General features: G+C 37.0%; 214 protein-coding genes, 1 other RNA gene and 4 pseudogenes (1 of these 219 only partly in view). 53 read left to right on the top strand and 166 right to left on the bottom strand.

Features of this window, described 5'->3' with window-relative positions; genetic code table 11:
- Positions 1-640: 640 nt before the first annotated feature.
- The gene (locus tag ACXAG7_RS01220) at positions 641-955 is read left to right on the top strand and encodes a DUF6787 family protein (protein WP_408043693.1); all 315 of its coding nucleotides are present in this window, start codon (positions 641-643) and stop codon (positions 953-955) included.
- An 11-nt stretch (positions 956-966) separates the two neighbouring features.
- Here the strand turns inward: ACXAG7_RS01220 and ACXAG7_RS01225 are convergent, their stop codons facing one another.
- The 7 genes from ACXAG7_RS01225 to ACXAG7_RS01255 all read right to left on the bottom strand — a co-directional run bounded on the left by ACXAG7_RS01225 (position 967) and on the right by ACXAG7_RS01255 (position 13,701).
- Positions 967-1,812: a mechanosensitive ion channel family protein gene (locus ACXAG7_RS01225; RefSeq protein WP_408043694.1), complete on the bottom strand. Its 846-nt coding sequence runs from the start codon at positions 1,810-1,812 to the stop codon at positions 967-969.
- 306 nt (positions 1,813-2,118) lie between these two features.
- Positions 2,119-5,016: a DUF6493 family protein gene (locus ACXAG7_RS01230; RefSeq protein ID WP_476665671.1), complete on the bottom strand. Its 2,898-nt coding sequence runs from the start codon at positions 5,014-5,016 to the stop codon at positions 2,119-2,121.
- A 2-nt stretch (positions 5,017-5,018) separates the two neighbouring features.
- Entirely contained in the window at positions 5,019-6,365 is a 1,347-nt protein-coding gene (locus ACXAG7_RS01235) for an SWIM zinc finger family protein (RefSeq protein WP_476665672.1), read from the bottom strand.
- A gap of 334 nt (positions 6,366-6,699) precedes the next feature.
- Positions 6,700-9,399: a DNA gyrase/topoisomerase IV subunit A gene (locus ACXAG7_RS01240; protein WP_476665673.1), complete on the bottom strand. Its 2,700-nt coding sequence runs from the start codon at positions 9,397-9,399 to the stop codon at positions 6,700-6,702.
- A 25-nt stretch (positions 9,400-9,424) separates the two neighbouring features.
- On the bottom strand, positions 9,425-10,840 hold the full coding sequence (locus ACXAG7_RS01245; protein ID WP_476665674.1) for a glycine-rich domain-containing protein: 1,416 nt from the start codon (positions 10,838-10,840) through the stop codon (positions 9,425-9,427).
- A gap of 29 nt (positions 10,841-10,869) precedes the next feature.
- Positions 10,870-12,726 (bottom strand): DNA topoisomerase IV subunit B, encoded by a 1,857-nt coding sequence (locus ACXAG7_RS01250; protein ID WP_476665675.1) that lies wholly within the window; start codon positions 12,724-12,726, stop codon positions 10,870-10,872.
- Between the two features lie 159 nt (positions 12,727-12,885).
- Entirely contained in the window at positions 12,886-13,701 is an 816-nt protein-coding gene (locus tag ACXAG7_RS01255; protein WP_476665676.1) for a hypothetical protein, read from the bottom strand.
- Positions 13,702-14,446: 745 nt separating this feature from the next.
- Here ACXAG7_RS01255 and ACXAG7_RS01260 point away from each other — a divergent pair.
- From ACXAG7_RS01260 to ACXAG7_RS01270, 3 genes are all read left to right on the top strand, one after another.
- Positions 14,447-15,265 (top strand): LytTR family transcriptional regulator DNA-binding domain-containing protein, encoded by an 819-nt coding sequence (locus ACXAG7_RS01260; RefSeq protein WP_476665677.1) that lies wholly within the window; start codon positions 14,447-14,449, stop codon positions 15,263-15,265.
- Between the two features lie 86 nt (positions 15,266-15,351).
- Positions 15,352-16,017 (top strand): hypothetical protein, encoded by a 666-nt coding sequence (locus ACXAG7_RS01265; RefSeq protein ID WP_476665678.1) that lies wholly within the window; start codon positions 15,352-15,354, stop codon positions 16,015-16,017.
- A 10-nt stretch (positions 16,018-16,027) separates the two neighbouring features.
- The gene (locus ACXAG7_RS01270; protein WP_476665679.1) at positions 16,028-17,086 is read left to right on the top strand and encodes a tetratricopeptide repeat protein; all 1,059 of its coding nucleotides are present in this window, start codon (positions 16,028-16,030) and stop codon (positions 17,084-17,086) included.
- 158 nt (positions 17,087-17,244) lie between these two features.
- On the opposite strand, the gene ACXAG7_RS01275 is transcribed toward ACXAG7_RS01270, so the two are convergent.
- The 26 genes and pseudogenes from ACXAG7_RS01275 to ACXAG7_RS01400 form a co-directional block, all read right to left on the bottom strand.
- Positions 17,245-17,757, bottom strand: a complete 513-nt coding sequence (locus ACXAG7_RS01275; protein ID WP_476665680.1) for a hypothetical protein — start codon at positions 17,755-17,757, stop codon at positions 17,245-17,247.
- 52 nt (positions 17,758-17,809) lie between these two features.
- On the bottom strand, positions 17,810-18,379 hold the full coding sequence (locus tag ACXAG7_RS01280) for a hypothetical protein (RefSeq protein WP_476665681.1): 570 nt from the start codon (positions 18,377-18,379) through the stop codon (positions 17,810-17,812).
- 416 nt (positions 18,380-18,795) lie between these two features.
- Positions 18,796-19,227 carry a hypothetical protein gene (locus ACXAG7_RS01285; RefSeq protein ID WP_476665682.1) on the bottom strand — a complete coding sequence of 144 codons (432 nt, stop codon included), beginning with the start codon at positions 19,225-19,227 and terminating at the stop codon, positions 18,796-18,798.
- Between the two features lie 1,091 nt (positions 19,228-20,318).
- A complete protein-coding gene (locus tag ACXAG7_RS01290; RefSeq protein WP_476665683.1) occupies positions 20,319-20,753 on the bottom strand; it encodes a hypothetical protein in 435 nt (144 codons plus the stop codon).
- Positions 20,754-21,461: 708 nt separating this feature from the next.
- Positions 21,462-21,824: a hypothetical protein gene (locus ACXAG7_RS01295; RefSeq protein WP_476665684.1), complete on the bottom strand. Its 363-nt coding sequence runs from the start codon at positions 21,822-21,824 to the stop codon at positions 21,462-21,464.
- Positions 21,825-22,172: 348 nt separating this feature from the next.
- The gene (locus ACXAG7_RS01300) at positions 22,173-22,745 is read right to left on the bottom strand and encodes a hypothetical protein (protein WP_476665685.1); all 573 of its coding nucleotides are present in this window, start codon (positions 22,743-22,745) and stop codon (positions 22,173-22,175) included.
- Positions 22,746-22,856: 111 nt separating this feature from the next.
- On the bottom strand, positions 22,857-23,342 hold the full coding sequence (locus ACXAG7_RS01305; RefSeq protein ID WP_476665686.1) for a hypothetical protein: 486 nt from the start codon (positions 23,340-23,342) through the stop codon (positions 22,857-22,859).
- A gap of 129 nt (positions 23,343-23,471) precedes the next feature.
- A complete protein-coding gene (locus ACXAG7_RS01310) occupies positions 23,472-23,687 on the bottom strand; it encodes a hypothetical protein (RefSeq protein WP_476665687.1) in 216 nt (71 codons plus the stop codon).
- Positions 23,688-24,016: 329 nt separating this feature from the next.
- A complete protein-coding gene (locus ACXAG7_RS01315) occupies positions 24,017-24,436 on the bottom strand; it encodes a hypothetical protein (protein WP_476665688.1) in 420 nt (139 codons plus the stop codon).
- The gene (locus ACXAG7_RS01320; protein ID WP_476665966.1) at positions 24,399-25,172 is read right to left on the bottom strand and encodes an RHS repeat domain-containing protein; all 774 of its coding nucleotides are present in this window, start codon (positions 25,170-25,172) and stop codon (positions 24,399-24,401) included. Before ACXAG7_RS01320 ends, ACXAG7_RS01315 begins: the two co-directional genes overlap by 38 nt.
- Before the next feature lie 159 nt (positions 25,173-25,331).
- Positions 25,332-26,033 (bottom strand): hypothetical protein, encoded by a 702-nt coding sequence (locus tag ACXAG7_RS01325; protein ID WP_476665689.1) that lies wholly within the window; start codon positions 26,031-26,033, stop codon positions 25,332-25,334.
- A gap of 578 nt (positions 26,034-26,611) precedes the next feature.
- Positions 26,612-27,010: a hypothetical protein gene (locus tag ACXAG7_RS01330; protein WP_476665690.1), complete on the bottom strand. Its 399-nt coding sequence runs from the start codon at positions 27,008-27,010 to the stop codon at positions 26,612-26,614.
- A gap of 11 nt (positions 27,011-27,021) precedes the next feature.
- Positions 27,022-27,234 (bottom strand): hypothetical protein, encoded by a 213-nt coding sequence (locus ACXAG7_RS01335; RefSeq protein WP_476665691.1) that lies wholly within the window; start codon positions 27,232-27,234, stop codon positions 27,022-27,024.
- 10 nt (positions 27,235-27,244) lie between these two features.
- Positions 27,245-27,550 (bottom strand): Hint domain-containing protein, encoded by a 306-nt coding sequence (locus ACXAG7_RS01340; protein WP_476665692.1) that lies wholly within the window; start codon positions 27,548-27,550, stop codon positions 27,245-27,247.
- Positions 27,551-27,733: 183 nt separating this feature from the next.
- A pseudogene (locus ACXAG7_RS01345) lies at positions 27,734-28,447 on the bottom strand (RHS repeat-associated core domain-containing protein); the annotation flags it as partial.
- Between the two features lie 659 nt (positions 28,448-29,106).
- Positions 29,107-29,496, bottom strand: coding sequence for a hypothetical protein (locus tag ACXAG7_RS01350; protein WP_476665693.1), 390 nt, complete (start codon positions 29,494-29,496; stop codon positions 29,107-29,109).
- A 4-nt stretch (positions 29,497-29,500) separates the two neighbouring features.
- On the bottom strand, positions 29,501-30,484 hold the full coding sequence (locus ACXAG7_RS01355) for an RHS repeat-associated core domain-containing protein (protein WP_476665694.1): 984 nt from the start codon (positions 30,482-30,484) through the stop codon (positions 29,501-29,503).
- Positions 30,474-31,247, bottom strand: coding sequence for a hypothetical protein (locus tag ACXAG7_RS01360; protein ID WP_476665695.1), 774 nt, complete (start codon positions 31,245-31,247; stop codon positions 30,474-30,476). The genes ACXAG7_RS01355 and ACXAG7_RS01360 overlap by 11 nt, the downstream gene beginning before the upstream one ends.
- A 562-nt stretch (positions 31,248-31,809) precedes the next feature.
- A pseudogene (locus ACXAG7_RS01365) lies at positions 31,810-32,085 on the bottom strand (RHS repeat-associated core domain-containing protein); the annotation flags it as partial.
- A 720-nt stretch (positions 32,086-32,805) separates the two neighbouring features.
- Positions 32,806-33,189 carry a hypothetical protein gene (locus ACXAG7_RS01370; RefSeq protein ID WP_476665696.1) on the bottom strand — a complete coding sequence of 128 codons (384 nt, stop codon included), beginning with the start codon at positions 33,187-33,189 and terminating at the stop codon, positions 32,806-32,808.
- 4 nt (positions 33,190-33,193) lie between these two features.
- The gene (locus ACXAG7_RS01375; RefSeq protein ID WP_476665697.1) at positions 33,194-33,535 is read right to left on the bottom strand and encodes a hypothetical protein; all 342 of its coding nucleotides are present in this window, start codon (positions 33,533-33,535) and stop codon (positions 33,194-33,196) included.
- 211 nt (positions 33,536-33,746) lie between these two features.
- On the bottom strand, positions 33,747-34,028 hold the full coding sequence (locus ACXAG7_RS01380; protein ID WP_476665698.1) for an RHS repeat domain-containing protein: 282 nt from the start codon (positions 34,026-34,028) through the stop codon (positions 33,747-33,749).
- A gap of 202 nt (positions 34,029-34,230) precedes the next feature.
- Positions 34,231-34,749, bottom strand: a complete 519-nt coding sequence (locus ACXAG7_RS01385) for a hypothetical protein (RefSeq protein ID WP_476665699.1) — start codon at positions 34,747-34,749, stop codon at positions 34,231-34,233.
- A complete protein-coding gene (locus ACXAG7_RS01390; protein ID WP_476665967.1) occupies positions 34,727-35,770 on the bottom strand; it encodes an RHS repeat-associated core domain-containing protein in 1,044 nt (347 codons plus the stop codon). The genes ACXAG7_RS01385 and ACXAG7_RS01390 overlap by 23 nt, the downstream gene beginning before the upstream one ends.
- Positions 35,677-36,174 (bottom strand): hypothetical protein, encoded by a 498-nt coding sequence (locus ACXAG7_RS01395; RefSeq protein ID WP_476665700.1) that lies wholly within the window; start codon positions 36,172-36,174, stop codon positions 35,677-35,679. Before ACXAG7_RS01395 ends, ACXAG7_RS01390 begins: the two co-directional genes overlap by 94 nt.
- A gap of 457 nt (positions 36,175-36,631) precedes the next feature.
- Positions 36,632-36,922 (bottom strand): hypothetical protein, encoded by a 291-nt coding sequence (locus tag ACXAG7_RS01400; RefSeq protein ID WP_476665701.1) that lies wholly within the window; start codon positions 36,920-36,922, stop codon positions 36,632-36,634.
- 57 nt (positions 36,923-36,979) lie between these two features.
- Here ACXAG7_RS01400 and ACXAG7_RS01405 point away from each other — a divergent pair, with 57 nt between their 5' ends.
- Entirely contained in the window at positions 36,980-37,192 is a 213-nt protein-coding gene (locus ACXAG7_RS01405; RefSeq protein WP_476665702.1) for a helix-turn-helix domain-containing protein, read from the top strand.
- 42 nt (positions 37,193-37,234) lie between these two features.
- Here the strand turns inward: ACXAG7_RS01405 and ACXAG7_RS01410 are convergent, their stop codons facing one another.
- The 12 genes and pseudogenes from ACXAG7_RS01410 to ACXAG7_RS01465 all read right to left on the bottom strand — a co-directional run bounded on the left by ACXAG7_RS01410 (position 37,235) and on the right by ACXAG7_RS01465 (position 53,947).
- Positions 37,235-37,699, bottom strand: a complete 465-nt coding sequence (locus ACXAG7_RS01410; RefSeq protein WP_476665703.1) for a hypothetical protein — start codon at positions 37,697-37,699, stop codon at positions 37,235-37,237.
- Positions 37,700-37,701: 2 nt separating this feature from the next.
- Positions 37,702-38,697 (bottom strand): annotated as a pseudogene (locus ACXAG7_RS01415) (RHS repeat-associated core domain-containing protein); the annotation flags it as partial.
- 97 nt (positions 38,698-38,794) lie between these two features.
- Positions 38,795-39,094, bottom strand: a complete 300-nt coding sequence (locus ACXAG7_RS01420) for a hypothetical protein (RefSeq protein ID WP_476665704.1) — start codon at positions 39,092-39,094, stop codon at positions 38,795-38,797.
- A gap of 267 nt (positions 39,095-39,361) precedes the next feature.
- Positions 39,362-39,751 (bottom strand): hypothetical protein, encoded by a 390-nt coding sequence (locus ACXAG7_RS01425; protein WP_476665705.1) that lies wholly within the window; start codon positions 39,749-39,751, stop codon positions 39,362-39,364.
- A complete protein-coding gene (locus ACXAG7_RS01430) occupies positions 39,744-40,370 on the bottom strand; it encodes an SMI1/KNR4 family protein (RefSeq protein ID WP_476665706.1) in 627 nt (208 codons plus the stop codon). Before ACXAG7_RS01430 ends, ACXAG7_RS01425 begins: the two co-directional genes overlap by 8 nt.
- Before the next feature lie 5 nt (positions 40,371-40,375).
- Positions 40,376-44,917 carry a DUF6443 domain-containing protein gene (locus ACXAG7_RS01435; RefSeq protein WP_476665707.1) on the bottom strand — a complete coding sequence of 1,514 codons (4,542 nt, stop codon included), beginning with the start codon at positions 44,915-44,917 and terminating at the stop codon, positions 40,376-40,378.
- A 6-nt stretch (positions 44,918-44,923) separates the two neighbouring features.
- Complete coding sequence (locus ACXAG7_RS01440) at positions 44,924-48,385, bottom strand: hypothetical protein (protein WP_476665708.1); 3,462 nt, start codon at positions 48,383-48,385, stop codon at positions 44,924-44,926.
- 789 nt (positions 48,386-49,174) lie between these two features.
- Positions 49,175-50,248 (bottom strand): type I restriction endonuclease, encoded by a 1,074-nt coding sequence (locus tag ACXAG7_RS01445; RefSeq protein ID WP_476665709.1) that lies wholly within the window; start codon positions 50,246-50,248, stop codon positions 49,175-49,177.
- 80 nt (positions 50,249-50,328) lie between these two features.
- Entirely contained in the window at positions 50,329-50,883 is a 555-nt protein-coding gene (locus tag ACXAG7_RS01450; protein WP_476665710.1) for a hypothetical protein, read from the bottom strand.
- A gap of 68 nt (positions 50,884-50,951) precedes the next feature.
- On the bottom strand, positions 50,952-51,617 hold the full coding sequence (locus ACXAG7_RS01455; protein ID WP_476665711.1) for a DNA-binding response regulator: 666 nt from the start codon (positions 51,615-51,617) through the stop codon (positions 50,952-50,954).
- Between the two features lie 2 nt (positions 51,618-51,619).
- Positions 51,620-53,467, bottom strand: coding sequence for a sensor histidine kinase (locus ACXAG7_RS01460; RefSeq protein ID WP_408043750.1), 1,848 nt, complete (start codon positions 53,465-53,467; stop codon positions 51,620-51,622).
- A 48-nt stretch (positions 53,468-53,515) separates the two neighbouring features.
- Positions 53,516-53,947, bottom strand: coding sequence for a hypothetical protein (locus ACXAG7_RS01465; protein ID WP_408043751.1), 432 nt, complete (start codon positions 53,945-53,947; stop codon positions 53,516-53,518).
- A gap of 381 nt (positions 53,948-54,328) precedes the next feature.
- Here ACXAG7_RS01465 and ACXAG7_RS01470 point away from each other — a divergent pair, with 381 nt between their 5' ends.
- Together ACXAG7_RS01470 and ACXAG7_RS01475 are read left to right on the top strand one after the other, a co-directional pair.
- Positions 54,329-54,979 (top strand): hypothetical protein, encoded by a 651-nt coding sequence (locus ACXAG7_RS01470; protein ID WP_476665712.1) that lies wholly within the window; start codon positions 54,329-54,331, stop codon positions 54,977-54,979.
- Positions 54,980-55,314: 335 nt separating this feature from the next.
- Complete coding sequence (locus tag ACXAG7_RS01475; RefSeq protein ID WP_408043753.1) at positions 55,315-55,893, top strand: helix-turn-helix domain-containing protein; 579 nt, start codon at positions 55,315-55,317, stop codon at positions 55,891-55,893.
- A 31-nt stretch (positions 55,894-55,924) separates the two neighbouring features.
- Here the strand turns inward: ACXAG7_RS01475 and ACXAG7_RS01480 are convergent, their stop codons facing one another.
- From ACXAG7_RS01480 to ACXAG7_RS01500, 5 genes are all read right to left on the bottom strand, one after another.
- Positions 55,925-57,742 carry a hemopexin repeat-containing protein gene (locus ACXAG7_RS01480; protein ID WP_476665713.1) on the bottom strand — a complete coding sequence of 606 codons (1,818 nt, stop codon included), beginning with the start codon at positions 57,740-57,742 and terminating at the stop codon, positions 55,925-55,927.
- A 505-nt stretch (positions 57,743-58,247) separates the two neighbouring features.
- Entirely contained in the window at positions 58,248-58,928 is a 681-nt protein-coding gene (locus ACXAG7_RS01485; protein WP_408043755.1) for a phosphonatase-like hydrolase, read from the bottom strand.
- Positions 58,912-60,087 (bottom strand): TIGR03364 family FAD-dependent oxidoreductase, encoded by a 1,176-nt coding sequence (locus tag ACXAG7_RS01490; RefSeq protein ID WP_476665714.1) that lies wholly within the window; start codon positions 60,085-60,087, stop codon positions 58,912-58,914. The genes ACXAG7_RS01485 and ACXAG7_RS01490 overlap by 17 nt, the downstream gene beginning before the upstream one ends.
- A complete protein-coding gene (locus tag ACXAG7_RS01495; RefSeq protein ID WP_476665715.1) occupies positions 60,077-61,339 on the bottom strand; it encodes a DUF5690 family protein in 1,263 nt (420 codons plus the stop codon). Before ACXAG7_RS01495 ends, ACXAG7_RS01490 begins: the two co-directional genes overlap by 11 nt.
- A gap of 78 nt (positions 61,340-61,417) precedes the next feature.
- Positions 61,418-64,258 carry a TonB-dependent receptor gene (locus tag ACXAG7_RS01500; protein WP_476665716.1) on the bottom strand — a complete coding sequence of 947 codons (2,841 nt, stop codon included), beginning with the start codon at positions 64,256-64,258 and terminating at the stop codon, positions 61,418-61,420.
- A 181-nt stretch (positions 64,259-64,439) separates the two neighbouring features.
- Here ACXAG7_RS01500 and ACXAG7_RS01505 point away from each other — a divergent pair, with 181 nt between their 5' ends.
- Both ACXAG7_RS01505 and ACXAG7_RS01510 read left to right on the top strand, forming a co-directional pair.
- The gene (locus tag ACXAG7_RS01505) at positions 64,440-65,579 is read left to right on the top strand and encodes a helix-turn-helix domain-containing protein (protein ID WP_476665717.1); all 1,140 of its coding nucleotides are present in this window, start codon (positions 64,440-64,442) and stop codon (positions 65,577-65,579) included.
- Positions 65,580-65,755: 176 nt separating this feature from the next.
- Positions 65,756-65,932 carry a hypothetical protein gene (locus tag ACXAG7_RS01510; RefSeq protein ID WP_476665718.1) on the top strand — a complete coding sequence of 59 codons (177 nt, stop codon included), beginning with the start codon at positions 65,756-65,758 and terminating at the stop codon, positions 65,930-65,932.
- Between the two features lie 224 nt (positions 65,933-66,156).
- Here the strand turns inward: ACXAG7_RS01510 and ACXAG7_RS01515 are convergent, their stop codons facing one another.
- The 44 genes from ACXAG7_RS01515 to ACXAG7_RS01730 all read right to left on the bottom strand — a co-directional run bounded on the left by ACXAG7_RS01515 (position 66,157) and on the right by ACXAG7_RS01730 (position 110,473).
- On the bottom strand, positions 66,157-66,753 hold the full coding sequence (locus ACXAG7_RS01515; protein ID WP_476665719.1) for a TetR/AcrR family transcriptional regulator: 597 nt from the start codon (positions 66,751-66,753) through the stop codon (positions 66,157-66,159).
- The gene (locus tag ACXAG7_RS01520) at positions 66,743-68,056 is read right to left on the bottom strand and encodes a TolC family protein (protein WP_476665720.1); all 1,314 of its coding nucleotides are present in this window, start codon (positions 68,054-68,056) and stop codon (positions 66,743-66,745) included. Before ACXAG7_RS01520 ends, ACXAG7_RS01515 begins: the two co-directional genes overlap by 11 nt.
- Positions 68,057-68,061: 5 nt before the next feature.
- The gene (locus ACXAG7_RS01525) at positions 68,062-71,172 is read right to left on the bottom strand and encodes an efflux RND transporter permease subunit (RefSeq protein ID WP_476665721.1); all 3,111 of its coding nucleotides are present in this window, start codon (positions 71,170-71,172) and stop codon (positions 68,062-68,064) included.
- Positions 71,172-72,227 carry an efflux RND transporter periplasmic adaptor subunit gene (locus ACXAG7_RS01530; RefSeq protein WP_476665722.1) on the bottom strand — a complete coding sequence of 352 codons (1,056 nt, stop codon included), beginning with the start codon at positions 72,225-72,227 and terminating at the stop codon, positions 71,172-71,174. The genes ACXAG7_RS01525 and ACXAG7_RS01530 overlap by 1 nt, the downstream gene beginning before the upstream one ends.
- A 348-nt stretch (positions 72,228-72,575) precedes the next feature.
- Positions 72,576-73,157 (bottom strand): TetR/AcrR family transcriptional regulator, encoded by a 582-nt coding sequence (locus tag ACXAG7_RS01535; protein WP_476665723.1) that lies wholly within the window; start codon positions 73,155-73,157, stop codon positions 72,576-72,578.
- Positions 73,158-73,792: 635 nt separating this feature from the next.
- Complete coding sequence (locus tag ACXAG7_RS01540; protein WP_476665724.1) at positions 73,793-74,635, bottom strand: crotonase/enoyl-CoA hydratase family protein; 843 nt, start codon at positions 74,633-74,635, stop codon at positions 73,793-73,795.
- Between the two features lie 17 nt (positions 74,636-74,652).
- Positions 74,653-75,696, bottom strand: a complete 1,044-nt coding sequence (locus ACXAG7_RS01545) for an alpha/beta hydrolase (protein WP_476665725.1) — start codon at positions 75,694-75,696, stop codon at positions 74,653-74,655.
- Between the two features lie 2 nt (positions 75,697-75,698).
- On the bottom strand, positions 75,699-76,823 hold the full coding sequence (locus ACXAG7_RS01550) for a heparan-alpha-glucosaminide N-acetyltransferase domain-containing protein (RefSeq protein ID WP_476665726.1): 1,125 nt from the start codon (positions 76,821-76,823) through the stop codon (positions 75,699-75,701).
- Between the two features lie 6 nt (positions 76,824-76,829).
- On the bottom strand, positions 76,830-77,411 hold the full coding sequence (locus ACXAG7_RS01555) for a nitroreductase family protein (RefSeq protein ID WP_476665727.1): 582 nt from the start codon (positions 77,409-77,411) through the stop codon (positions 76,830-76,832).
- The gene (locus ACXAG7_RS01560) at positions 77,408-79,231 is read right to left on the bottom strand and encodes an IucA/IucC family protein (RefSeq protein WP_476665728.1); all 1,824 of its coding nucleotides are present in this window, start codon (positions 79,229-79,231) and stop codon (positions 77,408-77,410) included. The genes ACXAG7_RS01555 and ACXAG7_RS01560 overlap by 4 nt, the downstream gene beginning before the upstream one ends.
- Positions 79,228-79,815, bottom strand: a complete 588-nt coding sequence (locus tag ACXAG7_RS01565) for a GNAT family N-acetyltransferase (RefSeq protein WP_476665729.1) — start codon at positions 79,813-79,815, stop codon at positions 79,228-79,230. The genes ACXAG7_RS01560 and ACXAG7_RS01565 overlap by 4 nt, the downstream gene beginning before the upstream one ends.
- Positions 79,815-82,241, bottom strand: coding sequence for a GNAT family N-acetyltransferase (locus tag ACXAG7_RS01570; RefSeq protein ID WP_476665730.1), 2,427 nt, complete (start codon positions 82,239-82,241; stop codon positions 79,815-79,817). The genes ACXAG7_RS01565 and ACXAG7_RS01570 overlap by 1 nt, the downstream gene beginning before the upstream one ends.
- Before the next feature lies 1 nt (position 82,242).
- Positions 82,243-83,415 (bottom strand): MFS transporter, encoded by a 1,173-nt coding sequence (locus tag ACXAG7_RS01575; RefSeq protein ID WP_408043768.1) that lies wholly within the window; start codon positions 83,413-83,415, stop codon positions 82,243-82,245.
- Positions 83,415-84,743 (bottom strand): lysine N(6)-hydroxylase/L-ornithine N(5)-oxygenase family protein, encoded by a 1,329-nt coding sequence (locus tag ACXAG7_RS01580; RefSeq protein WP_476665731.1) that lies wholly within the window; start codon positions 84,741-84,743, stop codon positions 83,415-83,417. The genes ACXAG7_RS01575 and ACXAG7_RS01580 overlap by 1 nt, the downstream gene beginning before the upstream one ends.
- A 55-nt stretch (positions 84,744-84,798) precedes the next feature.
- Positions 84,799-86,337, bottom strand: a complete 1,539-nt coding sequence (locus tag ACXAG7_RS01585; RefSeq protein ID WP_476665732.1) for a pyridoxal phosphate-dependent decarboxylase family protein — start codon at positions 86,335-86,337, stop codon at positions 84,799-84,801.
- Between the two features lie 93 nt (positions 86,338-86,430).
- A complete protein-coding gene (locus ACXAG7_RS01590) occupies positions 86,431-87,723 on the bottom strand; it encodes a cryptochrome/photolyase family protein (protein WP_476665733.1) in 1,293 nt (430 codons plus the stop codon).
- Positions 87,713-88,198 carry an SRPBCC family protein gene (locus ACXAG7_RS01595; RefSeq protein WP_408043772.1) on the bottom strand — a complete coding sequence of 162 codons (486 nt, stop codon included), beginning with the start codon at positions 88,196-88,198 and terminating at the stop codon, positions 87,713-87,715. Before ACXAG7_RS01595 ends, ACXAG7_RS01590 begins: the two co-directional genes overlap by 11 nt.
- Positions 88,195-88,596, bottom strand: coding sequence for a DUF2452 domain-containing protein (locus ACXAG7_RS01600; protein WP_408043773.1), 402 nt, complete (start codon positions 88,594-88,596; stop codon positions 88,195-88,197). The genes ACXAG7_RS01595 and ACXAG7_RS01600 overlap by 4 nt, the downstream gene beginning before the upstream one ends.
- On the bottom strand, positions 88,589-89,113 hold the full coding sequence (locus ACXAG7_RS01605; RefSeq protein ID WP_408044634.1) for a glutathione peroxidase: 525 nt from the start codon (positions 89,111-89,113) through the stop codon (positions 88,589-88,591). Before ACXAG7_RS01605 ends, ACXAG7_RS01600 begins: the two co-directional genes overlap by 8 nt.
- A gap of 31 nt (positions 89,114-89,144) precedes the next feature.
- Positions 89,145-89,675, bottom strand: coding sequence for a CIA30 family protein (locus ACXAG7_RS01610; protein WP_476665734.1), 531 nt, complete (start codon positions 89,673-89,675; stop codon positions 89,145-89,147).
- A gap of 3 nt (positions 89,676-89,678) precedes the next feature.
- A complete protein-coding gene (locus ACXAG7_RS01615; protein ID WP_476665735.1) occupies positions 89,679-90,356 on the bottom strand; it encodes an SDR family NAD(P)-dependent oxidoreductase in 678 nt (225 codons plus the stop codon).
- Between the two features lie 25 nt (positions 90,357-90,381).
- Positions 90,382-90,606, bottom strand: a complete 225-nt coding sequence (locus ACXAG7_RS01620; protein ID WP_476665736.1) for a hypothetical protein — start codon at positions 90,604-90,606, stop codon at positions 90,382-90,384.
- Positions 90,603-91,304, bottom strand: a complete 702-nt coding sequence (gene folE / locus ACXAG7_RS01625; RefSeq protein ID WP_476665737.1) for a GTP cyclohydrolase I FolE — start codon at positions 91,302-91,304, stop codon at positions 90,603-90,605. Before folE ends, ACXAG7_RS01620 begins: the two co-directional genes overlap by 4 nt.
- The gene (locus tag ACXAG7_RS01630) at positions 91,264-91,683 is read right to left on the bottom strand and encodes a 6-pyruvoyl trahydropterin synthase family protein (protein WP_408043777.1); all 420 of its coding nucleotides are present in this window, start codon (positions 91,681-91,683) and stop codon (positions 91,264-91,266) included. Before ACXAG7_RS01630 ends, folE begins: the two co-directional genes overlap by 41 nt.
- Positions 91,683-91,967, bottom strand: coding sequence for a TIGR03643 family protein (locus ACXAG7_RS01635; RefSeq protein ID WP_408043778.1), 285 nt, complete (start codon positions 91,965-91,967; stop codon positions 91,683-91,685). The genes ACXAG7_RS01630 and ACXAG7_RS01635 overlap by 1 nt, the downstream gene beginning before the upstream one ends.
- On the bottom strand, positions 91,930-92,367 hold the full coding sequence (locus ACXAG7_RS01640; RefSeq protein ID WP_408043779.1) for a hypothetical protein: 438 nt from the start codon (positions 92,365-92,367) through the stop codon (positions 91,930-91,932). The genes ACXAG7_RS01635 and ACXAG7_RS01640 overlap by 38 nt, the downstream gene beginning before the upstream one ends.
- Before the next feature lie 5 nt (positions 92,368-92,372).
- The gene (locus tag ACXAG7_RS01645) at positions 92,373-93,845 is read right to left on the bottom strand and encodes a cryptochrome/deoxyribodipyrimidine photo-lyase family protein (protein WP_476665738.1); all 1,473 of its coding nucleotides are present in this window, start codon (positions 93,843-93,845) and stop codon (positions 92,373-92,375) included.
- Between the two features lie 162 nt (positions 93,846-94,007).
- Positions 94,008-95,537 (bottom strand): cryptochrome/photolyase family protein, encoded by a 1,530-nt coding sequence (locus ACXAG7_RS01650; RefSeq protein WP_476665739.1) that lies wholly within the window; start codon positions 95,535-95,537, stop codon positions 94,008-94,010.
- A gap of 14 nt (positions 95,538-95,551) precedes the next feature.
- Entirely contained in the window at positions 95,552-96,850 is a 1,299-nt protein-coding gene (locus ACXAG7_RS01655) for a DASH family cryptochrome (protein ID WP_476665740.1), read from the bottom strand.
- Positions 96,820-96,969 (bottom strand): DUF2256 domain-containing protein, encoded by a 150-nt coding sequence (locus ACXAG7_RS01660; protein ID WP_408043783.1) that lies wholly within the window; start codon positions 96,967-96,969, stop codon positions 96,820-96,822. The genes ACXAG7_RS01655 and ACXAG7_RS01660 overlap by 31 nt, the downstream gene beginning before the upstream one ends.
- 3 nt (positions 96,970-96,972) lie before the next feature.
- Positions 96,973-98,397 (bottom strand): SDR family oxidoreductase, encoded by a 1,425-nt coding sequence (locus tag ACXAG7_RS01665; RefSeq protein WP_408043784.1) that lies wholly within the window; start codon positions 98,395-98,397, stop codon positions 96,973-96,975.
- 10 nt (positions 98,398-98,407) lie between these two features.
- Positions 98,408-99,034 (bottom strand): flavin reductase family protein, encoded by a 627-nt coding sequence (locus ACXAG7_RS01670; RefSeq protein WP_408043785.1) that lies wholly within the window; start codon positions 99,032-99,034, stop codon positions 98,408-98,410.
- Entirely contained in the window at positions 99,035-100,345 is a 1,311-nt protein-coding gene (locus ACXAG7_RS01675) for an ABC1 kinase family protein (RefSeq protein ID WP_408043786.1), read from the bottom strand.
- Positions 100,342-100,998, bottom strand: a complete 657-nt coding sequence (locus ACXAG7_RS01680; RefSeq protein ID WP_408043787.1) for a TetR family transcriptional regulator C-terminal domain-containing protein — start codon at positions 100,996-100,998, stop codon at positions 100,342-100,344. The genes ACXAG7_RS01675 and ACXAG7_RS01680 overlap by 4 nt, the downstream gene beginning before the upstream one ends.
- Before the next feature lie 10 nt (positions 100,999-101,008).
- Positions 101,009-101,488, bottom strand: coding sequence for a TspO/MBR family protein (locus tag ACXAG7_RS01685; protein ID WP_408043788.1), 480 nt, complete (start codon positions 101,486-101,488; stop codon positions 101,009-101,011).
- The gene (locus ACXAG7_RS01690; protein WP_476665741.1) at positions 101,460-102,176 is read right to left on the bottom strand and encodes a lycopene cyclase domain-containing protein; all 717 of its coding nucleotides are present in this window, start codon (positions 102,174-102,176) and stop codon (positions 101,460-101,462) included. Before ACXAG7_RS01690 ends, ACXAG7_RS01685 begins: the two co-directional genes overlap by 29 nt.
- Complete coding sequence (locus ACXAG7_RS01695) at positions 102,173-102,628, bottom strand: sterol desaturase family protein (protein WP_408043790.1); 456 nt, start codon at positions 102,626-102,628, stop codon at positions 102,173-102,175. The genes ACXAG7_RS01690 and ACXAG7_RS01695 overlap by 4 nt, the downstream gene beginning before the upstream one ends.
- Positions 102,625-103,059: a hypothetical protein gene (locus ACXAG7_RS01700; RefSeq protein WP_408043791.1), complete on the bottom strand. Its 435-nt coding sequence runs from the start codon at positions 103,057-103,059 to the stop codon at positions 102,625-102,627. Before ACXAG7_RS01700 ends, ACXAG7_RS01695 begins: the two co-directional genes overlap by 4 nt.
- The gene (locus ACXAG7_RS01705; protein WP_408043792.1) at positions 103,059-103,901 is read right to left on the bottom strand and encodes a phytoene/squalene synthase family protein; all 843 of its coding nucleotides are present in this window, start codon (positions 103,899-103,901) and stop codon (positions 103,059-103,061) included. Before ACXAG7_RS01705 ends, ACXAG7_RS01700 begins: the two co-directional genes overlap by 1 nt.
- Positions 103,902-103,903: 2 nt before the next feature.
- A complete protein-coding gene (locus tag ACXAG7_RS01710; RefSeq protein WP_476665742.1) occupies positions 103,904-105,376 on the bottom strand; it encodes a phytoene desaturase family protein in 1,473 nt (490 codons plus the stop codon).
- A 97-nt stretch (positions 105,377-105,473) separates the two neighbouring features.
- Positions 105,474-106,367: a MerR family transcriptional regulator gene (locus ACXAG7_RS01715; RefSeq protein WP_476665743.1), complete on the bottom strand. Its 894-nt coding sequence runs from the start codon at positions 106,365-106,367 to the stop codon at positions 105,474-105,476.
- 49 nt (positions 106,368-106,416) lie between these two features.
- Positions 106,417-108,984 carry a TonB-dependent receptor gene (locus tag ACXAG7_RS01720; RefSeq protein ID WP_476665744.1) on the bottom strand — a complete coding sequence of 856 codons (2,568 nt, stop codon included), beginning with the start codon at positions 108,982-108,984 and terminating at the stop codon, positions 106,417-106,419.
- A complete protein-coding gene (locus tag ACXAG7_RS01725; RefSeq protein WP_476665745.1) occupies positions 108,985-109,914 on the bottom strand; it encodes a FecR family protein in 930 nt (309 codons plus the stop codon).
- 43 nt (positions 109,915-109,957) lie between these two features.
- Positions 109,958-110,473 (bottom strand): RNA polymerase sigma factor, encoded by a 516-nt coding sequence (locus tag ACXAG7_RS01730; protein ID WP_408043797.1) that lies wholly within the window; start codon positions 110,471-110,473, stop codon positions 109,958-109,960.
- Positions 110,474-110,665: 192 nt separating this feature from the next.
- On the opposite strand from ACXAG7_RS01730, the gene ACXAG7_RS01735 reads away from it, so the two are divergent.
- Together ACXAG7_RS01735 and ACXAG7_RS01740 are read left to right on the top strand one after the other, a co-directional pair.
- Positions 110,666-111,871 carry a multidrug effflux MFS transporter gene (locus tag ACXAG7_RS01735; RefSeq protein WP_476665746.1) on the top strand — a complete coding sequence of 402 codons (1,206 nt, stop codon included), beginning with the start codon at positions 110,666-110,668 and terminating at the stop codon, positions 111,869-111,871.
- A gap of 4 nt (positions 111,872-111,875) precedes the next feature.
- Entirely contained in the window at positions 111,876-112,580 is a 705-nt protein-coding gene (locus tag ACXAG7_RS01740) for a pseudouridine synthase (protein ID WP_476665747.1), read from the top strand.
- Between the two features lie 175 nt (positions 112,581-112,755).
- On the opposite strand, the gene ACXAG7_RS01745 is transcribed toward ACXAG7_RS01740, so the two are convergent.
- The 12 genes from ACXAG7_RS01745 to ribD all read right to left on the bottom strand — a co-directional run bounded on the left by ACXAG7_RS01745 (position 112,756) and on the right by ribD (position 125,160).
- Positions 112,756-113,235: an Lrp/AsnC family transcriptional regulator gene (locus tag ACXAG7_RS01745; protein WP_408043800.1), complete on the bottom strand. Its 480-nt coding sequence runs from the start codon at positions 113,233-113,235 to the stop codon at positions 112,756-112,758.
- An 80-nt stretch (positions 113,236-113,315) separates the two neighbouring features.
- The gene (locus ACXAG7_RS01750) at positions 113,316-114,368 is read right to left on the bottom strand and encodes a M14 family zinc carboxypeptidase (protein ID WP_476665748.1); all 1,053 of its coding nucleotides are present in this window, start codon (positions 114,366-114,368) and stop codon (positions 113,316-113,318) included.
- A 3-nt stretch (positions 114,369-114,371) separates the two neighbouring features.
- Positions 114,372-115,838, bottom strand: coding sequence for an aminotransferase class V-fold PLP-dependent enzyme (locus tag ACXAG7_RS01755; protein ID WP_476665749.1), 1,467 nt, complete (start codon positions 115,836-115,838; stop codon positions 114,372-114,374).
- 138 nt (positions 115,839-115,976) lie between these two features.
- Positions 115,977-117,368: a phosphoglucosamine mutase gene (glmM, locus tag ACXAG7_RS01760; protein ID WP_408043803.1), complete on the bottom strand. Its 1,392-nt coding sequence runs from the start codon at positions 117,366-117,368 to the stop codon at positions 115,977-115,979.
- Positions 117,369-117,503: 135 nt separating this feature from the next.
- A complete protein-coding gene (locus tag ACXAG7_RS01765; protein WP_476665750.1) occupies positions 117,504-118,880 on the bottom strand; it encodes a M43 family zinc metalloprotease in 1,377 nt (458 codons plus the stop codon).
- 255 nt (positions 118,881-119,135) lie between these two features.
- Positions 119,136-120,905 (bottom strand): 30S ribosomal protein S1, encoded by a 1,770-nt coding sequence (gene rpsA, locus ACXAG7_RS01770; RefSeq protein WP_408043805.1) that lies wholly within the window; start codon positions 120,903-120,905, stop codon positions 119,136-119,138.
- A 185-nt stretch (positions 120,906-121,090) separates the two neighbouring features.
- Complete coding sequence (locus ACXAG7_RS01775; protein ID WP_408043806.1) at positions 121,091-121,483, bottom strand: pYEATS domain-containing protein; 393 nt, start codon at positions 121,481-121,483, stop codon at positions 121,091-121,093.
- 4 nt (positions 121,484-121,487) lie between these two features.
- Positions 121,488-122,012, bottom strand: coding sequence for a hypothetical protein (locus tag ACXAG7_RS01780; protein ID WP_408043807.1), 525 nt, complete (start codon positions 122,010-122,012; stop codon positions 121,488-121,490).
- 38 nt (positions 122,013-122,050) lie between these two features.
- Positions 122,051-122,659: an IMPACT family protein gene (locus ACXAG7_RS01785; RefSeq protein ID WP_476665751.1), complete on the bottom strand. Its 609-nt coding sequence runs from the start codon at positions 122,657-122,659 to the stop codon at positions 122,051-122,053.
- A 2-nt stretch (positions 122,660-122,661) separates the two neighbouring features.
- Positions 122,662-123,528, bottom strand: a complete 867-nt coding sequence (locus tag ACXAG7_RS01790; RefSeq protein WP_476665752.1) for an EamA family transporter — start codon at positions 123,526-123,528, stop codon at positions 122,662-122,664.
- 5 nt (positions 123,529-123,533) lie between these two features.
- On the bottom strand, positions 123,534-124,139 hold the full coding sequence (locus ACXAG7_RS01795; protein WP_476665753.1) for an HAD family hydrolase: 606 nt from the start codon (positions 124,137-124,139) through the stop codon (positions 123,534-123,536).
- Positions 124,132-125,160: a bifunctional diaminohydroxyphosphoribosylaminopyrimidine deaminase/5-amino-6-(5-phosphoribosylamino)uracil reductase RibD gene (gene ribD / locus ACXAG7_RS01800; protein WP_476665754.1), complete on the bottom strand. Its 1,029-nt coding sequence runs from the start codon at positions 125,158-125,160 to the stop codon at positions 124,132-124,134. The genes ACXAG7_RS01795 and ribD overlap by 8 nt, the downstream gene beginning before the upstream one ends.
- A gap of 101 nt (positions 125,161-125,261) precedes the next feature.
- On the opposite strand from ribD, the gene ACXAG7_RS01805 reads away from it, so the two are divergent.
- Both ACXAG7_RS01805 and prmC read left to right on the top strand, forming a co-directional pair.
- The gene (locus ACXAG7_RS01805) at positions 125,262-125,756 is read left to right on the top strand and encodes a GNAT family N-acetyltransferase (protein ID WP_408043812.1); all 495 of its coding nucleotides are present in this window, start codon (positions 125,262-125,264) and stop codon (positions 125,754-125,756) included.
- A gap of 87 nt (positions 125,757-125,843) precedes the next feature.
- Complete coding sequence (gene prmC / locus ACXAG7_RS01810) at positions 125,844-126,704, top strand: peptide chain release factor N(5)-glutamine methyltransferase (RefSeq protein ID WP_476665755.1); 861 nt, start codon at positions 125,844-125,846, stop codon at positions 126,702-126,704.
- Here the strand turns inward: prmC and ACXAG7_RS01815 are convergent.
- The gene (locus ACXAG7_RS01815; protein WP_476665756.1) at positions 126,701-128,176 is read right to left on the bottom strand and encodes an aminotransferase-like domain-containing protein; all 1,476 of its coding nucleotides are present in this window, start codon (positions 128,174-128,176) and stop codon (positions 126,701-126,703) included. The genes prmC and ACXAG7_RS01815 overlap by 4 nt on opposite strands.
- Positions 128,177-128,254: 78 nt before the next feature.
- On the opposite strand from ACXAG7_RS01815, the gene ACXAG7_RS01820 reads away from it, so the two are divergent.
- From ACXAG7_RS01820 to ACXAG7_RS01835, 4 genes are read left to right on the top strand one after another with little or no spacing between them, the layout of a single operon-like run.
- Positions 128,255-128,779, top strand: coding sequence for a DinB family protein (locus ACXAG7_RS01820; RefSeq protein WP_476665757.1), 525 nt, complete (start codon positions 128,255-128,257; stop codon positions 128,777-128,779).
- Complete coding sequence (locus ACXAG7_RS01825) at positions 128,773-129,063, top strand: DUF1272 domain-containing protein (protein ID WP_408043816.1); 291 nt, start codon at positions 128,773-128,775, stop codon at positions 129,061-129,063. The genes ACXAG7_RS01820 and ACXAG7_RS01825 overlap by 7 nt, the downstream gene beginning before the upstream one ends.
- 3 nt (positions 129,064-129,066) lie before the next feature.
- Complete coding sequence (locus ACXAG7_RS01830) at positions 129,067-129,597, top strand: GNAT family N-acetyltransferase (RefSeq protein WP_476665758.1); 531 nt, start codon at positions 129,067-129,069, stop codon at positions 129,595-129,597.
- A gap of 11 nt (positions 129,598-129,608) precedes the next feature.
- On the top strand, positions 129,609-130,271 hold the full coding sequence (locus ACXAG7_RS01835; protein WP_476665759.1) for a pyridoxamine 5'-phosphate oxidase family protein: 663 nt from the start codon (positions 129,609-129,611) through the stop codon (positions 130,269-130,271).
- 134 nt (positions 130,272-130,405) lie between these two features.
- Here ACXAG7_RS01835 and ACXAG7_RS01840 read toward each other — a convergent pair whose 3' ends face one another.
- Positions 130,406-130,921: an SHOCT domain-containing protein gene (locus ACXAG7_RS01840; RefSeq protein ID WP_476665760.1), complete on the bottom strand. Its 516-nt coding sequence runs from the start codon at positions 130,919-130,921 to the stop codon at positions 130,406-130,408.
- A 274-nt stretch (positions 130,922-131,195) separates the two neighbouring features.
- Between ACXAG7_RS01840 and ACXAG7_RS01845 the strand changes: the two genes are divergently transcribed.
- Positions 131,196-131,882, top strand: a complete 687-nt coding sequence (locus ACXAG7_RS01845) for a hypothetical protein (protein WP_476665761.1) — start codon at positions 131,196-131,198, stop codon at positions 131,880-131,882.
- Positions 131,883-131,938: 56 nt separating this feature from the next.
- Here the strand turns inward: ACXAG7_RS01845 and ACXAG7_RS01850 are convergent, their stop codons facing one another.
- Entirely contained in the window at positions 131,939-133,270 is a 1,332-nt protein-coding gene (locus ACXAG7_RS01850; protein WP_476665762.1) for a pepsin/retropepsin-like aspartic protease family protein, read from the bottom strand.
- Positions 133,271-133,423: 153 nt separating this feature from the next.
- On the opposite strand from ACXAG7_RS01850, the gene ACXAG7_RS01855 reads away from it, so the two are divergent.
- Together ACXAG7_RS01855 and murB are read left to right on the top strand one after the other, a co-directional pair.
- A complete protein-coding gene (locus tag ACXAG7_RS01855; protein ID WP_476665763.1) occupies positions 133,424-134,614 on the top strand; it encodes a pyridoxal phosphate-dependent aminotransferase in 1,191 nt (396 codons plus the stop codon).
- A 4-nt stretch (positions 134,615-134,618) separates the two neighbouring features.
- Positions 134,619-135,629: a UDP-N-acetylmuramate dehydrogenase gene (murB, locus tag ACXAG7_RS01860; RefSeq protein ID WP_476665764.1), complete on the top strand. Its 1,011-nt coding sequence runs from the start codon at positions 134,619-134,621 to the stop codon at positions 135,627-135,629.
- A 161-nt stretch (positions 135,630-135,790) separates the two neighbouring features.
- Here the strand turns inward: murB and ACXAG7_RS01865 are convergent, their stop codons facing one another.
- Genes ACXAG7_RS01865 through ACXAG7_RS01880 form a run of 4 tightly spaced genes read right to left on the bottom strand, consistent with a single transcriptional unit; the run spans position 135,791 to position 139,107 of the window.
- The gene (locus tag ACXAG7_RS01865) at positions 135,791-136,456 is read right to left on the bottom strand and encodes an SCO family protein (RefSeq protein ID WP_476665765.1); all 666 of its coding nucleotides are present in this window, start codon (positions 136,454-136,456) and stop codon (positions 135,791-135,793) included.
- Complete coding sequence (locus ACXAG7_RS01870) at positions 136,440-137,009, bottom strand: toxin-antitoxin system YwqK family antitoxin (RefSeq protein ID WP_476665766.1); 570 nt, start codon at positions 137,007-137,009, stop codon at positions 136,440-136,442. The genes ACXAG7_RS01865 and ACXAG7_RS01870 overlap by 17 nt, the downstream gene beginning before the upstream one ends.
- A gap of 3 nt (positions 137,010-137,012) precedes the next feature.
- Positions 137,013-137,786 (bottom strand): YHYH protein, encoded by a 774-nt coding sequence (locus ACXAG7_RS01875; RefSeq protein WP_408043826.1) that lies wholly within the window; start codon positions 137,784-137,786, stop codon positions 137,013-137,015.
- A gap of 4 nt (positions 137,787-137,790) precedes the next feature.
- Positions 137,791-139,107 carry a sulfatase-like hydrolase/transferase gene (locus ACXAG7_RS01880; RefSeq protein ID WP_476665767.1) on the bottom strand — a complete coding sequence of 439 codons (1,317 nt, stop codon included), beginning with the start codon at positions 139,105-139,107 and terminating at the stop codon, positions 137,791-137,793.
- A gap of 174 nt (positions 139,108-139,281) precedes the next feature.
- On the opposite strand from ACXAG7_RS01880, the gene ACXAG7_RS01885 reads away from it, so the two are divergent.
- The 5 genes from ACXAG7_RS01885 (at position 139,282) to lipA (ending at position 143,388) form a co-directional block, all read left to right on the top strand.
- Positions 139,282-139,485 carry a membrane or secreted protein gene (locus ACXAG7_RS01885; RefSeq protein WP_408043828.1) on the top strand — a complete coding sequence of 68 codons (204 nt, stop codon included), beginning with the start codon at positions 139,282-139,284 and terminating at the stop codon, positions 139,483-139,485.
- A gap of 15 nt (positions 139,486-139,500) precedes the next feature.
- Positions 139,501-140,589 carry a glycosyltransferase gene (locus ACXAG7_RS01890; protein ID WP_476665768.1) on the top strand — a complete coding sequence of 363 codons (1,089 nt, stop codon included), beginning with the start codon at positions 139,501-139,503 and terminating at the stop codon, positions 140,587-140,589.
- Positions 140,580-141,140, top strand: a complete 561-nt coding sequence (locus ACXAG7_RS01895) for an RNA polymerase sigma factor (RefSeq protein WP_476665769.1) — start codon at positions 140,580-140,582, stop codon at positions 141,138-141,140. Before ACXAG7_RS01890 ends, ACXAG7_RS01895 begins: the two co-directional genes overlap by 10 nt.
- An 83-nt stretch (positions 141,141-141,223) precedes the next feature.
- Complete coding sequence (locus tag ACXAG7_RS01900; RefSeq protein WP_476665770.1) at positions 141,224-142,438, top strand: Nramp family divalent metal transporter; 1,215 nt, start codon at positions 141,224-141,226, stop codon at positions 142,436-142,438.
- A gap of 80 nt (positions 142,439-142,518) precedes the next feature.
- Positions 142,519-143,388, top strand: coding sequence for a lipoyl synthase (gene lipA / locus ACXAG7_RS01905; protein ID WP_408043832.1), 870 nt, complete (start codon positions 142,519-142,521; stop codon positions 143,386-143,388).
- 1,253 nt (positions 143,389-144,641) lie between these two features.
- Here lipA and ACXAG7_RS01910 read toward each other — a convergent pair.
- Positions 144,642-146,000, bottom strand: a complete 1,359-nt coding sequence (locus ACXAG7_RS01910; protein WP_408043833.1) for a pyridoxal-phosphate dependent enzyme — start codon at positions 145,998-146,000, stop codon at positions 144,642-144,644.
- Between the two features lie 42 nt (positions 146,001-146,042).
- A complete protein-coding gene (locus ACXAG7_RS01915) occupies positions 146,043-147,278 on the bottom strand; it encodes an ABC transporter permease (protein WP_408043834.1) in 1,236 nt (411 codons plus the stop codon).
- A 5-nt stretch (positions 147,279-147,283) separates the two neighbouring features.
- Between ACXAG7_RS01915 and ACXAG7_RS01920 the strand changes: the two genes are divergently transcribed.
- Positions 147,284-148,522 carry an exo-beta-N-acetylmuramidase NamZ family protein gene (locus ACXAG7_RS01920; protein ID WP_476665771.1) on the top strand — a complete coding sequence of 413 codons (1,239 nt, stop codon included), beginning with the start codon at positions 147,284-147,286 and terminating at the stop codon, positions 148,520-148,522.
- Positions 148,523-148,561: 39 nt separating this feature from the next.
- Here the strand turns inward: ACXAG7_RS01920 and ACXAG7_RS01925 are convergent, their stop codons facing one another.
- From ACXAG7_RS01925 to ACXAG7_RS01955, 7 genes are all read right to left on the bottom strand, one after another.
- Positions 148,562-149,419 carry a DUF4249 domain-containing protein gene (locus ACXAG7_RS01925; RefSeq protein WP_476665772.1) on the bottom strand — a complete coding sequence of 286 codons (858 nt, stop codon included), beginning with the start codon at positions 149,417-149,419 and terminating at the stop codon, positions 148,562-148,564.
- 4 nt (positions 149,420-149,423) lie between these two features.
- Entirely contained in the window at positions 149,424-151,763 is a 2,340-nt protein-coding gene (locus ACXAG7_RS01930) for a TonB-dependent receptor (RefSeq protein ID WP_476665773.1), read from the bottom strand.
- A gap of 119 nt (positions 151,764-151,882) precedes the next feature.
- A complete protein-coding gene (locus ACXAG7_RS01935) occupies positions 151,883-152,986 on the bottom strand; it encodes a helix-turn-helix domain-containing protein (protein ID WP_476665774.1) in 1,104 nt (367 codons plus the stop codon).
- A 43-nt stretch (positions 152,987-153,029) separates the two neighbouring features.
- Entirely contained in the window at positions 153,030-153,764 is a 735-nt protein-coding gene (locus ACXAG7_RS01940) for a DUF6503 family protein (RefSeq protein WP_476665775.1), read from the bottom strand.
- Positions 153,765-153,973: 209 nt separating this feature from the next.
- On the bottom strand, positions 153,974-154,987 hold the full coding sequence (locus ACXAG7_RS01945; RefSeq protein ID WP_476665776.1) for a CARDB domain-containing protein: 1,014 nt from the start codon (positions 154,985-154,987) through the stop codon (positions 153,974-153,976).
- Between the two features lie 532 nt (positions 154,988-155,519).
- On the bottom strand, positions 155,520-157,298 hold the full coding sequence (locus tag ACXAG7_RS01950; RefSeq protein WP_476665777.1) for a cytochrome-c peroxidase: 1,779 nt from the start codon (positions 157,296-157,298) through the stop codon (positions 155,520-155,522).
- Positions 157,299-157,303: 5 nt separating this feature from the next.
- On the bottom strand, positions 157,304-158,818 hold the full coding sequence (locus ACXAG7_RS01955; RefSeq protein ID WP_408043842.1) for a PhoX family protein: 1,515 nt from the start codon (positions 158,816-158,818) through the stop codon (positions 157,304-157,306).
- Between the two features lie 1,744 nt (positions 158,819-160,562).
- On the opposite strand from ACXAG7_RS01955, the gene ACXAG7_RS01960 reads away from it, so the two are divergent.
- The 3 genes from ACXAG7_RS01960 (at position 160,563) to ACXAG7_RS01970 (ending at position 163,501) form a co-directional block, all read left to right on the top strand.
- Complete coding sequence (locus tag ACXAG7_RS01960) at positions 160,563-160,772, top strand: hypothetical protein (protein WP_408043843.1); 210 nt, start codon at positions 160,563-160,565, stop codon at positions 160,770-160,772.
- Positions 160,773-160,833: 61 nt separating this feature from the next.
- Positions 160,834-162,828, top strand: coding sequence for a tetratricopeptide repeat-containing sensor histidine kinase (locus tag ACXAG7_RS01965; RefSeq protein WP_476665778.1), 1,995 nt, complete (start codon positions 160,834-160,836; stop codon positions 162,826-162,828).
- Entirely contained in the window at positions 162,818-163,501 is a 684-nt protein-coding gene (locus ACXAG7_RS01970; RefSeq protein WP_408043845.1) for a response regulator, read from the top strand. The genes ACXAG7_RS01965 and ACXAG7_RS01970 overlap by 11 nt, the downstream gene beginning before the upstream one ends.
- Positions 163,502-163,578: 77 nt before the next feature.
- Here ACXAG7_RS01970 and ACXAG7_RS01975 read toward each other — a convergent pair whose 3' ends face one another.
- The 5 genes from ACXAG7_RS01975 to ACXAG7_RS01995 form a co-directional block, all read right to left on the bottom strand.
- Entirely contained in the window at positions 163,579-164,052 is a 474-nt protein-coding gene (locus ACXAG7_RS01975) for an outer membrane beta-barrel protein (RefSeq protein ID WP_408043846.1), read from the bottom strand.
- Between the two features lie 321 nt (positions 164,053-164,373).
- Positions 164,374-164,901, bottom strand: coding sequence for a porin family protein (locus ACXAG7_RS01980; protein WP_408043847.1), 528 nt, complete (start codon positions 164,899-164,901; stop codon positions 164,374-164,376).
- Positions 164,902-165,259: 358 nt separating this feature from the next.
- Positions 165,260-165,787, bottom strand: a complete 528-nt coding sequence (locus tag ACXAG7_RS01985) for a porin family protein (protein ID WP_408043848.1) — start codon at positions 165,785-165,787, stop codon at positions 165,260-165,262.
- A gap of 268 nt (positions 165,788-166,055) precedes the next feature.
- Positions 166,056-166,550, bottom strand: coding sequence for a hypothetical protein (locus tag ACXAG7_RS01990; protein WP_476665779.1), 495 nt, complete (start codon positions 166,548-166,550; stop codon positions 166,056-166,058).
- A gap of 271 nt (positions 166,551-166,821) precedes the next feature.
- Positions 166,822-167,352: a DUF3575 domain-containing protein gene (locus ACXAG7_RS01995; protein WP_476665780.1), complete on the bottom strand. Its 531-nt coding sequence runs from the start codon at positions 167,350-167,352 to the stop codon at positions 166,822-166,824.
- A 350-nt stretch (positions 167,353-167,702) separates the two neighbouring features.
- Here ACXAG7_RS01995 and ACXAG7_RS02000 point away from each other — a divergent pair, with 350 nt between their 5' ends.
- Positions 167,703-168,035 (top strand): hypothetical protein, encoded by a 333-nt coding sequence (locus tag ACXAG7_RS02000; RefSeq protein WP_476665781.1) that lies wholly within the window; start codon positions 167,703-167,705, stop codon positions 168,033-168,035.
- 197 nt (positions 168,036-168,232) lie between these two features.
- Here ACXAG7_RS02000 and ACXAG7_RS02005 read toward each other — a convergent pair whose 3' ends face one another.
- The 14 genes from ACXAG7_RS02005 to ACXAG7_RS02070 form a co-directional block, all read right to left on the bottom strand.
- Complete coding sequence (locus ACXAG7_RS02005; RefSeq protein WP_476665782.1) at positions 168,233-168,481, bottom strand: hypothetical protein; 249 nt, start codon at positions 168,479-168,481, stop codon at positions 168,233-168,235.
- A gap of 1,639 nt (positions 168,482-170,120) precedes the next feature.
- A complete protein-coding gene (locus ACXAG7_RS02010; protein WP_476665783.1) occupies positions 170,121-170,558 on the bottom strand; it encodes a hypothetical protein in 438 nt (145 codons plus the stop codon).
- Between the two features lie 335 nt (positions 170,559-170,893).
- Positions 170,894-171,685 carry a hypothetical protein gene (locus ACXAG7_RS02015; protein WP_476665784.1) on the bottom strand — a complete coding sequence of 264 codons (792 nt, stop codon included), beginning with the start codon at positions 171,683-171,685 and terminating at the stop codon, positions 170,894-170,896.
- Positions 171,686-172,337: 652 nt separating this feature from the next.
- Positions 172,338-172,610, bottom strand: coding sequence for a hypothetical protein (locus ACXAG7_RS02020; RefSeq protein WP_476665785.1), 273 nt, complete (start codon positions 172,608-172,610; stop codon positions 172,338-172,340).
- Between the two features lie 430 nt (positions 172,611-173,040).
- Positions 173,041-173,232: a hypothetical protein gene (locus ACXAG7_RS02025; RefSeq protein WP_476665786.1), complete on the bottom strand. Its 192-nt coding sequence runs from the start codon at positions 173,230-173,232 to the stop codon at positions 173,041-173,043.
- Positions 173,233-173,387: 155 nt separating this feature from the next.
- Positions 173,388-173,792, bottom strand: coding sequence for a hypothetical protein (locus tag ACXAG7_RS02030; protein ID WP_476665787.1), 405 nt, complete (start codon positions 173,790-173,792; stop codon positions 173,388-173,390).
- A 93-nt stretch (positions 173,793-173,885) separates the two neighbouring features.
- Positions 173,886-174,266 (bottom strand): hypothetical protein, encoded by a 381-nt coding sequence (locus ACXAG7_RS02035; RefSeq protein ID WP_476665788.1) that lies wholly within the window; start codon positions 174,264-174,266, stop codon positions 173,886-173,888.
- A 145-nt stretch (positions 174,267-174,411) separates the two neighbouring features.
- On the bottom strand, positions 174,412-175,494 hold the full coding sequence (locus ACXAG7_RS02040; protein WP_476665789.1) for an AbiH family protein: 1,083 nt from the start codon (positions 175,492-175,494) through the stop codon (positions 174,412-174,414).
- A gap of 364 nt (positions 175,495-175,858) precedes the next feature.
- Positions 175,859-176,065: a KTSC domain-containing protein gene (locus ACXAG7_RS02045; protein ID WP_476665790.1), complete on the bottom strand. Its 207-nt coding sequence runs from the start codon at positions 176,063-176,065 to the stop codon at positions 175,859-175,861.
- Between the two features lie 9 nt (positions 176,066-176,074).
- On the bottom strand, positions 176,075-177,862 hold the full coding sequence (locus tag ACXAG7_RS02050) for an ATP-binding protein (RefSeq protein WP_476665791.1): 1,788 nt from the start codon (positions 177,860-177,862) through the stop codon (positions 176,075-176,077).
- Entirely contained in the window at positions 177,862-179,067 is a 1,206-nt protein-coding gene (locus tag ACXAG7_RS02055) for an SIR2 family protein (protein ID WP_476665792.1), read from the bottom strand. The genes ACXAG7_RS02050 and ACXAG7_RS02055 overlap by 1 nt, the downstream gene beginning before the upstream one ends.
- A gap of 375 nt (positions 179,068-179,442) precedes the next feature.
- A complete protein-coding gene (locus tag ACXAG7_RS02060; RefSeq protein WP_476665793.1) occupies positions 179,443-182,505 on the bottom strand; it encodes an NACHT domain-containing protein in 3,063 nt (1,020 codons plus the stop codon).
- A gap of 749 nt (positions 182,506-183,254) precedes the next feature.
- Positions 183,255-183,515, bottom strand: a complete 261-nt coding sequence (locus ACXAG7_RS02065) for a hypothetical protein (protein ID WP_476665794.1) — start codon at positions 183,513-183,515, stop codon at positions 183,255-183,257.
- 97 nt (positions 183,516-183,612) lie between these two features.
- Positions 183,613-184,305, bottom strand: a complete 693-nt coding sequence (locus ACXAG7_RS02070; RefSeq protein WP_476665795.1) for a CPBP family intramembrane glutamic endopeptidase — start codon at positions 184,303-184,305, stop codon at positions 183,613-183,615.
- A 366-nt stretch (positions 184,306-184,671) separates the two neighbouring features.
- On the opposite strand from ACXAG7_RS02070, the gene ACXAG7_RS02075 reads away from it, so the two are divergent.
- From ACXAG7_RS02075 to ACXAG7_RS02095, 5 genes are all read left to right on the top strand, one after another.
- On the top strand, positions 184,672-185,427 hold the full coding sequence (locus ACXAG7_RS02075) for an isocitrate lyase/PEP mutase family protein (RefSeq protein WP_476665796.1): 756 nt from the start codon (positions 184,672-184,674) through the stop codon (positions 185,425-185,427).
- Complete coding sequence (locus tag ACXAG7_RS02080; RefSeq protein ID WP_476665797.1) at positions 185,427-186,485, top strand: bifunctional transcriptional activator/DNA repair enzyme AdaA; 1,059 nt, start codon at positions 185,427-185,429, stop codon at positions 186,483-186,485. Before ACXAG7_RS02075 ends, ACXAG7_RS02080 begins: the two co-directional genes overlap by 1 nt.
- 135 nt (positions 186,486-186,620) lie before the next feature.
- Positions 186,621-187,019, top strand: a complete 399-nt coding sequence (locus ACXAG7_RS02085) for a hypothetical protein (RefSeq protein ID WP_408043869.1) — start codon at positions 186,621-186,623, stop codon at positions 187,017-187,019.
- A gap of 441 nt (positions 187,020-187,460) precedes the next feature.
- Positions 187,461-188,066 carry a hypothetical protein gene (locus ACXAG7_RS02090; protein WP_476665798.1) on the top strand — a complete coding sequence of 202 codons (606 nt, stop codon included), beginning with the start codon at positions 187,461-187,463 and terminating at the stop codon, positions 188,064-188,066.
- 143 nt (positions 188,067-188,209) lie between these two features.
- Positions 188,210-188,464 (top strand): hypothetical protein, encoded by a 255-nt coding sequence (locus ACXAG7_RS02095; protein WP_476665799.1) that lies wholly within the window; start codon positions 188,210-188,212, stop codon positions 188,462-188,464.
- A gap of 220 nt (positions 188,465-188,684) precedes the next feature.
- On the opposite strand, the pseudogene ACXAG7_RS02100 reads toward ACXAG7_RS02095, so the two are convergent.
- From ACXAG7_RS02100 to ACXAG7_RS02115, 4 genes and pseudogenes are all read right to left on the bottom strand, one after another.
- Positions 188,685-188,995, bottom strand: a pseudogene (locus ACXAG7_RS02100) (TPM domain-containing protein).
- Between the two features lie 162 nt (positions 188,996-189,157).
- Positions 189,158-189,988, bottom strand: coding sequence for a DUF1963 domain-containing protein (locus ACXAG7_RS02105; protein WP_476665800.1), 831 nt, complete (start codon positions 189,986-189,988; stop codon positions 189,158-189,160).
- Between the two features lie 373 nt (positions 189,989-190,361).
- Complete coding sequence (locus tag ACXAG7_RS02110) at positions 190,362-191,114, bottom strand: hypothetical protein (RefSeq protein WP_476665801.1); 753 nt, start codon at positions 191,112-191,114, stop codon at positions 190,362-190,364.
- Between the two features lie 200 nt (positions 191,115-191,314).
- Positions 191,315-191,845: a DUF3575 domain-containing protein gene (locus tag ACXAG7_RS02115; protein WP_408043875.1), complete on the bottom strand. Its 531-nt coding sequence runs from the start codon at positions 191,843-191,845 to the stop codon at positions 191,315-191,317.
- 99 nt (positions 191,846-191,944) lie between these two features.
- Here ACXAG7_RS02115 and ACXAG7_RS02120 point away from each other — a divergent pair, with 99 nt between their 5' ends.
- The gene (locus ACXAG7_RS02120; RefSeq protein ID WP_408043876.1) at positions 191,945-192,874 is read left to right on the top strand and encodes a site-specific tyrosine recombinase; all 930 of its coding nucleotides are present in this window, start codon (positions 191,945-191,947) and stop codon (positions 192,872-192,874) included.
- Positions 192,875-192,957: 83 nt separating this feature from the next.
- Here the strand turns inward: ACXAG7_RS02120 and ffs are convergent.
- Positions 192,958-193,056, bottom strand: an RNA gene (gene ffs / locus ACXAG7_RS02125) — signal recognition particle sRNA small type.
- Between the two features lie 180 nt (positions 193,057-193,236).
- Between ffs and ACXAG7_RS02130 the strand changes: the two genes are divergently transcribed.
- The 5 genes from ACXAG7_RS02130 to ACXAG7_RS02150 all read left to right on the top strand — a co-directional run bounded on the left by ACXAG7_RS02130 (position 193,237) and on the right by ACXAG7_RS02150 (position 199,305).
- Positions 193,237-193,764 (top strand): DUF4199 domain-containing protein, encoded by a 528-nt coding sequence (locus ACXAG7_RS02130; protein ID WP_408043877.1) that lies wholly within the window; start codon positions 193,237-193,239, stop codon positions 193,762-193,764.
- A 77-nt stretch (positions 193,765-193,841) separates the two neighbouring features.
- A complete protein-coding gene (locus ACXAG7_RS02135) occupies positions 193,842-194,798 on the top strand; it encodes a glycosyltransferase family 2 protein (RefSeq protein ID WP_408043878.1) in 957 nt (318 codons plus the stop codon).
- A gap of 34 nt (positions 194,799-194,832) precedes the next feature.
- Positions 194,833-196,539 (top strand): phospho-sugar mutase, encoded by a 1,707-nt coding sequence (locus ACXAG7_RS02140; protein ID WP_408043879.1) that lies wholly within the window; start codon positions 194,833-194,835, stop codon positions 196,537-196,539.
- Positions 196,526-198,358: an ABC transporter ATP-binding protein gene (locus tag ACXAG7_RS02145; RefSeq protein WP_476665802.1), complete on the top strand. Its 1,833-nt coding sequence runs from the start codon at positions 196,526-196,528 to the stop codon at positions 198,356-198,358. The genes ACXAG7_RS02140 and ACXAG7_RS02145 overlap by 14 nt, the downstream gene beginning before the upstream one ends.
- Before the next feature lie 2 nt (positions 198,359-198,360).
- Positions 198,361-199,305: a glycosyl transferase family 90 gene (locus tag ACXAG7_RS02150; protein WP_476665803.1), complete on the top strand. Its 945-nt coding sequence runs from the start codon at positions 198,361-198,363 to the stop codon at positions 199,303-199,305.
- 19 nt (positions 199,306-199,324) lie between these two features.
- Here ACXAG7_RS02150 and ACXAG7_RS02155 read toward each other — a convergent pair whose 3' ends face one another.
- The 6 genes from ACXAG7_RS02155 to ACXAG7_RS02180 are packed head-to-tail and all read right to left on the bottom strand — an operon-like array spanning position 199,325 to position 206,024.
- Positions 199,325-200,755 (bottom strand): CCA tRNA nucleotidyltransferase, encoded by a 1,431-nt coding sequence (locus ACXAG7_RS02155; RefSeq protein ID WP_476665804.1) that lies wholly within the window; start codon positions 200,753-200,755, stop codon positions 199,325-199,327.
- Positions 200,756-200,758: 3 nt separating this feature from the next.
- The gene (locus ACXAG7_RS02160) at positions 200,759-201,316 is read right to left on the bottom strand and encodes an L-threonylcarbamoyladenylate synthase (RefSeq protein ID WP_408043883.1); all 558 of its coding nucleotides are present in this window, start codon (positions 201,314-201,316) and stop codon (positions 200,759-200,761) included.
- Entirely contained in the window at positions 201,316-202,428 is a 1,113-nt protein-coding gene (glf, locus tag ACXAG7_RS02165; protein ID WP_476665805.1) for a UDP-galactopyranose mutase, read from the bottom strand. Before glf ends, ACXAG7_RS02160 begins: the two co-directional genes overlap by 1 nt.
- Entirely contained in the window at positions 202,421-203,707 is a 1,287-nt protein-coding gene (locus tag ACXAG7_RS02170) for a glycosyltransferase family 4 protein (RefSeq protein WP_476665806.1), read from the bottom strand. Before ACXAG7_RS02170 ends, glf begins: the two co-directional genes overlap by 8 nt.
- Positions 203,708-203,757: 50 nt before the next feature.
- Positions 203,758-205,014, bottom strand: coding sequence for a glycosyltransferase (locus ACXAG7_RS02175; RefSeq protein ID WP_476665807.1), 1,257 nt, complete (start codon positions 205,012-205,014; stop codon positions 203,758-203,760).
- Positions 205,011-206,024 carry a glycosyltransferase family 2 protein gene (locus ACXAG7_RS02180; RefSeq protein WP_476665808.1) on the bottom strand — a complete coding sequence of 338 codons (1,014 nt, stop codon included), beginning with the start codon at positions 206,022-206,024 and terminating at the stop codon, positions 205,011-205,013. The genes ACXAG7_RS02175 and ACXAG7_RS02180 overlap by 4 nt, the downstream gene beginning before the upstream one ends.
- 112 nt (positions 206,025-206,136) lie before the next feature.
- Here ACXAG7_RS02180 and ACXAG7_RS02185 point away from each other — a divergent pair, with 112 nt between their 5' ends.
- Both ACXAG7_RS02185 and ACXAG7_RS02190 read left to right on the top strand, forming a co-directional pair.
- Positions 206,137-207,279 (top strand): glycosyltransferase, encoded by a 1,143-nt coding sequence (locus tag ACXAG7_RS02185; protein ID WP_408043888.1) that lies wholly within the window; start codon positions 206,137-206,139, stop codon positions 207,277-207,279.
- Positions 207,280-207,281: 2 nt separating this feature from the next.
- Positions 207,282-208,493 carry a glycosyltransferase family 4 protein gene (locus ACXAG7_RS02190; protein ID WP_476665809.1) on the top strand — a complete coding sequence of 404 codons (1,212 nt, stop codon included), beginning with the start codon at positions 207,282-207,284 and terminating at the stop codon, positions 208,491-208,493.
- Between the two features lie 2 nt (positions 208,494-208,495).
- Here ACXAG7_RS02190 and ACXAG7_RS02195 read toward each other — a convergent pair whose 3' ends face one another.
- The 4 genes from ACXAG7_RS02195 to ACXAG7_RS02210 form a co-directional block, all read right to left on the bottom strand.
- On the bottom strand, positions 208,496-209,554 hold the full coding sequence (locus ACXAG7_RS02195; RefSeq protein WP_476665810.1) for a glycosyltransferase family 4 protein: 1,059 nt from the start codon (positions 209,552-209,554) through the stop codon (positions 208,496-208,498).
- Positions 209,538-210,650, bottom strand: coding sequence for a glycosyltransferase family 4 protein (locus ACXAG7_RS02200; RefSeq protein WP_476665811.1), 1,113 nt, complete (start codon positions 210,648-210,650; stop codon positions 209,538-209,540). Before ACXAG7_RS02200 ends, ACXAG7_RS02195 begins: the two co-directional genes overlap by 17 nt.
- Positions 210,634-211,392 carry a glycosyltransferase family 2 protein gene (locus ACXAG7_RS02205; protein ID WP_408043892.1) on the bottom strand — a complete coding sequence of 253 codons (759 nt, stop codon included), beginning with the start codon at positions 211,390-211,392 and terminating at the stop codon, positions 210,634-210,636. Before ACXAG7_RS02205 ends, ACXAG7_RS02200 begins: the two co-directional genes overlap by 17 nt.
- Before the next feature lie 77 nt (positions 211,393-211,469).
- A complete protein-coding gene (locus tag ACXAG7_RS02210) occupies positions 211,470-212,285 on the bottom strand; it encodes a 2,3,4,5-tetrahydropyridine-2,6-dicarboxylate N-succinyltransferase (RefSeq protein ID WP_408043893.1) in 816 nt (271 codons plus the stop codon).
- A 118-nt stretch (positions 212,286-212,403) separates the two neighbouring features.
- Here ACXAG7_RS02210 and ruvX point away from each other — a divergent pair, with 118 nt between their 5' ends.
- The 4 genes from ruvX to mazG are packed head-to-tail and all read left to right on the top strand — an operon-like array spanning position 212,404 to position 214,701.
- Positions 212,404-212,814 carry a Holliday junction resolvase RuvX gene (gene ruvX / locus ACXAG7_RS02215; protein WP_476665968.1) on the top strand — a complete coding sequence of 137 codons (411 nt, stop codon included), beginning with the start codon at positions 212,404-212,406 and terminating at the stop codon, positions 212,812-212,814.
- 55 nt (positions 212,815-212,869) lie between these two features.
- On the top strand, positions 212,870-213,457 hold the full coding sequence (gene def, locus ACXAG7_RS02220) for a peptide deformylase (protein WP_408043895.1): 588 nt from the start codon (positions 212,870-212,872) through the stop codon (positions 213,455-213,457).
- 32 nt (positions 213,458-213,489) lie between these two features.
- The gene (locus tag ACXAG7_RS02225; protein WP_408043896.1) at positions 213,490-213,912 is read left to right on the top strand and encodes a DUF5606 family protein; all 423 of its coding nucleotides are present in this window, start codon (positions 213,490-213,492) and stop codon (positions 213,910-213,912) included.
- A gap of 9 nt (positions 213,913-213,921) precedes the next feature.
- Positions 213,922-214,701, top strand: a complete 780-nt coding sequence (mazG, locus tag ACXAG7_RS02230; RefSeq protein WP_476665812.1) for a nucleoside triphosphate pyrophosphohydrolase — start codon at positions 213,922-213,924, stop codon at positions 214,699-214,701.
- A 43-nt stretch (positions 214,702-214,744) separates the two neighbouring features.
- Here the strand turns inward: mazG and ACXAG7_RS02235 are convergent, their stop codons facing one another.
- The 3 genes from ACXAG7_RS02235 to ACXAG7_RS02245 are packed head-to-tail and all read right to left on the bottom strand — an operon-like array spanning position 214,745 to position 218,016.
- A complete protein-coding gene (locus ACXAG7_RS02235; RefSeq protein WP_476665813.1) occupies positions 214,745-216,295 on the bottom strand; it encodes a bifunctional metallophosphatase/5'-nucleotidase in 1,551 nt (516 codons plus the stop codon).
- Positions 216,296-216,351: 56 nt separating this feature from the next.
- A complete protein-coding gene (locus ACXAG7_RS02240; protein WP_408043899.1) occupies positions 216,352-217,155 on the bottom strand; it encodes a hypothetical protein in 804 nt (267 codons plus the stop codon).
- Positions 217,156-217,158: 3 nt separating this feature from the next.
- Positions 217,159-218,016 carry a hydroxymethylglutaryl-CoA lyase gene (locus ACXAG7_RS02245; protein WP_408043900.1) on the bottom strand — a complete coding sequence of 286 codons (858 nt, stop codon included), beginning with the start codon at positions 218,014-218,016 and terminating at the stop codon, positions 217,159-217,161.
- A 182-nt stretch (positions 218,017-218,198) separates the two neighbouring features.
- On the opposite strand from ACXAG7_RS02245, the gene ACXAG7_RS02250 reads away from it, so the two are divergent.
- The 5 genes from ACXAG7_RS02250 to lysA all read left to right on the top strand — a co-directional run bounded on the left by ACXAG7_RS02250 (position 218,199) and on the right by lysA (position 222,459).
- Positions 218,199-218,759, top strand: coding sequence for an RNA polymerase sigma factor (locus tag ACXAG7_RS02250; protein ID WP_408043901.1), 561 nt, complete (start codon positions 218,199-218,201; stop codon positions 218,757-218,759).
- Positions 218,749-219,282 carry a hypothetical protein gene (locus tag ACXAG7_RS02255; protein WP_476665814.1) on the top strand — a complete coding sequence of 178 codons (534 nt, stop codon included), beginning with the start codon at positions 218,749-218,751 and terminating at the stop codon, positions 219,280-219,282. The genes ACXAG7_RS02250 and ACXAG7_RS02255 overlap by 11 nt, the downstream gene beginning before the upstream one ends.
- The gene (locus tag ACXAG7_RS02260) at positions 219,269-220,357 is read left to right on the top strand and encodes a hypothetical protein (protein WP_476665815.1); all 1,089 of its coding nucleotides are present in this window, start codon (positions 219,269-219,271) and stop codon (positions 220,355-220,357) included. The genes ACXAG7_RS02255 and ACXAG7_RS02260 overlap by 14 nt, the downstream gene beginning before the upstream one ends.
- Positions 220,358-220,376: 19 nt before the next feature.
- On the top strand, positions 220,377-221,108 hold the full coding sequence (locus ACXAG7_RS02265) for a head GIN domain-containing protein (protein WP_476665816.1): 732 nt from the start codon (positions 220,377-220,379) through the stop codon (positions 221,106-221,108).
- 142 nt (positions 221,109-221,250) lie between these two features.
- Complete coding sequence (lysA, locus tag ACXAG7_RS02270; protein WP_408043905.1) at positions 221,251-222,459, top strand: diaminopimelate decarboxylase; 1,209 nt, start codon at positions 221,251-221,253, stop codon at positions 222,457-222,459.
- Positions 222,460-222,670: 211 nt separating this feature from the next.
- On the opposite strand, the gene rplI is transcribed toward lysA, so the two are convergent.
- Genes rplI through rpsF form a run of 3 tightly spaced genes read right to left on the bottom strand, consistent with a single transcriptional unit; the run spans position 222,671 to position 223,777 of the window.
- Entirely contained in the window at positions 222,671-223,120 is a 450-nt protein-coding gene (rplI, locus tag ACXAG7_RS02275) for a 50S ribosomal protein L9 (RefSeq protein ID WP_408043906.1), read from the bottom strand.
- 15 nt (positions 223,121-223,135) lie between these two features.
- Positions 223,136-223,432 (bottom strand): 30S ribosomal protein S18, encoded by a 297-nt coding sequence (rpsR, locus tag ACXAG7_RS02280; protein ID WP_408043907.1) that lies wholly within the window; start codon positions 223,430-223,432, stop codon positions 223,136-223,138.
- A 3-nt stretch (positions 223,433-223,435) separates the two neighbouring features.
- Entirely contained in the window at positions 223,436-223,777 is a 342-nt protein-coding gene (gene rpsF, locus ACXAG7_RS02285) for a 30S ribosomal protein S6 (protein ID WP_408043908.1), read from the bottom strand.
- Between the two features lie 226 nt (positions 223,778-224,003).
- Here rpsF and ACXAG7_RS02290 point away from each other — a divergent pair, with 226 nt between their 5' ends.
- Positions 224,004-224,900, top strand: coding sequence for a sterol desaturase family protein (locus ACXAG7_RS02290; protein WP_476665817.1), 897 nt, complete (start codon positions 224,004-224,006; stop codon positions 224,898-224,900).
- Positions 224,901-224,931: 31 nt separating this feature from the next.
- Here ACXAG7_RS02290 and ACXAG7_RS02295 read toward each other — a convergent pair whose 3' ends face one another.
- The 4 genes from ACXAG7_RS02295 to ACXAG7_RS02310 all read right to left on the bottom strand — a co-directional run.
- A complete protein-coding gene (locus tag ACXAG7_RS02295; RefSeq protein WP_408043910.1) occupies positions 224,932-225,762 on the bottom strand; it encodes a prohibitin family protein in 831 nt (276 codons plus the stop codon).
- Positions 225,763-225,803: 41 nt separating this feature from the next.
- Positions 225,804-226,700 carry a cation diffusion facilitator family transporter gene (locus tag ACXAG7_RS02300; RefSeq protein ID WP_476665818.1) on the bottom strand — a complete coding sequence of 299 codons (897 nt, stop codon included), beginning with the start codon at positions 226,698-226,700 and terminating at the stop codon, positions 225,804-225,806.
- 75 nt (positions 226,701-226,775) lie between these two features.
- Positions 226,776-227,972: an efflux RND transporter periplasmic adaptor subunit gene (locus tag ACXAG7_RS02305; protein ID WP_476665819.1), complete on the bottom strand. Its 1,197-nt coding sequence runs from the start codon at positions 227,970-227,972 to the stop codon at positions 226,776-226,778.
- 1 nt (position 227,973) lies between these two features.
- Positions 227,974-230,686: the 3' portion of a CusA/CzcA family heavy metal efflux RND transporter gene (locus tag ACXAG7_RS02310; protein ID WP_476665820.1), read on the bottom strand. It continues 1,595 nt past the right edge of the window; only the last 2,713 of its 4,308 coding nucleotides appear in the window; the start codon falls outside the window, past its right edge — the gene reads right to left on this strand; its stop codon occupies positions 227,974-227,976.

Consider the following 230,686-nt stretch of genomic DNA (forward strand, 5'->3'; position numbering starts at 1 on the left):
ACCCTAATTTTAAGGGCGACAACAACTGTGCTCGCCCAAAACTTCAGCTCCCTCAATCGCTCAAAACAACATGTATTATTTTTTACTTATCTTTGCTCGTCTTCTATTGAAAACAGCAGTAAACACTGCTAATACACAGAAGTACAAGCAATAACAATTCGTCAAGTTTGCCGTTAAACTAATACTTTAACTAACATTAAATTAAAACTTCAATTAAAAGATCACTAAATACTGGTTTTTAGGTAGTTAAGCAACATAAAGCAAACATATTACAAAACCTGCAAAATTACAAAACACCCGTTAACCTCCTGAAAACAGGCGTGTTTTAACCTTTTTCACAACGACCACAGCTAAAACGAAACAACGGCGTGTTTTTTTACATTCGCAGCTGTAATAATTGTTTTTAAGGCCTCGCTATACAGGTTCACTACAAGGGAATGCTACAGTAATAACTACCGCACCTACTTATAGAAACCTCATTAAGAAAATAGAGTTTTGCTTATCAAAAGAGAAAAAATTAAATCTTTACTCTTTGTAATGTTCGCTGCTTTTCATCGACCACTTGTCTATAATTAATTTAGATAGTCAAGTTTGCACACTGGAGTTTGCTTGCCTACCGAGATTTCAATACATTTGCGGCATGGAAAAACTGAAGGAGCGTTGGGGAATTACCAACAACAGAGATATCATAGCTATTTTGTTAGTATTTTCGTTAAACGGATCATTTGCGGCTTATATTGCAAAACCTTTGACGGCTGCGTTGGGGCTATCAGTAGCATCTGTGGGACCATGGGTGTACTATCCGCTACGCATACTTTTGATCTTCCCTATCTACCAAACAACACTGCCTATGTTAGGTTGGTTATTTGGTCAGTTTAACTTTTTCTGGGCCTTCGAAAAGAAGTTTTTAAGTCGTATAGGGCTTGGATTCTTGTTTAAAAACAAAGAGCAATAGGACACCTCTTTTTAGTCCAGGCGATGCACTTTTGTGATCGGAATAGGTAGTTCTACTCCATCGTTGATAAATCGTTTGTGTACCGCCTCTTTAATCGCACATTTCGTTCTAAATTCTGAAAAAGGTTCATTCAGCCACACGTAGGCACGCATGTGTATATGGTCGGGATGTACATCGATGACGCGTACGTCAATTGGATGCACCGAAGCCAACACTTGGTCAGGAGTTCTGTTGTCTATGACGGTAGGATGTTTTACAGCCTCTTCTTGAATAATACGCCTGGCTAAGTCAATATTGGCGCGCAGACCAATTTTAAAGTTGTTAAAACTCAATACATGAGAATCTTCGATGGTATGATTTAGTACGGAATCGGTACTAATAACCGAGTTAGGAATAATCAATCGCTTGTTTTCAAAGTTATTGATAACTGTATGACGCAGGGTAATGTCTTCTACGATCCCAACGCGAGCATCATCGAGCTTGATATAGTCACCAACGCGAAAAGGTCTAAAAATAACGATAAAGGCCCCTGCGATCAAATTAGAGAGTGCAGCCTGGGCTGCAAAACCGATGATTGCTGCTAAAATACCCGCTCCAGAAAATATTAAGGTTGCCTTACTTCGAAACACAGGAACGGTCAGCACAATATAGATGATTCCAAAAATCCCAATAAAAAATTTTACCGAATTTCTAAAAAACTGAATACTGGTTCGCCCGTATTGGTCTTGCTTGCGGTAACGAATGAGCAACACAATCACATAGCGGATAATGCGCGATATCAACCACGCAACAAATACGATAAAACAAATATACCCGATAATCCCTATAGCGGAATTGAGATTAAAATACTGTGCCATAGTTTCCCTATTTAGACGCTACAAAATTATTCTAAAGTCAATACATTCACAAATCAAAAGCAGCGAACCTAGCAAAATGTTCTCATCTTCTCGGTCTCAGACAGCTTAAATTTGCCAGTCACACGTACACCAGTCAAGGTAGTCTTTAAAAAGCCCTATCCTGTTTAGCACTACTAAAACACTGATTTTTGACGCTGCTTTTAACGCCCTAATTACTTGGTATAAAACTCTCATTGTAACTCATTTCGGCAAGAACAGTATCAACAGAAGACTTGTATAGAAATACGAACTCAGCAATGCACATACCTATAGGAGCTCGATGATTTTATTCAGCGACTTATTTTCCTTCCAACTGACCAATTTATCTCTTAAGGGTACAGAAAATTCTCTATTTGGGAAACTCCTTTGAAGTTCCATAAAGATTTCTAATAATTTTTTAGTCCCGCGGATAGGCTCTTTCGCCATGGTACAAATCACTGCACTCAAAACATCGTACAAGCACTCGTTGTGCTGTTTTGACACATTGAAAAGGCTCGCCGTGATTAGATCTGTAAACCTCTTTAGCGGAGCGTATTCTTCACGTTCCAATTTCCCTATGGCTTCGCCTATGAGTTGATTGTTAAAACGATGCTCACTGTTTGCTTTTATCCAAATCTCAGCCGCCAGGTCTCTTGCCACTTTTTCACTGCATAAAAAGCCTGTAGCAAGAAATAAATAGGTGATTTCACCAACATCTTTTCGATACCAAATTTCGTGGAGACCTTTTAGAAAATTGATCATATTTTTTTTACCGCTCTCCTCATAAAAAGTGGAGTATTTTAAGTTGGTATGAATCATATGCCCCAAAAGCACATTCGGATTATTAGGAGAAAGATATAAAAACCTGAGTTCATCATTGGGTTGGATTACAGTGTAATACTCATGTTTCTTAAATTTTAAATACCGATACATCCCTTCAACTTCCTTTTTTTCCTTTCCGCTGAAATACCTTTTTATTTTTAAAACTTCCGATGGTTTTTCTTGATGCGAATTAGGAAAACCTTCTAATCTGAGCTCTTTTACTCGTCTCTTCTTTTTCACTAATTTTTGTAGTTTATGATCGTAGTCCTGATACCATTCATCTCGCTGATTACAATTCCATTCATACGCCCCTAATTCTGTTTGTAAAGAATTGGCAAACCCATCTTGAAAATACTCTAATTCACTATCGATATTTCTACTCAACACACTTTGAATCCATAATTCTGGTTTCGATACTTCTGCCTCTTGAATTGGTAAATATCCATAGTGATAGCGGAATACCTGTTGTATCTCGGAATTGACAATCCTGTCGATATGGTTATTTAACTGCGCTGACTTTTCCCCTGAGGGAAGCCTACCTATAGCTATCTGAAAATCAAACAGATCTATTTCTTGTCCTAACTGTTCATAAGCTAGTAATCGTTCGATCAAGACTGTAGGGTCTAACCAGCACGGAAAATGGGTTGGAGTCGATAACAAACTCAGATCAAGTTGCTCTGTAATAAAATATTTTGAACGAATGAACAATGCTCGATATATCACATAGATGTAATCTGGCACCGATTGGTTTTCAATTTCCTGCAAGCTATTTTTATAATAACTCGCATAAAACCGCTCTTTTTGCAGCTCTTTTATTTTCTTATTCTTAATCCTGTTTAAATTCTCAAAGGCCACAGGGTATTTTTTTATGAGGATATTGGCGAAATCATTGAGAAAAGAAGCTGCTCCGAATTCTAAATAACCTACTTGTGCATTCGATACTTGACTAGTAATAAATTCAAAAGAGCGTTTAAATACGGGTTCTAGTTTACGCACATTGGTTTCGTCAAGTAGTAAACTGAGTTTAGGCGCATAATGTAACAATAAATCAATATGGTAGCTTTCATTATTGTTCATAGACTGGCTCACAAAAAAAATTAAATCGTCTAATGAGCTATATTGCGGTAGTTCATTATCTTCAGATAACCTCCTACTGTTTCCTTCAAAAAACACTTCTTCAAGAGTTTCGGGGACAATACTATATTCCGATAGTACAGTCTTTGAAGAATGAAATAGATTGCCAGAATACAACTGGAGTACGTCTAATAAGCTTTGATTGTTTGCCGTTCCGTACTTTTGGATAATTTTAGCCGTTCTCAATTGAATTTTCTCATCAAAAAACAGCAAGGCCTCGGCACTTTTTATACTTACTAAATCAGCGGAATTCGGGTGGATTTTAGCTATTTTATCCAAGATTATCAAAGTTGCATTTACCACAGATTTCGTTTCGGTATTCAGTAAAATCGAACAGCTATCCAAAAAGGCATCTAATTGGAACTGTTTGTGGTTCACTATTGTTTTAATATATTTTAATACTGTATTGACAACTTTTGAATGAGGTGAATACAAGGCAGAAAAAAGCTCACTTTGGAACTCAACAATCTCTGCTTCAGTTGGTGAAAGCCTTATAAGTAAGTTGTAAAACCATCCACTTAGGTTTTTATTGAAACCCTTTGTTGCTGTATTAATAGTTTTAATCAAGACTTTTTTCCTGTCCAATTCGCCATCATCAACCAGCTTACAAATTGTATCAATCCAGATAGCATTCCCATCCGAATAATTTTCAATACCGTTGAATTCGTAAACATTATGTACTATGGTTTCTTCTTCAAATAGTAACCAAATGTGCTTTTGCAGGGTTATAGGATACTTTAATAACTGTTCTGGCTTGTAATACAGTACCCTCTTATTCGCTTTAACCCAAACTGCATCGATCATCGCTTTCGGTAAAAGTTCTCGAATTAATGAATCAGAAGGTTGTAGTAAACCGGCGCTGTAAAGGCGCATTGCTTTTAAATACGTCAAACTCCAAGGTGGGTCTTCGTTAATGACCTCACTGTACCATTTGGGTATATACCAGGGAATGATATTTTCTAAATAAGTGTCACTAATAGCCAGATTACTTATGTCATAAACCGTTTTTTTAACATCAGTTTTAGAAAGACAAACAAAGCAAGCCATTTCTAACAAAGCTATTTTTTTATCTGAAATTCGTTCTTCAAAAGACTTAAATTCAGCAATTTTCTTGTACATCCTTTTTAAAAAAGGGCCTAATTCTCTTCTTTCCGCAACCGTCAATTTCTTTAAAAAAGGGATAATTTCCCGTTCTTGCATTACGAGGTTTTCGAGTTCTTTTGATAGCATAATTATTCGTTTTTTACTTTCTTCTTTACTGCTAAAATGTGCTTACACGCTCCGCGTTCTCCCTGATTTCTACTAAACCATGCACAGGTACATTTCTGAAAATCATCGTTCAACACCACGTAATGGAATACACCACTACCGGCTACTCTCGCTTCAATTTTGGTGGCTGAATGTACTAATATGGTAACCTTCCCTTCCTCCAACAGTTTTTCTGCTCCCTTTAGTCTCGGATTTAACGACAATATCCTTTCTAGCTTAAAGGGAAGTCGACGATAAAAGAAGCCGTTTTTTTCCAAATCGTAGCCCAGTAACCCCATAGCAGAAAGCTTGGTGGCCAACTTATCAATTTTGGTGATCGCTATAGGTTCTTCAAAAGACAATAATGTCGGATTAAATTCTTGATTGGTATAAGCACAGGTATCAAATGCGCGAATCAAAGCATCTGGCAGGTCTTCTATTAATTCTTCAAGCGCAGCCCCTTCACCGGAAAACCCCCTCCAATAATCTCTGGAAATGGAAAAGACAAAATTCAATTCGGTAAACCCCAAAATAAATGTTACCGATTGCATGTTCTTATGCGGATAAATTTTTAACCAAGTAATCAAGGGAAGTAAGGGCTGTAGCAATCTCAGTCGGTGAATCCCTCCAATACAAATAGCCCTTGTCGATTTTATCGGACTAAACAGGTATTTTCGACCTCTATTTATGAGAAAATAATCCGTTTTCACCTTCCCGTTAGGGATGGTTTTAAAAAGTTGAATTGCTTGTATTCTTGTTAAGGTAACCCCATAATCAGATTCTGAAAAATACTGCTGTACAGTTGTCAGTCCCTTAATCCATTTACTGGGCAGCGGGACTTTTCTCTCCGTGAAACTCGCACCGTCTTTATGAAAGCCTACTTCTTGCTGGCCTACAGAGAGTATCAACTCATCATTTTTTTTGATTTTACCGAGTTCAGCTATTAACGGCGTATTAAAATCGACATTGGTGGTTCCGCTTTCTATAAATTCACCATCCTGCCCATTTTCTAAAACATCGACTCTTGCATACACGCCAGCACAATGCGAAAATCCTTCAAATCTAAGCTGCTCATTTCCGGCAGTTACAATGGGATCTTTTAACAGCGCCAATTGGAATGCTGATAGATTGAAACTGGATTGTACAATATTCGATAGGGTAATTAAACACCGCGACAACTCAAATGGATGCTTTAAGCTACCCCAATAAAAACAGGGAGCACTTCCCTTTTCTACTTCACTGAATTTTGATAATAGTAAGTTTTCAGCTCCTTTTTCTTTTGTTAAACTCGATTTAGCAGCATATTTATAGCTCAACGTTTCTTTAGTCATTACAAGTATCGTTTTACCAGTATAAAGCCTGCGGTACACGGAGAATCTCTCGTATTCAAGCCCTACACCCTTCTCTTTCATATTTTTCAACTGCGGAAAATTGACACCCGTCAAATGCAACAGTCCTCTGTAACAAATATAACAGTTATACATTGATTTTTGAGCATGCAGCCCGCACTACAAGCCCCTTTTAGTTCACACTAATTATGCCTTTCAACTGAGACTATTAAAAAACCGCATAAACGAATTGCTTATGCGGTTATTATAAATTTTAACAAAGAAGTTCCTTGTAAAAATAGACTTCGGTATGCGTATAAACTCGGCCGATGCTCAGTTAATCAAACAAGGCGGTTTGTGATTCGTCATCGTCTATTTGTTTTTTCTTTTTTAAGGCATTTGCCAAAGCTTTTTGCTTTTTAAGCTCGAGCAAGGCTTCGTAATCATTGATATCTACATCCTCTATTTTTGGCACTTTCGGAACTACTTTTTCTTCATTTACTTCAATGTCTTCTACCTTTTCTTCAGGCTCTTCAAACGGTAGTGGCTCTAATAAGTTTACCGTCCTAATCTTATCCGTGGTGAGCTGATTTCCGAGTGCTTTGATCCCTTTTACTGAAATGAACTCTTCAAAATTCACCTCTATTTTCTCCAAGCTTCGCTTCGAAAATATAACTTCAGCCATAGGGCGATAGTCCGTGGCTATGATTTCTAACTTGGTTTTTTCGTGATCGGACACGAAAATTTCCTCCTTATCAGCGGCTTCTATTAAAAAGCGTTTTACGTAGTACCTTTCTTTATTACCATCGAAATAAATAGCCGAAATTGGTTTTTGAGGCTTCCATTTTTCCAAGACGATCATATCGTTATCAAAATGCATGGTTAAATCAGGAGTTACCGCTTTGATTTTACCACTTTGCGTAGCAATTAGCAGCTTATCTTCTGCCTTGAATTCACCTAACAACTCTCCTCTATCATCGACATTTAAACGACGTACTGTATCATCAAACCAAATCTTTCTCGGTTTCAAGGTAGAAACTCCTGCTGATTTGAATTCAATTTTTTTAATGGCGTATTTCGTCACTTGGTTTCCACGAGCACTTCTACTCTTGATGGCCAAGTCCGCAAAATCAATGTCCCATTTTAACTTCTTGATACTTCCTAAGGCACGTAATAAAATGGTAATTACTTCCGCTTCTCCATTCGGATTGGCAGTAAAATAAAGGACTTTAGATCCTTTACTACCATTGGTCAAATCGTATTCTTTATCACGAGTAATACTCGTTACATTAAAGCGCTTCATATAACTTGGACCTCTTGTTCCGTCCTTATAAATCATATTATACACTGTACGCTTGTCTTTTTTCTTGAAAATTGCGATGTGTATGATGCCTTTCCCTACAAAAGTTTTTGAGGCTACTTTGGTGACCATCATTGAACCGTCTTCTCTAAAGACAATCACATCGTCAATATCGGCACAATCGGTAATGTATTCGTCCTTTTTAAGTGAGGTTCCGATAAATCCTTCTTCTCTGTTCACATAGAGTTTTGAATTTCTCATCACCACTTTAGTCGCTACGATATCGTCAAAAATGCGAATCTCTGTCAAACGTGGTTTCTCTTTACCGTATTTCTTTTTGAGTTCTTTAAAATAGTCAATAGCGAACTCAATTAGATGATCTAAATGATGCTTTACTTCGGCAATTTGCTCTTCTAAACTATCGATAAACTGCTTGGCTTTATCGATATCAAACTTTGAAATTTTCTTGATTCTAATTTCCGTTAAACGCAAGATATCTTCTTGAGTCACTTCGCGTTTTAGGTGCCCGATATGTGGCTTCAATCCTTCATCAATAGCTTCAATTACTCCTTCCCAGGTAGCTACCTCTTCAATATCACGGTAAATTCTGTTTTCGATAAAGATGCGTTCCAGAGAAGCGAAATGCCATTGTTCTTCTAACTCAAACAACTTGATTTCCAATTCTTTTCTAAGCAACTCCACCGTAAAATCTGTCGATTTTTTTAACACTTCAGACACCCCTATAAATACAGGTTTGTTATCTTCGATGATACAACAAAGTGGGGATATCGAATTTTCACAATTAGTAAAGGCATACAGCGCATCGATGGTCTTGTCAGGAGACACATTTGGAGGTAAATGCACTAAAATTTCCACATTAGCCGCAGTATTATCTTCAATGCGTTTGATTTTGATTTTACCTTTGTCATTCGCCTTTAAAATACTATCGATCAAAGAGCTCGTCGTAGTACCAAAAGGGATTTCAGTAATCACCAAGGTCTTTTTGTCAAGCTGTGATATTTTAGCTCGAACCCTTACTTTACCTCCTCTTTTCCCATCATTATAATTGGTAAAGTCGGCAATACCTCCGGTAAGGAAATCCGGAACAATACTAAAACTTCTGCCCTTTAAATACTTTACAGAGGCATCGATCAATTCATTAAAATTGTGTGGTAAGATTTTTGTCGAAAGTCCTACTGCAATTCCTTCCGCACCTTGAGCGAGTAGGAGTGGAAATTTCACAGGTAAATTAACAGGCTCTTTCTTTCTACCGTCATAAGATTGCTGCCATTCCGTTGTTTTGGGATTAAAAACGACATCCAAGGCAAACTTAGACAATCGCGCTTCAATATAACGCGATGCTGCCGCTCGGTCACCAGTAAGTATGTTACCCCAGTTCCCCTGCATATCAATCAGAAGTTCCTTTTGTCCCATTTGCACCATGGCATCAGCAATCGAAGCATCACCGTGCGGGTGATACTGCATGGTATGCCCTACTATGTTTGCCACCTTGTTGTAACGACCATCATCCAAATCTTTCATAGAATGCATAATTCGTCGTTGTACAGGTTTAAAACCATCTTCGATAGAAGGAACGGCACGTTCCAAAATCACATAAGACGCGTAATCCAAGAACCATTCTTTATACATTCCGGTAACCTTGGTTATGGTCTCATTGTTTTCGATGGGTTGGTTTAACTCCTCGTCGTTTTCGTAGGTATTGTTTTCGTCGCTCATAAATTAAATATCGATACGTAAAAAATTAATCTCCTCCACAACCACCACAGGAACTACACGAGCTGCATGAACTGCATGAACTGCATGAACTGCATGAACTACTACATCCCGTAGAACTGTCGTCGTGGTGTGTTGAATTATTTCTCTTATCATTTCCATAAAGCAAAGCTCCCAAACCACTTCCTATTACTAAAGAAGTGAATACTTCTGGGTAACTAATTTTATCTCGGTGTGCTAATTTATCTAAAAAACCTGTCGTATTATAGGAATTAGCTACAACTTTTCTGTATATATTTCTTCTTTTTTGAAACCAAAAATAATGGAGTAGGAACCCCAAAACTACTGAAATAAACAAGGCAAACATTATTAACTTCGTAATGGGTTTTCCTCTTGTTATTCCTAGGTATCCTCGTGCTATTAGCAGGGAATACAATAGGGTCACTCCGGTAAAACAGAGTAACTTGGCCTGCGTATACTCCACGGTATTCAGGATTACCTTACTTAATTTTTCTTCTAGTCGCTTTAGTGCCAACAGCATGGGCTTTCCTATCAAAACCCGATAATTTGCTGAAAAAACACTTAAACTAGCTGTTTTAAAATGATTAACTATCAGATTTTCATACTTATTGTCTGATAATTTGAACTCGTCAATATGTATTTCCCGTCCATTTTCGTCAATTTTCAAACGATTGCTTTCAATCAACTCATGAATGGCATTCAAAAGCATGGCATCCGATTTCACCATCATTACAATTTGCTCCTCTTTTGAAAGCCTGACCAGGTATTTGTTTTCTAAAACTTTATTCACTGTTTCCTTTTCAGCTATGCTGCAGGCCCATACAATAATTCCGATAATCAGTGCTGCAGTTCCTGTGAGCATCCACAAGAAATTAGGATTGTCTATTGAAACCAATAGTTCTTTCCAAAGTACAACTAACAAAAACAGCATTACTAAAGCCGCTAACGTCAAATCGAGATCATTGATTTTAGTCAACCAGTTGGGGGTGCCCTCGTCTAGTGATATCAACTCCTCGAACGATTTGTTATTCCAAATCTCCGCAACTTGTTCTTTAAAATATCGTTTATACAACACAGCCGTTTGATCTGAGGCAGCTTTTAGGCTCGTCTGCTGACCAGGTTTCCCCGTTGCTGGCATGTGTTTTATTTTTTTTCCGAGTACCGTACAAAACTCCTCATAGGCATCAGAAAAAGTCAAATGCTGGTGCCACACTTTGTCAATGGTTGCCGAAGGCGAAACCATCTGATTCGAAACTGTAGCAAGGAACATAAATTTTTTATATTCTAGAATGGCATCGGCAGTAAATTGCTCTGTCCATTGTTGTTCATCAGCCAGTTTGGTTGAAAAACAGTAGTCCTCTTCAGGACTATCGAATTGATACTCTTCTATTTTTTTCCATAGCGTACCTTCTTCAAGGTTCATAGCTCCTATTTTTTTCAATTGTTCAATACCTATTGCTCATCAATCAAATCCAACTCTACTTTTAGATTGTTGATGATGAATTTTTGACGATCTGGGGTATTTTTCCCCATGTAAAATTGCAACATTTGATCAATAGGCATTTGTTTATCTAGCATCACCGGGTCTAAGCGAATATCATCACCGATAAAGTGAACAAACTCGTTAGGAGAAATCTCACCAAGTCCCTTAAATCGGGTAATTTCCGGTTTCCCTTTTAGTTTTTTAATCGCTTTTTGTTTTTCATCTTCTGAATAACAATAAATTGTCTCCTTTTTGTTACGTACCCTGAATAATGGGGTTTCTAAAATATAGAGGTGCCCTTCTTTAATAACTTCTGGGAAAAATTGTAAGAAAAAAGTAATCAACAGCAATCGAATGTGCATACCGTCAACATCGGCATCCGTTGCAATCACAATATTGTTATAGCGCAGGCCTTCCATACCGTCTTCGATGTTTAGCGCTGCTTGCAGGAGGTTAAATTCTTCGTTCTCATAAACGATTTTCTTGGTCAGTCCATAAGAATTCAGCGGTTTTCCTTTTAAACTAAAAACTGCTTGTGTATTAACATTTCTCGACTTGGTAATCGATCCACTCGCGGAATCACCCTCCGTAATAAATAACGTCGTATCGAGGTAGCCTTCTTTTTTTGTATCTGCAAAATGGATGCGGCAATCCCTCAATTTTTTGTTGTGTAAATTCGCTTTTTTAGCGCGATCACGTGCCAGTTTTCGAATTCCTGACAGCTCTTTACGCTCTTTTTCCGCTTGCAAGATTTTCTTTTGCAAGACCTCTGCAATTTCTGTGTTTCTATGCAGGTAGTTGTCGAGCTTATTTTTTACGAAATCATTGATGTAGGTACGTACCGTAGGCAGCTCCCCTCCCATTTCTGTAGACCCCAGTTTGGTTTTGGTCTGACTTTCAAAAACGGGTTCCATCACTTTGATCGAAATCGCTCCAACAATAGACTTACGCACATCTGAAGCATCGAAATTTTTATTGTAGAATTCGCGTACTGTGCGCACCACCGCTTCTCGGAAAGCCGCTAAATGCGTTCCTCCTTGCGTTGTGTTTTGTCCGTTTACAAACGAATGATACTCCTCTGAGTATTGGGTTTTACTATGCGTCAATGCAATTTCTATATCGTCTCCTCTCAGGTGAATGATAGGATACAACATATCATCAACATTGTTATTATCTTCTAATAGATCTTTTAGACCATTTTCTGAATAGAACTTCTCTCCGTTAAAAACTATGGTTAGTCCTGGATTTAGGTAAACGTAATTCTTAAGGAGTTTTTCTATGTATTCTGGGCGGTATTTGTAGTTTTTAAAGATGGTTTCATCTGCAATAAACGTCACCTTGGTCCCTCTTCTTCTCGAAGTTTCATCCAACACCTCTTGATGCGTGAGGTTTCCTTTTTCAAACTCTGCACTCGCTGACTTTCCATCTCTGTTTGATTCGACCCTAAAATAGGTCGAAAGAGCGTTGACCGCTTTGGTACCCACCCCATTCAATCCGACCGACTTTTTAAAGGCTTTTGAATCGTATTTACCTCCAGTGTTCATTTTTGACACCACATCAACAACTTTTCCTAAAGGAATACCACGTCCGTAGTCACGCACGATAACTTTATTCCCCTGAACGGACACTTCAATTGTTTTCCCGCCCCCCATGACGAATTCATCAATGGAGTTATCTAAAACCTCTTTGACTAAGATATAAATACCATCATCAGGAGACGAACCATCTCCCAATTTACCGATATACATACCAGGACGCATTCGGATATGCTCTTTCCAATCGAGCGATCGTATATTATCTTCGGTGTATTGTGTTTCTTGTGCCATAAAAAGTATAGAAGTTCTTGAATGAACCGCTAATATACTATTTAGTAGTAGTATATAGCAAGTGCAAAAGCATATTTTAATTAACAACAAAGCGCCAGTGCTACTGAAAACACTGACGCTGAGGACTTAGAGTCTGATTGGTATTTTAAAGTTTATCCTTTATTCAGACCAATACGTTAGGGTAATGTAAATATAACCATCTGCTTGAACCATTGAATTTGACAAGCTAACTACCTTACTACCTGTACCGTCGAAGTAACCGTCCATACCGTCAAAACGGTAGGTACCTGCTGGTAAGGCTTTAAATTCGTTAACAGGATCTCCTTGTCGCTCTCCCGTTTGGTAAAATTTGTTCGATTTCGTGTCTGTAGCACCGTATCCTCGAATGGTATTCGCTGGAACTGATTGTCCTGAACGCTCATCAACTAACAAAATTCGAACTTTAAAAATTTCTGGAACAGCTTTCAAATTTTCAGCCTCGTCAAAAGCTTCTTCGCTGTATTGGATGATCATTTCCAACTGCCCTTTCAAAGCAGCACTCACAGTTTGAGCCGTTTGCTTGTCGTTGTTTTGAATCGCCGTAACCAACGCTGTTACCTTGCGCTTTGATTGGTAACTAGCACTCTCAATTTCTTGAATGAAGTCTTCCGCATTCGAAACGTCTAGGTTCCCATTAAATCCTTCTGCTTTGTACAAGGCATCGTATTGAGCTTGCGCCAATTGATCTATCGCTTGCAATTGACCGTTGATAGCAGTTTTGAATCCATTGGTATTGGGCGTTGGATTGTTGGTCACGAAGTACGCGACTAACAAGGTTTTCAACGTTTGTTTAGCCTCTCCTACCTTTACTTCGGTAGCTTTCGCTTTGCTTTGCATTTCAGAAAGGGCCGCATCCGTAGTTTGCTGCGCAAAAGCAGTGATGTTCACGCTTAAAAATAGTGCCAAAGCACCTAATACTTGAGTAGTTTTTTTCATAAGTAATAATTGTTTGATTTTACTAGTTGTAAATCTCTTAGTTTTACCCATGAAGAGCAGTTATACTATGTTTATAGTTGTATTATTAAATTTTTAAGAACTTTCTAAATATTTTCATTAAAAAAGTTAAATATCGGCATGTTTTCACTGATACTTTACAAAATCTCTTAACTTTTTTTTAATGATAAAGTAATTACGGCACAGCATCAATAGCGTTTAGTTAAAAAATCTAACAAAAATCTCCATCCTAGGTTTCGATGTGTAAGTATACCGCTCGTACCTACATTGGTGAATCGCTCTCATTTTAAATAGCCTTGTAATTTTCAATCCAACTTTAGGAGCTTCGAGATTTATTTGCTCAGAATGACCATTGGAGGATGCGTAGCATTAATCTTTTACCAGGAATGGAACAATAAACGATAGCTACCATTCTTATGCAGCGCACACTTTTTGCTGCAAGGTTAGCAACGTAGAGCTATGAGTATTAACAGGCTAAAAACAGTTTTTTATTTTTTTACTTCTGATTACACGAATCTTAAACACGTCCTTAAATTTTAGATGAAATTGGTTCGTAATACTTTGAATTAGTCAAAAAATAGATTAATTTTATGATCATTTGTATCCTCATCAATCCAAAGTGATTACGTTCAAAGACCTCATTATTCACAGGATTTATTATACATTTCACAGCTTTCACATTTGTAATTTGGTCTTCTAACCTTTTACTGTTTAACACTATACCATCATGAATTCTCTTTTAGTCCTCGGCAACTCTCTGCCTCATGTAAAAACTAGAAAACAACGATTTAGAATAGCGTTAATGTTTGGAGTCTTTGTATTCGTCTTCCTCTGGATTTTCCAGCCATTTGGTCTTGCCGAAATACAATTCAATAAAATTCCAATTATAGCTGGTTTCGCATTCATTACCATTGTTGTAACGGTTGTTTTCACTAGCTTTCGTATTCGAAGTAAACACCCGAGAAGTATTGCGGACCTCATAAAAACCTCTTTTTATATTACAGGAGTTATCTCCTTTCTTAATTGGCTATATTCATATACTCTCCAATGCGATAGTATTAAGCATTCTATCTTAGTATACCTGCTCGACTCTTTAGCAATAGGCTTATTTCCTGTAGTATTTCTTGTATTCTACCTATGGATGCAAGCTACAAAACCAAATACCTTCAATAAAACTACTGAGAACACATCCACTTTGAACGCAAGTATTTCAGTCAAAGTTTCGAAAGATGAATCACTAAGCCTAACTGTCAATAAAATTATTTGTGCTAAATCAAGTGGCAACTACCTAGAAATTTATTCTGAAAATGGAAAATCTTACATCAAACATCTCATTCGATATCCTTTATATAAATTCTATAATGACCTTGAAAACAACGATTTTTTTTTCCATTGCCATAAGTCTTATATTATTAATTCCAAACACCTTATCAAGCTAAGAGGAAATGCCAAGCAAAAGGAGGTTCTATTAGAATTGCTTGATTTTTGGATTCCGATTTCACGTTCTTTTGACACTACCAAACTCAATTTCCCATACAATAAATAGACCATTCGTCACATTGGAGCCCCAAACATAACAAAGTATCAAAGGATAGCATTCTTCTGTGTAATATTGCTCAAAACACCACACAGATGATACAATATCAACTACTTGTACTCTCCTTGTTATTTAGTTTTAGTGAGTTGTCAACTGGACAAAATTCGCATAGTAAAGTGACACCAAAACTAAACTCTTCCCTCACTGCTTTTGGAAGTCTGGGAGTTACTTCTATCAGTTTACCGTCATACTCTTCCTACAATTCTGATCACACTTCTTCCGTTAAAACTGTAAAGACCATAGGTGCGGGCAGCTATTTTGAAAGTAAAAACTGGTTTATCACTTGTCAATTCTCAATAGCCATAGGCAAATTCACTGCTAGTGATTACCAGTTTAATTTACATGGATTTTCAAGTGAGCTTGGATTGGGATACCAAGTTTACAGTACAAATAAAATCAGTATCACTCCAGCCTTGGGACTAAGGCTATTTCACTGGCAAAAAAACTCTTATTACCCTGATAGTAAAGAGGTCCTAAATGCACAAATCTACACACAACAAAAACTCTTGATGAATGTAGCAAATTGGTTCTTATATAAACTGAATAAATACATTTCAGCTGGATTTATCATCGGATACAATTTCGACTTAGAAAAAGACAAATCTTGGAACCAATTGGGATCCTCATTTTCAGAAAAACAAAAGACACGACAATCAGGGATTTATGGGACACTACTTATAGGACTCAAAATCCCTTTATAATATTTACCCTATGAAACCACATACCTATTTTATACTTTTATTAGCATTATTGAGCTGTAAAGGTACTCGACACGCTTCCATAAATTCACTTCGTAAGGAAGGGGAAATAAAAAACAAAAATTTACCACGGCAGGCTAACGCTTATTTTTGGAAATACTTTCACGCGGGAAATTACAAGCGTATCGATACAATTATATCCCTTCTAAATCGAGCTCACCGTGAATTTCCCAATGATATAGAAACCATCAATCATCTTGGCTTTACTCATATTTGGGCACTGAGTGAACGTGCTAGGCTAGAAAAAATCCCTGTATCTATTAAACAACATGCCGAAAAAGCACTTAATTATTTTAAACTATCCTATGCTATAAATCCGGATGACCCTAGGATTCTTGGCTTTTTAGCTGATTCTAAAATGATAGTCGGCAATATAAAAAACAATCAAAAGCTTCAACGTGAAGGCTACTTTACAGGTAAAAAAGCCATTCGTCAGTGGAAAAGCTTTAACTACTTTACCATTGGCTACCCTTTATCAAAACTACCTAGAACAACTTGGCAATATAAAAAGGCCTTACAATGGCAATGGAAAACACTACAAAAGTGTTACCAAAAGAAAATCGACACAACCCAACCTTATGATTTCCTGTGCTTACCTTTAGGAAAAATGGTTTCCTCCAGAAGACAGCGTGCTTGCAGAAATTCTTGGATTGCTCCTCATAATATAGAGGGGTTTTATTTAAATTTAGGCGATATGCTTGTAAAAAACCAACAGTGGAAGAAGGCTATTGAAATCTATCGTATTCCTCAACAATTACCATCCTATTCGAGATGGCCATTTCGTGAGGTACTAGAAAAACGCATCATCAATGCACAGAAAAATACTAGAAACTTTATAATTAAGACCATCGATAGCAGTACTAATAACACAGAAACCACACTGCTAATCAATACAAAAATATCCTGCGTTGTCTGTCATCAACACAGTAAGAAGGACTCAATTAATTACGCTGAATTCAACTGGAATCGCTTTAAGCATTATTCTAATTTATCTCCCTACAAAAAATACTGAAACACTTAATAAGTAGTTATAATTCTAGCCGGTATCTCTTTCACTCCGATTTTTATAAGAATAAAATCCAAGTGTCAGGCAATTCGAGTTATTTTTTTAAGTAAATTTAGACGAAGGCCTATCCGTTGCAATTGTTGATTGCCTTACCTAGTAATTTTTTAGTTTTCAAACTTCACATAGATGGTTTCTTTATCGAGATCAGACCATTTAATTTTTAGCGTGTCATTTTTTGTAGAGATAATTATTCCTGTTTGAACAAAATCATCAGAAAAAATCGTGATGCTATTCTTGTCCAAAATATAGGGCATGGCTCCGTCTCCGTCATAGTCTACAATAAAGAATGATTCTGAGTTCAACCAAAAATCTGCATGAGGTTCGTTTGGGTATTGCGTCCAAATTCCAAAGGCTTCAGTAGTATCAATTTCTAAATTTTTAATGATCGTTTTCTCAGGTCGTTTTATATTTTCAATTTCTGGATATTCTGAGTTATATTTCGAAATTATCAACTGTTCTTTTTTGTTAGGATAAGTTCCTTCAATACCCGCCTCGAGAGTATCAGTTATCAATACTAACCTCATTTCTGTATCCATTTCTTCATCATGTTTTTCGTTTTTACACGAAATACTGATTAACATCAGCAATAATATCGATATGTACTTCCTTTTTTTCATTACGGTATACTGCGTTTAATACAAGTTACACTTACAAACCATTGACATCACTTTAAGACTCCCAATGTCTTTCTATATAGAAAAAATCGTCCATATATTCAGCTATTATTGACCAAGTTGCCCCAACTGGATGTCTTGATTCTTTCAACTCTTCAATCATCCAACATTCAGCCACGCCCTCTGGTATTTTTAAGTTGGCTTTATGTATCTGTTCGAATTCTTCCCAGTTATCTTCTTCCCTATCGATTTCCTTCAAAGCCGATTTAACCTCTTCATCCAACAAGTGTTTTTCGACACTCTCAATTTTAAGATGCGAAATCCATTCTGAAATATTAACTCGATCTATCCATTCTAACTCACCCACATATCCAGAACTTACATTATTCTCCGAGTTTAGAATACTCCAATAAAAATGTTCCAGCGAATCAAAATCCACCTTTTCACCAACCACAAATCTTACATAACTCACCTGCCAAGTCATTCCTATTTCATCACAGGTGAATTTCCCATTTGTTTTTTTAGTAACTATTATATTTTTTAATTCAGTTTTGTTCATTTGAATTTGGCTATCCTTGTTTACAAACACATAAAAAAGCTTAATCATGCCTAGCATAGCATTCAAGCATAATGTGTTTTTACTTTTCTTTCTGCAACTTTAGTTCTTTTTATTAGATTTTTTGAGAAAATTCTACAATTAAGCAGTTCTAACTAGGGAAGCTTACATACATAATATTGTAAGCTCGATAGATATAGTCTAATTGAAAACGTCGATTACACCATTTACAATAAAATCTTTGTTTATTATGACGTAATCCTCTTTTTATACATTCAATAGAATTTCAATGAATAGCTTTTTAAGTACCAATTTACTACATTAAGGGATAAGAAACCTAAGTTTTATAGGTTCTAACAGAATTTTAGGATTTCAATGAACATAAAATACTGTCCTAAAAGAACAGTATCATTTTTTTTATTTTTCTGATTTTCAAATTTAAAAACTCGCATTTCACTTGAAATGCTAATTTGCCTCATTACCTTTTAATGACAGCATTTTTCATTATATTCGATATAACCATCTTCAACTGAAACTCTGAACATCCCATATCGATTTGACTCAAAGTTACCAGTAACTATCAATCTAAAACAATTCGTAGAACAATTCGGCAAGGTTGATTTTTCTTTAATTAATTTATTATTGTATTTCAAATTAATATTTTTATTTAAATAAAAATTTTTCGATTTATTTTCAAAAGAAATCACACTATCTATACAGTAATTCGGAAAATCATCACCGTTTGCATATCCTGTATATTTAAGCCTTAATTTTACTTTATCTTCTCCTTGGAACCTCATTTTTTCATATGTATTATTATTTTCTATAAATAATTTACCTGTGTAAATTAAAGCCCCCAAAAACAATATCAATATGAAAGTTATAAATCTATTTCCATAGTTTTTCATTTGCTCCATTGTATTTATCTCCTTGTTTTCTCTTTTTTGCTAAATATAAGTTAATTGTTCTTGCTGTTATACGTCTGCTTAGTTCTAAATAACAAATTCCAATTACCTCACCGCTCTTTATTTATTTTGGTATTCGATGAATCTCCTTCATCGATTTCTTCCACAATCACGGTAGAAGCAGCTAGAATACCATCGTTATATGATACTCTTTGCCAACCAGCCAGCTGACTCGTTCGCTAAAAAGGGATACCATACCTTTTATTAACGCTCCGCCCTCAAAGTGGTCTTTGTATTCGTATACATAATCAAAGACATCACTGCTTGTTATCACATAGCCATAAGGATATTTAAAAAACTTTAAATACTCTAATTCTAAGCTGTCCGATTTAATGGGAGGAGATCACAAAATAATACGTACCAATTCAGGACATTACCGAGCTATCGTGTTTATAATTTTTATAGATAAAAAGCAATCCTATTACCACCAACTTTACTCCATATAATATGATTCCTATTTTTGTTATTACTAACTCTAACTCTGGATACATCTTATATAGAAAACAAATTAAGAATACAATGCAAAGACTTAATAAAACAAATGCTCCTCTCTTTATAGTAATTGTTTCTTTATTTATAACTTTAACTGATAGAAGTCCATTTAAAATAGTAAAGGCTATAAACACCACAGATAGAAAAAATGTTTCTTCTGATTGAATTCTCAAAAGGCAAAATATTAGTATTACATTAAATATTTGTGATAGTATCTTCATAAGTTCTTTCTTAATTCACTCTAATTTTTATATCGAAAGGCAATATTTTAGGAGTCTCAATAAAATTTTAGATGATTCCCATGTCTATCCTCCATTTTTGACATTAAAGAATCACCTCTTAATAGGTTCAGTACCATTTACTACCTTCTTTAACTTCATTTCTGCTGCATCATAGGTTTTCATTTTGCAATTTTTCATCTAAAATAAAAAAACTATTTCAATTTCTAAAACTAGCTTATCCCTATTAAAAACCCTGAGATAATTCTTCTTTCCTTTTACCAAACAATGCAATCGTACGTGAGCGACGTACAGGATAGATTACTTTACAACCTACTTATCGATAAGTACTATTTTTTCTCCATTTGGATATTTTATTCCTAAAAATTTGTCATTTCTCTCAGTATGAAAAAAGAAGTACTTGCTATTATTTGCATACCATTTTTTCCATTTGAATAAACTTTCCTTAGTTATTTCATACGAATTCCCAAAAGTCCCTAAAGCCGTTATCTTAGTTTCTATCTTTGATAAGATTACAATATTTTCAACAACCCCGTAATTGACATAGTTCTTGCCGTCTAATTTTCTTTTTAATTGTCTCCCTAGAAAATTAATTTGATTTAATACTTCTGCAGATGCGTTAATATTATTGTCAAGAGGCTTATATACCAACTCCGAATATTCGTTATTTTGAACCTTTCTAACATAACAATTAGAAGAACTCATTCCAATTATCATTATTACTGCAATAAATCTTATTTTTCTCACAATTTATTCAATTTTGTCTATTTTCTATTTTTATTTATTATCACAGCTTTACCTTTAGCTCTATTAACTGCAATTATAGCCCCTTTCGGATCAATAGCCTTTCCACTTTCTTTTCAAAATATACTTGAACCTTTTTATGAGCTAGTAAATGACCAGCATTTTCATTGCTTGCATCTCCATAACCCGGGGAATTTTCAGCTCAAATAAATACTGCTATAGTTTCATGCAAGGCTACTGTACCAGATTCTCAATCAGAAATATTATCTATCTACTCCGCTTGATCTGGGTAAACAGTACTGATTTTCTAATTGCTAACAGTACCCGAATTCGTAAGGAGATCAACGGAGATTAAAATCACAAAATTAAGCAGTTCTAATTTGGGAAGCTTACAATTACTCTTTATTACTTATTCGCGCGCTATCAGGGATAAGTTTTCTGATTACGATAAGGAGGTATTAAAACGCATTGAAGATATTAAACGTTTAAATGAAGACACTAAAAGTAAATTGTTCTTTTTAATTGATAACGTAATACAAAACTTTCAAGCTAAACAAGCGTTTTCTTAAAAACAACAAAACCACAACATCGCTGCTGTGGCTTTATATATTTTTAAAATTTAACTTCTATTTGCTTACTCATAACCACCACTAGAAAGGATTCGTGCGGTAGCGTTGCTCCGGCATTCTATCCTCCATCGGGGCTATCGGGTTAAAGACCATCATCATCCAAAATTATCTTTACTTCACTTGACAATACATAGTCCATATCTTCTTCTGAAGATGAGTTTAATTTATTATCTGGGTCTAAACTTAAATAATAATCTTCTCCTTTCTTAAAAAACTTAAAAGACTCAATATTATAAAACTCAAACATTTGATTATGATAAAAATTATACTCCTTGACATTAACGAATAATAATACAAGGGATTTATATTCACTTTTCTTCGAAAAATTAGAGAATTTTATCGAAATATTTAAAATCCATTTCTCATCTTTAAAAATTTTGATTTCATCAACTAGAGTATTTAAAAGTGAGTTATCTCCTATTAATATTTCATGTGGTTGTTTCATAATTTAATCATTCCCGTTATTTTCTATATTAAAATCACGTATCGACTTCCCTTTTTTAGGAGGCCTCCCTGCATTCTTGTCCCTCTTCCTGTTGGATTATGAAGGTTGAGTTTATAATCATACAATATGATTATTTTGTTCATTCTTAAGCGCATCATTGCAAATTATCATTTTTTTTGTTCTATCAGAAATAAAAGAACCAACCTCTGATTTTCCTCCCTTCCTTGTTCAACTTCCTAGTTCATCACCTCCATAAGCTAAAATCCCATACACGTCAAAGCTATTTTACTGTAATGCCCACTTTGTAAACAAGTTAATAAGCAATATAATAATGTGTTTTTAAAATTATTACTGACTAACGGGTTTTCCTTCCCAATCAATTATGTTAGGTGTATGTATTTCATGCCAACGTTTAATAAATGAATCTATATTTTCCATATCCTTTCTTATTAAGCGACTTAATTTTAATACTTCTTTACTAAAGGAAGTCTTATTATTAAACTTACCTAGTTTATGTTCTGGAAAAAATAGTATATAAAATAATGGTGGTCCTTTATAATCATCACTGCGTAATCGCATTTCTGTATGGTTATTAGGAGATATCCCTAATTTAATTCCTTCATACTTATTTAAATTAGATAAAGCATCTAATCTAGGGGTTAATTCAAAAATGTTTAAATTGATTTGTATCCTTCGTTCGTTTTTCAATATATAAACTTGTATTCTTTCTAAAAATCTTTCTTTTTTTAATCTAGAATATTGATGAATATAACCTTGAATTCCTGTATCATATTGACCGTGCCAAGAGGTTTTAAAAGGGTCTAATTCAAAAGTATTCTTTTCAAGTGCAGGTATTCCTTCTTCAACGAAGATGGCATTTCTAATTTCTAATAACTGTTTGTTCGTTTTACTATAAAACATAAGCATTAATCATTATCAGGCTTGTTAATTTGTGGAGTAATGCCTGCTCCCGTGCCCCCTGTTAACGTCTTTGCAGCAGTGCCCAACTGTTGACTCGTTGTTCTATCTATTCTATAAAGGATAAAATTCATCCTTCCATTCTTTTCCGTCTACACTCGTTTTTATCATTAAAGCATTCCTTTTTTCACTTACTCCTTCTTCATTTTCAACATTTATGATGACATCAATACCAATACCCGCAAAAACTACCTTATTCTTAATTATTTGAGTAAATATTTCTTTTTCTAAAACATCTATAACTTTATCAGAAGACAAATGCTCGATATCATCATAAACTCCAATAGGAACAATTTCTCCATTGGATTTAACCACAGTTCCATAAGGAAAGAATTCTCCTGCATCTTCAATAAACGCAATAGCTTGCTCGATCATTAATTCTTTTAGTTTTCGTTCTTCTTTCATCACCTTATTATTAATTTTACTTATCTCATAATTAGATTTTTCTGTAACATCATCCTCAGAAAACTCCTGTCCTTGAAATTGTTTATAATTATTCTTACTACCTATGACATTACCATTATATCCTTTTTGAAGCATTCCATATGGGTGATAATTTCTCTCATGTTGAATTTCTATACTTGGAGTAATTATACCATCGATATTAGCATCGTTTTATGATACTCTTTGCCAACCAGCCCGCTGGCTCGTTCGCTAAAAAGGGATACCCTATTTTATTAATGCTCCGTCATCAAAATGATCCTTGTATTGGTATACATCGTCAAAGGCGCCACTGCTTGTTTTTACATAACCCTCTGGGTGGTTAAAGAAGGCTGAACTTTCCGATACTCCACGACCCGAAACCCTGTTGTAAATATAATTCCCGGCGTATTCCGTGGTTATCGAACTCGATAAACTTCCGGTTACTGTCTTGGCTAACTTCACCCCAGTAGTTTCCTAGCTGTATGTATATGAACTTATGTAGCCATACTTGACCTATATCCAAACCTAGTAAAATTACAGTAAACACACAATAAACTAAAGTCGTAAACAACAATAAGATGAACCTAAGTCCATCTTATTGCTTGTTTTAATTATTAATCTATTGCTCTTTCTCACTCCTACTCGACCGCACAATACAATCATGTGGGAGCAAGGTATTAATTTATTTTTGCCCCTATTACTTAACCATACGAAAGGAGTTAATTTATTCGGATTTTATTTCGTATGGAAACGGAGTTAACTTCATCAATTAATCTACATCACTAAATAGCCTAATCTAAAATAAATGCTTTAAATTGTTGTGTTATTTTAATTTTTTCGGCACCTGCAAAAATTAAAATGTTATACCCATTTTTCTTAAATAATACTGTATCTAAGCTTATTGATCTTTTTGTATTTAATTCCTTTTCTATTTCAGCAAAAAACTTTAAACTAAGTTTTAACTCAGAAGCATCAACAACCATTATCCCATTAACTAAATCTATTCCAAGACTTTTATTCGTCTTTATTTTTGTGTTATCAAAATACAAAGAATCATTTAAAATCAAAGTGCATCTATCATCTTCATAAAGAGAGGAAAAACCTATACTAAAAGGCTCTCTTTTATATTTTAATGTCTTGCATGATATAAAGATTAAAAACAGCAATGTCAATTTAATTAGACCTTTGTTTTCCTGAATTAAGTTTACCATTTGAAAATTTGTGTAAAATTGTTTGTATTTGTTGATAAGTAACTTTATATCCAGCCACAGATTTGCCAGCTGAATTCATTGCCATAGATTGATGCATTAAATTACCAGGTAACACATTATTACCATATTCTTTACTTGTAGCCATTTTCATAGCCTGATTCTTAAAATAATTATTCATTTCTATTGCGCCTCCCCCATTTTTTGCTGAGTAAAAAGCAAAATTATAAGCTGTTTTGTTATAAATTCTTTCATTACTAGTCCCTATATGATAATCAAGTCCTGCCGAATGCCCAATTTCATGTGCTGCTGTCCTAGAAGTAAAAGTTCTATCTAGGTATACAAAATTATGACCAGATTCTGCAAAACCTAGAGCTTTGGTATTGGGGTTATTATGATTGGCACTTGGTATTTTACTGACATTATTAACAATTCTAAAAACATGATCATCATAAGTAAAAGTAATATCTTTACCATCAGGATCCATTAAAACTACGGGTGAATTAGCTACAAACTTATAAGGTGGTAATCCATAAAATTTATCAGCTAAAGGGTCTAAATTCATCCACCTACCTATAGCAGCATCATAATTTATAGCTCCGAAGTCATGCCACTCGAGTCCTAACTCTTCATTTAATTTCCTGCCGTTAAATCCAAACTTCTGCGCGATACTGTTTCCTTGAGGGGGAGTAATATTACGGTATCCTTTATATTTTAGCCCAAAAGGACAGCTAGCTATCTACAATTTTTTCCACTTTTAAATATTTTCAACCCCCTTTCTAAAATTTTAATAGCTATTTCAATGAACATAAGAGTCAGTAGTTTGGACCTTCACTAACTACTGACTCTTAAATATTTACAACCATTTTTTTTTAATGACCTATTTTACTGCATTACTCTAATCTTTTATTTTGATTTCTTCTAACGATATTTTTAATGGTAAATATTCCACATTTCTATTCCCTCTAATTATTATCCCATCAACCGTTTGTTCTATATCTTTATAAATTTCTAAAAAATATTCTACACCACTTTGAGTTTTATCAATCTCTTTTTTAAAAAAAATATCTCCGTTGTTTTCTAAAGTAAAACTAGAAAACATTTTGTCTTCCTTAAAATTTACCCAAACAGATGCCTTCATATTCTGATTAAATAATACTACATCCTTGCTCACCATCCTATAATCAGCATTTAACCCCATTTCAATCCCCTTATTATAAGCATAATCACTTGCTAATAAAAGTTGTTTGTTTTTTAAAAAAATAGATACTTCTTGTAAAATTTCATAAGCTCTCTTCCAAAGAAATTTACTTTGATCCTTCTTATTTAATTTATTAAATGACTCCAAGTCAAAAACATCATCATAAGTTAACTGCTTATCATAAAAATAGACAAAAAACTTCTCGGCCTGAGGATGCAATTTATAGGTTTTCTCTGTTCTGAAGAATAAGTTAATAAATTGAATCTTCTTTCCTATATATTTTTCACTAAGTAATCTATTCAAAAGAACACTTAGTGAAAAAAATCTCTCATTTAACTGTAACAGTTTATTATCTCCGTCATTAAACCAAAACAAAGTTCTTTCTATAGTATTTTTCATTTTCTATTTAGGGTTTTATTGGTAATCCTGTATTAAAATCAATAGTGTAAGGTATTTTCATTCCTGGTAAAGAATACTGACCTATAGAATTAAAATGTAAACCCCTCAAATACCTTTCCATTATATGTACCTTGCCTTTATACATTACTGAAGAATATTTTCCATAAGCTCCAGGTCCTGCTGTCCTCAATAATTGATTTTATCTAATCAAACCTGCATCACTTACTCCAAATTTATGAAGTTCACCAAACCTATTATAAATAGTACAAGTCCTATAAGATGCTAATGATCCTGAAGAAGTTGTAAATATAGTTCCCGGCGTATTCCGTGGTTACCGGACTCGATACACTTCCAGTTACTGTCTTGGCTAACTTCACCCCAGTAGTATCCTAGCTGTATGTATAAGAACTTGTGTAGCCTTACTTGACCTATATCCAAACCTAGTTAAATTACAGTAAACACACAATAAACTATTGTACTTTTGAGAAAATTCTACAAGTAAGCAGTTCTAACTGGGGGAAGCTTACACAATAAAAACTGCCCGATTTCTCGAGCAGTTTTTATTGTGTATAACTAAATTATACTCTCCAATAATCTCTCAATCCTATATTAGGTGAATTTGTCATATCTACAACTAAAACCCATGTTTGATCTCGTGAATCTCTTACCCTATAAATACTCAACATTATATCTTTCCAAATTCCATCTTCTTGATAAGAGGGACTTATAGGCTTGTTTTCTCTTAAATCATTTACAAAATTTTCATAATCCTTGAAATAAATGGAAAAAAAACCTATTTCTTTATATGAGTCTAAATCTAAATTTTTTAATTCACTAATATTCATAGTTACTCCTTTAATAATTCCCTTATTAATTTTCTTTTCCTTTTTTTTGTATCGTTTCTGATGAGTTTCTATACTGGGCAAGATCAATTTATCTATAAATTTAACTATCTTTATTTTTAGTTCTTTTAACATAATTATTAACTCTATTTAGATTTTTTAGTTAAGTTCAATAAATTACTATTATCTATTACGATAACTCCATTTTTTGTTATCAAGAAATTGCTTAGTTCAGTTTTAAGATTAAAAACTTCTAGTTCTTTATGATTTTCTTTAATAGTAATTACTTCAATAAAATTTAGATTTCCGTTATCTCCCTCACTAGCTAAAAAATCACCCTTCTTTATATTATTAGACATTACATATCCACTATCTCGAGTTAAAATATGATGACCATAAGTTACGTTTATTTCTGTCCCATTTTTTAATGATAAAATAATTACTAACCATATTTTTACTAACTTCTAATACTTTATTTTTAACAAAAGTATTTTCTGTATTATCATAAGACAATACTACATCTCCTTTTTGTATTGCCTCTATATTTTTAAACTCATTGCAATCTATAACGACTTCATTTCCAAACCCAAAACATACGTTCCCATAACAGTTTCTCATACTATTATCAAGTCCAGAAAAGTTAACATTTTCACTATTCTCAATAGCTATTTCCATACCACTTCTTCCTAAAACACCTCCGAAAACACCTCCAACAAAAGCTCCGATTCCTACAGCTACAGGATGAGGGAAAACACTCGCAACGCCTCCACCAACTATTTCTGCTCCTAGCCATGCTCCTCCCCAAGCAGATGCCTCTACTACAGCTTGTTGACCTCTGTTGTCTGCATGATAAATATTTTACCCTGAAATACCTAATCCAAATATACCTGCAGTTAATGATAATCCACCTGCTGTATTCCAACCCAAATTTGTTTTAAAAAATCGAGTAGGTGATTTTACAGCACCTTCAGGGACTATTAATCTTGAAACTGGATATTTAAGATTTAACAACCTTCTCCATACAGGTGAAGATAATCTCCTAGCCATTACTTTATACGTATATCTACTATCCATTCCCAACTGCCAATTACTTTTATTAGTAGAATAGTATAAATATTTTAAGTTATAAGAAGCTATCGCATACCATGTACGAACTCCACCATTATATGCACTCATTAATCCTCCATTAGCAAAGTTAGGATTAATTCCAGAACTATTTCCATGTAAAGCATCTTGCAAAGCTAAGGCGCTAGTAAAGCCATTCTCAGGATCTGTACCACCATCATTATTTTCAATCTCTTCAGGACTCATATAACCTGTTTTATTTCCATTTCCATCAAATGTGGTCATACCAGGTTTTGCGTTATCAAATAATTTTTGCCAATCTACAGGTTCACTGTCAGCTCCACTAGGATCTGACCAGTAGATAGGGTTATTATCAAAGGCATTATAAGGCGATAATCCATGATGTGTAACAGGGTCAATAGTAGTCCAGCGTGCGAGAGCTGGATCATAACTTCTTACATCCATCTCGTATAAATCAAGCCCTAATGCTTCTTCTAGCTCAATTCCGTTGTACCCAAACTTCTATGCGACACTATTTCCTAAAGAAGAAACATTCCCATTATACACTTTATGTTTTAAGCCGAAAGGATAGGAATTACTTTGCCTCACCGCTCTTTACTTATTTTGGTATTCGGTGAATTCCCTTTGTCGATTTATTGTATAACCTGGGTAGAAACACTTACAATACCATCGTTTTATGATACTCTTTGCCAATCCGCCAGCTGGCTCGTTCGCTAAAAAGGGATACCATACCTTTTATCAACACTCCGCCCTCAAAATGATCTTTGTTCTGATATACATAATTTAAACTTCCACTATCATTACTTACATAGCCCTCTGGGTGGTTAAAGAACTTTAAATACTCTAATTCTAAGCTGTCCGATTCAATGGGAGGAGGTCAAGGTTAAATAACGCTAACCAAATTCCACAAAGAGAACGTGGTAGTATATTGCTTGCCGTAGATGCTTTCTTACGTGATTACAACGATAAAAAAGCGTACTCTTAAAAATAAAAAAGCCATAACATTTCTGCTGTGGCTTTATCTTTATTATTTTTAAACTGTACTACTCGCCATTGCAAATGGCTTTTATAATACCGTTTCTTATTTAAATTGCCTGTAACTAATTGCCATTACGCTTAAGCTAAATGTCAATTTGCAGAGGGTTTTATAATAATATTGGTTTTGTAAAATAAGTATGAAAAGAATAATCCTTTTTATCAAAACAGCTTATTACTGTCCAATTAACCAAACCTAAATAGAAAAAGTTTTCCTTCAAATATGCTTCGCCATCTAATGTTTTTAACTCTATGGAATGTTTTCCAATACTAAAATCATCTTTATAAACATACATATTTAAGTCATAATATTCTTTTATATTTAAAGTGTCTTTTAGTTTGCCATCTATGAATAAATTAACTTCATTTAAATCTATTTGACTCTTCTGACTACTTATATATATAGTGGTGTTTTCTCTATATTTTAAATGAAAAAAAACAACCCAAGTGATAAAACAAACAACCAGTAACAATAATATTTTTTTTAATTTGCTCTTCATTTGATTATTTTGATTTTGATAGTTTTTTATAATAATCAGTTTTGTTAACTTTTTTATTACGACCGCTTGTATTCGTTAATTTAAAAATACTCTTACCCCTATAAATACCAAAATTTGGCAAACCATTAACATCATAATTTAATCCTAAGTTTATGCCTGATTTCCTCTTTTTTAGAATAGTATTATAATTAGCAGGCGTAACCTCATTTCCTCCTCCACCTTCTCTCATTAAATAACTTCCATTAGCTATAGATCTCTTATAGTGCTCTAAACCAAATAAATGACCCAACTCATGAGTAGTTGTATATTCCCCTTGATCTCCAAAATTAGTATCATACCAACCAGTAAAATAATCTGCATCTACAACAGCTACTTTACCTCCTAATTGATTTGACAAACCATGGGCAATATGATTACTACCAGGTTCGGCTAAAACAATCAAATGATCTTCTTCTTTTACTTCTTCCATAGATTTAGCCTCAGAAAAATTAAATGTTGCATTAATTTTCGCTCCTCCAACATTACCAGAAAAAGCCTTTTCAAAATGAGATTTCATTTCTCCTATTGCATGCTTCATATTAACGTTGTTATCTGAAAAATTAATAACCTTTCCTGTTATATTAATATCTACACTAGTAATTGTTGCATTACCATTTTTGTCTCGTATAATATTACCATCTTTATCTTTTTTGTAATTAACTGTAATATCTATTTGTTTTCCATCAGGATCGTATGCAACCTCAGGCATATTAGCAACATAGGTGTATGGGGATAAATTCGTATACTTTTCCGCAAGTGGATCAATATTCATCCACCTACCTAAAGAAGCATCATAATTTCTTGCTCTAAAGTCATACCATTGGATTCCTGACCTCCTCCTACTCAACCACACGATACAATCGTGCGGGAGTGGGGAGCGCTTTTCTTCTATTTGAACTGAAAATGAAGCACATCCGAGCAGTTTGGAAGTGAGTTTTTTATCGAACATACCCTTCTTTTAAAAATAACGTATCAGAAATACCACTAGATGTAATTAAGAAATTCTTCATTTCTGGTGAATAAATTTCTTTTTCCAAAAGAATATTATTTCCTTCACCCAATTTAAATTTCCCTATTATTTCTTTTTTATTACCACATAATGAATAAACAGTTACAATACTCCCCTCTAAGATTCTAACAATCGTACTCCAATCTTTTAACAAAACTACACTCTTACTTTCAATTGAAAAAAGAGTATCGAAGTTATCATCTGACAAGTTTACATAATGCTCTATTAAAGCATTATAGGCTGTTCCATTATGCATTCTTTGTCTAATAATTAACATTTTTTTCTTATCCAAGTCAATTAGAGATATCAATTCTCCATCTAATAATTTGTTTTTAAACCCAGATTCATTTTCTTCTAACCATTTAATATTAATTTTTTTATTTAATATTTTAATTGTTTTTACGCTTTTTTTGAAAGTATGAAGCTCTATAATTCCATTATCTCCATAACATTTATAAAAGAAAACATCTGTTTTATTATTCAATTTCAAAAGGAATAATTTATGTTTATTAATATTGTCAACACCATATTCAGAATTTATTTGTTTTATTGTATGTAATATATCTTCCGGTATAAGTAGTACTGTTTTTTTGGAATTATTAAAACTTAAACTATCCTTATCTAACATATAAATAGTTTTCTCTCTGTTTTGTGAATTACATGAAAACACAACAATAAAAAGTAATAAACTTATATATTTCATATATCTATTTTTTCTTTAGGTGTTATTTCGTAAAAATTATATAAATCTCTCCTTTTGGTGCATCTCCTCTTCCAGAATTGTAAAATGATCCGTAGGATACTACTGCCTTTCGATTCCAATATTTAGTGGAAATACCAGTATGTTTAGCATCTGGAGAATCTGCTGAAAAGAAAAACTTAACATTTTCATTACCAGAAACTGCTTCAGAAGCCTATGGCAAATTCTCTTTTAAACCATAGGTTACTAAACTTTTCTCTATGTTATCACTAGCTTTAGGATCATCTGTATGGGCTGAATCATTACAATTTTCATAAATATAATCAATATCAGCTATAGCTTGTAGAAGATTTTGAGTTTTTTAAGCACTCCAATTAGCTGGATTATATAAATAGGACGCTGATGGTTTCTCTAGATTTTCTAATGGATATATTCCAGAGGTTTCTCCCCAAGAAACTCTGCTTACAGTATTAATAATTTTACTATTGGCTGTTGTATAGTTTTAAAGTTTATTTTTTAAAGGCTCGACTGGTGGTGATACAGGTTCCGTATTTTGATGATTTGGCTATTGATTAAAAGTGACCCCTTCAAGACCATCAAGCTCTATTTTCCAAATTGGACTAATATGAGCCAATTGATCAGTAGATATTGTATAAAAATCTTCACTCATTGGATTAGCCCCAAAGAACCTAGCTATTTCAGGCATATAATTTCTATATCTAAAAGTTAACCAATTTAATCCTAATTCTTCATTACTTTCTTGACCTAAGTAATTCCACTTCTGAGCAACACTATTACCTAAAGAAGAAACATTCCCATTATACCCTTTATGTTTCAAGCCAAATGGATAATAATTAGATTACCTCACCGTTCTTAACTTATTTTGGTATTCGGTGAATCTCCTTCGTCGATTTCCTATATAATTTCCGTACTTGGAGTAATTATACCATCACTGTTATTATCGATATATGATACTCTTTTGCCAACCCGCCAGCTGGCTCGTTCGCTAAAAAGGTATACCATACCTTTTATTAACGCTCCGCCCTCAAAGTGGTCTTTGTATTCGTATACATAATCAAAGGCATGACTGCTTGTTATCACATAGCCCTTCTGGGTGGTTAAAGAATGCTAAACTCACGGATGCTCCACGACCCGAAACCTTATTGTAAATGAGTTCCCGGCGTATACCTTGGTTACCGGACTCGATACACTTCCGGTTACTATCTTGGCGAACGTTACTCTAGTGGCATCGCAGCTGTATGTATAAGAACTTGTTTAGCCTTACTTGACCTATATCCAAACCTAGTAAAATTACAGCAATCACCCAATAAACTAAAGTCCTAAACAACAATAAGATGAACCTAAGTCCATCTTATTGCTTGTTTTAATTATTTAATTTACTACTAAGAATTATCCTCTACAGTAGTATTTGCTTTTTTTTCCAAAAAGCATCAGTTTAATACTTTATCACTATTGTATTTTATAATTACTATACAATCCATTTAAATGAGGTGGATAAAACTTTAAATTTACTCTTTTCCCTTTATATTTTTCAGAAAAATTATCCTTGTAAGTTATCAGTTCTATAAACATCAAAATCACTTTTTTCTTTACTCCATATCAGTTCATCTCCAATATAAAGTTCTTCTGTCTCTAGAAATCCTATAGTATAATTTACTTTTTTTAACTTAAAAGTATATTGTTGACCTATTTTAATATTGACTGCATTCTCATTCTTACGATTCTTCCTATTTGTCTTCCGATTTACTTGATCAACCCATAATAGATACTTCTTTCCCTTTCCATTAAAACAACTTATCAAATGATGTTTCCCTATATTATCAATACTTTGAATCTTTAAAACTTCAATATCCTGATTGCTTTTATCCTGTCCATAAATATTGGCTACAACAAACAAAAGCAGTAATAAAACTTTTTTTTTCATTTATCTAATTTTTACTTCCTATTTTCTTTGTTTTTACAGTAAATAACTCTCTACTTTTTCCTTCTCTATTAGTTATAGTACGAGTTAATTTTTTTCCATTCCGAGAAACTGACGACTGTATAATTACTCCTGCTGTATTACTATTTGGCTCAATTGCATTGGCTGAATTAAGAGCACCAATATATGCAATTGGGTCGGCAATTGCCTCACCCGCATTGGAACTATCTTTCGCTCCTATGTAGGCTTCTAAAACGGCGTATTTAGTTACTGTTCCTTCTTTTCGACCAGACACATCATCTATAACGGCAGCACCTCTATAGCTAACCACCTGGTTTTCATAAATCAAACCTCCATCTTTTGTGTTCCCCAGAAAAGCGCTTCCATTGAAAGGTTGTAATCCCTTACTTGTTTGAACTAAGTTCTTGCGTGTAGCATCTATTTTAACTATTACACTACTATCAGTTGTAGCTTTAACAAAAACATCCGCATCACTACTTTCTTTACACTAGCCCCCTATTTATAACTACTTTTACTTTACCACTAGTCATTGATAAGGTCTATTGACCATCAAATTTTGCCTGTAATTGTTCAAAAACTTCTTGAGACAATTTCCCATTGATAATAACATCATCAGGCTCTATCCCATCAAGGTCAATAAATCTCAGTGGATTTTTGAATGCATAGTAATAAGAACTATGTCTGCACATCTGCTCAGCAAGTGTGACTAGATTCATCCACCTACCTAAAGCGGCATCATAATTACGAGCTTCAACATCAATCCACCCAAGACCTAATTCATCTTGATGTTCTTTACCTGTAAATCCAAATTTCTGAGCCATTGAGTTTCCATGAGAAGAAATTATGCTATTGTAGCCTTTATGTTTCAATCCAAAAGGAAAATCAACTACTTACAATTTTATCCGCTTTTAAATATTTTTAACCCTTTTCTAAAATTTTAAAAGCTATTTCAATGAACTTAAAAATCAGTAGTTCGTATTTTTACCAACTACTGATTTTAACATTATCTATTTCATCAAAAAATTAATCTGATATATTATTAGACATAACTTCCAGAAACTTTACATTTTTTTCATCTGGATTTTCCGAACATTTTTCTCCCTCACAAATATAATTCCCTTTCTTGTAATTTTCTTTAATTTCATTCACAACTAAATTCAAAAATAGTCTATTGTTTTTTAAATTTTTATCGTTATAAATAAATGAAGAATTAGGGAGATAAGACATATATACACTGTCTTTTTTTGTTGTGATAATTTTTATTCTCAAACCATTTCGAGAACTCATTTTAGTATTTATTGTATCTAATAATTCATAAAGTTCATTCTCAAAATTTAAATTATCAACATCAATTTTAAGTCCATATTTTTCATACTCTTTTTCAAAAGTTAACAAAGACATATTATATGTAGTCATACGATTTGGAATACATAAAATTTTTGTTTTTATTGAGTCTTGCTTTTTATTAACACATGAACAACTCAAAATGAAAAGGAAGAACAAAATAAGGTTGTAATTATTATTTTTTATAAGGATTTGCATTTTTGTGAGTTTTTACTTTTTTACCTGCTGTTTGAATTCTTTTTAAAAGTTTTTTTGTATCATCAATCCAATCTACACGACCATCTAATGATTTGATTGTTCTTTTTAAATTTTTAATAGTTGATGGAACATCCATTTCAGTACTTCCAGGACTTATCGTCTTAATTGCTGTAGCATCGTCGTAGAAATCCCTAGTAGAATTACCTTTTTTTAAATCTCCCAGTTGCTTTGCCATTTTAGACTCTGCTTTAACTGCTATTGTTTCATCTAATGTAACATCAGGATCATTTGGATCAGGTTTTTGCTGAGCTTCATAATCTTTTGAAGTTTGATGTCTCAAAACATGATCTCCTTCATGTTCTAAATCTGTATAAGAAGAAAAGGTTCCTTTAGATGTTATAGTTCCTCCATTTGGATCCCAATTAATACTAGCTTCATTTACTTCATAAGCAGTCTCTTGATTACCTGTTGCCTTTATAACCCCTATTTTTTTATCTTTATTTTGAACTAAGTCTGTAAAAGATCCTCCTCCAGCTTCAAGCATAGTATTATAAGCAGTTATAGTTTGTTGCACAAACTCATTATCTGGGGCATCCGTAGCATCTCCACAAAAAGTATAGGATTGACCTTCTCCATAGTGTATATTCACACAGTCTCCATTTACATCAACATAATAGACTGGATTATTTAGTGTATAATGATAAGGTGTATTTGACATATAAATTTCTGCAAATCGATCTATATTCATAAATCTACCTAATGAAGGATCAAAACTCCTTGCGCCATATTCCAACCAATCTAAACCTAAAAATTCTTCAAACTCTTTTCCGTTATATCCAAATTTCTGCGCAGTACTGTTTCCTAGAGAGTTAACGATATTATTGTATCCTTTGTGTTTGAGTCCAAAGGAATAGTAATTCGATTCTTCTATAATTTCACTTTGTGTAATATCCCCGTCATTATTAGTGTTGTATAAGAGAGTCTTACATTTCCAAGATGATCTTTGTATTGATATACATATTTATAAATCCCTTCATTAAGTTGTATTTTTCCTGTATGAACTTTTACATATCCCTCTGCATGGTTTAAGAATTGTAACGTATTATTCTCATAGATAAAATTACCCGCATAGTCTGTAATTATTCCACTCACTATTTTTCTAAGTTTAACTCCAGCAGCATCGTAAACATAATCAATATTTTTTCCTCCAATAACTACATGTGTAGGTAAGTTTAAATGATTATAGTTAATATTAGTAACAATACCTTCTTTATTAAGGTCTGTTTTCATATTCCCATTAGCATCATAGGTATATTCTGTGTAAGCATTATTACTGTCTTTAAAACCATAAGTTTTATTTCCCGTATCTAATACTTTCTTTAATTGATTACTATTATCATAATATGTATAATGTAAAATATCCATATTTCCATAATTGGAACTATTCTGCCATCCATTTCTATTAAGTGTTAGGATGTTTCCGTTTTTGTCGTAGGTAATTCCAGAGACATTATAATTTGAGTTTGTAGCCCCTGTAGCACTTGAGATTCGGTTTAAAGCATCATAACTGTATGTATAAGAACGTGTTTGGCCGTACTTGACCTATATCCAAACCTAGTAAAATTATAATAAACTATAGTCCTAAACAACAAAAAGATGCAACGAAGTACATCTCTTTGTTTGTTTTAAATATTAAATTATTTTGTTACTCAACCACACCTACTCGACCACACAATACAATTATGTGGGAGCATGAGTAGATTCTTCATCGGTCATTTCTCCAGACTTATCCTGAAAAGACAATTTATATTTTATAATTCCTTCAAAATTGCTCTGAGTTGTTATTGTGTTCACAAAAAACAAAACAGTAATGTATACATATTTAATTTTCATAAATCATTTCTAATACATCTGATTGTACATCTTGCAATAATGTTCCTGATAAAACACTCTTATGAGCATTGTTTCCTAACCATATTTTTCTTTTGTAGTGAGGAAAACATATTTTAGAATTACCTTTTATATACTTTGTTAAACCTTTGTAAAAACCTTTCAATTCTTTGGTTGCAGAAACTAAACGAGTTCCATCAGCTGTATAAGAAGAGCTGTAATAACTTATATTGCTATAACCTAACATATCGTTATCTTTTTGATTCAATTTAGCTGTGTGCATAAAATGAATAATAGGCCCTCCATATTTTTGTCTTATGTAATAAAATCCTTTGGTTAGATGAAGCCATCTATTGAAGCTGCTGCTAAAATGGCTGAACTTTTAAACGTTTCCCTTGATTGGCTTGTGGGTCATACCGATTTGGAACTCGATAAAAAAATGATTGAGCGCATACAGGAAGTTACCAAGATGAAGCCCAAGGATAAAGAACACGTTTTTGCTATGCTTGATGCCTTTATCAAGCAGACTAAACTGCAAAACGTGCTGCAATAAAAAACCACTCCGTAGAGTGGTTTGCATTTTTATATACGGGGACTACAAGTCCGTGCTATCGAGGTAATTTTTAAACTCTAGTAAATTATCTACTTTTGATTTTGGTATGACTTTAAATAAATTGTTATCAACTTTAAATGGTGACCATAAAGAATTTGATATTATAAAATTATCAGGCAATTTTAAATATATATTATTAGCCTTAACTTCTATATCATTTATTTTTTCATCATCGTTGTTATTCAAATCAAACCCTCCAAAATAAAATGATGGAGAGTTTATTTTTAAATTTTTAATTACGCAATTATTAATAGACAAAAATGTTATATCCTCGCATACCAAATACGCTCTATCAATATATTTTAATTTTTCTTCCAAATTCAACTCACTATGTTCGCTAATACCTAAATTAAAATACGCTATTATTAAGCTAGTTTCATCTCTATATATAACTTTAAAATAGGATTCAAATGAATCTAATTCTTCAATTTTCTCACGTACTATCATAGTTAATTTCTTTCCAAAATAATTTCATTGATTTGACCTGTCACAGGCTTCCCATCTGTTCTTGTATATCCTTTATTTTCAACGTTAATAGTTTTACTTTTTACATTGTAACCGTTAAGTCCATCAGCTTTTCCATTAAAAATTTTATTAAAAAATTTATTGGACATAGTACCTCTAACAATAATTTTTCCTCCTGACTGCATAGAATTTGTAACTTCTTTCAGAAAAGACGCTTGTGGATTATTTACAACTATTTCAGAGACAGTACCTTTCCCAAAGTGTTTTCCAAAGTTTGCTACATCATCAACTATACCTGTCTCCGCTACTTTATCAAAATTAGTATAACCTTTTGTACCATTTTTACCTCCCATTAAATCTACTTTACTCCCAGTACTTGTCGTAGATAATTTGGATTTACCAACTTGTCTAGTCATAACCAAAGCAGTTACTATAACTGCTGTTTTACCAATAGCTTTGGGATCACCATCCGCAGCTGCTTTAACAGTTTCAACAGCAGACTTCGCTCCACTTGTTTCATATACTTGATTCACATACTCCTTTGCCGCTGCTCCAGCTCCTCCGCTTTCATATGCGCTTATTACTTTTTTAATTGATTTTTTAGCATTTTTAACACTTTGGAAACTACTTGTAAATACCCCCGATATCATATTTGTGCCAGCTTCCCATGCTCCTTTGCGATATTCATTAGCCCAATTAATAAGCTTTTCACAACACATTTCTACCTGATTACCATCTGGATCTACGAACAAGATTGGGTTATTAAGAGTATAATTATAAACAGATTGATTATAATATTTCTCAGCTAAAGCGTCAGGTGTAAACAATTTACCCAAGGTAGGATCATACATCCTAGCTCCATAATCATACATGTTCAACCCTAAACTTTGGTCAAATTCCTTACCATTATACTTCCACTTCTGCGCAACACTATTCCCTAGAGAGTTTGTTACACTATTATACCCTTTATGCTTTAAACCAAAGGGATAGTAATTAAATTACCTCACCGTTCTTAACTTATTTTGGTATTCGGTGAATCGCCTTCGTCGATTTCTTCCACAATCTCGGTAGAGGCACTTACAATACCATCGTTATTAGCATCGGTATATGATACTCTTTGCCAACCCGCCAGCTGGCTCGTTCGCTAAAAAGGTATACCATACCTTTTATTAACGCTCCGCCCTCAAAATGATCTTTATATTGGTATACATAGTCAAAGGTACCATTGCTTGTTTTTACATAAGCCTCTGGGTCGTTAAAGAACGCTAAGCTTACCGAAACTCCACGACCCGAAACCTTGTTGTAAATATAGTTCCCGGCGTATTCCGTAGTTACCGGACTCGATACACTTCCAGTTACTGTCTTGGCTAACTTCACCCCAGTAGTATCCTAGCAGTATGTATAAGAACGTGTTTAGCCATACTTGACCTATATTCAAACCTAGTAAAATTACAGTAAACACACAATAAACTAAAGTCCTAAACAACAAAAAGATGAACCTAAGTCCATCTTCTTGCCACTTTTAATTATTAATTTGTTGCTATTACTCAATCCTACTCAATTAAACGATACAATCATACGGGAACGGGGGATTCACCTTAGATCATAGAAAAAACCACAACAAATTTGTTATGAATTTCCTAATTATTTTTTACATAAAACTCCGTTTATTTTTTCATTATCGGGAGCGCCTTTTATCTTTGATGTGTAATTAAAACAATTATTGTCAACATTTACCACTTGTACTACGACACCTCCCTTTTTATTAACCTCTTTTTGAAATTCGGTTAATTCCATTTTGGAATCATCATACCTTAAAATATATGTACAATCATTAAGCCATTCTATTTTAGAATATCTCTTTACACCTTCACTATCTATTTCTATCTGAGAATTGTGATCCCTAATAATTGTATAAGGTTTTGTGTTTTCTGAGTCGCTTGGAACTATAAAATGTCCTTTTTTGAAATCATTACACTTTAAGCTACTACATGAGCTCAGGAAACTTAAAAATAAAAAGCTATACTTAATCATTATCCTTAGTGACAATTTTAATTTTAGTTCCATCAGGCACATTATATACTTGTTTTGCTATTGAAGAATTATAAGTTATATTTTTTTTAAAATCTTTAAGATATAAATTATTTAACTTATATTCTCCTCCAATTATAAAAGGTTGTTTAGCCGAAAGTCTTTTTCCCTTTGTAAGTGATTTATTATCATTTTGACTTAATTCAGCAGCAAGTGTAACCCCTGTTAAATAATCTAAATCCTCGTATAACAACTTAATAAAGTCTTTAAAATTTTCAGCTAAACATTCAATCTCTGCCGTTTCAATAGTAAATAAATAAACCTTATTATTTAAGAAGGCAAATGGATTCCCAAAAACATCTTCAGCAAAAAACTTCATCCCTTTAACTATTTCTTGATAACTTTCATGGAAAAAATTATCCATAAATCTCAGGTCATGAAAATCAAATTTTTCAGAAATACCGTAAATATGAAAAGAATTATTATAAAAATAACCTCCGTTTACTATTTCTAAAAAATCTAAGAAATATTTATCTTGGATGTCTAATTTATGGAAATCCGTACTTTTTTCTAAAGCATTAAACTCTAAATTTCTATTTTTTAACAATTGGTCATAAACCATATTATTTATTTATTTATTTCAGGTTTGTTTTTTGTTACTATTCTAACTTTTGTACCATCAGGAACTTTTCTAAGCTGATGCCCTATAACTGAACCCGCTCCTCTATTATCAGAACTAGTAACGTGTTTTACACTAGCTTTTTCTCCAGTATTAATAACAGCAGGAGGTGCCTCATCTCTATCCTTTCCTTTTTTTTTCTCTACTCCTTTAAGGTTTTCTCTTCTTCTTTTAGACTTTCCAGCTCTATCAACCAACCCTTCCATTTTTTTTCCCGATTCCGCAGCTTCATCAATATGCAATGCTGATTCAGGGTGCTTTTTATGGTCAACAGCTATTTCCAAAACATCATCAACCTTTTTTGAGCTTTTTCCAAATAACTTCGTTACCCACCTAACAATAACACCGCCTACCTTTGTAGCTAAAAACCCAGCTAAAACAACATCTTCTGGACCAGGTAGAACTAATGAAAGTCCTGCTAAAGCACCTTGCGCTTCTGCGTTGCTCTCCGCCATAAACTGCTCTTTAGTCATTTTTCCTTTAAGAACAGCTTTTTCTCTTCTTGTTTGCCTTAAGTCAAAACTTGTTATTTCAAGACCTTCTAATTCTATACCTAAACCAAGTTTGTTTTCTGCAAAAGCATATGTAGAATTATAAACATAATCTTCAGCTAGTGGGTCTATTTGCCAAAACCTTCCAATTGCAGGATCACCTATACGATATCTCCATTCATGAACATCCAACCCTAAATCACCTGTAAACTCTTGATCCTGAAAGGTTTCTATATTATACTTTCTTCCAATTACATTACTATTATAACCTTTATGCTCTAATCCAAAAGGATAGAAATTTCTTTCTTGTAGAATTTCAGAATTTGGTGTAATTATTCCATCATTATTCTTATCAGAATAAGATACTCTTACATTATTCCATATATCTGTATGTTGGTATATATATTCAAAACCACCATTACCGTTTGGCTCTAAGTAACCTTCTGTATGATTAAACGACTGTAAAACTCCGTTCTTATAAATGTAATCATTACTGTAATCTGTTATAGTAACCGAACCATTATCATTGGTAAATTTTCTCAGTTTTGTACCATCTGCCGTATATGTATAATTTATCTTTCTAGTATTGGAGTTATTAAACTTAATCTCCGTAGGCATGTTCAGATGATTATATTTGACTCTGGATATCTGCTTGTTAGCATCCGACAGTAAGTTACCATTGGCATCGTATCCAAAATCATCATTTGAATGAGAACCATCCTTAAATCCATAATGAGTATTTCCGCTATCCGACACTTTTTTGAGCTTATTTCCACTATCGTAGGTATAAACTAGGTTGTCCATCACACCAAAGCTCGTAGCATTGGTATTTAAATGTCCTCGTCTGATAAGATTTAAAATATTACCATTTTTATCATACTGAATACCTGATAGGTTGTAATTCGAGGTGTTGCCCCCGGTAGCGCTTAACAGTCTGTTCAAGGCGTCATAGCTGTATGTATAAGAACGTGTTTGGCCATCATTAGCCGTTTGCCAGCTCGTTTGTGCTATGTTTCCGTTGTACAAACGCTTGCTCACATCACTGTGCTCGTTATAGGCTATTCCAAAGTTAAATAAATCATTGTCAACAGCCGCATCTTGATTGATATTTTTTAACCATCCGCGAATGTTGTAGTTATAGTCTACCTTTTGTAATCCTTGGTTGTTGTTTACGATGATAACATCCCGGATTGCAGCACCTACCGTATACATCGCTACATCTCCAAAGAGCTTCCCTATAGATGGACGAACCGAGGTGTAAAAAACTTCGTTGTTTTTTTTGTAGTACACCACTGAACCTACTCGCTCCACACGGATCACATCACCCTTTTTAAAGGATCCAAAACCTCCTACATAATGTCCTCCTTCGTAGATAAACAGTCCTTTATTCCACGACAAATAAGCCGCATACTGAATAGACGTATAGTCAACATTAGAGTTCAGGTTACTCAGCCCCACCATCAACGGATGATTCGTAGTTTCCGCCTGAAATTCTACATAACCGTCACCTTGAATACTTCCTTTGGTTAACAAAGCACTGTTCCAACCCGTGGTTGTATTGGTTTTGGTGAGCAATTCTGTACCCGATATGCCCGAACTAAATTGATAACCTTCCGCAGTACCGTTTCCTGTAAGTTTACTAGCTAATTGCCCCAATGCATCGTAGTGATTACGAACAATTCGTTCTGGATATTGGTTGTTTATTTTTTGAGTCTGACTCACCAATCGGTCTGCGTGGTCGTATTCAAATCGATCGATTGTAACAATGGCACTTTGCCCCGTTTTTCGATGCGTGGTTTTAGTTTCCAATACCTTTCCCGTAAAGTCATCCAGCTTGCTCTCCACCACATCGGTAGTTCCTAAATAGTCATTCTTGCTGTAAACGTATATAGGACGTGCCTTGTAATCGTAGTAGGTTACCGTTGTAGTCCAATGATTAGTCCCCAGCACGCGTACCTTACTTACGGTTGCTAAACCACGTGTTGTGCTAGTGGATACTACCCCATAGCTCGTAGTAATGCTCGTGCTCAAACCTACTGGTAAATCTACATAGGTATCGTAATAATTTATCGTTAACAAGCCACTTAAATCATTGGTAGGAAGTCCATTCTTTGTATAATAAATTTTTGTTCCTCCAAAAGTAAAATACGAAGTGGTTCTTTGCTCTGTATCAGCATATGCTGCACTACTTGCATAACCTTGCATGGCTTCTCGACTTTGAAAATTTTCACCAAGTCCGGTATATACTACTCTTCCTAAATCATCGTATTTGGTATATAGCCACGTATCATTCTTTCCTCCTGCATGTTCCTTACGACTGTTGGCATCCAGGGTCATTACAGGTAAATCTCTTTTGTTGTATACGATGTACTCCCATCCTTTTCCCGGTATTTTCTTTTCTACCAGTCGGTTTCTTTGATCGTACTTGTATTGATAGCCCAAAGCATCTAGTTTACTAATAATCGTTGCTATCGTAGCTGTGCTAGCCTCCATTTTTGGAGCCAAAACATAGGTCAAATTTCCAAAATCATCGTATACGTAATAAGTGTCGTGAGCTAGTTGGTTGTTATAGGTTCTTTTTAATAGTACTTGCCCCTGCTTGTTTTTAAACTCCTCAGTAGTATGATTTACCCCATCTGACGGTTTCCAGTTTTCATCTTTGGTTAGCGTTTTGTACAACTGCTTAGCCAAATAGTTTCCGTTGTTCGCCGTAGCTCGGTGTAAAGTCGGCGTATAGGTGTTGTTTGCCATACTCAAACTCACGTAATACTGAGCCACTTCACTGCCATGATTGGTGTCGTATTCAAACTTGATAGTATGACTGTTGTTCGTATAGCCCTTTGCTGAGTAGCTAGTCCCCTTTTTCCAGTCTTTTCCAGGTGCTGCCTGTTCGTATACACGTCCTAAAGGTGAGGCTTCTACCACTTTTTCACTGTAGGCATTGACCTCTGGTAATTCTACTCCTGAAAAATCAGTAGGGTATTTTGCTTGGTAATAGCTATTGATCTCCGTAGCCATAGCTCCCGTTTGAAGCTGCCCAGCAGTTTCCTTGGCCAAGGGTAAGTATTCTTTTAATTGTCGTCCATAAACATCGTATTCACTGTGGGTTACAATATCTTTAGGAGTTACTTTTCCTTTTATCAAGGTTTTCTGACGTACCAACTCGTCCAAACGCAATTCGCTACCGTCAACTACCTGAAACATCGGGTTCCAAAAGTATTGGCGCGTATTGATATCCGTGCAGTAGTAAAGGTAACTGCGAACCCTTGTTTGACTCGCTGTTCCCCATTTGTATTCCACACCATTGGCCACCTTTTTACCTTCCATATCGTAGAGTCCACTTATTCCGGTGTCGCTTCCGGTATAACCTTCAGGATGCACCAAACCAACTATCAAATACCAGGTATCTATTTTAGGAAGTTTAGAAGCCCAGAAATACGGATTTACATTGGCCGTACCGTCCAAATTGTTCACATTTTGGATGCCGTGATACGAAGATCCATTGTTTAATTGCCCCGTTTTTTTTATCCAAATCGTATAACGGTAACTTTTGCTTCGGTCAATTTCAAAATATCGACTGTTCCACCCTCCATCGGCTCCCGAAGTAGCGTCGGGCTTACATTGCCAGAGTAAATCTGATCCTCCAAAAGGGGTGGTTCCGTAAACAATACTATTTTCTGAAGACTCTCCATTTTGATAGTAAAATTCAGTAGAACCAACATTGTTCACTTTCCAGTCCATAGGCAAGGCGTTGTACACGCGTTCTTCTCCCCCAGCAAACATGGCTATTTGCTGCGTTGGTCGTCCTAATCCATCAATGTACTGTACCGTTGTACTTACGCGTTCTCGGTCAGTTCCTGAAACAGCACTAGTTGTCGGTTTTTTATAGGTTTTGCTCAGAATGTAATTCTCTGAGGTGGTCTGAGCCTGTGTAGTACTGCTACACAAGGCCAATAGCGCAGCACCAGCACTCGCTAGTTTTGTTAAAATACGTTTCATAGCGGCTTAGTTATTTTTATAGTGATAGCTGTTTTCTTTTAAGATGTTTCCATGCATGTCCTTGACAAACTTTAAGCGGTTAAAGGCATCATAATCATAGTACACGGTTTGACCGCGGTTGTCACTAATACTTGTTACCCCCACAGAAGGATCATAGGTATAAAATGTCATCGTAGCCTTTTGAAGTGCTGGTAGGTTGCGCAAATTTTGAAAACTTTGACGTAACAATCCTTCTTTTCCATTGAATGCTGTGACTACTCCTTGCGCATTGCGAGTATCCATGGTGCGATCAAAATCGGCATCCGCAGCCTGCTGGATGGCCGTGATATAATTCGCTGGAATAGCACTTAATCGCACATTTTCTATTTTCGCTACCGGAAATTTTTGCTGGTATCCCCAAATATATACTACGTGAGTCCCGTTCGTTTTACTCACTTCTGTAGGATTTCCTTTACTGTCATAGTGATGGTATTCTATGCGGTTTTCCGTAGTTTGAGTACCTTTAGATGCCTTGATAATTTTAGGTAAAATTATCCCACTAGTAGTAAATATAGTTTCTTGTTCACTGAGCTTTTGACCGTCTTGATAACTCACCGTTTTGATTGGGATAATTCGGTTTTGCCCCCCTAAAGGACTGCTCTTTTCTGGATAGGTCATTTCCGTTTTTAATATATTCCCTTTGCTATTGGTTACCTCAGTACGTTTTACTTGATAATTTTTAGCGTAGTCGTAAAAATAATTTGAGGTATTCGCTAGGTAATTTGTACTTCCCAAATCAGGGACTTCTCCAAAGTAGTTATATTCGGTAGTATACTTTAGGTGTAAGGTTCCGCCTGTAAGGTAGTAAATTCGATAACCGTTAACAGAAGTCGCCGGATTTACCACACTTCCTCCTGTGCGCCCTTGACGCATAAATAACGGTAGCTTGTATAAGGTAGTACTGTGCACTTTTTGAACAGTCGCATCGTTTTGCTCCCAACGATAAAACTTTTCTCGAGGATGATGTACAAACGGGTCTATATCAACCGTTGTAAAGCCAGGTAAATTGTAATCACGAGTATAGGTTTGATCACTGTAGGCGTATTTGTTATACACTCGTTTTACCAGATTATAACTGTCGTCTGCTTTGCGTTGGTACATACGAGTTTCAATATTTTTCCCGCGTAACCACTCATTATCCGTTGGTGGATGGTAGGGAAATTGATGATTGCGCTCTGCACCATCTGGGGTCACCGTAAAATCGTATTCCGTTTTACCTAGGTTATCAGCTTTGGTTCCTTGATACTCCGTTACGCGCGCGTAACCAATAGCATTGGACTGAAACATTCCATAACTACTATTTGAACTAAAATAATGAGTTAATACACGAGCTCCTCCCAATTCACTTGCTTCGGAATTCACAAAACTAGGGAGGGCATTAATCACTCCACTGGTGGCATTGGCACCAAATTCATAGCTAAATTCTTTGTGTATTTGCGTAGCTCCGTCCACTTTTGTGATACGCTTAATACGTTTTCCTCCAGCGTACATGGCCGTTGGCACCATATATTCGTACCACAATTCAATTTGAAAATCATAAGCATCGCTACGATGTAAGTTGGCATCAACTCCCGATATAACTTTAGGATGTACCGTTAAAGTAGCTGTTCGACTTCCGCCAGTATTAAAAAATTGCTCACTACCAACAGCCACCGTTGCTCCATTTACCGTAAAGTTAAACATACAATCGGGGATGTTGGTTACCCCTGGTTGCTGAAAATGCTTACAAAAAATTCGATAATACACTTTGGTATTGTCCGGTAAGGGCACTGTTAAGGGTGCATAGCCCGAAGCCGTAGTATAACTAAAATCTTTTTTGGTATAACTGCGCTTGGTTTGATCTTGACTCAGTGGATTTACCGCCGGAATCACAACTTCACTATTGCGCAAATATTCGGGAGGCAACCCTATGTTGTCTTCATAGGTCAACAATGTTTTTCCTCCGGTAGGCTGCTTAATTTCTTTCAGCAGTCCGGCTTCTGATTTCAACGGGTCTACCCGCCTATTAGGTTTATAGGTACCGTAGTCAAACATGCGTAAAAAAGGACCATTGTTGGCACCGTTAAAATATCCCCAGTAGTCTTGAGAAGTTGAGTACCTACTCGGCAGTACCAGTGGGTTGTACGTAAACTCGTACCCCGGTAGCTTTTGCCCTATACTATTGAACTCTTCCACCTTGCTTAAAAACATGCGCTTATAGGACTTCCCAAACATCGCTTGATTTGTAAAATACGGCAGTATATTACTCGTTGCACTGCTCGTGGTATAGTAGTGCGTAAGTTTATAGGTTTTTACCAAGGTATTGTCATTGATATTATTTGGATCTTTGATACGGTGAATTTCTATGGCATCCAACGCATAACCGTTATAATCGTCACGAGCTTGAGCACTACGTTTAAATACAACCTTTCCTTGTGAGTGCCTTATTTCTGTGAGGCGGTACTCGTGTGAAGCAACCGCTGAAAATTTAGTATAAATACCATCAATAGTATTCATTCCGGCAGCGCCATTGCTTACGCCATTTGTCGTATGAGCATCATAGGCTTTACGGTACCTGTTAAAACTATCCTTTTCGTAATAAAAACTTACAGTTTCACCGTATATTGTCGTTATATCCATCAGCTTCCAACTGCTGTAATTAATTTCGCTACCCGACGGCGGATCGTTTACAGTTCGGTTTAAATAAATCGACTTTCCGCTAGCGTACTCGTAATCATTACCTGTGCGCAAACCGTCTTTTGATTTTCCAAAATAATACGTATTTCCAGCAGTATCTACGATGCGAAACCCTACAATTTTAGAATTTTCGTAGACCGTTTCTACTTTTACATCTCCAAAACTCTGAATCACGGGTTTTCCTGTATTGTAGTCCAATACAAACTTACCACTCACCGATCCTGCGTTGAATGTAAACTGATCGGGATAAAAATCGTAACCCGCATCTAACTCTTCTGCAGAACTTTGCTGCGCTCTGATGGTTTGACTATGGGCATAGCCCGCAAAATGCGCTTTGTTTTTTAAATAGGTATTCCCTGCTGCAGAATCGTCGGCTTTTCCACGAATTTGTCGTGATACGATACCTCCGTAATTCAATGACCATCCAGTACCTACACTCGATGCCACTTCGGCAACCTTTACACCACGAGCGTGATAACTCAACGAAATAGGAATCTGTACTCCCTTTTCCTGTACCGTGTAAATAGGGACAGAAACATTGGGCAAGCCCGTATAATGCGAAACGGGAACTTCAATAAATTTTGATAAACCAGCAGCCTCAGGAGCTGGAGGAACTACATTGGGTAATGATAATTGACTGGAACTCGATCCCGATCCGGAACCGCTACCCAATCCACCATCTACCCCTGTCAATTGACCTAAGGTCATTTGTGAGCACAGCAAAGCCGCTACGCTCAAAAGTAAATTTTTCATAAGTGCAGTAGATTAATTTAGCAATTAATTAATAAACAATTTTAATGTTCTAATCCACCATAAAGGTAATTGGTATTTTTTTATTTCAAAGCTTTTTTTAAGTTATTCATAGCAGATATCCAGCAATCCCTCATCATTACTGACAATTCCTTAAAATCCCCAACACACGAATAACTGCGCTGTAGTTATCAATTGCCAACCTTGTAACAACACAAAATAAGAAACGGCCACCCTTCTTAGTTATCTGAAAAAACTATCTAGTGGGAGGAGCTCACGTTTCACAACTTTGAATAGCAATAAGGAAATCTTGAACCAAAGCTTCTCAGAAATTCCATTTATCGCCTTACACGTATTGGAAGACATTAGAACAGACAGGGATAAAAAAACCTCCGTTTTATACGGAGGTTTTTTTACTTTTTCATTTTCTTTTCCCACTTGCATAAGGTCCGTCCATATTTCTTGGCCTTAGCTAAAGAAGTCTTTTTCACCGTAGCTTTGCATCGTACAAGTCCTCGGCAAGACTTTTTTAAATGATACTTTTTACTCGAGGTACTTGTACAAACATATACCTCTTCAGCTTCTTCACCTGTAAATGCGCTCAGTAAAAAGACCATTGAACTTATGAATACTATATTTTTCATCTATTTTTCCCTTAATTAATTTTTACGCGATACAATTTAGATCGCTCCCCTACTTTGTTGCTAGCGTTACATCCAATTGCCTAGCTCTCCGTGCTTGGTTTGCCTCGGTTCAGTCAATACTAATTTGGCATAACTGCTGTGATTTCTTTTAACTGACAGGAACTTCCTTCCCTTCTTCATAGTACGCAACTGTTTTCAGTATTTCAGTATCGTAATCGTAGATTGCCTCTAAATTTTCCAGAACGTATTTGGTCTCTTTCTTAGAAGCATCAAATACTCCTAAATACTTCTTCTTCCCGTTAAAATGCAATCGACAAATGGGCTTTCTATTATTATCATCGAGCAATACCCCAAAATAAGACTGGGTATCTCGATACGCAATTCTCGAAACTGGAATTCTTTTTCGCAAGATGGCAACCAATATGCGAAACCCTTCCAACTCTTCTTCTGTAGTCACAATTTTAGACTCGCTAATTTCTTCTTTAACACTGGCTTCTTCCCTGCTATTCTCCTCGCTATTCAAAGCGTTTTGCAAACGTTCATTCACACGATCACTAATAAACTGATGCAATGATTTCGTTACCAACGAACGAAACTGTTCTAGCACCTTCTCTGTTTGCCTACCCGAATACACTCGTGAAGTAAAAAAGCGAATAAAATCATTTTCAGGATTCGCTAACTGCTGATCAAAAACTTTTCTAATCTCCTTAACATACTTTAGAGAGCTGGCATTGGTAACAATTTTATCGATGTCAAAAGTCGTTTTATGGAATTTTTGAATTTCTGCGATTACAGCGTCTTTCAAATTTGTGATGCTAAATTCGAGAAATGGCTTCTCGTCCATTTTGTTAGATGCGTCGAGATCTGTGTAAAACTTATACTCTATACCATTAGTTAAAAGGGCAAATTTTGATTTCGAGACATGAAAATATCGAAACAATTGTGAATTGTGTGTTGTCAAATCTTCTCTCCAGTGTTTGCATTCAATAATAAGTATGGGTTGCTTATCTTTAATAATGGCATAATCTACTTTCTCTCCCTTTTTTAATCCCAAATCAGCTGTATACTCTGGAATTACTTCAGTAGGATTAAAAATATCGTATCCCAAGGCATTGATAAAAGGCAGTACAAAGGCAGTCTTGGTAGCCTCTTCCGTCTCTATCTGATCTTTTAAACTTTTAATTTTACTCGCTAGTTCTTTTAGTTGGTTAGTTAATTCCACTTTTTCCTATTTTTGTTAATACAACCCCAAAACTAATAGAACTGAAAAGCAATCATTTACGGATATCCATAATTTAAAAATTAATTCGAAAGATATACTGAAGAATGATGAATAAAACCCGTGTTATTAGATGATTCAACCAGCACTTTTATCCACTCACCATGCGTAGCGAGCAATCTCAACGTAGCACCTTGGGGTACCGTTTCAGTCTTTTTGGCATCAAATGCCGGATTGAGAAAAATTCCAGCAGACAATTTTCGAACAATTAATACTTTTAGGTAATCAGGTTCCTCCAGTAGTTTGCTATCGTGAGCAGGAGCGATACTCAGTTGTGCAGAAGATGTATTATCAAGCCTGGCAGCCTTAGAACTGCGAGAATATCTCTGGGTATAGGTAGTTTGCTTGTTATTTCTATTTCGCTCACAAACCCCACAAGCTCCTCCATTGTTACAATACTTGCAATACCTACAATTTTTACAAGCCTTGCAATTTACGGCCCCAACACAGCGAGCTCTTTTTTGATCTAAACATCCATAGACTACAGGATAATCTTTTGCCTCCTCATCACTTGACAGGTGCATTGCCAGCAGCAACGGGATGACACAACATAAAAGGAAAAAATACGGGTACTTCATTGTTTTTAGACAAACTTACTTTGAAATCTGAGTAAAAAACTACGGAAATCCGTAGTACTTTGGAATAATTAAATCAATCCAAAGTCTTTAGTCACCGCAACCAACTGCGTTGGATTATTCGCATTAAAATATTCTTTTAATAATTTTAATCGTTTTTCGATAGAACTGCGACTGCTTGGCTTTACTCCCTTTTTTCTCAAGGCATCGCTAATTTCTTGTTGGTCCATACCGCCCGCCAGTCCTTTTAATAAAAACACGTCGTACTCCGTAATTTCTAAAGATTCTTTTTCTTTTAAAACCCCATTTAATTTAGGTGAAATAAAAAAATGACCGGCATACACCTCACTAATAGCCTTTCTGAGTTCTTTTTGACCATGTATAGACTTCCATACATAGGCATTAACCGATAATTGCTTGCACAAATGTCGTAATCTATAGGGTTTGTCTTCTATAGAAAACACAATAACCTTCAACGATGGTTGCAGTGCTCGCAAGGCTGCTATCAATTCTTCACCTTCACTTATTTTTTGTGGGTTTGGATTTTCAATAAACGACAAATCACTAATTAACAAATCAAAAGGCTCCTTGTCCAATAATGCTTTTTTAAATTTCAAAAAAGCTTCATCACAGTATTGAGCGTACTCAACTACTTGAATTTGCAATCCCTCCAAAGCCATTCGGATTCCACTTGACATATAATCGGTGTCTTCTGCTATCAGTACTTTACGAAACATAACTAATTATTTAAATGAAACATTGCAGTAAAACCTTTGTTTACCTCTGTATCAAATTTAATGGAACCTCCGATTGCTTTAATACGGGAATCCATATTTTCAAGACCATTTTTCAATTTTAACGCTGATCGCCCTATACCATTGTCTTTGTACCTGACCGCTAACTGCTGATTTTTTGATTCAAAAGCAAACACCACCAAACTCGCTTCACTGTGTTTTTTCATATTGACTAAAAGCTCCTGGCATATTCGGTAGAGAACAATCTGTTTTTCGGTGCTTAATTTTCCAATCCCTATCCCTGAAAGGCCCTTGTAAATCACACGGCAATCTTCGTTTGAAAAATCCTTAAACAAGTCTATTAAATAGACTTCAAATTGTTCTCCCGTCACTACCGGATTGTACTCGTGAGAAATATTTCTCGTCTGTGAATAAATATTTTCTAGGTCTCTTATTAGAATCTCTTGTGAAGCTTGACCGCTAACCACACGTGTTAAAGCTCTGTATACGTCGTTGGCCAATTCATCGTGGATTTTTTTCGCTAAGCGGGTTTCTGTCTTATATACTTCAATAATTTTCTCCTTTTTGGTTTTGGCGCGTTCATAAAAATAATAGAAACTAAAGCACAGCAGTGTAAACAGCCCGAAGAATGCCCATACTTGCTTTTCTGAATTTTCTCGCTCAATTATCAGCGCTTGCTCGGCATTCGCCGATTTCTGACGTGCTAATTTAGATTCTGACACCAATCGTTTCTTTTTTTCCCTATCCGCGTCATAGGTTTTACTCAAAACCCATGATTGCTGTTGTTTTAATCTACTGGTCATTTGCTTGCGCAACGTTTCACGCTTCTCGTACAAGGTTTTTAGTCGATATGGCGAATCTTCGGCGAGAATTAACCAATGATAAGCGTCAATTTCATACATCTCGTTATTGATTTTAGAGGCCAGGACCTCCATTTTGAGGGCGTATTTTTTAAGTTTTCTTTTGTCATTCTTCAGGTAGTAGGCACACATTTTCGCGTAGTTCGATATCAGTGCCTTATTCCTATTTTCTCTTTCAAACACCTGCGCTGCCTGCTCTAGTTCGGGAATAATATTTTTACCTGTTAATGTAAAGGTCACAAACGCCGAGTTTTGCAAAATCCTCGCTCTTAAACTGTTGGTTATTTTACGATCTTTTGATAGGTTTTTCACTAATTTAAAAATACTGTCTGCCCTCTTCAAATGATCACTATCAAATTCATTGACCGCCATGTTATTAAGGTAACGGCACTTTTTTTCCAAATCATTCGTTCCTTTAAAAGCATTAGCATACCAGTTAATAGCATCGCTTACCCTTCCTCGTTCATTCAAATTAATTGCCACGGTATTTCTTAACTGAACCACATAATTTTGAAATCCGTTATCTTCCGCAATCGCGAGTCCTTTTATGGCAAGCGTATCGCTTAATTGATAGAGTCCGAGGTCCGAATTGATCACTGCTCTATTTCGCAAAGCACGGACTTGCTTTTTGTACAACCCGTATTTTTCTGCCAGCTCAGTTGCTATTGTATAATAATGATAGGCACTGTCCTTTTTATTCAGAAGATTATTGTAAATATACCCTATCCGATAATAGTCTACTTCGGTACTACTAGGATTGAAAGGCTCTATGGTTACTAGCTTTTTTGCCAAGCGCAACGATTTCGTCAAGGCACCAGTTTTTCTATAAAACAGTACTTCGTTCTTTACGGAAGCTCTCAAGGTATCCACTACAAATTTTTGGGGGTCTAACATCGTTTGGGCACGAGTCGACAGTACCATCATCAATGTTAAACACAAAAAAAAGGAGGATGAATTTCTTTTTTCTTTCATCCTCCTAATATATTACAATTGACAAGTAATTGTACGATACTTTATTACCTATTTACCTACCTCAATCGCTTCACTATCTGGATCTTCATCCGGATCGTGATCATTATCCCCTCCGGTATTGGTTGTTGTTGGTTTTTTAGGTGTAACACCTTCCTCATCTGGATCTTCATCGGGGTCGTGATCATTATCTCCTCCCGTATCTTCACTAGTCGTTGTAGTTGACAGTCCACGACTTTCATCTGGATCTTCATCTGGGTCATGGTCGTTATCTCCTCCCGTATCTTCAGCAGTTGTTGTTGCTGATTGCCCACGACCTTCATCTGGATCTTCATCTGGGTCATGGTCATTATCTCCTCCGGTGTCTTCGGCTGTGGATTCTATGGTGTTTTCCTCTGTTTTTAAATTTTCTGACAAGTCGCTACAAGCGATAAAAGAATGATTGGCAACTACTAATATGAATATTATAAAAAAACGTTTCATAATAAAATTCTATTTAAAAATTGATACTAATTATCCTGTCCGAGTACTTTACTCAGAGACAGCTCATACCTGATTTGGCATGCAATTTTTAAAAGAGGCGCGCTTCTCTTTTTTAGGGAAGTGAGTATTTTTAACTCTAAAAAGGACTACTTCCCAGTTTCCAATTCATTGTTAAAAACACTGTAAAAAATTTAATTTGAGTAAGCTGTTATTTTTGAATACTCATTAAATTCTGAGGCAAATATTGAAAGGTTTTTCCGTTGACACCCAAGAAAATATTGGAAAATAAATGGAAAAGATTTTTTCCATTTTACGGATATCCATCACGGCATTTTCCATGCATTTTCTACTTTTGAAAACCCTAATAATCAACAACTAAAGATGAAAAAAGAAGAAATAAGGAAATTACTAGTCAAAGTGTTCAATACCCTTGAAAAAGACTCAGGTATGGAATCGATAAACAGTCGGGCAACTTATTTTAATGAGGAAGTTATGACTTCTGAAAAATACCGTGAATACAAGAACGCCAAAATGTCTTCTCGAACGCTTATTAACTACTATAATAAGTACGTAAAAGACAAGAATAACAATGCTGGAATTCCTAGTAATGAGCTTCTCGAAATTATGAAAGATTATTCCGGGTATGTTCCAACCCGTACGAATAAACCCCTCGTGATTTCCGCATTAGGGGTAGCAGTAGCAGGAATTATCGTCCTAATATTGGAATTCTACCCGTTCAGTTCGCCCTGCGTAGTTTGGGATACGGATCGGTTCGTATATGTGAATTGCTCCCATGAAGGAGCCTTAAATATCGAAGTTAATCACATAATAGTTGATAATTTTAGAAAGGTTACGCTGACTCCCGATTCCGAATTTTTTATACAGGGTAAAGCACAATACTGGTATGGTAAAAACGCTTCCGGTGAAATTGAGTTTTTTACTGAAATGGGCGTACATCCTGAGACTCTAAAAAAGTTGAAGCCTATTACCAAATATGTAATAAATGAACAAAAACTCTTTAAATGGGATTAAATCACCTCCCTAATGACATGGAGGTGATTTTCAAAACTAAAACAAAAATTATGATAAGCTGAAAGGTCAGCTAAATAGATTTTGCTTGTTCTTTTTCTCTTCTATTCACGGTAACCTTTCCCCTGAGTCAAAAATCATATTCTTTTTCGGATGTTGAGAACGACAATTGCTAAAATGGAGTTTTGAATTGCTGAATCCCGGTTAAAATTTCTAAGCAACTCTTGTTTCCGCTAAGTTAATTTTTAACAATGTAAACCAAAACTGTTAGGATTCTCAATTCCGTACTACCATACTAGTTTTTTTACCTACCTTAGTATTCGAATAAGATAAATATCATGAATGACTTTTTGATCGGCATTGGAAAAAGAATCAAAGAAATTCGAAAAAAACAACAAATAACGATAAGTAAACTCGCCAGTGACGCCGGTGTAAGTAATGGGTTAATTTCCCGTATTGAAAACGGTAGAACCATTCCTTCTCTCCCCGTATTTTTAGAGCTTATTTCCGCTTTAGAAATCGATGCAAGTACTTTTTTTGAAGGCGTAGAAAAAAAGACAGGTAGCAAGTACCTATTGATTCGCCGTGAAGAGCAACAGGTTCTAGAAAAAGAAATGGAAGCCAAGGGCTTTACCTATTACCAAATTTTTGGAAAGAGTTTAAATGCAGTTGGGTTTGAGGCCGTGCTCTTAAACGTAGCCCCCAATTCCAAACGAGAAAAAGTTATTACAGACGCCTGGGAGTTTAAATACGTACTAAAAGGGAGCTGTACCTATATTATAGAGGACACCCGTGTTGAAGTTAACGAAGGGGATTCTTTGTATTTTAACGGCCGTCTGCCTCACGTACCTGTCAATCAAGGATCCAAAGACTGCCTGATGCTCGTGTTGTATTTTTACGCTGATACCAATGCATAAAAAAAGCTACCCGAAGGTAGCTCCATTGAAATTATAGTCCTGGCCAAGTACTTCCATTCACAGGTAATGGATACCCGCTTACCGCCTTGTCAGTAATTTTATTGTATTTGATATAGGTTTTATCATTTAAGAAGAAATAACAATACGTAGTATTCCAATCCACAGCTGCTGAAATTTTCTGAGCATAAGCTCCTAAACCAGGCCAAGAACTGTTTGTAATGGGTTTGGGATACCCCGTATCTACGCGATCACTACTAATGCTATAGCGTAGGTAGCTCCCGTCATTTAAAAAGAAATAGGCTTTCGAGTTATTCCAATTAATCGCTGCAATTATTTTGTCTTTATAAGCTGCTAAACCGGGCCAATTACCATTCGTAATTGCTACAGGATAACCTGAATCTACCTTGTCAGCATTCATATCGTAACGCAAGTACCTCCCGTCATTTAAAAAGAAATATGCCTTGTGATTATGCCATTTAAACGCTGCAGATAGGTTGTTTGCATAAGCTCCTAAGCCCGGCCAAGCACTGTTGTTCGTCGGCTTCGGGTATCCGCTATCCGCTTTGTCAGCTAATTTGTTATAACGAACATAAGACGCGTCGTCTTTAAAAAAGTACGCCCTGTTATTTAGGGTGTCATTCCAATCTAAACAAGCTATGATATTGGCATTATTAGTGCTCACTGAGGCAGTTTGTCCGTTGTAAACAACAGTGTAGTTGTTAACTCCTTTCGGTTGTGTAGTATCGGTATACTCTTGGGCTGAGGCAGCCGTAGTAGCTAAGAACTGTCCATTTCTATAAATACTAACACTTCCTCCTCCATTGGCATTCCAGTACAGGGTATTTGCATTCTTCATCATCAATGCCAACACTCCTGCATTTCCCACCAAAGAACTCGATGTTAATTGCCAATCTTTACGGATAGGAACACCTAAATACGTGAGTGCTGTAGGTATCAATGCCGTTTGTGGAATAGCCCCGTAAACACCGCCGAATCCTTGGTTTGGAACAGTATTTACGAAAGTTGTAAAGGCTGCGTTACCCGCCTGATTCATACCGATAAAAATGACTTTCTCCGAGGTGGTTTGACTTCCGTGATTGTAGCCACTCGACTCTCTTCCGTGATCTGTCGTAACCAATACCAACCAATCTTCATTTTTGGTATTCATACGCTGTTCCACAGCGGTCATAATAGTACCAAAACGACTATCAGCCCTGCGGATAGCTGCATCATAGCTGGCACCAAAACCACTGGAATGTCCAACGACATCTACCTCGTCTAAGTGAACAAAGAGAAAGTCAGGATTGTGATTGGTCAATTCACTGACGGCACGTTGTACGGCAGTATCGTCATTTCCACCTTTGTACGGATAGTCGATATCAGACAAATCAATTCTTAAAAAGTCATGAATTGGCGCCCAAGTGGCAACACTTGCTGTTTCGAGATTTCGATTGTGCTGTTTGATGTATTTGAACACACTAGGTACTTTAGACGTATGAGAGGTACTGTTATCAGGCACTCCGTGCTGATCTATCCACACACCTGTTAGAATGGTTGTCCACCCAGGACCACTCTTTGTTTTTTGTTCCGAACGCGTTCCGGAAATACCTCCAGAAAAGCCTTTTTTAATGTTTAGCTTGTCCAAATTTGGCGTTGCTGTACCATTGATTTTTTCAAACTGCAGTCCGTCTATACCTACCAATAACACTTTCTTTTTTTTATCTGATTTCCCCGCTGTTTTACGCTGAGATTTCGGATTAGTATCGTCGGAGTCAAAATCGTTTTGACAACTTAGAAGCGCCATTAAAAAGAGGCATACGAACATGGGAATAAAGGGTCGTTTTTTCATAATATAATTTACTATAAGTTAATTTATTAATCAAAAATATACTAATAGTAAAAACAAATAGCACTAAATCACATTGTTAAAACAAGCTTAAACTCCCTAACATTAAATAGATACTACGGACACCTATTTTTTACAATTAATTAAAAAACAACAAATTGCTCCTTACACAAGCAACCAAAATAGCTTATTAAACTCTCCTATTCCTTGCTTAGAAGTGACTATAAACAGTTATACATTGGCTTATTGAACTATTCTTTAACAAAAGTGTCTTAGCGACGAGAGATTGGATGATACACAAAGGATTCTTTTCAAAATTGTGCGGACAATCTCAACACTTCTCCTGCCAATTCGTTGGTTGTTACAATTGGCAGCTCATGAAATTTCCGGAGTGCATTGGGAAGTTTAAAGAATACATCGGTTCCGAGCAGTGACAATTTAGACAGGCTATTCAAGCAACGCTGCACTGCAAGGTCCCGATGTGGATTTTCAATGAAGAATTTGGAGCTTAAGAAGCAAAAAGCGCTGGTAAATCGATTAGTGAATCAATGATAAAATCAGGAGCTACACTTTCCAATTGGGCTGTTGTTTGGGCGCCCGAAAGCACACCGACAGTCACGCCACAGCGTGCGTTTTTACCTTCTTCAATATCAATAGCCGAATCTCCCGCCTTTAACACTTGTGCTGGGTCTTCTACTAGCAAGGTCTTCATGGCAAGTTCTATCATCTCCGGATGAGGACGGCTTTGAACTACATCGCTGGCAGTCACCAACAAATCGTATTCACGTCCTTGCTCCCATTGTAACTTCTGAAGTAACGATTGAGCGATACTCCCACTGTATCCAGTATTCAGTACCACTTTAATTCCAGCGGCTCTCAGTTTTGGCAATAGTAGATCAACTCCCGTAACAGGCTCCACAGCCAAGGAATTATAGGCCTTGGTTAGGGCACTTTTAAAATATTCAAAAATTACCGCAGCACGGTCTATTTTATCAGGAGCTACTTGTTCCAAGACATCTTTGATGGCTTGCAACTTTTCTTTTCCAGCACCCAGCCTTAACACGGTTGCTAATGCGACATCGATTCCGTGTGCTTCAATTGCCTTGTGCAAGGTTTTATATACTACGTTTTGTTCATTTACTGTTGTTCCCGCCATATCGAAAACAACCATTTTAATAGGTCCTAACATGTGTTAAATTAAATAATTCAGATATATTTTTTTGTGCAAATCCGGCACTTCCTGTCATGCCTTTCCCTCCAATACCGGTTACAATATGTATGTTGTCGTCCACATTGTACTGAAACACATCTTGTGTTTTGCATTGGCTGTAAAACCCTGCCCAACGCTGCTCAATAGCATAGGTAGGTAAATCGAAGATCTTTTTAGCTTCCGCAATCATAAAAGCATCTATTTCTTCCTTTAAATCATAGCCTAACTCGGCACTGTGCTCAGCGCTAGCATACTCGTGTGAATCACCGATAATAACAGATCCGTCTACGGCCTGCTTAAAGAGTATATGAACACCAAATTCACGCTCAAAAGTATCCGTAGGTTCGTTTTGCTTGATTGCCTCCCAAGACGGACACTCTTCAAACGCTTCATATCGGCGAATCGTTAACCCCGTTAGGATAGATCCTTTCAATTCGTAATTAGCCTGAGGCTTGGTTTTCATCATCTGTAATTTAGATACGATTAAGTCACTTTCACGGTACAGTTTTGGAAAGAGTAATTGAAAATCACTACCGTTACAGATAATTACCTTTGCTGCCTTAAAAACAGCTCCTGTCGCTGTCGTAACCACCGTTGATGCTCCCGAACTCTGTACGTCGAGCACCGCCGTATTAAAAAACAGGTCAGCTTGCATTTGAGTTCGCATGTATTCGTGTAAGCGATGAATCATTACAGTAGGTTCAACCGTTACCTCTTGCGGAAAAAACAGTCCTCCTTTTACATACGAAGACTTGAGTCCTGGATATTTCTCCAAGCAGCTCGCTTTTGTCAATAGCTCTGATTCGTAATCATTTGAGCGATTTATTTGATAAAGTTCTTCTAACAAGGTCAGTTCTTCCTCATCAGAGGCCAGGTATACGGTACCATTTTGCCGAATTGATATGTCAAATTCAGCTTGGATGTTTTTGTAAAGTGCCAAACTCTCTCTTCCAAAGTTTTGCCATTTCTGATTCATTCCTGAAGGAACTACCTGTCCAAAATTTCGGACGGTAGCACTTTGAGGTCTGGCATCTTTCTCGATCAAAGCAACTTTTAAGCCGCGTTGCAATGCGTGATAGGCATGAAAAGTACCTAGTACGCCTCCTCCTACTACCAATAAATCATAATTATTGTTCATAAATCAATTGTTTTATATTTTCTGTTTTTTTCTTCTTTCTTCTAAAGGAATACATACAATACACGGTGATTCCGAGACCTGCAAAACCGAGTACGTACAGCGCTTCAACGAAAAAACGCAACCAAGTCAACTCTGCTCTTCCAAAATTTTTGTAAAATAAAATGGCGATGCTTCCCAAGTAACCAAAGGCATCTGCGATATAAATAAGAAACCCTACATTCCCTTTAATTTTAAACGTTGCAATCATTCTGTCAAAAAAGATTCCGTTAAACGGTACGTAAGCGGCGTACAAGCCCAGACCAGAAATAATCATCCAAACCACCGGACTCAGCCAGCCCAACTGAAATAAATAAGTAGAGACTACAATGGCTGCACAGCCCACTAACAGTACAAAATGATAATACATAAAGGCTTGATAGTTTTTCACGACAGTTCCGATATAACCAAAAATAGCCAGGACAACCAAGGCAATCGGAATTTCTGAAATACTGTAAATCGTAGCCTCCTGATAGCCTAAACTATCCCACAATTCGCGGGCAAAATTGTCTCTAAAATCTCGTACTGCCGTCAGTAAGGTATAAAAGCACACAATTAAGATTAGCGGTCCTGCAAATCGTTCAAATAATGAACTACGCTCTTTAGCTGTCATCGGTAAACGAAGTGTTTTTTGATAGGTGTCTTCCGCATCCGGAGCTGGTAGTTTTTCGAGCAACCACGCACAACCGACCAGCGGTAAAATAAAGAGGGCTCCCGTAGTTACAGGCATCCAAAATTCTGACACTCCTAGATGATCCATGGTCCATTTCCCTACCGACTTCACGATGCCCGATGAAATGATAAAGCTTGAGGATAAAATGACTCCCAGTAACTCAGAGGCACGTCGTCCTTCTAAATACGAAAACACGATTCCCCATATCATTCCTAATGGCAAACCGTTTAAAAAGAGGCAGAATATATTGTAAGGAGCCGGAATGACAGCAAATCCTAATAAGGCTGCCTCAGCAAATCCGATAAAACCAACAAGATACCACAAACGCCTGTGTGAAGGCATTTCTGATATGATCTTGATTCCTGCAAATTTTGACAAGGTATATCCCAAAATCTGCGCGATAATCAGCCAAATCTTATAATCTACTCCCCAAAAGTCTAAATCGCTATACGAGGCCACTGCAAAGGGTTTCCTGAATGCGTACATGCAAAAATAGGTCCCAAAAGAGGCCAACGAGGCTCGAAGTATAAATCGTAAATTCATATAATTTTTTAGTGAATTAAGCCCTCTATTGCAGAGGGCTCAACTCGATTAAACAGCATTGAATAGTCAATGAAAAATCTAGTTTATGGAGAACTTAACTCCAATATTTCCTTTAATACCGTAGTACTCTACTTGTTTTGGTCGATCTTGTGTTTTACCGTAATGGTAAATCAATGGATTGTTGAGTATATTATTGATATCTGTATACAAGGTCCAATTTTTTCCTATCTGATACGAAGCGGAAAAGTCGAGAGTATTGTATTTTCCATAATACACATCATCAATATCGCGCTCTCCAAAACCTATGGCATAACTTCCTTTATGATTGAAAGCAATACGAGCATTGATTCCTTCCTTCTCAAAAAATAGCTGCGCATTGAAAAGCGTTCCTGCCTGATACGGTGTCGATACTTTACGCCCACTAGGTTTTGTCATCTCAGAATCCATAAAAGTTGCATTTAATTGGGTACCGAAGTACTGCCAAAACCCTGGTAAAAAGTCAAATCGTTTGTTTACACCCAATTCAATTCCTCCAATCCACGCGTCAGCGCCATTCACTGGAGTACTGAACTCAACACCAGCAATACCATTGTAGGTTCCTTGATAGGTATCGTTAAATACAGGGTCGGTAATTGACTTGTAAAAAACACCCGCATTAACTACACCAACATTCTCAAAATAGTATTCTCCTAAGAGATCGAAATTCCAAGAAAAGGTAGGGTTTAAATTTGGATTACCACCTTTGAATTCATTGTCAAAAGAGATAAAAGTTCCCGACGGCGAGATATCACCAAAATTTGGTCTTGAGAAACTTCTGGTAGCCGCGAAGCGAAGGTTCATGTCTTTTACCGGCGAGTACTTGACGTGCAACATGGGTAAAACTGCCCAGTACGATTTGGTGTTTGCCACATTTTTTAATACGTTATTTTCAACTACATAGCCAGCGACTTTCGTTTCCGTTTTAGTAGTTCTTATCCCTGATAACACCGTCCATTGTGGTGAAGCGACCAAGGTACCCATTGCGTAAAAAGACAAATGGGTTTCATCGACATTAAAATTTCTCCCCAAACCACTATTAAATTGCAATGCAGAAGAGTCACCTGGCAATACCGATAAGTTCCCTTGATTATTTTTCCAAAATTCCTTCATTCCATCAGTTGAAAGTACCGGACCAAATGAGTTTTGGATATTCGATCCCATTTCTTGTAAAAAGTCTGCGCGACCAGGCTGTTCCATAAGTTGAGAACCATAAGCTGCCAAAGTAGGTGCGGCGGTTGCCCCTGACCATCCGTAATACAAATCTTCAAAAGTAGCTCTCCTATCTTTATCTCTAAACTTAGTCCCTACTTTTAGTTTAAAAGCATCGTTTACTCGGTATTCGTAATTTAGGGCAGCGACAATATTATCGCGTTCTTTAATTGATATTTTGTACAACTCAAGATCTGCAAAGGTCATATTAGCCGCCGACATTTTGAACGATGGATTGCTGAAAAATCCAAACAAAGCATCCGTATTACTGTAATCTAACAAACCTCCGTCAGCCTTCCAATAAGCTCTATCATCACCAGCTCCACCCGCCGATTTTGGTCTGTTATCTAAATAGTTTGGATTAATCCCCACGTTGTTTTGGTTGAACTTGAGTACGTAGTAACTCTTATTGTTAGCATCGGGGATATCACCATAGCGAAACTCGTTGTGGTAAGTAGCCATGCTCCAATCAATTTGGCCATGCTTCATTTTATGCACCCCTCCTAACTCACCTCCGATCATCTCAGTGATTAACTCGTTATAAATATTCTGAAGCTCTACACGTGCTGTATTGGTGGCACTGCTGAACTTATCAAAACGAACGCGGTGCTTGTAATGTGTTTCTGTATCAGATAGGGTTCCGTACACTCCTCGAAAATACATTTTGTGTTCCGTTGTAAAATTATACTCCATCGCTGCATTCAATCCAGTAGTGATACGCACTCCGTTATAATCTCTGAGCTCCATTCTAAAAACTCCTTCATCTCCTTTTCTTCTGGCTTCAAAATTGTCGGTTCCCCAATTTCTGTTCCAGTACGAACCGTTGAGGATAAAACCAAATTTACCATCTGCACTTTTATCTCCGTAGGTAAGCGAGGCATTATACACGGGTTTTCCTGATTTATCATTATATCCGCCACCTATATTTACGTTGAACAGTTGCTTGGTAGGTGACGTTTGCGTGATAAAATTCACCCCTCCACCAATACCGTCTGCCTCCATGTCAGGAGTATACGCTTTTGCTGCTTGTACATAGGAAATCAGTTCTGAAGGAAAAAAATCAAAGGCCGTAGCACGTGAGGTAGTTTCCTCTTCAGCGGTTGGAATACGGTTTCCGTTGATGGTCGTTGATGACCAAAATGGCGGCAATCCACGTACCGAAACAAATCGTCCTTCTCCCTGATCTCTTTCAATAGACACCCCTTGAATTCTCTGAACGGTTTCTGCAGCATTTCTGTCTGGTAATTTCCCAATTCCATCCGCCGCAATAACGTTTAATATACTCATAGATTTCTTTTGAATACTCAGCGCTCTCGCCTCGCTGTTTTTACGAGAACTGGACACTAAGACCTCATCTAACTTTTGTGAAGCTTGTTCTAAAAGTAACAACCCTAAGTTATTTTTTCCTTCCTTAACAATCACCTCTACTGTCTTGGTTTTAAAACCGATGTAAGATATTTGTACGCTTATTTTACCTTTGGTCACATTCGTAATTGTGAAGTTTCCGTCGAAATCAGTGGTTGTACCTAATGTTGAATTCGTAATCATTACGGTTGCTTCTGGTAACGGAAAGCTTCCGTCGCTAACCACTCCTGAAATGGAGGACTGTCCATAAAAACACCAACACAAAAGATTGGTTAGTAGTAGCAGTAAAAGTTTTTTGGTAGTCATTTTGTTTCTTTTTTACAATAGTTAAAATTCTCTTCACAAATCAATACATTTTTTACTATTTGTAAATATTTTTCAAGTTAAGAAAACTTTTAGACTAAGCTACTTTTTTGTAACCTGAATGTTAACAAGATGAATTTGACGTAAACAAACCCCAAAAACACGCTATTAAACACCAAACAGCATGAGATTCCCTATTTTCATACCATTAGCCATCTTGTGCTTTAGCAGACCTACAAAGTATAAAGCCGATTATTTGTTTACTAATAGTAAAAAAACCTATTCCTATCCCGTGGGAATAGTTGTGAAAATAAAGTCGCGTTTTTCTTTCTTATTTAGACTTATTAAATTTAATTTTGTAGAGTCGTTATACCAAACAATGCAAAACAACAACCCTACCCTTCAATCGCTGTTTGACGAAGCAAGTTCTTCTTTAAACTGTGGCTTAGTATCAAAAAAGCACGCCTTAAAATCGGCTTTAGGCACTGGCTATTTAGTCAGTCATTCTTTTGATGGTCTGCACTTAGAATATTTTCAAGGAAGTTTTAATGAAAACACCCGAGTGGCCAAGAGCAGTAATATCAATGCACTGGAAATATCCTTTTTGGTTCAGGGCGAAAAAATTGTGCAGTGTACCAAAAAAGAGATGGTACAATCGGAACAAGAAGGAATTTTGTACTTCTCAAATAACTTAAAAGGAACCATACAGTATTACAAGGACCTGCCCTATCGAGAATTAACAGTGCGTTTCTATTACGAGTTTATTAAGAAGCATCAACTTATTACGCTATTTCCGAAATTGAAAAAGTACACAGCTGCCAATGATAATTGCATTAACTTCAGTACCTCTTTCTGCCCGAGAACACAGGAAATACTGACAGATTTATTTACCAATGAATACGAAGGACTCTTAAAACGCCTGTTTTTAGAATCGCGTGTTTTGGAATTGGTCAGCTTACAATTGCAGCAAAATCCGAACAAACAGGCTCCGCAATCGTTAGTAAAAAAGATGTATACCGTAAAAAACCTCATCGCCAAAAGTTTGGGAGAACAGTTATCCGTAAAAGAACTGTCAAAGCGGGTCTTATTGAATGATACCGTGTTGAAAAAGGAATTTAAACGTGTATTTGAAGTTACCATTTCGGAATACTCCCAAAACTTGCGTATGGAAAAGGCCAAAGAATTACTATTGCATACCACCAAACCCATATATGAGGTATCTGATTTGGTTGGCTATAAAAATCCAACCCATTTTTCGGCCGCCTTTAAGCGTTTTGAACATTTGACTCCAAAACAGTTTAGAAGTACCTATTGCAAGGTATAAGCTGGCAGCTTCCCCCAAGGGTTGCCTAGTGTTCCAATACTTCTCCTTAACAATGATTTCTATAGACGCCTCGCTCTATAGCACTTTTCTGCTATGGCATACAGTTAGCAAAAATTAGTATGGAAACCGCAAATTCCTTATCTTTTCACCTTGAAAATTGCTTAACTCATCATGACATGAAAAAATATTATACACTCGCGATAACCTTCGTATTCCTATTTGGAATTGGCTACCTGTTTCTATTTGACAGTAAGATCAATTCAAGTCTTTATAACGCATTCATTTGTACTGCGGCTGCGCATTTAGGAACTCTGATAAAAAAGTACTACCAAGGTAGGTATCAAGAAAATTAGGCCCTGCTATTTTTTTTTCAAAGAAATTTTTAGTTGAGTCATAAGTGTATATTAGTGCTTTTATAAATTCGTATAACACAATCATATTCTCTTGTCCTCTATCCGAAGCAATTGACTCCTATAACTTGTGACAGCGCAATCCCCTTAAAAGCGTTTATTTTTGATTTAATTCTCAGATCTGAATACATCTCGTTTCTCTGCAACGAAACCCAGTCTGGTGTTTTTTATAAATCGCCATGCTCTTCAATGTAAGTTAATCCTAGTGCGTAAAATGGAACTATTACCTTTTCGAACTTGTTTTTGCTTGCCTCATTTAAACTCCCAGAGAGTATAGAAAAGATCGAGTTTACATAGGCGAACATGAGTACTTTTAATGTATCGGATCTTTCCTTATGAATCTTATTTATTATAAAATTTATGAATTTGGCCCTGCTAGTTTTGAATGCTTTAAGGTATTTGTCATGTCCAAGTAAATCCTGATAGCATTCTGATGATATTCTCAAGGAGTTTATATAATATAACTTGATTAATACCTCCCACTTTTCTTTTTTGGAACACGTCACTTCAAAAGCAGCTATTGAATCAAAATATAAACCATCAAAAAAATTATGAATGCAAACAAGGATCAATTGATCCTTGCTTGTAAATTCATTATAAATTGTTTTTTTGGACATGCGGGCTATTCTCGAGAGATCTTCCATTCGAACCCTAACTATACCTTTAGCCAAAAACTCTTTTGTAGCGATTGGAATTAATCGGATTTGATTCGGACTAAACTCATCGCTCTTTACGTGTTTAAGAACTTCTGTTTTAGTTATCATTTAACTCAGGAATAACAATTTGACCAGTATTATATAGGTACAATATTTCCGAATTTTCATACGTCGCAAAGGCGCTTATCAATTCCATATGAGACCGTATATGTATACGCTGAGCATCTAAGAGTTCGGTGAGGCCAGCTAGTCCACTCTCATATCTATCCCTAGTAGATTTAAGATTCACCTTAGCGAGCTTCAATGTCTCCTTAGCAATCATTATTCTTTTACGACTGTCTGTAAGCTCGTACCAGCTATTCATAATACCTATTTTTAACTGATCGCTAACTTTTCCCAACGTATTGGTAGCAATTTCTTCATTGAGCTCTCGTTGTTTAGTTTTGTGCTTTTCAGATCCCCACCAAGCAGAAATCGGAATCTTTACTGTTGCAAATGCAAAAGGGACAAAATTGCTTTTTATAGTTCCGTCAAAACTTCCATACTGTAAAGCATTCACCCCTAGAGCTATGGTTGGTAACTGATTGGATTTTTCCATTCGTGTTAATAATTTGGAAGCATCAACAGATTTTTGCAACAGTTGATAATTCCTATTTTTAGCTAATGCAGAATGGGGCCTGGGAAACTCAAACTTCGGAACTTTTGTCAAATCAAATGTATCGTTAGCCACCATTGTAGAATCATAACTTATCCCTGTATACAGGGCAAAATCTAGTAGGGCAACTTTTCGTAAATTACGTAACCTACTCTTTTGTAATTTTAATTGACTCGACTCTACCTTTACGGTAAACAATTCATTTTTGGCTATTAAACCAGAGCTAAGCATATCCTCCTGCTGTTTTAGCAAACCGTTGAGATACTTTTCATTAGCCTCCAGAACTTTGTGCTGCTCTTGAATTTGAATTAATTGCCAAAACTTTTGTGTTGTTATTAGCACTACAGAGTCTTTAGCTTGTCGGTATCTAATTTTGCTTACCTCGAGTTGAATATCCGCTAACAATTTACCTGTCTTTCGTTTTCCACCTGTATACAATGCTTCCGTAAGTGAAACTCCTGCAGTATATAAATTATCAACACGCAAGTTGCCTGTAAAGCTACTCGGAATGAGTTCATCAAAGCCAAACACACCTGTTCCTGTAGCTTCAATTTTGGGTAAATACGATGCCAAAAGCTCCTTCTTAGCACTTAAGGCTTGTTTTTCACGAAGTTTACCATTTTTAATATCATAACTGTATTGAAGTGCAGCAATTTTACTCGCTTCTAAATTTATTTTGGTTTCTTGTCCTTGCAGTTTATACCCGCCAGTTATCACAAGCAGTATAAACAAATATCTATTTACATTAATTTGCATGGTGTTCATATTTTTTGATTCTCATAGGTCACACTCGAAGTATTGTCTTCTTTTCTAAAAAACAACCAATAGAGTACGGGGAGTACGTATAAGGTTAATATCATAGACATCATTAAGCCAAATGCAATTACAGTTCCTAAAGGCCCCCAAAGACTGGACCTACTAAGTATCATCGGAATGACTCCGACTGCTGCAGCCGAGGAAGTTAAAAATATAGGACGCATTCTTCTTTCTGCCGCCAGAATAGCGGCCTCTTTGTAACTTAAATTTTGTTCGACTCGTATTTCGTTAGCAAAATCAATGAGGATAATTCCATTTCTTACAACAATGCCGCAAAGTGCTAATATTCCCAAAAAAGATGTGAAACCAAATGGATAATCTAATAACCACAGTCCAAGAGAGGCTCCGAAAATACTCAAAGGCATTGTTGAAAAGCTTAAAAGAGCTGGTTTAAATTCTTTGAAATGCCATAGTAAAATCAGGAATATACTTATGATACTGGTAAATAATGATAATCCCATAGGAATCAAATTTTCTCCCTGTAGTTCAAATTCCCCTCCATAACCAATTTGTAACGACTCTGGAATTTCTAAGGTCTCGATTTTTGTCTTTAACTTTCCAAGTACATTGTTTGCAATGGCTCCTTTTTCAATATCCACGAGTACTGTTAAACACCGAACACCATTACGTCTTACAATTTGTCCCTCATTCCATGCTTGCTTTATGTCCACTAATTGTCTTAAAGGGATTGCCCTACCTTGAATAGGTGACAACAGCATTAACTCATTTAAATCAGAAATACTCGCAGTTTTTGTACTTGGAGTTTTAATTTTAATGTTTATCGGATAGTCACCGTCCCATAATTGCGTAGTATTAATACCTTCCATATTCATAGCAATCATATTGGAAATATCGGAACGACTTAATCCTAACCTCGCAGCAACCTCAGCTCTAATATCTAACTGAATAGTACTCTGCATATCATTGTAGTCGGTGCGACACCATGTAGCCTCTGGAGTCGTTCTTGCAAGGTCAATAATTTCCGCTCCTAATTTTTTTAATTTGGCGATATCCGAACCAAAAATTCGAACTTCCACAGGTGCTGGTTTTGCAACCATATCCAGTTGCTTAATTCTTACATAGGCATTAGGGTCTATATCGGTATATTTTTTATCATACTCCTGTAAAATTTCCTCTGTCGCTTTATCTGAACTCGTATTTACAAGAATTTGAGCATAATTTGTAGCTGGCAAATTCGGAGCATAAACTGTATGAAACCTCGGTGAACTTTCACCGATAAAACTGGTGTAATTAACAATACGATTATCTTTTTTTAACAGCTCCTCCACACGCTTAACCACAGCCTCCGTCTTGTTTAGGTTGCTCCCCTGTGCCAATGATATTTCTATGGCAAACTGATTGCGATCTACTTTTGGAAATAGCTCTTGTGGTACATAAACTCCCATTATAATGACTCCTAATACCACAGAGATCAATCCTGAAACTATAGTAATTTTGTAGTGTTTAACTGCTATGTTGACCGTACGGTTAAAAAAGTCCTGAATGCTATCTAAAAATGTTTTCTTCGTATTTTGATGTTCTGTGCTATGTATTCCCTTCTTTATGAAAACAGTATTGATATAAGGTATTATTAGTACTGAAATAATGAGAGATAAAAACAGCGCAATAGTAATGGTCCATGGAAAGGCACTAATAAAATCGGACGACATGCCTCGAAGGAAGAAAATTAACGGTATAAAGGTTGCTGATATAGCTAGTGTTGCGGTAAACACTGAAGGAAAGAGCTCTATCGCACTATTTTTAGCCGCTTCCCAAACCGTTTGACCGTGATCGAGCTTTTCCACATGATTGTCAATAACCACAATGGGATCGTCAACAACAATACCTAAAACTACGATTAACGCCGCCAGAGTAACAGTATTCAACTCCAAACCAAACATGTACATCAGTGCTAATGTTGAAAGCATGGTAATAGGAATAGTAGCACCAGCAACCGACGCAATTCTGAAAGGGAGTAATAACACGGTTACCAAAATTACACCTATTAAAGCATAGCCAAATTCTTTGAGAAAATGTCCTATGGAATGAGCTACAACTTTCGGTTGGTCCGCGAGTTTTGTTAGTCTAATATCGGCAGGTAATTCCGCTGCTATTTTCTGTAAATAGCTATCTATCGTTGCTCCAAATTGTACTATATTATTACCTGCCATCATTTCCATGGTAATAATCATACATTTTGATCCATTGGTTGTTATGAATGAGTTAGGTGTTGCGTACTCACGTTTTATGCTAGCAATATCTTTAAGATATACAGCTTGACCCTTTGCCCCCACTTTTATGATTTGTTTGGCAAGATCACTCTCATTTGTAAAGTATGAACTAAGATGAATGGGTCTATCAATAATCTTACCGTCTAACGTTCCGGAAAATCCTGTAGCGCCGTGCTGTTGTAGGCTTTGCATGATCATGGCAGGAGAAATACCATACTGAATAAGTTTATTGTTGTCTACATAAATGCCTATTTGTTCAGCCAAACCTCCTGCATGACTTATTTTTGCCATTTCTGGTATCGTACGTAGTTTATCTTCTATATCTTTTACATGTTCCTCTAAATCTTTATAGGACCTACTATCTGACTCAACGGTAAGAATCATCGCCGCCGTATTACCAAAATCACTATTGACAATAAACCCCTGCACCTCTTTTGGCAAATTCATCTGCTGAAAAATAGGGAGTTCATTCTTAAATTTACTCCAGAATTGTTTCGTTGCATTCAATCCGATGTGTTCCGAAATCTCTACAAACAGAAACATTACACCGTCCCTTGAATAGGAGTATGTTTTTGATTTGTCAATTTCGTTATAGTTAAAAAGAAACTCTTCAACTTTAGATGTTAATTGCGTTTCTACCTGTTCGGAGTTAGCTCCCGGGTAAAACCCAACAACTACACCTTGCCTAATGGTAAACTCAGGGAATTCATTACGAGGCATATTAAAGAACCCTAAGATTCCGATGAGTACAAGTATAAAAACTAAGGCCAATGGAAATGCCTTGTTTTTCATTGCCCATTCTATTACTGAATTATTGGTTTTCATTAATCTATAATTTGTATAGGTGTCTGATTTGTTAATTTGTGATAACCCGAAGTAATTAGTTGGTCTCCTGCATTCAGACCCGAAAGAACTTCAATTCCATGGTCAGAAAGCCTCCCTACTTGAACTTGAATTTTCATAGCTCTAGTTCTTGCTTTATTGGAAACATATACGAACGTGCGGCCCTTTTCATCAGGAATAACAGTTTCTACCGGAATGATGAAGTTCTTAGTTTCACTAGCTTTACTTCCTTGTAAGGAAACCCTACATATCATACCGGGTTTTATCGCTAGAGCTTCATTGTCTATCTTTACTTTTACCTTGTACGCTGGCATACCAGTATTTGATTGTACCGAAATTTCATCAATGTTCCCCAAAAATTGTCTATTCGCTAATGCTTTTATAGAAACGAATGCCGAATCTCCTATTTTATAATTATTTACCTCAACATCTGGTAATGGCGTCACAGCCTTCACTTTGTCTATTTTTAATAAACTGACTACAGGTACTCCAGGGCTTGCCAAATCGCCAGCTTCAAGCATTTTTTTTCCAATATATCCACTTATCGGGGCATATATCTTTGTATGCTTTAGATTCTGGTAGATGGCTGCTGCGGCAGCTTTTGCTTGGTCGTATCGCGAACGGGCTTCAATCAACCGAATTTCTGCAATACTTCCTTTATCATATACTGCTTTAATACGTTGGTAATTCTCCTTGGCCAAAACAGCTTGCGCCTTTTGTACCTCATATTGTCGTAAGTACACCGTCTGATCTATTTCGGCTATAAGCGCTCCTTTTTTCACATAGGTACCCATATCGTATTTGATACTTTTCAATGTACCACTCACCTGAAAACTTAAATTGATACTTTTCTCCGGTGTAATAACACCACTATAGCTAATTTGGTCTGCTACAGAAGATCGTCGTTTTAGCGAAGTTGTTTTAACTTTTATTGGTTTTACCTCCTTGGTCTGCGCCTTATTCACACAACTAATAGCTGTGAACAGAGATAAGCCTACAATAAAAAAGCTACTTTTAATTGATTTACATTTACACATAATACATTTTTTGTGTTTTTGTCGATATTTATCTAAAAAAATATTCTAGTTATTCTTACAATAGGTTTACACTACTATTAAAAAATTCTACTAGAATCTATCCATCACTAAAAAGAGTAATCCTCGACTTAAACCACTATTTCCAGTAACAATAATTTTTGATTACCGCATACTTTATTTCTTTAGTTAGAAACTGCTACTACCCTGAAACATCAGCAATGCTATGTTCCAAATTGGCCTCTATATCACTTCCAAAATTTAAACACAATACATTTTTTGTGTTTTTGTCGATAATTGACTCAAAAAAAATAACTGAGAAGTTATCTTTTATGAAAATGAGTACGCAACCTATCTAAGCCCCTTAACCATTAGATTTATAAGCCAATCTAATCGTTTATCTAAATTTGATATATTGCCAAAAAAAAGCATTTCTCTACTTATACTACTCATTCCAGTCACAATTGTTAATGATAGTAATTTCATATCATTCGCATCAATTGGAGCTATCTCCTCCTTGTCAATTGCCCATTCTAGCATTTTCTTTGTGTGCTTAGTTTCCAGATCTAGTAAATGACGGTCTACTTTTAACATCAACGCTTGGTCATTTCTGATGTCTTCGTAGAGGTGAATGTACTCCTTAGAGACCAATATCATTTCCTTGATTTTTGACCTGTGAAAGCTCGTTAAATTTTCGGACAAGGACTGATTAGCTCCGATAAATTCTAGACTCACTTCTAATACTCTTAGTGATTCTTGAATGGCTACTTGTTCGAAAACTTCTTGTTTATTTTTGAAATAATGGTACAGTGTACTTCTTCCTTTCTGAGCAACTTTTGAAATATCACTCATCGTCACCTTTTTATATCCGTATTTTTTGAATACAGATTTAGACGACTCTATGATGTGCTGAATTATTTCTTCTTCCTTCAATATTAAAAACATTTTCGACAAAAATACAAAAAATGTCTAAACATAAAAATACTATCTCTTTTTTGTTTAAAATAGTTGAATTGACAGCAAGTAACGTATTCATTTTCGCATCCATAACAGCTCGAATATAAGAATTAACTCAAGCTAACTCGTTACATACGTAAAACTCTATCCCTAACTTGTATTTTTCTATTTATTTATCAAGACTATAGAGTCCTCTTTAAATGTATCAGCAATTCGACAGTGTGCTGCTTTTACTTTGAATACCACGAGTCAACCTATGACTTCTAGGACTCCAGAAGCTGAATCAGTTAAGTTCTCTTTTCTATAGTTGTCCCTAACTGTTCTCTGGTTATTTCAATAAGCTCTTGTCGAATACCGTGTAAACAAGCCTCACTATTTAGAGTTACTTTTATGAAATGCTGCTATTGAAAGTACGGTAAGGCTGCATAAAGAAAGGAATGCAGCTCACTATCTTGTGAAGATTGAGGGGGGCCGCTAAAAAAAGTTCAAGTTTGTTTTTACACCCCATCAAATCCAGTAATGAAGGGTGGATTTGATGGCGTATAAAAACGCAACAGATTTAAAGAGTTCAGCTTCAGCTGAAGTCATTTAAAACTAGTAACGTAAGGCTCTTATTGCAGCGTATAGCCTTTTATCCCCATGCGACGTTGCTGGGCGTTGATAATGAGTTCCATTCTACGCAAATCGGCCTGTTCCATTTGCATGCAGCTATCCACCCAGATATTGGTAATGTCTAACAGTTCACTCTTCTGCAAAGGAAATACGCGTTTAATACTTTTGTAATGTGCCGATTGAAAGTTGAAGTTACTGCGGTTTTCTTCGATGTATTGTACTACTGAAGACAAGGTGTTTTCCGAAGCAATCACCCGATCAATTAAGCCTTTTTTACCGAGTTCTTCAGCCCCATACACACTTCCGCTGTACAGAATTTCCATCGCTGCATTGATGTTTAATTTACGGCATAGAAAACTGTAGGCCCCCATACCGGGAAACAGATTAAACTTATTTTCAGGCAGGCAAAACTGTGCTTGTGCATCTGCGATGATAACATCGTGAGCCATAACACACTCAAAACCTCCACCATAGGCCTTTCCTTCAACAGTTGCGATGGTAATTGCCGGCAGGTCAAATGAACAGTACATATTGTAAATCGCATCGATACACAAATGAGCATACTCTTCTAACTTTGCCCTATCTCTGTTTAAGATACTGCCATAAAAATAGGGTAAATCTCCTCCTAGATTATAAATTCCATCACAGTCCGAACCGGAAACAATGTATTTTAATGGGTAATTTTCATCTGCGAACATCACTTTTAAGTCTTCCGAAAAACGTTTGAATTCTCGCAATTTATCAATGGAGAAATTCGGAATTCCTTCTGACTTTATTTTCCAGAGCACCAATTCGTGCTCTGGAAAATAGTTCACATCAAAATTTTTATACGGTTTTAGCATTTTATTATAGTTGTTGTTTATTTTTTTTCGGGGGATTGCTCCAGGAAGCAACAAATTTGCGCTACAGCGGCTCGTGCTTCTGGAGTCTCTTTTAAAGGGTTCAAGACAATAAAATCATGAATGACACCACTGTATCGCGTGGCTACTACAGGAACGCCCGCCTTTCGCAAATGTTTGGCATACGCCTCGCCTTCATCGCGTAGCACGTCAAATTCAGCGGTAATAACCAGAGCTCTTGGCAAGCCTTTAAGGGTCGGCAAATCTGCCTTTAAAGGACACACCGTCGGTAAACTTCTCGTCGCTTTGTCTGGAGCGTATTGCTCCCAAAACCACTGCATGGTAGCACGAGATAAATAATGTCCTTTGGAATACAATTGATATGATTGTGTCTGCAAATTATCACTGGTTACGGGATATAAAAGTAACTGTCCTTGTAATGTCAGTTCAGGATCTTTTTTCACGGTAATAGCCACCGCCGTTGCCATGTTTCCTCCAGCGCTATCGCCCCCTACGAATACGCGTTTCTTATCCAACCCGTAGGAACGTCCTTTTTGATAAATCCATCGAAGGACAGTAACACCTTCCTCATTCGCTTTTGGGTAACTTGCTTCAGGTGCTCTTGAATAATCAACGAATACCACCGCAACTTTTGCTTTCCTTGCAATAGTACTCAGCAATCGCTTATGGGTTTTAAAACTGTTAAACACCCATCCTCCACCGTGAAAATAAACCAACACAGGAAGTTTTTTTCGGCGTAGCTTTTTGGGTTTAATCACAACTATCTTTGCGGAGTCTTTTTGATAAACCGCAGTAGTATGCTCATAATGGAGTTCGTGTTCGTAGGCCGTATTTTCCTCAAACTGCATATCTTCCATCGCCTTGCGACCAATAGCTAAGGGCAATTCGTGAATCGGAGGCCCTTGATACGCGTGGATTGCTTCAAGAAAAGCCTGATAATCTGGACTCACTCCATAGCTTCCGGCTAATTTCGACTGTGACCAACTAACTGTTACTTGTGTACATACCGTTACACAAAGTAGTAATAGTCTCAATTTCCTCATGCTTATGCCGTTGCTCTTTTTAACGATTTCCTTTCCGCTCGCTTTTGTTTCCATTGGGCAACAAGTGCATTACGTACCCATAAAACTCCAAAACTAAGCACGGTATACGCTACCATAGTTACGAGTAACTGTACTTGGCTATCAACTAATGAATATCCGAAAATCAAAACACCCCAATAGATGATGACCCACTGAATGAAATAGAAATTAGTTACATTTCTACTAGCATAGGCAATGATATTGTACAATTTTTGAGGTACGAATTTTACTATCTTGTGCCCAGCCCAAATGAGGAGTAAATTAATTCCCATTAAAATGATGGATCCTCCTGGCCCTAAATGGTAATAATCACCAAAATGGTAAGGTTTATCGTAGATACAAAGTCCCAGACCCAAGGCGATAAATGCAATTCCAAAAGGCAACATTTTTCCGATCATAAAACGTACATCGTTCCCTTTTTCACGGTACCACATACCGAAGAACAATCCGATTAAAATAAAGGACATCCACGGGAAAACTGGGAAATACACGTTGTAGTTTTTCCCCCATAACAAATCACAGAGGTAATCTACCACTGGAATTCCCGGACGGAATCCAGCGATTTCCTTCGCTAGTAGTACTATTAGAAAAGTAAATACTAAAGCTGCGTATTTGTTTTTTATAAATTTTATAATGAGCCCCATGATGATGAGTGAAATTCCTGCCAATTGTAGAATATCACCGAGTAATCCGTAAAAAACGTAGTTTTCAGAGGCTCCTGGAGTCAGACCGTTGGCCTGAACAAAACTATCCGGAAATCCTCCAAAAAATGCCATGGGAACTACAAACCTCATCAAATTAAGTGAGTAACCCGTTATCAATACTCGAAGACCACGAAGAAAAATTGTCGACATGGTCATTTTACCTGAGAAAACAAAAGACATTCCCATTACTACCAAGAACATCGGTGTTCCCTTTTCGAGTATTTGAATGACTTTTCCTAGTGGTGTAGCCTCCCAGGTGGCTACTGTTGAGTACACGATCATAACGTGCACAGGTATCATTAACAATACACTGATTCCTCTTACGAAATCGATTGTTTTAATGCGTTTAGATTTTGTTTTAGTTGTTTTTTGTATCGCTTCCATTTTTTGTTATCGTTTATGTCTACTTAACTTTTTACTTAATGGTTTTCTTTTTCTATTCACAGTAGGTAGTTTCTCTTTTAGATGTCCTAAATAAAAGAGTCCAAGACATTTTTCATTTTCGCTTAGTGACAGAGCTTCCTTCAAATACGCTAAGGTCGCTGCCCCCGTATCCCAGTAGCCTCCTAAGCCCAAGGCCGTGGTGGTTAACCACATATTTTGTACCGCGCACGATACCGCTGCTACCTCTTCCCATTCCGGCAATTGCGCACGCTTACCTGGTTCCATAATAATGGCGATCAGCGTTCCTTTTAAAGGATAGGTTTTCGTTTCTTCATACCGCTCAGTTGGATATTCTTCCTCGCTGTAAATCTTTCGGTAGTATTCCGCCATATAGCTCCCTAATTCCGCAGCATGTGCTCCTTCGAGTAACACAAATTTCCAAGGCTGAGTCATTTTGTGGGTCGGCGCCCAAAGACCACTGCTCACCACTTGATAGACCAAGGTCTCCGCTACTGGTTGCTCTGTAAAGTCAAAGGCGTAATGAGTACGCCTTTGCTTTATGATTGTTTCTAATTGTGCTGCTATCATACGGTAGTTGTTTCTAGCTGAGTTTTCAACGATTCCTTATTCGAAAAACCAGCTATAGGGTTCTGCAATACACCGTCGAGTTTCAAACTTTCAATTGGGTCTGCCAGGTTCAGCATTTGCTTGGTATTCGCTAATTGCAGTTTGTTTAAACAACAGCGATCAAAGGTCGGAACAAACATGTCGTAACGATCAAATTTCGCTTGTAGTTCTGGATAACTCGCTTGGTAATCGTGTATACATTCCGCCACCAACTTCCAAAAGTCACGCTCTTCAAAATCAATGCGCGTCGCTAAAATTGGAGGAATAAATCGGAAAATACAGTCAAATACATCCGTGAATATCGAGAGTAATTTCATACGGTCAGAAGTCTTGGTAAACAAACGGTCGGCATGCTCTGGCAGGTGCATTTCTTCGTTAAATACAATTACTTCCTCTGTGATATCCTTCATTAATACATACTGAGGAATAGCGTTCTCTAAGACCAATAATAAGTTCTCTCCATGCGGCATAAACACCAATTCATAGTGATAAAAACAGTGGATTAACGGACTCAAATACGCTTTTAGGTATTGTTGTATCCAAGCTTTAGCTCCTATCCCAGATTGTTTTATATACTCCACTAAAAGCGAATTTCCGGCAGCGTCTAAGTGCAATAAAGAAGCCATGGTAACGGGCGTTTGTCCGGTACCAATTTTCATATAAGGACTTTCCCTCCACAAAGCCGACAGCATTTTATTATGTGGATTTGTTTTTCCTAAGGCTTCGTAATACCTGTTTTGAAATCCGATGGTTGCCACCTCTCCCAACATGGTAAACCCGTTGTTTTGTAGGTACGAATCGTTTCCGAGCAATCCGTCTATCCAAGTGGTAATATGCGGGGTACTTTGCATATAATAAGGTGAAAGTCCACGAACAAAGCCCATGTTTAATATCGATAGCGCCGTTTTGGTATAGAGCTTTTCGGGATGTGTTTTATTGTACAGCGTACGGATAGACTGCTGCGCAGAAAACTCGTCGTTGCTCTTCCCTAAAAACACCAAGTGTCGCCCAGCAATATCCTCAGCAAAAACATGCACTAATTTATTGTTCCATTGCCATGGATGCACTGGCATAAACAGATAGTCTTGTACATCTAGCTCAAGATCGATTAGTACTTTTTCAAATTCCGTCACTTTTTCTGAGCCCAATTCGCTGCGCATCAACTCGGCGTAATCGTAGCCTTCCATGGCGGTATAAGTGGCGGCTGACTTATGCCCTGCTACCCAATAAATTTGAAAAGGAGTATCTGCCTCTGGTGCGTATTTGTGATAATCGTCTAGGGTGAACCCGATACGCCCATTATTGGCAACAAAACAAGGATGTCCTTCCGCCATCGCATGTTCTACCTCCTGGAAAGTAGCGGTACTCAAAGCTTTGGCATCTAAGGTCTCATTGGTTAACTTAAACGCTGTACTCATTAAAGTACTGGTAATTTCCTCTAAATAAGTCGCTAGAAATCTGTCAGGAATACCTAAGGTCTCCTGGAATTCTACAATGAACTCCAAGGCCTTCATGGCAACTTCCTTCCCTTCCGCTAATTTTATCAAACTCAATTCATCGATATGCCAATGCTCCAAACCAAAGAGTATCGCTTTGAATTGGTAGGTGTATTTTCCGTCTGCTGTAGTCAGCTCGTATCGATTCCAGCCCTCGTCTAGGGTTTCTACCACTGTAGGTTTTAAAATACATTCGTGTGCAAATTCGCTGCAGGCTTTTTTAATCAACAATCGATTGGCACGCTTCCATACAGTTGGATTTAAATGTGCTATTAATGCTTTCATAAGGTCGATCGGTTTTCTGAGGCTAAACGGTAGTTTTCACGGGTACAAATTGCCAAAGCCGCTACTTTGTTCGACAATTGGATTTCTCCTTGATATACAAACCCCGCTTTTTTATTTAGCACGTGAATTTTTTCGTTGTTTACATCGGGTTCAACTACCACGCGTTCTACGTAAGGCAAACTAAAAAAGTAATCCATGATGGTCGCAAAAATGTGCCAAGTAAACTGAGGAATCCTCTTCTGGGCAGGTGCTACCAAAATGTGCATCCCGTAATCATTGAGCTGTGCCGCGTAATGGGCAGCAATGATATCTTCTGAAGCTTTGTAGCGTTCCATCAAAAATACGGGTTCGTCATTGAGTGTACCAATATAGGTGTGATGATGAGGATTGTTCTCAATTTCTTCGTACGAAGCCAAAAACTCTTCTCTCGTCGACTCTAACATTCCCCAATATTTAGCATACGGCTGTGTTACCCAACCGTGAACCGTTGCCACATCCCTTTTCAAATCAATTGGACGCAACTTTAGTTCACCAACACCAGGAATGTCTTTTTTATATAATAAATGTTCAATAGATGTTTCCATTAAGCCTCTTGTAAATTTGGTTCTTGTTTGAATACTGCTAGTGGATTTTTAAGCTCTCCTGCGAATTGTAGTAATGCAACAGGGTCGTCTAAATCGATCATTTGCTTGTGGTTATTGAGTTGTAACCTGTTAAGACACGACAGTTTAAACGTTTCTGCAAACAGATCGTAGCGCTCAAACTTATCAGCTAATTCCGGATAACGCTGTTGGTATTCCTGAATATTTTCGGCTACCAATTTCCAGAATTCAGCTTCTCCAAATTCCATTTGACCTTCCAAAATCGGGGTCATGTATCGGAAGAAACCATCAAACATATCAGTAAATATTGAAAGTAATTTCACATCTTCAGGAACCGGAGCATACATGCGCTCTAGCTCTTTCGGCAATGCTACATCAGGATTTAAAATCACCGCTTCTTCAGTAATATCTTTGAGAAGTGCATACACTGGAACATTCTCTTCAAGAACTAAGATGATGTTTTCTCCATGCGGCATGAATACGAGATCGTATTTGTAAAAACAATGTACCAATGGGCTTAAATAAGCCTTTAAATAGGCACGCAACCAATTCTCAGTACTCATTCCTGAACTTTTAATATAGGCCGGTAACAAGGCATTGCCTTCGTGATCAATGTGCAATAAAGCCGCCATGGTAATTGGCTTTTGCCCTTCTTTTACTGCGGCATAAGGACTCTCCCTCCACAGTGATGCCAACATTTTGTTGTAATCGTTGTGAGGTCCAAACTCTTTGAAATACGGATTTACATAACTCACTGAACCTATTTCACTGAGCATTCTAAATCCATTTTCCTGAATATAGGCGTCGTTATAAAGTAAATTTTCCAGCCATACTGCCATTTTAGGCGCAGTTCCGAGATAATACAACGGCAAGCCTCTCATGAATCCCATGTTGAGAATTGACAAAGCTGATTTTGTATAAAATTTACTTGGATTGGTGATATTGAATAAAGTTCTAATCGACTGTTGTGCCAAATATTGATCTGGTCCATAGCCTAAGCACACCAAATCACCTTGTGCGATTTCCGGTGCGAATACCATGGCCAATTTATTAAACCATTGCCAAGGATGAATAGGTAAAAACAAATAGTCTTCTGGTTGATGACCTTTGTCTTTAAGTACTTGATTGAATTGCGCAATTGTCGCATCGTCGAGCTCCTGACGAATCAAGGTTTCATAAGGTAAACTCTCTATGGCTGCATAAACGGCCTTCGACTTATGACCGGCGAGCCACATTAACGAAAATGAGTTTCCTGCTTCCGGGGCATATGATCTGTAATCACTACTGTCAAAACCGATGCGTCCGTTGTTGGCTACAAAACCAGGATGTCCTTCCGTCATCGACTGCTCTACGGTTTGAAAATCTGCCTCTGCTAAATCTTTCGCTATCGGATTTCCTTTGAGCATTTTAAATGCACTTCCGTAAAGTGTACTGATAATCTCTTCTAAATACACGGGCATTTTAGCGGTATCAATTCCTAAAATCCCTCTAAATTCTTTTATAAACTCTACGGCATCTACGGTCTTATCTTCACCATTTACAGTCTTTTTTAAGCTGCTCTCCGCTATCATTAATTGATTTAACGACAGGTGTTTTGCCTTAAAAGCATATACTATGTCATGCTGATCAGCAGTCAGTTGATACGATTTCCATCCGCCCTCTAATTCTTCTGTAATAGCGGGTGTGATGATTCGTTCATGTGCAAATTCTGTGATGGCTTTTTTCACCAATAATAAATTTGCTTGCTTCCACGCTTCAGGCGTTAAATGTTGTATGGATTGTTGTGGTGATACCACATTGTCTAAAGTATTCATGGCACTTCGTTTTGAGGGTGTAAATAGTTGAATGTGTTTCTGATATTCACTGCGTGTTAAAAACGCTAATTGGGCTGTTTTATGTGGTAATTCTACTACCTTATCCAAGCCAAAACCTATGCGTTGACACAGGGCAAACATCTTTTTATTGCGTATATCTGGTTCTACCAGTATGCGCTGAATAGCAGTATTGGAAAAAACAAAATCCATAATACTCCTAAACATATACCAAGTAAAATGGGGAATTTTAGGGGACGCTGGTGGTGCTACGATAATATGCACTCCTCCATCGGTAGGCAGTGCATCGTAATAATCTGCGATGAGGTCGGTGGTCGGAACATAGCGTTCTAAAACAAATGCAATAGTTCCCTTATACTCGCCTACAAACACATCGTAATCTTCGGGTTCCATCAGTTTTGTGTATTCCTTAACCACGTCGTCTAAGCTGCTTTGCTGCATGCCCCAAAACACTGCATAATCGCGATTCACCCAATCGTGTAAGACTTTACTGTCCGACGCTATACTAAAGGGACGAATGACGATTTCTCCAAAATCTTGATACCTCGTTTTAAAAACTTGCTGTTCTGTACTCATATTAATTGGATTTCGCTAGTTTCTTAGTAAAAGGATTCCACTTAAAGAGGATTGCGTAGAGTACTATAGTCAATACGAATCCGATTAGGGCTATGTAAAATGGAACTATAAGCCCCCATTGATCTACAATGATTCCAACGTTCAATGAGGCTATCAGTACTCCTAAATTTTGGAAGAAGTGCACTTTACTGTAATCTACCGAATAAGATTCTGGCGTGCTCATTTCAAAGAGTAAAATATCAAACTTGACAACTCCTTGGAAAATCGCCCATCCGTAAATAATTCGACCGGCAACTACGGCTACTTCATTAGGAATTCCCTGCAGACTCAGTCCGATGAGCCCTATAAGTAAGGCATTGATGATACCCTGGTACCCTTCTGATTTTATTTTTGTATTGATGTATAAGGCGATCAAAGCTACGAAGCCTGGAATGGCATAAATAGTTCCGGAAATGAACTTAGAATCGAAGACCGAAATACTCTCCCAATACCTTGAAAAAAACGGGCGAATTAAAAAATCGCTGAAATATAAAATAAAGGTCAAAAGCCCAATTTTCAGAATAAAACTATTGGAAGACAAGGGTCTTTTTTCCGCAGTTTCATCTGAAGTAATCAATGCTGTTTCGTACTTTTTACTTTTCAACAAATAGGCACTCATTCCCATCTGAATAAAATCGCCTAGCGCCATAATTAAAAAGATGCTACTCGGCTTGATAAAATCAACGGTCAATCCGCCTAAAACTGCCCCTAGTATACCGCCTAAATGAACGACAACCGATAGAATACCAATGGTGGTTGCGTGTTCTTCTTTCTTAATAATCTTAAGAATATAGGGGTATACTAGTAAATAGCTCCCTTTAAACAATACCATTACTAAAGAGACAATCCAGAATGAAATATAAGAGCTAGTTTGAAAGCAGTACAATGCCAAAATACCTGCAATGGCCTGAGTATAAATCAGTATCTTTAACTCAGCAACCTTTTTTGACACGTAGGCCCAAAAAGGAAAGGCTATCATCACCATAAAGCAAATGGCAGCAAAATAATAGCCAACGAGTTTCGGATTTGTTACCCCAAACCGCAGCTCAAAGAACTGCGGATAGAATGGATGCAACAAATAATCACTTACAACCGCGATAAAGGTCATAAGAATTAGAAATGATTTTAACTTCATTATATCAAGGCTTTTGCAGGCTGGGTAATTTCTTCTTCTGAGTTTACTTGAAATTGTTGAAAAGCGATGCGTTTTTCTACCTTGTAATACTCTTTCCCTGTTAATTCTTTGATGATGTAGGAATTTCTATAGCAAGCCATTCCTAAGTCAGGACTCACAAAACCATGAGTGTACAATTCCACATTTTGAACAAAAATGTCTGCGTGGTCAGCATCAATGGTATAGTTTCTACCTACGTCGTACCTTCCTTTTTCATCCCAAACAATGCGGTTTTTAATTCCTTCGATAAAGGCAGGCATCTTGTAGTGATACCCCGTAGACAACACCAATCCTTCTGTTGCCTTTTGGTAATATTTATCTTCTTCTACCTGATGTAATTTTAACTGAATTTCATCGCCTTCTACCACCGATTCGATCAATTCCGAATTGGTACGTAACGACACCTTTAATGGTTCCTCAGCAAAGGAACGCTTCATGTACAATACATCGTGAATTTCATTAATCAAATCTTGGTTAATCCCTTTGTACAAGTGCTTTTGATTGGCTATTAAATCATCTCTTTTTTCTGCTGGTAACTCGTAAAAGTAGTCAACGTACTCAGGAGAGGTCATTTCTAAGGTCAGTTTAGAATACTCTAATGGGAAAAACCTAGGAGAGCGTGTAATCCAGTTGAGTTCGTAGCCTTTGCTGTCGATATCTAACAATAAATCGTGGAAGATTTCGGCCGCACTTTGTCCACTACCCAATACGGTAATCGATTTGTTCTTTTGAAGTTCTTCCTTGTGATTTAAGTAGGCAGACGAGTGAATAGCTCTTCCTTTTAAGTTCTTTGCTGCTGCAGGCACATAAGGCTGGGTTCCTGTACCTAATACTAATTTTTTAGTCTGATACTCCTTTGTTTCTCCTGATTTTGTATGTACTGTAAATACGGTGTAAATTCCTGATTGCTCGTCAAATTCAACATTTACTACTTCGGTTTGGAAATGTACATTGGAAAGTTTGTTAATAGCCCATTGACAATACTTATTATACTCGTTTCTCAACAACAAGAAGTTCTCACGGATGTAAAATGAATACAATAAACCTTGTTCTTTGCTGTAGTTTAAAAAGCTAAATGGATTGGTCGGATCCGCCAACGTTACCAAGTCTGCCATAAATGGGATTTGTAAAGTGGTATGCTGTAACATCATCCCCGGATGCCAGTCAAACGAATCCGCTTTATCCAAAAATTCTCCATTTAATTCCTCTATAGGTGCCGTTAAACAGGCCAATCCTAAATTAAAAGGTCCTACTCCAATGGCTATAAAATCCGCTATTTGATTTTTCATTTCTAATATTATATTACGTGTTCTGATTATTTGTTGCTAATACGCACGCACTGAATTACAGTGTTGCATCCGTAAGCGTATTCGCGAAATTGTTTTTTGTATATGCAGTTCCAGCCGCTTCTATTAAGTCCAGAATTTCCACTAAGTTCTCCAAGGTGTTTTTCGGATTCAGCAAGGTGAATTTTAAATAAATTTCTCCGTTAAACTTAGTACTAGCAACAGAAGCCAAACCTCCTCTATACAAAGTATTCTTGATGTGCATATTGAGGTTATCTAATTCGTTAGCGCCGTCGATTCCTTGAGGTTTATAACGGAATACTACCGTGCTCAACGCAGGTTCGTGGATAGTTTCAAATACTTCTTTTTTCTGTTGGAGGTATTGGTACACCTCATTGGCCATAAAGTGCACTTTTTCCAAGTAGCCTGCAATGGTTTTTGCTCCTAAGGTTTTTAGGGTTACCCATACTTTTAAGGCGTCAAAACGTCGTGTCGTTTGAATGGATTTTTCTATCAAATTCGGACGTTCAGTATCTTTATCTTCAAAAGCGTTCAGGTAATCTGCGTAGTAGGATACGTATTGAAAGTGCTGTTTATTACTCACCAAAAAGGCACTACAACTCACTGGCTGGAAAAATGATTTATGGAAATCAATAGTGATAGAATCTACGTAAGTACAAGCTTCAAAATACTTTTTGTGCGTTTCTGTCAATACGTAACACCCTCCATAAGCACCGTCCATATGTACCCATATATCGTGTTCTTTAGCAATAATAGCGATGGTTTCTAATGGATCGAAACTACCAAAGTCTGTGGTACCTAAGGTAGCAACCACCGCTATTGGAATATTGCCTTGTTGTTTCTCTTTTTCGATGGCCAAAACGAGCTCTTTGGCATCCATGCGCATTTCTTTGTCCGTCTTTACTGGCACTACTGAGTCGTAGCCCATTCCTAATAAAGCTGCGTTCTTTTTTACGCTAAAATGTGCTTTATCAGAACAAAAAATACGGAAACGACTCACCTCATCAGACCAACCGTTTTGTTTTAGGTTGAGTCCGAAATGCTGATAGGCATAATTATCTCTAGCCATGAGTAAAGCCATAAAATTCGACTGAGTTCCACCACTAGTGAACACACCATCGGCACGTGATGGCAAGCGGAATTCCTTGCAAATCCACTGAATTACCTCTTGCTCAATAAAAGTAGCTGATGTGCTCTGGTCCCAAGTTTCCACGGCCGTGTTGATCGCAGTCGCAATACTCTCTGCTGCAATGGCAGGAATTGCTACAGGACAGTTTAAATGGGCCACGTATCTCGGATGGTGAAAGCCTATGGTATTTTTAATGTATAAGTCATTTAAAAACCCTAATACTTCCGTAAAGGAAGCTGGCTCTGAATTCTCGAGAGATGCTTGTAGTTTGTGAGAACGAATCTCCTCAATATCATCTCCTTTGTAAAAGCTGTCTTTTGAAAAGAACGCTTGTAGTACTTTGTGTATTTCCGCAGTGTACGCTTCTAATTTTTGGTACGATTCATCATGCAATAACTGATCTTCCAATGATGGATCAACGAGTGCGGGGATTTCGTCTAATATCATTTATTTTTATTTAGTCTTAATAATATGACTACAAAATTAATCCCCACAGTCAGGAATAAATGACGAAATCGTGCTAAAAAAAGACGCGCAGAATTACTGCACGTCTTTATAGGTTTTTAAGGCTCGTTCCCGAGCAAATTTATGGTCTACTATTGGCTGAGGATAGGTCAATTCCTCCACATCAGGGACCCATTTTTTAATATAAGCCCGTTGCTTATCAAACTTTTTTACTTGTTCTGTCGGATTAAATATTCGGAAGTACGGAACCGCATCACAACCTGTGCTCGCCGCCCATTGCCAGTTACCATTATTGGCTGACAGGTCGTAATCGAGTAGTTTACTGGCAAAGTAGGCTTCGCCCCAACGCCAATCTATAAGTAAGTGTTTACAGAGAAAACTCGCTGTGATCATGCGCACCCGATTGTGCATGTATCCGGTTGCATTCAATTCACGCATACCAGCATCTACAATAGGATATCCGGTGGTACCGTTACACCAGTGCTCGAATTCCTCTTCGTTATTACGCCAAGCAACGCGTTCGTACTTCGATTTAAAACAGCGTTTTTCTACTTGCGGAAAATTAAAGAGAATCTGCATAAAAAACTCTCTCCATATCAATTCACTCAAATAGGTCGCATTCGTTTTCAAAGCCAATGAAACCATGGCTCTTACACTAATGGTTCCAAATCGCAAATGCGGGGATACATAGGATGTTTTATCCATCCACGGAAAATCACGTATCGCATCGTAGTCTTCTAAATGATTAAATGCGACAGGTTTTACCGCAATACTGCTTCTGACAAAGCCTAGATGGGCCATTGGAGGAAACTCAACGTTACAAGGTAGTAGAGCATCCAGCAATTCTTTGGAAGGCCGGACCTTAAGCGCTTCTTGTGGGCTAAACTGTTTGAGCCATTGGTTTTTAAACGGCGTAAAAACGGTGTAGGGTGTTCCATCTTTTTTCACGACCTCTTTTTTTTCAAAAATCACTTGGTCTTTGAAAGTGTGAAAGGGTATCTTTTTGGTGGCTAATAGCGTTGCTACCGCATCGTCGCGTTCTGTTGCATAAGGTTCGTAGTCACGGTTGGTATACACCTGGGCGACATCGTACTCCGCTAACAATTGCTGCCAAACATCCAGAGGATTTCCCTGGTATATTTTAAGTCCACCTCCCGTCGTTTGAAATTCCTCGTGTATCGCCTTTAGGCTATCGTAAATAAAAGAAATTCTAGCATCGTCTGTAGGGAGCTTCTCAGTGATCTGAGTATCAAAAATAAAAATAGGTACAACCTTGTTCCCTGATTTTAAAGCGGCATGCAAGCCTGTATTGTCGTGAACTCTAAGATCTCTTCTAAACCAAAAAACGGAGCATTTGTTATTTTCCATTAAACATTTTTTCTAGGGTTGCATAGCGATATGAAAATATCGTTTTCAATTGTTTTTTTATAAAGAGTTTCTGTGCCAACTTCCCCAAGATTCCCATGGGAATTTTGTAGGATATTTTGTCTTTCATCAAGGTGGTTCCATCCGCTAACTCGTAAAACCAATGTTCATGATGCCACATGCTATACGGGCCAAATCGCTGCTCATCAATAAAAAACTCTTCGTCTTGTACCTGAGTAATTTCAGTAACCCAATTTTGCTTAATTCCTGGTAATATTCCTACTTTGTAGGTGATGATTTGACCGGCATACGCCGATTTATCAACTGATGAGGTTATTTGAAACCCCATGTGTTCGGGGGTAATTTTTTGTAAGTTTTGTGGGACGCTAAAAAAACTCCACGCTTCTTTTAATGAAATATTCAATACCTGCTCTGTATACAGTGTGTAAATTCCAGAATGTGCTTTAAATTCAATCATTTTCTATCTATTTTTTTCCAAATTTTATCACTGTTTAGCTGAAAGCTCCCGACGAAGGTAAACGTACACTCCTCGGGGGCTAGCAACGATAAAAAATACGTTTCCTGCTTGCTGTACAAATGGTAAACATGTCCAACTATCGGCTCAAAATTAAATTTAGCGTTGTAAATGAGTTGGTTGTACTGGTACTCCTGCATTAAAGCTTGGTACTGTTCCTTAATCTCATCGAAAGTTGCCTTGAACTGACTGTTGGCACTGTGAATATTGGTTTTTTTCCAATTTACAGTATCCGGCTGTTCAATTACAGGTGCTGCTAAATTAGAAGCATACGGCTTTACAAAAGCATCGTAACGCTGCTCCTCTTCATTGTATACAACGTAATCCGGTTTTTTACTCACTGTCTAAAATTTTGGTAATCTTTGAACTCATCGGTTTGGTCATTGAGTAAAAGTAATTCACAAACCTTCCGTTTTCATCGACTATGTATTTTTGGAAATTCCATTTCACCGTTGAGTTTGAGGCACCGTTTAACGATTTTTTGGTGAGCCATTGATACAAAGGATGTTGCTCCTCGCCTTTGACAGCTACTTTCTCGGTCATCAAAAAGTTAACTCCGTAATTCATCTCGCAAAACGACTGAATCTCAGAAGAAGTACCTGGCTCTTGTCCGCCAAACTGATTGCAAGGAACACCGATTACCATCAGCTGATCTTTGTACTTGTCAAACAATGCTTGAAGTCCTTTGTACTGTCCGGTAAAACCACATTTAGAGGCTACGTTCACAAAAAGCATTTTTTTGCCTTTAAACTGAGCTAAGTCAATGGGTTTTCCGTTAATATCATTAATTTTCACATCGTAGATAGACGATTTTGGTTCTAAAACTTGCGCCTTTACGGCACTGCTAAAAAGAGTCATAAGTAAAAGTATGTTTAAAACTTTCATAGGGTTATTCTAAAGTAATTTTATGTACTAGCAAGGTAAAGCTTTCATTTTTTTTATTGCCTATTAACAAGGCTAATTCTGTTAGTTTAGTAGCATCAAAATTTCCTGAGTTCAGGCGGTATCCCCTCCACGATGGATAAAAATCCTTCAATGGCAGTTCTATTTTTTCAATTTCTCCTGAGGTGGTAAACTTTTGCACATACCAAAAACGTTGTCTTTTAGAGGCTTTTAGTCTAAATTGATACGGTTTACCATCGCCTTGCACCTGCAGTACAATTTTTGAATACGGCTGGTCAAAATTGATGGATACTGGTAAGCGAGTCATCGCAAAACCACCGTTATTTTCAGTGGATACCCTTCCAGAGAATTCAGCAACACCTGCTTCGTTCACTTTCATCGTCGAAGACGATATGCCTCCCATCACATCATCGTTGGTTTGAAACCAACGCAGTTTCTTATTTGGCTTACTGGCATCAAACACCACTAAGGTAGGTAACGTCATCACTAGCATACCCATCATCCATAACCATCTCATAATTTACGTTTTTAAAGTTGTAATTCCTGCATCTATCGGAAAGACTTGCCCGCTGATAGCCCGAGCATGATCTGACAACAGGTATTTGGCAAATTGCGCTACTTCCGCAGCTTCCAAATACGTTTTCAACGGATGCCTTTGACGCATGGCCTCCTGCTGTTTGTCATTGCGTAACAAACGAGCTGCCAATGCTGTATTCGTCACCGTCGGTGCGATGACGTTGAAACGAATCTTCGCAGCATACTCCGCTGCCAGTGATTTAGCCAGTCCTTCTACCCCCGCCTTGCTCACAGCAATGCTGGCGTGAAATGGCATTCCCAGCTGTGTTGCAACGGTACTAAAGAGCACAACACTACCTCCAGCGGTTAAGAGCGCTTTTTCAAAGTGCTGTATTACTCGAATTGCGCCGAGTACATTAATGTTAAAATCCTCTTGAAAATCATCAATTTTCAATCGGTTTAAGGGTTTAAGATTGATACTACCCGGGCAGTAAACCAATCCGTCTAAACGAGGTGTGTCAGGCAAGGCATCCTTCAAAACATCTAATTGAAAGTGCTTTATATGTTCGTTTGTCTGGATTTCAGTTCTGCTAAATACCAACAGTTCGCAGCTGTCTTTCAACAGTTCTACTAAGGCAGCACCAATCCCCTTACTTCCTCCAACAATTGCTATTGTTTTCATAGGTCAGATCTATAGTTGTTGTTTGTTAAATTCTTCCTTTTAAACGCTTCTCTATCTTGCGTTTAATTTCGGTTATGCGCTTCATCGTTTCCATAAGAGACTTGTCTTTCGTACTCTTGTAAACAGCGTTGAGTGACAACACGAGTTCCTTAGCTCTTCGCGAGGCAATGATTTTATCATTTCTCGTTCTGAATTTCTTGTGATTTTTTTCAAAATCATAGGCTTCTTGTATAAGTTCTACTGTGCTCATTTTAAATAATTTTGAAGTTCTACAATCTTTTCCTGGCGCTCAAAAGCTCCTCCGTAAAAACAAGTTACGGTCGCAGAAGAGTCGTCTTTTACACCGCGTGAAGAAACACACAAGTGTTTTGCTTCGATAATCACAGCGACATCTTCTGTTTGCAATATTTCTTGTAAATCTGTACCTATTTGATTGGTCAAACGTTCCTGTACCTGCGGACGTTTGGCATAGTACTGTACAATTCTATTTAGTTTGGACAGTCCTATTACCTTTCCTGACGAGATATAGGCAACGTGCGCCTTCCCAATAATCGGCACAAAGTGATGCTCGCAGTTTGAGTAAAATAAGATATCCTTTTCCACTAACATTTGCTGATAGCGATACGAATTGTCAAACAGTGCTATTTTCGGTTTGTTCGCTGGATTTAATCCTGAGAAAATCTCATCGATGTACATCTTAGCTACGCGTTTTGGAGTACCTCGCAATGAATCGTCGGTTAGGTCTAAGCCCATCACCTCCATAATTTGGCCAAAAAGGGCTGCTATTTGTTCTTTTTTCTCCGTGTCAGATAACGCAAAGGCGTCTTTGCGCATCGGTGTTTGAAGTCCTGTATATAAATGATCATCACCAATTTCTTCAATGGTTAACCCATTTAAGTACGTTTCGTTATTTAACAGGGTATTCGACAAAGTTTCTGGGTGTTTCATAAAGTTTAATTTTTACCTCTAAAGGCGCTTTTATTTCTGCTGCTATTAATTCATAAATCACTACGGCAATATTTTCAACAGTAGGATTTAGTGTTTTAAACTGTGCTACCTCCAAGTTCAAGTTTTTATGATCAAATGGATTGAGCACTTTCTCTTTGATAATATCGGACAGTATCTTAGTATCAATCACATAGCCCGTATCCGGATCTATCGGTCCTATCACAGACACTTCCAATTCGTAATTGTGACCGTGGTAATGCGGATTGTTACATTTACCAAATACCTCCTTATTTTTCGCATCGCTCCAATGTGCATTGTGTAATCTGTGTGCGGCATTAAAGTGTTCTCTTCTCGTTATCGCTAATTTATGAGCATTCATTATCTCTTTGCTATCTTATTGTTAGAAATGGTAGTTTGTCTTGAGCACTTGAAGCGTCCTTTGACAAATACGCGTTTTTTACTGTGTTTGGTGGCCCTGCCTTGTACTCTTTTCCTCCATAGTTTAAAACTGGACGATTTTAATTCCCTTCGCATCAAAGCGATGACTTCTGGCTCCCGAAGTCCGAATTGAAATTGGATGGCTTCGAAAGGCGTACGATCTTCCCATGCCATTTCAATGATGCGATCAACTTCCTTCATAGAAAAGGAATTCATAGTCTTCATGTGCATTAATTTTTAGGTTCATCATTTTGCGCAAGAATTTCTTGTTTATCGCATGCTGTTTATTTTTTGCTACACGAATGAAATTTCCATCGGCGTGTATGCTGAAATGACTCGTGTTAAATACGACCAATTTGTAGTAAGGAATAGCCCATGCAAATCGCTTTAAACGCTGTGTTAAGTGGACAATTACTCCTTTCGGACGCAGTTCAATATTGATGTAATTAATATCGGAAACCTGATTTAGCAGTGATTTAAAATGTTCGCTCACCTGTAAAATCATCAAGCGTGAACTCCCTACGCCTCCCATTTTTATCCGCTTCATGAGCGAAAAAGGTTCACCTACTAACGCATTCATCGCTCGAATGTCTTCTCGTTCTGTATATGTTGTATTGAAAACCATGTTTGTTATCGTGTTACGTGTTTATTTACTATTCTCAAACTCTCTCTAATCACTTCTTCATCTTTTCGCAATTTCCAGATTTCATCCGATGCGCGCTTCCTAGTTTTCGCAATGTCAACAATGGGTGCTGGATAGTCTTTCCCTAACGTAAAATGGTATAGCTTCTGTTCCAACATCGTCAACTTATAAGGCTCATGACGAAAAGCTATGGGTAGTTTTTGTAGCTCTGGTACCCACTGCCCTATAAAAACCGCATTGGGATCGTGTTCCAGACCATTTTTAATGGGATTGTAAATGCGCAACGTATTGATACCGGTTTCTCCCGCTTGCATTTGCAATTGAGGAAAGTGAATACCGGGCTCAAAGTCCAAGAAAACTTGTGACAGATATCTCGAAGCCTCTTGCCAAGGCTGCCATAAATTGTGGGTAAAAAACGATACTACCATCGCTCTCATTCTAAAATTTAAATAACCGGTGCTCTGTAAACAGCGCATGCAAGCGTCGATAATTGGAATTCCCGTTTGCCCCTGTTTCCAAGCTTCTTGGTACTGAAGCGAAATATCCTTTTTAAGTTTGTGGTATCCTTTGTTAATACTAGCCTTCTCCATAATACACTCCATTTCAAACTTTTGAATAAAGTGCGCCTGCCATCGCAAGCGAGACGTAAAGGCATCAATGGCTCTTTTGTTCATCGCGGTTCTTCGAATGCTCTTTGCCTCCTGATATACCTCGCGCACTGATAAATTACCCCAAGCTAAATAAGGCGATAAACGACTACAGCTTTCTCTTGCCTGCATGGGTTTCGAGATAAATTTGGCATAATTCACATAGCGTTCCTTAAAAAAACTCTGTAAATAGCGCTTTGCAGTCGCTCTCCCTCCTCGTTGAAAGTTCGCTGACGCTGCTAGCGTGTTCACCGCTGTAGTTTTGATATCTTTTTCGAGTTCCCTCAACTCATCACTGCCAATAAACTGTTGAGGACCGTAAGGTTCAAATGGCAGGAGCTCTGACTTCATATAACCTTCCCAATCTTCCTTCCAATGTTCCCTATCGGTTCTACCTCGAAATACACCATTATTAATATTCTCTTCCCAGCTTATCGAGTTATTACGGCAAAAGCGCTTGAAATTCTTATCTCTTTTAAAAGTCTTTAACAAACCTGTTTCAATATGAGAAAACACTTCCGACACATCGAATCTCGATAGTAGATATTTGAAAAATTGCATCACTTCGGCTTCGACAACAAATACGTGGGTTCCCAATTTTTCCAATGATTCATTCATATCAGCAATGGATTGCTTGATAAAATTCCAATGACGTTCCGAATAGTGAGGGTCCTGCAGCAAGCTAGGTTCAAAGATGTACACAAATAGTACTTTTCTACCTGTTGCCAATGCGTTTACTACCGCCTCGTTGTCTTCCAAACGCAAATCTCTCTTAAACCAAACTACCGAAATTTTCTCTCTATCTTGAATCATATCGTTTGAATATTATTTTGTTTACCTTTTTCTCAAATCAGTTAAACAAACTGAAAAAAGTCAAAAAAATATTGAAATTTGTTCTCTCTAAATTTCAATGTTACTCAAAGATACAAATTTTGTTTAACAATACAAAGATATGATTAAACAAAATATTCAGAGCTAAATTTCTGCTGTATGAGCGCGAAGGTAGCTCGCTCTTGCACTGATCTTTTGCCGTTGCTCAGAATCCATTTTATCGAGTAAACGGTACATCATACTCATTCTCCTATTTACTCTTAGTTTTTTGTCATGCGTTATGAGAAAATCCCAATACAAGCTGTTCAAAGGACAGGAGTTTTCCTCGATTTTAGTTTTTTTATCATACGAGCATCCCTGACAGTAATTACTCATCTTATCGACGTAATTGGCGCTACTTATATAGGGTTTGGTAGCAATATTTCCTCCATCAGCGAACTGACTCATCCCTCGTGTATTGGGCAATTGCACCCATTGTACTGCATCGATATAGATACCTAAAAACCAATCGTCGACTTCTTGTGGTGCTACTTGTAACAGCAATGCAATATTTCCTAAAACCATTAATCGCTGTATGTGATGTGCATAAGCCGTGTCTAACGAATTGTTAACACAGTGTTTTAGGCAGTTCATTCGGGTTTTTCCGGTCCAGTAAGCCGTAGGAAGCGAATTCCTGTGTTCGAAATAATTACTACTTTCCATCGCAGGCATTTGAAGCCAATACATTCCTCTCATATATTCTCGCCATCCCAATATTTGACGTATAAAGCCCTCAGCTTGTTCAATACTTACCGCATCATTCTCTCGGTAGGCTCGTTCCACCTCTTGTAATACCTCTAGCGGATCTATTAGTTTTATATTCAATGCAAAGGAAATTTTAGAATGATACAACACCAATTCTTGGTCGTGCATTGCATCTTGATAATCTCCAAAGAACACCAGCAAATGGTCTATAAAATAATGCAGCTGTGCCATAGCATCCGATCTATTTACTGGGTAGGTAAAACGATTTGGGTCTACCTTTCCAAAAAATAAAGCTCCTGACTGTTCTAACTCTTCCAATAAAGCACTTACATCTGTTACAGCCTCGAATTGGATCGGAATAAGGGTTTGCTGCTTCCATTTTTTACGATTGTTTTTATCGTAATTCCACTTGCCTCCTTCCGGTTGCTTTCCAGTCATCAAAATACTGTGCTTCTTGCGCATGTATCGGTAAAAGTTCTCCATCAAAAACTGCTTTTTTCCCTCAAAGAAATGAGACAATTCACTTCTGGTGGTCAAAAAGTGTTCAGTACCCACTGCCTTAACCTCCATGTTGAGGTCAGCACTCCACTCTTGTAGATACTGCTCAACACGCCATTCATCTGGTTCTTGATATTCAAACCTATCAAAACTTTCGGTATCGATGAGCTGTTGAAGATTCATCGTAATCGACTGCTTGTTTCTAAGATCACCAATGCGATAATACACCACGCGATGTCCTTCGGCTTCCAGACAAGCTGCGAATGCTCGCATAGCTGCAAAAAAGCCAACAACTTTTTGTATGTGGTGTTTCGTATACGTGAGTTCTTCTTGCACTTCAAACATGGCAAAGGTTACTTCTTTGTCCACGCACTTATACCAAGAGTGCTTCTTGTTAAGTTGATCACCCAAGATCAATCGTAATGTATTCATGAAATAATATCTGTTTAACTCCAGCGAGCTCTGAACTCGCCGTTTTTATCGTAGTAGGACGCTTGCTGTTGAACGTCAAAATGTTTGGGTTTACCATCAATTCCAATTCCAGCTATGTACTGCCAATTTCCGTAATTTGAATGCACATCGTAGTCTATGAGTTGCATTTCAAAATACGCTGCTCCCCAGCGCCAATCTCCCTGTAAATCGTGTATCCAATACGACGCTACATTTTGTCGCCCTCGATTGCTCATCCATCCCGTAGAACGCAATTCGTTCATGTTTGCATTGACAAATTCGTCCTCCGTCTTACCTTCTATCCACAGTTGGAAAATTTCTTTAGAAGCCTTTGGGAATGACTGTTTAGATGTTCGAAACCCGTATTTTTGAAAAAATGTCGTTCCATTTTTCTCTGCAAGCACTTTAAAATACTCACGCCAAAGCAATTCGAAATACACCCAATAGGTAGAATCGTTTGCTCCGTATTCACGTTCGTATTTTTTCAGAGTCTCCACAATAGTTGCTGCGGAAATATTACCGAATGCCAACCAAGGAGAAAATTTCGTACTGTATTCAGTTCCAAGTAACCCGTTTCTCGTTTGCTTATAGGTTTTCACATGGTGATTTTCAAAGAAATATCCATGCAGTCTGTCAAGGGCACTAAGCTCTCCTCCGCGGAACGGAAAAGCCGTGTCATCAGGAATAGTACTCGTAGTTTCTAGGAACTCTTCTTCCCTTAATACACCGTTTAAGCCTTCCAGATTCAGAGGCTCTTGCACTGTCAATGAATAATGATCTGTAGCTCTAACTACCAGGTATTTCTCTACTTTTTTCCGAAAGGCACTGAATGAAAATTCTTGTTTTTTTATGAGCCTATCACAATCCGCCTTCAAGAATAAACCTTTTCTTGACAAGGGCCATATTTTGGTCTCATTAGTCCAAAAGCTCAATACTTGTTGTGCTTCTTGCGCTTCTTCAAAGGTCGTGTCCTCATGGTACCAAAGGTTTTCGACCTCGTATTTGGCTGCCAAAGTACTGCTCAAATCCTCTGGAGCATCCGTCACGAGTAACGGAATATTGTAGGTTTCTAATTGCGTTCGTAAACAGGCCAGCGATTCTGCTAAAAAACGTTTTCGGTGACCGCCCATTTTTGACAGCCCTAACGTATTGGTTTCTAACCAATGCGAAGGCCAATAAAACACGGCAACACAGGGTAACTTCTTTTGCATTGCTGCTTGTAGCAAATCATTATCACCCAAACGCAAGTCTTTACGGAACCAAATTATTTGAATTCTTTTTTTGTCGTTTTGCATCTTTTACTGCAGTATTTAACGGCGTCCCAATCGCGCTCCCATTTTTTTCTCCAGGTGAATTCCAATCCACAGGACTCACAAACTTTTTTGGGAAGATGTTGTTTTTTCACCCCTCTCATAGCTTACCTATCTTTTGTTGCCAACGCCTTTATCATACCACTAAATACAAAACCATGAAAAGGCAGCACACTAAACCAATAGAGTCGTCCCCAAACCCCTTTGGGCCTAAATACCGCTCGTTGGTATAAATTTCCTTTTACAATTTTAAATTCTAGCCAGGCTTCACCGGGCAATTTCATTTCTGCAAACAGCAACATGCGCTTTTCTTCTTTATTAGCATAGAGTACTCGCCAAAAATCAAGAGCGTCACCTGCCTCTATTTCCGTAGCATGCCTGCGCCCACGACGCAACCCTACTCCTCCAACCAGCTTGTCTATATAACCGCGAATTCTCCACAGGCCATTAAATCGATACCAACCATTGGCACCACCGAGTTTCCAAATTTTGTTTAGCGTTCCTTCTTCGTCTGAAATCGGAAGTTTACGGACGTCTTTAAAGCAACCGTAATGTGGTACATCGATATGTTCAGACAGTGGTGTGGCTAATACCCCACTACTCAAAGCGTCTTTCCAGCTAGAAATGATGGAATTTTGTCTGATTTTCACAAAGGCTTTTTCCACCGCCTCGCGATAAGAAATGGGAGTAATTGGTATGTGTTCATTCAAATCAGAAGACTTTCCTATTACTTCTACCTTCATACTGTCGACCAAAGAAATTGCCAATTTATACGAGGTAGAGGTTACGAAATACAGCCAATACGACGATAACTTAGGTGTTAACACCGGCAAGGTTAGGATGTATCTTTTAAGCCCACGGACGCTTGCAAACTGCAATAACATCTGTTTGTAGGTCATAATTTCCGGGCCGTAAATATCATAAGATTTTCCGTAAAGTGCAGTATTTCCTAAGGCTTGTGACAAATAACTCAACACATCTCTGATCGCGATGGGTTGTGTTCGGGTATTTAACCATCTTGGCGCTACCATTACCGGAAGCTTTTCCACGAGATCTCGAATAATTTCAAAGGAAGCACTTCCACTACCTACTATAATTCCCGCGCGAAATACCGTGAGTTGATACTCTTTTGAAGCTAAATTGTGCTCCACTCCCAAACGGGATTTTAAATGCTTTGACAGGCTCGTATCATTTACAATACCACTCAAGTAAATTACCTGTTTACAGTTAGTCGGCTCTAACAGTTTTTTAAAATTCACGGCACAGGTTTGTTCCATCTGTTCAAAATCAACCGCACTCGATGCCATGGAATGAATCAAATAGTACGCTGCATCAATATCCGCAGGAAACTGCACTTCTTCGATAGCTAAAAAATCCACTTTTAAAAACTCAATTCCCGCTTTATCGACAAGATCTTCTGGAATTCTCGAAAAATCCCGCACACAGCACCACAGCTCATGACCTTCACGTAATAATTTTGGTATTAAACGTTTTGCGATATAACCTGTGGTACCTGTGATTAGAACTTTCATATCCTCATTTTTACTGTTGTATTTCTTTTTTAGGACGTTGGTAAGAAAATCTCGTCGGGCTCGTAGGTACTAGATAGGAATCCAAGCCGTTGATCACGGCTGTTTCTCCTTTAGCTAAATCTACAAAACCATCCTGACCTACCAATGCGTCTTTGATGTGCAAATCCAATATTTCTCCTAAAACCAAGATGGTTCCATTGGCTTTAATTTCGTATTCCTCTAAATATTTCATTCCGATTTGGACCGGTGATCCTTTTACAAAAGGAGCGTAAAAATCATTTAAATACTCCTCTTCTAACGATGTTTGGTCGAACTCTGAAATATCGGCCGGATACTTCGCCGATGTATGATGGGCATCTTCCAAAACTTGGTTATAAATGTGATTGATGGTAAAATATCCGGTTGCCTTGATATTGTCATAGGTATTTCGTCTTACCGTTGTTGGACGTAGCACAAACCCGAGTATCGGCGGTGCTGAACCATAATGCACTACAGAACTGAAGACTGCTACATTACTAAGTCCTTCCCGATTTTTAGTCCCAATTAAATTGGCTGCTTTATACCCAGAAACACTATTGATTAAATTTATCTTATACAAGTGCTCCAACTGGTCTATTTCCGTTCTTGTAATATACATTTACAAATTCTTAAAATTATTAATCTTGACTCCTTTTGCCTTTAAATCGTGCATGAGGTTGTACAAGCCAAAGAAAGTTCTGTTGATATAGATAAAATGCTTTGAACCTCTGTTTCCATTCATCTTTTTCAACTCCGTACTCTGGGCATATTTCTGACCTAAATCGGCAATTCTCCCAAAGAAATCCGCATCGGAAAAATCGAATTCTTCCACGTGAAATGGCTGTGTAAACAGCGAAAGCATTTCATGAAATAAGGCTTTAAAAAATACTTTTTCCTCTGGAGTATCCTCCGGTCTTAAAATTTCCAACTCGTAGAGTTTACTCTCAAAGAATTCCGGATCCTCGATATTTTTCTTTTCTGCAAGTTCAAAATACGGCACGTAAAAAGATTCAGGAACCTCTTTCATACAACCGAAATCAATGACGGTGAGCTCGTGGTTTGAAGAGACTAGAAAGTTCCCAGGATGCGGGTCGGCATGAACCTTTTTCAATATGTGCATTTGATACATGTAAAAATCCCACAATGCCTGCCCTACTTTATTCAAATCTTCTTGCTTATTATCGCGGGTGATATACTCTGACAAATGTTCTCCTTCCATCCAGTCCATCGTTAAAATGCGCTCAGACGAAAATTCAGAATAATAACTCGGGAATTTTATGTTCGGGATAGCGGCACAACGCTCGGCAATTTCAACACTTTGCTTTAACTCCAACTCGTAATTGGTTTCTTCCAAAAGCTTATCTTCTACTTCTTTGAAATAGGCATCACTTCCTTCACCACGAATGTTAAACATTTTCATAGCAATGGGCTTCACCATGGCTAAATCTGTTGAAATACTCTCAGCTACTCCTGGATACTGAATTTTTACGGCTAGTTTTTTACCGTCTTTCTCCGCCTTGTGTACTTGACCGATACTTGCTGCATTCACAGATTCCGCTGTAAACGTATCGAAAACTTCTTGCGGTGATTTTTTGAAATACTTCTTAAACGACTTTACGACTAAAGGTGCCGATAATGGCGGTACAGAAAATTGCGATAATGAAAACTTCTCCACGTAGGCTCTCGGCAAAATATTTTTCTCCATACTCAGCATTTGAGCAACTTTTAAAGCCGAACCTTTCAGTGTTTTCAAACCGTCGTAAATATCCGTAGCATTTGCTTGATTCAGATTCTCTTTCGCCTCCTCCTCTGATTTGACGATTTTTTCTCCGTAGTACTTCGCATAATTCACTCCGACTTTAATTCCTGTCGTTATCAATTTGGAAGCACGCTCTATTTTTGACGTTGGGATATTATCTATACTTTTCATGAGCTCGGTACTTTTTCTTTCCACAAAAATTTTGCAAAGTCAAATACGCTTTCCAGCGGAGTCGTATCGCGAATATCAAAGCTGGCTTTTACTGATTTTTCGATAAAAAGATCCGTTTTTTCAAAATTAGGAGAGCTATCTTCTAACCAAAACTTCAAGGTAAAGAGCAAATGCAGCCAAGCGGCCTCTTCCACGCCTTTATCGCGCAACTTGTTCGCGGTTTTGTTCTTAAAATCAAACCCCTCAGTATACACTTCTGTTTTTACATAGGTAGTAAACTCCTCTTTAAGCTTCGTCAACAAACTCAAAGACGCCAGCATATTCGAATTTTCCTTTAAACTGTGATATACATACGAACGATTTGCTGTTAGCAATTCGAAAAACGTATAATAAAAACTCAATAATTTACCTTTAGCATCGTACGACACATAGGCATCATTCTTCATCAAAAGCGATACTGTTTTTGAACAAAACACTGCGAATATCGCTTTTTCCAATCCATCAAAACTGTTGAAGTAACTATAAAACTCTTGTTCTTCAAAGTTGTATTTTTTACTAAAGGCATATACGGTTTTTGAACGCTCATCACTGAGTACTTCATCCATGTACCAGCCTATTAATTTATCTGCATTTACTTGTTTTTTTGCAGCCATAACACCTTTTTTAATTGTTAAACACTATATATGCATTCAAACTCGTTGCCAACACCATCCATATTGCATAGGGAAGTATCATCAATGAATTCCATGCCATTTTTTTTCGATATCCAAACATCATCATCAAAATCAGCAAGCAAAGTGAAACGATCACTACCAATCCAAGTTTTGTTTGATGTTGATTAAAGAAAAACCAATTCCATCCTACATTTAGCAACCATTGTAGCGCATAAATTCCAAGCACACTGCGCATTGCCTCCGATGTATTCTTTACTAAGCGCGTCATATAAAACGCGAACAACAGCATTATTGACGACCAGGCTACCCCGAACATCCAATTCGGAGGTGACCACGGTGCTTTATTTAAAGCAGCGTACCAAGCGGTTCTCGGACCGTCGTTCATCAACTGTACGCCGACGTAAAGGGCTAAAAAATTACAGCTCAGGAAGACGAGAAAATTACGCACTGATTTTTTGGCTATTGCCATTTCGTTGATTTTTAAAATAATTAAACAATAACTGTACTGAGAACAACATATTAAAGGCGTAAAAAACGTCCTCTACAGGAATCGTAAACAAACGCACACCTAAATTTTCACTGTTGTTGTACCAAACAACGGGCTCTTCTATAAAACTACCTGTCAAAATCCCGTTAATCAAAAAGAAGGGTAACAAAATCACCGCAAAACTTATAAAATAACGTCTTAAAAGCTCCAATTCCTTTCGTAAGCCATACGAAAGTAAAAGAATAAAAAAGACGAAATTTACCGAAGTATACCACTTGCCTATGGAGAAAACCAATAACAAGGCGATAATCAATAACAACAATACCCCTAGTAAAAGAGTAAAGGTACGTTCTAATTGAAGCTTTGGCAGGTAAAACTGTAATACCTCATGGGTAAATAAACAGGCATAAGGAATACAAATGAAAAACAACCATTCTTCAACCGGCATACCGATAAACTTGATCGGTAAGTGATAGGTAGCATTAAAACCCCAAACGCCCATAAGCGTAAAAGCAGCATCCCAAATCAGAAACGGAGCAGCCACTAATAAAATGCTAAACACGATTGGCTTTAGGTATTTGATAAAGTGAAAGTCTTTTTCAAAAATACTGTAAAGCAAAGGTATGCTCAGGCTTCCGAGGTCTAATATGAGGTACAAATAATGACTCATTTCCAGGTTGGTTTTTTAAAATATTTTAAAGGTACCACTAGCATCCCAAAACACTCTCCATCGTGTTTCCCTAAATGTTTATGATGAATTTTATGGGCTTTTCTCAAGCCGCGTAAATACCTGTTTTGGGTATTTTTAAACCAATTAAATCGCCTGTGTATTAACACATCATGAATCAAAAAGTAAGCGATTCCGTACATCAAAATACCGAGTCCAATAAAAAACAGGTAATTCAGTTCCGGGCGAATTCCAAAGTAGAACAAGGTCATACTAGGAACAGCGAAAACCACAAAAAAGGCATCGTTTTTTTCAAATACGTGCGGGTAGCCCGGCTGATGGTGATCTTCGTGCAGGTACCAACCAAAACCGTGCATGACGTATTTGTGGGTGCACCATGTAATTCCTTCCATTAGTATAAAAGTGCCGAGAGCAACGGCGGTAAATAATATCATAATGAGGTATTCTTTTTAATATAATAATCTAGATAATCACTGCTATCTTTTTCCTCTAATTTACGCAATAAAAAAGATTTATCTGCAGAAATTTTGTCTTTGTAATTTAAGATAGCAGGCGTCTGTTCTTGTATGACCAAACGTATGTATCTGAGGTGTACATTTTCAGGATTTTTTGCAATCAACGACTCTAATTTCCTTTTGGCTTTCTTGAAAACAGCTAGTTTGGACCAAGGAAAAAATTTGTACTTCGCCTGTTTCATTTCCAAGGAATACACATACCCTAGAACCGTTGGACTTTTTGAATTTCTATACTGTTTGATAAAAGTGGTTTCCATCTTTCGATCAACCGCTTCGTGGAACGCTTTTACAACGCTTTTTTCACCAGTTTGAACCTGTAAAAACAGCAGTAAGGCCAAGAATATTTTCATTAAAGTAAATTCAATTTATAACGAGCATAACCACGCATGAGTAAACTGATTTTTAGCCCATTCGAAATTCGTATTCTAGTATCCATAATCTCTTCAGAAGGAACCGAGTTTAACTTTTTAAGTAAGCGCTTGTAGTATCGGTAAGCGATATATACCCCAAATTTGGCTTCCACAGGTAATTTAAGTACCCCGTGGTGGTATGCATAGTCAAAATCCTCTTCTATTTCTTTAATGATGAGTGCTTTGGAGCGGTTGTCTAAAGCGCGCAGGTTAACATTCGGGAAGTACGAACGGTTTAACTGCTCCACATCTTCTTTTAAATCTCTTAAAAAATTCACCTTTTGAAAGGCCGAACCCAAACGCATGGCAGCTCCTTTTAACTCTTCAAATTTGGCTTGGTTACCGTTTACAAACACCTTTAAACACATTAATCCAACAACATCTGCAGATCCGTATATATACTCTTTATACTCCTCCTGAGTGGTATAATCCGTTTTGTACAAATCAGCTTTCATACTTTTGAGAAACGCCTGAATCATAGAATCGTCAATATTGTATTTTTCAACAGTATCGATGAAAGCATTTAAGATGGGATTCAAACTAATTCCTTGATGTTTTCCGAGGTAGTAGTTCTTTTCAAATTGTTCCATGAGTGCTTCCTTGTCATAGTCGTGAAACGAATCTACAATCTCGTCTGCAAAACGCACAAATCCGTAAATATTATAGATGGCTACGCGAATTTCCGGTGCAAGCATTCTGGTTGCTAAAGAAAACGAAGTGCTGTACTTCTTGGTCACGAGTTTACTACACTGAAACGATACTTGATCAAATAATTCTTTCATAATTAAGCGTTTTTGAGGATTAAATCAGATACTACTTTTCCAGATATTAACGAGGGCGGTACTCCTGGTCCTGGCACGGTTAGCTGTCCAGTGAAGTACAGGTTCTCCACCTTTTTACTCTTTAATTTAGGTCTTAAAAAAGCAGTTTGGGTCAATATATTCGCCAATCCGTACGCATTTCCTTTGTACGAATTGTAATCTCTTACAAAATCATTTACACAAAAGCTCTCTTTGAAAATCACGGACGACATCACCTCTTGTTCCGTGAGGTCTTCTAGCCTCTTCATGATCAATTTGAAATAGTGTTCACGCAGTTCAGGTGTATCTTCAATTCCCGGTGCTAAAGGAATCAAAAACGTTCCAGCTTCTTTTCCATCCGGTGCAAAAGAGGCATCCGTAATCGAAGGAAAACTAGCGTAAAATAAAGGTTCTTTTGGCCAACTTGGCACATCGTATATGGTTTTTGCATGGGTATCAAAATCCGTATCGAAGAAAAGCGTATGATGCTTTACATTCTTTAGTTTCTTATCAAACCCCACATAAAACAACAAGGAACTCGGCGCAAAGGTTCTGTTCGACCAATATTTCTCTGAATACTGACGCAGTTTATTTGGCAGTAGGGTTTCTGTGTGATGATAATCAGCGCCACTAAGTACCAAATCAGCCTCAATGTGTTTTCCGTTGATCTTAACACCTCCTACCGTCGCTTTATCCGACAATACCAGTTCTTCCACAGCAGCGTTCGTCACAAAATTCACTCCCTGTGATTCCGCCAGAGCCACCATGGCTTTTACCACCTCGTACATACCACCTTTCGGATGCCAGGTGCCTAACTCAAAATCTGCATAATTCATAAAATTATAAAAACTCGGAGTATTGCTTGGCTTAGCTCCTAAAAATAGCACTGGAAATTCAAGAATTTTTATCAGCTTGTGGTTGCGAATTTTTTTGCGCACCTGCTTGCGTATGGTTGAAAAAAACTGATTGACACGAACCACGGTTTCGCTACTCACCAACTCTAACGGAGAAACGCCTGGCTTGTACACCATTTTATTTACGGCAATTTCGTAGTTGTCTCTTGCCGAATTCATAAACTTCATCAACGGCTTTGAACTTCCAGGCTCAACAGTTTCAAAAACTTCACAAATTTCCTTGAAATTGTCCGGTATAACGATGCTGTCTCCTTTACCGAAATACACCTCGTAAGCAGGCGACAACTTTTCCAACTGGTAGTAATCACTTGGTTTCTTTCCGAAATCGGCAAAAAACTTCTCAAAAACATCTGGCATCCAGTACCAAGTGGGACCAATGTCAAAAGTAAAACCGTCTTTTACGTACTGTCGAGCACGTCCTCCTAGGGTTGCATTCTTCTCATATACCGTCACCTCGTATCCAGCTTTGGCCAGATAACTAGCAGCTGACAGCGATGAAAATCCTGACCCTATAATTGCTATTGATTTATTTTGTTTAATCATACTACAACAAAGTTAAACAAAAAATGTGATGATACGATGAATCATGTATATAATTTTGTTAAAATTTTATTATAAAACTCTAAACAAAATAAATCAATTAAATTTCTTCTAAGAATTTAATAACGGATGGATATACAGCAATATCCGATTCGAAGCTCTTGTTATTCATGGTAATGGCTTTCACCCCTACTCCAATAAATTTATGATTTGTTTCTTTTAAAACCAAATCTATTTCCTTAAAATAATCATCAATCTTGTCATCATAAGGTTTTACCGTCATTGAGGCAACAAAAGTGATACTGCGCTGACTGTCAAAAAAGTAATTTAGGTTATCTAAAGGCAAACTCTGTCCGAGGTATACCGTGTGAAACCCTCTCAGTGCTAATTCATAATTTAAATACAGCAGACCTATTTCGTGAATTTCACCATCGGGTAAAAACAATACGTAGGTCTGATCAGAATCACCAGTAGTATATTCTAACTTCTCCGTATTCAATTGAATTTTCTGGATGATGAGATTGGAAATAAAATGCTCATGAGCAGGAAGCAAGGTATCCGTTTGCCAGAGCAGCCCTATGTGCTCTAAAAAAGGAATAAACACCTCTTTAAAAATCTGTCGAAACGTCTTTTTGTGCAGTAGTTTATTGTAGGTATTATTAAACAGCACTTTATCGAACTGAAACATCGATACTTTAAAAGCATTGATGGCTTCATCCTCGACAGCTAATTTAAAAGACAATTCACGTGCAGTCACCTTAATTTGGTCCTCCGACATGTCTGCTATCTTTGAAATTTTGTGGTTATGCTTGTTTAAAAGCGCTACGTTTAAGAGCTTTAGCAAGCTCTCTGAAGAATAATACCTTATATTAGTAGCGGTTCTTTTGGGCTCAAAAAGTTTGTAGCGCTTTTCCCATATCCGTATGGTGTGCGCCTTGATCCCAGAAATGTTCTCCAGGTCCTTAATGGTAAAAACCGTCTTAATATTGTTCAACTTTTTTTAATTTTATTTAAACAAATATACGGAATATTTTTAAACAACGCTATTTTATGAAGATCCTCAGTACGAGATTGGGAGTAAATCCTAAGGATAGATTGTCAATTCGCTGTTCTACATAATTTCCATTTAGAATAACAGAACTGTACTTTCTACTTAAAATATTCGTTTTATTGTACACATTAAGCAGCGACAGACCTATTTTTCCTTGCCAGCGTTTATTGCTGTCAAAATTGAACGAATAACTCGTTGAAAAATCTAATTTGTGGTAGCGCGGCAAACGCTGTGAGTTGATTTCACCCAAAAACAATGTACCGTCTTTTCCGATACCTACTAAAGGCGTATAAGGCGTTCCTGTTCTGAGCATCCATGCCAGTGAAAAACTGAAATCTCCTAGTTGTAAGTTATGCGCCCATAAAAAACTATTGGTAACATCGAAATTACTAGGAAAAGCATTCCCGCGGTTAAAATTATCAAATAATTGTCGCGATTTACTATAGCTGTAGTTCATCCAAGAGCTGTAGTTCCCAAAGGTTTGCTTTAACAACACGTCTACGCCGTCTACAGATCCGGTTCCTATTAGGTTAATAGTATTTCCTGGAGGTCCGATGGTCGAAGCAATCCCTTTACTGTCTTTTCTGAAAAAATCGATATCAAAGATGGTTCCTTTGTTTTTGTAAATCAGCCCCAAAGTGTATTGACTATTCCTCAATACCGGAAGTTCTTTACCATTCACCAACAACCAAACCTGGTCTTCCAATCCGAAATCAGAGGTGTGATTTTCAATGAGCTGACCGATGTTTTGTTGCTTGTATTCGTAGGATGTTTTTAAGGACAAATTTGGCAACACCTCTTGTTGCAAATACAATCGTGGAGCAAAATACATCTTGTCAACAAATGAAAAGTAATTCGCTCTCATTCCTACATTCAATATCGTTTTTGCATTTCTATTAAACCCATAGTTAAAAAACAAAGCATGGGTATTATTAATGTTTCGATCTTGAATGGTGTATTTAAAACTATTGGCACTATTTTCTCTGCTTATCAAGTAACGAACATCATTATTTACAAACTCATACCCCGTTAAAATAGAATTGTACTTCCCAAAATCGTGTTCGATAGCTGTTTTAAAGCCAATATCGTCAATCACATTGGTTTTGGTTGCTGCTTGGGTAAATGCCTGACTGTAGTTAAAACGGCCGTTGTATTTGTAAGAGAAATCGTAGTTTGAGGAATACAGACTCGTTTTTTGACGTGTGCGCTCACTCCAATTGCGCTCCCACTGCAATCTAAAACCGGAATTTTCGATTTTCAAATCGTCTTTAGTCATATACCTATCGGTTGTTTTGGTTTGAAACAAATACCCTAATTTATTTCTGACCAAAAGATGATTAAAGACCAAGAGATCTTTGGGGCTCGCCTGGAGCGTTAGTTTTGAGTTAATATCGGCAAAGTAGAAATTATTTTTATTTTCAAAATCATCCAATGCCGCTTCTTCATTACGCGAGATAATAGTATTCTGAAATACCTTTTTTGACAACCTTGAAAAGGTCGAGGTTTTAAACACGTCGGTAAACGAACGTCTTCCTGAAATCGCCAATCCTACTTTTTTGCTTATTGGTATATTTAAAAAAGCGTCGAAATGTGTCATATTAACCCCAAAACCTCCTTGCACCCGAGTGGGGATATCTTTAGAGGTTTCAATATCGATAACTCCCGAGGTGTGATTTCCGTATTCCGAACTCGTACCACTTTTGTATATTTTGACTTTGTTAATGATGTAAGGATTGAATGCTGAAAGCATTCCAAAGAAATGTGACGAGTTGTACATTTTTATCCCGTCGAATAAAATGAGGTTTTGCTCTGGAGTCCCTCCTCGAATATACAAGCCCGATGCTGTTTCATTCGGACTACTGATTCCAGGAAGTAATTGAGCACTTTGCAAAACATCTGGCTCTGTTAGTCCGGCAACGGTCCCTAATCTTTTGGGAGAAATCACAATAGCGCCATCCGATTTTTTATCAATTCCCCCGACCATATAGTCCGTTATCAAGACTTCGTCTAGTAAGGTATTTTGAGGCCTGAGCTCAATTTCTAAACAACCCTCCTTGAGTGCACTTAGCTGGATTAACTTTGATTCATATCCTACAAAACTAACCTCTAAATGCGATTCGTTTTCCATATTTGACAATCTGAAAAATCCGTTAGAACGCGTACTTACACCAGTATTTTTGGTAAACGGAAAAACATTCGCTCCTTGCACTGGTGCTTTGGTAAGCGCATCGTACACAAAGCCACACACCTCACCTACTATTTTTGGTTTTTCAGATACAATAATATAGCGTGCATCTAATACTTCAAATAATAGGTTCGACTCTAAGCTGAGTTTTTTAAGAGTACTCGCTAATTCTTGTTGCTGGTAATTCCCTGCACAAAACTTTTGATTTACGAGTACGTCACTATAAGAGAACTTCACGTCGTGCTTTAACTCCAAAGCCGACAACAACTCTCTTAAGGGGATTATTTCCTGGTTTTGAGTGTTTTTCTGAGCAAACAGACACTGAACACAAATTAAACCGGTAATTAGTAATAAAACACGTACTCTTCTATTCATTTATTGCTTCACCAAGGTAACTGTCTTAGAATTGGTAAATATAACTCCAATTTTCATAGGTTCAAAGACAGTTTTTAAAGCAATCTTTAAATTTGCGTGCGTAAAGCTTCCTGTAAACTTTTGTTTCAGGTCTACCCCACCCACATCAATTTTAATATCGTACTGATTTTCAATGGCTAACACCACGTATTTTAGAGAAATACTTCTAAATGTAGTCTCTCCTTTTTTCCACTTAGGTTCTTGGTCAATCACGTCCCAAAACTCGGCTTCGGCTCCTGGAAATACCCTCAATGCCTTTCCTCGAGTAAGAATATTCTCCTCATTCTGAGTTTTTACACTTACTTTTCCTTCAAAACACTGAACCTCAATATAATCGTTATAAGAACGAACGTTAAATTGTGTTCCGAGTACTTGAACTTTTCCAAGCTTGGTTTCAACGGTGAACGTAGCTCCTTTTTCTACCTTAAAATAGGCTTCACCACGCAACTTTAACAAGCGTTTTTCTGCCCAGCTATCCTCGTCAAATGACAAACTTGAATTGGCATTTAACACAACTTCAGACTGGTCAGGAAGCTGTAGCGCTAACTGCTCTCCTACCTTAGTTTCAATACCTTCTGATCCGCTATTCATATAGAATACGCTCAATAATAACAATACGGCAGCCACGGCTCCATATACCCAGTTCAATGCTATTACCTTCGATTTCTTGGAAGGCTTAGCGGCCTGTGCAGACTTTTGTTCAACTTCTGATTCTATATTTTCATATACCTTTTCTTTAGCAAAATCAGGTTCTTCAAATCCTGAAGAGACCTCCATGATTTTCGTATACAAAAAATAATCAGAAGTCTGCTTAAAGTCCTCTAGCTCATTTTCTGTTAGTTCATCTTTTAACCATCGCGTTAAAAAATTTTCATCTATATTTTTATTCATTTCCTGCTTTTCTAATTGTATAACAAATAAACTTCTGTGTACCCTACTTAAAATTACTACCAATTTTCGCCCGAAGCGACTTTAGCGCCAAAGACATCCTCTTTTCGACAGCTTTTACTGAAATCCCTAGCATTTCTGCGATTTCCTTATATTTCTTTTTGTCTATTCTATTCAACAAAAAGACCTCTCGTTGTTTGTCAGGTAAGTCCGCAATCGCGCCTTTTAATTTTTTTAAAAATTCCTGTTCTTCAATGAGGTACTCAGGGGTTTCGTGAGTGTAGTTTTTTTGACCTTCTGAAGCGTGCTTAAGTACTATCTTTTTATGCGCCACGTGATTTAAGAACATATTATTCGCCACCGTGAACAGAAAAGACTTCGCTTTCGAAAAAAACACCTTCGCACAGTTCTCCCATAGCTTGACAAATGATTCTTGGACCATGTCTTCTGCTAAATCGCGATCACCGCATTTGTAGTACATAAAATTATACAAGGATTTGGAATGTTCCTCGTAAACTTCATTGAATACTTTTGGTTTGCAAATAGTTTTTTTTGTTTCCATCGCAACAAACATAACATTTTTTAAAAAAAATGGTAGGGTTATTTAGATTTTAATTGTTTAATAGTAAAATTAATTAAAACGGTGCTATTAGTTCTCCACTCACCCTTCTTACTTCTAATAGCACCTTCTTCTTTAACGTACATTAGCGTCTTTTAACAAGGTGCTTTCTTAAAGATATTGTATTTTTGCGAGATGCAAAAATCTTCGAACACTTCACATATAGAATTCATTACTTTAATGGCTTCTTTAATGTCACTTGTCGCGCTCTCTATTGACGCATTGCTACCCGCTCTTAGCCCTATTGGCACAAGCATACACGTAACTGATAACCAAGACTTACAACTATTGATTACCATGATTTTTCTGGGTCTCGGTGTCGGTCAATTAATTTCAGGTCCCATCTCTGATAGTGTCGGCCGGAAACCTGTAATTTACGTAGGATTTATCGTTTTCGTCTTGGCCAGTATCCTCTGTGTGTACTCAGAGTCTTTGGAGTGGATGATTGTAGGACGCATTTTTCAAGGTGTTGGTTTATCAGCTCCGCGAACCTTGAGTATCGCCATGGTTCGAGATACATTTAGCGGGAATTACATGGCTAAAATTATGTCGTTTGTCGTTGTGATTTTCATTTTGGTTCCGGTGGTGGCACCCTCAATCGGGAAACTTTTGTTAGATCAGTACGGCTGGCAAGCTATTTTTTACAGTCAACTTTTTTTTGGAGCCTTCGTTATCCTATGGTTAGCAAAACGACAACCAGAAACGCTCAAGGAGGAATATAAAACCCCTTTGCGCCTACAACTCTTCACCAATGGTTTACGAGAGTTTTTCAAACAACGTCAGGCTTGGGTGTTCACCTTAGTGTCCGGATTAATCACCGGTGCTTTTATGGTATACCTAAGTGCCTCACAACAAATTTTTGAGAACCAATATCAATTGAAAGAGGAGTTTCCGTTTATTTTTGCTGGACTCGCGATTTCGGTTGGATTAGCCACCTTTTTAAATGGTACATTGGTTATGAAATACGGAATGTATCGATTGGTGCGATTTTTTGCAATCCTATTTATCGCTGTGTCTGGAGCCTATATCGCATTGTTTTATCAAACTCCAAACCCGTCAATTTATGTGCTCGTAACCTTTTTTGTCCTTCAATTTTTTGCCATCGGTTTCCTATTTGGGAACTTGCGATCTCTTGCAATGCAACCTATTGGACATATTGCCGGTGTGGGAGCTGCCTACAACGGCTTTATCTCAACCATTATGGCCGTGCCAATTGCTACCTTTATCGGAGGCTTTGTCAAGGAAACCAGCCTACCGCTATTCATCGGCTTCTTTTGCTGTGGTATCCTGGCCTTAGGACTCATTTTATACGGAAAAACGAACGATACAAATAAAAATTAATCAGTTGGATTTACATATCTTATACGAAGACGCGTACATCGTATGCGTTGCGAAACCAAACAACCTAGTGGTCCACCATGCCCATCACTCACGTAATGTCACCGACGAAACCTCGTTAGTGCAATTGGTAAACGAACACTTTGAAAGCAAGTGTCATCCTATTCATCGCTTGGACCGAAAGACCTCAGGAGTGGTCGTTTTTGCCAAGAGTAATGAATACGTCGCTCCTTTTCAACAGCTGTTTACCTCTCATGCTATTCAAAAAATTTACTACGGTATTGTACGCGGTCATGCCCCGGCTAAAAAAACCATTGACAGTCCCGTAAAAGGTAGAGATGCTAAAGTGTACAAAGACGCCGAGACGCAACTAGAATTGCTCAATACCACCGTGTTGGACATTCCTGTAAAACCCTATCCAAGCTCGCGTTATAGCCTAGTGAAATTACTTCCTAAAACAGGCCGCTTACATCAATTGCGCATACATTGTAATAAAATAAGCTATCCACTTATAGGGGATCCTAAATACGGCGATAACAATCACAACCAAATGTTCGAAACTCAATTTCAGTGCAGCAAGTTGTTTTTACACGCCTATCAATTGCATTTCCAACACCCATTTACCGACGAAAAAATCGCGATCACTGCGCCATTTCCTGACGATTGGTTACGCATAGGTAAGCATTTTGATTGGAGTGAATTGCAATCTTAACAAACCTACTTATACGGGATCGTTTGGTCAGGGCTATTAGGAAAACACCTGCTTGAAAAAGACGCATTTGCAATAGCTTTACTTAACTTCCCACTACTTTAACCTGTAGCTAAGAAGCAAAAAAGGGCCGTAAATTTAATTTACGGCCCTTTATCATATTATTAAAAATAAGGTGTTATATCTCCTTAAAAATAGCGTGCATTAAACGCTTTTTATCGTTGATGCTTTCTTCCAAAGAAATCATTGTTTCCGTACGATTTACACCGTGGATATCATCAATTCTATAGATAATGTCTTTTGCATCATTCGTACTTCTCGCTCTTACTTTACAGAAAATGTTGTATTTCCCTGCTGTAACATAAGCTACAGTAACATTCGGAATTAATCTTAGATTGTCCAATACGTGCTGAGTCATGGAAGTCTTCTCTAAAAACACTCCGACATGAGCGATAAAAGAATATCCCATTTTCTCATAGTTTAACGTAAGCGTAGACCCTTCAATAATTCCTTCATCTTCCATTTTTTTAACACGTACGTGGATAGTTCCAGCCGAAACCAAAAGTTTCTTGGCGATATCGGTAAACGGCGTACGAGCGTTCTCAATTAAAATGTCTAAGATTTGATGATCAATCTCATCGAGTACAAATTTTTTCATTTTGTGTTTATTCAAGTAATATTGCTAAAATATGATTTTTTTTCAATTTTAAAACTCCAATATTAAAGAAAATCCAAAAATTAGTCAATTACTTTAAATTCTTTATGACCCAAATAAGTTGATAAATTTCCTTCTTTCTCTTTAATCAAAGTAAGTGCAAATTTATTACTTTCAATTCTTTCTACATACTGATACGCTATATCTTTTTCATTATTTTTTGATCGATAAATCACGTCGTAGAAGTTCTTGATATTGTTAGGAATAGAAAAATACGGTTCGTAATTTTCAAAGGTTTTTTGTGTACTAATGTGAAAAATTCCTTGAAGAATGGCGTAAAAATTGAATTTTCGCACCATTTCACGCTCGTAATCTTCCGGGTAATGCCCTGCTTCAATCAAAATGGTGTTGTGCCCTAGCTTTTGAAAATTATCTCCTGTAGCAGTCGGATAAAACTCATCTGTATACCGTCCGATTCCATTTGGAATCAGTTTTTGCAGCAAGCTATTCATCGCGACAATGACATCCATCGTTTCTTTGCGCCCTTGTGTGAGTTTACGAGAAACTTCTTCAGAGGGTGCTAAAAAAGAAATCGTCGCAGGATTGTCTGTTCCTTCCACTCCAAAAATCGTGCGCTGATCGTGTAAATTAAAACAGAATTGTGGATTGAACGCATCGAGTTCGGCACGCAGCAATTGGCTTTCAATAGCCGATTGGTCAACAGCGTCCCTATTGAGGTCCACCTCCTTGCTATTTACTCGGGTATAAGCTAAAGCACCGTCAGGATTTAACATGGGTATAATTTGCAAATCCACCTCCTTCAATATACTTTGCACAACTTCAGTATCTGCGAAGTGTACACAGTAATTGATAAAATCAAAAACTGCTTTGGTACCTGTACTTTCATTACCGTGCATTTGACTCCACATCAGGATTCTTTTACTTCCAGTACCCATACGAAGCTTAAAAATTGGGCGACCTTCCTCTGAGGCGCCCAATTTTTCAACTCGTATAAAAGCCGGTAATTTTTCAATTAGTGGTTGGATATCTTCCAAATGGATCCACCTTCCTGAAATCGATGATTCTTTTATCGTTGCATATTGCTTTTCCAGCTGTAATTCGCTTAACAATTTCATAGTTTATACGGCAAACCAAGAAGCGACCAATCCTTTTTCAGGGGCCTCTACTTCTAAGTGTTCATAATCGTTTTTAATTGGGTTGTATCGATATTCCTTACTCCATACTTCAATATTAGCTGCTAAGGCCTCTAAAGACTCGCAGATAAACTGAACTTCGGCATCGGTGATGGTAGGATGCACAGACAAACGTACCCAACCCGGTTTTTCTGTACTACAACCTTCCTGAATTTGATCTTTTATCTTGTGTGATGTCATTTGATCAACATTGAGTAAAAAGTGTCCGTAGGTACCTGCACAAGAACAGCCTCCTCTCGTTTGAATTCCAAATCGATCGTTGAGTAATTTCACCACTAAATTAAAGTGGTATCTCTCAAAATAAAACGAAAAGATACTCAATCTATCTTTGTGCTGTGGCGCTAAAATTCGCACTCCTTCCAGCCCTTCTAAACAATCGAAAAAGACCTTGTTTATCTCGTCTTCTCGACGTTTCATTAGCTCGGTTCCCATTTGATCTTTCACCTGCATGGCTAAGGCTATTCGAATGGTTTGCAAAAATGCGGGCGTCCCACCATCTTCACGGGTTTCCACATCGTCTATATAATCGTGTTCTCCCCATGGGTTGGTATAAGTAACGGTACCGCCTCCTGGGTTATCAGGAATCGTATTTTTATACAGTTTCTTATTAAACAACAGCACTCCAGAACTTCCTGGTCCTCCTAAAAACTTGTGTGGTGAAAAGAAAATTGCATCCAAATAGGCGTCTTCCTGTGCCGGATGCATATCGATATCAACATAAGGTGCTGAACAGGCAAAATCAACAAAACACAGCCCGTTGTACTTGTGTATTAACGAAGCGATTTTATGATAATCTGTCTTGATTCCTGTCACATTCGACCCAGCAATAACTGAGGCTATTTTTATAGGACGATCCTGGTATTTCTTAATGGTTTCCTCAAAGGCATCCAAACAAACCAATCCTGCGGCATTACAAGGCACCACCTCTACATCAGCGATGGTTTCGTACCACGATGTTTGATTGGAGTGATGTTCCATATGACTCACAAAAACTATAGGACGTTTTTCCTGCGGAATTTCGGTGTGTTCTTTTAAGTTTTCTGATACCTTAAGCCCTAAAATTCGTTGAAATTTATTGACCACTCCGGTCATTCCCGAACCCTCTGTGATCAAAACATCATCCGCATTAGCATTTACATGTTCCTTGATTATCGTACGCGCCTTGTGATATGCCAAAGTCATAGCCGCTCCTGTAGTCGAAGTTTCCGTATGGGTATTCGCTACAAAAGGTCCAAATTCGCGAAGCATCTTTTGTTCCAATGGCTCGTATAAACGTCCACTTGCAGTCCAATCTGCATAAATCAAATTCTTTTCACCATAAGGGGTTGTAAACGTCTGATCAATTCCGATGATTTGATCTCTAAATTTTCTAAAGTGCGATTCTAAACTCATCACTAGTATTTTTAAGGTAATTAAGAAATAACTTTTAAGTAGTCTGTATACTTGAGGAAGGGTATGGGTTTTATAAGATAGTCACGTCGGCACCATACCGACGGACTATTAAGTTATGCGGTTCAGTAATACGCTTGTTTACGCAATTACCGCTTGGATCTCGTCGATAAAACGAACCGCAAGAGCATCAGCTGCTTCTTGAGATTCCGCTTCGGTATAAATTCTGATAATAGGCTCAGTATTTGACTTGCGCAAGTGCACCCACTCGTTCGCAAAATCGATCTTTACACCATCCACTGTATTTACTTCTTCGTTTTCATACGTAGCTGCCATGGTTGCCAATACTTCATCTACGTTGATTTGAGGAGTCAATTGAATTTTATTTTTACTCATAAAATAACTCGGGTAGCTATCGCGAAGTTCTTTACAACTCATTTTTACATTCGCCAAATGAGATAAGAACAAGGCCACTCCTACCAATGAATCTCTACCGTAGTGCGATGCAGGGTAAATAATACCTCCGTTTCCTTCACCACCGATTACTGTATCGGTTGCTTTCATCATTTTCACCACGTTAACTTCTCCTACAGCACTTGCTGTATAGGTACCTCCGTGCTTTTCTGTAATATCGCGCAAAGCTCTTGACGAAGAGAGATTTGAAACGGTATTTCCTCCGTTGCTCTTTCCGAGAACGTAATCTGCACAGGCAACTAAGGTGTACTCTTCTCCAAACATAGAACCGTCTTCTGAGATAAGTGCTAAACGGTCCACATCAGGATCTACCACGATTCCCAAATCAGCCTTCTTCTTTACCACCAACTCAGAAATATCCGTTAAGTGTTCTTTTAAAGGCTCTGGATTGTGCGGAAATTCTCCGTTAGGCTCACAGTACAATTCTACACACTTTACTCCTAGTTCTTTTAAGAGCATTGGAATTGCAATTCCTCCTGTAGAGTTCACACCATCAACCACGACTTTGAACTTGGCTTTTTTAATCGCCTTAGTATCTACCAAATCAAGCTTTAAAACTTGTTTGATGTGCTTTTTAATGTAATTTTTCTTCTTTTTATACGATCCTAGCTCATCCACATCAGCAAAAGTCATTGCTGAACCTTCAGCAATTTCCAACACTTCTGCACCATCGGCTCCATCGATAAACTCTCCTTTTTCGTTGAGAAGTTTCAAGGCATTCCATTGTTTTGGGTTATGCGAAGCGGTTAAAATAATTCCTCCTTGTGCTTTTTCTATAGGAACCGCTACTTCAACCGTTGGCGTTGTAGACAAACCTAAATCGAGCACGTTAATTCCTAATCCCACCAAGGTATTGGCCACTAAATTACTGATCATCTTACCTGAAATACGAGCATCTCGACCGATAACCACAGTAATCTTTTCTTTATCTCTATTCTTATTCTTAATAAAAGTTCCATATGCTGCAGCAAATTTAACTGCGTCAATAGGTGTTAAATTATCACCAACTCCTCCTCCTATCGTTCCTCTAATTCCTGATATCGATTTTATTAAAGTCATATCCTATTTTTAATTTTAAACAAATATAGCGGTATTTCACAAATACTCACTATGAGAGCAATCCTTTCCGTGTAACTTTTGTTACATATAACAGATATAAAAAAACCGTTAAATCTGCATTTAACGGTTCTTCATTTACTTATTTTGTTTAAAACAGAGTTCGGATTCCCGCTGTCCATTTTTGTAGGTGATGGTTATTCTATTATATCCAGTTGGCAGCTCTTGTAAATAGCGTTGTGACGCGACATCTAGTGCATTTAGTTTCTTAACTTTATACATGCCATTTAGCAATACCCCGTAACTTATCACTTCCCCACCTTGAAAACTATCAGTCGGCGCTGTTCTGCAATTCATCGTAATCGTAGCTGAAACCTGCAGAATCTTTACCGCTGTATTATACGGATGCCCCACTGGAGTTTCCTCTTTTCCAAATCGCTGTTTCACTGCCGAGTTATCCGAGCACGAAACAAACTCATAATCAAACCCTTTTTGAAATTTAATAGTCTCAGTAGCCTCAGCGGTATAGTTTCCTGTATATGGCTGGTACAAGGATGCTAGTGTAGTTTTAACGGGCTCAAAAACATCAGGATACGCTTCGATGGCCGTATGCATGCGATTTGCTTGTCCTTCCGTAAATACGGCATGCGCTAAATCGCGACAGGGTAGGTTATACGAACTCATAAAGTTCGATGCAGGAATGTCTCTGATGGCTATTCCGCATTGATCATTCGACAAGTTACCCAAATACGAATGACAATCTCCAGCAATATCTGTTGTATTGAAGGGTACAGACGGAGGGGTATCTTCTACTCCATCATTATAATGTGCCAATTCGCAATTTCCACTGTTCCAATTAGCATGGGTATGATGCAAAAAGAAATTGTGTCCTACCTCATGAGTCAAGGTCGAAGATAGCAGGTATTTATCATTCACTACCACATTGACTCCTGGCTTGTTAGCAAGGCCCGCAATTTCTCGGGTATCGTACTGGCTCATGCGAATGGTTGCGGCGATAAAGATATTCAAGCTGTTTTCCTGGTACAGTCCTTCCGTTTTCGCATAGGTGACCAATTCATCAAAGGTTCTTGTACCTCCCAAATAAACTACGGATCGATAGGTGTCATTAATTTCCCCATATCCTCGGTACTTAAAAAAGATATTATAGGCATTAAAAGCCCCATTTAAATTGGCTACTGCACTCAAAATATCCGCTTCGTCAATTGGGACAGTTCGCTGTCCATTATTTTCGTTGAGCACGTGAAAGTACACGTTAAAAACCCGTTGTACGTCGCGATAATGCACAGTTGGATTCGTTAATTTTTGAGAGACCTCAGTCGTCCACTCTTCGTGGCAGTCAAGTGGTTGCATTTCGCGTTCTTTAAGGTAGTGTTCCACCTGATGAAGTTGCACTTGTTTTTCTTGTAGTAGATAGGTCAATTCTCGTTGTGCACAGCATACAGTAGTGCACAGAGCCAATGTTATAAACAGGCTCTCTTTTGTCGTATTGATCATAGACAAAGACTTAGAATTATGATATGATTTCCGGGGGGACCATTTCTAGGTGAACGGAAAGAGATTCAACTAGAAAATATTTTGAAAAGTAACCTACATCCTTTTCACATCTCATCTAATAAGATGACTATCAGTTCTATATAAATTTAATCAATTTTAGAACGAAAAACAATACTACTCATCGAAAAGTGCGGAAAGCAAAAAAAAAACCGTTGCCTAAGGCAACGGTTTTCAAGAATTTATAGTGGTTGAGAATTATTTCCCTTCCATTTTCTTCTTTAATTCAGCTAATCCACCGATATCTCCTAAAGTAGTTTTTTCTACTTCTTGAGCTTTCTTAGCAGCAGCTTTTACGTTCTTTTGCTCTTCTTCTCTAAAGATAGAAGTGTGAGAAACAACGATTCTACGGTATTCTTTACTAAACTCAGTAACTTGGAACTTTACAGTGTCACCTTTACCTAATTTTCCTCCTTCTTCTTTCTCTAAGAAACGAGTTGGAGCAAATGCTTCTACACCGTCAGCGAATGCTACAGTAGCACCTTTATCGTTTTTATCCTTGATAGTTCCTTCGTGGATAGATCCGATAGCGTAAGTAGCTTCATGAGCATCCCAAGGGTTCTCTAAAGTTTGCTTGTGACCTAAGTTTAACTTGCGGTTTTCTACGTCTAACTCTAATACTTGAACTTCTAATTTATCACCTACTGTTACGAAATCAGATGGGTGCTTAATTTTCTTAGTCCATGATAAGTCAGAGATGTATACTAATCCGTCGATTCCTTCTTCTAACTCTACGAATACACCGAAGTTAGTGTAGTTACGTACAGTTCCAGTGTGCTTAGAACCTACTGGGTATTTAGAAGTGATATCAGTCCAAGGATCTGGGTGTAATTGCTTCATACCTAAAGACATCTTACGCTCTTCGCGGTCTAATGTTAAGATTTGAGCCTCTACTTCGTCACCAACAGTTACGAAATCCTGAGCCGAACGCAAGTGCGTAGACCAAGACATTTCAGAAACGTGGATTAATCCTTCAACACCATCTTCTACCTCTACGAAAGCACCGTAGTCAGCTAATACTACTACTTTACCTTTTACAGTATCTCCAACTTTTAAATCAGAGTTTAATGCTTCCCATGGGTGAGCAGATAATTGCTTTAATCCTAATTGGATTCTAGACTTGTTATCATCGAAATCTAAGATAACAACATTTAAACGTTGATCTAACTCAACAACCTCATTTGGATGGTTGATACGAGACCAAGATAAATCAGTAATGTGGATTAATCCGTCAACACCTCCTAAGTCAACAAATACACCGTAAGAAGTTACGTTTTTAACAACTCCTTCTAATACTTGTCCTTTTTCTAATTGACCGATGATTTCACGTTTTTGATCTTCTAAGTCAGCTTCGATTAACGCTTTGTGAGATACTACTACGTTCTTAAATTCGTGGTTGATTTTAACAACTTTGAATTCCATAGTTTTCTCTACGTATTGATCGTAATCACGGATAGGCTTCACATCGATTTGAGAACCTGGTAAGAATGCCTCGATTCCAAATACGTCAACGATCATACCTCCACGTGTTCTACACTTAACAAAACCGTTAACGATTTCTCCAGTTTCGTGAGCGTTGTTAACACGATCCCATGCTTTGATTACACGAGCTTTCTTGTGAGATAATACTAATTGTCCAGAAGAGTCTTCTCTCTTGTCAACTAATACTTCTACTCTATCTCCAACAGCTAAATTTGGGTTGTAACGGAATTCGTTTAACGAAATTACACCTTCTGACTTAGAGTTGATATCGATGATAGCATCACGCTCAGTAATACGTACTACTAAACCTTCAATTACATCACGCTCATTTACGAACCCTACAGTTCCCTCTAAAGCAGTTTCAAATTCTTTTAATTTAGCCTCGTCTACAGCCTCAATACCTTCTTCGTATTTGTGCCAATCAAAGTTTGCTAAAAATTCTGCTGGATTTACAGCTTCCGCTGCGTTTTTTGTTTCTTCAGACATGTCTGAAATAAATTTTGTATCTTTTTGTCAACCAGGCTTTTATCGAAATTAACGCCAAGAGATATTAAACTTAAATAAATAATTTTGTACCTTTTCCAAACCTGTACTCGTAAAAAGGAGTGCAAAGATACAAAAAAATATTTAGTTATCCTAGTTGATAGCGTTTTGTAAGTGAGTATTTTAGCTTAAAATTGTACTTCCCAATTTATTTCCCCTTTTTTAATCTGTTCTCCATAAGTCAAAAAGTGGTTGAGTTCCAAGCGCTGTCCATTGATGTCTTCTAGTTCTATTTTGACGTAAAACAACCCCCAAGTCCACAGTACCAATTTACAGTAAGGATTTTGAGGACGGCGTTCAATAACACGAACTCTGTTATTAAAAGACTGGTGTAACGTATAGGTCGCTTTCTTTATAAACGGAACATCATTCCCTTCCAAGTACAAATATACCTTGTATAGGTTTCTACCACTTTTTCCTTTTCGGTAATGGGCTTTACGTACCTTAAGTTGATCTCGATCCTCTGGATTGAATAGTGAATCGCTTATTTTGACGTCATATGTTTTGAGTCTTTTTTTCATCGCACTATTCTTTTAGGTCAATTCCCGGATCTGGAGCCGGCTGCATGGTCGTGTAAACATCTTCTTGAATACTTTCTTTTCCTTCGAGAGGATCCGATTGTTGAGCTGCCTCCCCATTACCTGTAATCGCTGAGTTCGTACGTGCCGCAGATTCTCCAAAGTAATACCCTATAACCGTTCCCATAATTCCTCCTAAAGAAGCAATGACCAGTTTAAGCGCTTCCATTTTTTGGTAAAATAAATCCGTAGCTGCCATGGAAAAGATAATCAACCCCGCAAAAATCAATACAATTACTAAGGCCAAAAAATGCTTAAAGTCGTTGATGAGATTGGCAAAAAACTGGGTAACCATATAAATCAGATTTCCGTAGCCTTTACTCTTAACTTCGGGTTGCTTGTAACGTCCCCAACTGAACAATTTAGCAAGCCAATTGATAAATGACATCAGTGCAAATACGCACAGGATGAACATTAAAATACCTTTTGACTGCTTTGAAAGCATGGTTAAGAATTCTTCAATTACAAGCATGGTTCGTTTTTTTGAGCTAAGGTACGTATTTTTCCTAGTTACACTTCCAATTCTTTGATGGTAACTTTAAAAAGGTTATCAAAAATTTCCTTAATAATGGGGGCTTCTTTTTTGCGAATGGCAATTTCGTATTTACAATCCATTTCTAAAGTTTGTCCCACAATCCGAATATTTCGTTCTTTAATGATGCGCTGCACTTTGTTCATCATATCGTACCCGAATTGAAGCTCAAAGTGCACGTCAATGGTTCGCTCTTCAATATTTGCTGCCTCCAACGCCAGTTTTGCAGAATTTTTATAGGCATTAATTAAACCTCCTACTCCTAATTTCGTTCCACCAAAATACCGCACAGAAACCACCAATACGTCAGTTAGGTCAAATGCTTGAATTTGCCCGTAAATAGGTTGTCCGGCTGAATTGCTCGGTTCGCCGTCATCATTGGCTCTGAATTGCACTCGTTCTTTCCCCAGCTGCCATGCATAACAGTGGTGACGTGCCGTGTGGTGCAGTTTTCGCAACTGCTCGAGACAGTGTTTGATATCCTCCTCCGATTGCACGGGAAAAGCATAACCAAAAAATTTACTATTTCTGTCTTTAAACAGCGTTTCCTCAGAAGGAGCAGTCAAGGTTTTATAGGTGTCTTTCATAATTAACCATTGGCATTTGCTACGAGTACGATTCCGATAATGGCAAGCGCTACTCCGATGAGATTCTTTTTACTCAAGCGTTCTTTAAACAAAACAACACCGACCACTGTCGACAAAATCACAACCCCCACATTATTAAAGGTAAACAATTCTGAACTTTCAAAATTTTTGTTTTGCAATGCTTTGATAAGAAAGAATATAGAATAGTAATTTGGTATTCCTAAAACAATTCCTGCCATGAGGTTTTTCCAATGAAATTTAGGGCGTTTCACTAACAGTTGCCCAAAAAGCACTAGGATTCCAAACAAGGCTGCAAACCCGAACAAACAGCCTGAGAAAAAGTCTACATCGTGCTGTGACACAAAGTTCGTTTCTACGTATTTTAAGGTGGTATCGATAACTCCTGAGCCGAGGAATAATAAAATAGGAAAGATCAAATTACCGCCTTTTCCAGACTTGCCTTCCTTTACCGAGGACAAGTAAACTGCGATTAAGGCAATGATTATCCCAATTAATTTTAAGACTCCTGCGCTTTCGTTATACAGCACAATACCAAACAATATGGGGACTACGAGCGACATTTTCCCTGCTATCGAAGCGACTCCCACCCCGTTTCGCTGAGCTGTTAGCGCCATCACAAAAAAGATGCTGACAAATAACAACCCTAGAAAAATTGCCCCGAGCAACCACGGCTGCTCCGGAACTGTACCTAACTTTCCAAACGCGTTGGCAGAGGCCATCCCCAATACAAATGCGACCACGTAGTTGACTACTATCGCTTGTAAAGTATCGATTTTAAAACGATCAAAATATTTAAATATCACAAACAGCGATGTGGAAAAACACACGCTCAAAACTAAATTCATCATACTCCCTAAATTCCTAATTTTTCAGCTAAATTAACTACGTCTTCTTTTTCTGGATCTATATTCCAACTTCTAATACCTAACTGTTCGGCAGCTTCCGTGTTTTCAAGCGTATCATCGATAAAAAACGTTTCTTCCGCCAACAAGTTGTTTTCTGCTAATACAAATTGGTAAATATCACTGTTGGGTTTTCGAAAATGGATCTCATGAGATAAGTAGAACTGCTCAAAACAACTCTTAAACTCTTCGTATAGTTCCATTCCCCAATCATTTTTAATCCAATCGATATGCAATTCATTGGTGTTGCTCAGTAAAAACAAACGATACTCAGCACCTGCTGAGAGTTCCTTTAAAAACTGAAGTCGATGCTTAGGAAAATCCAGTAAGATGGCATTCCAAGCTCGTACGAGATCTTCTTTACTAAAGCCATAGGTCTTGTGAAAATGCCCTACAAACGCTTCTGTAGTAATCTTACCTGTTTCATAAGCGTAATACTGTTCTAGCATAGATTCGTCTACTTCGTGTAGTCCCAATTTAGCTAATTCTCTATAGGTTGCTTGCTTGTCGAGATTGATAAACACATCTCCAAAGTCAAAAATGATATTCTTAATCATTGGTTATAATTCGTAAATAGTCGTTTTTAATGAGTTCTTGTCGGTATCCCTTACCACTAATTTCAGGAGCTGGAATTCCGGTACCTAAGGCTACCGATCCTGTAAAGATGCGGGCTTCATCCCAAAGACCTTCTTTTATAAAGGTCGTCAGTGTTTGACGCCCACCTTCGATAATGACAGATTGAATTTTATGTCGTTGCAATACCTTGCAAATTTCCATAGCCAAAGAAGATTCGAACGAGATAGGCTCTACAAATACACGTCCATCTTGATAGTTTTCTTTTACGATATTTCGATCGACAAGCACTATGGTTTTTACAGTTTGATCAAACAGTTTTGAGTCCTTAGCGATACGTTGGGTACGGTCAATAACAACGCGAACGGGATGTTGCCCGGACCACGATCTTACATTTAAGGCGGGGTTGTCATCCACAGCAGTATTCGTACCTACTAAAATGGCATGCTCTTCCGAACGCCATTTGTGTACCAATTGTTGCGAATGCTTATTTGAAATCCATACTGGTGCTCGGTGCTCTTTTTTCAAAGGTGCGATAATCCCGTCAGAAGATGCCGCCCACTTCAAAATCACATAAGGACGTTGCTCATTTTGTACCTTAAAAAATCGTCGATGATGGTAAAAGCACGCTTGTTCGAGTACGCCTACAAGTACCTCACAACCCGCCTTTTTTAAGCGTTCAATTCCTTTCCCTGCCACCAAACTGTTGGTGTCTAGGCAGCCAATAACTACACGAGGTATCCCCTCCTTGACTATTAAATCTGCACAGGGAGGTGTTTTTCCGTGGTGTGAACATGGCTCCAGAGTCACGTATAAAGTAGCCTCTCTCAACAGTGATTTATCTTTGACTGAACCAATGGCATACACTTCTGCATGTGCACCTCCGTAGGCCGCTGTAAATCCTTCTCCTATAATCTTTTCATTGTGAACAACCACAGCTCCTACCGAAGGGTTGGGTCTTGTTGTTCCAATACCTAAGCCTGCCAATTGCAGACAGCGTTTCATATATTTTTCGTGATTTATCGGCTTCATAATAACTCACTCAAAAGAGATTTTTTTTGATTGATCATTTTGGTAAATTGCAAATGCAAAAATACTATATTCCTATGACAACGTCTGATTTTATTATAAGAGAAGTTAAACCTCAAGACAACAAAGCATTAGCTACAGTAATCCGAACCGTACTTGAAGAGTTCGGAGTTCCAAAAGTAGGAACAGCCTACGAAGATCAGGCAACAGATGAAATGTTTGAGACCTACCAATCACCACGTGCTAAGTATTTTGTTATTGAACATCAAGGCAGCGTTGTTGGAGGAGCCGGAATTGCCCCACTAGAAGACCATCAAGACGATGTTTGTGAGTTACAAAAGATGTATTTCCTCCCCATTACCAGAGGCAAAGGACTAGGAACAAAACTCATTCAACACTGTTTGCAATTGGCCAAAGAAATCGGATTTACCGCCTGTTATTTAGAAACCATGCCTTATATGGATGCCGCTCGTAAGCTGTACGCCAAAAATGGTTTTCAAAATCTAGATAGCCCTATGGGAAATACAGGGCACTATTCTTGTAATGTTTGGATGCTGAAGTCACTTGATTAGTACGGCTGTATAAATTTGCGCAATAAGCCATAAGAAAACTGCTATAATTGGGCAATTTTACAGAACTTTGCCGATTTAAGGGAATTCATGAGTACACCTATGCAAACGATTAAAGAATATCAGGCCTATTTTAAAGAAGAATTAACGGAACTGTTTCCTGCTACGGAAATACAGTGTTTTTTTCAGTATCTGCTAGAACACTATACCCCACTTCGCCCTATCGATTTGGTCATGAATCCAACAAGTGTCTTTACTCCTGAGCAATTAAAGCACATGCAACAAGCTTTGGAACGATTAAAAAAACAAGAGCCGGTACAACATATTATAGGGAGTACCGAATTTTATGGACGTTCTTTTAAAGTGACCCCAGCGACCCTTATCCCGAGACCTGAAACAGAAGAATTGATAACCTGGATTATCGAAAGTGTTCCCGCGGCCACGGAAGCGAGTATTTTAGACATCGGTACCGGAACAGGATGCATCCCAATTACCCTAAAAAAGGAGCTTCCCAATACAACTGTGAGTACCATTGACATTTCGGAACAAGCACTTCAAATTGCGAAAGAAAATGCCGAAAAACACGCCGTTGACATCAACTTTATCCAGAAGGATATTCTGAACAGCTCAACCGTTGAAATGGCAGACATCATTGTTTCGAATCCACCCTATGTACGCATGTTGGAAAAAAAAGAAATTAACGATAACGTGCTTCATTTTGAACCCCATACCGCTTTGTTTGTCAGTGATGAAGATCCGCTGATTTTCTACCGTAAAATATGTGAACTAGCCAGTCAGCACCTGCGACCTGGTGGTTATTTATTTTTTGAAATCAACCAGTACTTGGGAGCTGAAACACTGAAACTAGTAACGGATTTCGGATTTTCAAATGCCCTACTAAAAAAGGATATCTTTGAAAACGATCGTATGATTAGGGCACAATGGCTTTAATAACGAAGGAAGGCTTTTTCTAAACGACTGACCAAAACCTTAAGTTCCTCCTCATTATGTCGGGCAAAGCCCATTCGAATACCGTTGTGTTGGGTTTTTGCCATGTCGTAGCGCTCCCAATTACCCAACAACACCCCTTCTTCAACGGCTAGTTTGGCCACGCGTTCCCATGAGTACTCTTTTTTTAAACGCACCCATACAGCCATACCTCCTTTGGGGATGTCAAATTCCAGATACGGACTCAAAGCGTCCTGTAATAGACTACAGAACAGATCTCTTCGTCGCTCGTAGTGACGCATAACCTTGCGAATATGCCTATCCATATCACCCGTTCGTATAAACTCAGAAAAGGTAAGCTCCAATAAGGCGTCCCCTTGTCGGTCTACAAATCTGCGGATTCGAGCCGCTTCATCAACAAAAGATTTTGACGCAATCAAATACCCCACTCTAAAAACAGGTGCCACGGCCTTGCATACAGAACCTATATAAATTACCGACTGCCCCTGGTCATGACTAGCCAAAGGTAAAATAGGCGCGTGATTGTAATTAAAATCATAATCGTAATCATCCTCGATTACCGCAAACTTATACTGACTAGCCATATTTAACAAACGCAAACGCCTTTCGGCAGACAGCGTAACCGTAGACGGATGATGGTGATGACTCGTAACATAGACCGCTTTGATAACTTGCTTTTCTAGGATAGTCTGCAAACGCTCGGTACACAAACCGTCCTCATCAACAGGAACTCGAAGCAACGTCGCCCCACTCTGAAGAAAGGTCAAGTCTGCAGAAGGATAATTTGTTTCTCCTACCACAATACAATCTCCTTCCTTTAAAAGCAACTGGCTACTCAACCAAATCCCCATTTGACTTCCTCTAGTAATAAGTAAATTATCAATGGTAATAGACAATCCTCTCGTTTCATTTAAATAGGCAACCAGCACTTCACGCAAACGCAAATTACCATAAGTAGATCCATAACTCATCTCTTCCTGAGTACTCCGCTTTCCGGCGAGTTTTCTGTAAATACGGGCCACATCTACGGTCGGAGCTAAACGAGTATCGCTAATACCGTCATCAATACTTATCATTCCCGGTGATGCTTCTGAAGTTTCATAATTCCGATGTGAATCTCGATAAAACTGAAAACCAACCGTATCGATCGCTTTCGTTTTGTTTGCAGAGGAAGGATTGGACTGAAAGCTTGAAATTGGAAGTGTAGCCTTTACATAAGTGCCTTTTTTAGGTATGGTTTCAACCCAACCTTGTAATTCCAATTCCTCATAGCAAGCCACGATTGTTTTTCTGTGCACGTTCAAAAGCTCTGCTAGGCTGCGAGTCCCAATTAATTTGGTAGTACTCGGTAAGTGCCCTTTTTTGATATAATGGATAAATTGATGGGATAATTGCAGATAAAGTGCACTTCCTGATTTGCGATCTAAGAAAAAGCTTGTTTTGTATGGAAACATCTGGACTACTCAGTATTTAAATTCTGGACTCATTAAATAGTCCATAAATATACTATTTTTGAATAAAAACAATACTATATGCTTATTAACACCTTAGAGACCAAGGAATACAACTCGTATTACCAACTGTACTTAGACCAAATTCCGGCCAATACCTCGCTGCTCGAAGGTTACCAAAGAGATTTTGAGGAAACGAGCAATTTTTTCTTGTCCTTACCCGAAAACAAACTGTTATTTCGATACGCTGAAAACAAATGGAGTTGCCAAGAAATATTACAGCACCTCATTGACACAGAGCGCATTTTTATTCACAGGTGCTTTCGAATTGCACGTGGAGAAACACAAAACATAACGGGATTCAATCAAGACGACTACCTCCCTCCTGCCGGAGCCGACAGCAAAAGTTTAACACAGCTCCTCGAGGAATTCAGTACCACCAGAAACTACAGCAACAACCTACTACAAAGCCTTAATGACGATGCATTGCGCACCATCGGTACTGCGAACCAAAGTGCCATGTCAGCCAGAGCTGCTGCCTTTGTAGTACTTGGACATAACCAGTGGCACAAGCAAATCATTAAAACCCGGTATTTATCATGTTAAGTCTAAAACCCAACTGCGAGCACTGCGGTACTTTACTAGCTTACAATGCCACAAATGCGTACATCTGCAGTTTTGAATGCACCTATTGTGAACATTGTGCTTTAACAGTATTTGAAAATGTTTGCCCTTCTTGCACAGGCAACTTTAGCAAACGTCCAATTCGCCCAGTAAAATGGTTGGAGAAATACCCAGCGGACACTCGCATCCTACACCAACCCAAAAATATAACTGATACCTTTAAAATTCAACAAACGCTGAAAAACACGGCTCCAGAAAATCGATAAGCTATGATGACCACCGACGTATTACAAATTAGACCCGCTACCCAACAACAAGCAGAAGTTCTCGCCCTTCTAGGAAGGATAACCTACGAGCAATCACACGGTCATTTTATAGAAGACAAGCAGGAACTAAGCAACTATTACGAGCAGGCATTTGACCCATCGAACCTAGCGAAGGACTTGGCCAATAAAAATAACAGGTTCCATTTAGTGTACTACAAAAACTTCCCTGTCGGCTACACCAAACTCGTATTAAACCAGCCTTTTGAAGGCAATGCATTCGCTGATAGTTGCAGGCTCGAACGCATTTATATTCTGCAAGAATTTTTGCATTTAAAATTAGGCAATGAAGTTTTAGATTTCCTGATCAACAAAGCGAAAACCTTACACTTCAAGAATATGTGGCTTACCGTATACATTAAAAATGAACGCGCATTACACTTTTACACTAAAAACAACTTTACAAAAATTGGCAGCTATGACTTTAATGTGGGTAGCCTGACCTATGAAAATACTGTATTAAACAAAACCATATAATAACACTTAGCATGACAGCGTACACAAAAACAGAATTGAACCGCGTGAAACGTGGGGCCAACAGAGCCTCTTATGATCAGGCCAAAGTATATGAAATTCTCGACAGTGGATTTGTCGGTTATTTGAGCTACGTCTTTGAAGGAACAAGTATTTGCCTACCCATGGCCTATGGACGTGAAGGAAAGCGTATTTTTTTACACGGATCGCAGGCCAACAGAATGCTTTTAAGCTTATTGGAACAAGACTCTGTAAGCATGACAGTAATGCACTTAGATGCGCTGGTTCTAGCTCGATCAGGACTGCATCATTCTGTCAACTATCGATCAGCAACAATTTTTGGTAGTGTTACCAAAGTGGAAGACGACGACGAGAAAGACTTCGCACTCAAAACAGTTATGGACCATATGATTCCCGGACGCTGGGAAACATTGCGCAGCATGACCAACGAAGAAAGAGACAGAACACTGGTATTGACCTTGACCATTGAAAGTGCCTCTGCTAAAATTCGAGATGTAGGCGTTAATGACGAACCCGCTGATGAGCAACTTCCCATTTGGGCCGGACTTATCCCCGTTGAACAAAGCATCGGCGCTCCTATTAGCGATCCGAAACTCGCAAAGGACGTTGCCATTCCTGAACACATCCTTCAATACGTCAAAACAGACGCGTTGTAAAATTTGAGAAGTACCTCAATTCAAGCCACCCGTTCAACAGAATGGGTGGCTCTTAATTCCTGTCTAATCAGTCTTGGTTTTAGTTTAGGACTAATATCATCAACTAATAGAAAAGGGCGTTTCCTTAATTGCTGTTAACTATTAAGTATGCGCTGTTTTTCTCGCTCAAACTCTTCTTGTGTTAATACCCCCATTTCTTTGAGGTCTGCCAGCTTTTTCAATTCATCCATTCGCGAGCCTGAATTCGTAGAAATTACGGTACGGCTTGAAGATTTAGCTCTTGTCATTTTCCTCATGATTAGCTCGTAAATCTCCTGCATTTCTTCCGATTTCTTTTTAAAGAATGTGGCATCTACCACAACAGTATAGGGGTCTGATGTCATCTCTTGATTTGCTCCCATAATAACACCGATTTCTGCCTCTGGATTCTCAGCCGTATAGGGCATGTTAACTCTAAAATATCCATCTCCCCAAATACTCGGCTTTCTAAAATCAATGTGCGAAATATCGCGGTAATAATAATGCTTAACTCTATCCTTTTGCTTAAATCCGGAAAATAGTCCACTAAAATTATTTCGTTCAATAATTAAGCAATCTTCACAAACTATGAGGTCCCCATTGGAACCATTAACTTCTGCTATCTTTTTCATTTGGTGTATAACTGGTTTTTGTTCAATTTTATTAAGTTCTGTAAAGATACACTATCCATAGTTTGTTTACGGAGTTATCCGCAGGTATTCTCAGCTACTATTTTCAACGCAATACAACTTAACTTTCGAAAAAGATGGCGCTTACAACACAGCTTCCTACACCATCACTTTGTAGCACCGATAAGTCCCTAAATTGTTGTACAATAGCTATTCGTTTTAAGGATACCCCAAAAAGTGCGATAAATAAAGTACTTTAGTGCTTTAAACCATACCCATGAAAAAAACAGTAAAAATCATTGGAATCCTTCTTCTAGTCCTATTGGGAATTTGTGCTTTTTTATACTGGAATTCAGATGAAAATCTACCAACAGGCCAAAGCGGTCCTGCCGCCGATGCCTTAGCAAAAAAAATGTTAACTGCCCTAAACCACCAAGCCTATGACAGCACTAGATATGTGGAATGGAGTTTTCGAGGAAAACATTTTTACAAATGGGACAAACATAAAAACACAGTTGACGTTTCATGGAACGGCAATCGCATATCTCTAAATACGCTGACACCGACAAAAAGTAATATCCTAGCGAACAGCACTACAAAAAGCGACCAAGAACTAATTGACTACGCTGAAAAAATCTTCAACAACGATAGTTTTTGGTTAGTTGCTCCTTATAAGGTTTTTGAACCTGGCATAGAGCGACGTCTAGTTACTTACGAAGGACAAGAAGCCCTATTAGTCACTTATACTACTGGAGGAAGTACACCGGGCGACTCATATCTTTGGTTATTAGATGCTACTGGTAAACCCTATGCTTACAAAATGTGGGTTTCGATTATTCCTGTAGGAGGAATGACCGCTACTTGGGATTCATGGATTACCACCCAATCAGGAGCTATTTTACCTACCGAGCACAAGCTCCCCGTTGGGACTCTCGACATGGGAACTGTAAAAGCCTATAACTAGTGGGCTTTCGGTTAAAAAAATGCTGATTGTACAGCGCGAAGGTAACAGAAGCTGTATTAGATACGCTTTTCGAGCCTAAATTTGTATTTAAAATCCATAACACCGCGTTCTACAATCATAACAATTTTCTTTTTTGGCTTCGAATGAAATATTTCCATTATTTCTTCCAAGGTGAACTCGTGTGCTAATTTCCCGTTAATCTTTTTAATTAAATCACCTTGTTGTATCCCTGCCAATGCTGCTGGTGATCCCGGAGCTACTCGATCTACTTTAAAAGAGGGTTTAAATCGGTAGTTATAACTCGTCACGAACGAAATTGTTTTATTACTACTGCCGGCTGCCTCTCCAAAATCATTCTGCACTCTTGCCAAATTCGTCGACTTTTCCTTGACCAATTCCAACCCATTATAAACGACGTGCAAGCCACTCATATTATAAAAGAAGCCGCGTTTTAAGGAAGCGTTCTTTTTCAGAATCAGCTTGTTATTCGGATAATCTATCCACACCTTAAATCGCTTTAGCACTTCCCCTCCAATACTTCCATTGCGCTCTCTATACCTTCTGGCATTTAGGGTTGAAAGCGTATCCAAAAAAGAAGCTGTCGGCTCTGGCATTTCGTATTTTCCAATGGCGAGTGAACGAATTCTACTGCGTTTTCCATATATGGTTCCGCTTAACCCCTCGCCTAATATATCGATAAAAAACTTCGATGGAGTTTTAATATTTTTTCCAGTTCCTTCAAATAACCAAAGCGCATCACTCCCACCTGAATCTACTAGCATCTTGACCGTAATCGGAATGTTACTGCGATCTAGTTTTACACTTGCATTAATATAAGGTTTATTTTTATCAAAGGTAATGGGGAGCTTTTCACAAGATCTGCACCTAGGTTCTTTATAGGTGATAGGTTTGTAAAAGGTAAGTCGTTCTGAACTGTAATTCACCCTCACAACCACGTCTTTAAGCAAATCAAAACCAATGATTCCATGGATGGTCGTTCCCATTTTAGAGGATAACTGAAAAGCGTCGTCCGTTATCACATACAGCTCTTGCTCATATCCGTTAATCTCTGCTATTTTAAAATGGTTATTTCTAGATCGCAAAGCCTCTAGAGGTTCACCGGCCCCCAATCCATGAATGAATACTTTTTGGGTACTTTTCAGCTTTAAGCTATCGTTATTTGCACTGAATAAGATCGTTTTATTGACCCCAGTATCGAGTATAAACGACAATTTTTGTCCATTTATCTCTAAGGGAAATACAATTAAATTGTTTATCAACTTAAAACTAACATCCTGCTTTTTAAGCTTTTGATGAAAAACGAAACGTGATTGCGCAGTTAGTTCCAGCGCAAACAATACTGTAAGAGCGAGTAGTGATTTTTTCAATGGCTATTATTTTAGGGATTCTTAAGATACGACGCTCTTATTGATATAACTAAATTTTAGGAAATTTTTAACCTAATATTTTCCTGATAAACAGTTGATGATTCTCGAAATAATTTCGCAAATTTGCCCAGAAAACAACTAATTTTATTTAAAATGCCATCAATTTCTTTAAAGGGAAATGCGATGCCTCAATCACCAATTAGGAAATTAGTTCCTTTTGCAGAGGCCGCAAAAAAAAATGGAACCAAAGTTTTTCATTTAAATATCGGACAACCGGATATTAAAACTCCTCAAGTTGCCTTAGACGCTGTGAAAAACAATGCTATCGAGGTACTTTCCTATGCCCGTTCAGAAGGATCAGAAGTATACCGAGAAAAATTAGCTGCGTATTACAATCAGCACGACATCGCCGTAGGAGCGAATAATATTATTGCAACAACAGGAGGGTCAGAAGCCCTGTTGTTTACTATTGGAAGTATTACCGACCCAGGAGATGAAATTATCATTCCTGAGCCTTTCTACGCTAATTACAACGGATTTTCAACGGCTTCGGGAGTTAAGGTAGTACCTGTTATCTCTAAGATTGAAGATAATTTTGCGCTTCCTGCCATTGAGGAATTCGAAAAATTAATTACTCCAAAAACAAAAGCAATTCTTATTTGTAACCCTGGAAATCCAACAGGATACCTTTACAGCCAAGAAGAAATTGAAAAATTAAAACAAATTGTTTTAAAACACGATTTATTTTTAATTGCTGATGAAGTATACAGAGAGTTTGCCTATGATGGTGAAAAACACAATTCTGTTATGGCGCTTGAAGGTTTAGAAAACCACGCTATCATGATTGACTCTGTATCTAAACGCTACAGCATGTGTGGTGCGCGAATTGGTTGTATCGTTTCTAAAAACAACGAATTTATCAATACTGCCATCAAATTTGCACAAGCCCGATTGAGCCCACCTACCTATGCCTTGTTAGCGAGTGAAGCTGCATTGGATACTCCTCAATCGTATTTTGATGAAGTTATTGAAGAATATCAAGACCGTAGAAATACCTTGATTGAAGAGCTCAACAAAATAGAAGGAGTGCGCGTGGCTAATCCGAAGGGAGCTTTTTACTGTATTGCTGAACTTCCAGTGGAAGATGCGGAAGATTTTGCTCAGTGGATTTTAGAAAAATTCAACGATCGCAATGAAACTGTGATGGTGGCTCCGGCAGGAGGGTTCTACTCTACTCCTGGAGAAGGAAAAAATCAAGTACGTATTGCTTATGTATTAAATAAACAAGACTTGATCCGCTGTGTTGAAATATTAAAAAATGCCTTGACTGCATACAAACAATAGTCATTTGAAAATAGCACAAAACATATCTTTAAAACCTTATAATACGTTTGGCATTGATTGTAATGCCAAACGTTTTATTCAGGTAACTTCGTTATTTGAATTGCAAGAGCTGCTCAAAACAGAAAAAAACTTATTTCTTTTAAGTGGAGGCAGCAATATGTTGTTAACGAAAGACATCGAACAAGAATTAGTAGTACAGCTCAATATCAAAGGGATCTCTATTGATCGAGAAAATGAGCAAAATGTACACTTAACAGTGAATGCTGGTGAAAACTGGCACGATTTTGTGCTCTGGTGCATTGAACAAAATTACGGTGGCCTTGAGAACCTATCTCTTATTCCCGGTTTTGTAGGCACCTGCCCTATACAAAATATCGGCGCTTATGGCGTGGAAGTAAAAGACAGGATAACCCGAGTTGAAACCGTGGAAATTGCCAGTGGTAAGCGCGTGTATTTTTCAAATGAGGAATGTGAATTCGGTTATAGAAATTCAGTCTTTAAAAATGCTTTAAAGGGACGCTACATCATTACAGCAGTAACTTTTGAGCTCAGTAAAAACAAACACCAACTCCACACCAAATACGGGGCTATTAACGAGGAGTTGAAACGAAAGAATATCGAAGTTCCAACAATCAAAGATATTTCTGATGCAGTTATTGCCATTCGTCAATCAAAATTACCCGATCCTTCGGAAATTGGCAACAGTGGTAGTTTCTTTAAAAATCCTGTAATTTCAACAACTCACTTTCAAGAACTTCAAAATGAGTTTCCTGAAATACCGAGCTACCCGATATCTGACAGGGAGGTAAAAGTACCTGCTGGTTGGCTTATTGAGCAAGCCGGATTTAAAGGGAAACGCTTTGGAGCATGCGGTGTGCACCACAAACAAGCGTTGGTACTTGTAAATTACGGAAATGCTACTGGGAAAGAAGTATTTGCGCTCGCACAGGAAATAAAAAAAGCTATCAAAAACAAGTTTTCAATAGCTTTAGAAATTGAAGTTAATATTATCTAAACCTCTTCTTGTTTTCTACGCGAATGGGCTGATAAATAACTTTTGATGGGGTTAAAATTTCCTGAATCAGGTTAATTAAGCTTGTTAAAAATTTCATGTAATTAATTTTAAGGGATCTGTTAATTTGACACAAAATGTGCATTTAGGTCACAAGATACTAACTATTTTTCTTTTTTCAAGGTTTTAATATGCCTAATTAAACGACGTGTATCCATTTCAAGTGTCCCGTTATACACACCTCGTATTCGCCCTTTTTTATCGATTAATACAAAATTTTCGGTATGTACAAAAGCCGAAGTATCTTTGGTAACTGCAAACTCACGATCTGCGTAATACCCCTTACGAGCTAAATTGTACACTACTTCCTTGTCTCCTGTTAACAGTTGCCATTTATTTCCTAAAACACCGTTATCAGCAGCGTAGCGCTTTAATACAGGAACGGAATCTCTTTCTGGCATTACCGTATGTGACACGAGCAGTATATCATGATCTCCTTCAAATTCTTCTTGCAATTTTTTCATATTATTTGTCAACATTGGACAAATTCCTGGACAGGTTGCAAAAAAGAAGTCAGCTACGTAGATCTTGTCTTTAAAGAATTCTCTTGTAATGGTAGCTCCCTCTTGATTTACCAACGAAAACTCAGGTATTTTGTGAATTGTATTGTATTCAGGACTTTCCGGAGCTATCCATTCTGGGGTTAGTTCCGCAGTATTAAAAAATGGTAATCTATCGCCATTTCCCGACTTTTCGGGCTTACAGCCCACCGAAACTAGGAGTACTAAACAGGTGATTGCTGTAAGTATGATTTTACTTAATAGTTTCATTCGCTGTATTTACTGTATAACATTTTTTTAATCCGATTAGGCCGTAACGTTCTCCATCAACTGTAGTAAAATTGGCACGTAAGGTACCATCACCCTGCCACATTTGTTGACGCCCTGCTTCCCGACCGTGTATAAAATGAAATTTTTTATAACACTGTCCCGACGGATACCACTCTGTAACGCTGCCGTGATACGCTCCACTGGTATCAAAATGATACTCAAATTTATGCTTACCACTAGGCCACCACGCCTTGTGAACGCCCACTTTAATACCTGCATCGTACCAGCGTTCCTCTGCTTGTCCTCCCGAGAGGTAGTTTTTTTTCTCTTTACCGTGTTTGAAGCCATCTTTGTAATGACTGCTGTTTTTCGTTTTATTAACTGCGTCAACAGATAATAGCCAACCGGTAAAGGGGACTCCGTTATAGCGGAGCTCCCCTTTTACCTCAGTAAATGATTCTGAATTATACTGCACTCGCTGCTCTTGATCTTCCCGAGCACAACTGAAAAGCACAGCAATTCCGATGATCCCATTTAGCAATAAGGTCCGCATAGGCTAATTTGTTATGTTTCCTGGTGTCCCATAATATCCATTACCATTTAAATACGGTGCATCGGCAGTAATGTGGTAATGATAAATACCATCCGGAAAATCTGTAGTTGCCCCAACATGTCCGTGATATACATCGAGATCAGCACTCGTCACGGTTTGTCCATTTTCTTCCGGTCCATATACCGGAAATCCATCTGCTAACAAACCTAAGAATGCAGATTTCCCAAAATTAGCCGTTAAATAGGTCGGCTCTATATGATAGTGGTACTGACCGCTGTTTTGCGGATGTCCTAAATACTGATCAAAAGAATTTATCTCATTAGTTAAAGGCTGGTTGTTTGGCCCTGCATACTGATTGTAAAACGGTACCCCATTCAAGGAGATTCCGATGGCCCCCAGGCTTGTTTCTTGCTTGTTAGTAGCTTCCGAAGGTTTTAATGGAATTCGAAGCGTTAAGGTTTGAGACGATATCGAATTGGGATTCAAATTCCAATTGGGATTCGTACCGTTGTAGGCCTCATACATGGCGTGCCCCTGCCCCCAATACGGACTTTTATGATCTGGTAAACCATCACTTGTAAAAACGACAACGTTTCCATCTATGCGATACGAAAGTCCCGCTACATTATCAAATTTTGACAAAATTCCGCTAATATCATAGGTCGCAGTATTTACCGGATCTGAATTTCCATCACTAGGTTCAGTATCATCTGAACTACAAGCAAACAGTAACATACTACATAAGGCGGCTCCAAAAATAAATTTCATCGTGTTCATACGGCTATTGTTTTAAGTTATTTAATGTCGATTTTAACCAGTTTAACTGCTGCTGGTCATCAGTACTCAAACTCGAATCGAGTAGATTTGTATTTTCAAAAGGATCGGTGCTCAACTTGTACAAGGCTTCTGTCCCATCAGCAAACAGGATGTACTTATGGGTTTCATTTCTGATGGTATTATCGTCTTCCGACCCTGTGGTTTTACCAATTTCTGTATAACTGAACGTCCTTGGGTTCTCTGAATTAGCAGAGCTCAACAAGCCTGAAAAATTATGACTATCGTTTACCACCGTAGTATTCACTCCTGTCAAACTCGCAATAGTAGCAAATAAGTCTGTGGTATTTAACAAGGCGGTTTCCACTTCATTTACTCGGGTTACATTTTTTCCAGAAATCACCATCGACACATTCACACCTCCTTGGTATACTGTACCTTTAACTCGACGAGCTCGATAGTCTTGAGCCACTTGATTTGGCGTTCCGTTATCACCGATAAAAATGATGACTGTATTGGCGCGCTCTTCAGCACTCATACTGTCTAACAGGCGACCTATTTCATAGTCCATGGCCTCTATCATTGCCATGTAATACGGAAGCGGATTGGCATCAATACTCGCTGTATCTGTTGGCAAACTTCCCTGTGAATGCATATGTGCCTCCGGCAAGTGAAAAGGAGTATGTGGGGCATTGTAGGCCAACCATAAAAACCAAGGTTTCTGTTGTTGCTGTACCCAATTGATAGCCAAGTCAGTGAATTTAGTTGTCGTATAGGTTTGTTCGCTATTCGTGCTTCCGTTTTGAGTAAATCGCCAATCGGTATACGACGAGACCCCTCCTGTAAGCAAGCCGGCGTAGTACTCCACTCCCATTTGCGTAGGATGAGTAGGGTCTGTTGACAAGTGCCATTTACCGATAACTGCACTACTGTAGTTCGCTCCCCCTTGATTGATATATTTTTGCAACGATGTTTCTGTGGTGGGCAAAGCATCATCGACCTTTTTCACACCAGTTCTAAACCCGTATTTCCCGGTTAAGATACTCGACCTAGTAGGCGTACAGGTTGGATAAGCCCAGAGATTGGTAAAACGCACTCCTGAGTTCATCATCTCTTGGATATGTGGAATCGTCGGTTTGGTACTTCCAATAGCATACCCGGGAGTGGCGTCTAATCCCATGTCATCCGCTATAATTAACAATATATTGGTAGCGGTGTTACTACTCGGTGTATCGCCATCATCTGGTGGCGTCGTAGCAACATCAGAACTACATCCAAAACTATTCAATAAAACAATGACTACTAAAAATAAGCGGAACTTCATAAAGATTGATTTTAAAATTAGACCTCCAGTGTTTCAAAAAGTTTTAAAAAATTTTAAAAAAAACTTTTAGTTACTTAATTTACAAAAGATTAAAACATCATCCTAAAGTATTTAGCTCCTAATTCTATAAGTTCTAATTTCTTTAGTATCTTTGTACTTTAAACTTTTTACAAAATGAAACTTGTACTTGTAACCATAGGAATGTTAGCAGTTGCTTTCGCGGGAATAGCTATTAAAATTTGGGCAAAGAAAGACGGTGAATTTGCCGGAACTTGCGCAAGTCAGAACCCTATGTTAAATCAAAGTGGAGAGGCTTGTGGTTTTTGTGGTAAAACCCCTGATCAATTCGATACGTGTAACGACCCTCAGCACGGATAATACACAATGCTGAGCATGTTACTTACTGTACTCTTGTACAGTGTTCTCGTACTGGTATTCATACAAGTTATTTATTTATTTGCCTTTTCTTCTATTGGATTTCGCAAAAACAAGGTACAAGCTGGTAGTCGCAAGCTACCTGTATCTGTTGTTATCTATGTAAAAAACAAAGCGTTTTTACTGGAAGAGCACATTCCGATATTCTTAGAGCAGAACTACCCTAATTTTGAATTGGTACTCGTCAACCACGCTTCTTCTGATCATAGTTTGGAAGTAATAGAAGGATTGATGGAGCGCTACCCCAACATTAAACTCGTGAATGTTGAGAATAAGGAACGTTTTTGGGCAAATAAGAAGTACGCACTCACCTTGGCTGTTAAAGCTAGTAGTCACGATTGTATACTCTATACCGAACTCGACAGTCTCCCTATGACGAACCAATGGATTCAGAGTACCGTAGATCAATTTGTCGGCGATAAATCTATTGTGATGGCGCCTATTCAGTACACTACCAAAAATCCTTTTTTACGATACATCGATTCAATACATCAATTACAATCGTTTTCTTTTGCGAACTTAGGAAATCCTTTTCGCGCCTCTAAGGCAAACTTTGCCTTTAGTAAAGATGAGTTTTTTAGAGTTAAAGGATATATCAGTCACCTAGACATCCCCGTAGGTATCACTACGCTTTTTCTGAAGGATGCAGGTAACAAAAAAAACACAGCCGTAGCACTTAACCACGATAACTTTGTTTGTGCTAAACAGAAAGTTACCTGGGCTACTTTTTGGGACCGACAACTACGAGAAGCACAATTATTTCAATACTACAATTTCAAAAACAAATTTTTGTTGAGCGTATTCAACCTATCCAAATTGGCTTTGTATCTAACCCTACCGATAGGTTTGTTTGTAAATTGGCAAGTGTACGGTGGTATACTGCTCAGCTATTACCTATTGTATTACTTGAGCTGTAGTAAATCGTTAATAAAGTTAAAAGAGCAAAAGTTACTGTATATTTTACCTATATTAGACTTGTATTACGCTATACACCTGATGCTATTATTCTTAGCTAGTAAATTTATAAGGCCGAAAACTTGGATTTAGATAACGTAAAAATTTCTGAACACATCGCTGGAGCAAAAGCAGGAAATCAAATGTCCTTTAATTTTCTGTTAGATCAATTCTGGCCACTCGTCTATTATTTCCAACTGGAAAAAACGGCCAATGACAACGATGCTGAAGACATTGCTATTCAAACGTTCTCAAAAGCTTTTGATAAAATTGAAAGTTACGATGATCAATACGCCTTTACCACTTGGCTCCTAACGATTTCTAAAAATGTCTTTATCGACTTTTTACGCAAAAAACAATCGTCCATTCAAATCAACAATTCAATAGAGCGGGAAGAAGCCTATGGTATTATCGATGACTCTCCGAGTCCTGAAGATACTATTATTCGTGAACAGAACTTAGCGAAGCTACTGCGTGATATCAAACAGCTAAAACCCCACTACCAAAAGGTAATACACCTCAGGTATTTTGAAGAACTGAGTTATAAGGAGATTGCCATTCGAATGGACGAGCCAATGAATAACATAAAAGTTAAACTACTCAGAGCTAAAAAACTCTTAGCAGCTATCATAAAAAAGTCGTAAATCTCTAATATTGACATACAAAACTTAGGGATTTCATATTTTTTAGCTACATTTAGTCCGTTTTTACAACCCCCTTACACTAAATGAAAAAAGCATTTACATCTTTAGGACCTGGATTACTGTTTGCCGGAGCCGCTGTGGGTGTATCACACTTGGTACAATCAACACGAGCAGGAGCGGAATTCGGATTCGGTTTACTCTGGGCTTTAGTACTTGTTCACCTGTTTAAGTACCCTTTTTTCCAATATGGACCGCGTTATGCTGCCGCTACCGGTGAAACCCTTCTTGACGGATACAAAAAGTTGGGTAAAGGCGTACTTTGGTGCTATTACATCTTGAATTTTGCAACGATGTTTACCATACAGGCGGCGGTTACCATCGTTACAGCAGGATTAGCTGCCCACCTATTCGGCCTATCTAATGATCTCGTTTTATGGTCTGCTCTCTTGTTGGCAGTAAGTTTTGGTATCCTGTTATTGGGGAAGTACAATTTACTAGACAAGTTGATGAAATATATTATTATCACGCTAACCATCAGTACTATTATCGCTGTTTTGGTGGCGATGGTTACCTCTAAAAAAGGGCACTCATTTACTCAGATCATACCATCAGGAAGTGCCGAATTAACTTTTCTAATCGCCTTTTTAGGTTGGATGCCCGCCCCCTTAGACGTATCTATCTGGCATTCTTTGTGGACCGTAGAAAAAGACAAGACAACCTTTCAGCACATTAAACCACGCCAAGCCATATTCGATTTTAACGTCGGGTATATCGGCACCTTATTTTTAGGAGTTTGCTTTTTAATTTTGGGAGCCATGGTCATGTTTCAATCTGGGCAATCATTTTCCTCTAAGGGTTCTGTATTTGCCTCACAACTCATTAATTTATACACGAAAAACCTCGGTGAATACGCCCATATATTTATCGGTATAGCGGCATTTACAACCATGTTTAGCACCACACTAACCACCTTTGACGCCTCACCGCGAGCTATGGGAAAGGCTAGCGAATTGCTCCACCGAAAAGTAAAAGTATCCTATTGGTTTTGGAGTGTCGTCCTCGCTGTTGGCACCTATATTATCCTCCGCTATTTCATGGCTGATATGGGCCTATTAGTTCGAATAGCTACGGTACTATCTTTTTTGACAGCTCCCTTTTACGCCATTTTAAATTTTCTATTAATCAGCGGTAAACATACGCCAGAAAAATACCGACCATCCAAAGAACTCAAACTATTGAGCATTGCAGGAATAGTATTCCTCCTCGGTTTTAGCGTGTGGTTTATTTGTAATCTATAAGGATAACGGGAAACTTAATTCCGATACAATAAATACCAGCTTTTCTTTGTAAATTTGCAACTCAATTTAATGTGAAACCAATGACAAAGGAATCTGTAGCATTACCAGAAAGAACAAAAAAACCGAAGTGGTTACGCGTAAAACTTCCGGTAGGTAAAAAATATACCGAGTTACGTGGCCTCGTTGATAAATACAAACTCAATACCATTTGTACCAGTGGTAGTTGCCCTAATATGGGGGAATGTTGGGGTGAAGGAACCGCGACATTTATGATTCTCGGAAATACTTGTACCCGCTCTTGTGGCTTCTGTGGTGTAAAAACAGGACGTCCGGACACTGTAGAATGGGATGAACCAGAAAAGGTAGCTCGCTCTATTAAGTTAATGAATATCAAACACGCCGTAATTACCTCTGTTGATAGAGATGATTTGAAAGACGGTGGATCTATTATTTGGGCGGAAACTGTCGATGCGATTCGACGTGCCAACCCCAACACTACTCTTGAAACCTTGATTCCAGACTTTCAAGGAAATGAAAAACTCATTGACCGCATCATCGAAGTACATCCAGAAGTGGTTTCTCATAATATGGAAACCGTTAAGCGACTCACTCGTGAAGTGCGTATACAAGCGAAATACGATCGTAGTCTCGGTGTTTTAAAGTACTTAAAGGACAACGGTATGCGTACCAAATCCGGAATCATGTTAGGTCTTGGAGAAACAGAAGAAGAAGTGATTCAAACCATGAAGGATTTACGAGGTGTTGGACTCGATATTATTACCATCGGACAATACTTACAACCTACTAAAAAGCACCTACCGGTGAAGCAATTTATCACTCCGGATCAGTTTAAGAAATACGAGCAGCTCGGTTTAGAAATGGGCTTTATGTACGTAGAAAGTGGAGCCTTGGTTCGTTCATCGTACAAAGCACACAAACACGCTAGCTAATTTTAGGAATTTATTAACCTTTTAACAAAATAACGTTAATAAATTACAAAAAATATAAAATTCAAAGCAATTACACTTCAATATCGCTCATTTTGGCATAGAAATTGAAAACTATAGAATTGTAAACAAACAGTAAGTTTAGTTTTCATAGTGTAAAATATTTGAATTAGTTGATTAACAAAGCCCACTCAAACGAGTGGGCTTTGCTTTTACTACTATATTCTACATTCCAGTATCTACAGTTCTCAGCCCCTCAACAGTCTTATGCGGTATCCAAAGAACTTGGCAAGCGTAGCGCTACTAGTTTATCTCCATCGGACTACTGCTTTGATGGCGCTTGGCTTTTATGCCAATGACCATCTCCAATCGCCTAGAAATTTTGAATTATTAGCAATTCATTAACACAATAATGTTAATATTTTACAAAAAACACATTAATAACGAATTTTAAATTTAAATAATATTAATTTTGGCACAGAAATTGAAAACAATAGTACTGTAAACAAACAGCAAGTTTAGTTTTCATTGTGTAAATTATTTGAATTAGTTGATTAACAAAGCCCACTCAAACGAGTGGGCTTTGCTTTTACTACTATATTTTGCATTCTCGAATCTTACGTTCTAAGCCGCTCAACAGTCTTATGCTGTATCCATAGAACATACTAAGATGAACGCTAACAGTTTACTTCCATCTAACTACTGCTTTGATGGCGCTTAACTTTTAAGCATACACCCAATTACAAACGCCACAATTATTAAATTATTAGCAATTCGTTAACACAATAATGTTAATATTTTACAAAAACCACATTAAAAATGGATTTTATAATTAAACACCACTAATTTTGGCACAGAAATTGAAAACAATACTACTGTAAACAAACAGTAAGTTTAGTTTTCATTGTGTAAATTATTTGAATTAGTTGATTAACAAAGCCCACTCAAACGAGTGGGCTTTGCTATACGTTATATGTTACGGTATAATTAGTGACCGCAAATTGTCTTTTATCAAAAAAGCACGAATGCCGTGGATACCACAAAAACGGATACCAGAAACAGACTAGCGTAATACAGCACCTTTAACTTACGACCTCCTTCCGAAATGTGTTTTCTATAATAATTTGATAATTTTACTACTTGGTGTAAAACCATTACGCATATCAATACAGGTAAGCTTAGAAAAATCATAAACATTAAGAACACATCGCCTAAACTCGAGGGACTACCGCAAAAGTACTTTGTAATCAACATACTTATATCGCGTTAATGATGTCGTACTTAGTAATGATATGGTGTTTTCCGTTTTCTAAGGCCACCAATACAGCCTGACTGTCCTTATTAATTAGTTTTGATACGGTTTCAATACTATCTGATGATTTAACTACTGGATAAGCAGCTCCCATAACCTCTTTAATCGGTGTATCGGCAACATTCTTATCGGCAATAAACCCACGTAGCAATGCAGCCTCGTCTACCGAACCTACAAATCCATTAGCGTCTCTTACTGGGATTTGAGAGATTTTGAAATCGCGCATGCGCTCAATGGCATGTGACACTAACTCTTCGGTTTGCACTGTTACTAGTGGCTTGTCGATATGTGATTTAATCAAATCTTCAGCGGTAGTTACCTCTGCATCTAAGAACCCTCTATCGCGCATCCAATCGTCATTAAACATCTTTCCTACATACCTACTTCCGTGATCGTGGAACAACACAACAACTACATCGTCCTTTTTAAATTCATCCTTTAACTGTAACAATCCCTTGATCGCTGCTCCTGCTGAATTTCCAACAAAAATTCCTTCTTCTTTTGCGATCATTCTCGTGTATACTGCAGCATCCTTATCGGTTACCTTTGTAAATCCGTCAATAAGACTAAAATCTACATTTTTAGGTAAAATATCTTCACCGATACCTTCCGTGATGTACGGATAAATTTCGTTCTCATCGAAAACCCCTGTTTCGTGGTATTTCTTAAATACTGAACCATAGGTATCTACTCCCCAAATTTTAATATTTGGATTTTTCTCTTTTAAATACTTTGCAGTCCCTGAAATCGTTCCTCCTGTTCCTACACCCACAACAAAATGTGTGATCTTACCTTCTGTTTGTTCCCAAATTTCCGGTCCAGTTTGCTCGTAATGTGCTGTCGCATTCGAAGGATTGTCGTATTGATTAACATACCAAGAATTTGGGGTCTCTTCACCTAAACGCTTTGATACTGAATAATACGATCTTGGATCTTCGGGTTCAACATTAGTAGGACATACTACTACCTCTGCACCTACTGCACGAAGGATGTCCATTTTTTCTTTGGATTGCTTATCTGAAATTACAAAAATACACTTGTATCCCTTCACTATTGCCGCCAATGCTAATCCCATACCAGTATTTCCTGAAGTTCCTTCAATGATGGTTCCTCCGGGTTGTAAGCGACCATCAGCTTCGGCATCCTCTATCATTTTTAACGCCATACGATCTTTTACAGAGTTTCCTGGGTTAAAGGTTTCCACCTTAGCCAATACATGAGCTTCCACTTCACTAGTTACTGAATTCAACTGAACCAAAGGAGTATTTCCGATGGTTTCCAATATATTTTTTGCGTATTTCATTATCGTTATTTTATATTACAAAGAAACAAAACTTATTTCAACTTAAGCAAACTTAATCGACTTCGAAGGATGGATTTTCGTGATGATGTACGAAGGAATTACTAACATCAACATACACAGCAGCAAGGTTCCTAAATTCAACAGTACTATTGCTGAAACATCGAGATTCAACGGAACCGTTGTCACGTAGTAATTTTGAGGGTTTAACGTAATTACACCCGTGTACTTTTGTATACCAACAATGACAAAAGCGATGATATTTCCGTAGAGTAAACCTTTTAAAATCAAATAGCTCGCATTGTACAAAAACACCTTTCGAATACTCCAATTTGGACTCCCCAAAGCCTTCAATATTCCTACGAGTTGTACTTGTTCTAAAATGAGGACTAACAAGGCCGTTATCATATTAATTCCGGCTACGAAAATCATAATTCCTATAATCACCCATACATTGTTGTCAAGGATGTCTAACCAATTCAATATTAAAGCGTAATTATCAACCAAGGTAGTACTATTAAGGGTTACCCCTACATTGCGATACACCTCGTTACCGATCGTTGTCAACTGGTTAAAATCGTCTATTACAACCTCAAAACCACCTACCATTTCATCTGACCACTTGTTTAACCTTCTCACCTCTCGAATATCTCCCAACACCATGTTTTTATCAAACTGCTGAAATCCTGTATCGTAAATTCCGACCACCACTGGCTTTCGTCTCTTAAAAGGTGTTTTACTTTTTGTCGCATTAAAAATCATCTCAATCGTGTCGTTTAATTGTATATTGAGATTATTAGCAATTGTACTGGAAATGATAATTTCTTTGTTTCGTTCTTGTGCAAAGTTTGGCAAACGGCCATCTACTAGGTATTCTTTAAAAAACGTAAAATCGTAATCGGTACTCACCCCTTTTAAGACCACGCCTTCAAAACTCTCCGGAGTTCTGATCACCCCAAATTTATTCGCAAATACCTGAACGTTTTTTATCCCATCAATACCCTTAAATTTCGGGTAGAAATCCTGATTCATACTAATGGGAACCGTAGATATGTCGGAATTGTTATTGTCGTAATTTACAATTTGAATATGTCCTTTAAATCCGGCCATTTTATCACGTATTTTCTTCTGAAAACCCGCTCCGATGGCCACAGATACCAACATTACAGAAATTCCAAGCGTAATGGCTATAGTCGCAATTTTTATAATTGGGGATGATATACTATTTTTATACTTTTTTCCAGCGATTATCCGCTTGGCAATAAATAACTCGAAATTCAAAGGTTATGATTTTTAAGTACACCAAAAGTACATATTTATTGTGGTTTTTTTGCATCTCAGTACAACTAGTTTCATGTGCACAGCAAAGTAATACCACTTCAACGAAAGAAAAACACAGGCCCAATAGCATCGTATGCGGTGCCGATAATACTGAGGCCTACCTCTCTTACTTAGGAGGAAAGAAAATTGCTATTGTCGCCAATCAGACATCCGTTGTGAACTCTGAAAACGCCCCTGCCAAACACTTGGTCGATTTCTTGATGGCACAGCCGACTGTTAGTGTACAAAAAGTTTTTGCCCCTGAACACGGATTTAGAGGAAAAGCAGATGCTGGAGAAACTGTTAAAGACGGGATAGATACCAAAACTGGACTCCCAATCATTTCATTGTACGGTAAAAATAAAAAGCCCTATCCATCTCAACTAAAAGGTCTTGATTTGGTTGTTTTTGACATTCAAGATGTGGGCGCTCGATTTTACACTTATATCTCAACGCTACACTACGTAATGGAAGCTTGTGCTGAAGCGAATATCCCACTACTCTTACTCGATCGTCCCAATCCAAACGCTCATTATGTAGATGGGCCGGTATTAGAAGAAAGCTGTAAAAGCTTTGTAGGGATGCATCCAGTTCCTACGGTCTATGGAATGACCATAGGAGAATACGGTCGTATGATTAACGGTGAACACTGGTTGGCAGAAGGAGTGCGTTGCGAGCTGAAAGTCATTAAATTGAAAAACTACACCCACAGAACTCCATATATCCTACCTATCAAACCCTCACCGAATTTACCCAATGCAACGGCCATCAATTTATACCCAAGTCTCTGCTTTTTTGAAGGGACCCCAAAAGTATCCGTGGGACGTGGAACTTCACAACAGTTTCAAGTAGTAGGAACGCCCGACTACCAGGTTCCTGCAGCGAGTTTTAGTTTTGTTCCTCAACCCAACGAAGGAGCCAAATACCCAAAAAACCAAGGAAAAAAATGTATAGGCTTTGATTTAAGCACGCATAACAGACTCAACAGCATTGAATTGAAATGGCTTATCACATTTTATAAGGCCCACCAAAAGAACCGAGAAAAGGTGGCTTTTTTTAATGCATTTTTCAAGAAACTAGCAGGTACTCCGCTCTTGCAAAAACAACTAGAACAAGGGCTCACAGAAGCGGCTATCAAAAAAAGTTGGCAGCCCGGATTAAACACCTTTAAAAAAACGAGAAAAAAATATCTCTTATATCCATAAACAAAAAGATCGATGGCCATCACCATCGATCTTTTTGCTTTACCTAAATAGGTATTCTTCTTGAGCAACACTCGATACACTAAAATAGCCCAACGGATATTTTGACGGGTCTGTTGTATTTATCACATTTCCCTTGACAAGTACTGGAACGGCTTTAAAAGGACTGCCTCCCTGCCCATTGTCGTATTGACTCAACAAAAGGTTCATAAATTGATAGTGACTCTTAGAAATCCCAATTAACTGTATCCCTATACTATCTCCCTTCTGAAACTCTTCATTCACTGCCGTATCTTCGTCGTCTTCTTTTTCCCAAACTTCTTTCATCAAATTTCCATTGGAAAATTCGTCTTTTTGGGTTTCGTAATACGGTAATACATCTCGATTGCTTTTAAATCGAATCAAATAATAATTTTCTGCACTGACATCGTCTCGGTACCAAAACGAAATTTCCGGTACTTCTGGATCTCCCCCTTCTACCACAGATTGCTTCACTTCCGTTATGGCTGCTGTAGCTGTCATTACTTCTTCCGCCTCATACGTATTACCTTGATGCGCTACAAGCAAACGATACCGCTGCTGCAACACTGGTTTAAAATTCGTACAACGATACCTACCCTCAGTAGTATGAACAAATTCAAACTCCTCTAAACTACTTGAATTAATCACCTTTACACGTGCATCGGATACAGGTAGTAACTCCTTATTACGATAGTATTTTTGAGTCAGACTAAGTCGTATTTCCTGCTCAACCCCAGTGGAACCTTGCTTCCAATGCAAGGCTGCATCGACTACCAATCGCTGCTGCCCTTCGGCTAGGTCTACCTGTACCACATCAGTACAAGCACAAAATACTACTGCAAACATCCCTAAAAGGGTATAAAAAAATCTTCTATTCATGGTCTTAAAATTTAAAATTGTAGGCTAAGGATGGTACGATTCCGAATATCGAGGTTCGAATTGCTTCGTTCTGCCCTGTATTTCTGCGTTGTCCAAAAGTAATATCCTGAGCATTGCGCCTGTTATACAGGTTATAGATCCCAAAGCTCCAAGTACCCTTCCATTTTTTGTCGGTATCCGCACGAGGCGTATAGTTTAATGAAACATCTAGGCGATGATAACTCGGTAAACGGCTAGAATTGCGCTCAGCATAGGTGGCAATAGCAATCCCTTGATAATTATAACTACCATTCGGATAGGTTACAGGACGCCCAGTTTGTAACACAAAATTACCTCCTAGACTCCATTTTTTATTCCATTGATAACTGCATGACAGGGAAATATCATGAGTTCTATCAAAATTTGCAGGGTACCAATTACCATTATTAATACCAGTTCCTCCAAAAACGCCCCCCGAAGTACGTTGTTCTGCTCTTGACCAAGTATACCCGACATAGCCTCGCAATTTGCCTCGGTTTTTGCGCAGTAAGAACTCGGCTCCATAGGATCTCATGTCTCCTTGGAGTATCTCTGTTTCGATATGATTGTTTCCTATCAAATCTGAACCATCGATATAATCAATTCGATTAACAACGTGTTTATAATACCCTTCAACTTCTAAACTATAGCGACCTTTAGCCCAGTTTTTAAAATAGCCCATACTGTATTGATGTCCTCTTTGCGGCTTTAAATAGGTACCACTTGGCGCCCAGACATCGACAGGATTCACAGTTGTAGTATTCGAAAGTAAATGAATGTACTGCGCCGTTCTCGTGTAACTCCCTTTAATTGAGTTTTTTGCGTTAAACGCATAGGAAAGCCCAACCCTAGGCTCCAAAGTAACATAGCTCTTATTTCCGCGCAGGGTTCCCGTTACCACCCCTTCTTCATAGCGGTTGGTTATTGGATTGTACTGTAAGGGTTTTCCGTCCTTGTAGGCTCTCAAATCCTCAGTAAAAAGCCGTTTAAAAAACGATGTTCTCAGTCCGTACATCAGTTGAAGTTTTGACGACAGTTTGAGTTCGGCTCCTAGATAAAGCGCCGATTCTAAAGCTCTTTTCTGAGCCAGCTGCAACGGATTTATGGAAGAACCTTTTTTTGAAGGCTTGATAGCTCCTGGGTTAAAATCATAGCCAATAGTAGCGGCGCCAATTTGCAATTTCCATTTTTCCGTAGCATAGTAATCCAAATCGTATTTAAAATGAACATTGGCAATAGAAGCTTTCCAATCCAAATCCATGAATCCCAGTAAAATACGATAATCGTATTTACTGTAAACCAAAGATGTATTACTGAATAACTTATCAGAAAACACGTGATTCCATCGCAAATTGGCAGTGATGTTCCCATAATCAGATTGGAAGTTATTGGTTGCTAAATAGTCACGTCCAAGATAGGATGACAGGTATATGGTATTTCTTTTATTAAGAGCGAGATGCGTTTTTAAATTTACGTCGTAAAACGAGGCGCTATTGGTTCCGCTAATAAACAAGTGCGCATAAGATGCACGCCCAGCTAACATCAGTGCTCCTCGCTGCCCTAAGAGCGGCGTTTCTACGCTTAACTTACTCGAAATTGCTCCTATACCTCCCGATAGCGTGAATCGTTTTTTATTACCATCTTTCTGACGCACATCGAGCACTGAGGCAATTCTACCTCCGTATTTTGCTGGCATGCTTCCTTTGTACAGTCGTACGTCTTTGATCGCATCGGAATTGAACACAGAAAAAAAGCCCAACAAATGGGAAGTATTGTAGACCACAGCCTCGTCTAAGAGCACTAGGTTTTGATCAGCTCCACCACCTCGAATGTGAAAACCCGCTGCTCCTTCTCCATTTTTAGTAACTCCTGGTAAGCTTTGTACCGATTTAATGATATCGGGTTCACCGAAAACGACGGGACTCTTTTGAAGGTCTTTCACCTTTAACTGTGAAACCCCCATCATTGGAGAACGCACATTAGCTTTCTGTCCTTGAGTACTCTGAATAACTACTTCATCTAATTCAGTAGCTTCCGGCTGCAATTCTATGCGTAACTGCTGCGTTTTCCCTTTGGAAATATCCAATACATAGTTCGCAAATCCCATAGCACTGATTACTACCATAGTGTTGGGCTTTCGAATTTCTAAGGAAAAAAAACCGTATTCGTTGGTCATCGTTCCGATTGCTGTGCCTTCTATATAAACATCAGCTCCAACTATGAGTTCTCCAGAGCTGCCATCTTTTACGACACCACTAACTGTTGAACGTTGTGCCCAATGACTCCAAGGAATCAGCAGCACACAAATTAAAATGAATTGCTTCATGTAAGTGAATTTTTAAAGTTTTGAATTTCAAAAATCCACGAATACTACTTGAGAATCGACTCAGCATATAGGCTGATGTATATTTGAAGTACGACCGTGTAGGCACACACGCTTATCCCTTATGAAACCAAGGATTCCTGCATTAAAATAGCTCTTGGAGTTTTCCCTGTAATCTCTTTAAAATGTTTATTGAAAGTCGATTTAGACTTAAATCCACACTCCATGGCCATGGCAAGAATGGTATACGAACGATATTCAGGACGTTTACAAATAACCAAAAACTCTTCTACCCGCAACGCATTGACATATTGATAAAAGCTCTTTGATTCGTATTCATTAATTATTTGCGAAACGTAATTAGGAGTGGTTTCTAAACGGGCGGCTAATTCACCTAGTGTCAATTCTGGTTCCAGATACAATTTATCTGTGTGCATCAAGTCTTTTAACCTGGCATAGATCACCGCAGCTACTTCTCGTTTCAGCCCGGACTTTTTGTATTGCTTCTCGGTAACATCGTCTTTGATTGAACTCGATAGCTCATTCTCTAATTCTGTAGCTGATGAAAATATAGTGGTTTGGTTAATCCCGTAAAACCCGAGGTACAATACAAACACCACTACTCCTGAAAAAATGAACACGGGATTGTCAGAAAACAGTACTACCAACCATATCCCAATTAAGCCCAAAGTTAAATTGCGCAACCAATTAAGCGTTTTGTTTTCTGTATTTGAAAAGCTGTTTTCGATGCGTTTCTTATGCTTTTTTACTAAAAATAAAACCGCTAGACTATACGAAAACCCACTTACTAACATGCTGATATCTTGCAACCAATCAAACCACTCATAAGCGTGGTCTTCTCCCCTCATAACAATCGCTATTTTCGTGTCGGCACTCAACGCATAAAATGGAATCCCCACTAAAATTAGGAGTAAAGAAGGCAGTAGGTGTAGTGCTATTTCCCGTATTCGTAGCGATGGTCCCGTCAAGCTTCTCGCATAGAAGTACAAAAATACTCCTTGCACTAATGGCAGGGAAAAATCCATCCCCAACAGCCATGGAAAATCGACTATTTTACCGGAGTCAACTGCGTAAAAATATCCTAGGTGTACCCCAATGACTGCCAACCACAATCCTAAAACGCGATCGGCTTGTGAGGTATTCTTTTTCAAAATAAGCAAGACTATCAGCGTGATAGCCATAAAAATTCCTATGATAAAAAACATGCCTTCAGTTTATTTAACAAACGAATTGATTTACAAAGTAGTATTAAGGTAAGCGACGGATTTCTATACGTTCCAAAATAATCTCTGATACCTTTTCGAGCGCACCTGCTTCAAAAGCCTCCGCCAACATCTCAAAGCGCTGTTCCTTATTCATCGGCTTGTAATTGTCGTAATTAGCCAACTGTATCCCTTCGGTATCAGTAACTGATTTTACGGCTCTAAAACGCATTCCTCCTCCATTTGTATGGTAGGCATACGCAAGGTACTTCAATTGGTAGCTTTCAGTATCGAACCAGTACAAAAATTGATCATCAAAATCATCTCCTCCACCTTCTTCACTAAAACTAACTGCTACTTTATAGTAAGAAGTTCCTTTTATTTCTTCTTCTCCCAACAGCTTCTTATGAACAGCGGCATCGTTTAAGCCTAAAGGTAATACCGAAAAATAGTGCACTGAATTTACTGCATTTGCTAGACTGTTGCTTTTTTTCTCGGTCAGGGTCACCAAACTGTCATTGACAGTACGTACAAACCCCTCGTTACTCAGACGGTCGAGTATCGTGTTACCTGAATTTTGTGAGGTACGCTGTAAGTTAAACGCTCCGTTTTTGCGAATGGCTTTGAATTGATTTCCTCGGAATTCAAAAGAGAGTTCCGCTGACTTTAACTGTTCAATTCCAGATTTTTTCAGGGATTCATCAATAATTTCTTGAGCCGTTTTTTGAGGACTGCAGGCCCCTAAAAGTACTACGGCAATTGCAAGGATAGATTTGCGCATAATGATTTGTTTGTTTTGGTCGGTAGACAGTTCCAAAATTACAGAAAGCCCTCAAGAACATCCTTAAAATTCTGTTAAGAATCCCGTGACTGGTCACCTACTATTGCTTAGTCGAGATATTTCTTGGCCTTAGTATCTCAGCACAACTATCTAACCCCAAAAAAAGGCTCCTCTCGGAGCCCTTGAAATTTAGATTGTATTTGATAAAACTACTTATGCTTCAAAATCTTAGTTTTACTACCTGTTACATCTTCAATCACATACATTCCATTCGGTAGCGAACGCAGGGTCGCTTTTTCTTGTTCTACTGAATTGACAATTCGATCAGAAGTTCTGTTTAAACTGCGAATTCGAATTGGATATGTCTTCGTTCCAAAACTTTGACGGTACCTCAATCGGAATGCCAAGGTATTATTCGCCTCATTCTGCTCATCTACAGCATTGTCTGCATCGGCTTTCAGTATCAAATAATAGTATCCAAATCCAGTAGTGTACGGAATATTATGTCCGAATATAGTGAATCCAAAAGTGGCGTTGTTATTAGGAGCTATGCCATTAACCGTCGTATTCGCATTTATATTGATAGGAATATCATTTGTACTCCAACTCGCGTCATAAGATAGGTAGGCTTTAATTTTACTCGTTCCTGAACTAACTGTTCCCGCATTGACAACATGTCCAGTTACCGTTAATGAACCTCCTTCTTTTGACAAAATATGGATTCCCGACCCTAGATTAGAATAACTCGAACTACAACTAGTACACTCACTTTGAATGACAAGGCTATTTTCATAAATTTTAAGGTCTGCTTTCCCTAGATTAGGGTAGGTATAACTCAATACTTTGGTCAAACCTGCATACTTTACCACCAAAAAGAACTTTGCATTGGAAGTGGTAGCGTAATTTTTTAATGCTGTGTTCCACCATGGCTTGTACTTATAGGTACTAAAGAGTAGATCGTGATCATCTTCTCTATTCCAATAACTTCTTCCAAGTTCGTTAGCTGCTGAAATCGATTCCTTATACACAATAAGGTCAATTTGATGATGACCGTGGGTACTGTACCTATAATCCCCTTTGATTTTGAACTCAAAGTCAAATTTAGTTCCTGCATTAAAGTGCTGCCCTGCGGGTTCATTAACCTTAAAATCGATTACATCGATAGTTTGTGCATAAGACCAATATGTGGCCATAAATAAAACGATAAACGTAAAATTTTTCATAATTTTTAGTATTTTTTCTATTCACAAGGTAGTAGAATACCCTAAACAAAATTTTGATTTTCAAGTCTTTAATAATTTAATAATATGTACTAAAACCGAACACTACACCTCGTCTAACAACGGCGTAACTGAACCTCAATAGCTCTTGATGACTTTGATTGTTTAACTGCTAGTTTATTACGGAATGTAACAACTCATAAAAAGAAGGACTTAGCACTAAAAAACAAACTCCAAAGACCGCATTTCGATGTATGCAGTGCAGTCCCACCCACCCACCCTCTCGTAGACTTCACCACTGAAAAACAGCATTTAAAACCTGTACTATTTTAACTTCATGTTATATTTTTTTAATTAAATAGTTTACAACCCACAAAAAAACAACTCCTCAAATCTTAATTTTTTAAACTAAACCTAAATATTAACATAAAAAAATGCGAATTACACAAAAATATTAAAAATAAAGCATAAAAAAACACTCCGTATAACCTTCGTTACATTGGAGTGTTTTCAATGAAAAAAATATCTAAACAGCTTAATACGAATCCGTCAAACTATTCATAAATGCGACTAACTGTTGTATTTCTTTATCAGAAAGATCTAAATTATCAAACGGCAAGGTTTGATGTGGCAGCTTAAACCCTAAGCCTACACCGCCTCCTTTGTTATAAAATTCAACCACTTCTTCAAGAGACTCGTAAACTCCATTATGCATATAAGGTCCTGTTTTGGATACATTTCGGACCGTAGGTGTTTTAAAAAAGTGTTTGCGTTCCGGTGTTTTGAACAACTCATAGCGTCCTAAATCGTCACTTAAGGCTGTTTGCGTCAGATTTGGAGTTCCGAGAGCCTCCAATTCGGTATCGTTGTAATTGGGAGGTACAGTTCCGTTAAACACGGGTGCAAAATGACAGGTTGCACACAGCGCTTTCCCCATGAACAGATTGAACCCCTGTTTTTCGTCTTCGGAAAGTGTGGTGAGTACGCCGTTAATATTTTTATCAAACTTAGAATCAAAGCGATTTAAGGTTCTGACATAACTGGCTAATGCGTGTTGTACAGTATGCGCTTTGCGTTTTCCTCCTGATAGTTTACTCAGTGTTTTAGCATACCTAGGATGCTGCTCAACACGTGCAACAATGCTATCCATACTCGTGTTAAACTCATTGTGATTTTTAACAACTCCTACTACTTGTCCTTCCAAACTTCCAGCACGAGCATCCATAAAAAAACCTCTTTGATACGCTGCATAGGTCACTGTTGGTGTATTTCTTTGCTGCTTGGCATCGAACACGCGTTTCCCATCAGTAAAAGCCAGACTTTTATCGTGGCAGCTCGCACAAGACATAGTCTTGTTTTTAGACAGCGAGGCATCTTCAAAAAGTGCTTTCCCGAATGCGATGCGCTCCTTATAATGGGTAGTATCACTCTGATAATCGGTAAAATAATGAAGATTCAGGCTCGATGCTGAAAACAAGCTGGTCATGGTATTGGAAAGTGCCATTTCGAAAGGAAATTCTACCTTCCAATCTCTTTGTACCGCCACCAGTGTTTTCAATTGAGGATGGATGTGATTTTTGATAAAGGCATAACGATCAAAAGACTCAAAATCTCCTTTCAGGACCGCAATGGCAGCGAGTACCTGTTCTTCCATTTGCTGATACAAGGCTTGTGAACTAAAATTGGGCTTGGTCATTTTTAATACCTCTAATAAAGTGGCATAGGTCCATGCAGACTCTTGCAGCGAAGCACTTAGCACTGGCGAATCGAAACCAGTGATTCCCGTAGTAGCTATGCGAACTATCTGTTCTCTCAGCAACCAAATAAGATGGTAATCACGTAGTTGCAAATCCGTATTATGAGCAATTAGCTTGAGTCTACTACTCGTGGTTTGAACGGTTGTTATCAACTCAAGTGAATCGGGTTTCTCTTCAAAAACAATTTCTTCAATCACCTGAAAACCTATGGGTTGTAGTACTTTTGTATCATTGCTCTCCTCGCCTTTTACCTGTATGATATTCGGAGCATTTAGCGATTTATAATTATTTTTATCGGTATACGCGAGTACTGGCTCTGCTAGCTTAAAATACTTACGAGCCTCACGGTACAAAGATTGTTGTACTTGTGGGCTTTTACCTGTCATACTATCCAATGCTGCGATGCTTTTTTGCAAATGCGCCATATACAATTCTGTAAGCCCTTCATTTACTGCCTTTTTATCGGTATAAGCTCCTTGTTTATGACCACAAGCATACAAGCACAGAAAAAGACATACACAGAGGTATGCCTTTTTTAAAATTTCTATAATTCTCATATTCATTAACGCTCTAAACCGGTAACGATGTGTAATACAGAACCTTCTTTTCTCGACATGTTTGAATTTGCCTTAGGATCGGTAAATGACGTTCCATCTGCTGGTTCCCAACCGTGATTTTGCGTGATTACCATAAAAGTATTCTTTCCGTTATTAACGATATCGGTAACATCGATCATACCAGTAATTTCCCAGGCCTTATCGGTTTTACCATAGCCCTTAGCTGCAGCGTTGGTCTGATCACACTCTAACACCATTTTTAAAGTTCCCGTAGTCAGATTGTACTGATACAAACGAGCGAAGTGATTTTTTTCAGCTACGTCAAAGTATCCATTAGGATCTTCTTGGATGTAGGCATAGTTTTCAGTCACTAAGATATTATCAGGACTGTGAAAATTCTTTGCCTTTCCCGTTAGCTTATCCGCATCTAATACACAGGTAATTTTTGCTGCTTTGGTAGGGTCTGTATCATTCAACACTACTTTATAGATACGTCCGTAATACGTTCCTTTATCCTTTAAACCATCTTTTCTTCTCCCCGTAACACAGAAGTAAATTTCACGGTTGTTCTTTGCGCTTCCTCTTCTCCAATCAATGTCTTCCAAGCGTGAAAAGCCCATAACTCCTTTGGTCTTACACTCGGCATCTAAGGCGTTGATTTCACGTTCTTTCAACTCTACGAATTCTGCATCATACGCAGTTCCTTCGTTCATATCGGCTTCGTAATTTACTCCTGCCGTCGTAACTTTTAAACCGTATAATTTTCCGTTTTTAAGGTCACCAGTAGCTCCAACATACATTCCTAACTGTCCTGAAGGGATATTATTATCACTGTGGTCATCACCGATGAATACTACTGTTTTTCCTGGATAAGCAGCTTTTCCAATTGCCACGGCATTTTCTGTAGACCACTGACCTAAAGCGGTCAACATTTCAGCGGTTCCTGCTGCTGATGCATTTTTAGTAGGATCTGTAGCGAACACCCCTTTAGAGGCTCCACCCCATTCACCACCTGATAAATACAAAGGTCCAAATCCGTGTTCTTGAGGCGTAATCATAGAACCTGAACACTGAGCAGTATTGGCAGTAGCCGATGCATTTAAGATATACTCTCCTTGCGTAGGACGTAAATTCTTATTGAGCTTTATACGTGCAATGGCGTAATCAGCTTCAATATTATTAATTAAAGTATAGCTACCATCTGCTTCGGCAAGTAAGCCAGCACCATCTGCCATAGATCCATACACGAAATCCGGGCTATTTGGAATCTGATCTTCAGACGACAAGATTGGGGTAATTTTCAAATGAGAGAACTCACCGGCTACTTTCAAAAAATTAGGGGTTTTAGAAGCGGTTAAATACACAGAAGCATCCGAACCGTTCTGTCCGTTAGTTCCATTAGCACCATCTTTTCCATCTTTTCCATTAATTCCATCTGCACCATCCTGACATGATACAAATCCAGCAAAAGCGGTCATTAAGGATACTACCGCCAATTTGCTTGCGTTAACTTTTTTCATTGTTTTCTATTTGTTTAGTTTTTGAACACCACAAAACAACGCTAGCTAAATTATCAAACTCTTAAAACAATATTAAATTCCCTTCAGCAAAAGGTTAAGAAGATTATCAAATTATAAACAAAAAAGGACTTTTGTTAGCATACTGCAAACACAAAACTGCACTAAGTCATTACATATCAGTGATAACAAAAAAGCAATACTACAGTGCAAGGATAATACAAACTTAACAACAGGGCTATAAAAAGAAAAAAACGTCACTGCAATGACGTTTTAAACCCTTTCATATTCTATAAATATGACCGCTGTAAAGAATCGAAACTAATACCTTGGTAGTTTATGGAACTACAACCAAAATAAACAATGAGAACATTCGACTCTTTACAAAACTTTTTCATATAATTTTCCCCGACGACTCCTAGTATTAATTTTGTACCCTTGTCTATTTATTTCATTAAGTATTTCTGAACTTCGAACACTACAAAGATATAAGGGCTCATTTTAAAAGTGGTAAGTCAGTGGCTTACTTTTAGTAAGTCACTGACTTACTTTTTTAAAGCCTACTTGATTATTAAGCACTTAGGAAACGAAAATTTTGAAAATGTGAAAAAAACTTTATCTTCGCGGTCGAAAAAATTGTATGTATATGAAAAACATAATTATGAATCCATCACACTTTTGGCTCAATTTTTGCATTGTATTCAACTACATACAGACGTATATTCATTTTATTTATGAAAATTGTTAAAACACAATAAATTATAAAAACAAGTTGCATCCTCAATAAAGGGACGCTTTTTTTTTGAAACAACTTATGATAAACAAAATATAACATAACTCAGATTGCGCTGTAATGCTAAATCACTTCACCACCTGATTTTCAAACAGGTACCTTAACTGGACACTTCCGGTCAGTTCCCCTATTCCCTAAAAACAACTTAACTCTTTGATTAACAGCAAATTAAATCATTTTTTCCTTGTGGATTTTAAAATAATACTGCATCTTTGTACCTGTAAATAAACAAGTACAAACATTTATACTATATATATGAACACTAAGGAACTTTCACACTTAACAGATCGCAGGGCTGCTATGAATGCGTACTGTATAGCGATTTTTCCGAAACAACTTTACGAGATGTATTAATTGTATACCTGATACTCCTATTAAATAGGATTAGAATACAAGAGGCGTCTCCCCGAAGGAGGCGCCTCTTATTATTTAAACATATTAAGGCATATTCATAAATTTGATACACATATAAAACCATAAATGTTAAAATGACTTAAAAATTTGCATATATCGTAAAAAAAAGCTATATTTAACATAAGAAAGAAAAACACTATGAATCATTTAAAATTGCACATACTAATCGAAAAAGAACGTTTACTCATTCATTGGGGACGCTTACTAAAATTATATACTTCATAACCGAGGAACTAACTAATTTAGTCATATAATCAACTAGCGTTCTTATCAAAATTGCAAACGCTTCTATTTACTGGAAATGTAGAATACACCTGAAGTCTGTTGTACTCAATAGGCCTTAGCAGTATTAAGTCTTCACGCCTTTGACCTAACGTCAAACACATTCTACAAACCCTCAAATTCTTGAGGTGTATGAATATGCCCAAAATCGAAGGATTTCAGCATACTCCGTCGAATACATTTCGATGTTCATTCTAGCTGCATATGCGGCCTGGGATACCTATATCAACTATTTAAAAGAAAACTAAAATTGAAATTATGAAAACTTTAAAAACTATTATTGCTATGATCGCCTTGTTTACACTAACTACTGCTTGTACGGATATGAGTGAAGACCTTACCCTACAAGATAAAATAAAGAATGAGCTCCCTGCAACCCCACCTCCTGCAGACGATACTACCACACCTCCAACTCCTGGGTTTATGACCGGAGAGGATGGTAGCACAGACAATGGAGGAAAAGGATAATTTTCGAACTAAAAAGCCTTTGAAAACCAAAGGCTTTTTTTAGTAGATTTGTGAAAATTACATGACATTGAAATTCAAACTTTATATTCTTTTTTCTTTTATATCTTTTAATATTCATGCTTTCCAAAAAGACAGCATCGATATCTGGATAAACCAAAGTAAAACCAAAAACTTAACTAAAACCTACAAAAAAAATCAGTTAACTAAGGCGTACCTGTATATCAGAAGCAATAAATTACTAAAACCCTTAAAACTCAGCACCATTGCCTATCAATTTTATAAATTAAAAGATACTTCGAGTTTTTTTGAAGTCAATTCTGCGGCCATGGAGTTAGCGACTAAAACCAACCAAGCTTATGCCATAGGCGATAGTCATTGGAATTTAGCTACTTACTATATTGAAGGAGAAATTTATGACCAGGCTTACTACCATTTTAATAAAGCTTTACCCTTTTTTCTGAACAATAACTTTAAAAAGGAAGCATCAAAGATATTGATAGGTATGGCTAATATTAGAGGTAAGTACAAAGATTATATAGGAAGTGAAAATTTGGTTGTAAAATCCATGGAATTAAGTAAAGAGACCCACAATATTCCTAATATTATTAGTTGTTATAATTTTATAGGGCTCTTACAATATGATTTAAAAGAATATGATGAAGCTTTCAATTACTACCAGAAAGCATTAAATCATTATAAAGAGCTCAATACGAAAGATCAGGCTAAATTAAATTTTTCCATCTTCAATAATTTGGGAATGTGTTTAACAAAACTAAAAAAATACGATGAAGCCATTGCTTTCTTCAACAAAGAATTGAAAAAAGATATTCATATTTTGGATTTTGCTCGCATTTTAGACAATAGAGCTTTATGTAAATTAAAAATGGGAGATACTCTTGGGATAAGAAAACAACTTTTCAAGGCTCTTAAAATTCGTGATAGTCTAAAAAGTACAGCAGGAATAATTATCTCCAAAATTGGATTGTCTAACTACTTCAAAACTATTCATCAATACGATAAAGCCCTACAATACGCAAGAGAAGCTAATAAATTGGCAAAAAAAATCAAAAATGGAGATAATTATCTAACTTCTTTAAAACAACTCGCCGCTTTAGATCATAAAAATTCTCAAAAACACTTAGGACGTTATATTGAGTTTAATGATAGCCTGATGAAAGTTGAACGCCGTATGCGTAATAAGTTTGCTCGAATACAATTTGAAACTAACGAGTACATCGAAGAAACCGAGCGCTTATCGGAACAGCGCATTTGGATTTTAATTAGTAGCATTGGTGGCTTGCTAATTTTAAGTCTGCTCTATTTTGTGCGTGTACAACGCGTACAAAACGAAAAACTGAGCATCGAAGCAGAGCATCAAAAAGCCAATGAGGAAGTGTATGTACTCACTCTACAACAACAGGCAAAACTGGAAGAAGAACGCATTAAGGAACGCAATAGAATCTCAGAAGAACTCCACGACGGTATCCTCGGGAAATTGTTCGGTACGCGCTTTGGGCTCGGCTTTCTGCCCCTACAAGGTACCGACGAAACACTAGAAAAACACCAAAGCCTACTCAACGAACTACAAGACATTGAAAAGGAAATCCGCGATGTATCGCATAAGTTAAGCGACAACTTTAACAGTACGGATATAAATTTTACCAGTATTATCAAACAACTCTTAGAAGATAAAAGTATTATTGGTAACTTTACACACAGCATTGAATTTGACCCTGAAATTGCTTGGAAAGACGTAAATGAGGTTACCAAGGCCAATATTTACCGAATTATACAGGAAGCCCTGCAAAATATTATCAAACACGCAAAAGCTAAGCATGTTTCGTTAAAATTTGGCTTGTCAGGCAACTCGCTAAGTATTAGCATCCAGGATGACGGTGTAGGGTTCAATGTGAAAAAAGGCAAAAAAGGGATAGGAATAAAAAACATTAACTCACGTTTAGAAAAACTAAAAGGAAAAATTACAATTAAATCAGAATTAGGTGTAGGGACTACCCTACTCATAAACACCCCCCACATCACTATAGATGGAAAATAACAAACTAACCGCTTTAATTATTGATGACCATCCGTTGATCTCTGAGGCTTATAAGAGTGCCTTTCAATATGTGCAAAGTACCGATGCATCGTATGTATTTGACATACATGTAAAGCACAATTGCGACGATGCCCACGCTATTATTCAAGAGTTTGCAACGGAAAAGAAAAACATTGATGTCATCTTTTTAGACATGCGATTGCCCGCATCCAAGGATGGTAAAATACTCTCAGGAGAAGATTTAGGACTTCGTATTAATGAATTGCTCCCAGAAAGTAAAATCATCGTATCCACTACCTTTAACGACAATTACCGCGTTCACAGCATCCTGCGAAGTTTAAATCCGGAAGGGTTTTTGGTCAAAAATGACATCACACCGCAAGAATTGGTGACGGCGATAAAAGAAGTACTAGAGGCTCCGCCCTACTACAGTAAAACGGTCATGAAAATGGTCCGCAACGAAATTTCAAACGAATTTATTTTGGACGACATCGATCGTAAAATTCTCTACGAGCTCTCCATAGGTAACCGCATGAAAAAATTACCCGATGTGATTCCCTTGTCCTTTGCTGGGATACAAAAGCGCAAGCGTCATTTGGCAAAGATATTTGAAGTAGACAGTAATGATGACCGAGAATTGATACTCGTTGCGAGAGAAAAAGGATTTTTATAAAAAAACAAAACAACAACAATAAAAAAAGGAGCTATAGTTAAACTATAGCTCCTTTTTTATTCTAAGTCTTTTATAGCTTATAAAGAGAAAGAATACGTTCCTCCAATACCTACAGTAGAAGCAGAACCACCATCAAGAACAACGCTTGAATAGTTTGCTTGAACAGTAATAGCGTTAGTTACTTTGTAACCAACCATTGGACGGTAGTAAAATCCTGACGTTTGACCGTCTTGGAAAACTCCAATTCCGTATCCTAAATCAGCTCCTAAAACTACTTTGTCAGTAACACTGTAACGAGCAGCAGCAGCTAAAGGTAAATACCCTAAGTCTGGTCCTTCTCCGTTAAAGTGTAAGTAAGATACAGATGGTCCTACTTTGAATCCTTCAGCTACGTTGAATAAGTAGTTAGCTTCGATTGATCCAGTTACATCGTGAGTGTTTGATAAATCACCTACTGGTAAACCGATAGTACCTCCTACGTTTAATTCACCTTCTTGTGCATTAGCGGCTAATCCGAAAGCCATCATTGCAACAACTAAGAATTTTTTCATAATTTTTTAAATTAGATGTTTTGAAGGGACAAATGTAGTACTAAATTGAAGAATTATTTCTTGATTTTTGTTAAAAAAAACGAAGATTTTGAAAATGAATTTAACATTAAATTAACATTAAAAATATAGGGTTTTCCCCTGCTATTACTGACTCTAAAGCCGTTTTACCGGTAACTTATTAAGTATAAGTTTTTAAGATTTAATTCACTTTCTACAATATTAAATTTAGGCCATATTTTTGTAAAATAGTCTTTTATTTTTAGGACAAAAAAAGCACCCAAAAAGATTTGGATGCTTGGTACTTCAGAAATTTTTTGAGGTTTAGAATCTAAAACCAATCCCTACATTGAGGTAATCAAACTTTGAGGACGCAATAGGATTGTCTATTCGGTTCGATAATCCTAGGGAATAACGTGCTGTTGCAAATACCTTATCCGAAAAATCGTAGCCCAATCCGGCCGCAACACCAAAACCGAACTTATTTAATCCATTCGACTCATCTAAGACATAGTCTAAGGTTGGACCTGCATGAATTGAAAATTGATCTGCTACATAATACTTAGCCAGAATGGGTAAGTTTAAAGTGTTCGTAGAGTTTCCATCCTTATAGGCCGTACTGTACAATAATTCCGGTTGAATATGGAACTTCTCACTCACTTCGAAATCAGCAAAAACTCCTGCGTAAAACCCAGTTGCACTATTACTAGCACTCGCTGTATTGCCTAAAACATTCACAGAGTTTCTGATAACCATAGTGTTTAATCCTGCAGTCAAACCAAATGATGTTTCTTGAGCTTGTACTTGTGAAAGACCTAATGCGATAGCCGCCATTACCAATAGTTTTTTCATAATTAAATTTTTATACTTTTTAGTTATTATTTATTCGTTCTTGGTAAGGCAAGTTTGATGCCAAAAACCTCATCTTTCCTCCATTTTCAAAACAACCGCAACACAATAATCATACAACACATTGACAGATAGTAATTTATACACCATGGGTTTTTGTAAGGTTTTTACTACTTATGTGTACTCACTGTAGTATACATAGATACGCGCGGTTTTGCAATCACTTTATATAATAGGAAACCCAAGAAGCTTAAGATGCTTTCTTCTAACGAAAAAAGAGTTGCCGTTTACCTTCTATATAATCAACAAAAAACACCTGAGTATCCTCAGGTGTTTCATATAAAATATACAATGTATGAACTTAGAAACGGAATCCAAATCCAACATTTAAATAGTCAAATTTAGAAGTCGCGATATCCGAATCAACTCTGTTAGACAATCCAAAAGAATAACGTGCATTTACAAATACTTTCTCAGAGATATCATAGCCCAAACCGGCAGCCAAACCAACGCCAAACTTGTTAACAAGTGGTGAAGCATCATCTACGACTAAATCTAACATCGGACCTGCTTGTACAGAAAAGTTGTCTTTCACATAATACTTCGCCATAATAGGCATTGCAATAGTATTCGCTGATGTTCCATTATCATATGAGGATGTAAACAACAGTTCTGGTTGAACGTGAAATTTATCGCTAACAGTAAAGTCAGCAAAAAATCCAGCATAATACCCCGTCCCTGTGGTAGATCTGTTTACTGATGGAGTAGTATCAGTAGATAGCTTCACCGTTAACAAGTTTAAACCTCCCGTTACACCAAACGAAGTTTCCTGAGCATTAACCGATGATAATCCTAAAGCTATGGCAGCTACAACTAGTAATTTTTTCATAATTAAATTTTATACTTTTTAGTTATTATTTATTCGGCGTTTAAATGACAAGAATGGTGCCAAAATTGAAATCAAAATCGCCAATACTCAAAACAAAAAACCTAAAACACTCATAAAAAACTACTTACACACCAAAAAAAACCACAATATGGATCATTAGTAAGTATGAATTTCAATAATTGCTTAAACAAACCTCAGTACATACTCATCAAAACAACAAAAGGAGCACTGTAGTGCTCCTTTTTATACTATTGGGTGGTTTGGTACTTTAGAAATACAACGCAAATCCAATCAATCCTTGGAATGCTCCTTTTTGACCTTCTTCCAAACCAAAATTATATCGTAAAGTAGGCTTCAAACTTACATGCTCACTTAAAAACACGGCGTATCCTCCTTGTAAACCGATAAAGTCCGTACTTCCGCCATCAAATGAATTCCCGGTATAATCAATACCTACAGGGATTTTACTTAGAATATAGTATTCCAACCCTATTTTATAACTGATTACATCTCTACCAACATCGCTATAACCAAAACCTGTTTTAATAGCCAAATCGTTTGCAGCGAAATACCCACAATCCAAGCCCATAGACCAAACTGTATTTCCATCAATACTCGTCAACGAGAAACCGGTATTTCCTGTAGAAAAAGCCCCCGTATTTGCCTCAATCACCAAATTTCCTAAGGCTGTTTGTCCGTCATTCTTTTGTGCATTTACTGACAAGCCTAAAGCCATCATCATTACTGCTACTAATTTTTTCATAATTCCTTCTAATAATTTTTATTTTGCGGCGGCAAAAGTACACTTATTTACATTTTATCATAGCGTATTTTTAATTAAAAAAAACACAGCAAACTGACCATTGATTTCCAAACCCTAACAATCAACCAAAACTAATCACATAACTCAAGCTCCTATTTTGATGCAAATTCTCTATTCACTCCCCTAAAAAAATGCCTGTATTGTCCGGACTCCAACAAAAAAGAGACTGCTTAATAAACAGTCTCCTCTTAATCGTATTTCTTTCGTTTACCTACCAAGCGTATCCTATAGACACTCCTAAACGAGGTAAAAACCCTTGGATGTTAACTGAAGTACTTTCTGTAGCAGATACAGACATATACTGAGCTCCGAAGTTTAAATCTAACGCAAATCCAGAGTCTCCACCTCCAAATACCCATTGGTATCCAGCTAAGGCACCTCCAGAAAACGTTGAAAATCCGATGTCAGCTCCAGCAGAGTTGTTAGCAGAAGAAACAGCATAGCTTACAAAAGGAGCTGCATACCAACCTCTTGGCGCCATATTTTCTGACGAGAAATAAAATTTATACTTCCCTTCTCCCCCAATAGCTCTCGAACTTACTACCTCACTTCCAGAAGTTACTTTAGCCGATGCAAAAGACAAACCGATTTCGAAAGCTTGATTGTCGGCTACCACTCTTTCATAAGAGAAATCTCCAACACCAATTGCCAAACCTAACGGATTAGCTTTAATCACATTTTTTTGTGCATTTACCGAGGATACCCCGAAAACTACTGCTGCGATAAGTAATAATTTTTTCATAATTCAATATCTATTTAGTTATAATTTATTTGACATGATCGTAAACAAGGATGATGCCAAAACGCCACCCTTAAATACACCACTCACAAAAAAAACAATATAAAAAACTGCAAAACAGCAATTTAAAATCACAAAAAAATTAAAAACTCCTTTAATCCCTAGTGATTAGAACAGCGAATCCAAGAGTTGGTTCAAATTTAATGGTTGTTTTAGTCTTAAATTTTTAACGTTTTTAGCCATCCAATAGAAATGAAATTAGATCTTAGGCTTAGAACCCTCAAAACAATAAACCTTAAAATCAAGCTGGATTGAACCAGTATTGAGCCTAAGAGCGCCATCGAAAAGTGGTATTGATATATACTTTTAAGTTTAACTATAGTCGAACCAAAATTATACCCCACGCAAACATCTATTGGCAGAAAACAGGTGAAAGACTTCCTTTACTTGAGGATAATGAAGGGCAAACGTTATTTGAGCAAGAAAAAACCACAGACACAATCAAAATAGAAAACCTAGAAGTAAACGTCGATGAATTTGTTTTGGCCACAGCTCAAAACATGAATTTATTAAAGAAAACGCCTGTATGCTGCAACACTTTCGTAATAGAGGCGATCAAATTGATTAAAGAAGCGGAAAAAGGAGATGGAACTATTGACGTTTCCAAACTTGCAGGTATCAGTTAGATCGAGTGTGGCTAACCTTTTTATTGAATAAGCCTCCAGAAATTGTTATTTTTTTGAAAAAACATAACCCTTTTACTACAAAAAAAAAGACCTACGTAATCGTATAATTAGTTTAACTTTTGTTTTCTTACATCTTGGACATAAAAAAACACCTTAATTAAGGTGTCTTGTGGTAAGTTTATAATATTTTACTTTATCTAATTTTCAAATAAATCGCAATACTCATCTATAACTTCATCCTCAACACCCCAATTTTTACCTTTCGTCTCAAATAAGACGATTAAACCTAACAATTCTAAAGCACTATATGCTAAAAATATAAGACCATCTTTTTTAGCCACTAAAGAATTATCTCTCCTTTCAACGTTATACCCTTTATCTATAATTAACTTATAAGCTGGAGGCTCAGTATTCCCTGCTGATGCAAGAGTTATTAATTCAGTCATTTTGATAAATATTTAATCCAAAAATATTAAAATATATTTTTAGAAATATTAATTGCTCCTACTTGGCAGGACTTACTTCTAGTACTTCGCTAAATGGTATCCCATATACCTCACAGTTTACTTCCTCACCACATTTCGGTTTTTGAATTTTTAAAGGATCAATACAGATGTCTTTAACAATTGTCTTAACTTTTTAAAAAAATGATTACCATCTTCCCACTGATCAAGATAAATTATTATGAACTGACATACTTTCATATATATAGGTTTTTTGTTGTTTTAATTTTTATATTTTTGTTTAAAATAATTGTTATGATCCCATTCATTGCTGGTCTTATTTTAGTTGCTGTTTACTATATAATTGAATACCTGGCTTATTATCTTTATTTTTCTAAAAAACCAAAAAGAAAACTTTGGCACTCAAAAAATCAAGGGGTGTTTTCTCTATTGTTTCTTTTATCACTTCATTATTTATTCACCTTAATTGAATGGGTATTAAGTTTTTTTTAACTACTGTTTTATTAATTCATAGGGATTTACTTTCTTATTAAATTCTGATCACTTATAGGTATACCTTTTTCCAAAGAATAAAAAGCTAAATTCAATACTATATAGATTCTTATTTCAGTTTCCATATGTCTCTTACAAGAGACAAATCTTCGATCATTATGGATAATATGTGTATAGAATATGTGATCGCCCCAACCACATAGGTCACAAAAAATCATTTCTTTAATTTTATCTAACTTTAGGTAATCATTAACAATAAAAACAAACTTATATTAGATAATAATTCAATATATATATGCATGTACCTTAAAAGGAAGTAACGAGACAATTCATGTTAGAATTATTTTAAAAAAAGTCAGAGTTTTCTTCTAAAAAAATAGCAGCTTTGCTGGATTTGATTTTTTTGTTAAAAAATTAGAACAAACAGGAGCCCCATTAAAAGATGATATTTTTTGCTTTAAATCTGAACTTAACTCGTGGTGTTAACTTACTATTATTTTGTTTTTATTAATTTTGATGTATGCGTATATTAAAACTATGGTATTGGCGATTATTGTTAAGTCTTGTTGTAGGTCAAGTTGTCGTTCAACTATTTGAAGGATTTAATGACTATATTTTTTTTGGAACAATCACAATATGTTTTATCATTCTTTCCGCTATGGCTAAAAAGCTTTAACTACACTTTTACCTTATTCTGTTTTTACTAATTTTGTTTTATGAAAAGAATACAATTCATTGGTTTTACTTGGTTTGGTATTATGATTTTACACCCTTTTGTGTATTTGTTTTTGTCAAAACTAACAGTTGTTTTTCCTCTATCTCTTGTATTAACTTCAATATCTCTATTTATCGTTTTTGTTATCATTCTTTCCTTTTGCTTCAAAGTATATGAAGAATGATTAACCTACAATTAGTTTAATACTTGCTTACTTAATTTTAGGAAATAAAAAAACACCTTAACTAAGGTGTTTGTAGTAAATAATAGTTAACGATATCGTATAACCGTCAGTTACGGCTTAATATCTGTTAATTTTTGGATTATCCCTGACTTTAGCAATTAGCGAGTAGATTCGGACGTAGTCGAATCCGCCGTAATTGCGATTATTCATTGTTGTACGTTCGTATTTTTTCATTCCAATGTCATTTGCAATATCAATTGCATTCGTCCACTTTTTCCGTCACTATTACGTTCCCAGTAATAAAAATCATAGCGTTTACTTTTGTTTTTTTGTCCGAATTCAATTAAATCCAAAAGTCCGAAAGATAACTTACCCCAATACTTGTCAGATTCAGTAATTCTCAATTTCCGTTTTCTTTCGTCACGAACAAATAGAATGTATTTGCAATTCAAACATCGTGTATCTTTTCCATAACGAATTGAAATTGTGTCGATTTTTTTGATTTCTGATTTGTTTATTTTGATATTTAAGTCTTTAGAAACAGAATTAAATTTCGCTATTATTTTGTCATTAATATAAACGTGCCAATAGTCCAAAGTATCTAATTCATTACTGAATCCTTTGAAAGATAAAGTCAGAAATAGTATGATAATTATTTTTCTCTGCATCGTTTTTCTCTTAAGAGGTGCAACGGTTTTGTATGTAAAAAGTATCAGAATAAAGAGCTCTACTTTTCAGTATAGAAACAAAGATAGCAGAAAACCATAAACTTTACAGTTTAAACTTAACTACTATTTTATATACCGTGTTGTGCAACGTTACTTTCTATTCTGATAAAATACAACACCTCCGATGAGAAGTATTACAACAGATGAAATGATAAATGATTTTATCACTTTAAAATTTCTAAAATCAAATAATTCTTGATTTTCTCCATATAGCAATAGCCAATGCATTAAAAAAATCAGAATTATTGTTATAATTATTAAAACAATCCTTTTCATTAGAATACAGCTGAAGCAAATGCACTACCTACGACAACTCCTATAAATGATGCCCCTGTCAAAGTAAAACCAACAGGTCCAAATAAAACACCCCAACTACCATATGCAGCGATACCAATCATACCTGCAGATATAGCTTTTGCATCTGTTTCTGCTACATTTCTCATTGTTCTCATAGATCTGTTTTTACCTCTCTTTTCCATAATTTTATATCCAATACCACTTCCGCCTTTTTCTGTAGACCACCAATAATAAGCTGATTCCTTTAATGTTTCTGCATAAAGTTTCAAAGGAGTCTTAAAAAAATCTCTTGAATCGTTGTCAATTTCAGATATTATTAAATCTAAATTATCTTTTAATTCTTGATGATTACTTGATGAATTTAGAGTTGATGTTATACTTCGAACATATTCTTTTTCAAATTCATTTTCTAGTAAATCTTCTAGATTTGCGTTTCTTACATTATCAAAAAACTCGCAATATGCTATAATTTCATTAGATTCAGCAAACCCCGCTATTAATTGTATTTTCATTTCTTCAAATTGCTCATTACCAGTTTTTTTTGACTTAAAATCATACATCTTACTGTATATTTTCCCCAGATGAACGTTATGGTCTAAAGCCATATTTTTAATCTCAGAATTTGAAAGCTCCATTTTACGCCAAAGTTCTTTACTTTGACCAACTTCTTCATGCGTATTATCAGCATTACACGAAAGTAATGTGCTAATAATTATAGTTAGACTTAAAGTAATTATATTAACTTTTATCAATGATTTTTTAGTATTCATAGTTATCAATTTTGTCGATTATTTTTTTATGACTGTTAAATTTATTTATTGAATTTTAGACGTTTAAATCAGCTTACTCTATTTTTAAAGTGAATTTTCTACTTTCACATACTTTACATAATTGGATGATCAGTCCTTTTATACCGCTTTGCTTTTAAATGTTGTACAACTTGTTTACAAACGCATTAAATAGGTCGTTATACTCACAAATTAGGGAAATAAATATTTACCACAATAATGTCAAAGAACGTTTACCTGTTTTCATGTAGCGGAGAACCTACTGTTAGTTTAATACTTGCTTACTTAAATTTTGGACATAAAAAAAACACCTTAACTAAGGTGTTTGTAGAAAATATTATTGAACGTCTCTTGTATGGTGTGTTTGCATCCCGAAGGGTGTATATGCATTATACAAATTGTTAACTTCTATTTTTCTGTTCTTCAAACCATTTGAGTTGTGATTTGATCCGTTCGATTATCACACTATCTTGGTTTTTATATATGTCTCTATTTGATAATTTTCCTTTTCAGGGTGTTTTTCATTTACAAATTGATTTATCCCAAAATTGAAAATAGATTTGTCCAAATCTTTGGTTATAAAGATTCGCCAAATAATCAGAAATTAAATCAAGAATCTCTTGATGTTCCTTTTTTAGTTTGACTTTTTCCATTCATTTTCAAATTCAGCTTTCTCAATTTCAAACTCCTTGAATTCATCCATATCCAGGGCTTGATCACCTAGACCTCCATAATCATCAAAAGTCTTTTCGGAATGATATTTTAATCGGTTACCATTCTCGTAAAGTTCAATTTGTTTAATTGGATATCCATCTGTACCTACTTCAAAGTACCAAGTTGATTTTCCCCAAAAGTCAAATTCATCCCCTCTAGTTTCATCCCAATTTCTCTTGAAGTATCTGCTCATATTAAGTATTTTAAAAATTCTACTCCTCCGATTTTATTTCCTTTTAGTACGTCAATAACAATCGTTCCGTTCTTTTTATCTTCAAGAGTTATGTTTTCTTGAAATTGCCATTCAGAATTAGGCCCATTAGGGTTATCTCCATTTGCGAAATAAATGTAAGCTTTACTTTCTGATTTAGGCTTTAAACACTTTGACAAAGCTGTAATTATCTCCGTTTTGTCAGGAATCTGTTCTTTTGCTATGTCAACAATCCATTGAGGATTCTATGTTTCCCATTTCTTATTCATAATGTAAGATAACGTTTTGCGTATTGTTATTTGCGCTTTTTTGTTTGTAAAGTTAAATAAAAGTGGTGAACTTTTGGTTTTCCGAGATTTGCCCGAAGGAAAAATCCGCAAGCAATTAATTATACAGGTATTAGCTAGGCGTTTTATTTAATTTCGTATACTTCCCAATCTTCTCCATAATCTTGGTAAACCAAAACAGTGACTCTTTTATAAGCCTTATCTCCTTTAACTACAAGGTTAATATTGGCATTCCTTGTCTTTCCTTTCGAGTCAGTTTTAACTGAAATCCCTCCCGTTGGAATAAGTCCGAATTCATTAATGTTTCCGAGACTCAACTTTAGATCTTCATTATTTTTGATGAATTCTTATTAGTTACAGCTTAATATCTGTTAATTTTTGGATTATCCCTCACTTTAGCAATTCCGAGTGGATTCGGACGAAATCGAATCCGCCGTAATTGCGGTTATACATTGTTGCCCACAGTATTTTTTCAAAGTTCAATTCCGTATTTTCTAAAAGTCGTATTGAACCAACCTTTGTGGTCTTTCCAGACTTCATTTGTTCTTAATTTATTTATTGCAATCTTTTTAAATTCCTCGTTCTTGCTTTCCAATAGTGTTTCTATAAATGAGTGCAAATAGAAAACTTCATTTTCGGTTTGAAATTTGGCTTTAGGAAAGTCATTTCTTAAATAGTTTTCTAATTTTTTTGAGTATTCTGATTTATAGTATTTTTCTAAATACTCAAAAGCATATGAATTGTTTTTGTTAAAAGCTAATTCCTCAATTCTTGGCAAATAATTATCCTTATGTTTTCTATTTTCAAAGGCTCTGTTATAAAGCAACCAATAAACTTCTTTGTCAGAATAGATAATTATGCTATCTAACTTTTCCATTACAACGTCAGTTGCAAGATTTTTATTAATTGCTAAATCTTGCTCGTAATTATTCCCTTTAATTTTTGAGGAAGCCTCAATTCTTATTTTGTTCTAGTATTCGTGATAAATTACTGAAGAAACAGGGTCCATTTCAATTATACAGCCCTCAAAGGTTTCAACCAGTTCATTATTTTGTAATTCGGATGATAGTAACTCTGGAACGTTTCCTTTGCCAGATTGAATGAGTTCAATTGAAGCGTAAGTCCGAATTGTTGGATTTTTGTGTTTTGACAATTCAGTCAGTTCTTTGTCGGATAGTTTTTTCTTTAATTCTTGAAATCTTGTGTATTGCGGACTTACCCTACAGCCAATTCCAACACAATCAGATTCCACTCTGTTTACTTTAATAATTGAATCAATCAGTTGTTCTTTTGTTTGTGAAAAACAAAGACTAATTATTAAACTAAATATTATCGTGAGCAATTTTTTCATATTATGGGTAACGGTTTTGTATAAGCTTTGTTGTGTGTTTCTAGAAACTAAATTAATAAATATAAACCGAATAGAAAATCTACTAGGATTTTCGTAAGTAGGCGAGTACTAGCAATGAATTATACACGGTGTTAGCAATAGTTATTTATGGAAAGTATTTACTGTCCTCAAAATTCAAGACTTTAACTCTTAAATCTCTTTCATTATCTATAATTCTGCTTACAGAAAAAATCAACTTATTAAATTCTTCCTTTAAATTTATTAAGTCCTGATTTAAATCTTTTCTTTTATAGAGATGTATTCTTTGACATTTTGCATTATCTAAAATTTCTTTAAGTAATGTCTTATCTGTCTGTCCTAATGAATGACCTATAATTGATACGTCATAATCATTAAACTTCTCCAATGCTTGATTATATATTTCAGAGTATTGTTTGTTATTTAAATACTCAAATGTTTTAAAAAACCTCAAATATTCATCTATTTCAGATTCTTTAAGTTGATTGTATTTGGGATGTTGGTCATTGCCATAACCAAAAATTATATTTTCAGACTCAATATCTCCGTGTATGTAATTGATTTTAATTTTCTCATTTTGGTCAATATAGTTTTCAATTGTATTCGTATAATTGAAGTTTATTATGTAAACATTTTCCAATGAATTAAATTCTTTAGAAGTAAAGAATTTTTTGATAAATCTATCGTCAACTGTTCTAATAGATTTTAAGTACTCAAAAAGAATTTTTTTTATTTCTATTAAGTTAGCATTAAGTGTCTTTATCCGTTGCTCTTTCGGAACTTGTCTAACTATTTTTTCCTCAATTGAAATTAACTCTGTGAAATATGCATTTTCTATATCAAACCAATTGGTATATTGATTGTCAAATAGTTTACCTAAAAACTCATTCGTTATTATGTGTTTTATATAAGACGGGGTTTCCTTGAGTGTTTTCGCTATTCCAGAATTATCTTTTATAATTTGATAAAAATGAATTCGCTGAATGGTATTCCCATATTGATTATTAACCATATTATTATTTAATTGATCTATAAAATTTTCAGTAATTAAAGAACCATTATAATCGGCAATATTATAGTTCATTAATGTTGGCGAAAGGATGTCTTCAATTATGTGATTTGCAAAATCATTATATGACGTTTTATATTTATGCGCCAAATCAAATCCATTTCCGATAATTAGGATTAAATTTTTCGATTTATAGCTCATAGTTTCTTGGTTTGGTTAATTATTGCTAACGGTTTGTATATGAAACGTAGCGTGTTAAAAAACACTATCATTTCAGATTATACACGAGCCGAATTTTTATTTTTTCTATTTATCTTTTAAATTCTAAATATACAGAAATAAAAATTTGGTGGTCTTAATAAATAAGCGAAAACCTCTCGGAAAGCCTGTGATAGCTATGTTTTATATACATTGTTGTGCATAGTGCTTTCACGTTCTGCTTGGTTTTCCGATGTTTCTTATTTAATTCGGAAGTGAGCGTTGGCGAGACATACTCTTTTGCAATTTTTGGTGTAGCGTTGGCTGGTGCGAATTGCGAATGTGTATGGCTTTTAGCGCTGGCTTTTTAAACTGGCGAGTATGTAAAACCTGCTTTTTTGATGTACATATTCAAATATTGTCCTTTCGAACCTGCTGATAGCAGACCTTCATATAATTCCGCTGGTACTCCATAATAGTCGTAACTACCTCCTTTGAGAAAGTCAACTCTTAAAGTTGCCGATTCATAATCATATCCTATTGCAGATAAATTAGTTGAGTCTACTGGTATCATTTCCATATTTTAATCTTTAGTTTTTTGTTTTCTCCAATTACTTACTGCTCTAGCAAAATCTGGATTTTCAATATCTTCTTTTTTCCATTCTAATGATGGAACAGCATCATTACTATCTGGTCTTGGTTTCATTAAAGGAATAAGTACTCGGCTTGGAATTTTTATGGCTTCTCCAATTACTATCGCTTCTCCTGTCCGTAAAGAGGGAAGAGAATCGGCAAGTCCACTAGAATTATCAGGTATAGAAGAACGAATGATTGATTGGTCATCGGAACTTGATAATCTTAAAGTAATAAAAGTTCCGCATTGGGATAATATTGAAGAATCCAAATCTGATGGACGTTGACTAATAATTAAAGCTCCAATGCCGTATTTACGTCCTTCTTTGCAAATCCGTCTAACTGCTGAACTCGAATAACCTTGAACAAATTGGTTACTGCCTCCTTTTGGTAAATATGAATGAGCTTCTTCATAAACCATTAATAATGGTCTTTGTCTTCCGATTCCATCTAAAAATCTACCCCAAAACATAGTTTCATACGAAAGTCTTGAGATTAATCCAACTGCTAAATCCATTACATCAAAAGGTATTCCTCCCAAATCAAGAATAGTAATTGGTTTATCGTGATTAATCCACTCACTTAAAAGGTCATCTAAATCCTTTTTCACACCATCATATTCTGATGTATCGAAAATAAAGTCAATTCTGTTATCTAAAAGTTTACCACGTAACTTGTTTAGATACGATGATAATAGTTTATTTGGTGTTAAGATAAATGGTGGGCTACCTCCATTACCAGGTGATTCGAATTTTGGTAATTCTAATGTGTCCTTATTACCCTTTAGTTCATTGCCATCCGCATCTTTTTGAAAAGCGATAGTTGATAAGTCTCCTTTAGTATTAACTGTAGCAAAAGTTTCTATATATAATTCATACCAGATTTTCTTAAGGTCAAAAGGAATTGGCGAATTAACAGTTATTTGGTTTTCTGCTATTGCACCAGATTTAAGTTTAGATGATAATTCTATTTTTTGTTTTAAAATCTCTTGTTGAAATCTTAAATCTTGTGGCATATCGGTTGCCTGTTTCTTGTCGAATAAAATTAAAGCTAATTCGTTATAAGATAAACACCAGTATGGTATTTTTAATGGATTATCTCCATCAATCGAATAGACTTTACTGTATTCTTTTAAAGCTGTATGGTACTCCGAATGTGGGTCAATTAATATGATTTTTGCTTTTGGATAAGCTCCAGAATTAATTGCTTTTAATAAAGAAGTAACAGTATTTGATTTACCAGAACCAGTAGAACCTACAATTGCACTATGTCTAGTAACAAGTTTATCAACATCCAATAGTGCTGGAATAGATTCAGAACTAGCAATGTTGCCAATTTTAATATAATTTACATCTGAAACCTTTCCATAAATTTTAGACAAATCCTTTTCGGACACTAAATGTGCTTCATCTCCAATTGTTGGGTATTGGCTAATACCACGTTGAAAACTCCCTTTTGTAGTGCCTTCTCCGACCAAATGAACAGTCATCCATCTATTTCCATAAGGTTGTTGGTCAACTAGATTTTCAGGAACTGAACTAGCACCTACTTGAGATATTATACCATATAGTAAAGTAAAACCTATTGGAATTTTTACAAATGTTCCAATTTGTCCAATTCTATACCCTTGACCATCAATATAAGTTAAACCTGATAATGACTCATTTGATAAAAGGACTCTCACGCTAGAACCTTTAACATCCTCAATGGTTCCTAAAAATGTAGCTTTATTTTTCATTAGTTATCTTCATTTTCGCTACCAACCAATTCTTGTAGATAATCTCCGAGTTTAGCAAAATCGCCTAATTTTAGATTCCAAGAAATAATTTTATTTTCTTCATCCTCTGGGTCAACAGTTTCAATCCTTTGAACTACTTCTGCAATATTATCCTCTTCTTCAAAATTATCAATAGGTTCCCATTTCCCTTTTTTCGTACCTATAATTGCTTTATCAAAAGCCCAAAGGCTAATATTAGGTCTCCGTTTTGCAATTTCTTCTGCTCTCGGATAATCTGAAAGTTTACCAAATAATAATGCAATTACAATTGAAGTGGGATTTGCTTTTAATGCATTAAGTATAGCATCATTTATGTGTTCATCATTGAACGAATATCCAGAAGTTATTTGTATTGCAGGTTCTGATTTAATAGAGTTTGTCAAATGGTCTATTAACGCCAAATATGGCATTTTTCTACTTTGGTCGTATTTTAGATGAGATGGATATATTAAATGTGATTCTTGCTCTTGAATATTACTACCTGTACTTCTATGAACTGCATTTTTAGATTGATACCAATTTAATGAACCGTGAATTTTCCATAATCTTGTCCAATGTTTAGGAATGGAATTACTTTCTATGGCACGAAGGTCAAAGAATGAATTACGAGCTCCAACAAAACCATCAAAATACGGAACATAAGTTTCTTCTAGGGCTTGTTCAATTAAAAGGTCATAGTTTGTAGTAAAAATTTCTATTGGTTTATCTCTATCTATAGATGCTATCCAAGATGCAAATTTATGATAAGGTGTTATGTCTTTTGGGAGTTCGACATTTATCAATTTAGCAATGTATGAGCAAATCTCTTTCTCTATTTCAATTAATTCTTTATTTGTAAATCCTCTTGCTTCTCCACCAAGAGAAACATCTTTTAAAGAACGTGCAAAACTTAATACCAATTCTATATTTTCGTGGTCTTTTAAGTCTTTTTTTATTTCTTCAAGGAATTCAGCATAACGTAAACCCGCTTTTTCTTCTTTTACTAATTCAGCGTTTACTTTCTGACTTAATTCTTTTATTGCTGGAATTAAAGGCCATTCGCCATCAGGCATAGTCACTCCCAAAGGACAACCAGCAGAAATGAAAAACGATAATGGTTTTTTATCATTTGATAATGATTGACTTAAAAATTTTATTTGCTTAATTGGATCGTGCGTGTTTGACATTCTCTTTTTATTTTTTTAGCATTGGATTATGTATTCGTTATAATTCAATTTGGCTAATTTATTTCATTTCCAGTTAATTTGATTACGGATTTCCTCAATCTCATTTGAGAGTTGGAAAGAAACAGCTCTTTTATTTTTTTCAGCGTTGGATTTTCGCATTGGCAAAAAAATAAATGTGCTATTTGCACGTTGGCTTTTTTAGCACTAATTTCAATGGTTTGCACGATTTTCCGCATTATGCACAACGGTAAATTGTATTAGTAGTGGCGGAGTGCGTGGTACTTCCCTGTCAAACCGCTACGCAGTTTGTGCGTGTTACAAACCTTGAAATTTACCACAACCCTTGCCATTACTTATACAAAATGTTATACATAGTTATTTTGACCTTTCTTTTAATTTTTCAAACAATGATTTAATAATTCCTACTGAAAGCCGATTCGAATGAAATTTTAGGATATCTGATTTGAAATCTTTGTTAACTTCAATAGTTTCATTGCCTGTTGGAGACTTATAAACTGATATCACACTCTCTTTATTCAGAACCTTAATCATTGTATCAAGGTTTATAATATTTCGTTGATAACTACTAGTAATTTTTGGTAGTATGCGTCTTTCAAGTTTTCCATTTTTGCAAAAAAATGAGAAAAAATGATGCAAATCTAGAATAATTTTATGGTCTTTATTTTCGCTTTTTTGTGATACTTTATTTATAACATTTTTAAAAGAATCGTCAGAACCTTTGATGTTAATAAAATGGCTCGGTTTAACAAGGGGACTCATATTCCGCTCAAGATATAAACTATAAAAGAACGAATCCTTGAATTTCGTTTCTTCATTAAATTTACAATTCCAGAAATAGTCATATGAGCTTATGAATGAATTGTTTATTTCTAAATCTGAAAAATCAAAAATTATTTTGTTGTTATCCTTACATGATAAATCGATAATGAAAAGTTCATTTAGCACATCTTTCTTTGTCTCAAATATCTTCTTTAAAATATTGGTATTAACATCAATATTACTGTTGCTTTGTTTGTGAGCTATTTTAAGCATGATAATAAACAAAGCAGATATCGCTCTTCTACTACTTTTTTGATTTATTGTGGTATCCTTTTTTATTGACTCAATTAATTCAAGAATCCTAAACTCTAATGACTCAATAGAAATATTAATACGTTCACATAAGTCATTAGTGAATGATGAATTATAGGAAATGTAATTGGATAGAATATCAATGTGATGATTATTTAGTGTGCTTTTACCCTCAAGCAACAAATTGAAGTAGATGTTTTTAATATGATTTTTAAAAAAATCATACTTGAAAACAATTTGGTCTTTTTTTAAGTCAATGAGTGGATGTGCAAGAAAAGTTTCAATTTGTCTTTCATTTATTGAATCTTTTAGAACCCTTTCGCAAATGCCTTTCAAATCATTTTTCATTAAGTTGGTTAATGCAACTTCAAAAAACAATTTTATTTGGTTATCAACAGAAACCTGCTCGGTTCTTTGTTCTTCTCTTACACACAGTTTCCCAAGAATAAAATCATTTTTAATTTGTTGATTTAAAATTTCCGAGTTAAAATCAGGATCATAATATTCACCATTCTCAACTGTGTCATCAATGATGAAAGCAACACACTCTAAAACATATGGAATGTATTCATCATTATCCTTTCCTGTAATCGACTCTGCTATGGATATAGCTTTTTGTGGAATTTTGGGAGAGTTGGGATAGCGCCGAGAAAAGAATTCAAGCGCCTTGTCTTTGTCAAAAGGCAGTATCTCAATTGACTGTATTTTGAATTCAGGTGACTTTGATTTATTCCAGAAATAGTTCCTTGATGTAAGTATAACTTTACCATTCCCAATTCCTTGTGAGAAATGCTGAATTGAGTTAAAAAAGGCTTCAACATCGAACCGTTCCCCTAAGCGAGAAATAATCTCATCTAAACCATCAATTATGATTACGAAATTTCCATTATCTACATTGATTCGAAATAGTTCATAATCGATTTTATTGCCTAGTGTATTCTTAGCTAAACTGGCTTCATAAAAGTCATACAAATCAATTGTATCGTCATTCTGAGATAAATGGTGTATTGCACTAGATATTTTTAGTGCATCAATATAGATAGCCTTAGTATTGTCATCTGTATTATTTATCTTATCTGTTAATATCGTAGCTAAAGCACTTTTACCGATTCCGCCTGAACCTGTTATAATTAGTGTTGGAGAGTTATTTTTATATAACCAATTGTCAAAGAAGTTGAAGTTATCAAATTTTTTATCTTGAAAATGGAAGAATGGTTGGACGTAAGTGTTGTCTGTCTCGGGCTTTACTTTTTCAAAATAGTGGGAAGTTAACTTATCCCAAACAAAATTGTCAATATGAATTACTTTTATGTTCTTTCCTGCATATGATTTTATTCTAGTAATTCTTTTCTCTTCATCATATTTTTTACTGCGTTTAATTAACACAAAAGCATCAGCAAGAATGTCGACAGTAGAATTTAAATTACTTATAAACTCAATTGTCTTTTTAAAATTAATATTATCATATAAGTATATACAAAAGATGCTTTTCCCCGTTAGCTGTTCTAGTTCATACAATTCAAAGCCAATTTGATTCTTACTGTTCTCATTAATTTTCTTAAAACCTGAATTGTATATTTTTAAAATTGTTTCTACATCAGAATATTTTTTTAGTAGCTCTTGCTCAACTTCTTTAAGTTCAATAAACTTATCAAAGAAAAAAGTTGGAATTAAATCATCAATATCTTCTCTGCTGAAAACTTTTTGAAACGTATTATGAATTGGCAACTGAGTTTCAATGATTTCATCAAATGCTATTGTAAATATCTGAGCTTTTTTATTGTATGCATTATTTAATAATGTCTCTTTTGAGTAACTATAACTATTGAATCTTTCATAGTTTTTAGTGTACAAGACAATGAGTCCTTCAGTGTCTGGCGTTAATTCTTTATTGTATGTTAAGTTTAATTCTAAAACAAGTTTATGGTTATTAGAAATCACCTCAATACTGTTTTCTTTCAGTTGTTTTACAATACGAGATGCTATGTCATAGTCTTGGTCAACAAAAGAAACAGCAATTTTAACTTTAGGCACTTTAATTTCTTCTCCTTTAAACAAAGTATCTTTAAATTCAAAAACTAGTCTATTTAGAATTAATGTGTGTTGTTCCAAGACATTGATAACATCGTTAAGATTTTCTTTGGAAGCCGCTTTATGTGCGATTTCTTCAAGAGTACTTAGTCTGCTCAAGAGAGCGTCATCTCTTTCTTTCCCTAAAGTATTAGCTTCAATAAAACCACCGATATAAGGAATCAATTTAATTAGTTCTGAAATATTTCTTTTCCTGAACGTTTTATCTTTTTTTAATCTATTAGTAAGTTCTTGAAGTCTACTAAATTCATTCATATTATATTTTGTTAGTTCAGCTTTTTAAATTGGTTAGTGCATCTCTTGGATTTATAATTATGCACAACTTGTTTATAAACGCATAAAATACATCGTTATGCACCTTATCTTAGTTCTTAATCGATTTTATTGTATATCATTATAATTGATACGTTTGTAAATATAAAGATGTAGGAGTTATGACAATTACGGAAAACCATAATCAAAGTAGAAAAAAACTATAATTTTATAAGGATGGAGAATTAGCTACAAAAAAAAAGCACCCTATTAGAGGCGCTAGCTTTCATGAGTTAACAAAAGCTTTGGTCCAATTCAAAATCCGCACTCATGACCTCTACTCTTCCCATTGACAATATTTCACATTTATGAGTATCAATGAGCTTATTTTGTCTCGTTACTTCTTCATGGGGCTTTCTTCTAAATCTTTACTATTTCTTCCTTATTCTTTACTTCACCCGATAAATACCCAGATCGTTTTGTCTTCTCTATACCTACCCCCGCTCCCGCACGATTACATCGTGTGGTATAAGCAGATGTTTTAAAATATTTTGTAAACATAGTTATGAGTAGGAATTATAAATTTCATCATCTGGAAAGATTATGTTTATAGTAGTGCTATAGATTGTGATGGAGGGAAAGGATTGTTAAGATAATATAATTGTATTTAAGCTATTAAGGTAGATATTCCAAATAATGCAATCGTGCGGCAGCAGGGGAATATTTCAGTTTTGCTGAGTGAAAATTATATGCTACCATTTGAAGTATTTTTTAGTAAAACCATCTCTTGGGCCTAAATAGAGAATTAACGCTCCCGTCATTGTTATAAAAAAAGTCCATAAGCCAAAGAATAAACCAATTAAAAAATGAAAGCCAATACCAAGACAAAGTAAATATTTTCTTTTTGGTTCACTTTTTGAAATTGCAATACCCATAAATAATAATATTTCAAGAAGAAGAGTGCCCCAAGTCATCCCTGTAACTAGATAAGGATTTTTTAATAATGGAAACATAATTTTTCTCCAAAAATTAAGAGCACTAAAAAAGCTAAAAAGCAAGATATCGGTTCTGTAGAAATTGATTTCCTAATTTTCTCCATAGTTTTTAAATTTAAATTAAGACCATTATTAATAAATAATGCACTATATGAGTAGAGGCATGAGCAATAAACGATGCTGTTAAATTGTATTTCATGTATAAATAACCGTAAATAAGGCCAAAGAATACGTTAACACTAATTACAAATACCACTGAATTAAAGTTTGGTGTTCCATCTATGAATAAAATCGGCAAATGGCCTAATGCAAACAAAATTGAAGAAATTACTAAAGCGAAAATTTTTGATTTTAGACTAGTAAAGAACTTCTTACAAATGAGGTACAGAAACGATAATAATCCTAACCTCATTATCAATTCTTCATTGAGACCACCGTAAAAAACCTTAGTTATGATACTTATTTTGAATTCTTTTAAAAAGTTTGGTAACAAACTTTCAAAATAGGGAGTAATTAAAAATAAAATAACCCCTAAAGGAAAAGATAAGACTACACTTACAATTATTCCTTTTTGATCTAGTTCTAAAAGTTCTTTCTGGTTTTTAAACTTAAATGGATAAGATGTTTTATTTAAGGAATATGTGCCTAACAGCATTAACAAAACTGATAACATCAATGGTTGAATTAAAATTGCCCATTTTGGAATACTAAACTTGTTTAAAATAGGGAAATCTGAAAATAGTATTGATGTTACACCAATAATGGCAAGAAAAAGTAATGTATTTATATTTTTTGTAGGACAATTCATACCACCAAAACTAAAAAGAGGAAAGGTCAAAAAATGACCTCTTGAGAAATCTCTTTGATTTTTTTATTCTTTACAAGATTAAATTGAATAACCTTGAATAAAGGGCTATTAGTAAATAAGGTTTGCCCCCTTAAGTTTAGGATAATAAATTGTTAATCAGAATAAATCTTTTAACGATTTCAATCTTAACTTTTACATCCCTTGCATAACAGTAATTGAATTCGTTGATTTCAATCTAAATGCGGTGTATAACGACGAATTTATGCGTGTCTACACAAGTTAGGAGCAAGCAAAGAAAAATACTCGTCCAATTTTCGGTTGCCAAATAAAGTTCATCATCGGTTCTTTGCTCAAAAGAATTAAAAGATGAAATTTAAAGATTTACACAACCAAAACAAACCTTTGTTAATTGCCAATGTTTGGGATGTACCAAGTGCAAGAATTGCAGAAGAATTAAACTTTCAAGCAATCGGAACATCGAGTTCGGCAATTGCTTCTCTGCTTGGCTACAAGGACGGTGAAGAAATGACCTTTTCGGAATTAGAATATATGGTAAAACGAATTTCGAAAAATTCTAATTTGCCTTTGTCCGTTGATCTGGAATCAGGCTACAGTCGAAACGTTGAAGAAATTTTTAACAATATTATGAAACTGTCAGATTTTGGCGTTGTTGGAATCAATATTGAAGATAGTATTGTAGATAAAAGAAGAACCTTGCTAGCAGCAGAAAAATTTGCCCAGACAATTTCTGAAGTAATTGAAAATCTTCAGAAAGAAAAAATAGATATCTTCATAAACGTAAGAACGGACACTTTTTTATTAGATGTTCCCAATACAATTGAGGAAACCAAAAAAAGAATCAAATTGTATGAAAACGCTGGAGCAAATGGAATTTTCGTTCCTTGCATTGAGCAGATTTCGGACATTGAAGAAATTGTAAATTACACCCGATTACCAATTAATGTAATGTGTACACCTAGGCTTCCTGATTTTGAAACACTTAAAAACTTGGGAATAAAACGGATTAGTATGGGCAATTTTATATTTGATAAAATGTACGGTCAATTCAAACGTAAAACAGAAGCAATTTTAAACCAAAATTCATTTAAATCGATTTTTTAATGCGAATTACAGAAGCTAAAACAATAGATACTTACTATGAGGCCCTATTGGAACGTAAACAAAACTTTGTAGGCATCTTTTTTGTCGGTGTAAAAACGACTGCTGTATTTTGCATTTCGACTTGTAGAGCAAGAAAACCCAAAAAAGAAAATGTTGAATTTTTCACCACATTTAAAGCGGCTTTAAACAATGGTTACAGACCGTGTAAAGTTTGTAAACCTACTGAAAATGCCAACGAAGCACCGGAACAAGTTCAAACCGCAATTCAACTGATTAAGAAAAACCCTAAATCGAAAATTACAGATGAGCAACTTCGTCAAAAGAATATTAGTCCTGAAATGGTACGAAGGTGGTTTAACAAAAATTACGGTATGACTTTTCAAACCTATCAAAGAATGTATCGTATTAACGTCGCTTTTCAAGAATTAAAAAATGGAAAAAACGCTACAAAAACGGCCTTTGATTCTGGTTACGAATCCTTAAGCGGATTTGGTTATACATTCAAAAAAGTAATTGGGAATTCGCCAACGAATAGCACTACCAAAAACATAATATTAATCAGCCGATTAACAACACCATTAGGTCCCATGTTTGTTTGCGCAACTGAAAACGGAGTCTGTTTAATGGAATTTGTTGATCGCAAAATGCTCGAAACCGAATTTAAAGAGTTACAGAAACATTTGAACGCCAATATTATTGGAGGAGAAAACAAACACATCAAACAAGCTAAAAAAGAAATCGCCGAATATTTTGATGGAACTAGAAAGTCATTTGATGTAAAACTCGAAACACCTGGAACAGATTTTCAGAATTTAGTTTGGGATCATTTACGAAAAATAGCATTCGGAAAAACATCAACATATCAGCAACAAGCCGAAGCCATCAATAATCCTAAAGCAGTGAGAGCTGTTGCCTCTGCGAACGGGTTTAATCGAATTTCAATTATTATTCCTTGTCACAGAGTAATTGGTAAAAACGGAAAACTGACAGGCTACGGAGGAGGATTAGAACGGAAAAAGTGGCTTTTAGAACACGAGCAAAAAAATGCCTGCACATAACAAGGTGTATCAAAATAGCAGTTTAGGTGTTTTTACCATAGTAATTTCTGTAAATTTATCGTCCGTAATAAGCCGAAAAGCTCGTGGCAAAGCTCGCTACCTTTCCTATACTCACCGTTGTGGTACATTAAGAAAATGAAAATAGAAGAACCAAAATTCAGATGTGGAAATGGAAAAGCAATTAAAGAACTGGTTGCTACCTATGCATATCCCTATGCTGATTGGATGCAAGATTGGCCGTATGAAATTGCAGATTCAAAAGAAATAGAAAACTACTTTCAACATTATGACGAGCAGACAGAAGAAGACAAAAAGTTTAGTTTGATGGAAATGCTAATCCAAGCATTGACTGATATAGAAGATAAAAATGACTTTGATAAAAACTGGAAACGCTTAAAATCGAGAATCATAAAGGACTTTGTGGTTCACGAATACACACTATTTTATTGGAGCTGCTTTGGCGAAAATCTTTCCGACTGTTGGAAAGTAACGCCATATATGAGGGAATTGTGGAAAGAAATAAAAAATGGCTAACAAAAAAATAAACATCGAATGGACGAACAATAAAGCAATCGTTCTTTTTGTAGTACTCTCAAGAGTTAACGAGGATGACGACTTATATTGATTTGAAGACCAATCGGAGTAAAGAGTTCTTTGAGATATAGCCTGTATTTAAGAAAAGGAGTTAAGAGAAGCATTTCGAGCAGATTAACAGGAGACTCCTATAAAAACGAGAGAGGCGGTTCGAGATAAAGAATCATAAACGACACCACAACCCAGCGTACAAAACAGAGCTAATTAGTACTTAACCGAAAACTCACTGCACAGCTGAGCAAGTCCGCCGAATTTTTGGCTTGGTTTTTGAAAAAAAAGATAAAAAAACGTAGCTAAGTGTTGATCTAGAAATTGGCTCTGTTAAATACGCTAGGTTCGACACACAAAACGGTTTCATCACAACCTGTAAAACTCAAAAAATTGCTTAACAAAGAATTCAAAATATTTCTTCCAATCCTAACAATACTTATTATCGGAGTTTTATATTTTCTTTCTTGTTCCTACTCCCCAAAATGGAACTTTAACTGGAAAGGTATTAGACCTGAAATAAAAGATTCAATAAAGTCATTGGATGAATATGGAGAAATTACATCCAATGCGGTAGGATATTCTGGAAGAACACCAAACCAATGGCACAGGCAACATTGGATTTTAAAGAATGCAAATAAAGAAGAGTTTTTAAAACTAATAGAATACCCGAGTGGAACTGTTAAAGCTATAGCATATGAGGGACTTTTACGAGATGAAAAATTTGACCATAAGTTTGATTTGATTACTAAATCTCTAAATGACACTTTAACCTTTGTTCATTATTCATTTAGCTATGGTGGAACTGCTTTCATGCTATCTGATTATGTCATTAATTTTATTGGAAATATAAATAATGAATTGCCTCCATCTAATATTAAAGATTACCCAAAATTAAACCTATCAAAAAAACAACTAGCGTCCGTAAATAATACATTCAGAATGAGAAAAGAAAAATTAGACTACTACAAAAAAGAATATTTAAAAACGATAAAATAACTACTTGCCTAACAATAGCTAAAAACAACCTATAAAAAAATCAGGGCTGTTTCCCCGAAAAGTTCGTATCTTTTCACGCACTATGTTGCACAGTCAAACCGTTGGCATTCATTGACGGAACGCACTCAAAATTGAAAAAATATATGACAAAAATAAAACTGACTTTAATTTTTATACTTTTACTCTCTTTAGAATGTTTTAGTCAACAAACAGGAAACGATGGAGTAAAAAACACAGCAATAAGAAATGGTATTGGATTAGGAAGTGTTTTAGCCATCGTAGTTTCTTGGGAAAGGAACAAATCTGTTTTATTGGCCGTTTTACACGGAATCTTTAGCTGGTTATATGTTTTGTATTTTGTTCTCACAAGAAAACCAGAAGAGAGACTTAAAAAATAAGTGGATTTTAAATTGGTTTATAAAAATTGATCTGTTTTGCATGTACTCACTCAAACGGAATTCAAAGAGTAATACGGAACAAAAACGCTGGATGAACTAACAATTTTTCACTCTAAATTGCCTTATTCTTATCTGACCCATCTAGTGAGAGCAGCTCAGTTATGCCGAGCAGACCAGCGCTACTCATACGTCACATTTGCTATTGCGACAGCAGCTATTTCTACTTTTCTATTAAGGCCAACACAGCATTTTTAATTCCGTCATAAAAATTTCCTTTTTTAAATTCAGGAACTATTTTTTCTTCAAATACTTTTTTGCAAATTTCATCCGTCAAAATTAATTCTGTTCCATATCCCGTTGCAATTGCGATTTGTAGGCAAGGTTTACAAACAACTTTGGCCAATCCATTATTTTCCGCAGTTCCAACGCCCTTACGAATTTTTGGATGTCCGTATAGGGCTTTATGCTATCAATGGTAACTACCACAATTTGTCTTGTCGTTTGACTTTTGTAGTCACGTAGAATTTTCAATAATTCAATTCGTTGTGATTCCGTATAAATTCGTCCGAAATCATTTACAATTCCTATTGGTTTTGGAATAGCACTTTTTTGCGTTTTCGCAAAGACAATTTCAGTGGTTGTTATTTAGTTTAGGCTTCTTGAGCACTTCCTTTGACAGAAAAAACTCAAAGTTTAGTGACACTGCAAACTAAATTCGATACGCTCTGATTTTTCATCGTAGAAAACATAGATTAAACCAACATCACCCCACATTAGCCCCGCATTATCTTCAGAATCAATCTGAAACAAGAGTTTCATTGGGTTCCCTTCGCTGTCCTGCGGGGTTGATTCTCCTTGTACCCATTTCGGATAGCCACCAAGTTGACTTTGATACTCCTGTGTCCCAATAAGCTTGGTTACCATTTTATCATAACTGTCCCATGGCTTATCTTCATCTAAGACACACGATAACTTAGATGCCCTATTGTCTATTAAATAAATCCCTTCCCAGTCCGGTAAACTTAGGGTTGGGGTACACAGTATTTCACAATATTTTGATTTTTCTACTTCCGATGGCTTAGCAATAAATTCAACATTTTTAATCTCAGTTTCTTTGTATATTTTTACAAACCAACCACTATCATGAGTTTCCCAAGGAAACTCCTCCCAACTGTAGAAAAACTGTACTAAGGCTATGCTTTTAGGGAGCTCCAACTCAGGAGCATTGAATACCTGGAAAATAAAATCTAAATGTTTTCCGTTGTTATCTTTTGGCCACTCTTCTCCTTTTTCAAAATAAGGATTTCCTCCAAAATGAGATGACAATTGCGAATTTTCTGGAGGTCTTGAAGCAGGTTGAATTTCTAGTTTACTCGTTGGTCTGATTAATTCCTTTACTAAATTTTCTAAATCTGAAATAGAATTTAGATTCAATGCATCTAGCTCTTTTCGATAGGTATCAAAATGTGAAGCCGCTTTAGACTTGTCTTTTTTACCTCTAAATATATTTTTCCAAAAGCTCATTTTTTTAGGTTTCGTTTTAAGGTGAACTCATCATATAGTATACTACATTAGTATCGTCTCAATGAGGCTGTCAATCGACATAAAATCTAGTTTTATACTCTTCGTTACCTGTTGTAAATCTAAAAATTTTGATAAAAACACCATGCAAAAAATCATAAAACAAACTGGCTATGCATCCTGGATTTCATGAAATACATCCTAGCTTCAATACAAACCAGAGATTAATGACTGGAATTCTATGTCACATATTTCTAATGGGTTCGTAGAGATCAATGTACTCAAAAGGCTTTTTTTTGAATTATATAAGCAACAAGTATCGGAATGAAATAAGATCTTAGGAGTTATACAATTAACTTGGAACATAATAACCTTATTACGCTGTTTTGTTTAATTGTATCGATATGCCATTAAATACTAGTAATGATAGTGCATTTATAAAGTAAAAAGAAAAGTCGATGGGTGTTACTCCATTACTAAACACGACCAATCCAATATAAATTAGCAAAACAGATAATACCGAGATCAATACTACGTGATAAACACTCTTTGTTTTGGCTTGTTTTAGATAATTAGTCACTAACAAAGGAAGTGCGAAAACCAAACTCAGCACTATATGAGCCAAATCGAACTGATTAATTACACTAAAAACTGCACTCACCACCATACACAACACCGAAAATTTTGAGATATTTAAAAGGTGTTTTTGTGTGTTTTTTAAAAATTCATGGCTAGTATACCCATTTGCCCTTCTTGAAAAGATTTTCATCACAATCACAGTCATACAAAACACATTCCCAAATACCACAACACTCAGGATCCCTAAATGAGGTACAATTTGATTACTTAACACTTGAAAGCTTACAAACATCAATGCTACAAGTGAAATCAAACCAGATCTATGAGCAATTGTAAGATCTTCAGAGGCTAAAGACGTCTTGAGCCCTGCAAAGGAGATGGTGCTAATCGCATATAGAGAGGTAATTGCCCCAATGACCAACATTATTTGTTTGAGTGACAAAGTATAAGCATCAAATGCTAGATATACAAAAATAGCGATATTGATTACACTTAAAATAACGGCTAAATAGCTAACTTTTTTGTTAGGATAATTATTTTTCAATTGCATTTTTATTCCAAAATTAGAAGATTATACAGAAACATGCAATTTTTTTTTGGTATCCGTCCAATGTCAAATCAAAATGACCAATAGCCTTCCAGCAGTTTTTTTTATGAAACGTAAAATGATTTTTGTTCAGTTCACAAGAAATTAGAGCAAAAAAAAAGAGACCGTTAAACGATCTCTTTTATTTGTTATTTTGTCAATTCTTACCAAGCGTAACCGATAGAAAGACCTAAACGTGGTAAAAATCCTTGGATGTTTACAGAAGTACTTTCAGTAGCAGATACAGACATGTACTGTGCTCCGAAGTTTAAATCTAATGCAAATCCAGAGTCTCCTCCACCAAATACCCATTGGTATCCAGCTAAAGCACCTCCTGAGAAAGTCGAGAATCCGATGTCAGTCCCAGCAGAGTTGTTAGCAGAAGAAACAGCATAGCTTACGAAAGGTGCAGCATACCATCCTCTAGGAGCGTCTTTTGCAGAAGAAAAATAAAACTTATACTTTCCTTCTCCCCCAATAGCACTTGAGCTTACTACTTCACTTCCTGAAGTAACCTTTGCAGAAGCAAAAGATAAACCAATTTCGAAAGCTTGGTTGTCAGATACAACTCTTTCGTAAGAGAAATCACCAACACCGAAAGCTAATCCTAATGGGTTTGCCTTAATTACATTCTTTTGTGCGTTTGCAGTAAATCCTAATGCTAACATAGCAATAACTACTAATACTTTTTTCATAATCTTAAACGTTAATTTTTTATGTTTGAGGTGCAAAAATAGGTTTATTTTTTAAATAACAAATTTTTAACATAAAAAAATATAATAATTTACTATTTTATGAGTTGGCAAAAATCTATTCAAGACTTTAAGAACTTTTTAAGAATTGAAAGAGGCCTCGCAGATAATTCTGTAGAGAGCTATCAGCAGGACCTAAAAAAATTAGTGTTTTTTTTAGAACTACTCTCGGTGCGTCCAAGCCCTCAAAACATCGATGCCGCCACCTTAAAAGGTTTCGTTTATGAGGTAGGAAAAGAATTAAAACCGAGAAGCCAAGCTCGTTTAATATCAAGTTTACGAAGTTTCTTTGATTTTCTCGTATACGATTCCTATCGGGAAGACAATCCTACAGATTTACTCGAAAGCCCACAGATAGGCAGAACCCTACCCGATACTTTATCAAATAGTGAAATTGATGATCTTATCGCGGCCATAGACCTCAGTCATCCGCAAGGAGAACGAAATAAAACCATCATAGAAACCATTTATGGTTGTGGACTCCGTGTGAGTGAATTGATCAATTTACAACTGTCAGACCTTCATTTAGAGCAAGGCTACCTGCGTATTTTAGGAAAGGGTAACAAATACCGCATCGTTCCTATTCATCAAAGTACTATTGACCAGTTACTTTATTATATTGATAGTATTCGCAGTAAAACACAGGCTATCCCAGCTGATGAAGACACTGTTTTCCTGAATCGTCGTGGAAAACGCCTAACCAGACAAATGATTTTTATTATTTTAAAAGATCTCGCTACAAAAATCAATTTAAAAAAGAAGATAGGGCCTCATACCCTACGTCATTCTTTTGCCACTTACCTATTACAAAACGGTGCAGACTTGCGAATTATTCAACAAATTTTAGGTCATGAAAGTATTACAACGACTGAAATTTATGTCCATTTAGACAATAGCTACTTAAAGGAGGTCGTTGCTTCCTATCACCCGCGAAGTGAACGCCAAGATCGTGAACGAACTGAAAAAAACTAGCTAGACTAGGACTTAGAATTTTGTTAATCAATAAGTAAGCTGGTAAAAAAATATCGGATGAAGACGTAACTTTAGCGCATAAAAAAAGGCAAGCTACCTACATCACACTGCTACAACCTAATACCCTTGCTGCGTTCCCGCCCTGGGGGATTCAAAGGGAGCTAGTTGTGTAGGACTTGCCGGGGCAAAGGTACGTTCTTTTTTTAGATTAAAACAAGAAAATTTACAGAAAATTAATGTAACATTTCTAAGTTTTTGAATACTAATAGTTTGTTGACCTATTTTTTTTTGACGAGATTAACAAAACTATAGATGTGCAACAAAAAAGATATATTTGTAACATAAAAACTCATACTAGAACTATGGAAAATCAATCAACCAGCAAAAACTTGATTTTAAAATTTGGATTAATCTTCGCAGGGATTATCATTTTCACCAACCTACTTATTTACGCATTAGGAATGACCTATGATACAACAGGAGGTTTAATAGTATTAGCTGCTGTTGCCGTATCGTTAATTGGTATCCCGATTGTCGGAATTGGTGCCTATAAAAAAGCCAACAATGGCTATTTAACCTGGGGAGAGGGTGTAAAAGCAGGTATCGCGATGGTATTGATAGGAACGGTCATTTCTATTGCCTACACCATCTTATTTACGGAAGTTATTGAACCTACGTATTTTGAAACGGCCAATGAAATGGCTCGTAATCAACTTGTCGAGGCAGGACTTTCAGACGAACAAATAGACGCGCAAATGGAAATGCAAAAGAAATTCCAAGGAACACCTATCGGTCATGCTTTAGGGTTGTTATTCTATACGTTCGTAGGTTTTGTCGTAGCTGCCATTACTGCCGCAGTTAAGAAAAAGACAGAAGAAGACGAGTATTAGAATTACTTTAGCACCAAAAAGTTGTACGGTCATAAAAAGACTAGTATTTTTGACTTTTTAAATCAGAACTTACTTATATGGATATATCGGTAGTTATACCACTTCTTAACGAAGATGAATCTATAAAAGAACTATACGATTGGATTGCACGCGTGATGCAATCCAATCAGTTTTTATACGAAATAATATTTATTGATGATGGCAGTACCGATGCCTCTTGGGATATCATTACGACCCTCCATCAAAACCACCCAGAAGTCAAGGGAATACAATTCCAGCGAAACTATGGAAAATCACAAGCCTTGGATGCTGGTTTCGAACTTGCACAAGGCGCTGTTGTCATTACCATGGATGCGGACTTGCAAGACAGCCCAGATGAAATTCCGGAATTGTACCGTCTTATTACAGAAGAACAGTTCGATTTGATTTCAGGATGGAAAAAGAAACGCTACGACAACGTTGTCACTAAAAACATACCCTCAAAATTATTCAATTGGGCCGCGCGTAAAACTTCAGGACTGTCGTTACACGATTTCAATTGTGGCCTAAAGGCTTATAAAAATGAAGTGGTAAAAACGGTAAAAGTAAGCGGAGAAATGCATCGTTACATACCCGTACTTGCCAAAAACGAAGGTTTCAATGCCATCGGTGAAAAGGTAGTGCAACACCAGGCACGTAAATACGGTGTAACAAAATTTGGTATCGATCGTTTTATTAATGGCTTTTTAGACTTGATTACCATCTCTTTTTTGTCTAAATTCGGTAAACGACCAATGCATTTTTTTGGTTTGTGGGGAACCGCTATGTTTTTATTTGGATTCCTCTCGGCCTTTTATATTGGTGCCATGAAACTATACCGGGTAGCAAACCATATAAAAACCATTTTGATTACTAGTAATCCTTGGTTTTATATCGCGCTTACCGCTATGGTCTTAGGTACCTTATTGTTCTTGGCTGGATTTTTAGGGGAGCTTATTATCAAAAGTAATGGGCATCAGAAACACTACAAAATCAAAAGCCGTTTAACCGAATAAACGTTGTATTTTTTTTAACGACTAAAAATTAATTATGGAAGATATTATCACCAGAGCCGATCAATGGGTGACTGCACCTTTTGATATCCAAACACAAGAAGAAATTAAAGCCTTAATCGCAGCTAAATCAGATGATTTACCTGATCGTTTTTACAAGGACCTAGAATTTGGTACTGGAGGAATGCGAGGCATTGTGGGTGCTGGGACCAATAGAATTAACCGATATACCATCGGGAAAGCAACCCAAGGGTTGTGTAATTACCTCCACAAAACAAAACCGAATAAAGCATTAAAGGTAGCCATCGGTTACGACTGTCGACACGATAGTAAGTGGTTATCACAAGTAGTCGCAGATGTATTGTCAGCAAACGATATCGAAGTATTACTCTTTGAGGACCTCCGTCCTACTCCTGAGTTGTCATTTTCAGTAAATCACTTAGGCTGTGATGTCGGAATCGTACTTACGGCTTCACACAACCCACCTGAATACAACGGTTACAAGGTGTATTGGACGGATGGTGGACAAATTGTTCCTCCACAAGACAAAGGGATTATCGACGAGGTAAACGCCCTCGATTTTGCAGACATCAATTTCGAAAGCAAGCCTGCCTTGATAAAAAAACTAGGTACTGAAGTAGACGAAGCATTTTGGAAGGCCTCTTTAGCAAGTGGAACTTTTGATGTAAAAGGACGTGAAGATCTTAAAATTGTATTTACATCCCTACACGGTACATCTATTAAATTGATCCCTGAAGTGCTCAAACGCGCAGGATATACACAAGTGCACATTGTTGAAGAACAAGCTGAACCAAACGGAAGCTTTCCTACCGTGGCATCTCCTAATCCAGAAGAACCTGAAGCCTTACAAATGGCCGTGGAATTAGCCGAAAAACTCGATGCCGATATCGTTCTTGGAACCGATCCAGATTCTGACAGAATTGGAATCGCCGTTCGCGACAATCACGGTAAAATCAAATTACTCAACGGAAATCAGACGATGAGTTTGATGACGGATTTTTTGATTAACTACTGGAAAAAAGAAGGAAAACTTAACGGAAAACAGTTTATTGGTTCAACCATCGTATCTACCAACCTCGTAAATGAAATTGCAGACAGCTATCAGGTAGAAACCAAAGTCGGACTCACTGGATTTAAGTGGATTGCCAAAATGATCAAAGACCACCCTGAGTTAGAATTCATCGGAGGTGGAGAAGAGAGTTTTGGATATATGGTAGGTGACTTTGTCCGCGATAAAGACGCGGTTACTTCTGCCCTGCTCGCTTGTGAAATTGCCAGTGCTGCAAAAGCCTCAGGAAGCTCTTTTTACGAAGATTTACTGCAATTGTACACGCGCCATAACTTTTACAAGGAACACCTCATCGCGATGGTAAAAAAAGGAATGGACGGAGCGGAGCAAATAAAAAACATGATGCACCAATTGCGCACCAACCCACTTGAAAAAATTGATGGTTCGTCGGTAGTAGTCCTTAAAGACTATCAAGCATCAACGCAAAAAAACCTATTGACGGGTGAAGTGACTCCTTTAGATATCCCGAAATCAAATGTATTGATCTACGAAACGGAAGACGGTAGTAAGGTAGCTGCGCGTCCAAGTGGAACCGAACCTAAAATTAAATTTTATATCAGCGTAAAAACACCGCTTGCATCCGTATCAGAAGCTGATGCAGTAGAAGCCGTGCTAGACGCTAAAATTCAACGAATTATAAATGAGCTATTTTAAGCGATTTTTACAACATGCAAAACCCTATAAAAAATTATGGGTTGCAACTATAATTTTAAATATTTTGTACGCAATCTTTACCACGCTTTCATACGTGGTATTGATGCCTACATTGAATATTTTATTTAAAGACACGGAAAAAGTTTATACAAAACCCGTATATAAAGGCTTTACAGAGTCTGTCAACAAAGAATATTTAAACGATTTACTCAATTACTACGTTACCTACTCCAATGAAAATTTAGGGATTGAATCTACCCTATTTTATGTGATTTCCGTAGTTATCATCATCTTTCTTTTAAAGAATCTTTTTAGCTACCTAGGACAGCTCACCATGGTATTTTTAAAGAACAGCGTTCTTAACGATATGCGTAAGTTGATGTATAATAAAGTGATTGGCATGCACCTTTCATATTATTCAAAAATGAAGAAGGGAGATGTAATGAACAGAGCTACTGGTGACTTAGGAGTGATCAATGAAACCTACCTCAATTTGGTAATCACGTTCATCAGAGAGCCTTTAAACATGATTTTAACGATGACAGTACTGGTTTATACCAACTGGAAACTTTCTATGTTTATGTTCACCTTTTTACCTGTTGCCGGATTGGTTATATCCATAATCAGTAAAAAAATCAAACAGCAATCAGGAGAAATTTACTACAAAAACGGATTGTTATTGGGTCTTATTGAAGAGAGTATTTCGGGATTAAAAATTATCAAAGCCTTTAATGGTGAATTCAGTTTTGGACGCCGTTTTGCAAATTTGAGTAAGGAAGTAAAACACCTCGGAAATAAAATGAGTACCCGTGAGGTACTAGCGAGCCCAATGAGTGAGTTTTTAGGAATCGTTACCATTGCTGCTTTGCTGTGGTATGGAGGTAAAATGGTTTTGATCGAAGAAGTGTTAAACAGAGGAACCTTTATCGCTTTTATAGCAACGGCTTATAATGTATTAACCCCAGCAAAAGCTATTGCCAAAGCCAATAACAATATAAAAATGGGAGATGCCGCAGCAGAACGTGTTTTTACTGTTTTAGATACGGCTAATGAAGTTACCGAAAAGACCAATCCAGTAATCATCAATGACTTTAAAGAAGAAATTGCCTTTACCAATATCTCATTCAAATATGGAGAAAATTACGTTTTAGAAGATTTCTCACTAAATATTCCAAAAGGAAAAACCGTAGCGCTTGTAGGTCAATCAGGTTCGGGTAAGTCTACCCTAGCGAATTTGTTAACGCGTTTTTACGATGTAAACAAAGGAAGTATTTCTGTAGATGGACAGGATATCAAAGACATCAGTAAGGAATCGCTTCGCGGGTTAATGGGAGTTGTTACCCAAAACTCTACCCTGTTTAACGATACAGTTGCCAACAACATTGCCTTGAGTAAACCCGATGCTACTAAGGAAGAAATTGTCCATGCTGCAAAAATTGCCAACGCCTATGAGTTTATTACAGAACTCGATAATGGTTTTGACACCATTATCGGTGATCGTGGAAGCTCTTTGTCTGGAGGACAACAACAGCGAATCGCCATTGCGCGTGCAGTACTCAAAAGCCCTCCTATTATGATTTTGGACGAGGCTACATCGGCCTTAGACACAGAATCTGAGCAACTGGTACAATTGGCCTTGGAGAAAATGCTGGAGAACAGAACGTCATTGATTATTGCCCACAGACTTTCCACCATTCAAAAAGCCGACCTCATCGTGGTCATGCGCAAAGGACGAATTATAGAGCAAGGACGACACGATGAATTACTCCAGAAAAAAGGAGAATACTACAAGTTAGTAACCATGCAAACCTTAGAATAACCATGGGAATGCTTCAAAAAATTAAACGTTCGAAAGTCGTTTTTTATCTCACGCATTTTACCCTGTATAAATTACCTGGTTTTTTATTTAGGCCCAGGTTAAAATTTTGGTTGACCAACAACCATCCCGACGTTCAGAAGCGCTTGCAATACTACGCAAGCCCTTCTGCGACGAAGGTTTCGCCAAACTGGCAAAAGCTCTCCAATTTTCGACGACCAAAACGCGGAAGTATGTATTTTTTTGACTTGGTGAAGTATACCAAGTACTTTCCAAAACACTATCAAATCAATTATAAATTCGGTGATGTAACAGAAAACTTTGAGGAGCCTACTCTCGTAAAAAGTAGACCTATTAATCACAATGGAAATTCTGTATTAATGAAGCTCGACAGCCGTAGACATTTTCATTTTGTAAAAGACCACACCCCGTTTTTAGACAAGGATGACAAAGTGGTTTGGAGAGGTGTGATCCACAAGGAAAATCGACGACTGCTCGTTGAAAAATTTCACGCACACCCGCACTGTGATATCGGTGACGTGAGTACCCACCACGATTGGGTTCCAGATGCCTGGAAAAAACCATATTTAAGCATAGAAGAACAGTTGCAATCTAAATTTATTCTTTCGATTGAAGGTATTGATGTTGCTACCAACCTCAAATGGATTATGGCCTCTAATTCCCTCTGCTTTATGCCTACTCCTAAGTTTGAAACTTGGTATATGGAAGGTCTGCTTGTACCCGATGTTCATTACGTGCACATAAAAGACGATTATTCAGACTTAATGGAAAAGAGGTCTTACTACCTCAACAATCCAGAAAAAGCACTTAAAATCATTGAAAACGCCCAGGCATGGGTCCGACAATTTTTAAACCCAGAAACTGAAAAAACTTTATCGATCCAAGTATTAAATAGATTTTTTGAAAAAACCCAACAAAAAAGCTCTTGATGTTTCAAGAGCTTTTTTATTAATTATCGATAGGCGTCAATCCTAATTGCTTTCCTTTCTCGAGCATAAACTCATAACTCGCTTGGTATTCATTAGGGATGTTACCTTCTAAAATCGCTTCTTTAATCGCCTCCTTTATCTGTCCAATTTCACGACAAGGCTTTAAGTCAAAGGTCTTCATAATCTCTTCACCCGTTATTGGAGGTTGAAAATTACGAACTCTATCACGTTCTTCAACTTCTTTAATCTTGCTGCGGACAATTTCAAAGTTTTTGTGGTAACGTTTGAACTTTTTAGGGTTCTTTGTCGTGATATCTGCCTCACATAAAGTCATTAAATGATCGACATCATCTCCCGCGTCAAAAACCAATCTCCTAACGGCAGAGTCAGTTACTTCAGTAGCCAACACAATAGGTCGTGAACTTAACAAAACCATTTTTTGCACAAACTTCATTTTTGCATTCAACGGCATGCGCAAACGCTTAAATAATTTGTACACCATTTTAGACCCGACAAATTCATGTGAATGAAAAGTCCATCCATTTTTAGGATGGTATTTCTTGGTCGGTGCTTTCCCGATATCGTGCAACAGTGCTGCCCAGCGCAGCCAGAGATCATCGGTGTATTTACAGATGTTGTCAACCACCTCTAAACTGTGATAAAAATTATCTTTATGTCGTTGCCCTTCTACTTCTTCTACTCCTTTTAAAGCCGTTAATTCGGGTAAAATTCGAGGTAACAAGCCTGTTTTTTCGAGTAGTAAAAATCCTTTTGAAGGAACGGGGGCTGCTAATATTTTATTCAATTCAACAACGATACGTTCTTTGGTTATGATATCAATACGCGCTGCATTTCTAGCAATAGCCTCCAACGAGCCTTTTTCTATAGTAAAATCTAATTGTGTAGCAAAACGGATAGCACGCATCATTCGCAAAGGATCATCAGAATAGGTAATATCCGGGTCTAAAGGAGTCTGAATTAACTTCTCCTCCAAGTGCTGTAATCCATTAAACGGATCCAAGATAGCTCCAAAATTTTCGGAATTCAAACTCAACGCCAAGGCATTGATACTAAAATCGCGCCTGTTTTGATCGTCTTGTAAACTCCCTGTAGCTACTTTCGGGTTTCTGCTGTCCTCTGTATACGATTCCTTGCGTGCCCCCACGAACTCCACCTCTATATCGCGATAGCGCAACATGGCTGTACCGTAGGTTTTAAACACCTGTACTTTGGGTTTCGTCGGAAGCAATTCGGCTACTTTTTCAGCCAATTCAATACCACTTCCTACAGCAACGACATCGATGTCCTTTGCCGTACCTCTTTTCAAAATATAATCTCGAACGAATCCTCCAATTACATAACTCTCCAACTGTAACGCTTCCGTTGCTTTGTTGATATACGTAAAGATATCCGCCGTTAAAGCATCTTTATAACAAAGATTTTCTTGCATAATTTATTCTCTTATCACGAGCACATCCTCGCCTGCCAGTTTTAATATGGTCGACGATTTCTCTGCTACTTCATCGCGGTACAAAGTTACCACATAATCTACATTATTTACAATAGCCGAAGAAATTTCGGCAAAAGACTTGGCTGTTGGCTCCCCACTGATATTTGCCGAGGTAGACACTATTGGGCTACCAAATGCAGCTATCACCTTCTTACAGAACTCATTTTGAACAATACGGATGGCTATAGTACCATCTGCTGCAATGGTATTTGGTGCCAAATTTCTGGCATCTTCGTAGATAATCGTGGTCGGTTTTTCCGATTTTTCCAAAATATCCAGAGCCTTTTCTGGTAACTTCCCTATGTATTCTTTCAACATCGAAATCCCATCTACTAAAATGATAAGGCTTTTCGATTCTTCGCGCTGCTTGAGCTGGTAAATGCGCTTCACTGCTTCGCTATTCTTAGCATCACATCCCAACCCCCAAACAGTGTCTGTTGGATACAGCACCGTTTTTCCTGCCTGGAGGCTTGCTAGCATCTCTGTAACATCTTTATCCATTAGGTCAATTCTTTTTTTGATTTTGCTAATGCAGCTCCTATTACTTGGTGCATGTCGTAATAACGGTACTCTGCTAAACGACCTCCGAAAATAACGTGTTCTTTGGCAATCGCCAATTTTTTATACGCCTGGTAAAGGCTACCATTTTTTTCATCATTGATAGGGTAATACGCTTCCTTATCGCGACTCCATTGTTCGGGATACTCCCGCGTTACTACTGTATGGTTTTGTTTCCCAAATTCAAAGTGCTTGTGTTCTATAATTCTGGTATACGCATATTTTGAATCATTGTAATTCACCACGGCATTACCTTGGAAGTTATCCGTAGCTAAGGTCTCGTGTTCAAATCGCAGTGACCTGTACTCCAATTCTCCCAATTCATAATCAAAATACTCGTCAATTTTACCGGTAAACACAACCTTCTTAGCCAAGCCCTCTAGTTCATCTTTGTTTACAAAAAAATCAATTCCGAGTTTGACATCTACCCCTGCCAACAATCCTTCAATAATCTTATTGTATCCTCCAATAGGAATTCCTTGATATTTATCATTAAAGTAATTGTTATTAAAAGTATAACGCACAGGCAACCTCTTGATGATAAAGGCAGGAAGTTCTGTGGCCTTTCTCCCCCATTGTTTTTCTGTATATTCTTTTATAAGCGTTTCATAAACGTCTTTACCGATTAGAGAAAGCGCTTGTTCTTCGAGGTTCTTCGGCTGCTTTACTCCGTATGTAGCAATTTGCTCATCAATAATTTCCTTCGCCTCAGCAGGTGTCATAACACCCCATAACTGATTAAAAGTATTCATATTAAACGGGAGATTGTACAATTTTCCTTTTGAGATACTCACAGGTGAATTTACATAATTGTTAAATTCAGCAAACTGATTTACATAGTCCCAAATAGTTTTATCATTCGTATGAAAGATATGTGCTCCATATTTGTGCACATTAATTCCATCATTGTTTTCGCAGTATACATTTCCACCTATGTGGTCACGTTTGTCAATTACCAAACAACGCTTCCCTGCTTTGGTTGCTTCGTGAGCAAAAACACTCCCGTAAAGACCGGCCCCTACGATTAAATAATCGTATTCTACTGGATTATTCACTTTTTAATTTTTTAATCAATTCTATATAACTCTTCGCAAAGACATCGTTGTGGAAATAAGTATCAAACAACACTTTATTTGCATTTTGTTCCGGTGTATTTGCAATAATTGCCTTCGTTTGTTTTATTAAATCAGCTACATCATTGGCTTTAAAGTAATGTATTCCGGAAGTTTCTTCCGCTGTCAATTTCTTGAAATACCTATTTCCTCCAGTTTCACTAATCAGACATCGCGTCCCGACAGATAGTACCTCTAATAAAGCCAAATCAAAATACGTTTCTCTATTGGGTAAAATAAACAAATCTGCCGCATTGACTAATGAATGAGGATCCGTTGTCCATCCTACTTCTATCCAGCGTTTGTGTGACAATCCTGCTAAAGGATCCTCCTTTCCTGCTACCAAAAAATAAACCTGTTCAGAAGCTTCTAAAAGCTCCTTCCCTAATTCACGTAACAAGTCGTAGCCCTTGACTTCATTATGTCGTCCAAAATAGGTAATGATAAAAGCATCCTCGGGTATGTTGTACTCCGACAATATCTCTTTTTTAGAACGTTTAAATACAGATGGCTCTGTACAGGTTAAGAATTCTCTCCTCTCGTTTTTAAAAGGCAATGATTTATACGCCTCCCATGAATTGAAATACGGTTCTTGTGCTTCATCGCATGGAAAAATTACGTGATCGGCATTTTCAAACGCAAAGTGATCAATGGCTATAATTGCAGCCAATTGTTCCTCTGTAATAGTGTGCCCGTAAAACCAATCTTCGACAATCTCTTTGTGCACAGCTTTAGGAGCATGCGAGGTTAACAGGATTTCTCCACGGTATTCTTTAAGCAAATTTCTACAAGCGTAATACTCAAATGTAGAATGAAAATGGATGTAAGCATAGGCATTTAAATCTATATGTGCTGGCACACTTTCCTTTGCCACAAATAACATATCTAATACGCCCTGTTTCCATGCAGCATTCGCTTGTTCTTTTTTGAGAGCCTCTTTCTCGTTTTTATTGGTCAACCAACGAAATAAAGTATCGATCTTGGTAAGGTCTTTCAAAAAATATTGAATCCCTGGTTTTACCTTTTCTTTAAAAAATAAACTAAGAGCTGATTTCTGTTTCGGTATTGACACCTCGTAATCGTGAGCGAAATGAATGCGCTCTTGCAATCCATTCAATGCTACTGACTTTTCGAGGTTGTACAAATAGGTCGTTGGTCCACCACTTCTCGCTTTCAGAGGAAAGGTGTTCCAAATCAAAATTTTCTGTGTGTCGTTTTCCATATATTCTGTCTCGGCTGCGCAAATGTACTAACAATTGCACAACGATAATACTATCCTTCCTGTTTAGTTTTTAGCTGCGTCAACTCCTCAGCAAAATCAATCCACGAGGCCTCTATGATGGCTGCACTGTACTGCTCCATTGCTTTTTTAGCATTGTTTCCTAGCGCTGTTCTCAATGCTTCTTTTAACATCATTTCTCGCAATCGTTGCTCAAAAGCAGCATCATCAGCAACTAAAAACCCTGTTTTACCATCTGCTATCAATTCGTTCACTCCTGAACAATAAGCATATCCAATCGTTGGTAAACCAGTAGCCATGGCTTCCGTTAACGCCAATGGGAAGCCCTCATATTTACTTGGAAACACAAAAATATCGGCTGCTCGCATAACTTCCAAAGGTTGATCAGTAAATCCTTTAAAATGGATTTGTTGCTCCAAATTAGCTCGTTTTACCATTTTTTTCAGTTCATCTAAATCCACTCCTGTTCCATAGAAGTGAACTTCCCATTGTGGGAATTCAGGACCTAATTTTTCAAAAATTTCAATAATTTTATGTTGTTGCTTACAACTTGTAAATAAGGTTCCAACATGGGCAATTACGTGTTTTCCCGACTTGCTATTCACCTTAGATTGCTCCGTTTGTTGAGGCACCGGATTGGCAATCACTTTGGCGATCCCTCCAAAGCTTTCAGGTAAAAACTCTTTGTAACTCTCAAACAGCACTTGAATTCCCGCCAAATGCTTATAGGAAGCTTCTAAACAACGCATTTCATAATCGGGACGTGCTCCTAGCACATCCGTATAATCGTAATCAGGACGTCCATTAACCGAATTAACAATCGGAATTCCCAAGGGTCTGTAATAGGTGATCTCCACCAACGAAGCGGTTGACATGGTAACGATAAGATCAGGCTTGCTCGTCGTAATATATTCATGCCAATGTTTTGATCGAACCCCTACATTGTGTAAATACACATTTTCTGGGCCCTTCATTTTACGAAACAGCAGCTTATTATGTAATTTCGCACGCTTTTTTCTCAGTTTATGATACAACCATAATATTGGATTACTTCCTTTGTAATTATAGTACGGCAGCACTGGTCGTTCTCCCAAACCATCGGTGTAAATGTTTTCTACACGCACGTTGGGCTCCAAAAAAAACACGGGCTCCCCAACTACGTCTTCATTGGTCGCAATGGTTACTTCGTGTTTTTGTTTCGCAAAGGTATTTGCAATAAAACAACAAATTTTCTCAGTTCCACCGCATACATTTAAAAAATTGCGATGTTGAACAATCAGTATTTTCATATTCCGTATTTCGTATTTATGTTTTTCCTAAACCTTCGTTTAAAGTACATGATAGGCATCAACTTAGTCAATTTCCAAAGTAATTTCTTTCGTTGCATAGCCTTGAGGTAATAGGTATCAAATTCTTGTGAAGAAGCCGCTTTTAATAACTGCTGAAACGGCAAACTTAACAAGTTGTAGTCTTCTTTTGTAAGATACTGCACGACACGCTCATTCATAAAATTCTGAATTAATGTCAACAGCCTATCTTTTTGTTCGCTATTCAGTGGCATTGAAAGATAGCGTAACTCAAACGGCTCGTGTTGCATAAACAAAGCCAAATGCAAGGCATGTGATTTTTGCAATGAATACTGTTCGTAGAACTCGGTTAAAATTGTAATCCAACGTGGTATCTGATTCAATACTCGTTCACAGTTCGCATTAATTTTTACATGATTTTGCTGATCGTGCTTTCGATAGTGGTACTTCCCCGCTCGATTTACCGCCAAACCATTTGTCAATGCCAACAGTCTATGTGTGAACAGACCGTCTTCACAAGGTTGAATTCCTTCTGGAAAACGAACCCTTGGATACTTCATTAAAAAATCACGTCTAAACATAGCGGCACAGGTAGGCAAAGCCATCACATTGGGTAAACGATGACAATAATCAGTTCCTATAAGTACCATCTCTGCGTTATCTCTTTGCAATGCGGCTACCGATGTTCTTATGTACGATACGTCAATTGTATCGTCGGCATCCATAAAATAAACAAAGGTTCCTCGAGCCAAATCTAGACCTTTATTTCTAGCTACTGACACTCCGGCATTTGCCTGCTCACAATACTGAATTGAGCTGTAGTTAGATGCGTAGGAATCACAAATCTCCCCGCTGTTATCGGTACTTCCATCATTGACTAGTATGAGTTCAATTGAATCGTAATCTTGTGCTAAAATACTCTGAATAGTTTCTTCAATAAAGGGTTCTGTATTGTAGACAGGAACTATTATTGACACTAAAGGGGCTTCCATAAGATCGTATATTGATTATTTACACGGTGTTACTAATAACCGAAAACATTTGTAGCACAATAACCTCTGAACTAATAGAATTTCCATAATTTTGAAGTTCAAATTGTACCTAATGGCAAAGATACTATTTTTTTATCCTAACAATCCGCTCGTCGTTAATCAAGGAAACAATGCTCGAGCTCACGCGTTGTTACACTATTTTAATTCACGTGGTTTTACTGTTGATTTTGTGGGGATTGAATCTAACGAATTCACTGACAAACACCGTGAAGAAATTCAGAATTCTGAACTTGTTAGAGATGCGTATTTGTTACCGAAACGCAAGAATTCAGGATTGAATTATTTAATCCGTACCTCCATTGTCAATAAAATCAACAAATACCCTCGTGAATTTCAGTGGATTTACCACAATCAAGAGGTGTATTTTACAAAAATTTTAGCGAAAAACACCTACGACTATGTGGTCATCTCATACGTACATGCTTTTCCGCTCATCAAGAATAAACAAGCTCTTAAAAACGCAGTTACCATTGTGGACACGCATGATTTTTTTACTAGTCAATACGGTACTGTCGATACCCCACATTTAGGTAATTTGTTCACCACTGAAATGCGTTTGCTCGCAAAATTCGATCATATTTGGGCAATTTCTGTTGAAGAACAGTTTGTTTTCAGTCAGTTTTTACCTAACAAAAGTATCCTTACCATTCCTCACGGAATTCAAGACCGGAGCCAACAACGATTGCCAGAAACTTCTATCGATTTGTTTTACGTCGCTAGTGACAACCCCCATAACGTAGAATCTGCACACTGGTTTTTTAAAGAAGTACACCCTTTATTACCAGAAAACATCAACATTACCGTGGTTGGAAAAATCCAAGAACAAATAGGAAGCTACCCTAATGTTACCAAAATTGCCTATGCAGAAAATTTGGATGACTTTTATCGAAAATCAAAAGTTACTCTTTGTCCAATGCTGAGTGGTACAGGTTTAAAAATAAAGGTCGTAGAATCATTGGCTTTTGGAATCCCTGTTGTTTGTAATGAACGTGGGGTTGACGGGCTCTCCTCTAAGGTTAATAACGGTTGTTTAGTCACCGATGACCCTAAGGAATTTGCGTCTTATATTATTCAGCTTTTGGACAGTGACGAATTTTACAATACACATAAGCGTTATGCACATGAATTTTTTAACGCAACCTTAGAGGCAAGCATTGTCTTTAAGAAACTCGATCAGTTTTTTAATCCATCGTAACCATGGCCAAGATAGCAATAATTATACAGCGGTACGGGCTAGAAATTAACGGCGGAGCCGAATACCACGCCCGTATGCTAGCTGAGCAACTGACCGTTGAACACGACGTTACTGTGCTCACATCAAAAGCCAAAGATTACCACAGTTGGACTGACGCCTATGACCAAGAGGAAGAATTGCTCAATGGCGTTCAAGTAAAACGGTTTTCAGCACTACCGAAAAATCAAAAAAAGTTCAGAAAACTGAGAAGAAAGGTGCTTAGAACCAGGCTTATTGACAAACTGCTAGGTCGAAAAAACACCGTTACTAAAGTCCCCATAGCCACAGGGCATCAATTTGTAAAAGAACAAGGCCCCTACTGCCCAGGCTTATTGCAGTATCTCAAAGAGCAACAATCAGGCTACGACGTCTTTATATTTTTCACGTATTTATACGCCCCAACTGTTTTTGGGTTACCGTTAGTAAAAGACAAAAGTATATTTGTGCCCACTGCCCATGACGAACCCTTACTGTATACAGCTGCATATCGACAGCTTTTCGATACACCGAGGTATATCATGTACAATACGCTGGCAGAACGCGAATTAATAGAAAAAAACTTTCCAAATGCCTGTAAAAAACAGGCAATCGCAGGAATGGGAATTCAACCGTATACGCTACCCACTACACAACCAGTAACGAATCAATGGGTATCTGGTGACTATTTTGTTTATATCGGTCGTATTGATAATGATAAAGGCTGTGGCGAACTCATTGAATATTTCCACCGCTTGTGCCGTGAAAATCTGAGCTTAGTACTCATTGGTAACAATGAAAACTACCAATCCCAAATTACATCAGAAAATATCGTGTTTACCGGATTTATCAGTGAAGCAGAAAAATACGCATTGCTCAACAACGCGAAAGGGCTCATTATACCTTCAAAATACGAAAGCTTATCACTTGTCACATTAGAAAGTATGCTACAAGGGAAATTAGTTATCGCAAATAGTTATTGTAAGGTATTGAAAGATCACATAGAACAAAGTAAAGCCGGCCTCTTGTACGAAAATTACGAAGGTTTTGCAGCAGCTATTGAAAAAGTCATTAGCCTTTCTACATTGGATTACGAACTCTTAGCCGCGAACGGAATTAGCTATGTAGAAAACAATTACAGTTGGCCAAGCATACTTGCAAAATTTAACAAAGCTATAGACCATATTAAAAACTCCTAGCATTATTCCGCTAGGAGTTCCTTGTATATTTCTATGTATTCTTTTGATGCTTTCTCCCATGAGAATTGCGCAGCCCACTGTTTCAATGATTCCGCTCTTTGATTGTCTTCAAAGTCCTTCATGCCTTGATTGAATACAGCATTCAGATGATCTGGATCGAAGTTTTCAAAATAATACGCATGTGCCCCTCCTATTTCAGGCAAACTCGTATGCGTGGATAAAAACACTGGTTTGCCCAAATGCATAGCCTCAATCACTGGGATTCCGAACCCTTCTGCAATAGACGGAAACAAGAAAGCCTTACAATTTTTGAGATACCAATATTTTTCTTCTTCAGAAATAGCACCCAATAATACCAATTGGTCAGCTACTCCGTATTCCGCTGCCAATGACACTATTTTAGCCTTGTAGTTTTCATCCGGTTGAATACCTCCAATGTATAATTTCAGCGTCGGATTAGCTTTTAACATCGGAATTAAAACGTGAAAATTTTTCTTAGGCAATACCGTTCCTATCGTAAACAAATAGTCTCCTTCTGGACGGATTTTAGGCTCATTGAAGTCCGGGTATTCCACCAAATTAACCCCATTGTACACCACCTTTACTTTTTTTCCTTCTAAATTCAGATGCTTTTTTATATCTTCTAATACAAAGGTAGAAATGGTGGTTATATAATCGGCACGGTCAATTCTGTTTTGAATTTGCTTTATTAATTTCTGACGTTTGCTTTCACTTTTATCCTCGTACAAGAAGTTCAAATCGTGAATCGTCAAAACGAACTTAATGGCTTTTTGAGGCACAAATTTTGTTGTTTGATACGTTCCGTGCCATAAGGAAAACTTCTTTGCAGGTTTTAAAAATACCTTATCTATTAATTTCCTATTGATTCTTTTAAACTTGTCGTCAAGGTCAATTTTTTTATGCGTAAAAAAATGATAATCAAACGAAGTATCTTCCACCAAGTAATCTGCCAGATTTTTACAATAATTGTGTAATCCAGTATTGGGATACTTCATTCGTTCAATATCTACGATAATATTCTTTTTAGCTAATTTCTTCATAAAGACGATTTAAATTCTTAGCAATCACAGCATCGTCGAATTTCTGTACAAATTCTCTTCCTTTTGTGATCATCTCCGCTCTATCAGCCGGCGAAGCTACTAATTTTTTTATCATTTTAGCTAATTCTTCGCTATCATATGGGTCTACATAGGCGCTGTGAGGACCTCCAGCCTCCGGAAAAACTCCAGAGTTGCTAGTAATGACAGGGGTTTGAGAATACAAAGCTTCAATAATAGGAATCCCAAAGCCTTCAAAAATACTCGGATATACAAAAACAGTAGCCATTTGATACAAGGTTGCTAGCTCATCCAAACTCAATCCTTCTAAGAACTGCACGCGATCCTCCATTCCCTCTTTGCCAATATAGGCGGCTATTTGCTGATAGTAATCCGTTTTCTTCCCCACGATGACCAAGGGGATATCTTGATTTTTCATGGCCTTGACCACCGACAAAGCATTCTTTCTCTCTTCAATAGTCCCTACATTCAACACAAAGGCTTCTGGCAAGTTGAGTTTCGCTCTCAAAGCTGCTTTTTCAGCTTCATCACGCACCTGCTTAAAGGCCTCATTACAGCCCTGATAAATCACCGTAATCTTTTCTTCAGGAATTTTGAGAAACGCCATAATATCTCTTTTCGTCTGCTCACTAATTGCTATCACTCGATCAGCGGTCCTTGCCGCATACAAAAATTTGGAGTAATGTATTTTTCTATCAAAAAAAGAATACAATTTTGGGTATCTCATAAAAATGAGATCGTGAATGGTAACGACCGTTTTCACTGTTGAATTTTCAAGCCCTCTCGGCAATTCTCCTGACAACCCGTGGTACAGCGCTATTCCATCGCGCTTAATTTGTTTGCTCACAGCACGCTGCCTCCAAAGTGAAGACAACTTTTTCCAAACTATCCCCTCGGGCAATACCTCTTTCATATTATCCCTAAGGCGTAAACGAGTTACTTTTTTGGGTTTGGGATTGTACAACACATACTCATTTTCAGGACTAAACTTACTGAGTATCGATACTAAATCTCTACTGTAGTTCCCCAAGCCTGTAGTATTGTGAAATATTCTTTTGGCGTCAAATCCTACTTTCATTCTTCGTTGCTATTAATTCTTCCAACTCTTTAAAACGCTGTTGCACTCCATAGGCCATTGCGTACGAGAAAACAAAACCTTCTCTGCCATCGAGAAAGCCCAATTTAAGAAAATAATGAATACAAAACCTAGCTAAAGGCTTGATATACAAATGAAAAAAACCTACAACTGGTTTTTTCTGTATCAATTCTTTTGCTCTCAATACCGCGTAGTGTTCAATTTTATCTTTAAACTGAGGAAAGCTTTTATAGGTATAATGATTCAAAACTCCTTTGAGTGCTCCTACGGGTCCATCGGCATGGATTTTTTCGTGCACAAGACCGTGATAAGTACAACGATCCTTTCTAATCAATCGTATAATTTTATTCGTATGCCCTCCAAACTTTAACTTTTTCTTGCGCACAAAATTTCGTCGAATGCACGTATACGCGACCATTTCTGTAGTCTTGCTTAGGGTCGAACGAATCTCCTTTTGCAACCTAGGCGTAACCTCTTCATCGGCATCTACCAACAAAACCCAATCATGGGAAGCTTGTTGAATGGCGAAGTTCTTCTGTGAAGAAAAATCATCAAAAGTCCGTTGAATCAATCGAATATTATTGTTCCGGACAATTTCTACGGTCCGGTCTGCACTGAACGAATCGATAACGATTATCTCATCTGCAAAAAAAACAGAATCCAACGCTCGTTGAATGTTGGATTCCTCATTTAAAGTTGGTATTATTACTGTTAGTTTGGCCAAAGAACGTGATTTTTGGTTTGTATAGTCATTGTACAAACTCAATTTGTTCAATTATATTATACGACTCAAAAGAAAAATTACACAGCTACATCGTACTCGCGCAATGCGTCGTTCAACGATGTTTTCTTGTTGGTACTTTCTTTTCTTTTCCCAATAATCAAGGCACAAGGTACATTGTACTCACCAGCAGGGAACTTTTTAGTATAACTTCCTGGAATCACCACTGATCTTGCCGGAACCACTCCTTTCATCTCCACAGGCTCATCTCCAGTAACGTCGATAATCTTAGTCGATGCAGTTAAAACGACATTCGCTCCTAAAACCGCTTCCGTTTCTACGCGAACTCCTTCAACTACTATACATCTCGACCCGATGAAAGCATTGTCTTCAATAATAACTGGTGCTGCTTGTAAAGGCTCTAAAACTCCTCCAATTCCAACGCCTCCTGAAAGGTGTACATTTTTCCCTATTTGCGCACAAGATCCTACTGTTGCCCAAGTATCAACCATCGTTCCTTCATCAACGTAGGCTCCGATATTTACGTAACTAGGCATTAAAATTGTTCCAGCTGAAATATACGCACCATGACGAGCAACCGCATTCGGTACTACGCGTATTCCTTTTTCTTGGTAATTGCGCTTTAAAGGAATTTTATCGTGGTATTCAAAAATTCCAGCCTCTAAAGTTTCCATTTTCTGAATAGGGAAATACAAAACCACTGCTTTTTTTACCCATTCATTTACTTGCCACCCTGCAGCCGTAGGTTCTGCTACGCGCAAGCTCCCTGCATCTAAAAGGTCTACGACTTCTCGTATGGCCTTAATCGTTGCTTCTTCTTTTAATAATTCTCGGTTGTCCCAAGCTTTTTCTATGATTGATTGTAACGCTGTCATGCTAAAATTTTATTTGCTACAAATATACTTTGCCTCGCTTAATTTCGCACGAAGATACATTTTTTAAACAGAAATGAGTGACTTGTTAAAAATGTTTACTTTTGCACAAAAAGCAATTATGGCGCGTATTTTAGCAATAGACTTTGGAAAAAAAAGAACCGGCATCGCCGTGACAGACGAACTGCAAATTATCGCTTCTGGCCTAACCACGGTGGCCACCGAAGAGTTAATTCCGTTTTTAAAAGACTACTGCTCTAAAGAGCAGGTGGCGCTTATTGTTATTGGGGAACCGAAACAAATGGACAATTCTGCCAGTGAAAGCGAAAAACTGATTGCTCCATTTATCGAGAAATTACAAAAGAATTTACCCGATATCCCTTTGCACCGTGTCGATGAGCGCTTCACTTCCAAAATGGCCTTTCAGACTATGATTGATAGTGGACTCAAAAAGAAACAACGCCAAAACAAAGCATTGGTCGATGAAATCAGTGCGACAATTATATTGCAATCGTATTTATACAACAAATAGTTTTATTCAAACAGTCATTCTTTGTATTTTTGCCGACATTAAAAAAATAAACCAAATGATTTTACCTATAGTAGCTTACGGAGACCCTGTGTTGAGAAAAGTTGGAAAAGAGATTGACGCAGCTTATCCTGAATTGGAAAAGTTAATCGCCGACATGAAAGAAACCATGTACAACGCACAAGGTGTTGGATTAGCTGCTCCTCAAATAGGAAGAGCAATTCGCTTATTCTTAATCGACGCTAGCCCGTTTGCGGATGACGAAGATTTAAACGAAGAAGAGCGCGAAGTTTTAAAAGGGTTTAACAAGGTTTTTATCAATGCCAAAATCGTAAAAGAAGAGGGTGAAGAATGGGCTTTTAATGAAGGTTGTTTGAGTATTCCAGACGTACGTGAAGACGTTTTTCGTCAGGAAAGCGTTACTGTTGAATACCAAGATGAAAACTTTGAGCAACACACGGAAACATTTACTGGGTTAGCAGCACGTGTATTCCAACACGAATACGATCATATTGAAGGTGTATTATTCACCGACAAGTTATCGTCTTTAAAAAAGCGTTTAATTAAGAAGAAATTAGAAAATATCTCCAAGGGAAAAGTGAATTCAGGGTATCGAATGCGTTTCCCGAATGCTAAGAGAAAATAAGAAGAAAGACTTATAAATATTTATTAAGATATATGGAATTTAACAAAATTATAGCCGTAACAGGAAAACCAGGATTATTTGAAATTTTATCACAAACTAAAACAGGTGTGATTGTAAAGTCAATTGTCGATGGTAAGCGTTTTCCTATTACAGCCACTCATAACGTCAGTTTATTAGAAAACATCGCTATTTACACCTACGAAGAGGAAGTACCTTTAGGACAGGTTTTAAAAAACATCGCTGATAAAGAAGGTGGTAAAGAAGGGATTTCACACAAAGAAAGCGCCGCTAAATTGGTAGCGTATTTCAGTGAAGTATTACCTAATTTTGATGAAGAGCGCGTGTACGCTTCAAACATCAAGAAAGTAATGCAGTGGTACAACACTTTAGTGAATGCTAATTTTGATTTTAACAGCTTAGTTCCTGTAGAAGAAGTAAGTCAAGAAGAAGAATAATAGCTGCGTATGACAACTCGTAAAGACCAATTGGCCGCATTTGATAGATTATTGACCATCATGGACGAATTGCGTACGCAATGTCCCTGGGACAAAAAACAAACCTTACAGAGTTTGCGTCCTCTTACCATAGAGGAAATCTATGAATTAGCCGATGCTATTTTGGACAACGATTTAAACGAGGTAAAGAAAGAATTAGGCGATGTGCTTTTGCACATCGTTTTTTATGCTAAAATAGGTAGTGAACAAGGTGCCTTTGACATCGCATCTGTATGTCATGCCATCTGTGATAAACTCGTAGAACGACATCCACATATTTACGGAGATGTCACTGCAAGTACCGAAGAAGAAGTAAAGCAAAACTGGGAAAAAATAAAACTTAAAGAAGGGAAAAACTCTGTTTTGGAAGGAGTCCCTAAAAGTTTACCAGCTCTTGTAAAAGCGAGTAGAATTCAAGAAAAAGTAGCGGGAGTTGGATTTGATTGGGAAGAGCCCCATCAAGTTTGGGAAAAAGTTCAAGAAGAGTTGAACGAACTCAACAGCGAAATTCAAGCGGAACGCCAAGACCATATAGAAAAAGAGTTTGGCGACGTATTGTTCTCAATGATCAATTACGCCCGTTTTATTGGTGTAAACCCAGAAAATGCCTTAGAGAAAACGAATAAGAAGTTTATTAATAGATTCCAGTTTCTCGAAAGAGAAGCCAAAAAACAAGGAAAAAAACTGGAAGACATGACACTCAAAGAAATGGATGTTTTTTGGGAAGCTTCTAAACAATTTTACCAATAAAAAAAGGACTCTAATAAGAGTCCTTTTTTTATTGGGGTTGGCTTTATTGCTTTTGCTTTAGATAGCCTAGCACTGCCTTTCTAATATCGATAGCGAGCTCTGATTCCGTTGGCTTGTACACCTTTAGTACTCCAGGAACGCCTTCTTTTAAAATTGGAATGTCAAAGCCTTTCATAAGGTAGTCTGAAACAACCACACTATAGGTTTTTGACTTGACGATTTCCTTACCGTCAACATACCATTGATCGTTTTTGTAAGCCGCTTTGTAACGCTGTAAATACGCTCCAGTCCCTGCAGCATTTTTTCCGTACTCCAATACTTTTTCAAGCAACTCCCCTGTCATCTCAACCTTAAAAATAGCGCCTCCATAAGGCAAAACTCTAAAGATATCTACTGCCGTAATAGGACCTTGAAGTACATCATCAATACGGATAGAACCTCCATTTACCAAAGCGCAATCAACAGCATCGCCAAAGGCAAAACTCATCGCTTCTGTAATTACGGCCCCCATAGTAGTTTGCACACTTCGTATGGGAGTATCACGAGCATCTAAAGCTTCTTTAGCATCAAACACTACTTCATTCGGATTCGCGACCACCTCTTTAATCTTAGTAGTCAACACTCGTTGCCATTTCGCCACTTCATTCCCTACTAGTGAATCTTCCGCTATGTCCTCGTTAATCTCTTTCAATTCAGACTTAAGGGCTACTTTTTTAGTTACTGGATTGTATTCGAATCGGTGAATGTACACTGTTTTGGCATTAGCATCCGCTTTACTAATGTATACATCTCCAATTTTATCATAGGAATTCGTATGCTCATGTCCTCCCATAATCAAGGGAACACCAGGTAGCATAGCAGCCAATTTTTTATCCTGAGCTATGGTCAAATGTGTCAATCCAATCACGACATCCACTTCTGACACTAACTTCTCATAAGCTTTTTTGCCCCCCTCAAAAACATCTCCATACTGTACGTATGACTTCGGATTAGAAGGTATACAAACACTAAAAAAACCAATCTTAAGTGGCGTTCCATCGGGCTGAGTAAACGTTTTAACAAACGTACCTTCTACGTTTTTTTTACCTGCTGATTTCTCTTGGTAAAAAGGCTGTAATTCTTGTCCTACTTTGTGTTGAATATTCTCACTTATCCAGGTAAAATTACTTTCATTGATACGTTTTTGAAGGTGTGGATAACTCAGGTCAAACTCGTGATTTCCAAAAGCGACGAGGTCAAAATTCATCGCATTCATTACCGAAACCATTTGTTTCCCTCTCAATCGTTCACCATCAACCTTCATCGTCCCCAACAGAGATGGGTTTAAAAAATCACCTGCCAACACGAGCAGCGTGTTTGGATTTTCTTTTAAAAGTTCTTTATGAACGGTGGCTACCCGTGCCATCCCACCATATTTTCCATTTTGGATTGGTGCAATTTCGTAGACGTCGTTCAGCTGTAAAAATGTAAAATAAGTTCTATCCGATTTTCGAGCAAAGTGCTGCTCGTCTTGCTTCGGAGTATCTGACTTTTGTTTTGCAGGGTTACAGGCCATAAAAATGGCCATGACTGCAGTCAATACTATACTTCTCATGAGTTTCGTTATCTTGTATTAAGTTATCGAAATCAAAAGTACGTAAAAGTTAAAGTCTAGTGAAGATAAAAACGCGTGTTATAGCGAATTAATTTTCGGTAAGCTACCAATTCAGGGAATTGATAAAAGAAATTGATTTTCTTTTGAGCAATAGTACGTGGATTTTTAATCTTCTTCTTCAACACGAAATAGGTCCAGCTTTCAACGATGTCTTCCTCTGGGCTTTCCGCGGCATAACCTGTTACGAAATCAGCATAGTTTTCTTTGTAGAGTCCGAAAAGTTTTTCCACACAACTCTCTTCTGTAAAACAGTGTCTCTCCTTAATAACATCCCATTTTTCGAGTAATTTCCCTTTCCAAAACAAGGTTACAAAACGATTGAGGTAACTGTTTTTATAAGCTTCTCCTTCGTGAGTTAAATAAGGTTCTCCCTCCTCTTGAGTCAATTTAGCGGTCGGGCGAATTTGCGTATTATTCAATGTCAATAAATGACCGAATTCGTGTACTAATGTATATACCGATTCACGGAGTCGACGCTTATCTTTTGATCTGAAATTTACATCGATGGTATCAATTACGAGTTGCCATTGATCATTTTTCACACTCAATGCACCTAATGCTCCTGTCTTTTCGTCAAGACCGTCTGAGATTAGCACTAATTTTTTAATGTATTTTTTGGTAATTGTTTTAGGAAAGATATCGTAGAACATTTTCCAGTGATGCGCTGCTAACGCGTCATTTTTAGAGTTATTACTAACAAACTTACCATTCTTAATAGTCCACACCCCTATTCTTTCATCATCTGAAGAAATGTGAAAGAACGAAAATGCAACAAACAACGTAACTACTATAAACTTCATATCTTAAAAAACTTCCAGCGCTTTGTTATAAGCACTTTCAAAACTCATTGGTCTAATATTAGTTTCTACATTCTCAGCGGTAAAATACGACAACATTTTTTCTGTTGGCATATTCCCTGTTAAATCATCTTTAGCCATCGGGCAACCTCCTAATCCTTTAATTGCACCGTCAAACCTTCTACACCCAGCTTTGTAAGCACTGTCTACTTTTTCAAACCAACTGTCCGGTGTGGTATGTAAATGTGCTCCAAATTCTATACTGGGAAATTTAGGTATTAAATTTGAAAACAGGTAGTCAATCACTTCTGGTGTTGAACTACCTATAGTATCCGATAAAGATAGTATTTTAACTCCTAAATTACAAAGTTTTTCTGTCCATTCTCCTACTATATCCACGTTCCAAGGATCGCCATAAGGATTTCCAAAGCCCATAGACAAATAAGCAACTACTTCCTTATTGCTGCGATTGGCAATCGATAAAACTTCCTTTAAGGTTTCTATAGATTGATCAATAGTCTTGTGTGTGTTTCTCATTTGAAAATTCTCAGAGATAGAAAATGGATAGCCCAAGTAATCTATTTCTTCAAAACAAGCCGCATCGTTCGCTCCCCGCACATTGGCAACTATAGCCAATAACTTACTCGTTGTTTGGCTCAGGTCTAATTTGCTTAAAACGTCGGCGGTATCTCTCATTTGAGGAATCGCTTTCGGTGAAACAAAGCTTCCAAAATCAATGGTATCAAAGCCCACTTTTAACAGGGCATTAATGTACTTTGCTTTCGCTTCCGTTGGAATAAAATGACTTTTGATACCCTGCATGGCATCGCGCGGACATTCTATTATCTTAACACTATTGTTCATCGCTCAAATATACGTATTTTCATCAATAAAAAATTTTAGTTTTACATTTTTAAAATAACCTACTGACAACCAGTAAATCACAATTTCACCTGCGACCTTTTGCAAAAAAATAATCTTTTTTTAAAAAAAGTGTCACAAGTCAAAAACGACCGAGTCCTTAGAATAGATTAACTAACTTGGAATTGCAGAACAAACATATCAATCAACTAATCGAACGCTGCAAGAAGAACGATTCAAATGCGCAAATGCAATTGTACAAAGCCTATTACAAAGCCATGTACAACAGTGCTTACCGCATATTGAAAGACCCCTTCGAAGCGGAAGATATCATGCAGGAGGCGTTTTTAGCCGCCTTTACCAAACTGAATAGCTTTAAAGGCGAAGTTAGTTTTGGAGCGTGGTTAAAGCGAATTGTGGTCAATAAAAGTTTGACCCAACTAAAAAAGAACAGCCGTTATGACGAGGTAAAAATGGAAGTCATACCGAGTTACGAAGTAGAAGAAACGTCAATAGACTACGAAGCCTTAGAAGTCCCAAAAGTATTGGAAACCATCCAAAACCTGAAAGACAACTACCGCTTGGTATTGACACTCAACCTCATTGAAGGTTACGATTATGAAGAAATTGCTCAAATCATGGAGTACAGCAATGAAAATGTACGCACCACGATTTCGAGAGCCAAGAAGAAGCTAAAACAGCTACTGCTTGCAAACACCATTAAAAAGAATACCTATGGACGATAAATTGAACGATTTTTTTCTAAACAACGATTTAGATTTACACGAACCTCACTCAGGACACTTTGATCGTTTTCAACGAAAACTGGAACAACGCCCCGAAAGTTCAAAATTGTCGTGGAGTTGGTTGAGCATCGCCGCATCTGTGATATTGATCATCGGATTTTATTTAGGAAGCTTAGGCAACCGAGAACTTCCCAATAGTTTGGCTACTATAGCTCCCAATATGGCAGAAACAGAAACCTTTTTTGTCTCTACGATACGTCATGAACTCAAAGAAATTGAAAAGCACCGTTCCTTAGATACCGAAACACTCATCGAAAATGCTTTAGACAAACTAGAAGACTTAGAAGATGAATTCAACCGGTTCACCAAGGAATTTGCAAAACACGAAAACAAACGATTTGTAGTACAAAACTTAATAAACAACTACCAGAGAAGATTGCTCATCCTAGAAAATCTCCTGGCACAATTAGAAGAATTAGAATTACCCAACAACGCGAAAATAACAGCATATGAAATTATATAAATTACTCTCATTCATCGCATTATTCACCAGCATTTACAGTTTCGGAAATGTCTTGAGCTGTACTGGAAAAAAACACGAAAAAACGAAGACCATCAATCGTCAATATTCGGTTAATGATAACGCCTCTCTCTTTATTTCAAACAAATACGGAGATCTTAACATCGAAACTTGGAATCAAAACCGTATTGAGATTCTCGTAAAAATAACCGTCAAAGGAAATGACTTGGACAAAGTTCAAGCTAAATTAGATGCCATCTCTGTGGATTTTAATGGATCAAAAGACCTCGTGGAAGCGCGAACTAAAATCCGCAAGGTAAATTCCAGTTGGTCTTCATGGTGGAAAAACAACAATACATCCTTTAAAATAAGTTATTTCGTCAAAATGCCACGTACCAACAACGCAGACCTCAATAACAAATACGGAAATATCAGCTTAGACGAACTGGAAGGAAAATCGAATATTACTTGTGATTACGGGAATATCGACATCGAAAAGTTAAGCAATACCAACAACCGAATCAACTTGAGCTATTGTGGTGCCTCAGAAATTAACTATGTAAATACCGCGAGTATTTCGGCAGATTATTCACTACTCAAAGTTAACAAGGCTGATTTTCTCAAATTGAGCGCCGACTATTCGACTTTAAAATTAGGTACTGTAAACGGAGTCAAGTACAATCTAGATTACGGAAGTTTAACAGTACAGCAAATTGCAAATATTGCCGGAGGGTCAGATTACGCAGCTGTTAAGGTAGGAAGTTTAACCAAGACGATGACCTCAAACAGCGATTACGGAAGCATCAAAGTAGCGAGTATTGAAAAAGGCTTTGAAAAAGTGAGTATTAACAGCAGCTACGCCTCTGTAAAACTCGGAACCCCTGAAGACAATAATTTTAAGTTCACTATCGATTTGAGTTACGCAGGATTCCGCTATCCGAGCAGTGCTGTAGACATGCACAAAAGCGTAAAAAAATCTACTAAAAAATACTATGAAGGTGTATTCGGAAACGAAAGCTCATCAACAGTGACAGTGCGCTCTAGCTACGGAGGGGTTTCTTTAAAAATTAATAACTAAACAAAACGAACTAATAATTATGAAAAAATTTACAGCAGTACTCATTGCAGTAGTAGGTATGACTATAAGTACACAAGCACAAAGCTGGTGGAATTCAAAAAGAGTAAAAGGAAACGGTACGATCATTACTAAAAACAGAACGGTAGGTTCTTTTGACAAGGTTAGCTTAGCAGCATCGTTTGATGTTAAACTTATCAAAGGGAAAGAAGGAGCTATCAGTATCAAGGGAGAGGAAAATATCATTCCCTTGGTAGAAACGGAGGTACGCGGAAACACCTTGAAAATAAAATTTAAGAACAACGTAAACATCAGTACCACCAGAAAGCTGACCGTTACGGTAGCCTTTGAGAATATCGAAGGTATTTCACTAGGTGGTTCTGGTAATATCTATGCAGAAGACCCTATCAAAGCAGCATCTATTTCTTTTAATGTAGGTGGTTCTGGAAACATCAAGGCAAAGGTCATTGCCACAAATGTAAAAACCAATATTGGTGGTTCAGGAAATATTCGTTTGTCAGGAAAAACCGAGAAATTAAAGTCGAATATTGCAGGTTCTGGTAGCATCCGTGCCTACGATTTAAAAGCTTCGAGCTTAAAAGCGAGCATCGCGGGATCAGGAAATATCAAAGCCAGCGTAAGTACTAAAATCAAAGCTTCCGTAGTAGGTTCAGGAAATATCTATTACAAAGGGGAACCCAAATACGTAGACATCGATTCTTTAGGATCGGGTGATGTAATCAAAGCAAATTAACAGCTTTTATATACAGTAATAAAAATCTAGTGAACGTTCACTAGATTTTTTTTTTACAAATTTCCGAGATGTGTTTATTTCTTTAAAATAATTTCAAGCACCGTTTGCCTTTTCTAATTTTGACGTATAAAGTCGAAATAACATGAATAGAAAAGACCTTTTACGCCTAGCCGACACTTATGATAGTCCGCTATATGTTTATGACACAGAAGTCATCATTAATCAATATCAGAAAATAACAAAAGCCTTTGCAAAGGTTAAAAATGTCAAGATTAACTACGCGGCGAAAGCGCTGTCGAACGTAAACATTTTAAAGGTATTTAACTCTTTAAAAAGCGGATTGGACACTGTTTCTATTCAGGAAGTAAAACTCGGTTTGTTAGCTGGTTTTGAGCCTAAAAACATTATCTATACCCCTAACGGAGTTTCATTACAAGAAATTGAAGAAGTTGCTAAACTAGGAGTTCAAATCAATATTGATAATCTATCTATTTTAGAACTTTTTGGTCAAAAGCACCCCAAAATTCCAGTATGTATCCGTATCAATCCTCACGTTATGGCTGGGGGAAACAGTAAAATCTCCGTAGGACACATCGATTCTAAGTTCGGGATTTCTATCCACCAGGTACCGCATATTCAACGCGTGGTGGAAAATACTGGCATGCATATCAATGGTATTCACATGCACACAGGATCTGACATTTTAGATATCGATACCTTCTTACGCGCTACCGAGATATTATTTGAAGTGGCCAAGCAATTCAAGAATATTGATTTTATCGATTTTGGAAGCGGGTTTAAAGTTCCTTATAAAGAAGGTGATATCGCTACAAATATTGAAGAACTCGGTGAAAAATTGTCATTGCGTTTTAACGAATTTTGTAAAAACTACGGTAAAAACATCACTTTGATGTTTGAACCCGGAAAGTTTTTAGTAAGTCAAGCGGGGTATTTTCTGGCCAAGGTCAACATCATCAAACAAACGACCTCTACAGTATTTGCCGGGATCGACAGCGGTTTAAACCACCTAATTCGACCCATGTTTTACAACTCGTACCACCACATAGAAAACATCTCGAACCCAAAGGGACGAGAACGCTTTTACAGCATAGTAGGATATATATGTGAAACGGATACTTTTGGGACCAACAGACGAATCTCAGAAATTGCTGAAGATGACATCCTCTGCTTCCACAACGCCGGAGCGTATTGCTATTCAATGGCCTCGAATTACAACTCGCGTTACCGACCTGCAGAAGTTATGATTTACAAAGGGAAAGACTACTTAATACGCAAGAGAGAAACCTTTGATGACATCATAAGAAATCAAGAACAACTTAGTATAAAATAAGCTAAAAGTCCAATCAGCTCACTGATTGGACTTTTATTTTAAACACGTTCACGCAAAATCAAATGTAACTTGCGTATCAGATAAATTCCCCTATTATTATCTGCATCTCGAAGATCGAAATATCTCGATAATTACGGGCAGGAAAAAACCCCTAAAAACTAAAAAATCCGTCTAAAAAGACGGATTCTTATTCGTTATAAGCAAGTGCTAACTATTTCTCAGCAACTACTTCAAATACGATGTCAGCAACTACAGTTCTGTGTAAACGAACTGCTGCATTGTATTTTCCTAATCTCTTAACGTTACCACCAGTTACTTTGATGAATTTCTTTTCGATCTCAGTACCAGCTTTTGCTAATGCTTCAGCAACGTCAGCGTTGTTTACAGATCCAAATAATTTGTCTCCTGAACCAACTTTAGAAGCGATCTTGATTTCGTAACCCTTCACTGCTTCTGCTAACTTTTGAGCATCCTCTACTAATTTAGCCTCTTTAAATGCACGTTGCTTTAAGTTTTCAGCTAATACTTTCTTAGCTGAAGAAGTAGCTAATACAGCATATCCTTGAGGAATAAGGTAGTTACGTCCATAACCATTCTTAACAGTTACGATATCGTCTTTAAAACCTAAGTTTTCTACGTCTTGTCTTAATATCAATTCCATGTTTCTACTTCTTTATTATTTTAACATATCACCAACGTATGGCATTAAAGCTAAGTGACGCGCTCTTTTGATAGCTTGAGCCACTTTACGTTGATATTTTAATGATGTTCCTGTTAAACGTCTTGGTAAAATTTTACCTTGCTCGTTTACTAAATACATTAAGAAGTCAGCATCTTTGTAATCGATATACTTGATTCCGCTTTTCTTAAAACGACAGTACTTAGCTTCTTTTTTAGTTTCAATATCAAGTGGAGTTAAGTAACGAACTTCTCCTTGCTTATTTCCTTTTGCTTGTTGATCTATAGACGCCATAGGTTATTTTTTTGCAGATTTAACACGTTCTTTTCTCTTGTCAGCCCAAGCAGCAGCGTGCTTATCTAACTTTACAGTTAAATAACGCATAACGCTATCATCACGTCTGAACTCTAATTCAAACGGAGCGATAACATCTCCAGCAGCTTTAAACTCAAATAAGTGGTAAAATCCACTTTTTTTCTTTTCGATTGGGTAAGCTAATTTCTTAAGTCCCCAGTCTTCTTTGTAAGTCATTTCTGCACCCTTTGAAGTCAAATAGTCCTCAAACTTTTGCACTGCTTCCTTTATCTGACCTTCAGATAAAACGGGATTCAAAATGAAAACAGTTTCGTAACGGTTCATAATTAAATATTTAAAAATTTATTTTAAGGTTGCAAATATACAAAAATTTCATTCATATAAAACCTTGTCTCTCTTTTATTTTACACAAATTCGGTTTTCTTCTTCCCCATTCCCTAAATACTCCCTATCCATTCGCTTTTTTTCTATTTTTACTTATATTTAGCTCCCTAACAATCAACACAAAAACGCCATACCGCACTAAAAGCGAAAACAAAACTTATTGACAATGCACATCCCTGAACTCCCTAATTTAATTCACTATGCCATTCCGTTCTTCGTTTTAACGGTACTTTTAGAAGTCATCTTAACGGTAAAGGTAAAGCTAGAACACTACGAATACAAAGACGCTTTGACTTCCATTAGTATGGGACTGGGAAATGTATTGATCGGATTCCTCTCAAAAGGAATCAGCTTCGCCTTTTTTACGCTGCTCTACGAATACAAATTGTTTAGCATCCCGTTTACCTGGTGGGCATGGGTATTGCTGTTGTTTGCTGAAGATTTTGTCTATTATTGGAATCATCGCATAGCACATGAAAGTCGACTTTTTTGGGCGAGTCATGTGGTACATCATTCTTCACAACAATACAATTTGGCAACGGCATTAAGGCAAACTTGGTCTGGCGGATTTTACACGTTCATCTTTTGGGGCCCTCTAGCTCTGCTAGGATTTCACCCTGTAATGATAGTAATGCAAATGAGTATCAGCCTGCTGTATCAATATTGGATACATACCGAGCTTATTGATAAAATGCCTCGTTGGTTTGAAGCTGTTTTTAATACTCCCAGTCATCACCGAGTTCACCATGCTACCAATCCTCAATACTTAGACCGCAATCACGCTGGAATATTTATTATTTGGGACCGCCTGTTCGGAACCTTCGAGCCAGAAATTGCTCCCCCCGTATACGGACTAGTCAAAAACATCGAGACCCACAATCCGGTAAAGGTAGCCTTTCACGAATGGTACGCAGTATTGCACGACTTTTGGTTTAGTAAAACCACCTTAGGAAAAAAGTTATTGTACTTTATTAAACCTCCAGGATGGCGACATGACGGCAGTGGAATCCTGTCAACAGATTTGCGCAAAGCCTGGGAAGAAAAACAAAAAAAGGAAGCCTAACGACTTCCTTCTTCTTTTGTTGGTATGTTCTTTATTGGTTTCCTAAAATAATAGGCATTCCAGATTTTCCTGAACCGATAATCACAACTTTGCTATTTTGTGACTCTGCCAATTTATTGGTTGCTTCAATACCTTTATCTCGTAAAATCTTATCGGTCAAAGAAGCACTTAATATCGTGTTAGCATCGGCCTTTCCTTTGGCTTCAATTCGCTGACGTTGTGCTTCTTTCTCAGCTTTTTCAATTCTAAATTGATATTCTAAGGCTTCTTGCTCTTGTTTTAATTTGCGTTCAATAGCATCACGAATGGTCGTTGGCAACTGCACATCTTCAACTAACACACGTTCCACTATTATGTATTGATCTTTTAATTCTTCCTGTGCTTCTACCAGGATTTCCTGTTCAATCACATCGCGTTTACTCGAGTACAATTGCTCTGGCGTATACCTACCCACAACACTCCTAGCTGCAGCATTGATTGCTGGATCAAGAATATCACTGATGTAGTTACGTCCTTTATTTTTGATTAAGTTCCCTAAGTTCTCGTAATCCGGTTTAAACCAAACCGTACCGTCGACACGTACTTCCAATCCGTTTACAGACAATACGTTCATCTTATCTGAAATAGATTGTTGACGTACTTTTTGAACTATCATTTCATTCCACGGTGCTACGAGGTGAAATCCTTCTCCGTACGTTTTTTCTGTATTAATACCCTGTCCAAATCGCTCGAAGAGTACCCCTGCTTCACCAGGACCTATAGTTTCCGTTGACTTGGCGATAAAAATTAATAGTATAATTGCCACAGGTACTAACAAAACACCTCCCTTAGGAATGTTTAACCCAATTTGATTTCTTGACATAATTTTTAGTTTAGTTTATTCAAATTTACAACATAAATTGGCTATGAGCAATGTGTCTCTTTACATTCTTTCTTTCCCCTTACAATTTCTATGGTTGTATGCTCGACACCAAAGCTATCGTGAAGCCTTTGTTTTAATTGATTTTTAACGGTTTGCTCGCTCGCTACATCTACCGTATCTTCCAACCTCACCCATAGCGAAGCAATGTGATATTCACCGTCCATAGTCCAAAGTTTGCAATCGTCAACAGCTTCGATCCCTTCGAAAGTCACTATTGTGGCAGTAAGGTCTTTTACAGTAAGTCCTTGGGGCGTTCCTTGTAATAGTATACGCAGACTTTCCTTGAGATTCTTATAGACATTGTAAAAAATGAAGAGCGTAATCCCAACAGAAAGCAACGGGTCAAGTACGGGTAACTCCCAAAACTGCATCACAATACTCGCCAGTAAAACCGCAGCCCAGCCTAATACATCTTCTAAGAGATGTAATGATACAACTCGTTCATTGATAGAGGTTCCTTTTTGCAATTTCAATACCGCAACTCCATTAACCCCAATACCTAAGAGTGCTAACCACATCATTCCTCTCGCATCAGTAACTTCGGGATGAAAAATTCTGGGTATGGCTTCTTTGACAATAAAAATCCCACCAACCACTAGCATCAAAGCATTAATAACTGCGCCGAGTAGTGACAACCTCTTAAATCCATAAGAATAGGTATCTGTAGCAGGTTGCTTGGACTTCTTTTCAAAATACCAAGCCAAGCCCAAACTCAAACTATCTCCTAAATCGTGCAATGCATCTGACATAATAGCCAAACTATTGGTCAACACCCCGCCTATAAGCTCGACAAGTGTAAACCCTACATTAAGAAAAAATGCCACTGCGATATTCGACGTTGTACTGTGATGGTGATGATGATGATGATGACTTCCCATAAAAATTGTTTCTACATAGACCTAAGATACGGCAAAAAGATGCAATTTACTACTAGTAAACTGCACCTTCTCACTTTAGTGGGCATGTCCTTCCATCCCCCCTAGTTGCTGCAATAGCTTTCCTTTTAAAAAGTGCGCACCACGCACCACTACTTTCTGATTCCAGTCATCATTTTCAATGGCATCCAAAGCCACATACCCTCGATCCGTATCACCGAGATACACCTTTACGGCTTTAAACACTCCCGACTGTAATTGTACAAATACAAATTGCTCTCCTTCCTTTTCTATGACCGCTTCTTCCGGAACAGCGTATTTCAGCGTTCCTTTCATTAAAATTTCGGCATTGATAAACATTCCGGATTTTAGCACGCCATCGGGATCTTCAAAATGCCCGTGTACATTAACCGTTTTATTCCCCTGCTCTACTTTCTGACTGATCAACTTAATATATCCTTGGTAGGTAGTATCAATCCCTGACGGTACGAACACAAAATCGTCTCCCTTTTTAATTCTGTGAGCATCAGCACCAAAAACTCGGAGTTCGGCATGAATGTGATCATTATCAATAATTTCCATCATTTCTGAATTTGCTGCGAGGTACTTCCCTTGGTTTAAATTGTTCTCCACCACAAAACCAGCTATCGGCGACCTTATAGAAATGAATTGTTGAATACCGCTAGCTTCCACCTTCACAGCATCAATTCCTGCCATTTTAAGTTGAGTTTTATAACTACTCACCAAGCTTTCAAGCGATTTGTACTGAGCTCTAATCGCTAAAAAGGACTTTTTTGAAGCGATGTCTTTTTCAAAGAGCATTTTTTTACGCAAATAATCTGCCTTTGCTACATCTCTTTTATTCACCGCATCCAAATACGCGTATTGCAACTCTATAAAACTCGGATGCTGCAACACAGCTACCACCTGTCCTTTTCGCACACGATCACCAGGAAGTAAATCGGTTTTGTACACAAAAGCTTCTCTCGGCGCGTAAATGGTTGCCTTGTTTTGCGGAGGTGCCTCAATAGATCCGGTGACAGCAAGACGGTTACGTATTAACTTTTTCTGCAGTGGTAGGACCGCTACATTCGCGGTTTTTAACTGAGATTCGCTTAATAAAAGTTCTTCATTCTCTTCTTCATGTGCATTGTCATGAGCCTTCCCTGACTGCTCCACAGCATCGTGATCGTGATCGTGGGTATCTTTTGACTCTCGGTGCCCATTACAAGCGAAGAATATTGTAATTATATAGAGTGCTAAAATTTTTTTCATCTTATTCATGATTGTAATATTGATATGCTATTACTAGTAAATTGTAATTGTTTACGAGTAACAAATAACTATTCATAACTTGGTAGTACGATCGAAAACTTTGGTTGTACTTATAGGCGTCAATTTCACCAGACTTATACGCCAAGGCTATCTTTGCTACAAAGCTCTTCGCTTTTAGAGCCATCTCCTCCATGGCTACCAATTCTTTATCGAGATAACGCAATTGACGCATTACATTCTCCGATTCATTAGAAATAGCCAGTAGTTGTGCCTTGTTTCGAATCGTCACTTCTTCTTTGCGCAACTTACTTTGTGTCACCTTTGCTCGCGTACTCCAAAAAGACAGTGGAAGTTGCAGTCCTACTTGAAAACCTGTAAAACCAGCATCGCCCGTAACCCTTTTGATTACCCCAGCAGTCAACTGTGGGAAATACCCAGATTTAGACAACGCTATTTGACTGTTAAACACCGCTTCTTTCTGGTGGGTAAGTTCGCTAAATACTCCGGCCAAGGACTCGTTTTTAAGCAGTTGTGATTTTCTTTTAGGTTGCTGTTCTTTAGGTGTGATCTGCCCTTGTATTTGCAGTAGGTTTTTCAAGGAGTTTTCCGCATCAATATAGCTGCGATACGCCGAAGTTTTGGCCGCTTGGGTTTCCAAGTACTGCAAACTCGTCAAGTCATTTTCCACACCGCCAATTTCTCCTGAACTGTGCAATTCAGCACTGATTTTCTTTATGGTCGTGCTCACCGCCTGTTGTTCTTTTAACAATCGATAACGCGCGTACTTGTAATGCCAATCCTGGTATTTTATACGCACTTCTCTAATCAGCTCTCTCTTTTGCAAACTTTTAAGAGTTTGCTGTAAGGCAAATTGCTTTTTTGCCGTATCGAAACTGCGAAAAGCTCCGATAATGGATCCGAAATTCTGATTGGCCGTCCATTCCTTTTCTCTGGTATTGAGACCAACACCTATATTTTGGTATTGCAGCGACATCGGTGCCAAGGCAAAGGCTTTTTGAATAGCAGACTTGCGATTAGCCACAGCGATATCTGCTGTTTTTAATTGTACCGCTTGCTTTAATGCCAGCACAACAGCTTCCTCTTCCGACAAGCGGAGGTCTATTTCCTGTGCATATCCTTCTGATACTCCCATAAGGAGTAATAGACCAAGAAGTACTTTTTTGGGTTTGTTCGGTATTTTCCAATCCTCTACCCAAACGTACACTACTGGTAATACAATTAAAGTTAACAAGGTCGCTGAAAGCAAACCTCCAATGACCACGGTTGCCAGTGGTTTTTGAACTTCGGCTCCTGCTGAGGTTGACAATGCCATTGGAAAAAAACCAAAAGAAGCCACCGCTGCAGTCATTAATACTGGGCGTAAGCGAATAAGACATCCCTTGCGAACAACCTCGGAAATGGACCAACCTCCTTCTTCCTTTAAACTGTTAAACTCCGTAATCAGTACGATTCCATTTAGCACAGCCACACCAAACAAGGCTATAAAACCAATTCCAGCCGATATTGAAAAGGGCATATCACGAAGGTATAATGCGATGATCCCCCCTATTGCCGACATCGGAATTGCTGTAAAAATCAACACGCTATACTTTAACGAACGAAACGTTAAATACAGCAAAAAGAAAATCAACAACAATGCAATAGGCACGGCAATAGCCAAACGCTCCTGGGCTTCTTCCATATTTTTAAACGTTCCGCCATAGGTTATATAATACCCAGGTTCAAATTTCATTTTGGTCGCGATTTCAGCTTTTAATTCCTTTACGATACTTGCAACATCCCTACCTCGCACATTAAACCCAATGGTAATACGACGTTTTGCATCATCTCGCTGAATTTGATTAATACTAGATTTATAGGTCACTTTGGCTACACTTGCCAAGGGCACTTGTTCACCATAAGGAGTCGCGATGTATAAGTTACGTAAATCGGTAATATCTGAGCGACTGTTTTTCGCCATGCGCACCACGAGGTCAAAACGGCGCTCACCTTCGTAAACAACACCGGCAAACTGACCGGCAAATGCCGCATTGATAGCCTTATTCACCTCGGAAACATTCAATCCGAACAAGGCAATTCGCTCTCTGTTGTACTGAATTACAATTTGCTCCAAACCGGTCATTTTCTCTATATACAAATCTTCAGCACCTTTGATATTGGGAATAATATTCCCCAAACCATTGGCATACTTGACTAACTCCTCTAAGTTTTCACCGTAAATTTTTAAAACAACGTCCTGTCGAGCACCCGTCATCAATTCGTTAAATCGCATTTGAATAGGCTGCTGAAAACCGTATTCAACTCCAACCATTTTTTCATCGAGCAAGGCTTGCATCTTTTCGGTCAAAGCAGTTTTTGAAGCTGCGCGAGTCCACTGCGATTTGTCTTTTAAAATTACAATCATATCAGAGGCTTCTATAGGCATAGGGTCGGTAGGAATTTCAGAAGATCCGATGCGACTCACAATTTCCTCGATTTCATCGGGAAAAGCCTCCATTAATAAACTACTCGACTTGTTGGTGATATCTATAGAATGCGTTAATGAACTCCCCGTAGAAACAACGGTTTGTACAGCTAAGTCTCCTTCGTCTAACGATGGTATAAATTCAGAACCCATTGTAAAAAACACTCCTAAACTCCCTATAAAACATCCCAGTGCGGCTATTACAACCTTTCTTTTGTGTTTTAGAGCC

It is taken from the genome of Tenacibaculum sp. AWR4_210 (assembly GCF_056160945.1).

Excerpts from the sequence above, each read along its gene's own strand:
- ACXAG7_RS02010 (WP_476665783.1), bottom strand. The coding sequence starts at position 170,558 with ATGCAGAGAAAAATAATTATCATACTATTTCTGACTTTATCTTTCAAA.
- ACXAG7_RS01555 (WP_476665727.1), bottom strand. The coding sequence starts at position 77,411 with ATGATAGCAGCACAATTAGAAACAATCATAAAGCAAAGGCGTACTCAT.
- ACXAG7_RS01795 (WP_476665753.1), bottom strand. The coding sequence starts at position 124,139 with ATGATTAAGAATATCATTTTTGACTTTGGAGATGTGTTTATCAATCTC.
- ACXAG7_RS01470 (WP_476665712.1), top strand. The coding sequence starts at position 54,329 with ATGAAAAAAGAAGAAATAAGGAAATTACTAGTCAAAGTGTTCAATACC.
- ACXAG7_RS02080 (WP_476665797.1), top strand. The coding sequence starts at position 185,427 with ATGCGAATTACAGAAGCTAAAACAATAGATACTTACTATGAGGCCCTA.
- ACXAG7_RS01735 (WP_476665746.1), top strand. The coding sequence starts at position 110,666 with ATGCAAAAATCTTCGAACACTTCACATATAGAATTCATTACTTTAATG.
- ACXAG7_RS01650 (WP_476665739.1), bottom strand. The coding sequence starts at position 95,537 with ATGAATACATTACGATTGATCTTGGGTGATCAACTTAACAAGAAGCAC.
- ACXAG7_RS01500 (WP_476665716.1), bottom strand. The coding sequence starts at position 64,258 with ATGACTACCAAAAAACTTTTACTGCTACTACTAACCAATCTTTTGTGT.
- ACXAG7_RS01890 (WP_476665768.1), top strand. The coding sequence starts at position 139,501 with ATGTTACTTACTGTACTCTTGTACAGTGTTCTCGTACTGGTATTCATA.
- ACXAG7_RS01815 (WP_476665756.1), bottom strand. The coding sequence starts at position 128,176 with ATGTTTCCATACAAAACAAGCTTTTTCTTAGATCGCAAATCAGGAAGT.
- ACXAG7_RS01485 (WP_408043755.1), bottom strand. The coding sequence starts at position 58,928 with ATGTTAGGACCTATTAAAATGGTTGTTTTCGATATGGCGGGAACAACA.
- ACXAG7_RS01430 (WP_476665706.1), bottom strand. The coding sequence starts at position 40,370 with ATGGTTTATGACCAATTGTTAAAAAATAGAAATTTAGAGTTTAATGCT.
- ACXAG7_RS01685 (WP_408043788.1), bottom strand. The coding sequence starts at position 101,488 with ATGGCAATAGCCAAAAAATCAGTGCGTAATTTTCTCGTCTTCCTGAGC.
- ACXAG7_RS02095 (WP_476665799.1), top strand. The coding sequence starts at position 188,210 with ATGACAAAAATAAAACTGACTTTAATTTTTATACTTTTACTCTCTTTA.
- ACXAG7_RS02135 (WP_408043878.1), top strand. The coding sequence starts at position 193,842 with ATGGATATATCGGTAGTTATACCACTTCTTAACGAAGATGAATCTATA.
- ACXAG7_RS01325 (WP_476665689.1), bottom strand. The coding sequence starts at position 26,033 with ATGAAAAATACTATAGAAAGAACTTTGTTTTGGTTTAATGACGGAGAT.
- ACXAG7_RS02050 (WP_476665791.1), bottom strand. The coding sequence starts at position 177,862 with ATGAAAAATAAAGCTACATTTTTAGGAACCATTGAGGATGTTAAAGGT.
- ACXAG7_RS01225 (WP_408043694.1), bottom strand. The coding sequence starts at position 1,812 with ATGGCACAGTATTTTAATCTCAATTCCGCTATAGGGATTATCGGGTAT.
- ACXAG7_RS02020 (WP_476665785.1), bottom strand. The coding sequence starts at position 172,610 with ATGAGCAGATACTTCAAGAGAAATTGGGATGAAACTAGAGGGGATGAA.
- ACXAG7_RS01745 (WP_408043800.1), bottom strand. The coding sequence starts at position 113,235 with ATGAAAAAATTTGTACTCGATGAGATTGATCATCAAATCTTAGACATT.
- ACXAG7_RS02060 (WP_476665793.1), bottom strand. The coding sequence starts at position 182,505 with ATGAATGAATTTAGTAGACTTCAAGAACTTACTAATAGATTAAAAAAA.
- ACXAG7_RS01710 (WP_476665742.1), bottom strand. The coding sequence starts at position 105,376 with ATGATTAAACAAAATAAATCAATAGCAATTATAGGGTCAGGATTTTCA.
- ACXAG7_RS01885 (WP_408043828.1), top strand. The coding sequence starts at position 139,282 with ATGAAACTTGTACTTGTAACCATAGGAATGTTAGCAGTTGCTTTCGCG.
- ACXAG7_RS01305 (WP_476665686.1), bottom strand. The coding sequence starts at position 23,342 with ATGCTTCAAAAAGGATATAATGGTAATGTCATAGGTAGTAAGAATAAT.
- ACXAG7_RS01730 (WP_408043797.1), bottom strand. The coding sequence starts at position 110,473 with ATGGAAACAAAAAAAACTATTTGCAAACCAAAAGTATTCAATGAAGTT.
- ACXAG7_RS02300 (WP_476665818.1), bottom strand. The coding sequence starts at position 226,700 with ATGGGAAGTCATCATCATCATCATCACCATCACAGTACAACGTCGAAT.
- ACXAG7_RS01405 (WP_476665702.1), top strand. The coding sequence starts at position 36,980 with ATGAAGCCATCTATTGAAGCTGCTGCTAAAATGGCTGAACTTTTAAAC.
- ACXAG7_RS01975 (WP_408043846.1), bottom strand. The coding sequence starts at position 164,052 with ATGAAAAAATTCTTAGTTGTTGCAATGATGGCTTTCGGATTAGCCGCT.
- ACXAG7_RS01870 (WP_476665766.1), bottom strand. The coding sequence starts at position 137,009 with ATGCGGACCTTATTGCTAAATGGGATCATCGGAATTGCTGTGCTTTTC.
- ACXAG7_RS01465 (WP_408043751.1), bottom strand. The coding sequence starts at position 53,947 with ATGAAACGTTTTTTTATAATATTCATATTAGTAGTTGCCAATCATTCT.
- ACXAG7_RS01630 (WP_408043777.1), bottom strand. The coding sequence starts at position 91,683 with ATGAATGCTCATAAATTAGCGATAACGAGAAGAGAACACTTTAATGCC.
- ACXAG7_RS01245 (WP_476665674.1), bottom strand. The coding sequence starts at position 10,840 with ATGAACCTTGAAGAAGGTACGCTATGGAAAAAAATAGAAGAGTATCAA.
- mazG (WP_476665812.1), top strand. The coding sequence starts at position 213,922 with ATGACAACTCGTAAAGACCAATTGGCCGCATTTGATAGATTATTGACC.
- ACXAG7_RS02195 (WP_476665810.1), bottom strand. The coding sequence starts at position 209,554 with ATGAAGAAATTAGCTAAAAAGAATATTATCGTAGATATTGAACGAATG.
- ACXAG7_RS01495 (WP_476665715.1), bottom strand. The coding sequence starts at position 61,339 with ATGAATTTACGATTTATACTTCGAGCCTCGTTGGCCTCTTTTGGGACC.
- ACXAG7_RS01635 (WP_408043778.1), bottom strand. The coding sequence starts at position 91,967 with ATGAAGACTATGAATTCCTTTTCTATGAAGGAAGTTGATCGCATCATT.
- ACXAG7_RS01475 (WP_408043753.1), top strand. The coding sequence starts at position 55,315 with ATGAATGACTTTTTGATCGGCATTGGAAAAAGAATCAAAGAAATTCGA.
- ACXAG7_RS01450 (WP_476665710.1), bottom strand. The coding sequence starts at position 50,883 with ATGAAGTACCCGTATTTTTTCCTTTTATGTTGTGTCATCCCGTTGCTG.
- rpsA (WP_408043805.1), bottom strand. The coding sequence starts at position 120,905 with ATGTCTGAAGAAACAAAAAACGCAGCGGAAGCTGTAAATCCAGCAGAA.
- ACXAG7_RS01265 (WP_476665678.1), top strand. The coding sequence starts at position 15,352 with ATGATACAATATCAACTACTTGTACTCTCCTTGTTATTTAGTTTTAGT.
- ACXAG7_RS01670 (WP_408043785.1), bottom strand. The coding sequence starts at position 99,034 with ATGTATATTACAAGAACGGAAATAGACCAGTTGGAGCACTTGTATAAG.
- ACXAG7_RS01295 (WP_476665684.1), bottom strand. The coding sequence starts at position 21,824 with ATGAAACAACCACATGAAATATTAATAGGAGATAACTCACTTTTAAAT.
- ACXAG7_RS01460 (WP_408043750.1), bottom strand. The coding sequence starts at position 53,467 with ATGAAAGAAAAAAGAAATTCATCCTCCTTTTTTTTGTGTTTAACATTG.
- ACXAG7_RS01615 (WP_476665735.1), bottom strand. The coding sequence starts at position 90,356 with ATGAAAACAATAGCAATTGTTGGAGGAAGTAAGGGGATTGGTGCTGCC.
- ACXAG7_RS01855 (WP_476665763.1), top strand. The coding sequence starts at position 133,424 with ATGCCATCAATTTCTTTAAAGGGAAATGCGATGCCTCAATCACCAATT.
- ACXAG7_RS01505 (WP_476665717.1), top strand. The coding sequence starts at position 64,440 with ATGAGATTCCCTATTTTCATACCATTAGCCATCTTGTGCTTTAGCAGA.
- ACXAG7_RS02140 (WP_408043879.1), top strand. The coding sequence starts at position 194,833 with ATGGAAGATATTATCACCAGAGCCGATCAATGGGTGACTGCACCTTTT.
- lysA (WP_408043905.1), top strand. The coding sequence starts at position 221,251 with ATGAATAGAAAAGACCTTTTACGCCTAGCCGACACTTATGATAGTCCG.
- ACXAG7_RS01585 (WP_476665732.1), bottom strand. The coding sequence starts at position 86,337 with ATGATATTAGACGAAATCCCCGCACTCGTTGATCCATCATTGGAAGAT.
- ACXAG7_RS01590 (WP_476665733.1), bottom strand. The coding sequence starts at position 87,723 with ATGGAAAATAACAAATGCTCCGTTTTTTGGTTTAGAAGAGATCTTAGA.
- ACXAG7_RS01410 (WP_476665703.1), bottom strand. The coding sequence starts at position 37,699 with ATGATAGTACGTGAGAAAATTGAAGAATTAGATTCATTTGAATCCTAT.
- ACXAG7_RS01275 (WP_476665680.1), bottom strand. The coding sequence starts at position 17,757 with ATGAAAAAAAGGAAGTACATATCGATATTATTGCTGATGTTAATCAGT.
- ACXAG7_RS01525 (WP_476665721.1), bottom strand. The coding sequence starts at position 71,172 with ATGAAAACCAATAATTCAGTAATAGAATGGGCAATGAAAAACAAGGCA.
- ACXAG7_RS01995 (WP_476665780.1), bottom strand. The coding sequence starts at position 167,352 with ATGAAAAAATTATTACTTATCGCAGCAGTAGTTTTCGGGGTATCCTCG.
- prmC (WP_476665755.1), top strand. The coding sequence starts at position 125,844 with ATGAGTACACCTATGCAAACGATTAAAGAATATCAGGCCTATTTTAAA.
- ACXAG7_RS01725 (WP_476665745.1), bottom strand. The coding sequence starts at position 109,914 with ATGAATAAAAATATAGATGAAAATTTTTTAACGCGATGGTTAAAAGAT.
- rplI (WP_408043906.1), bottom strand. The coding sequence starts at position 223,120 with ATGGAATTGATATTAAGACAAGACGTAGAAAACTTAGGTTTTAAAGAC.
- ACXAG7_RS01395 (WP_476665700.1), bottom strand. The coding sequence starts at position 36,174 with ATGGATATTTTACATTATACATATTATGATAATAGTAATCAATTAAAG.
- ACXAG7_RS01950 (WP_476665777.1), bottom strand. The coding sequence starts at position 157,298 with ATGAGAATTATAGAAATTTTAAAAAAGGCATACCTCTGTGTATGTCTT.
- ACXAG7_RS01560 (WP_476665728.1), bottom strand. The coding sequence starts at position 79,231 with ATGAAAGCATTAATAGCACATTTAAATCCAACTGTATGGAAGCGTGCC.
- ACXAG7_RS01510 (WP_476665718.1), top strand. The coding sequence starts at position 65,756 with ATGAAAAAATATTATACACTCGCGATAACCTTCGTATTCCTATTTGGA.
- ACXAG7_RS02040 (WP_476665789.1), bottom strand. The coding sequence starts at position 175,494 with ATGAGCTATAAATCGAAAAATTTAATCCTAATTATCGGAAATGGATTT.
- ACXAG7_RS02170 (WP_476665806.1), bottom strand. The coding sequence starts at position 203,707 with ATGGAAAACGACACACAGAAAATTTTGATTTGGAACACCTTTCCTCTG.
- ACXAG7_RS01595 (WP_408043772.1), bottom strand. The coding sequence starts at position 88,198 with ATGATTGAATTTAAAGCACATTCTGGAATTTACACACTGTATACAGAG.
- def (WP_408043895.1), top strand. The coding sequence starts at position 212,870 with ATGATTTTACCTATAGTAGCTTACGGAGACCCTGTGTTGAGAAAAGTT.
- ACXAG7_RS02160 (WP_408043883.1), bottom strand. The coding sequence starts at position 201,316 with ATGGATAAAGATGTTACAGAGATGCTAGCAAGCCTCCAGGCAGGAAAA.
- ACXAG7_RS02085 (WP_408043869.1), top strand. The coding sequence starts at position 186,621 with ATGAAAATAGAAGAACCAAAATTCAGATGTGGAAATGGAAAAGCAATT.
- ACXAG7_RS01255 (WP_476665676.1), bottom strand. The coding sequence starts at position 13,701 with ATGAAAAAAACTACTCAAGTATTAGGTGCTTTGGCACTATTTTTAAGC.
- ACXAG7_RS01645 (WP_476665738.1), bottom strand. The coding sequence starts at position 93,845 with ATGATTCAAGATAGAGAGAAAATTTCGGTAGTTTGGTTTAAGAGAGAT.
- ACXAG7_RS02200 (WP_476665811.1), bottom strand. The coding sequence starts at position 210,650 with ATGAAAGTAGGATTTGACGCCAAAAGAATATTTCACAATACTACAGGC.
- ACXAG7_RS01675 (WP_408043786.1), bottom strand. The coding sequence starts at position 100,345 with ATGAAAAGTATAGATAATATCCCAACGTCAAAAATAGAGCGTGCTTCC.
- ACXAG7_RS01765 (WP_476665750.1), bottom strand. The coding sequence starts at position 118,880 with ATGATCAATACGACAAAAGAGAGCCTGTTTATAACATTGGCTCTGTGC.
- ACXAG7_RS01490 (WP_476665714.1), bottom strand. The coding sequence starts at position 60,087 with ATGAACAATAATTATGATTTATTGGTAGTAGGAGGAGGCGTACTAGGT.
- ACXAG7_RS02180 (WP_476665808.1), bottom strand. The coding sequence starts at position 206,024 with ATGGAAGCCCCTTTAGTGTCAATAATAGTTCCTGTCTACAATACAGAA.
- ACXAG7_RS01960 (WP_408043843.1), top strand. The coding sequence starts at position 160,563 with ATGAAAACTTTAAAAACTATTATTGCTATGATCGCCTTGTTTACACTA.
- ACXAG7_RS01805 (WP_408043812.1), top strand. The coding sequence starts at position 125,262 with ATGACAACGTCTGATTTTATTATAAGAGAAGTTAAACCTCAAGACAAC.
- ACXAG7_RS01550 (WP_476665726.1), bottom strand. The coding sequence starts at position 76,823 with ATGGAAGCGATACAAAAAACAACTAAAACAAAATCTAAACGCATTAAA.
- ACXAG7_RS02120 (WP_408043876.1), top strand. The coding sequence starts at position 191,945 with ATGAGTTGGCAAAAATCTATTCAAGACTTTAAGAACTTTTTAAGAATT.
- ACXAG7_RS01220 (WP_408043693.1), top strand. The coding sequence starts at position 641 with ATGGAAAAACTGAAGGAGCGTTGGGGAATTACCAACAACAGAGATATC.
- ACXAG7_RS01825 (WP_408043816.1), top strand. The coding sequence starts at position 128,773 with ATGTTAAGTCTAAAACCCAACTGCGAGCACTGCGGTACTTTACTAGCT.
- ribD (WP_476665754.1), bottom strand. The coding sequence starts at position 125,160 with ATGAAACGCTGTCTGCAATTGGCAGGCTTAGGTATTGGAACAACAAGA.
- ACXAG7_RS01580 (WP_476665731.1), bottom strand. The coding sequence starts at position 84,743 with ATGAAAAATCAAATAGCGGATTTTATAGCCATTGGAGTAGGACCTTTT.
- ACXAG7_RS02015 (WP_476665784.1), bottom strand. The coding sequence starts at position 171,685 with ATGAATACTAAAAAATCATTGATAAAAGTTAATATAATTACTTTAAGT.
- ACXAG7_RS02115 (WP_408043875.1), bottom strand. The coding sequence starts at position 191,845 with ATGAAAAAAGTATTAGTAGTTATTGCTATGTTAGCATTAGGATTTACT.
- ACXAG7_RS01360 (WP_476665695.1), bottom strand. The coding sequence starts at position 31,247 with ATGAAATATATAAGTTTATTACTTTTTATTGTTGTGTTTTCATGTAAT.
- ACXAG7_RS01540 (WP_476665724.1), bottom strand. The coding sequence starts at position 74,635 with ATGCTAAAACCGTATAAAAATTTTGATGTGAACTATTTTCCAGAGCAC.
- ACXAG7_RS01755 (WP_476665749.1), bottom strand. The coding sequence starts at position 115,838 with ATGAGTTTAGAATCGCACTTTAGAAAATTTAGAGATCAAATCATCGGA.
- ACXAG7_RS01840 (WP_476665760.1), bottom strand. The coding sequence starts at position 130,921 with ATGAAAAAGATAGCAGAAGTTAATGGTTCCAATGGGGACCTCATAGTT.
- ACXAG7_RS02265 (WP_476665816.1), top strand. The coding sequence starts at position 220,377 with ATGAAAAAATTTACAGCAGTACTCATTGCAGTAGTAGGTATGACTATA.
- ACXAG7_RS01940 (WP_476665775.1), bottom strand. The coding sequence starts at position 153,764 with ATGCGCAAATCTATCCTTGCAATTGCCGTAGTACTTTTAGGGGCCTGC.
- ACXAG7_RS01690 (WP_476665741.1), bottom strand. The coding sequence starts at position 102,176 with ATGAGTCATTATTTGTACCTCATATTAGACCTCGGAAGCCTGAGCATA.
- ACXAG7_RS01900 (WP_476665770.1), top strand. The coding sequence starts at position 141,224 with ATGAAAAAAGCATTTACATCTTTAGGACCTGGATTACTGTTTGCCGGA.
- ACXAG7_RS01350 (WP_476665693.1), bottom strand. The coding sequence starts at position 29,496 with ATGAAGAGCAAATTAAAAAAAATATTATTGTTACTGGTTGTTTGTTTT.
- ACXAG7_RS02255 (WP_476665814.1), top strand. The coding sequence starts at position 218,749 with ATGGACGATAAATTGAACGATTTTTTTCTAAACAACGATTTAGATTTA.
- ACXAG7_RS01380 (WP_476665698.1), bottom strand. The coding sequence starts at position 34,028 with ATGGCTCAGAAATTTGGATTTACAGGTAAAGAACATCAAGATGAATTA.
- ACXAG7_RS01785 (WP_476665751.1), bottom strand. The coding sequence starts at position 122,659 with ATGAAAGACACCTATAAAACCTTGACTGCTCCTTCTGAGGAAACGCTG.
- ACXAG7_RS02065 (WP_476665794.1), bottom strand. The coding sequence starts at position 183,515 with ATGTTTCCATTATTAAAAAATCCTTATCTAGTTACAGGGATGACTTGG.
- lipA (WP_408043832.1), top strand. The coding sequence starts at position 142,519 with ATGACAAAGGAATCTGTAGCATTACCAGAAAGAACAAAAAAACCGAAG.
- ACXAG7_RS01565 (WP_476665729.1), bottom strand. The coding sequence starts at position 79,815 with ATGGAAACATCTATTGAACATTTATTATATAAAAAAGACATTCCTGGT.
- ACXAG7_RS01965 (WP_476665778.1), top strand. The coding sequence starts at position 160,834 with ATGACATTGAAATTCAAACTTTATATTCTTTTTTCTTTTATATCTTTT.
- ACXAG7_RS01335 (WP_476665691.1), bottom strand. The coding sequence starts at position 27,234 with ATGTCTAATAATATAAAGAAGGGTGATTTTTTAGCTAGTGAGGGAGAT.
- ACXAG7_RS01680 (WP_408043787.1), bottom strand. The coding sequence starts at position 100,998 with ATGGCTGCAAAAAAACAAGTAAATGCAGATAAATTAATAGGCTGGTAC.
- ACXAG7_RS01240 (WP_476665673.1), bottom strand. The coding sequence starts at position 9,399 with ATGAGCGACGAAAACAATACCTACGAAAACGACGAGGAGTTAAACCAA.
- ACXAG7_RS02305 (WP_476665819.1), bottom strand. The coding sequence starts at position 227,972 with ATGAAAAAAATTTTAGCACTCTATATAATTACAATATTCTTCGCTTGT.
- ACXAG7_RS02035 (WP_476665788.1), bottom strand. The coding sequence starts at position 174,266 with ATGAAAAAATTGCTCACGATAATATTTAGTTTAATAATTAGTCTTTGT.
- ACXAG7_RS02260 (WP_476665815.1), top strand. The coding sequence starts at position 219,269 with ATGAAATTATATAAATTACTCTCATTCATCGCATTATTCACCAGCATT.
- ACXAG7_RS02110 (WP_476665801.1), bottom strand. The coding sequence starts at position 191,114 with ATGCAATTGAAAAATAATTATCCTAACAAAAAAGTTAGCTATTTAGCC.
- ACXAG7_RS01780 (WP_408043807.1), bottom strand. The coding sequence starts at position 122,012 with ATGCTTGTAATTGAAGAATTCTTAACCATGCTTTCAAAGCAGTCAAAA.
- ACXAG7_RS01400 (WP_476665701.1), bottom strand. The coding sequence starts at position 36,922 with ATGCACACAGCTAAATTGAATCAAAAAGATAACGATATGTTAGGTTAT.
- ACXAG7_RS02045 (WP_476665790.1), bottom strand. The coding sequence starts at position 176,065 with ATGATACCAGTAGACTCAACTAATTTATCTGCAATAGGATATGATTAT.
- ACXAG7_RS01935 (WP_476665774.1), bottom strand. The coding sequence starts at position 152,986 with ATGTTTTTTATCATAGGAATTTTTATGGCTATCACGCTGATAGTCTTG.
- ACXAG7_RS02055 (WP_476665792.1), bottom strand. The coding sequence starts at position 179,067 with ATGTCAAACACGCACGATCCAATTAAGCAAATAAAATTTTTAAGTCAA.
- ACXAG7_RS01520 (WP_476665720.1), bottom strand. The coding sequence starts at position 68,056 with ATGCAAATTAATGTAAATAGATATTTGTTTATACTGCTTGTGATAACT.
- ACXAG7_RS01640 (WP_408043779.1), bottom strand. The coding sequence starts at position 92,367 with ATGGTTTTCAATACAACATATACAGAACGAGAAGACATTCGAGCGATG.
- ACXAG7_RS01990 (WP_476665779.1), bottom strand. The coding sequence starts at position 166,550 with ATGAAAAAATTAGTAGCAGTAATGATGATGGCTTTAGGCTTGTCAGTA.
- ACXAG7_RS02030 (WP_476665787.1), bottom strand. The coding sequence starts at position 173,792 with ATGGAAAAGTTAGATAGCATAATTATCTATTCTGACAAAGAAGTTTAT.
- ACXAG7_RS01620 (WP_476665736.1), bottom strand. The coding sequence starts at position 90,606 with ATGAGCACAGTAGAACTTATACAAGAAGCCTATGATTTTGAAAAAAAT.
- ACXAG7_RS01930 (WP_476665773.1), bottom strand. The coding sequence starts at position 151,763 with ATGAAGCAATTCATTTTAATTTGTGTGCTGCTGATTCCTTGGAGTCAT.
- ACXAG7_RS01945 (WP_476665776.1), bottom strand. The coding sequence starts at position 154,987 with ATGAAAAATTTTACGTTTATCGTTTTATTTATGGCCACATATTGGTCT.
- ACXAG7_RS01435 (WP_476665707.1), bottom strand. The coding sequence starts at position 44,917 with ATGAAACGTATTTTAACAAAACTAGCGAGTGCTGGTGCTGCGCTATTG.
- ACXAG7_RS01515 (WP_476665719.1), bottom strand. The coding sequence starts at position 66,753 with ATGATAACTAAAACAGAAGTTCTTAAACACGTAAAGAGCGATGAGTTT.
- ACXAG7_RS01665 (WP_408043784.1), bottom strand. The coding sequence starts at position 98,397 with ATGAAAGTTCTAATCACAGGTACCACAGGTTATATCGCAAAACGTTTA.
- ACXAG7_RS02155 (WP_476665804.1), bottom strand. The coding sequence starts at position 200,755 with ATGCAAGAAAATCTTTGTTATAAAGATGCTTTAACGGCGGATATCTTT.
- ACXAG7_RS01480 (WP_476665713.1), bottom strand. The coding sequence starts at position 57,742 with ATGAAAAAACGACCCTTTATTCCCATGTTCGTATGCCTCTTTTTAATG.
- ACXAG7_RS01425 (WP_476665705.1), bottom strand. The coding sequence starts at position 39,751 with ATGATTAAGTATAGCTTTTTATTTTTAAGTTTCCTGAGCTCATGTAGT.
- glmM (WP_408043803.1), bottom strand. The coding sequence starts at position 117,368 with ATGACTTTAATAAAATCGATATCAGGAATTAGAGGAACGATAGGAGGA.
- ACXAG7_RS01330 (WP_476665690.1), bottom strand. The coding sequence starts at position 27,010 with ATGTTAAAAGAACTAAAAATAAAGATAGTTAAATTTATAGATAAATTG.
- ACXAG7_RS01570 (WP_476665730.1), bottom strand. The coding sequence starts at position 82,241 with ATGAGTACAGAACAGCAAGTTTTTAAAACGAGGTATCAAGATTTTGGA.
- ACXAG7_RS01455 (WP_476665711.1), bottom strand. The coding sequence starts at position 51,617 with ATGTTTCGTAAAGTACTGATAGCAGAAGACACCGATTATATGTCAAGT.
- ACXAG7_RS01910 (WP_408043833.1), bottom strand. The coding sequence starts at position 146,000 with ATGAAATACGCAAAAAATATATTGGAAACCATCGGAAATACTCCTTTG.
- ACXAG7_RS02190 (WP_476665809.1), top strand. The coding sequence starts at position 207,282 with ATGGCCAAGATAGCAATAATTATACAGCGGTACGGGCTAGAAATTAAC.
- ACXAG7_RS01270 (WP_476665679.1), top strand. The coding sequence starts at position 16,028 with ATGAAACCACATACCTATTTTATACTTTTATTAGCATTATTGAGCTGT.
- ACXAG7_RS01545 (WP_476665725.1), bottom strand. The coding sequence starts at position 75,696 with ATGAGGAAATTGAGACTATTACTACTTTGTGTAACGGTATGTACACAA.
- ACXAG7_RS01955 (WP_408043842.1), bottom strand. The coding sequence starts at position 158,818 with ATGAAAAAAGTTAACGCAAGCAAATTGGCGGTAGTATCCTTAATGACC.
- ACXAG7_RS01285 (WP_476665682.1), bottom strand. The coding sequence starts at position 19,227 with ATGGAGCAAATGAAAAACTATGGAAATAGATTTATAACTTTCATATTG.
- ACXAG7_RS02175 (WP_476665807.1), bottom strand. The coding sequence starts at position 205,014 with ATGAAAATACTGATTGTTCAACATCGCAATTTTTTAAATGTATGCGGT.
- ACXAG7_RS01370 (WP_476665696.1), bottom strand. The coding sequence starts at position 33,189 with ATGAAAAAAAAAGTTTTATTACTGCTTTTGTTTGTTGTAGCCAATATT.
- ACXAG7_RS01875 (WP_408043826.1), bottom strand. The coding sequence starts at position 137,786 with ATGAACACGATGAAATTTATTTTTGGAGCCGCCTTATGTAGTATGTTA.
- ACXAG7_RS01235 (WP_476665672.1), bottom strand. The coding sequence starts at position 6,365 with ATGACTAAAGAAACGTTGAGCTATAAATATGCTGCTAAATCGAGTTTA.
- ACXAG7_RS01610 (WP_476665734.1), bottom strand. The coding sequence starts at position 89,675 with ATGAGATGGTTATGGATGATGGGTATGCTAGTGATGACGTTACCTACC.
- ACXAG7_RS02245 (WP_408043900.1), bottom strand. The coding sequence starts at position 218,016 with ATGAACAATAGTGTTAAGATAATAGAATGTCCGCGCGATGCCATGCAG.
- ACXAG7_RS01315 (WP_476665688.1), bottom strand. The coding sequence starts at position 24,436 with ATGGTAAACTTAATTCAGGAAAACAAAGGTCTAATTAAATTGACATTG.
- ACXAG7_RS02005 (WP_476665782.1), bottom strand. The coding sequence starts at position 168,481 with ATGACTGAATTAATAACTCTTGCATCAGCAGGGAATACTGAGCCTCCA.
- ACXAG7_RS02105 (WP_476665800.1), bottom strand. The coding sequence starts at position 189,988 with ATGAGCTTTTGGAAAAATATATTTAGAGGTAAAAAAGACAAGTCTAAA.
- ACXAG7_RS01705 (WP_408043792.1), bottom strand. The coding sequence starts at position 103,901 with ATGAAAGAATTATTTGATCAAGTATCGTTTCAGTGTAGTAAACTCGTG.
- ACXAG7_RS01605 (WP_408044634.1), bottom strand. The coding sequence starts at position 89,113 with ATGACTCTTTTTAGCAGTGCCGTAAAGGCGCAAGTTTTAGAACCAAAA.
- ACXAG7_RS01925 (WP_476665772.1), bottom strand. The coding sequence starts at position 149,419 with ATGAATAGAAGATTTTTTTATACCCTTTTAGGGATGTTTGCAGTAGTA.
- ACXAG7_RS01385 (WP_476665699.1), bottom strand. The coding sequence starts at position 34,749 with ATGCAAATCCTTATAAAAAATAATAATTACAACCTTATTTTGTTCTTC.
- folE (WP_476665737.1), bottom strand. The coding sequence starts at position 91,304 with ATGAAACACCCAGAAACTTTGTCGAATACCCTGTTAAATAACGAAACG.
- ACXAG7_RS02150 (WP_476665803.1), top strand. The coding sequence starts at position 198,361 with ATGGGAATGCTTCAAAAAATTAAACGTTCGAAAGTCGTTTTTTATCTC.
- ACXAG7_RS01355 (WP_476665694.1), bottom strand. The coding sequence starts at position 30,484 with ATGTTCGATAAAAAACTCACTTCCAAACTGCTCGGATGTGCTTCATTT.
- ACXAG7_RS02240 (WP_408043899.1), bottom strand. The coding sequence starts at position 217,155 with ATGAAGTTTATAGTAGTTACGTTGTTTGTTGCATTTTCGTTCTTTCAC.
- ACXAG7_RS01440 (WP_476665708.1), bottom strand. The coding sequence starts at position 48,385 with ATGAAAAATTTACTTTTGAGCGTAGCGGCTTTGCTGTGCTCACAAATG.
- ACXAG7_RS01340 (WP_476665692.1), bottom strand. The coding sequence starts at position 27,550 with ATGGAAATAGCTATTGAGAATAGTGAAAATGTTAACTTTTCTGGACTT.
- ACXAG7_RS02185 (WP_408043888.1), top strand. The coding sequence starts at position 206,137 with ATGGCAAAGATACTATTTTTTTATCCTAACAATCCGCTCGTCGTTAAT.
- ACXAG7_RS01835 (WP_476665759.1), top strand. The coding sequence starts at position 129,609 with ATGACAGCGTACACAAAAACAGAATTGAACCGCGTGAAACGTGGGGCC.
- ACXAG7_RS01750 (WP_476665748.1), bottom strand. The coding sequence starts at position 114,368 with ATGAAATTGTTAAGCGAATTACAGCTGGAAAAGCAATATGCAACGATA.
- ACXAG7_RS01720 (WP_476665744.1), bottom strand. The coding sequence starts at position 108,984 with ATGAATAGAAGAGTACGTGTTTTATTACTAATTACCGGTTTAATTTGT.
- ACXAG7_RS01695 (WP_408043790.1), bottom strand. The coding sequence starts at position 102,628 with ATGATATTATTTACCGCCGTTGCTCTCGGCACTTTTATACTAATGGAA.
- ACXAG7_RS01300 (WP_476665685.1), bottom strand. The coding sequence starts at position 22,745 with ATGTTTTATAGTAAAACGAACAAACAGTTATTAGAAATTAGAAATGCC.
- ACXAG7_RS01830 (WP_476665758.1), top strand. The coding sequence starts at position 129,067 with ATGATGACCACCGACGTATTACAAATTAGACCCGCTACCCAACAACAA.
- ACXAG7_RS01250 (WP_476665675.1), bottom strand. The coding sequence starts at position 12,726 with ATGGCACAAGAAACACAATACACCGAAGATAATATACGATCGCTCGAT.
- ACXAG7_RS02130 (WP_408043877.1), top strand. The coding sequence starts at position 193,237 with ATGGAAAATCAATCAACCAGCAAAAACTTGATTTTAAAATTTGGATTA.
- ACXAG7_RS01980 (WP_408043847.1), bottom strand. The coding sequence starts at position 164,901 with ATGAAAAAACTATTGGTAATGGCGGCTATCGCATTAGGTCTTTCACAA.
- ACXAG7_RS01655 (WP_476665740.1), bottom strand. The coding sequence starts at position 96,850 with ATGCAAAACGACAAAAAAAGAATTCAAATAATTTGGTTCCGTAAAGAC.
- ACXAG7_RS01920 (WP_476665771.1), top strand. The coding sequence starts at position 147,284 with ATGATTTTTAAGTACACCAAAAGTACATATTTATTGTGGTTTTTTTGC.
- ACXAG7_RS02225 (WP_408043896.1), top strand. The coding sequence starts at position 213,490 with ATGGAATTTAACAAAATTATAGCCGTAACAGGAAAACCAGGATTATTT.
- ACXAG7_RS01820 (WP_476665757.1), top strand. The coding sequence starts at position 128,255 with ATGCTTATTAACACCTTAGAGACCAAGGAATACAACTCGTATTACCAA.
- rpsR (WP_408043907.1), bottom strand. The coding sequence starts at position 223,432 with ATGGCGTCTATAGATCAACAAGCAAAAGGAAATAAGCAAGGAGAAGTT.
- ACXAG7_RS02210 (WP_408043893.1), bottom strand. The coding sequence starts at position 212,285 with ATGACAGCGTTACAATCAATCATAGAAAAAGCTTGGGACAACCGAGAA.
- rpsF (WP_408043908.1), bottom strand. The coding sequence starts at position 223,777 with ATGAACCGTTACGAAACTGTTTTCATTTTGAATCCCGTTTTATCTGAA.
- ACXAG7_RS01700 (WP_408043791.1), bottom strand. The coding sequence starts at position 103,059 with ATGAAAATATTCTTGGCCTTACTGCTGTTTTTACAGGTTCAAACTGGT.
- ACXAG7_RS01970 (WP_408043845.1), top strand. The coding sequence starts at position 162,818 with ATGGAAAATAACAAACTAACCGCTTTAATTATTGATGACCATCCGTTG.
- ACXAG7_RS01575 (WP_408043768.1), bottom strand. The coding sequence starts at position 83,415 with ATGAAGTTAAAATCATTTCTAATTCTTATGACCTTTATCGCGGTTGTA.
- ACXAG7_RS01790 (WP_476665752.1), bottom strand. The coding sequence starts at position 123,528 with ATGATGAATTTAGTTTTGAGCGTGTGTTTTTCCACATCGCTGTTTGTG.
- ACXAG7_RS02235 (WP_476665813.1), bottom strand. The coding sequence starts at position 216,295 with ATGAGAAGTATAGTATTGACTGCAGTCATGGCCATTTTTATGGCCTGT.
- ACXAG7_RS01230 (WP_476665671.1), bottom strand. The coding sequence starts at position 5,016 with ATGCTATCAAAAGAACTCGAAAACCTCGTAATGCAAGAACGGGAAATT.
- ACXAG7_RS02070 (WP_476665795.1), bottom strand. The coding sequence starts at position 184,305 with ATGAATTGTCCTACAAAAAATATAAATACATTACTTTTTCTTGCCATT.
- ACXAG7_RS01260 (WP_476665677.1), top strand. The coding sequence starts at position 14,447 with ATGAATTCTCTTTTAGTCCTCGGCAACTCTCTGCCTCATGTAAAAACT.
- ACXAG7_RS02145 (WP_476665802.1), top strand. The coding sequence starts at position 196,526 with ATGAGCTATTTTAAGCGATTTTTACAACATGCAAAACCCTATAAAAAA.
- ACXAG7_RS01865 (WP_476665765.1), bottom strand. The coding sequence starts at position 136,456 with ATGAAACTATTAAGTAAAATCATACTTACAGCAATCACCTGTTTAGTA.
- ACXAG7_RS01775 (WP_408043806.1), bottom strand. The coding sequence starts at position 121,483 with ATGAAAAAAAGACTCAAAACATATGACGTCAAAATAAGCGATTCACTA.
- ACXAG7_RS01660 (WP_408043783.1), bottom strand. The coding sequence starts at position 96,969 with ATGAGAGGGGTGAAAAAACAACATCTTCCCAAAAAAGTTTGTGAGTCC.
- ACXAG7_RS01530 (WP_476665722.1), bottom strand. The coding sequence starts at position 72,227 with ATGTGTAAATGTAAATCAATTAAAAGTAGCTTTTTTATTGTAGGCTTA.
- ACXAG7_RS02295 (WP_408043910.1), bottom strand. The coding sequence starts at position 225,762 with ATGTCAAGAAATCAAATTGGGTTAAACATTCCTAAGGGAGGTGTTTTG.
- ACXAG7_RS02075 (WP_476665796.1), top strand. The coding sequence starts at position 184,672 with ATGAAATTTAAAGATTTACACAACCAAAACAAACCTTTGTTAATTGCC.
- ACXAG7_RS01845 (WP_476665761.1), top strand. The coding sequence starts at position 131,196 with ATGAAAAAAACAGTAAAAATCATTGGAATCCTTCTTCTAGTCCTATTG.
- ACXAG7_RS02290 (WP_476665817.1), top strand. The coding sequence starts at position 224,004 with ATGCACATCCCTGAACTCCCTAATTTAATTCACTATGCCATTCCGTTC.
- ACXAG7_RS01985 (WP_408043848.1), bottom strand. The coding sequence starts at position 165,787 with ATGAAAAAATTACTAGTTGTAGCTGCCATAGCTTTAGGATTATCATCG.
- ruvX (WP_476665968.1), top strand. The coding sequence starts at position 212,404 with ATGGCGCGTATTTTAGCAATAGACTTTGGAAAAAAAAGAACCGGCATC.
- ACXAG7_RS01880 (WP_476665767.1), bottom strand. The coding sequence starts at position 139,107 with ATGAAGTTCCGCTTATTTTTAGTAGTCATTGTTTTATTGAATAGTTTT.